This is a genomic window from Blastococcus saxobsidens (genome assembly GCF_010682065.1).
GTDB lineage: Bacteria > Actinomycetota > Actinomycetes > Mycobacteriales > Geodermatophilaceae > Blastococcus > Blastococcus saxobsidens_B.
Genome location: NZ_JAAGWG010000001.1, coordinates 56,473 through 228,215, shown reverse-complemented (window position 1 = coordinate 228,215; position 171,743 = coordinate 56,473). Strand labels below are relative to the sequence as shown.

156 protein-coding genes, 5 tRNA genes, 1 other RNA gene and 2 pseudogenes (1 of these 164 running past the window's edge) are annotated in these 171,743 nt (G+C 73.2%); 67 read left to right on the top strand and 97 right to left on the bottom strand.

Annotated features, from left to right (window positions below; translation table 11 throughout):
• Positions 1-486: pseudogene (locus GCU60_RS01075) on the bottom strand (aspartate kinase); the annotation flags it as partial.
• A 75-nt stretch (positions 487-561) separates the two neighbouring features.
• Between GCU60_RS01075 and GCU60_RS01070 the strand changes: the two are divergent.
• The 3 genes from GCU60_RS01070 to leuA all read left to right on the top strand — a co-directional run bounded on the left by GCU60_RS01070 (position 562) and on the right by leuA (position 4,946).
• Positions 562-2,157, top strand: a complete 1,596-nt coding sequence (locus tag GCU60_RS01070; RefSeq protein ID WP_163201778.1) for a phospholipase D-like domain-containing protein — start codon at positions 562-564, stop codon at positions 2,155-2,157.
• A 251-nt stretch (positions 2,158-2,408) separates the two neighbouring features.
• Positions 2,409-3,044 carry a helix-turn-helix domain-containing protein gene (locus GCU60_RS01065; RefSeq protein WP_163201777.1) on the top strand — a complete coding sequence of 212 codons (636 nt, stop codon included), beginning with the start codon at positions 2,409-2,411 and terminating at the stop codon, positions 3,042-3,044.
• 168 nt (positions 3,045-3,212) lie between these two features.
• On the top strand, positions 3,213-4,946 hold the full coding sequence (gene leuA / locus GCU60_RS01060; protein WP_163201776.1) for a 2-isopropylmalate synthase: 1,734 nt from the start codon (positions 3,213-3,215) through the stop codon (positions 4,944-4,946).
• A gap of 25 nt (positions 4,947-4,971) precedes the next feature.
• On the opposite strand, the gene mnhG is transcribed toward leuA, so the two are convergent.
• From mnhG to GCU60_RS01010, 10 genes are all read right to left on the bottom strand, one after another.
• Positions 4,972-5,418, bottom strand: a complete 447-nt coding sequence (gene mnhG / locus GCU60_RS01055; protein ID WP_163201775.1) for a monovalent cation/H(+) antiporter subunit G — start codon at positions 5,416-5,418, stop codon at positions 4,972-4,974.
• Positions 5,415-5,756, bottom strand: a complete 342-nt coding sequence (locus tag GCU60_RS01050; RefSeq protein WP_163201774.1) for a monovalent cation/H+ antiporter complex subunit F — start codon at positions 5,754-5,756, stop codon at positions 5,415-5,417. The genes mnhG and GCU60_RS01050 overlap by 4 nt, the downstream gene beginning before the upstream one ends.
• A complete protein-coding gene (locus tag GCU60_RS01045; RefSeq protein ID WP_163201773.1) occupies positions 5,753-6,355 on the bottom strand; it encodes a Na+/H+ antiporter subunit E in 603 nt (200 codons plus the stop codon). The genes GCU60_RS01050 and GCU60_RS01045 overlap by 4 nt, the downstream gene beginning before the upstream one ends.
• Positions 6,352-8,073, bottom strand: coding sequence for a Na+/H+ antiporter subunit D (locus GCU60_RS01040; protein WP_163201772.1), 1,722 nt, complete (start codon positions 8,071-8,073; stop codon positions 6,352-6,354). Before GCU60_RS01040 ends, GCU60_RS01045 begins: the two co-directional genes overlap by 4 nt.
• The gene (locus tag GCU60_RS01035; RefSeq protein ID WP_163201771.1) at positions 8,070-8,597 is read right to left on the bottom strand and encodes a Na(+)/H(+) antiporter subunit C; all 528 of its coding nucleotides are present in this window, start codon (positions 8,595-8,597) and stop codon (positions 8,070-8,072) included. The genes GCU60_RS01040 and GCU60_RS01035 overlap by 4 nt, the downstream gene beginning before the upstream one ends.
• Positions 8,594-11,479, bottom strand: coding sequence for a Na+/H+ antiporter subunit A (locus GCU60_RS01030; RefSeq protein ID WP_163201770.1), 2,886 nt, complete (start codon positions 11,477-11,479; stop codon positions 8,594-8,596). The genes GCU60_RS01035 and GCU60_RS01030 overlap by 4 nt, the downstream gene beginning before the upstream one ends.
• Before the next feature lie 195 nt (positions 11,480-11,674).
• The gene (locus GCU60_RS01025) at positions 11,675-13,492 is read right to left on the bottom strand and encodes an ABC-F family ATP-binding cassette domain-containing protein (protein WP_163201769.1); all 1,818 of its coding nucleotides are present in this window, start codon (positions 13,490-13,492) and stop codon (positions 11,675-11,677) included.
• Complete coding sequence (locus tag GCU60_RS01020; RefSeq protein WP_163201768.1) at positions 13,489-15,480, bottom strand: clostripain-related cysteine peptidase; 1,992 nt, start codon at positions 15,478-15,480, stop codon at positions 13,489-13,491. Before GCU60_RS01020 ends, GCU60_RS01025 begins: the two co-directional genes overlap by 4 nt.
• A gap of 106 nt (positions 15,481-15,586) precedes the next feature.
• A complete protein-coding gene (locus GCU60_RS01015; protein ID WP_163201767.1) occupies positions 15,587-16,879 on the bottom strand; it encodes an MFS transporter in 1,293 nt (430 codons plus the stop codon).
• A complete protein-coding gene (locus GCU60_RS01010) occupies positions 16,876-17,475 on the bottom strand; it encodes a helix-turn-helix domain-containing protein (protein ID WP_163201766.1) in 600 nt (199 codons plus the stop codon). Before GCU60_RS01010 ends, GCU60_RS01015 begins: the two co-directional genes overlap by 4 nt.
• A 161-nt stretch (positions 17,476-17,636) precedes the next feature.
• Between GCU60_RS01010 and GCU60_RS01005 the strand changes: the two genes are divergently transcribed.
• The gene (locus tag GCU60_RS01005; RefSeq protein WP_163201765.1) at positions 17,637-18,662 is read left to right on the top strand and encodes a pirin family protein; all 1,026 of its coding nucleotides are present in this window, start codon (positions 17,637-17,639) and stop codon (positions 18,660-18,662) included.
• Between the two features lie 45 nt (positions 18,663-18,707).
• Positions 18,708-19,676 (top strand): pirin family protein, encoded by a 969-nt coding sequence (locus tag GCU60_RS01000; protein ID WP_345770305.1) that lies wholly within the window; start codon positions 18,708-18,710, stop codon positions 19,674-19,676.
• Positions 19,677-19,727: 51 nt separating this feature from the next.
• On the opposite strand, the gene GCU60_RS00995 is transcribed toward GCU60_RS01000, so the two are convergent.
• From GCU60_RS00995 to GCU60_RS00985, 3 genes are all read right to left on the bottom strand, one after another.
• The gene (locus GCU60_RS00995; protein WP_163201763.1) at positions 19,728-19,991 is read right to left on the bottom strand and encodes a hypothetical protein; all 264 of its coding nucleotides are present in this window, start codon (positions 19,989-19,991) and stop codon (positions 19,728-19,730) included.
• 91 nt (positions 19,992-20,082) lie between these two features.
• The gene (locus GCU60_RS00990) at positions 20,083-20,844 is read right to left on the bottom strand and encodes a VOC family protein (RefSeq protein ID WP_163201762.1); all 762 of its coding nucleotides are present in this window, start codon (positions 20,842-20,844) and stop codon (positions 20,083-20,085) included.
• A gap of 77 nt (positions 20,845-20,921) precedes the next feature.
• A complete protein-coding gene (locus GCU60_RS00985) occupies positions 20,922-22,982 on the bottom strand; it encodes a TPM domain-containing protein (RefSeq protein ID WP_163201761.1) in 2,061 nt (686 codons plus the stop codon).
• Between the two features lie 119 nt (positions 22,983-23,101).
• On the opposite strand from GCU60_RS00985, the gene GCU60_RS00980 reads away from it, so the two are divergent.
• Positions 23,102-23,476, top strand: coding sequence for a Rieske 2Fe-2S domain-containing protein (locus GCU60_RS00980; protein WP_163201760.1), 375 nt, complete (start codon positions 23,102-23,104; stop codon positions 23,474-23,476).
• A gap of 34 nt (positions 23,477-23,510) precedes the next feature.
• Here the strand turns inward: GCU60_RS00980 and GCU60_RS00975 are convergent, their stop codons facing one another.
• The 11 genes from GCU60_RS00975 to GCU60_RS00925 form a co-directional block, all read right to left on the bottom strand.
• Positions 23,511-24,656, bottom strand: a complete 1,146-nt coding sequence (locus tag GCU60_RS00975) for an ABC transporter ATP-binding protein (RefSeq protein ID WP_163201759.1) — start codon at positions 24,654-24,656, stop codon at positions 23,511-23,513.
• Positions 24,653-25,696: an ABC transporter ATP-binding protein gene (locus GCU60_RS00970; protein WP_163201758.1), complete on the bottom strand. Its 1,044-nt coding sequence runs from the start codon at positions 25,694-25,696 to the stop codon at positions 24,653-24,655. The genes GCU60_RS00975 and GCU60_RS00970 overlap by 4 nt, the downstream gene beginning before the upstream one ends.
• Positions 25,697-25,704: 8 nt before the next feature.
• Positions 25,705-26,637, bottom strand: a complete 933-nt coding sequence (locus GCU60_RS00965) for an ABC transporter permease (RefSeq protein ID WP_204261193.1) — start codon at positions 26,635-26,637, stop codon at positions 25,705-25,707.
• A gap of 40 nt (positions 26,638-26,677) precedes the next feature.
• Positions 26,678-27,682, bottom strand: a complete 1,005-nt coding sequence (locus GCU60_RS00960) for an ABC transporter permease subunit (protein ID WP_163201756.1) — start codon at positions 27,680-27,682, stop codon at positions 26,678-26,680.
• A 107-nt stretch (positions 27,683-27,789) separates the two neighbouring features.
• On the bottom strand, positions 27,790-29,496 hold the full coding sequence (locus GCU60_RS00955) for an ABC transporter substrate-binding protein (protein ID WP_163201755.1): 1,707 nt from the start codon (positions 29,494-29,496) through the stop codon (positions 27,790-27,792).
• 288 nt (positions 29,497-29,784) lie between these two features.
• A complete protein-coding gene (locus GCU60_RS00950; protein ID WP_163201754.1) occupies positions 29,785-30,609 on the bottom strand; it encodes a MetQ/NlpA family ABC transporter substrate-binding protein in 825 nt (274 codons plus the stop codon).
• A 52-nt stretch (positions 30,610-30,661) separates the two neighbouring features.
• Positions 30,662-31,321: an ABC transporter permease subunit gene (locus GCU60_RS00945; protein ID WP_163201753.1), complete on the bottom strand. Its 660-nt coding sequence runs from the start codon at positions 31,319-31,321 to the stop codon at positions 30,662-30,664.
• Positions 31,318-32,409: a methionine ABC transporter ATP-binding protein gene (locus tag GCU60_RS00940; RefSeq protein WP_345770304.1), complete on the bottom strand. Its 1,092-nt coding sequence runs from the start codon at positions 32,407-32,409 to the stop codon at positions 31,318-31,320. The genes GCU60_RS00945 and GCU60_RS00940 overlap by 4 nt, the downstream gene beginning before the upstream one ends.
• 280 nt (positions 32,410-32,689) lie before the next feature.
• Positions 32,690-33,289: a recombination mediator RecR gene (gene recR, locus GCU60_RS00935; RefSeq protein WP_104526504.1), complete on the bottom strand. Its 600-nt coding sequence runs from the start codon at positions 33,287-33,289 to the stop codon at positions 32,690-32,692.
• A gap of 43 nt (positions 33,290-33,332) precedes the next feature.
• Positions 33,333-33,674, bottom strand: coding sequence for a YbaB/EbfC family nucleoid-associated protein (locus GCU60_RS00930; protein WP_163201752.1), 342 nt, complete (start codon positions 33,672-33,674; stop codon positions 33,333-33,335).
• Between the two features lie 54 nt (positions 33,675-33,728).
• Entirely contained in the window at positions 33,729-36,116 is a 2,388-nt protein-coding gene (locus GCU60_RS00925) for a DNA polymerase III subunit gamma and tau (RefSeq protein WP_163201751.1), read from the bottom strand.
• Between the two features lie 176 nt (positions 36,117-36,292).
• Between GCU60_RS00925 and GCU60_RS00920 the strand changes: the two genes are divergently transcribed.
• Together GCU60_RS00920 and GCU60_RS00915 are read left to right on the top strand one after the other, a co-directional pair.
• A complete protein-coding gene (locus tag GCU60_RS00920; protein WP_345770303.1) occupies positions 36,293-36,820 on the top strand; it encodes a SigE family RNA polymerase sigma factor in 528 nt (175 codons plus the stop codon).
• Complete coding sequence (locus GCU60_RS00915) at positions 36,817-37,686, top strand: hypothetical protein (protein ID WP_163201749.1); 870 nt, start codon at positions 36,817-36,819, stop codon at positions 37,684-37,686. Before GCU60_RS00920 ends, GCU60_RS00915 begins: the two co-directional genes overlap by 4 nt.
• An 18-nt stretch (positions 37,687-37,704) precedes the next feature.
• Here GCU60_RS00915 and ffs read toward each other — a convergent pair.
• Positions 37,705-37,800, bottom strand: an RNA gene (gene ffs / locus GCU60_RS00910) — signal recognition particle sRNA small type.
• A 96-nt stretch (positions 37,801-37,896) separates the two neighbouring features.
• Between ffs and GCU60_RS00905 the strand changes: the two genes are divergently transcribed.
• Positions 37,897-38,823, top strand: a complete 927-nt coding sequence (locus GCU60_RS00905; RefSeq protein ID WP_163201748.1) for a DMT family transporter — start codon at positions 37,897-37,899, stop codon at positions 38,821-38,823.
• Between the two features lie 54 nt (positions 38,824-38,877).
• Here GCU60_RS00905 and GCU60_RS00900 read toward each other — a convergent pair.
• A tRNA-Ser gene (locus GCU60_RS00900) sits at positions 38,878-38,962 on the bottom strand.
• A 161-nt stretch (positions 38,963-39,123) separates the two neighbouring features.
• Here GCU60_RS00900 and GCU60_RS00895 point away from each other — a divergent pair.
• Positions 39,124-39,471, top strand: a complete 348-nt coding sequence (locus GCU60_RS00895; RefSeq protein ID WP_163201747.1) for a hypothetical protein — start codon at positions 39,124-39,126, stop codon at positions 39,469-39,471.
• A 19-nt stretch (positions 39,472-39,490) separates the two neighbouring features.
• Positions 39,491-41,239 (top strand): serine/threonine-protein kinase, encoded by a 1,749-nt coding sequence (locus tag GCU60_RS19745; RefSeq protein WP_204261157.1) that lies wholly within the window; start codon positions 39,491-39,493, stop codon positions 41,237-41,239.
• 46 nt (positions 41,240-41,285) lie between these two features.
• On the opposite strand, the gene GCU60_RS00880 is transcribed toward GCU60_RS19745, so the two are convergent.
• The 5 genes from GCU60_RS00880 to GCU60_RS00860 all read right to left on the bottom strand — a co-directional run bounded on the left by GCU60_RS00880 (position 41,286) and on the right by GCU60_RS00860 (position 43,749).
• Positions 41,286-41,373, bottom strand: a tRNA-Ser gene (locus GCU60_RS00880).
• 10 nt (positions 41,374-41,383) lie between these two features.
• Positions 41,384-41,848, bottom strand: a complete 465-nt coding sequence (locus tag GCU60_RS00875) for a nucleoside deaminase (RefSeq protein ID WP_430537403.1) — start codon at positions 41,846-41,848, stop codon at positions 41,384-41,386.
• A gap of 82 nt (positions 41,849-41,930) precedes the next feature.
• The gene (locus GCU60_RS00870) at positions 41,931-42,596 is read right to left on the bottom strand and encodes an HAD-IA family hydrolase (RefSeq protein WP_163201746.1); all 666 of its coding nucleotides are present in this window, start codon (positions 42,594-42,596) and stop codon (positions 41,931-41,933) included.
• Positions 42,593-43,090: a tRNA adenosine deaminase-associated protein gene (locus tag GCU60_RS00865; RefSeq protein WP_163201745.1), complete on the bottom strand. Its 498-nt coding sequence runs from the start codon at positions 43,088-43,090 to the stop codon at positions 42,593-42,595. The genes GCU60_RS00870 and GCU60_RS00865 overlap by 4 nt, the downstream gene beginning before the upstream one ends.
• Positions 43,087-43,749: an O-methyltransferase gene (locus GCU60_RS00860; protein ID WP_163201744.1), complete on the bottom strand. Its 663-nt coding sequence runs from the start codon at positions 43,747-43,749 to the stop codon at positions 43,087-43,089. Before GCU60_RS00860 ends, GCU60_RS00865 begins: the two co-directional genes overlap by 4 nt.
• A 12-nt stretch (positions 43,750-43,761) precedes the next feature.
• Between GCU60_RS00860 and GCU60_RS00855 the strand changes: the two genes are divergently transcribed.
• Both GCU60_RS00855 and GCU60_RS00850 read left to right on the top strand, forming a co-directional pair.
• Complete coding sequence (locus GCU60_RS00855) at positions 43,762-44,691, top strand: prephenate dehydrogenase (RefSeq protein ID WP_163201743.1); 930 nt, start codon at positions 43,762-43,764, stop codon at positions 44,689-44,691.
• Between the two features lie 63 nt (positions 44,692-44,754).
• Positions 44,755-44,988, top strand: a complete 234-nt coding sequence (locus GCU60_RS00850; RefSeq protein ID WP_163201742.1) for a DUF2630 family protein — start codon at positions 44,755-44,757, stop codon at positions 44,986-44,988.
• A gap of 39 nt (positions 44,989-45,027) precedes the next feature.
• On the opposite strand, the gene GCU60_RS00845 is transcribed toward GCU60_RS00850, so the two are convergent.
• A complete protein-coding gene (locus tag GCU60_RS00845; RefSeq protein WP_163201741.1) occupies positions 45,028-46,245 on the bottom strand; it encodes a PucR family transcriptional regulator in 1,218 nt (405 codons plus the stop codon).
• A gap of 171 nt (positions 46,246-46,416) precedes the next feature.
• Between GCU60_RS00845 and GCU60_RS00840 the strand changes: the two genes are divergently transcribed.
• The 7 genes from GCU60_RS00840 to GCU60_RS00810 all read left to right on the top strand — a co-directional run bounded on the left by GCU60_RS00840 (position 46,417) and on the right by GCU60_RS00810 (position 54,540).
• Positions 46,417-47,286: an ATP-binding cassette domain-containing protein gene (locus GCU60_RS00840; protein WP_163201740.1), complete on the top strand. Its 870-nt coding sequence runs from the start codon at positions 46,417-46,419 to the stop codon at positions 47,284-47,286.
• Positions 47,279-48,052: an ABC transporter ATP-binding protein gene (locus GCU60_RS00835; protein WP_163201739.1), complete on the top strand. Its 774-nt coding sequence runs from the start codon at positions 47,279-47,281 to the stop codon at positions 48,050-48,052. Before GCU60_RS00840 ends, GCU60_RS00835 begins: the two co-directional genes overlap by 8 nt.
• Positions 48,053-48,086: 34 nt before the next feature.
• The gene (locus GCU60_RS00830; RefSeq protein ID WP_163201738.1) at positions 48,087-48,971 is read left to right on the top strand and encodes an ABC transporter permease subunit; all 885 of its coding nucleotides are present in this window, start codon (positions 48,087-48,089) and stop codon (positions 48,969-48,971) included.
• 2 nt (positions 48,972-48,973) lie between these two features.
• Positions 48,974-50,152 carry a branched-chain amino acid ABC transporter permease gene (locus GCU60_RS00825; RefSeq protein WP_163201737.1) on the top strand — a complete coding sequence of 393 codons (1,179 nt, stop codon included), beginning with the start codon at positions 48,974-48,976 and terminating at the stop codon, positions 50,150-50,152.
• A gap of 113 nt (positions 50,153-50,265) precedes the next feature.
• Entirely contained in the window at positions 50,266-51,591 is a 1,326-nt protein-coding gene (locus GCU60_RS00820) for an ABC transporter substrate-binding protein (RefSeq protein ID WP_163201736.1), read from the top strand.
• 189 nt (positions 51,592-51,780) lie between these two features.
• The gene (locus tag GCU60_RS00815) at positions 51,781-52,767 is read left to right on the top strand and encodes an NAD-dependent epimerase/dehydratase family protein (RefSeq protein ID WP_163201735.1); all 987 of its coding nucleotides are present in this window, start codon (positions 51,781-51,783) and stop codon (positions 52,765-52,767) included.
• A gap of 180 nt (positions 52,768-52,947) precedes the next feature.
• Positions 52,948-54,540: a VWA domain-containing protein gene (locus tag GCU60_RS00810; protein ID WP_345770302.1), complete on the top strand. Its 1,593-nt coding sequence runs from the start codon at positions 52,948-52,950 to the stop codon at positions 54,538-54,540.
• 42 nt (positions 54,541-54,582) lie between these two features.
• Here GCU60_RS00810 and GCU60_RS00805 read toward each other — a convergent pair whose 3' ends face one another.
• The 9 genes from GCU60_RS00805 to GCU60_RS00765 form a co-directional block, all read right to left on the bottom strand.
• Positions 54,583-55,497, bottom strand: coding sequence for a glycosyltransferase family 9 protein (locus tag GCU60_RS00805; protein WP_345770301.1), 915 nt, complete (start codon positions 55,495-55,497; stop codon positions 54,583-54,585).
• A gap of 74 nt (positions 55,498-55,571) precedes the next feature.
• Positions 55,572-56,948, bottom strand: a complete 1,377-nt coding sequence (gene rfaE2 / locus GCU60_RS00800) for a D-glycero-beta-D-manno-heptose 1-phosphate adenylyltransferase (protein ID WP_163201732.1) — start codon at positions 56,946-56,948, stop codon at positions 55,572-55,574.
• Positions 56,945-57,643 carry a D-sedoheptulose-7-phosphate isomerase gene (locus tag GCU60_RS00795; protein ID WP_239520227.1) on the bottom strand — a complete coding sequence of 233 codons (699 nt, stop codon included), beginning with the start codon at positions 57,641-57,643 and terminating at the stop codon, positions 56,945-56,947. Before GCU60_RS00795 ends, rfaE2 begins: the two co-directional genes overlap by 4 nt.
• On the bottom strand, positions 57,640-58,854 hold the full coding sequence (locus GCU60_RS00790) for a glycosyltransferase (RefSeq protein ID WP_163201731.1): 1,215 nt from the start codon (positions 58,852-58,854) through the stop codon (positions 57,640-57,642). The genes GCU60_RS00795 and GCU60_RS00790 overlap by 4 nt, the downstream gene beginning before the upstream one ends.
• The gene (locus GCU60_RS00785) at positions 58,851-59,831 is read right to left on the bottom strand and encodes a glycosyltransferase (protein WP_163201730.1); all 981 of its coding nucleotides are present in this window, start codon (positions 59,829-59,831) and stop codon (positions 58,851-58,853) included. Before GCU60_RS00785 ends, GCU60_RS00790 begins: the two co-directional genes overlap by 4 nt.
• Entirely contained in the window at positions 59,828-60,829 is a 1,002-nt protein-coding gene (locus GCU60_RS00780) for a glycosyltransferase family 9 protein (RefSeq protein WP_163201729.1), read from the bottom strand. Before GCU60_RS00780 ends, GCU60_RS00785 begins: the two co-directional genes overlap by 4 nt.
• The gene (locus tag GCU60_RS00775) at positions 60,826-62,316 is read right to left on the bottom strand and encodes an HAD-IIIA family hydrolase (protein ID WP_163201728.1); all 1,491 of its coding nucleotides are present in this window, start codon (positions 62,314-62,316) and stop codon (positions 60,826-60,828) included. The genes GCU60_RS00780 and GCU60_RS00775 overlap by 4 nt, the downstream gene beginning before the upstream one ends.
• A 70-nt stretch (positions 62,317-62,386) precedes the next feature.
• Positions 62,387-62,887: a MarR family transcriptional regulator gene (locus GCU60_RS00770; RefSeq protein WP_163201727.1), complete on the bottom strand. Its 501-nt coding sequence runs from the start codon at positions 62,885-62,887 to the stop codon at positions 62,387-62,389.
• A gap of 40 nt (positions 62,888-62,927) precedes the next feature.
• Entirely contained in the window at positions 62,928-63,956 is a 1,029-nt protein-coding gene (locus GCU60_RS00765; RefSeq protein ID WP_163201726.1) for a hypothetical protein, read from the bottom strand.
• A gap of 283 nt (positions 63,957-64,239) precedes the next feature.
• Between GCU60_RS00765 and GCU60_RS00760 the strand changes: the two genes are divergently transcribed.
• Entirely contained in the window at positions 64,240-65,520 is a 1,281-nt protein-coding gene (locus GCU60_RS00760; protein ID WP_163201725.1) for an alpha-hydroxy-acid oxidizing protein, read from the top strand.
• Positions 65,521-65,594: 74 nt separating this feature from the next.
• Positions 65,595-67,037 carry a dihydrolipoyl dehydrogenase family protein gene (locus tag GCU60_RS00755; protein WP_163201724.1) on the top strand — a complete coding sequence of 481 codons (1,443 nt, stop codon included), beginning with the start codon at positions 65,595-65,597 and terminating at the stop codon, positions 67,035-67,037.
• Positions 67,038-67,210: 173 nt separating this feature from the next.
• Here GCU60_RS00755 and GCU60_RS00750 read toward each other — a convergent pair whose 3' ends face one another.
• The 4 genes from GCU60_RS00750 to GCU60_RS00735 form a co-directional block, all read right to left on the bottom strand.
• On the bottom strand, positions 67,211-69,943 hold the full coding sequence (locus GCU60_RS00750; protein WP_345770300.1) for a penicillin-binding protein: 2,733 nt from the start codon (positions 69,941-69,943) through the stop codon (positions 67,211-67,213).
• 276 nt (positions 69,944-70,219) lie between these two features.
• Positions 70,220-70,292: transfer RNA gene (locus GCU60_RS00745), tRNA-Arg, on the bottom strand.
• Positions 70,293-70,312: 20 nt separating this feature from the next.
• Positions 70,313-70,401 (bottom strand) — tRNA-Ser (locus tag GCU60_RS00740).
• A 152-nt stretch (positions 70,402-70,553) separates the two neighbouring features.
• A complete protein-coding gene (locus tag GCU60_RS00735) occupies positions 70,554-71,753 on the bottom strand; it encodes an MFS transporter (protein WP_163201723.1) in 1,200 nt (399 codons plus the stop codon).
• Between the two features lie 103 nt (positions 71,754-71,856).
• Here GCU60_RS00735 and GCU60_RS00730 point away from each other — a divergent pair, with 103 nt between their 5' ends.
• Positions 71,857-72,387, top strand: coding sequence for a CGNR zinc finger domain-containing protein (locus tag GCU60_RS00730; protein ID WP_163201722.1), 531 nt, complete (start codon positions 71,857-71,859; stop codon positions 72,385-72,387).
• Between the two features lie 276 nt (positions 72,388-72,663).
• Complete coding sequence (locus GCU60_RS00725; RefSeq protein ID WP_163201721.1) at positions 72,664-74,100, top strand: phosphatase PAP2 family protein; 1,437 nt, start codon at positions 72,664-72,666, stop codon at positions 74,098-74,100.
• On the opposite strand, the gene GCU60_RS00720 is transcribed toward GCU60_RS00725, so the two are convergent.
• Positions 74,079-74,483, bottom strand: coding sequence for a VanZ family protein (locus GCU60_RS00720; protein WP_163201720.1), 405 nt, complete (start codon positions 74,481-74,483; stop codon positions 74,079-74,081). The two genes, GCU60_RS00725 and GCU60_RS00720, sit on opposite strands and share 22 nt — an antisense overlap.
• A 137-nt stretch (positions 74,484-74,620) precedes the next feature.
• Here GCU60_RS00720 and GCU60_RS00715 point away from each other — a divergent pair, with 137 nt between their 5' ends.
• The 6 genes from GCU60_RS00715 (at position 74,621) to GCU60_RS00690 (ending at position 78,433) form a co-directional block, all read left to right on the top strand.
• Positions 74,621-75,379, top strand: a complete 759-nt coding sequence (locus tag GCU60_RS00715; RefSeq protein WP_163201719.1) for a hypothetical protein — start codon at positions 74,621-74,623, stop codon at positions 75,377-75,379.
• 36 nt (positions 75,380-75,415) lie between these two features.
• Positions 75,416-75,649, top strand: coding sequence for a hypothetical protein (locus GCU60_RS00710; RefSeq protein WP_204261153.1), 234 nt, complete (start codon positions 75,416-75,418; stop codon positions 75,647-75,649).
• Positions 75,650-75,714: 65 nt separating this feature from the next.
• Positions 75,715-75,966 (top strand): hypothetical protein, encoded by a 252-nt coding sequence (locus GCU60_RS00705; protein ID WP_163201718.1) that lies wholly within the window; start codon positions 75,715-75,717, stop codon positions 75,964-75,966.
• Between the two features lie 110 nt (positions 75,967-76,076).
• Positions 76,077-76,625 (top strand): DoxX family protein, encoded by a 549-nt coding sequence (locus GCU60_RS00700; protein WP_163201717.1) that lies wholly within the window; start codon positions 76,077-76,079, stop codon positions 76,623-76,625.
• A complete protein-coding gene (locus tag GCU60_RS00695; protein WP_163201792.1) occupies positions 76,622-77,680 on the top strand; it encodes a PHP domain-containing protein in 1,059 nt (352 codons plus the stop codon). Before GCU60_RS00700 ends, GCU60_RS00695 begins: the two co-directional genes overlap by 4 nt.
• A gap of 60 nt (positions 77,681-77,740) precedes the next feature.
• Positions 77,741-78,433: a leucyl/phenylalanyl-tRNA--protein transferase gene (locus tag GCU60_RS00690; protein WP_239520263.1), complete on the top strand. Its 693-nt coding sequence runs from the start codon at positions 77,741-77,743 to the stop codon at positions 78,431-78,433.
• Between the two features lie 9 nt (positions 78,434-78,442).
• Here the strand turns inward: GCU60_RS00690 and GCU60_RS00685 are convergent, their stop codons facing one another.
• Positions 78,443-79,564, bottom strand: a complete 1,122-nt coding sequence (locus GCU60_RS00685) for a family 1 glycosylhydrolase (protein ID WP_163201715.1) — start codon at positions 79,562-79,564, stop codon at positions 78,443-78,445.
• A 586-nt stretch (positions 79,565-80,150) separates the two neighbouring features.
• On the opposite strand from GCU60_RS00685, the gene GCU60_RS00680 reads away from it, so the two are divergent.
• Entirely contained in the window at positions 80,151-81,104 is a 954-nt protein-coding gene (locus GCU60_RS00680; RefSeq protein WP_163201714.1) for a phosphotransferase, read from the top strand.
• Positions 81,091-82,107, top strand: coding sequence for a GNAT family N-acetyltransferase (locus tag GCU60_RS00675; protein ID WP_163201713.1), 1,017 nt, complete (start codon positions 81,091-81,093; stop codon positions 82,105-82,107). The genes GCU60_RS00680 and GCU60_RS00675 overlap by 14 nt, the downstream gene beginning before the upstream one ends.
• A gap of 4 nt (positions 82,108-82,111) precedes the next feature.
• On the opposite strand, the gene GCU60_RS00670 is transcribed toward GCU60_RS00675, so the two are convergent.
• Positions 82,112-83,107 (bottom strand): hypothetical protein, encoded by a 996-nt coding sequence (locus GCU60_RS00670; protein WP_163201712.1) that lies wholly within the window; start codon positions 83,105-83,107, stop codon positions 82,112-82,114.
• Positions 83,108-83,296: 189 nt separating this feature from the next.
• Here GCU60_RS00670 and GCU60_RS00665 point away from each other — a divergent pair, with 189 nt between their 5' ends.
• The 3 genes from GCU60_RS00665 to GCU60_RS00655 are packed head-to-tail and all read left to right on the top strand — an operon-like array spanning position 83,297 to position 86,855.
• Positions 83,297-84,805 (top strand): oligosaccharide flippase family protein, encoded by a 1,509-nt coding sequence (locus tag GCU60_RS00665; protein WP_163201711.1) that lies wholly within the window; start codon positions 83,297-83,299, stop codon positions 84,803-84,805.
• Positions 84,802-85,911, top strand: coding sequence for a glycosyltransferase (locus GCU60_RS00660; protein WP_163201710.1), 1,110 nt, complete (start codon positions 84,802-84,804; stop codon positions 85,909-85,911). The genes GCU60_RS00665 and GCU60_RS00660 overlap by 4 nt, the downstream gene beginning before the upstream one ends.
• Positions 85,908-86,855 (top strand): glycosyltransferase family 2 protein, encoded by a 948-nt coding sequence (locus tag GCU60_RS00655; protein ID WP_163201709.1) that lies wholly within the window; start codon positions 85,908-85,910, stop codon positions 86,853-86,855. The genes GCU60_RS00660 and GCU60_RS00655 overlap by 4 nt, the downstream gene beginning before the upstream one ends.
• 68 nt (positions 86,856-86,923) lie before the next feature.
• Here GCU60_RS00655 and GCU60_RS21455 read toward each other — a convergent pair whose 3' ends face one another.
• Positions 86,924-88,372 carry an O-antigen ligase family protein gene (locus tag GCU60_RS21455; RefSeq protein WP_163201708.1) on the bottom strand — a complete coding sequence of 483 codons (1,449 nt, stop codon included), beginning with the start codon at positions 88,370-88,372 and terminating at the stop codon, positions 86,924-86,926.
• A 165-nt stretch (positions 88,373-88,537) separates the two neighbouring features.
• Between GCU60_RS21455 and GCU60_RS00645 the strand changes: the two genes are divergently transcribed.
• Positions 88,538-89,302, top strand: a complete 765-nt coding sequence (locus GCU60_RS00645) for a polysaccharide deacetylase family protein (RefSeq protein WP_163201707.1) — start codon at positions 88,538-88,540, stop codon at positions 89,300-89,302.
• On the opposite strand, the gene GCU60_RS00640 is transcribed toward GCU60_RS00645, so the two are convergent.
• The 3 genes from GCU60_RS00640 to GCU60_RS00630 form a co-directional block, all read right to left on the bottom strand.
• Entirely contained in the window at positions 89,202-90,443 is a 1,242-nt protein-coding gene (locus GCU60_RS00640; protein ID WP_163201706.1) for a hypothetical protein, read from the bottom strand. The two genes, GCU60_RS00645 and GCU60_RS00640, sit on opposite strands and share 101 nt — an antisense overlap.
• A gap of 186 nt (positions 90,444-90,629) precedes the next feature.
• Positions 90,630-91,748: a GNAT family N-acetyltransferase gene (locus GCU60_RS21450; protein ID WP_163201705.1), complete on the bottom strand. Its 1,119-nt coding sequence runs from the start codon at positions 91,746-91,748 to the stop codon at positions 90,630-90,632.
• Between the two features lie 191 nt (positions 91,749-91,939).
• A complete protein-coding gene (locus GCU60_RS00630; RefSeq protein ID WP_163201704.1) occupies positions 91,940-93,022 on the bottom strand; it encodes a glycosyltransferase in 1,083 nt (360 codons plus the stop codon).
• A 1,061-nt stretch (positions 93,023-94,083) separates the two neighbouring features.
• Here GCU60_RS00630 and GCU60_RS00625 point away from each other — a divergent pair.
• The 4 genes from GCU60_RS00625 to GCU60_RS00610 all read left to right on the top strand — a co-directional run bounded on the left by GCU60_RS00625 (position 94,084) and on the right by GCU60_RS00610 (position 97,528).
• On the top strand, positions 94,084-94,545 hold the full coding sequence (locus GCU60_RS00625; RefSeq protein WP_163201703.1) for a hypothetical protein: 462 nt from the start codon (positions 94,084-94,086) through the stop codon (positions 94,543-94,545).
• Between the two features lie 367 nt (positions 94,546-94,912).
• Complete coding sequence (locus GCU60_RS00620; protein ID WP_163201702.1) at positions 94,913-96,283, top strand: sugar transferase; 1,371 nt, start codon at positions 94,913-94,915, stop codon at positions 96,281-96,283.
• Positions 96,284-96,346: 63 nt separating this feature from the next.
• On the top strand, positions 96,347-96,514 hold the full coding sequence (locus GCU60_RS00615) for a hypothetical protein (protein WP_163201599.1): 168 nt from the start codon (positions 96,347-96,349) through the stop codon (positions 96,512-96,514).
• 150 nt (positions 96,515-96,664) lie between these two features.
• The gene (locus GCU60_RS00610; protein WP_163201701.1) at positions 96,665-97,528 is read left to right on the top strand and encodes a hypothetical protein; all 864 of its coding nucleotides are present in this window, start codon (positions 96,665-96,667) and stop codon (positions 97,526-97,528) included.
• 57 nt (positions 97,529-97,585) lie between these two features.
• Here GCU60_RS00610 and GCU60_RS00605 read toward each other — a convergent pair whose 3' ends face one another.
• Positions 97,586-98,488, bottom strand: a complete 903-nt coding sequence (locus tag GCU60_RS00605; RefSeq protein ID WP_163201700.1) for a hypothetical protein — start codon at positions 98,486-98,488, stop codon at positions 97,586-97,588.
• A 1,039-nt stretch (positions 98,489-99,527) separates the two neighbouring features.
• On the opposite strand from GCU60_RS00605, the gene GCU60_RS00600 reads away from it, so the two are divergent.
• The 3 genes from GCU60_RS00600 (at position 99,528) to GCU60_RS00590 (ending at position 101,561) form a co-directional block, all read left to right on the top strand.
• Complete coding sequence (locus GCU60_RS00600; protein ID WP_163201699.1) at positions 99,528-100,208, top strand: hypothetical protein; 681 nt, start codon at positions 99,528-99,530, stop codon at positions 100,206-100,208.
• Positions 100,209-100,352: 144 nt separating this feature from the next.
• Positions 100,353-100,991 (top strand): sugar transferase, encoded by a 639-nt coding sequence (locus GCU60_RS00595; RefSeq protein WP_163201698.1) that lies wholly within the window; start codon positions 100,353-100,355, stop codon positions 100,989-100,991.
• Between the two features lie 165 nt (positions 100,992-101,156).
• Complete coding sequence (locus GCU60_RS00590; RefSeq protein WP_163201697.1) at positions 101,157-101,561, top strand: hypothetical protein; 405 nt, start codon at positions 101,157-101,159, stop codon at positions 101,559-101,561.
• A gap of 25 nt (positions 101,562-101,586) precedes the next feature.
• Here the strand turns inward: GCU60_RS00590 and GCU60_RS00585 are convergent, their stop codons facing one another.
• From GCU60_RS00585 to rfbB, 3 genes are all read right to left on the bottom strand, one after another.
• Positions 101,587-101,868: a phosphatase PAP2 family protein gene (locus GCU60_RS00585; protein ID WP_163201696.1), complete on the bottom strand. Its 282-nt coding sequence runs from the start codon at positions 101,866-101,868 to the stop codon at positions 101,587-101,589.
• A 62-nt stretch (positions 101,869-101,930) separates the two neighbouring features.
• Positions 101,931-102,776 (bottom strand): sugar nucleotide-binding protein, encoded by an 846-nt coding sequence (locus GCU60_RS00580; protein WP_163201695.1) that lies wholly within the window; start codon positions 102,774-102,776, stop codon positions 101,931-101,933.
• A complete protein-coding gene (gene rfbB, locus GCU60_RS00575; RefSeq protein ID WP_163201694.1) occupies positions 102,773-103,768 on the bottom strand; it encodes a dTDP-glucose 4,6-dehydratase in 996 nt (331 codons plus the stop codon). Before rfbB ends, GCU60_RS00580 begins: the two co-directional genes overlap by 4 nt.
• A gap of 286 nt (positions 103,769-104,054) precedes the next feature.
• Between rfbB and GCU60_RS00570 the strand changes: the two genes are divergently transcribed.
• Positions 104,055-104,684: a nuclease-related domain-containing protein gene (locus tag GCU60_RS00570; protein ID WP_163201693.1), complete on the top strand. Its 630-nt coding sequence runs from the start codon at positions 104,055-104,057 to the stop codon at positions 104,682-104,684.
• Positions 104,685-104,727: 43 nt separating this feature from the next.
• On the opposite strand, the gene GCU60_RS00565 is transcribed toward GCU60_RS00570, so the two are convergent.
• Positions 104,728-104,874: a hypothetical protein gene (locus GCU60_RS00565; RefSeq protein WP_163201692.1), complete on the bottom strand. Its 147-nt coding sequence runs from the start codon at positions 104,872-104,874 to the stop codon at positions 104,728-104,730.
• A 962-nt stretch (positions 104,875-105,836) separates the two neighbouring features.
• Here GCU60_RS00565 and GCU60_RS00560 point away from each other — a divergent pair.
• The gene (locus GCU60_RS00560) at positions 105,837-106,994 is read left to right on the top strand and encodes an LCP family protein (RefSeq protein ID WP_204261152.1); all 1,158 of its coding nucleotides are present in this window, start codon (positions 105,837-105,839) and stop codon (positions 106,992-106,994) included.
• Positions 106,995-107,003: 9 nt separating this feature from the next.
• Here GCU60_RS00560 and GCU60_RS00555 read toward each other — a convergent pair whose 3' ends face one another.
• The 5 genes from GCU60_RS00555 to GCU60_RS00535 all read right to left on the bottom strand — a co-directional run bounded on the left by GCU60_RS00555 (position 107,004) and on the right by GCU60_RS00535 (position 112,912).
• A complete protein-coding gene (locus GCU60_RS00555; RefSeq protein WP_163201691.1) occupies positions 107,004-108,323 on the bottom strand; it encodes a nucleotide sugar dehydrogenase in 1,320 nt (439 codons plus the stop codon).
• A 160-nt stretch (positions 108,324-108,483) separates the two neighbouring features.
• Positions 108,484-109,107, bottom strand: coding sequence for a low molecular weight phosphatase family protein (locus GCU60_RS00550; protein WP_163201690.1), 624 nt, complete (start codon positions 109,105-109,107; stop codon positions 108,484-108,486).
• A gap of 15 nt (positions 109,108-109,122) precedes the next feature.
• Complete coding sequence (locus GCU60_RS00545) at positions 109,123-110,631, bottom strand: sugar transferase (protein WP_163201689.1); 1,509 nt, start codon at positions 110,629-110,631, stop codon at positions 109,123-109,125.
• Positions 110,632-110,836: 205 nt separating this feature from the next.
• Positions 110,837-112,234 carry a polysaccharide biosynthesis tyrosine autokinase gene (locus tag GCU60_RS00540; protein ID WP_163201688.1) on the bottom strand — a complete coding sequence of 466 codons (1,398 nt, stop codon included), beginning with the start codon at positions 112,232-112,234 and terminating at the stop codon, positions 110,837-110,839.
• Positions 112,235-112,357: 123 nt separating this feature from the next.
• Positions 112,358-112,912: an acetyltransferase gene (locus GCU60_RS00535; protein WP_163201687.1), complete on the bottom strand. Its 555-nt coding sequence runs from the start codon at positions 112,910-112,912 to the stop codon at positions 112,358-112,360.
• Between the two features lie 59 nt (positions 112,913-112,971).
• Between GCU60_RS00535 and GCU60_RS00530 the strand changes: the two genes are divergently transcribed.
• A complete protein-coding gene (locus GCU60_RS00530; protein WP_163201686.1) occupies positions 112,972-114,216 on the top strand; it encodes a glycosyltransferase in 1,245 nt (414 codons plus the stop codon).
• Between the two features lie 3 nt (positions 114,217-114,219).
• Here GCU60_RS00530 and GCU60_RS00525 read toward each other — a convergent pair whose 3' ends face one another.
• A complete protein-coding gene (locus GCU60_RS00525; RefSeq protein WP_345770299.1) occupies positions 114,220-115,179 on the bottom strand; it encodes a GDP-L-fucose synthase family protein in 960 nt (319 codons plus the stop codon).
• Between the two features lie 90 nt (positions 115,180-115,269).
• Between GCU60_RS00525 and gmd the strand changes: the two genes are divergently transcribed.
• The 6 genes from gmd (at position 115,270) to GCU60_RS00495 (ending at position 121,708) form a co-directional block, all read left to right on the top strand.
• Complete coding sequence (gene gmd, locus GCU60_RS00520; RefSeq protein WP_163201684.1) at positions 115,270-116,283, top strand: GDP-mannose 4,6-dehydratase; 1,014 nt, start codon at positions 115,270-115,272, stop codon at positions 116,281-116,283.
• A gap of 160 nt (positions 116,284-116,443) precedes the next feature.
• Positions 116,444-117,262 carry a glycosyltransferase family 2 protein gene (locus GCU60_RS22010; RefSeq protein ID WP_430537402.1) on the top strand — a complete coding sequence of 273 codons (819 nt, stop codon included), beginning with the start codon at positions 116,444-116,446 and terminating at the stop codon, positions 117,260-117,262.
• 82 nt (positions 117,263-117,344) lie between these two features.
• Entirely contained in the window at positions 117,345-118,562 is a 1,218-nt protein-coding gene (locus GCU60_RS00510) for a lipopolysaccharide biosynthesis protein (protein ID WP_163201682.1), read from the top strand.
• A 230-nt stretch (positions 118,563-118,792) separates the two neighbouring features.
• Positions 118,793-119,887, top strand: coding sequence for a hypothetical protein (locus tag GCU60_RS00505; protein WP_163201681.1), 1,095 nt, complete (start codon positions 118,793-118,795; stop codon positions 119,885-119,887).
• Positions 119,862-120,962: a glycosyltransferase gene (locus tag GCU60_RS00500; protein WP_163201680.1), complete on the top strand. Its 1,101-nt coding sequence runs from the start codon at positions 119,862-119,864 to the stop codon at positions 120,960-120,962. The genes GCU60_RS00505 and GCU60_RS00500 overlap by 26 nt, the downstream gene beginning before the upstream one ends.
• 164 nt (positions 120,963-121,126) lie before the next feature.
• Complete coding sequence (locus tag GCU60_RS00495; RefSeq protein WP_163201679.1) at positions 121,127-121,708, top strand: hypothetical protein; 582 nt, start codon at positions 121,127-121,129, stop codon at positions 121,706-121,708.
• 111 nt (positions 121,709-121,819) lie between these two features.
• Here GCU60_RS00495 and GCU60_RS22005 read toward each other — a convergent pair whose 3' ends face one another.
• Together GCU60_RS22005 and GCU60_RS22000 are read right to left on the bottom strand one after the other, a co-directional pair.
• The gene (locus tag GCU60_RS22005) at positions 121,820-122,089 is read right to left on the bottom strand and encodes an acyltransferase (protein WP_430537405.1); all 270 of its coding nucleotides are present in this window, start codon (positions 122,087-122,089) and stop codon (positions 121,820-121,822) included.
• Positions 122,090-122,341: 252 nt separating this feature from the next.
• Positions 122,342-123,409, bottom strand: coding sequence for a glycosyltransferase (locus tag GCU60_RS22000; protein WP_430537404.1), 1,068 nt, complete (start codon positions 123,407-123,409; stop codon positions 122,342-122,344).
• A gap of 468 nt (positions 123,410-123,877) precedes the next feature.
• Here GCU60_RS22000 and GCU60_RS00480 point away from each other — a divergent pair, with 468 nt between their 5' ends.
• Positions 123,878-125,110: an IS256 family transposase gene (locus GCU60_RS00480; protein ID WP_113842044.1), complete on the top strand. Its 1,233-nt coding sequence runs from the start codon at positions 123,878-123,880 to the stop codon at positions 125,108-125,110.
• A 502-nt stretch (positions 125,111-125,612) separates the two neighbouring features.
• On the top strand, positions 125,613-126,281 hold the full coding sequence (locus GCU60_RS00475; RefSeq protein ID WP_163201676.1) for a hypothetical protein: 669 nt from the start codon (positions 125,613-125,615) through the stop codon (positions 126,279-126,281).
• 40 nt (positions 126,282-126,321) lie between these two features.
• Here the strand turns inward: GCU60_RS00475 and GCU60_RS00470 are convergent, their stop codons facing one another.
• From GCU60_RS00470 to glnT, 3 genes are all read right to left on the bottom strand, one after another.
• The gene (locus GCU60_RS00470) at positions 126,322-127,329 is read right to left on the bottom strand and encodes a GNAT family N-acetyltransferase (protein WP_163201675.1); all 1,008 of its coding nucleotides are present in this window, start codon (positions 127,327-127,329) and stop codon (positions 126,322-126,324) included.
• Between the two features lie 240 nt (positions 127,330-127,569).
• Positions 127,570-128,562 carry an alpha/beta fold hydrolase gene (locus tag GCU60_RS00465; protein ID WP_163201674.1) on the bottom strand — a complete coding sequence of 331 codons (993 nt, stop codon included), beginning with the start codon at positions 128,560-128,562 and terminating at the stop codon, positions 127,570-127,572.
• Positions 128,562-129,929 carry a type III glutamate--ammonia ligase gene (glnT, locus tag GCU60_RS00460; RefSeq protein WP_163201673.1) on the bottom strand — a complete coding sequence of 456 codons (1,368 nt, stop codon included), beginning with the start codon at positions 129,927-129,929 and terminating at the stop codon, positions 128,562-128,564. The genes GCU60_RS00465 and glnT overlap by 1 nt, the downstream gene beginning before the upstream one ends.
• Before the next feature lie 101 nt (positions 129,930-130,030).
• Here glnT and GCU60_RS00455 point away from each other — a divergent pair, with 101 nt between their 5' ends.
• From GCU60_RS00455 to GCU60_RS00445, 3 genes are all read left to right on the top strand, one after another.
• Positions 130,031-130,768, top strand: coding sequence for a TetR family transcriptional regulator (locus tag GCU60_RS00455; protein WP_204261151.1), 738 nt, complete (start codon positions 130,031-130,033; stop codon positions 130,766-130,768).
• Between the two features lie 107 nt (positions 130,769-130,875).
• Positions 130,876-132,225: an ammonium transporter gene (locus tag GCU60_RS00450; protein ID WP_163201672.1), complete on the top strand. Its 1,350-nt coding sequence runs from the start codon at positions 130,876-130,878 to the stop codon at positions 132,223-132,225.
• Positions 132,226-132,552: 327 nt separating this feature from the next.
• A complete protein-coding gene (locus GCU60_RS00445) occupies positions 132,553-133,350 on the top strand; it encodes a hypothetical protein (RefSeq protein WP_163201671.1) in 798 nt (265 codons plus the stop codon).
• Between the two features lie 31 nt (positions 133,351-133,381).
• On the opposite strand, the gene nrfD is transcribed toward GCU60_RS00445, so the two are convergent.
• The 8 genes and pseudogenes from nrfD to GCU60_RS00400 form a co-directional block, all read right to left on the bottom strand.
• Entirely contained in the window at positions 133,382-134,428 is a 1,047-nt protein-coding gene (nrfD, locus tag GCU60_RS00440) for an NrfD/PsrC family molybdoenzyme membrane anchor subunit (RefSeq protein ID WP_163201670.1), read from the bottom strand.
• 1 nt (position 134,429) lies between these two features.
• Positions 134,430-135,497, bottom strand: a complete 1,068-nt coding sequence (locus GCU60_RS00435) for a 4Fe-4S dicluster domain-containing protein (RefSeq protein ID WP_163201669.1) — start codon at positions 135,495-135,497, stop codon at positions 134,430-134,432.
• A gap of 28 nt (positions 135,498-135,525) precedes the next feature.
• Positions 135,526-138,828, bottom strand: a pseudogene (gene fdh / locus GCU60_RS00430) (formate dehydrogenase).
• 92 nt (positions 138,829-138,920) lie between these two features.
• Positions 138,921-139,664: a GDSL-type esterase/lipase family protein gene (locus tag GCU60_RS00420; protein ID WP_163201666.1), complete on the bottom strand. Its 744-nt coding sequence runs from the start codon at positions 139,662-139,664 to the stop codon at positions 138,921-138,923.
• Between the two features lie 55 nt (positions 139,665-139,719).
• Entirely contained in the window at positions 139,720-141,081 is a 1,362-nt protein-coding gene (locus GCU60_RS00415) for a hypothetical protein (RefSeq protein ID WP_163201665.1), read from the bottom strand.
• Positions 141,068-141,316, bottom strand: coding sequence for a hypothetical protein (locus tag GCU60_RS00410; protein WP_163201664.1), 249 nt, complete (start codon positions 141,314-141,316; stop codon positions 141,068-141,070). The genes GCU60_RS00415 and GCU60_RS00410 overlap by 14 nt, the downstream gene beginning before the upstream one ends.
• Positions 141,317-141,436: 120 nt before the next feature.
• Positions 141,437-141,703, bottom strand: a complete 267-nt coding sequence (locus tag GCU60_RS20835; RefSeq protein WP_163201663.1) for an ANTAR domain-containing protein — start codon at positions 141,701-141,703, stop codon at positions 141,437-141,439.
• A gap of 129 nt (positions 141,704-141,832) precedes the next feature.
• Positions 141,833-142,453: a TasA family protein gene (locus tag GCU60_RS00400; protein ID WP_163201662.1), complete on the bottom strand. Its 621-nt coding sequence runs from the start codon at positions 142,451-142,453 to the stop codon at positions 141,833-141,835.
• 242 nt (positions 142,454-142,695) lie between these two features.
• Here GCU60_RS00400 and GCU60_RS00395 point away from each other — a divergent pair, with 242 nt between their 5' ends.
• From GCU60_RS00395 to GCU60_RS00380, 4 genes are all read left to right on the top strand, one after another.
• Positions 142,696-144,612, top strand: a complete 1,917-nt coding sequence (locus GCU60_RS00395) for an EAL domain-containing protein (RefSeq protein ID WP_163201661.1) — start codon at positions 142,696-142,698, stop codon at positions 144,610-144,612.
• Positions 144,609-147,191, top strand: a complete 2,583-nt coding sequence (locus GCU60_RS00390; protein ID WP_163201660.1) for a diguanylate cyclase domain-containing protein — start codon at positions 144,609-144,611, stop codon at positions 147,189-147,191. The genes GCU60_RS00395 and GCU60_RS00390 overlap by 4 nt, the downstream gene beginning before the upstream one ends.
• Before the next feature lie 151 nt (positions 147,192-147,342).
• Positions 147,343-148,308 (top strand): glucosyl-3-phosphoglycerate synthase, encoded by a 966-nt coding sequence (locus GCU60_RS00385; protein ID WP_163201659.1) that lies wholly within the window; start codon positions 147,343-147,345, stop codon positions 148,306-148,308.
• 85 nt (positions 148,309-148,393) lie between these two features.
• On the top strand, positions 148,394-149,242 hold the full coding sequence (locus GCU60_RS00380; protein ID WP_163201658.1) for a glycerophosphodiester phosphodiesterase family protein: 849 nt from the start codon (positions 148,394-148,396) through the stop codon (positions 149,240-149,242).
• A 70-nt stretch (positions 149,243-149,312) separates the two neighbouring features.
• On the opposite strand, the gene GCU60_RS00375 is transcribed toward GCU60_RS00380, so the two are convergent.
• Together GCU60_RS00375 and GCU60_RS00370 are read right to left on the bottom strand one after the other, a co-directional pair.
• Positions 149,313-149,981 (bottom strand): HAD family hydrolase, encoded by a 669-nt coding sequence (locus GCU60_RS00375; RefSeq protein WP_163201657.1) that lies wholly within the window; start codon positions 149,979-149,981, stop codon positions 149,313-149,315.
• A gap of 125 nt (positions 149,982-150,106) precedes the next feature.
• Positions 150,107-151,222 carry an NDMA-dependent alcohol dehydrogenase gene (locus GCU60_RS00370; protein WP_163201656.1) on the bottom strand — a complete coding sequence of 372 codons (1,116 nt, stop codon included), beginning with the start codon at positions 151,220-151,222 and terminating at the stop codon, positions 150,107-150,109.
• A 183-nt stretch (positions 151,223-151,405) separates the two neighbouring features.
• Here GCU60_RS00370 and GCU60_RS00365 point away from each other — a divergent pair, with 183 nt between their 5' ends.
• The gene (locus GCU60_RS00365) at positions 151,406-152,134 is read left to right on the top strand and encodes a TetR family transcriptional regulator (RefSeq protein WP_163201655.1); all 729 of its coding nucleotides are present in this window, start codon (positions 151,406-151,408) and stop codon (positions 152,132-152,134) included.
• A gap of 15 nt (positions 152,135-152,149) precedes the next feature.
• On the opposite strand, the gene GCU60_RS00360 is transcribed toward GCU60_RS00365, so the two are convergent.
• The 5 genes from GCU60_RS00360 to GCU60_RS00340 all read right to left on the bottom strand — a co-directional run bounded on the left by GCU60_RS00360 (position 152,150) and on the right by GCU60_RS00340 (position 155,585).
• Positions 152,150-152,740, bottom strand: coding sequence for a TetR/AcrR family transcriptional regulator C-terminal ligand-binding domain-containing protein (locus GCU60_RS00360; RefSeq protein ID WP_163201654.1), 591 nt, complete (start codon positions 152,738-152,740; stop codon positions 152,150-152,152).
• A gap of 127 nt (positions 152,741-152,867) precedes the next feature.
• Positions 152,868-153,200: a hypothetical protein gene (locus tag GCU60_RS00355; RefSeq protein ID WP_163201653.1), complete on the bottom strand. Its 333-nt coding sequence runs from the start codon at positions 153,198-153,200 to the stop codon at positions 152,868-152,870.
• 39 nt (positions 153,201-153,239) lie between these two features.
• Entirely contained in the window at positions 153,240-154,127 is an 888-nt protein-coding gene (locus GCU60_RS00350; protein WP_163201652.1) for a 1,4-dihydroxy-2-naphthoyl-CoA synthase, read from the bottom strand.
• A gap of 44 nt (positions 154,128-154,171) precedes the next feature.
• Positions 154,172-154,924, bottom strand: a complete 753-nt coding sequence (locus GCU60_RS19740; RefSeq protein WP_204261150.1) for a hypothetical protein — start codon at positions 154,922-154,924, stop codon at positions 154,172-154,174.
• A gap of 181 nt (positions 154,925-155,105) precedes the next feature.
• A complete protein-coding gene (locus tag GCU60_RS00340) occupies positions 155,106-155,585 on the bottom strand; it encodes an NUDIX domain-containing protein (RefSeq protein ID WP_163201651.1) in 480 nt (159 codons plus the stop codon).
• A gap of 131 nt (positions 155,586-155,716) precedes the next feature.
• On the opposite strand from GCU60_RS00340, the gene GCU60_RS00335 reads away from it, so the two are divergent.
• Genes GCU60_RS00335 through GCU60_RS00320 form a run of 4 tightly spaced genes read left to right on the top strand, consistent with a single transcriptional unit; the run spans position 155,717 to position 158,891 of the window.
• The gene (locus tag GCU60_RS00335) at positions 155,717-156,175 is read left to right on the top strand and encodes a MaoC family dehydratase (protein WP_163201650.1); all 459 of its coding nucleotides are present in this window, start codon (positions 155,717-155,719) and stop codon (positions 156,173-156,175) included.
• Between the two features lie 10 nt (positions 156,176-156,185).
• Entirely contained in the window at positions 156,186-156,758 is a 573-nt protein-coding gene (locus GCU60_RS00330; protein WP_163201649.1) for a TIGR00730 family Rossman fold protein, read from the top strand.
• 54 nt (positions 156,759-156,812) lie between these two features.
• On the top strand, positions 156,813-157,748 hold the full coding sequence (locus GCU60_RS00325; protein ID WP_163201648.1) for an alpha/beta fold hydrolase: 936 nt from the start codon (positions 156,813-156,815) through the stop codon (positions 157,746-157,748).
• 27 nt (positions 157,749-157,775) lie between these two features.
• Positions 157,776-158,891, top strand: a complete 1,116-nt coding sequence (locus GCU60_RS00320) for a geranylgeranyl reductase family protein (protein ID WP_163201647.1) — start codon at positions 157,776-157,778, stop codon at positions 158,889-158,891.
• Between the two features lie 12 nt (positions 158,892-158,903).
• On the opposite strand, the gene GCU60_RS00315 is transcribed toward GCU60_RS00320, so the two are convergent.
• From GCU60_RS00315 to GCU60_RS00290, 6 genes are all read right to left on the bottom strand, one after another.
• The gene (locus GCU60_RS00315; RefSeq protein ID WP_163201646.1) at positions 158,904-159,542 is read right to left on the bottom strand and encodes a LysE family transporter; all 639 of its coding nucleotides are present in this window, start codon (positions 159,540-159,542) and stop codon (positions 158,904-158,906) included.
• A 118-nt stretch (positions 159,543-159,660) separates the two neighbouring features.
• Complete coding sequence (locus tag GCU60_RS00310; RefSeq protein ID WP_345770298.1) at positions 159,661-160,704, bottom strand: GGDEF domain-containing protein; 1,044 nt, start codon at positions 160,702-160,704, stop codon at positions 159,661-159,663.
• A gap of 87 nt (positions 160,705-160,791) precedes the next feature.
• A complete protein-coding gene (locus tag GCU60_RS00305; protein WP_239520239.1) occupies positions 160,792-161,616 on the bottom strand; it encodes a hypothetical protein in 825 nt (274 codons plus the stop codon).
• A gap of 503 nt (positions 161,617-162,119) precedes the next feature.
• Entirely contained in the window at positions 162,120-162,890 is a 771-nt protein-coding gene (locus GCU60_RS00300; RefSeq protein ID WP_163201645.1) for a hypothetical protein, read from the bottom strand.
• Complete coding sequence (locus GCU60_RS00295) at positions 162,887-163,264, bottom strand: helix-turn-helix transcriptional regulator (protein WP_204261149.1); 378 nt, start codon at positions 163,262-163,264, stop codon at positions 162,887-162,889. The genes GCU60_RS00300 and GCU60_RS00295 overlap by 4 nt, the downstream gene beginning before the upstream one ends.
• Positions 163,265-163,565: 301 nt before the next feature.
• Positions 163,566-163,652 (bottom strand) — tRNA-Ser (locus GCU60_RS00290).
• A 195-nt stretch (positions 163,653-163,847) separates the two neighbouring features.
• On the opposite strand from GCU60_RS00290, the gene GCU60_RS00285 reads away from it, so the two are divergent.
• Positions 163,848-165,071 carry an MFS transporter gene (locus tag GCU60_RS00285; RefSeq protein ID WP_163201644.1) on the top strand — a complete coding sequence of 408 codons (1,224 nt, stop codon included), beginning with the start codon at positions 163,848-163,850 and terminating at the stop codon, positions 165,069-165,071.
• A gap of 7 nt (positions 165,072-165,078) precedes the next feature.
• Here GCU60_RS00285 and GCU60_RS00280 read toward each other — a convergent pair whose 3' ends face one another.
• The 7 genes from GCU60_RS00280 to GCU60_RS00255 form a co-directional block, all read right to left on the bottom strand.
• On the bottom strand, positions 165,079-166,116 hold the full coding sequence (locus tag GCU60_RS00280; RefSeq protein WP_163201643.1) for an ABC transporter ATP-binding protein: 1,038 nt from the start codon (positions 166,114-166,116) through the stop codon (positions 165,079-165,081).
• A complete protein-coding gene (locus GCU60_RS00275; protein ID WP_345770297.1) occupies positions 166,113-167,198 on the bottom strand; it encodes an ABC transporter ATP-binding protein in 1,086 nt (361 codons plus the stop codon). The genes GCU60_RS00280 and GCU60_RS00275 overlap by 4 nt, the downstream gene beginning before the upstream one ends.
• A 152-nt stretch (positions 167,199-167,350) precedes the next feature.
• The gene (locus GCU60_RS00270) at positions 167,351-168,304 is read right to left on the bottom strand and encodes an ABC transporter permease (protein WP_204261148.1); all 954 of its coding nucleotides are present in this window, start codon (positions 168,302-168,304) and stop codon (positions 167,351-167,353) included.
• A gap of 28 nt (positions 168,305-168,332) precedes the next feature.
• Positions 168,333-169,262 carry an ABC transporter permease gene (locus tag GCU60_RS00265; RefSeq protein WP_239520237.1) on the bottom strand — a complete coding sequence of 310 codons (930 nt, stop codon included), beginning with the start codon at positions 169,260-169,262 and terminating at the stop codon, positions 168,333-168,335.
• An 8-nt stretch (positions 169,263-169,270) separates the two neighbouring features.
• Entirely contained in the window at positions 169,271-170,797 is a 1,527-nt protein-coding gene (locus GCU60_RS00260; RefSeq protein ID WP_163201641.1) for an ABC transporter substrate-binding protein, read from the bottom strand.
• Positions 170,798-170,926: 129 nt separating this feature from the next.
• Entirely contained in the window at positions 170,927-171,085 is a 159-nt protein-coding gene (locus GCU60_RS19735) for a hypothetical protein (protein WP_204261147.1), read from the bottom strand.
• Positions 171,086-171,089: 4 nt separating this feature from the next.
• Positions 171,090-171,743, bottom strand: partial view of a class E sortase gene (locus GCU60_RS00255; RefSeq protein ID WP_345770296.1) — the 3' portion only. 129 nt of this gene lie beyond the right edge of the window; the window shows 654 of its 783 coding nt (coding positions 130-783); the start codon falls outside the window, past its right edge — the gene reads right to left on this strand; it ends in the stop codon at positions 171,090-171,092.

Genomic DNA, 171,743 nt, shown 5'->3' with positions numbered 1-171,743 from the left:
GGCGACCGCGACGGCGGTGGTGTCGGAACCGCCGCGGCCCAGCGTGGTGATGTCCTTCGTGTCCTGGCTGACGCCCTGGAAGCCGGCGACGATGACCACCGAGCCCTCGTCCAGCGCGGAGCGCAGCCGGCCCGGCGTGACGTCGATGATCCGGGCCTTGCCGTGGCTGCCGGTGGTGATGACGCCGGCCTGGGACCCGGTGAACGAGCGGGCCTCGTAGCCGTGGGTGGAGATGGCGATGGCCAGCAGCGCCATGGAGATCCGCTCACCGGCGGTGAGCAGCATGTCCAGCTCTCGACCGGGCGGGTCGTCGGTGATCTGGCTGGCCTGGTCGAGCAGTTCGTCGGTGGTGTCACCCATGGCGGAGACCACGACGACGACGTCGTCGCCGTTCTTCTTGGCGGCGACGATCCGTTCCGCAACGCGCTTCATGTGCGTGGGCGAGGCGACGGAGGAACCGCCGTACTTCTGGACGACGAGGGCCACGGGTCAGAAGGCTACCGAGGTTGCGCGCGGAGCCGGTGGTTGCGTCCGCGCGTTCCCGCAGGATGAGATCACCAGGTGGATGATCCGTCGGACTGGCTGCTGACCGCAGAGGAGCGGGGGAACCCCGGCACCCCCCTTCCGGCCTGGACCGGGGCCAACGTCGTCCGGCCGCTGGTCCACGGGGTCGCCTACTTCGACCGGCTGGTCGAGGAGGTGGAGCGGCTGGGCCCCGGCGACCGCGTGTGGTTCACCGACTGGCGCGGCGATCCCGACCAGCTGCTGCGCCCGGACGGGCCGACCGTCGACGAGCTGTTCAGCGCAGCCGCCCGGCGCGGGGTGGACGTGCGCGGCCTGGTGTGGCGCTCGCACACCGACTGGCTGTCCTACAGCAAGGAGCAGAACCGGGCGCTGGACCGGGAGATCGAGGAGGACGGAGGCCGGGTGGTCCTGGACCAGCGGGTGCGCCGGGTGGGCAGCCACCACCAGAAGATCGTCGTCATCCGCTGCCCGGACGAGCCCTCGCGCGACGTCGCGTTCGCCGGTGGCATCGACCTGTGCCACAGCCGTCGCGACGACGCCGAGCACGGCGGCGACCAGCAGGCGGTGGACATGGCGTCGCCGTACGGGCCGACGCCCCCGTGGCACGACGTCCAGGCCGAGATCCGTGGGCCGGCCGTCGCCGTCCTGGACATGGCGTTCCGGGAGCGGTGGGACGACCCGACGAGCCCCGTTCAGGGCAACCCGGTGGCCTACGTCGTCGACCGGTTCCGCCGGGCCCGGCTCGACCCGCCGCCGTTGCCGCCGGAGCTCCCGCCGCCACCGCCGTGCGGGCCGCACCTGGTGCAGACCCTGCGGACCTACCCCAAGATCCGCCCGCGCTACGACTTCGCCCCGGAGGGCGAGCGCTCCATCGCCCGCGGGTACAGCAAGGCGGTCAAGAAGGCCCGGCGGCTGATCTACCTCGAGGACCAGTACCTGTGGTCCTCGGAGGTCGCCCAGCTGTTCGCCGACGCACTGACCGACAACCCGGAGCTGCACCTGGTCGTCGTCGTGCCGCGCATCCCCGACCAGGAGGGGGCGTTCAACGCGACGCCCCAGTACGTCGGCCGCCGCCAGGCGATCGACCTCTGCGTCCGGGCCGGCGGCGAGGACCGGGTGCACGTCTTCGACGTGGAGAACCGCGCGGGGACGCCGGTCTACGTGCACTCGAAGGTCTGCGTGGTGGACGACGTCTGGGCCAGCATCGGCAGCGACAACTTCAACCGCCGTTCGTGGACCCACGACAGCGAGCTGTCCACCGCCGTCCTCGACACCACCCACGACCCCCGCGAGCCGCGTGACCCCGCCGGCACCGGGGACTGCGCGCGCACCTTCGCCCGTGACCTGCGCCTGGAACTGGCGCGCGAGCACCTGGACCTGCCGCAGGACGGGAGCGCTGACGAGCTGCTGCTCGATCCCGAGCGCTTCGTGGCCACCCTGGAGGCGCGCGCGGCGGCGCTGGACGAGTGGCACGACGACGGCCGGCGCGGCCCCCGCCCACCGGGGCGGCTCCGGCCGCACCGGCCGGAGAAGCTCTCCTGGCTGACCCGGCTGTGGGCCACGCCGGTCTACCGGCTGCTGGTGGACCCCGACGGCCGCCCGCTGCGCCTGCGCCTGGCCAAGGCCTTCTGATGACCGCTGCGCCCGTCGCCGTCATCGCGCCCCGCGCCGGCTGACCGGTGCCGGTTGCGCTCCGTGTCGCCGAGAGTGGCGGTCGGTGGCGGTCGCATCGGCACGACCGTTCCCCAGCGCACTCCACCTCTGCTCCCGGGAGTGAGCAGAGGTGGAGCGTGCCGGAATACGTGGTGTCCCTTGTCGAGCCGGCGTCCACAGGTTCGCCGGACCGCCCGTGAGCCATGCCGGACAGCGGTGATGATCGGCTCGTGCCCGAGCCCTTCGACCTCGGCGGAGCGCTGCGGCGCATCCGACGGCTGGCCGACCTCTCGCAGCGGCAGCTCGCGGAGGCGGCCGGGCTGAGCGTCGCCGCCGTTGCGCAGGCCGAGACCGGCAGCCGGGGCCTTCCCGTCGCAGCGCTGGCCCGCGCCGCCCGCCTCGCGGGCCTGCGGATCGCACTGGTGGACGCGACCGGTGCCGAAGTATCGGGGATGCATCCCGACGCCGTGCGGGATCAGGCAGGACGCCGCTTCCCGGCCCACCTGGACACGGTGCTGAGCGAGGAGCGGTCGTGGCGGTGGGCCGACCGGCGCGACCGGTCGCAGCCGACGTACACGTTCGACCGGCGCAGCCCCTGGCAGGGCGATCGCGACCTCGCCGACAGACCCGACGACCACCTGCTCCCCCGGCCGGGCGACACCCCGCGGGAGCGAGCCGAGGCGCGGAAGTCCGAGTGGCGACGCCGACGGCAGGAGGAACTGCGACGCCGGGTCGAGACCGGTGGGGGCGGCCACCTCCCGGACCCCTGGACCTGCACCTGCCCATCGGTCTGCGACGAGCTCGACGACCGGAGCGGTCCTCCCGTGCACGCGGACGACTGCCCGTGTCGCTGCGACGTGGGCTGACCCGCTGCTACCGTGGGCCCGTGCGCGGCAGCCTCCTGCTTACCCGCCGCGGCGAGGCCCTCTCCTAGGTCGGCTCCCTCGTCGCGGGGTTCAGGCGTTCCCGACGTCGCTGACCGTCCCGGAGCCGTGCGCACTCCGCGCACGGCAGCCCGCACCAGGAGCCTCCTCATGAGCGACACCCACCCGCACGCCCGCCATCCCCAGCAGCCCTCGGGGATGCCGGTCCACCGCTACGCGCCCTTCACGCCGGTCGCGCTGCCCGACCGCACCTGGCCCGAGAAGGTCACCACGAAGGCCCCGCGCTGGTGCGCCGTCGACCTGCGCGACGGCAACCAGGCGCTGATCGACCCCATGACGCCCGACCGCAAGCGGCGGATGTTCGACCTGCTGGTCCGCATGGGCTACAAGGAGATCGAGGTCGGTTTCCCCGCGGCCAGCCAGACCGACTTCGACTTCGTCCGCCAGCTCATCGAGGACGACCTGGTCCCCGACGACGTCACGATCCAGGTGCTCACCCAGGCCCGCGACGAGCTGATCGAGCGCACCTTCGAATCGCTGCGCGGCGCCAAGCAGGCGATCGTCCACCTCTACAACTCCACCAGCACGCTGCAGCGCCGGGTCGTCTTCGGCTCCGACCGCGCCGGCATCGTCGACATCGCCGTCCACGGCGCCCAGGTGGTGCGCAAGCTCGCCGAGCAGATGGGCGACACCGACATCCGCTTCGAGTACTCCCCGGAGTCCTTCACCGGCACCGAGCTCGACTTCGCCATCGAGGTCTGCAACGCCGTCACCGACGTCTGGGAGCCCACCCCCGACCGGCCGACGATCCTCAACCTGCCGGCCACCGTCGAGATGGCCGAGCCCACGGTCTACGCCGACCAGATCGAGTGGATGAACCGCTTCCTGGCCCGCCGCGACTCGGTGGTCCTCAGCCTGCACCCGCACAACGACCGGGGCACCGCCGTCGCCGCCGCCGAGCTCGGCTACCGGGCCGGCGCCGACCGCATCGAGGGCTGCCTGTTCGGCAACGGCGAGCGCACCGGCAACGTCGACCTGGTCACCCTCGGCCTGAACCTGTTCAGCCAGGGCATCGACCCGGAGATCGACTTCTCCGACATCGACGACATCCGCCGCACCGTCGAGTACTGCAACCAGCTCGGCGTGCACGAGCGGCACCCCTACGGCGGCGACCTGGTCTACACCGCCTTCTCCGGCTCCCACCAGGACGCGATCAACAAGGGCTTCAAGGCCCTCGAGGCCGACGCGGCGCAGGCCGGCGTCCCCGTCGAGCAGCAGGCCTGGGCCGTGCCCTACCTGCCGATCGACCCCAAGGACGTCGGCCGCAGCTACGAGGCCGTCATCCGGGTGAACAGCCAGTCCGGCAAGGGCGGCGTCGCCTACATCATGAAGACCGAGAACCACCTCGACCTGCCCCGCCGGCTGCAGATCGAGTTCAGCGCGGTCATCCAGCGGCACACCGACGACGAGGGCGGTGAGGTCACCGCCGAGCAGATGTGGACCGCCTTCAGCAGCGAGTACCTGCCCGACCCCGACGCCCCGTGGGGCCGGTTCGCCCTCACCGGCCACCGGCACACCGCCCACGGCGACCAGCTCGACGAGATGGTCGTCGAGCTGGTCGACAACGGCGTCCCGGTCACCGTCGAGGGCCGCGGCAACGGCCCGATCGCCGCGTTCGTCGACGCGCTGTCCACCGTCGACGTCGACGTCCGGGTGCTCGACTACGCCGAGCACGCCATGTCCGCCGGTGGCGACGCCCGCGCCGCCGCCTACGTCGAGTGCGCCGTCGGCGAGCGGGTGCTGTGGGGCGTGGGCATCGACCCCAACATCGTCACCGCCTCGCTGCGCGCCGTCGTCTCCGCGGTCAACCGCGCCCAGCGCTGACCCCCGCGGGACGGGACGCGCGAACTCAGCGCGTCCCGTCCTCGCGGTTCTCGCGGACGCGCTCGGCCAGGGCCGTCGCCGGCTCCTCCGGCGGCGCGTCGGCGGGCTCGTCGCCCCGGTACAGCCGGTCCTGCCCCGCGGTGTGCTGCTCGTCGACCAGCAGCCGGTCGCGGCGGACGTGTCGGCGGCGGTAGGCGACCCGGCTGACCATGTGCGCGCTCACCGGGGCGGTGAGCATCTGGAACACCGCCACGAGCAGCAGCATCCAGGTGGCCGACCAGCCCTGCAGCCGGATGGCACCGCCCACCATGATCAACAGCACGCCCAGCACCTGCGGCTTGGTGCCCGCGTGCATCCGGGTCAGCACGTCGGGGAACCGCAGCAGCCCGATCCCCGCCGTCAGGCACAGCAGCGCCCCCAGGAGCAGGAACGCCACCGCGACGACGTCGCCCAGCGTCTGGAGGGCGCTCACCGCTCCCCCTCGCTCGCCCGCGCGGCGCGCTCCTCGGCCGCCTCCGGCAGCCCGACGTCCTGCCCGTCGTCGGCCGACCGGAGCAGCATGCCGCCGATGTAGCGCGCGACCAACACCGACCCGACGAACGCCAGCAGCGACACCACGACCAGGACGGGGACCAGCGTGGGGTCCCGCGCGAGGCCGGCGTGCACGGCCAGGCCCGCGGCGATGATCACCAGCAGCGTGTCGGTGGCGACGACCCGGTCCAGCAGCGACGGCCCCAGGCCCAGCCGGACCAGCGCCAGGAGTGCGCCCCCGCCGAGCATCCCGTAGGTCAGCCAGTAGACGATCGTCACGGGGTCCTCCGCTCCGCCGCCGGGAACGGCTCCCCCGGCGCGCGGCTCAGCGCCGCGATCTCGTCGTCGGTGCCGAACGCCCGGACGATCCGCTCCTCCTGGGCGAGGACCGACGCGCGCTGGCGTTCGACGTCGTCGTCGTCGCGGACGTGCAGGACGTGCAGCACCAGCACCCCCCGCTCCCGGTCCAGGTCCATCACCATCGAGCCGGGCACCAGCGTCACCGACTCGGACAGGATGGTGAGCAGCAGGTCGGAGTCGGTGCGCAGCTGGACGCGCAGGATGGCGCTGCGGTCGATGCCGCTGGGCCGGACGGTCTGCCAGGCGACCTCCGCGCCGGAGTACACCAGGTCGGCCAGGAACGTGCCGAGGAAGACGAGCAGCCCCAGCGGCCGGAGCCGCGCGCCGCCCACGACCGGCGGCAGGGGCAGCAGCCAGGTGACCACCAGCGCCACGACGATGCCGGCGAGCAGGTTCGCCCACGACCACGTCCCCCAGAGCAGGTTCCACACCGCCACCAGCCACACGAGCAGGGGCAGCTGGTGGCGCAGCTGGTGGGCCAGCCGGCTGCCGGGACCGGGCGCCGGGTCGCTGGTCATGGCCGCCCCTCCCCACCGAACACCGCATCGATGTAGGGCCCGCGGTCCCTCAGGTCCTCCGCGGCGCGGTCGGCGATGCCGTACAGCGGGCCGGCCAGCGCGGTCAGCGCCACCGTCACCGCCACCATGACCGCGGTGGAGCCCACCATCACGCGCGGCAGCGGCTGCAGCGGCCGGTCGGCGGACCCGCCGTCCCCCAGCCCGTCGGTGGCGGGCGTCGTGGCCGTGGCCACGGCGGTGTGCCGCTGCCAGGCCGCCCGGCGCGCGCTGGACCGGACCGCCGTGCTGCCACCGGCCGCGCCGTCGGGGCCGTCCGGCTCCTCCAGCGGGGCGGCCGACAGCTCCGGCCCGGCGTCGGCGGCGGCGGCCGCGTCGGTGTCGCCGACCGGGGACTGCGCGCGTGGCCGCCAGAACGCGCGGTTCCACACCCGGGAGATCGCCAGCAGGGTGAGCAGGCTGGTGACCGCGCCGGCACCCACCAGCACCAGCGGCAGCCAGCCGCCGTCGGCGATCCCGGCGTCCAGCAGCCCGAACTTGCCGATGAAGCCGGAGAACGGCGGGATGCCGGCCAGGTTCATGGCCGGCACGAAGTAGAGGACGGCGAGCAGCGGCGAGGCCTTCGCCAGCCCGCCGAGGCGGTCCACGCCGGTCGAGCCGCCCTGCCGCTCGATCAGCCCGGCGACGAGGAACAACGTCGTCTGGATCGCGATGTGGTGCACCACGTAGAAGACCGCGCCGGCCAGCCCCGCGGTCGAGGCGAGCGAGATCCCGAAGATCATGTAGCCGATGTGGCTGACCAGCGTGAAGGACAGGATCCGGCGGATGTCGGTCTGCGCCACCGCGCCCAGGATGCCGATCAGCATGGTGGCCAGCGCGGCCCACATCAGCACGTCGTCGAGCGCGCCGCCGGGGAACAGCAGCGTCTGGGTGCGGATGATCGCGTAGACGCCGACCTTCGTGAGCAGCCCGGCGAACACCGCCGTCACCGGGGCCGGGGCGGTCGGGTAGCTGTCGGGCAGCCAGGCCGACAGCGGGAACACCGCCGCCTTGATGCAGAAGGCGATCAGCAGCATCGACTGCAGCAGCAGCTGGGTGCCCTCGGGCAGCTCGGCCAGGCGCAGGGCCAGCTGGGCCATGTTGACCGTGCCGGTCGCGGCGTAGACCAGCCCGATCGCGGCGAGGAAGAGGATCGAGCTGAGCAGGCTCACGATGATGTAGGTGATGCCCGCGCGGATCCGTGGCGCGGAGCCGCCGAGGGTCAGCAGCACGTAGCTGGCGGTCAGCAGGATCTCGAAGCCGACGTAGAGGTTGAACAGGTCCCCGGCGAGGAAGGCGTTGGCCACGCCGGCGATCAGCACCAGGAACGTCGGGTGGAAGATCGAGATCGGCGTCTCCTCGTCGCCGTCGGCCGCGCCCTGCCCGACCGCGAACACCAGGACGCCGAGCGCCACCGTCGCCGCGACCACCAGCATCAGCGCCGACAGCCGGTCGACCACCAGCACGATGCCCAGCGGCACCGGCCACCCGCCGACGGAGATCGCGTCGGCACCGTCGGCGTCGGCGAGCATCAGCAGCACGACCGAGACGACGAGCACCGCGCTCAGCACGAGGACGCTCAGCGTCCGCTGGATCCGCGGGTGGCGGCCGCCGACCAGCAGGGCCGCTGCCGCCCCGAGCAGCGGGAGCAGCACCGGCAGCGGCGTGAGGACCCGGATCATCGCTTCCTCCGCCGCGTCGGCGGCAGGTCGACGTCGTCGGAGGCCATGCCGGCGTACTGCCGGGCCAGCCCCCGCTCGACCTCGTTGTCGGCCGCGAAGGTGTCGGCGTGCATGGCCGGCCGGTCCTCGGGCGCCAGGTCGTCGGGGTCGATGTCGTCGGCGTCGGTGTCCGACCGGCGGGCGATCCTGCGGTCCTCCTCGTCCACCTCGATGACCTCCTGCCGGACCAGCCGCCAGGACCGGTAGATGATCGCCAGCAGGAACGCCGCGATGCCGAAGGTGATGACGATGGCGGTGAGGACGAGCGCCTGCGGCAGCGAGTCGCTCATCTCCTCCGGTTCGGCGTAGCCCAGGATCGGCGCCAGCCCGGCCGCGCCCCCGCTGGAGAGCAGCAGCAGGTTGGTCGCGTTGCCCAGCAGCAGGAAGCCCAGCAGGACGCGGGTGAGGCTGCGGTCGAGCAGCAGGTAGACACCGGCGGCGTAGAGCACGCCGACGATCACCGGCAGGACGACGGTGGGGGTCATCGGGCGATCACCTCTCCCCGGGCGGAGTCGATCGGGTCGTCCTCGTCGACCTGGCGGTCCAGTTCGGCGCCGAGGCTGCGCAGGATGTCCAGCACCAGCCCGACCACGATGAGGTAGACGCCGACGTCGAAGAACAGCGACGTGACCAGCTTGACGTCGCCCAGCACCGGCAGCGTGGTCTCGAGGATCGCCGTCTGCAGGACCTGGGCGCCCAGCGTCAGCCCGACCACGCCGGTGGTGCCGGCGACCAGCAGGCCGATGCCCAGCAGCAGGCCGGGATCGACCGGTGCGGCCTCGCCGAGCTCGTAGCGCCCACCGGCCAGGTAGCGCAGCACCAGGGCCAGGCCGGCGACCAGCCCGCCGGCGAACCCGCCGCCGGGCTCGTTGTGCCCGCTGAACAGCAGGTACAGCGAGAAGACCACGATGGTGTGGAACAGGATCCGGGTGATCACCTCGAGGATCACCGACCGCCGCTCGGGCGCCAGGGCCTGCGACGCCGCCAGCCACTGCCCGCGGGGGGCGCGGTGGGCGCGCCGGTCGTCCTGCGCCAGCCGGACCGGGTCCAGCCGGTCGACCGCGCCGGTCCGCCGCCGCAGGAAGACCAGGCTGGCCACCCCGGTCGCGGCGACGACGAGCAGGGAGATCTCCCCCAGGGTGTCCCACGCCCGGATGTCGACCAGCGTCACGTTGACGACGTTCTTGCCGCCGCCGAACTCGTACGCCGCCTCGGGGTGGTCGACCGAGACGGGGGTGGCGGTGCGGGCGCTCATCGCGACCGCCCCGGCGCAGGCCATGAGCACCCCGACGGCGACGGCGAGCACCCCCCGGAAGGTGCGCTCCCGCGGCCGGTGCCGCTCGGTGATGTCCTTGGGCAGCTTGCGCAGCACCAGGACGAAGACGACGAGGGTGAGGGTCTCGACCAGGAACTGGGTGAGGGCGAGGTCCGGGGCGCCCTGCAGCGCGAAGAGCACCGCGAGGCCGTAGCCGGTGACGCCGACGACGAGGACGGCCGACAGCCGCTGCCGGATGCGCAGCGCGAGCCCGGCGGCGATGAGCACCACCGCGCCGACCAGCGCCTGGACCGGGGTGTCCCACGCCCGCCACTCCCCCGGCCACGGCGCCTGGAACAGCAGGATCGACCCCGGCAGCGCCAGGACGACGACGAGGATCGTGCCCAGGTAGGCCGGCAGCGAGCCGCGCTGCGTGGTGCCCGTGACCAGCACGGCCAGCCGGTCCAGCGTCTGCAGCGTGTTCCAGTAGCCCTCGTCGGCCGAGGCGCCGACGGCGAAGCGCCGCTGCACGCGGTAGACCGCTCCCCGCGCCACGAACAGGGCGGCGCCACCGGCGACGGTGACCGCCGAGAGCAGCAGCGCCGGCTGCAGGCCGTGCCAGAGCGCCAGCTTCTCGGCCTCCGCCGCCAGCAGCGGCATCGTGTCGGCGTAGCCGGCGACCAGCGGCTCGAGCAGCGGGCTCAGCGGGCCGGCGGCCAGGCCGAGCAGGGCCAGCGTGGCCGGGGCGGCGAGGAACAGCGCGCCGGGGGCGTGCACCAGCTCGGCCGGTGCGGTGGCGGGCAGCCCGGGCTTGCGGGCGAAGGCCCCCCACAGGAAGCGCGCGGTGTAGCCGGCGGTGAGCACCGAGCCGAGCACCAGCCCGACGAGGACGACGACGGCTGCGGTCCGGTCGGGCAGCCCGCCGTCCAGCAGCGCGGTGAACGCCGCCTCCTTGCCGACGAAGCCCAGCAGCGGCGGCAGCCCGGCCATGGACGCCGCGGCGAGCGTGCCGATGGCCGCCAGCACGGGCAGCCGCCGGCCCAGCCCGGAGAGCCGGCGCAGGTCGCGGACTCCGGTGGCGTGGTCGATGACGCCGACGCTGAGGAAGAGCGTGGACTTGAACAGGGCGTGCGCCAGCGTCATCGCCAGCCCGGCGGCCGCCAGCTCCCGGGTCCCCGCGCCGACCAGCACCATGAGGAAGCCGAGCTGGCTGACCGTCCCGAAGGCGAGCAGCAGCTTGAGGTCGTACTGCCGCAGCGCCCGGTAGCCGCCGACCAGCATCGTGGCCAGGCCCAGGCCGACGACCACCGGCCGCCAGCCCGGGACGTCGGCGAACCCGGGGGCCAGCCGGGCGACCAGGTAGATGCCGGCCTTCACCATCGCCGCGGCGTGCAGGTAGGCGCTGACCGGGGTGGGGGCCTCCATCGCCGCGGGCAGCCAGAAGTGGAACGGGATCATCGCCGACTTGGTGATCGCCCCGGCCAGGACGAGCATCGTGCCGGTGACGAGCAGCGGTCCGCTGCCGGGATCGGCGACCACCTCCGACAGCAGGTAGCTGCCGCTGGTCTCCCCCAGCATGATCAGGCCCACCAGCATGGCCAGCCCGCCGGCGGTGGTGAGGATCAGCGCCTGGCTGGCCGCGCGCCGGGCCGCCAGCTTGCTCCCCGACCCGCCGATGAGCAGGTAGGAGAAGACGGTCGTGAGCTCCCAGAAGACGTAGAGCAGCAGCAGGTGGTCGGCCAGGACCAGGCCGAGCATGGAGCCGGAGAACGCGGTCAGGGTGCCGGCGAACCGGCCGGTCCCCTCGTCGTCGGGCTCGAAGTAGCGGGCGCAGTACAGCAGGACGAGGGCACCGACCCCGGTGACCAGCAGCGCGAAGACCAGCGCCAGGGAGTCCAGCCGCAGGGCGACGCTCAGCTCGAGGGCCGGGACCCAGGGCACGGTCTCGGTGACCTCGCCGCCGCCGGTCACGCCGGTCAGCCGGGTCAGGATCCAGACCAGGGCGGAGGCCGGCACGAGGGCGAGGGCGAGGAACGCGTTCCGGCCCCACCAGCGCACGAGCACCGGCGCGAGCACGGCGGCCACGAGGTGGAGGAGCAGGAGTGCGAGCACGGGTCTCCGGGAGTCTCGATGGGCTCGGGACGACCACTGACGTCGGGGGACGACCGGCGGGCGGTGCCTGCAGATTACCTGGGGCCACGACTCATCGGCCGGGCCGATGATCAGGGACCTGATCACGAGGGTTCCTGACTCACGGTCGACGGTGAGCCAGGACCCCTCGCGCTGAGCCAGGACGGCCGGGAGGCCTCAGCCGTCGGCGGCCTCCGAGGCGACCAGCCACTCCTCCTCGACCTGCTCCTTCTCCGCCTGCACGGCCTTGAGCTGGGCGTCCAGCTCGGCCGCCCTCGCGTAGTCGGTGGCCGCGGCGGCGAGCTGCTCGTGCAGCTTCTTCTCGTCGGCGTCCAGCTTGAGCATCCGCCGCTCCAGCCGGCTCGCCTCCTTCTTGGCCTGCCGCGCCTCGGCGGCCGAGACCGCCGGCGCCGCCGTCGAGGGGGTCCCGACCGGGCGCGATCCCCCGCCGCCGGCCGACGTCAGCGGCGCACCGCCCGCCGCCCGCCGGCGCAGGTACTCGTCCACCCCGCCGGGGAGCTCGGCCAGCGTGCCGTCACCGAGCAGGGCGACGACCTTGTCGCACACGCGGTCGACGAAGTACCGGTCGTGGCTGACCACCAGCACCGTGCCCGGGAAGCTGTCGAGCAGGTCCTCCAACGCGGTGAGGGTGTCGATGTCGAGGTCGTTGGTCGGCTCGTCGAGCACCAGCACGTTCGGCTCGGCCATCAGCAGCCGCAGCAGCTGCAGCCGCCGCCGCTCGCCACCGGAGAGGTCCCCGACCGGCGTCCACTGCCGGTTGGCGGCGAACCCGAACCGCTCGGCCAGCGTGGACGCCGAGATCTCCTGGTTGCCGATCCGGGCGATGCGGGCGACGTCCTGGACGGCCTCCAGCACGCGGGCCTTCGGCGGCAGCTCGGTGACGTGCTGCGACAGGTAGGCCGGCGCGACCGTCTGGCCGACCACGATCGAGCCGGCGTCCGGCTTCGTCTCGCCCACGAGCAGCTTGAGCAGCGAGGTCTTGCCCGCGCCGTTCACGCCCACGATGCCGATCCGGTCGCCCGGGCCGACGTTCCAGGTGAGGTCCTTGAACAGCGTGCGCGGACCGTCGTCGGTGGGGACGGCGTAGTCCACGTCCTCGACGTCGTAGACGGTCTTGCCGAGCCGCCGGGCGGCGAAGCCCTTGAGCGCCATCGTGTCCCGCGCCGGCGGCTCGTCGGCGATCAGCGCCTGCGCGGCCTCGATGCGGAACTTCGGCTTGCTGGTCCGGGCCGGCGGGCCGCGGCGCAGCCACGCCAGCTCCTTGCGGACCAGGTTCTGCCGCCGCTCCTCGGTGACCGAGGAGATCCGCGCCCGTTCCGCCCGGGCCAGGGTGTAGGCGGAGTAGCCGCCGTCGTAGGAGTGCACGCTGCCGTCGGCGACCTCCCACGTGGTGGTGCAGACCTCGTCCAGGAACCACCGGTCGTGGGTGACGACGACCATGCCGCCCTGGCGGGCCCGCACGTACTCGGCGAGCCAGGCCACGCCCTCGACGTCGAGGTGGTTGGTGGGCTCGTCGAGGATCAGCAGGTCCAGCGGGCGGATCAGCTGGGCGGCCAGCGCCACGCGGCGGCGCTCGCCACCGGACATCGGGGCGACCGGTGCGTCCAGGCCGAGCCGGTCGAGCTCCAGCCCGGTCAGCACCGAGCGGACGGCCGGGTCGCCGGCCCACTCGTGCTCGGCGGCGAACATCGACGGGGGCAGCACGACGTCGCGGACCGTCGTCCCGTCGGGCAGCGTGCCGGACTGGTCCAGCACGCCCATGGCGAGGTCGCCGCGGCGGGTGACCCGCCCGGAGTCGGGCTCGTCGGCGCCGGTGAGCAGCGACAGCAGCGTGCTCTTGCCCCCGCCGTTGCGGCCGACGACGCCGATCCGCTCGCCGGCGGCGACGCCGAGGGAGACGTCGTCGAGGATCACGGTCGTGCCGTGCGCCTTGTGCACCCGCTCGAGGTTGACCAGGTTCAGGGGTGCGCTCATCGCCCTCCAGTATCCCCGCCTGGTGACGGGCTGGAACGGCCGCCCTTCAGGGCCCCGCGCCGAGCCTGCGAGGCGTGGGGGGAAGGGTGGTCCTTCAGGGCACGACCACCTCGGCCGACACCGAGTCGCTGTTGCCGCCGAAGTCGGTCACGGTCAGCTGGGTGGTCAGCGCGGTGCCCGGCGCCAGCCGCTCGGAGCCGTACTGGATTCGGCAGGTCGGCGAACAGGCCCACGTCGGCGGCCGGCTGCCACGACTGGGTGCCGTCGGCAGCGGCGATCAGCAGCTTGGGCACGATCAGCCCCTCGGGGTCGGCCGTGAGCTCGCCGTAGGTGCCGGCTTCGGTGTAGCCGTAGTACGTCTCGTTGAGGACGTCCCCGCTCGCCGGGTCGAAGGTGATCGTCAGCGTGACGTCCCGGTACTCCTCGGTCTGCCCCGGCGCGTAGTAGGCCAGCGGCACGTCGATCGTGGCCACCTCCGCCTCCTCGTCGTAGGTGAGGGAGAGGTAGGCGTAGGAGGTGTCGGTGCCGTCGCTGATCGTCATCGCGGTCAGGTCGAAGCTGCCGAGCACGGTCCCGGAGCCGTCGTCGGAGACCTCGGCCTGCTCCTCGCCGAAGTAGGTGACCGAGCCGTCCTCGCCGACCTCGCCGTAGCCGAGGCTCGCCGTGGTCACGTTGCCGGCCGCGGCCGCGTCGAACTGCGCCTGCACGTTGAGCCCGAAGTCGTCGAAGAAGACCTCGGCCTCGCCGTCGGGGGTGACGAACCGGGGCTGTTCCGCGGCCGGGATCGCGTCGCCGGCCTCGAAGTAGCTGGCGAGGAACCCGCTCCACGCCTCGGCGCTCTCCACCGAGGCGTAGTCGGGGTTCAGCAGGTCCGCGGTCGGCGGGAAGTAGATCGACAGCCCGCTGGCGCCCAGCGCCGCCGGGCCGGCGGTCTTGTAGGGCACGGCGTCGTTGATCGCGGTGATCAGCGCGTCGGCCTGGGGGGAGACGTCGAGGGCCTCGACGCCGATCTGGCTCGCCAGCAGCCCGAGGTCGGCCATGTGGGTGTCGACCGTCGGGTCGGCGTCCTTGCCGAAGCCGAGCACCGTCGCGCGCTGGCGGCCCACGACCGGCGCCACCGTGGCGGCCCGCTCCCCGAGCGCGCTGCTGAAGTCGGCCAGGGCCGCGTCGACGGCGGCCATCCGGTCCAGGTCGATCATCGACAGCGTGATGTCGGCGCCGGTGCCCTCCGCCTCGGCCTGGGCGGCGAACCCGTCGATGATCGCGGTGCCGAGGGTGTCGACGTCGGTGCCCGGGTCGTCGGCGAGCACCTGGAAGGCGCGGTAGTCCCAGCCGTGGCCGGGCTCGAGCTCCTGCGAGGCGATCATCCGGTCGGCCAGCGGCGCCAGTGCGCTGGCCGTCTCGTAGGTCGCCATCAGGCAGGCGTCGAAGCCCAGCAGGTCGAGCTTCTCCAGCCCGGCGGCGTCCAGCCCGTCGGCGATCCCGCTGCGGAGGTCCTCGAGGGTGAGCAGGCTGTTGCCCGAGCCCTCGTCCCCGCCGACGCCGGGCCAGGAGGCGCCGTGGTCGCTGATGACCAGCGCGTAGTGCTCGGCCGGGTGGTCCTCGACGCCCTGGGCGATGAACTCGGCCAGCGGCGTGGGGTCACCGGTGTCGACGTCGCCGAGGTCCTCGAGCTCCTCCACGCTGCCCTGGCCGATGGAGACGTACTTGGCGCCCACCCAGTCCTCGACGTCGAGCAGCGGGTCGCTGCTGTAGTCCGCGGCCCGGTCGACCATGGCCGCGATCTGCAGGTTCTCCTGCGAGCCCACCTCGGCGAACTCGGCCAGGTCGGTGAGCAGGTAGGGCTCGAGATCGGTGTCGGCGATCGAGTAGACGAGCACCGTCCAGCCCTCGCCGGCGGCGGCGGGCTGCTCCTCCCCGTCATCGGTGCACCCCGCAGCCAGCAGCACCGCGACCACCGCACCCAGGACCGACCATCGACGCCGCATGAACCCTCATCCGCTCGGCCCGTCCTGACCGGCGCGGGAACCGCCGCGGATCCTCACAGAACCGGGCCGGGAGGGGAACACCTTTGCGGCCGGGTGAAAGCGCAGGTCAGCGCGCGGTCGCCTCGATGCCGTCGGCGCCCACCGGCTCCGCCCGGACGGTGCGGGGCAGCCGGAGACAGGCGAGCCCGCTGAGCAGGATCACCCCGGCGATCGCGAGGAGGGCGCCGTCCTGCCCCGCCAGGCGCACCACGACCGGGACGGCGAGGTTGCCCAGGATCCCGCCGAGCGCCATCGACAGCGACATCGCCGAGACCGCCGTCGCCCGGTGCGCGGCGGTGACCCGGTCGTGCAGGACCGCGGCGGTCAGCGGCCAGGTGGCGCCGTGCGAGACGTAGTAGAGCGCGAACCCGACGGAGGCCACCACCAGCACGTCGGGCCCGGAGAACAGCGCGAGCGCGCCCGCGCCGAGCAGCGCCAGGACGGCACAGGTGACGCGGGTGGAGCCGCGGAACAGCCGGCGCATCGCCGGGGTGGTCATCGCGCCGACCGCGGCCGCCGCGAACGAGATCGCGAGGACGGTGCCGTAGACGGCCGCACCGTCGTCCCGGCTGCCGGCGAGGTCGGCGAAGCGCAGCGGTCCCAGCAGCTCGCAGCCGACCAGCCCCACGCCGCCCGCGGCGGTGATCAGCAGGACCAGGCGCAGCGGCCCGTCGGTGACCGACAGCCGCAGCGCCCCGGCCACGGTCGCCGGCACCGCCCGGGCGCCGGCGCCGAGCGCCGCCCGGACACTGCCCTCCCGGGGCGGCCGGTCCTCGGTGAGCAGGCGCAGGACGAAGCCGACGTAGACCAGGTCGAGGACGGCGGCCACGGCGTACGGGAGGGCGAGCGCGGCGCCGGTGGACCCGCCCAGCAGACCGGGCAGCAGGCCGCCGGCGACGGCGCCGATCGCGAGCCCGCCGCCGTCGGCGGCGGAGTGGCGGGCCAGGCCGGGCGCGACGTCGGCGGCCGGGTCGATGCGGTGGACGCTGTCGACGTACCAGGCCTCCAGCGGGCCGGAGTCCAGCGTGCGGCCCAGCCCGAGCGCCAGGATGGCCAGCACGAAGCCGGGCAGGCTCGTCGCGACGGCGAACAGCACGCAGGACACGATGTGCAGGACGGCTCCGGCGAGCAGCACCGGGCGGCGGCCGAGGACGTCGGCCAGCCCGCCGGTGGGCAGCTCCAGCGCCACCACGACGACGCCGTGCAGCGTGAAGAGCAGCCCGATCTCGGCCAGCGACAGCCCGCGGGCCTGGGCGAGCAGGACGGTGACCGGGGTGGTCAGCCCGACCGGTAGCCAGCGCAGCGCGGTGAGCCCGACCAGCCGGCGGGTGGCCGACCGGACGGTCTGCGGCGGGGTCACGTCGGCCACTCCTTGAGCGGGACGACGTCGAGCAGGACGCCGACGAGCTCGGTGCCCTCCGCCGGCTGCTCCGCGGGGTGCGCCTCGAGCCAGCGCAGAAGCACCGCGTTCAGCTCCCCGACGAGGTCCCTCGCCTGGTCCGGCCGCAGGCGGAGCGCGTAGTCGCCGAGCGAGGCGGCCGCCACCCAGGCCGGGTCGAGCTCCGCCTCCTGCGCCTGCCAGGCGCCGAGCACCCGTGCGTGGTTGGCCAGCTGCTGCCGCCGGAGCTCGTCCTCCAGCTCCGACCCGCCCTCCTGCGCCAGGACGTCGGCGGCCTCCCAGCTGGTCATCCGGTGCCGGGCCCGCCACCACCGCTCGCGGGTGGTGCCCTGGCCCTCGACCTCCTCGACGAAGCCGTACGCCGCGAGCTGCCGGAGGTGGTAGCTGGTCGAGCCGCTGCTCTCCCCGACGCTGCGACCGAGGCCGCTGGCGGTGGCGGGGCCGTGCAGCCGGAGCAGTCCGAGCAGGCGGTTGCGCAGCGGGTGCGCCAGGGCCCGCAGGGCCCGGACGTCCGTCACCTGGACCCGGGGCTCCGGGGCGGTGTCCTTCGGCGTCATGCCGGGCAGCCTATGTATGCAAAGGGCTCTTTGCAAGGACTTCTTTGCGTCCATCGGCGGCGGCCGACCGCACCCGCGGTGCGGTGGTCCGCCGGGGGGAGACAACGGCCACGGGCCGGGTTACCGTCTCCACTGGTTGAACTTTCAACGAGGGAGATCCGATGCCCGCCGTGACCGTCGAGGACACCACCACGCTGCCGCGCGTCCCGCTGCCGGCACCCCGCACGGTGCGCCGGCGCACCCGGTCGGTGACCACCGCACCCTCGGCCTACGAGGGCGAGGGCTTCCCGGTCCGCCGGGCGTTCGCCGGCGTGGACCTGCGTGCCCTGGACCCGTTCCTGCACATGGACCAGATGGGCGAGGTCGAGTACGCACCCGGTGAGCCCAAGGGCACGAGCTGGCACCCGCACCGGGGCTTCGAGACGGTCACCTACCTGATCGACGGCACCTTCGAGCACGCCGACTCCCACGGGGGTGGCGGCACGATCAGCAACGGCGACACCCAGTGGATGACCGCCGGCGGCGGCGTCCTGCACATCGAGCGGCCGCCGGAGGAGCTGGTCGTCAGCGGTGGGCTCTTCCACGGGCTGCAGCTGTGGGTGAACCTCCCCCGGGCCCAGAAGTGGGTCGAGCCGCGGTACCAGGACCTGCGCGCCGACGCCTCGGTGCTGCTGGCCAGCCCCGACGCCGGGGCGTTCCTCCGGGTCATCGCAGGGGAGATCACGGATGCCGGGCGCTCCGTCGTCCACAGGGGTCCCGGCTCGACGTACACGCCGATGGCGATGGTGCACGCCACCGTCTCCCCCGGCGCCACGCTCGACCTGCCCTGGCGGCCGGACTTCAACGCCCTGGTCTACGTGCTGTCCGGCGCGGGTTCGGTCGGCATCGACGGCGCTCCGGTGCGCACCGGCCAGCTCGCGGTGCTCGGCCCCGGCGACACCGTCACCGTCCGGGGCGCCGTCCACCAGGAGTCGCGCACCCCGGCCCTGGACGTCGTCATCCTGGGCGGCCGGCCGATCGACGAGCCGATCGCCATGTACGGCCCGTTCGTCATGAACACCGCCGACGAGGTCCGCGACGCATTCGCCGACTTCTCCGCCGGCCGGCTCGGCGCGATCCCCGCCCAGCGGGTGTCGGGACCCGTTCCGCACGGCGACCTCCGGGGTCAGACTGACCCGGACGCGTAGGGCCATTATCGCCACTTCGGCCCCGTCGAGATGGAGGGGAACACCGTGAGCAACCTGGACCGCCGCCCCGCGGCCCGCGACCTGGGGGGACTGCAGCAGACCTCCGCGGGGCCGGTGCTGGACCTGCTGCCGGCCAAGGAGGTGCTGCTGGGCGAGTCGACCCACGTGCGCCGGCTGCTGCCGACGCTGGGCCGGCGCATGGTGGGCGCCTGGGCGTTCGTGGACCACTACGGCCCCGACGACATCACCAGCTCGCCCGGCATGCAGGTGGCGCCCCACCCGCACACCGGGCTGCAGACGGTGTCCTGGCTGCTCGACGGCGAGGTGCACCACCGCGACTCCCTGGGCAGCGACGTGACCTTCCGCCCCGGCGAGCTGGCGCTGATGACCGCCGGCCACGGCATCGCGCACTCCGAGCAGTCGCCGGCGAGCCACCCACGGTTCCTGCACGGCGCCCAGCTGTGGGTGGCCCTGCCCGACGCCGACCGCGACGTCGCGCCGCACTTCGAGCACCACGACGCGCTGCCCGGCTTCAGCTCCGGCGGGCTGCGCACCACCGTCCTCCTGGGTTCGTTCGCCGGCGCCACCTCCCCGGGGCGGGCCTACACCCCGCTGGTCGGCGCCGACCTGGACCTGTCGTCGGGCGCCGACGTCGAGGTGCCGCTGGAGCCCGACTTCGAGTACGCCGTGCTGGCCTCGTCCGGGAGCGCGACGGTCGAGGACGTCCCGCTCGAGCGCGGGGCGATGCTCTACCTGGGCACCGGCCGGCGTTCGCTCCGGCTCCGCGCTGCCGACGCCTCACGCCTCCTGCTGCTGGGCGGCGAGCCGTTCGAGGAGCGGCTGGTGATGTGGTGGAACTTCGTGGGCCGGTCCGGCGAGGAGATCGCCGACTACGCCGAGCGCTGGAACGCCGAGGACGAGCGGTTCGGCGCGGTGGTGGGCTACGACGGCGCCCGGCTCGAGGCCCCTCCGCTGCCCCCGGTGCCGCTCATGGCGCGCGGCCGGGTCCGCTGACGTCGGTCGGCCCACGAGCGCGAGCGCTCGCGGGCCGGCCGACCACGGGGCTCAGTTCTGCACGTAGACGAAGTACCAGCCGGCGCGCAGGGTCCGGCCGTAGTCGTCGGTGTACGCCGGCTGGTACTTGCACGGCTGGATGTTGCTGACGCCGCTCGTGAAGCCGCGCAGGTCCTTCTGGCCGTACTGGCACTGCGTCAGACTGCTGTACGGCCCGGAGGCCCTGATCGCCCCCGCATTGGCCTGCGCCGCGGTGCCGAGAACGAGGCCCGCGGCGAGTGCCGCCGTGCCGAGGGATGCGAGAACGCGCTTCACGAGGACTCCCGACTCTCCGGTGACAGGGTGCACCGGTTGATGAACGGAGTGTTCCCGTATCCGGGTGCGGCCGTCAACGACCCGGGACGTGTCAGTTCTCCTGTCCGACCTCCATGACGGAGAACGCCCCGCCCCACCGGTCGGCCACCACGGCGAACCGGCCGAACTCGGTGTCCTCGGCCGGGTGCAGCACGGTGCCGCCGGCGCTCTCGACGGTGGCGACCGCGGCGTCGGTGGAGGTCACCGCGAAGCACACCGTCCACCCCGTGGGCAGGCCGGGCTCGGCGGCACCCAGACCGCCGAGCGGCCGGTCACCGGTCCGGAAGGTGGCGTAGGGCGCCATGCCCTCCATGGCGTCCCACTCGAATCCGAAGACCGCGCTGTAGAACGCCCGGGCCGCCTCCGGATCGGCGACGGCCGCCTCGTTCCAGACCAGCGCGCCCGGCTCGTTGAACCGCTGCACGCCGGTGTGCTCACCGGCCTCCCAGAGCCCGAAGGCGCTCCCCTGCGGGTCGAGGGCGACCACCATCCGGCCCAGCGGCCCGATCGCCATCGGCTCGACGAGCACCGTGCCCCCCGCGTCGCGGATCCGGGCCACCGTCGCGTCGGCGTCGTCGGTGGCGAAGTAGGTGGTCCAGCCGGGCTGCCCGGCCTCGTCCATCTGGGGACCCAGGCCCGCGACCCGGCGCCCCTCCCTCTCGGCGTTCAGGTAGCCGCCGAACTCGGCGTCGCCGCCGGTGTACTGCCAGCCGAGCAGCTCGGCGTAGAACTCCCTCGCCGCGGCCAGGTCACCGGCCCCGTAGTCGATCCAGCACGGTGTCCCCGCCGGCCAGGCGGTGTCTCGGGTGGGCATCGTCGCCTCCTCGTGAAGTGAGGAGGCCACGGTGGCACCGGGCACCGACAGTTCCCAGGGCCTTCCGCGCGCCCGGGTCAGAAGCGGCCGCCTCCGGCGCTGCCACCACCACCGAAGGAACCGCCCCCGGCGCCGCGGCCGCCGCCGAAGCCACCGCCACCACCGAAGCCCCCGCCACCGCCGAAGCCACCGCCGAACCCCCCGCCGTAGCCGCCGCGCCGGCCGCCACCACCCAGGAGGATCCCGCCGAGGACCAGGCTGCCCAGGTCGACCCCGCCCCGGCGGTAGCCGCCACCCATCCCCGGCCCGTAGCCACCGCCCATGCCCCCGGGCCCGTAGCCGCCGGAGTTCCACCGGCCGACGTCGTCCTGCGCGAGGTCGAGCGCGTGCTGGGCCAGCAGCCCGGCCTGCTGCGCCTCCCGCAGCGCCGCCACCGGGTCGGTGCGGCCCAGGTCGACGGCCGCCTCCAGGTGGCGGCGGGCCTCGGCGAGCCGGGTGCGGGCCTCCGGGCCGATCGCGCCGCGGCGGGTGTCGATGAAGTCCTGCGCGGCGGCCAGCGTGGAGCGGGCCGTCAGCAGCGCCTGGTCCAGTGCGCCCGCGGCCCGCCGGGCCTGGGTCTGCGCGTCCCGGGCGACCGCGAGGGTCTGCTCGAGCGCGGCGTCGGCGTCCTCCAGCTGGCGGAGGGCGGCCAGCGGGTCCCCCGGCGACGCATCGGCCGGACGCAGCGCCGCATCGGCGGCCGCGAGGGCTGACTCCGCGCGGGCGATCTGCGGCTCCAGCCCGCTGCGGTCCCCGGCACTCACCAGCGACCGCGCCTCGGCCAGGTCCTTCTCGGTCTCGGCGCGGGCGGCGGCGACCCGGCCGGCGGCGGCGTCGAGGTCGGCGGCCAGCCGGCCCACGGCGTCGAGCAGGGTCACCGACTGCGCCACGGCGTCCTCCGCGGCACGGACGTCGCCGACGGCCTCCCCGGTCCGCCCCCCGGCGATCGCCTCCCGGGCCTCCCGGATCTCCTGCTCCGCGGCGTCCAGCCGCGCGCCGGCCTCGGTCACGTTCTCCGCGACGGCGGCGACGGCCGATCCGGCGAAGCGCTGCCGGAGCCCGGCGAGCCGCTGCTCCTCCTCCGGCAGCCGGCCGCGCAGCTCGGCGATGCGCGGCTCCAGCGCCGCCAGCACCTCCGGGGCCCGGTGCTCCAGGTCGCGCAGCTGTTGGAAGGCCGCGCTCTGCTCGTCCAGCCGCGCGTCGGCGGCCGCGGTCAGCGAGATGATCTCGGCCAGCATGCGGCGGGTGGTCGGCTCGTCCTCCGGGACGTCGTCGTCCAGCTCCTGGCGCAGCGTGAACGCCCGCGACAGTTCCGTCCTGGACTGCGCGAGCGCGGCGCCGAAGCCGGCGACCGCCTCCTCCCCGTACTGCGAGCGCGCGAAGTCCAGGTCCAGCTGGGAGGTCTTGACCGCCTCGTCCACGTCGAGCAGCGCCTCGCTGGCGCGACCCTGCAGCTCGGGGGTGGGCGTGCCCTCGTGCGGGTCGCGCTCCCGCGGCTGCCGGCCCGTCGGGAGGCCCGCGCCGCCCCGGTTCCGGCGCGAGCGGCTGACCAGGTAGGCGCCGCCGCCGACGACGGCGATCCCGCCGAGCACCAGCAGCGCCCCGGAGCCGCCGCCGGACCCCTCGCCTCCGGAGTCCGCGGCGGCGGAGTCGGTGCGCAGGATGTCGGCGAACTCGGCCACGCCACCGGCCCAGTCGCCCTCGGTGAACGCCGGATCGACGGTGGTGGCGGCGCGGTCCTCGATCTCGGTGCGGGTGAGCGGGAAACCCGGGGGCGGCACGAATCCGTAGAGCCCGTCGTCGACGGCGACGGCGAGCAGCGCGTCGTTGCGGGCCAGCTGGCTGAGCTCGGCCGTCGCCGCCGCCCACTCGGGCCCGTTGGCCCCGTCGAAGCTGGACACGAACACGACGAACAGCTGGGTCCCCTCGTCGGCCTGCAGCTCGTCGAGCGCCTGGTCGACCCGCGCCTGGTCACCGTCCAGCGCGCCGACCTCGTCGACCACCTGCTCGGCCAGCCGGAACGGGGGGACGGCGAGCGCCGGGCCGGCGGTCAGCAGGAGGCCGGCGAGCACCCCCAGGACGACGCACAGCCGGCGCACGGAGGACCTCCAGGACAGTGGGAGCGGAACGACCGCGACACTACCGACGGCCGAGGGGTCCGGCCCGGCCGCCGTGGGTAGGGCGGGACGACGAACGCCCCCGTCCGAGGAGGACCCACGTGCCCGACCGCGACTCCGTGCCCGCCGCCGACCTGCCGCCGGGCACCGTGCGCCGCGTCGGCGACTGGGCCGTGGGCAACCGCGGCCCCGGCCCGGACGGGCAGGACCGGCACTTCGCGGTCTCCCGCCGCTGCCGCCACCAGCTCGCGGACCTCTCGCAGGGCACGGTCGACGCCGACGGCTGCCTGGTCTGCCCGTGGCACCAGAGCCGCTACGACGTGCGCACCGGCGAGATGGTCGAGGGGCCGCGCGGCTTCCTCGGCTACCACGGCCCGACGCCGGGCTACACGCAGCTGGTGCGGCTGCTCGGGTCCGTGGCCCGGCTCCGCGTGCGCCGGGCCGCCCGTCGCGGCTCTGACGTCATCCTGGAGTGAGGTCGGTCGCGGTGTCGTCCGGAGGACGACGGTGTCACCGCCGCTCGACGGGCTCGTCGACGCCCTGCACCAGCGCGTCGGTCTCGATCGGCCCGGCTCCGGTCGCCCGCACGGAGACGCCCATGAGGGCCGCCACCTCCTCGGCCGACTTCGGCTGCAGCACGCCGTCGCGGATCTCCTCGGCCCAGTGACAGCTGACCAGGCGCCCGGGGGCGAGCTCGCGCAGCACCGGCACCTCGTCGTCGCAGCGCGTCTCCTGCCGCCACGGGCACCGGGTGTGGAACCGGCAGCCGCTGGGCGGGTTCGCCGGTGAGGGCAGGTCGCCGGCCAGCAGGATCCGCTCCCGCGACTCCTCCACGACCGGGTCGGGCACGGGTACGGCGCTCATCAGCGCCCGCGTGTAGGGGTGCAGCGGCTGCTCGTACAGGTCGTCCGCCGGCGCCTGCTCGACCAGCGACCCCAGGTACATGACGCCGACGACGTCGCTGATGTGCCGGACGACCGCGAGGTCGTGCGCGATGACCAGGTAGGTGAGGCCGAGCCGTTCCTGCAGCTCCTCGAGCAGGTTGAGCACCTGGGCCTGCACCGAGACGTCGAGGGCGGAGACCGGCTCGTCGGCGATCAGCAGGTCGGGCTCCAGCGCGATGGCCCGCGCGATCCCGATGCGCTGCCGCTGCCCGCCGGAGAACTCGTGCGGGTACCGGCGCAGCGCGGCCGACGGCAGACCGACGGCGTCGAGCAGCCCGCGGATCTTCTCCGCGATCCCCTTCGTCCCGCCGCCCAGGCCGTGCGCGCGCAGCGGCTCCGACAGCAGCGACTCCACGTTCTGCCGCGGGTCGAGGCTGCCCAGCGGGTCCTGGAAGACCATCTGCATGCGCCGGCGCATGCTCCGCAGCGGCTCGCCCTTGAGCGAGGCGACGTCGGTGCCGTCGAAGATCACCTCACCGGCGGTGGGCTCCTCCAGCCGCAGGATGGCCCGGCCCAGCGTCGACTTGCCGCAGCCGGACTCGCCGACCAGGCCGTACGTGGACCCGCGGGCGATGGAGAGGTCGACGCCGTCGACCGCCTGCACGTGCCCGACGGTCCGGTCGAACAGGACCCCCCGCTTGATCGGGAAGTGGACCTTCAGGCCCCGGACCCGCAGCAGCGGCTCCTCCGACGCGCTCGGTGCGGCGGTCATCGGGCGGCTCCCAGGGCGGTGGCACCGGACGGCGCCGTCGGGTACTGCAGCGGGTGGCGGCAGCGCAGCTCCCGGCCGGGCCCGTCGGGCTCCAGCGGCACGACGCTGCCGGAGACCTCGGTCAGGCAGTCGTCCTGCGCGTTGTCGCAGCGTGGGGCGAACGCGCACCCCTCGGCCCACGGGATGGCGTCGCGGGCCGACCCGCGGATGGGGGTGATCGGCGTGCCGCGGCCCGCGTCCAGGCGGGGCACCGACGCGAGCAGGCCCCCGGTGTAGGGCTGGCGGGGCTGCGCGAACAGCTCGTGCCGGTCCGCGGTCTCGATGATCTTGCCCGAGTACATGACGTGCACCCGGTCGCACAGCCCGGCGACGACGCCGAGGTCGTGGGTGATCATCACCAGCGCCGTCCCGGTGTCGACGACGAGCTCCTTGAGCAGCTCGAGGATCTGCGCCTGGATCGTGACGTCGAGGGCGGTGGTCGGCTCGTCGGCGATCAGCAGCCGGGGCGAGCAGGCCAGCGCCATGGCGATCAGCGCACGCTGGCGCATGCCGCCGGACAGCTGGTGCGGGTACTCCTTGAGCCGGCGCCGCGGGTCCGGGATGCCGACGCGGTCCAGCAGCGCGACGGCCTCCGCGGCGGCCTCCGCCTTGGACATGTCGCGGTGCTCGAGCAGCACCTCGGTGACCTGGGTGCCGATCTGCACCGTCGGGTTGAGCGAGGAGAGCGGGTCCTGGAAGACCATCGCCATGTGCGCCCCGCGCAGCGAGCGCAGCTTCCGGCTGCCGGCCCCGATCAGCTCCTGCCCCTCGAGGCGCACCGATCCGCCGACCTTGACCCCCCGGCTGGGCAGCAGACCCATGATCGCCAGGGACGTGACGGACTTGCCGCAGCCGGACTCACCCACCAGGCCGACCGTCTCGCCCGGCGCGACGGAGAAGCTGACGCCGTCGACGGCGCGGGTCGGCTTCTCCCCCTTGCGCTGGAAGGTGACGGAGAGGTCGTCCACCTCGAGGACGGGGGCACCCAGCACGGACGTCATCGGGGCGCTCACCTCCGAAACTTCGGGTCGAGGGCCTCGCGCAAGGACTCACCGAGCAGCGTGAAGCCGAGCGCGACCACGATGATGCACAGCGCCGGGTAGACGGCCAGCTCCGGCCGGACCGAGAGGAACGCCTGCGCGTTGGCCAGCATCGCGCCCCACTCGGGCCGGGCCAGGTCGGGGTCGCCCAGGCCGAGGAAGGACAGCGCCGCCGCCTCGATGATCGCGGTGGCCAGCGACAGCGTGGCCTGCACGATCACCGGGCTGAGCGAGTTGGGCAGCACGTGGCCGAACACGATCCGCCGCTTGCGGATACCCAGCGCCCGCGCGGCCAGGGCGTAGTCGCTGCCGCGTTGCACCAGCATCGACCCGCGCAGCAGGCGCGCGAAGATCGGTACCTGGGTGACCGCGATGGCGATCATCAGCGCGTACTGGTTCTGGCCCAGCAGCACCGAGATGCTGATGGCCATCAGCAGGCCGGGGATCGACAGCAGGATGTCGACGAACCGCATGACCACGGTGTCGACCCAGCCGCCGAACGCGCCGGCGATGATCCCCAGCGCCATGCCGGCGGCGACGCCGAGCACGGTGGAGACGACGCCGATCATCAGCGACTGCCGCGAGCCGTAGATCAGCCGGGAGAGCAGGTCGCGGCCGAGGTTGTCGACCCCGAGCGGGAAGCCCTCCTGGCTGCCGGGGATGAGCCCGGGCCGGATCTGGGACAGCAGCGTCTGCGCCAGCGGGTCCCGCGGGGCCAGCCACGGCGCGAACAGCGCCACGACCAGGAACGTGACGACGATGACGGCGCCGATGATCGCCACCGGGTCGCGGCGCAGCCGGCGGAAGGCGCTCCGGGTCAGCGACACGCCGCCCTCGCCCTCGGGCACCTGGCCGGCCCGCGCCGCCAGCTCGTCGATCCGACGTCGCTTGACGTCACCCATCGCGGTCACAGCGTGGCACCCCGGTTCGATTCCGCAGCCCTCATCGGACTCTCACCCTCGGGTCGAGCAGGCCGTAGGAGATGTCGACGAGGAGGTTCACCAGCACGTAGACGATCGCCAGCATGAGGATGAACCCCTGGAGGATGGCGAAGTCCCGCGCGAACAGGGCGTCGTAGAGCGCCGAGCCCACGCCGCCGAAGGCGAAGACGCTCTCGGTCAGCACCGCCCCGGACAGCAGCAGGCCGGTCTGCAGGCCGATCGTCGTCGACACCGGCAGCAGCGCGTTCTTGATGATGTGCCGGCGCCGCACCGTCGACGTCGCCAGCCCCTTCGCGTTCGCCGTCCGCACGTAGTCCTCGTTGACCACGTCGAGGACCGAGGCGCGGGTGATCCGGACGATGATGGCCAGCGGGATGGTGCCGAGCGCGATCGCCGGCAGGATCAGGTGCAGCACGGCGTCCCAGGCGGCGTCCCACTCGCGGGTCAGCAGGCCGTCCAGCACGTAGAAGTTGGTGATGCGGGTGGCGTCCATCCGCACGTCCTGGCGGCCGGAGCCGGGCAGCCAGCCCAGCTCGACGGCGAAGCCCAGGCGCAGCAGGTAGGCGAGGAAGAAGACCGGGATGGCGACGCCGAGCAGCGAGCCGATGACCGACGTGGAGTCCAGCCAGCTGCCGTGCCTGCGGGCGGCGAGGTAGCCCAGCGGGATGCCCACGCCGATCGCGAAGATCATCGCGAAGAGGGTGAGCTCGATGGTGCCGGGCATGCGCTCGAGGAACTCGGTGGTCACCGCCCGGCCGGTGCGCGCGGAGGTGCCGAAGTCCAGCCGGATCGCGCGCCCGAGGAAGCGCAGGTACTGCACGATCAGCGGCTCGTCGAGGCCGAACAGCTCGTTGTAGCGGGCGATGGCCTCAGGGGTGGCGCGTTCGCCCAGGGCGGCCTGGGCGGGCCCGCCGGGCAGCGCACGCAGCCAGGCGAACAGCAGGACCGACAGCCCCAGCAGGATCGGGATCAGCTGGAGGAGCCGCCGGACGATGAAGCGGAGCACGCTCGGGGTTGCCTCTCACGGAACGGACCTGCCCGACAGGCTCGCGGCCGGCCCCTTGCAGGGGCCCGCCGCGAGCCTGCGAGCGGTGGGGGGCGAGGGGTCCTTCCTCAGTCGCGGAGCGACACCGTCGAGAAGACCTCGGCGGTCAGCGGGCTGGGCTCCAGGCCCTCGACCCGCTCCGAGACCACGATCGCCGGCGGGGAGTGCGAGATCGGGACAGCCGGCAGGTAGTCCATGATCAGCCGGTTGGCCTCCTGGTACATCTCCGTCCGGTTGGCCGGGTCGGGCTCGCTGTCGGCCTCGGCCAGCGCGCTGAAGATCTCCGGCGCGCTGAACGCCCCGAACTCGGCCGACGCCTGGTTGTTCGACGCCTCGGCGAAGAACGTGCCGATGAAGTTGTAGGCGTCGTTGTAGTCACCGGTCCACCCGAGCAGGTGGATGTCGGCGCCACCGGCCTGGACGGCGTTCAGGTAGTCCGGGTTCCACGGCAGGGCCGTCGGTTGGACGGTGAAGCCGGCGTCGGTCAGGTTCTGGCTGATGACCTGGAACATGGCGGCCGGGTCCGGCAGGTACGGCCGGCTGACGTCGGTCGGGTAGAAGAAGCGCAGCGTCGTGCCGGTGGCGCCGGCCTCGGCGAGCAGCGACTTGGCCTTCTCGACGTCGTACTCGTAGGTGGTGACGTCGTCGGCCCAGCCGTCGACCGTCGGCGGCATGAACTGGGTGGCCACCTCGGCGCCCTCGGGCAGGAGCGAGTTCACGATCGTCTCGCGGTCGATCGCGTGCGCGATCGCCTGACGGACCCGCTCGTCCTGCAGGGCCGGGTTGGCGCCCGAGTCGGGCACGTTCCCGCCGTTCATCCCCAGGTACAGGATGTTGAACGGGTCGCGGACCAGCACCTGGGCGCCGGTGTCCTCGAGGGTGTCGTAGTCGGCCGGCGCGACGAAGTCGTAGCCGTCGATCGAGCCGGCCTCGAGCTCCTGGCGGCGGGTGTTGCCGTCGGAGATCGTGCGGAAGATGAGCTCGTCGAGCTTGGCCTGCTCGCCCCAGTAGTCCTCGTTGCGGACGAGGGTGACCTCGCCGTTGCCGCGGTCCCAGCTCTCGAACTTGAACGGGCCGGTGCCGACCGGGTTCTCCAGCGCGTACTGGGAGTAGGTCAGCGAGTCCTCGCTGCCGGACAGGTTGTCGGCGTCGCCCTCCTCCAGCGCCGTGGGGCTCTGGATCGAGAAGGCCGGCAGCGCGAGCGCCGCGGGGAACTTGGAGGTGACCTGCGTGAGCGTGATGACCGCGGTGTTCTCGTCGGTCGCCTCGCAGCTCTCGTAGATGCTCGGGGTGTCCGGCGTGTTGGCGAAGCCGCCGAAGACCGCCTGGTAGTAGTACGACGCGCTCGGGCTCTGGGCCAGGCCGTCGAAGTTGTACCAGCGGTCGAAGTTGAAGCAGACCGCCTCGGCGTTGAAGTCCGTGCCGTCGTGGAACTTCACGTCCTGCTGCAGGTTGAACGTGTACTCCAGGCCGTCCTCGCTGACCTCCCAGTCCTCGGCCAGCTCGGGCACGGGGTCCGTGCCGCCGAGCTCGTTGCCGAGCAGGCCCTCGAAGATCTGGCGGGAGACGCGGAAGGTCTCGCCGTCGCTGCCGAAGGCGGGGTCGAGCATGGCCGGGTCGCCGGCCGCGCCGAAGACCAGCGTGCCGCCGGACTCGGCCTCGCCGCCCTCGCCGCCACCGGAGTCCCGGTCGCTGGAGGCGCAGGCCGACAGTGTGACTGCGGTGAGCGCGGCCGCGGAGGCGGCGAGCGCTCGGGTGGTACGACGACGTGTCATCGCGGAAGACCTGCCTTCTCGACCCCTCGGGGCCGGACGAGCTCCGGGCGGGACTGCCGTGGACGCGAATGCGTCCACGAATGCTTCCCGGACCCTAGGCCTCGGTCGTCCGCGCTCGTGAGGGTCGGATGGGCATCGACACCGATCCGTGACCTTCGCCGGGAAACCGCTGGTCGGACGCACGTAGCAGCCTGCGTCGGCGCCCCGCTCGCGCGCGCGTGGCCCGCCCGCCTGCCGCGCCGTCCGGGACCAGGTGCGCCCGGACGGCGCGGGTGGCGTCGGCGCTGGTCAGAAGGCGGGCAGCACCGCTCCGGAGTACGTCTCCTCGATGAACTGCCGGACCTCGTCGGAGTGCAGCAGCTCCTCCAGCTGCTGGATGCGCTCGTCGTCCTCGTCGCCGCTGCGGACGACCAGCAGGTTGGCGTTGGGGTTGCCCTCCGCCTCCTCCAGGACCAGCGCGTCCTCGGCCGGCGAGAGGTCGGCGTCGATCGCGTAGTTGCCGTTGATGACCGCGGCGTCGACGTCGGCCAGCGAGCGCGGCAGCTGCGCGGCCTCCACCTCGGTGATCTCCAGGTTCTTCGGGTTCTCCTCGATGTCGAGGGAGGTCGGCGCGGCGTCCCCGGTGTCGGCCAGCGTGAGCAGGTCGTTGGCCTCGAGCAGCCGCAGCGCGCGGGCGGCGTTGGTCGGGTCGTTGGGGATCGCGACCGTCGCGCCGTCGGGAAGGTCGGCGACGTCGGTCAGCGACTCGGAGTAGAGGCCCAGCGGCTCGATGTGCACCGGCTCCAGTGCGGTGAAGTCGTAGCCGGCGTTGGCCTCCTGCTCCTCCAGGTAGGGCACGGTCTGGAAGTAGTTGGCGTCCAGCGAGCCGTCGTCGAGCGCGACGTTGGGCTGCACGTAGTCGGTGAACTCGACGACGTCGAGGTCGAGGTCGGCGTCCTGGGCGAGCTCCTCGTCGATGAACCGCAGGATCTCGGCGTGCGGCACCGGGCTGGCGCCGACGCGCAGTGGCTCGTCGGCGGCCGAGAGCTCGGCCTCCCCACCCCCGCACGCGGTGAGGCCGAGCAGCGCGGCGGCGCCGACGGCGGCGAGGGCGGACCTGGTGGAGCGGATCATGCGGGATTTCTCCTTGCGGGGTGGGTGGTGCGGGAAGTTCGGTGGGGGCGGCTCAGGCGTGGGCGAGCCGGCGGGCCCAGCGGTCGCCGGCCCACTGGAGCAGCTGGACGACGGCGAGCAGCAGCACCACGGTCGCCACGGTGATGTCGGTGCGGAACTGCTGGTAGCCGTAGCGGATGGCGAAGTCGCCGAGGCCGCCACCGCCGATCGCGCCGGCCATCGCCGAGTAGCTGATGAGGGCGACGACGGTGACGGTGATCCCGGCGACCAGCGACGGCAGCGCCTCCGGCAGCAGGACGGTGCGGACGACGTCGCGCCGGCGGGCCCCCATGGCCAGCGTCGCCTCGACCTTGCCGTGCCCGACCTCGCGCAGGCTGGTCTCCACCAGCCGGGCCAGGAACGGGACGGCGCCGATGGTCAGCGGCACGATCGTCGCGGTCGAGCCGATGGTCGTGCCGACGATGCCGCGGGTGACCGGGGCGACCAGCACCAGCAGGATGATGAACGGCAGCGACCGGCCGAGGTTGACCACCAGGCCGAGCACCCGGTGCACGAGCGGGCTCGGGGAGAGCGCGCCGGGCGCGGTGACGGTGAGCAGCACGCCGAGCGGGACGCCGATCAGCACGGTGAGCAGCGCGCTGACGCCGACCATGTAGAGGGTGTCCCAGGTGGCCTCGGCCAGCTGCGGGGCGATGCGGTCCCAGTCGTTCACCGCTGCACCTCCGGGGCGTCGAGGAGGTTCGGGACCTGGCGACCGCCGGGCGCCGCGGCGTCGGGTTCGTCGTGGGCGTCCATCGGCGGCGGCTCGTCACCCGGGGTGGCCCGCTCGACCAGCGAGCCGCCGTCCCGGAGCCGCTGGAGTGCGGCATCGAGCCGGCCGTCGTCGCCGGTCACCGACAGCAGCAGCCGGCCGAACCGGCGGCCCGCGACGGTCTCGACCGAGCCGCCGACGACCTCGACGTCGAGGCCCAGCTCGCCGGCGAGGGTGCGCAGCACCCGGCCCTCGGGCGCGGACTCGGTGACGGTGACGCGGACCAGGTCCCCGGTGGCGCCGGCGACGGCCGGGGCGGGCAGCAGCTGGGCGGCCAGCGGCGAGTGCGGCCGGGTGAGCACCTCGGCCAGCGGCCCGCCGTCGAGGACCCGGCCCCGGTCGAGCAGCACCGCGCTGTCGCAGACGGCACGGACCACGGCCATCTCGTGGGTGATCAGCAGGACGGTGAGGCCGAGCTCGGCGCGCACCTGGCGGAGCAGGTCCAGGACGCCGGTGGTGCTCGCCGGGTCCAGCGCGCTGGTGGCCTCGTCGCAGAGCAGCACCTTGGGGCGGGCGGCCAGGGCGCGGGCGATGGCCACCCGCTGCTTCTGACCACCGGAGAGCTGGGCGGGACGGGAGGCGTGCCGGTCACCCAGGCCCACGAGGTCGAGCAGGTCGGCGACGCGACGGCGGCGCTCGGCCCTGCCGACGCCGGCCAGCTCCAGCGGGTGCTCGACGTTGCCGGCCGCCGTGCGGGAGTCCAGCAGGTTGAAGTGCTGGAACACCATGCCGACGGTCCGCCGGGCCTGGCGGACGCCGTCGTCGTCCAGGTCGGTGAGCACCTGACCGTCGACCACGACCCGGCCGGAGCTGGGCCGCTCGAGCAGGTTGACCAGGCGCGCCAGCGTGCTCTTGCCCGAGCCGCTCGGGCCGACGACGCCGGCGAACTCCCCGTCGGCCACCGACAGGCTCACGCCGTCGACGGCGACGACCTCGGCCGCCCCGCGACGAGCGGGGAAGACCTTGCGGACGTCGGTCAGTTCGATCACAGGGCGGCCTCGGCTGGGCTGGGTGGTGCGGCACGGACGGCGGGGCCGGTACGCGGGGTCGTCCCCGGCGTACCCGGCGAGGACCGGACTAGAGCCGGCTGGCCGTGCGCATGAGGTCGATGGCGCGGCGACGAGTCAGCGCACACCCCTTCAGCACCGATCGATCATGCCCAGGCTCGGAGGCCGACTGCCAATCCGCGGCCCCGAATGTGAGAGAACGCTCAACCGTCGCCGGCCGGCGGACCCGACCGGCCGCCTCCCCTCCCGGACGCGGCTGCCGTCAGGCGTCGATGCGGCGGCGGCCCTCGAACGCACGGCCCAGCGTGACCTCGTCGGCGTACTCCAGGTCGCCGCCGACGGGCAGGCCGCTGGCCAGCCGGGACACCGCCAGCCCCATCGGGCCGACCAGCCGGGCCAGGTACGCCGCCGTCGCCTCCCCCTCGAGGTTGGGGTCGGTGGCGATGATCATCTCCTTGACGGAGCCGTCCATCAGCCGCGTCATGAGCTCCTTGACCCGCAGGTCGTCGGGGCCGACGCCGTCGATCGGGCTGATCGCCCCGCCGAGCACGTGGTACCGGCCGCGGAACTCACGGGTGCGCTCGATGGCGACGACGTCCTTGGGCTCCTCGACCACGCACAGCACGTCGTCGGAGCGGCGCGGGTCGCGGCAGATGCGGCACTGCTCGGCCTCGGCCACGTTGTAGCAGGTCACGCAGAAGCGGACGGACTCCTGGACGCGCGTCAGGGCAGCCACCAGCCGGCTGACGTCGGCGGACTCCGACGACAGCAGGTGGAAGGCGATGCGCTGGGCGCTCTTCGGCCCCACGCCGGGCAGGCGACCGAGCTCGTCGATCAGGTCCTGGACGGCACCCTCGTACACGGGGCTCCTCGGGTTGCGAAGTGGATCGAGCGGAACGGCTCGATCAGAGGCCCGGCAGGCCCAGACCGCCGCCGCCACCCAGGCCCCCGGCGAGGGGACCCATGGCGTCGGCCGCGAGCTCGTCGGCCGCGCGCTTGGCGTCGCGGACGGCGGCGACGACCAGGTCCTGCAGCGTCTCCAGGTCCTCCGGGTCGACGGCCGACGGCGAGATGGTCACCGCGGTGAGCTCACCGTCACCGGTCATCGTCGCCGACACCAGGCCGCCGCCGGCGGTGCCGGTGACCTCGCTGGCGGCCAGCTCCTGCTGGGCGGCGACGAGCTGCTGCTGCATCTGCTGCGCCTGCTGCATGAGCTGCGACAGGTCGGGCTGGCCTCCGGGGAACATGCCACGAGAGTAGGCCGCGGCTGCGACGGGCGACACCGGCACGGCGCGCGGCGATCAGCTGTCGACGGGCCGTGCCCCGAGCTGGGCGCGCAGCAGCTGCAGCGCGGCCTGCTCCTGGTCGACGGCTGGTTCGGGCTCGCGGTCCCCACCCGCGGAGGTCTCCGCGGCCCGCTCGGCCATGAGCTCCCGGGCCTCGGCGGCCTCCGCCTGCCGCGCCACTTCACGAGCTGCCTCGGGCGTCACCGACGGGCCGGCCGCCGGGCCCGACCCCTCGACGACGGCGTCCACCCGCCAGCGCACGCCGAGCAGCTCGTTGAGCGCGGCGCGCAGGACGTCCTTGTTGAGGTCGTCTCCGAGCCGCCGGGCCAGCGCGGGCGAGGACGTCGACAGCGTGAGGACGCCGTTGGCCAGCTGGTGCACCTGGGCGTTCTTGAGCAGCGCCTCGGTGGTGCGCTTGTGCTTCTTGACCACAGAGAGCAGCTCGGGCCACACCCGCCGGACGTCGGCGGTCGTGAGCTCGCCGTCGTCGGCCCCCGCGGTGTCGGGCGGGTTCGCCGAGACCATCGGCGTCGGCTCGCCCCCGCGGGGCGCGGGTGCGGACTCGGCGGCCGCGCGCGGCGGGGACGCCGGCGGACGCGGCTGCTCGAGACGGGTCTCCGCGGCCCGGACGGCGGCCGGCTGGGCGGCGTGCGGCCAGTCCTCGTCGTCGGTGGGCTCGGGCGGGAGCGGGATGTCCGACTCGGCCACGGCCTCGCGCGGGTGCCGGCCGGGGGCGGCGGCGGCCGGCGCGGTAGGCGCGGCGGGGGCGGCGCCCGGGCGCGGGGCCGCCGGACGCGGTGGGCTGCCCGGCTGGGCCGTCTCCGGCCAGTCGGTGGTCGCCGGGGTGGCCGGGGCCGAAGCCGCTGGCCGCGATCCGGGGCGGGCGGGCTCGGGCCAGTCGCCGGCGGCAGGCGCCGGGGAGGACGGCGTCGCGGCCGGGGCCGCCGCAGCCGCGGGGCGCGCCGGAGCGGGCGGCTCCGCTGCTGCCGGCGCCGGGCTCGGCGCCGTCGTGGGAGCCGGCGGGGCGGCGGGCGGTGCGGTCGGTGCGGCGGCGGCCGCCGCCTGCGACCTGCGCACGAACTCGCGGCGGGCGGCGCCGGCGTCGGCCGCGGGGGCGGCCGGCGGGGCCGCCTCGCGCGCCGGGGCCTCGCGCACCGGCTCGCGCGCCGGCTCGCGCGCCGGAACCGCCCGGACCGGAGCCTCGGCGACAGCCGGCTCCGGCCGGCCGGCGTGCTCACCGGCGATGGACATCCGCCGCTCGAGCCGCTCCAGGCGCTGGAGGGTGGCGACCGACGAGCCGTCGGTGGCGGGCAGCAGCATGCGGGCGCAGACCAGCTCGAGCAGCAGGCGCGGCGCCGTCGTCCCCCGCATCTCGGTGAGGCCCTCGTGCACGGTGTCGGCCATGCGGGACAGCGTCGCCGAGCCGAGCGCCTGCGCCTGGGAGGTCATCAGGTCCAGCCGGTCGGGCGGGCAGTCCAGCAGCCCGTTGCCGCCGGCCTCGGGCACCGCGTCGAGCACGATCAGGTCGCGCAGCCGGTCCAGCAGGTCGGTGGCGAAGCGGCGCGGGTCGTGGCCGGCCTCGACCACCCGGTCGACCGCGCGGAAGACCCCGGGGGCATCGGAGGCGGCCAGCGCGTCGATGGTCTCGTCGAGCAGCGCGTCGTCGGTCACGCCGAGCAGGCCGACGGCGCCCTTGTAGGTGACGCCCTCGGGCCCGGCGCCGGCCAGCAGCTGGTCGAGGATCGACAGCGAGTCACGGACCGAGCCGCCGCCGGCCCGCACCACCAGCGGGAAGACGGTGGGCTCGACGGTGACGCCCTCGGCCTCGCAGGTCTTCTCCAGCAGGGTGCGCAGCGTGGTGGGCGGCACCAGCCGGAACGGGTAGTGGTGGGTGCGCGACCGGATGGTCGGCAGGACCTTCTCCGGCTCCGTCGTCGCGAAGATGAAGACGAGGAACTCCGGCGGCTCCTCGACGACCTTGAGCAGGGCGTTGAAGCCCTGCGTGGTCACCATGTGCGCCTCGTCGACGATGTAGACCTTGTAGCGGCTGCTGACCGGCGCGAAGAACGCGCGCTCGCGCAGGTCGCGGGCGTCGTCCACACCACCGTGGCTGGCCGCGTCGATCTCGATGACGTCGAGCGAGCCGGGTCCGTCGGGCGCCAGGGCCACGCAGGAGCCGCACACCCCGCACGGTGTCGACGTCGGGCCCTGCTCGCAGTTGAGCGAGCGGGCCAGGATCCGCGCCGACGACGTCTTGCCGCAGCCGCGCGGGCCGCTGAAGAGGTAGGCGTGGTTGATCCGGCCGCCGTCGACCGCGTTCACCAGGGGCGCGGTGACGTGCTCCTGCCCGACCACCTCGGCGAAGGTCGCCGGGCGGTACTTGCGGTAGAGCGCCAGAGCCACGCAGGCGAGGTTACTCAAAGGACCTCGTCCCCCTCACCGCTCGCAAGCTCGCGCCGAGCCTCTGGACGACGCCGACGAGGTTCCGCCGTCCCGTTATGAGACCGATACCTAACGGTGTGGGGTGGACCGGCCCGGTCGAGGCGTCCACCAGTCGTGGCCGACCGACGGAGGAGCCCGTGACCCACTCGACGGACGCGGAGTTCACCGACTTCGTCGCCGATCACGCCGGGCACCTGCTGCGGACGGCGTGCCTGGTGACCGGTGACCGGCACCTCGGCGAGGACCTGCTGCAGACCGCCCTCGCCAAGGCCTACGGGTCCTGGCCGAGGGTCCGCCGGGCCGATCACCCCGCCGCCTACGTCCGCCGGCTCATGATCAACGCCCACCTGAGCTGGCTGCGCCGGCTGACCAGCACCGAGACGGTCCTGGAGACCTTCCCGGATCTCGGGTCCGGGGAGGACCACCCGACCCGGTACGCCGACAGCGAGGAGATGCGCCTCGCGCTCCTGCGGCTGTCGCCCCGGGTCCGCACGGCCGTCGTCCTGCGCTACTTCGACGACCTGAGCGAGACCGAGACCGCGGACCTCATGGGCTGCTCGCGCAGCACCGTCAACAACCACGTCTCCCGGGGGCTGGCAGCGTTGCGCGCCCTGCTCGCCCCGGGTACCGACGATCTCACCCCCACGCCCGGGAGGCAGCAGTGAACGACCACGACACCACCGCGCTCCGTGACCGCCTCGACCGGCTGGCCGACCGGTTCACCCCGCAGGTCGACGTCGTGGAGCTCGTCCGCGAGGCCCGGGTGCGCAACCGCCGTCAGCGCCGGAGCCGGCTCGCCCTGCTCGCCGTCGCCACCGCGACCGCCGTCGTGGTGCCCGTGGGGATCGCCGCGCTGGACGGCGCGGCTCCCGACGGGCGGAACGCCGCCGGGCCGGGCGCGGACGGCGAGGCCCGGCGGTCGGAGACCGCGGAGCAGGCACGTGAGGAGCGGGCACGTGCGGAGGACGGGCGGCTCGTCCGCGAGCTGGACGCGCGCGGCGGCACGGTGGCCGCGGCGTTCGAGGCGCGCGACACCCCGGTGTCCCTGACCGCCCCGGCGGGCCGGTTCCCGTGCCCGGAGGACGGCGGCTCGCTGCAGGCGGCGCTCGGCGTCCCGCTCAAGTACCTCGCCGGCACGCTGCCCGGGGACCCGGGCACGTGCGAGTGGTCGCTGCCGGGCAGCTCGGCCGGGCCGCTGTCGGAGTACTTCGCCACCAACATCGGCTTCAGCCCGAGCTGGACGGAGGACGATCTCGACCACGGCGACGGGCTGCCCGCGGAGGGCTGCCAGCGGACGGTCGTCTCGCACTCCACCACGGGCCCGGGCGCCTACCACGAGGCCATGGGGCGGGCGATGGTCCTCGACGTGTGCGTGCAGGAGCCGGACGCGGTCGTGCACTGGAACCTCGGCGTGCCCGACACCAGCGGCTCCGGCGTCTGGTGGATCGGGGCCACCACGGGCACCGATCAGCGCGTGGACGGGGCGGCGGCGGTGATGGCGGTGCTCGACCTCGCCGACCGGACCTGGTGACCTCCGGCCCCGGGAAAAGGAAAGGACCCCCCGCGCACCCGCCAGAGCCCGCTTATCCTTGCTGCCTTCCGGCCCTGGGGAGGTTCACAGGATGACGCCACACGAGGGGTCGCCTCCACTGTAGAGGAAACGGTTCCGGACCTGGACGACTCCCCCGCTAGGCTCCCGCCGCGCTCCGTTCGCGCCGCCGGAACCCGCACCTGGAGCGTCATGCCCGCCCCGAGTCCCACCGCCTCGCGCCGTGGCTTCGTCCTCGTGGTGCTGGCGGCCCTCTGCTGGGGGACCTCCGGTTTCAGCGGCAGCCTCGTCGCCCGGCACAGCGACCTCGGCCCGCTCGACATCGCCTGGCACCGCATGGCGATCGGTGCGGTGGTGCTGCTCGCCGGGTTCGCCCTGACGCGGCGCCGGCGGGGTGGCGCGGCTCCGTCCCTCGGCCGGGGCACGACGGTCCGGCTGGGGCTCGTCGCCGCCGGCCTCGCCGCCTACCAGCTGGCGTACTTCGCCGCGGTCGCCACCGCGGGGGTCAGCATCGCCACGCTCGTGGCGCTGGGCCTCGCGCCGCTGCTCATCGCGCTCGGCGCCACCGCGCTCGGCCACGGCCGGCCGGACCGGGCCACCGTGGTCGCCCTCGTCGTCGCGCTGGTCGGGCTGGTCCTGCTGGTGGGCGTCTCGGCCGGCGCCGACTCCGGGACGACGATCGTGCTGGGCGCCCTCACCGCCGTCGGCTCGGCGCTGGGCTACGCCGTCGTCACCCTGGCCGGGGGCGGCGTCCCGGCCGGCATCCCGGTGACGCTCGTCGGCTTCGCCGGCGGCGCGCTGCTGCTCACCCCGGTCGCGCTGGCCGTGGGGCTCCGGTTCACGGCCGACCCGGTCGCCCTGGGGGTGCTGCTCTACCTGGGCGTCGTCCCGAGCGCCCTGGCGTACGGGATGTTCTTCACCGGGCTGCGGACGGTGCCGGGTGCCGTGGCATCGATCGTCACGCTGCTGGAACCGCTGACGGCCACGGCCCTGGCGACGGCGTTCCTGGGCGAACGGCTCTCCCCCGCCGCGCTGGCCGGAGGCGTGCTGGTGCTCGCCGCCGTCGCCGGGCTCTACCTGCAGCGGCTGCGCCAGCCCGTTCCTGCCGCGGGCGCCTGACCGGGGCAGAGATGCGACGGGCCCCCGGCGTGCTGCCGGGGGCCCGTCGACCTGCGGAGGATGGGAGATTCGAACTCCCGAGGGGTTGCCCCCAACCCGCTTTCCAAGCGAGCGCCATAGGCCACTAGGCGAATCCTCCAGGTACGACAGGCATGCTACCGGGCGGGTTCCGGCCGATTCGCGCGACACCGCCGGAGAGGCCGTCCGGGAGCGCGTGCGGCATCCTGCACCGCAGAGCGGTTGGCCGGGTGGTCGACGGGGAAGGCCCCGTAACTGCGGTCACGGACGAGGAGGCAGGGCATGAGCGAGCACAGCGAGCTGCGGCCGGACGTCGTCGAGGCGATCGTGGACGTGCTGAAGGGCGGCGACGCCGGTGGGCTGCCGGCCGGCGCCACCCCGGCGGAGAAGACCGCCGCGAAGGACCGGTACCTCTCCCAGTTCGTGGCCGAGCGCAGCAAGCGCGACCGCCAGGCGCAGGCCTGGGAGCTGCTGCTGACCCGCAGCTACGACGAGGCACCCACGTGGCAGCGGATCTTCGACGACCTCGGTCCCGGCGTGCACACCGAGCTGGGCGAGCTCTACGACGCCCTGCCCGCCGGTGCGCAGGAGGAGTACGCGCGCCGGTACGGCGTGCCGTCCACCGTCTGAGCGCGCCCGCCTGCCCTCGATGACCCGTCCCGTCACCGCGCCCGGTCGCCTCGTCGCCGGGCGCTACCGGTTGGAGTCGCAGATCGGTGGCGGCGGGATGGGCACGGTGTGGCTCGCCCGGGACGAGCTGCTGGGCCGCCAGGTGGCCGTGAAGCAGGTGCTCTCCCCGCTGGGCGCCGACGAGAAGCAGGTGGACGAGCAGCGGCAGCGGGCCCTCCGCGAGGGCCGGATCGCCGCGCGCCTGAGCCATCCGCACGCGATCTCGGTCTACGACGTCGCCGTCGAGGGCGGCGCCCCGTGGCTGGTCATGGAGTACCTGCCCTCCCGCAGCCTGGCGGAGGTGCTCCGGGAGGACGGCGTCCTGCGCGGGGACCAGGTGGCGCAGATCGGCGCCCAGGTGGCCGACGCGCTGGCCGCCACCCACGCCGCCGGCATCGTGCACCGGGACGTGAAGCCGGCCAACATCCTCATCGGGCGGGGCGGCCGGGTCGCCGGCCTGGTCAAGATCACCGACTTCGGCATCTCGCACGCCCGCGGGGACGTCACGCTCACCCAGACCGGCCAGATCACCGGCACCCCGGCCTTCCTCGCCCCCGAGGTGGCGCAGGGGCGCGAGATGACCGAGGCCAGCGACGTGTTCTCGCTCGGCGCGACGCTGTACACGTGCCTGGAGGGGACGCCGCCGTTCGGCATGGACGACAACCCGCTGGGCATGCTGCACCGGGTCGCCGGCGGGGAGATCACTCCCCCGCGTCGCGCCGGTTCCCTCAGCGAGCCGCTGCTGCGGATGCTCGCCGCCGACCCCGGTGACCGTCCTCCGATGACCGAGGTGCGCGACGAGCTGGCGACGCTCGCCGCCGGGCGCGACGGCGACACCACCACCGTGCTGCTCGCCCGCACCGACCTCGCGGAGTCACGGGGGCACTCGGGCACCGCGGTGTTCGCCGCGGGCGCCGCCTCGGCCACCTCGACCGGCTCGTCCCCCGCCGGGGTCGACGCGCCGACGCCCATCCCGGCCGCTGCCCGCACTCCCGTGCCGCCCCTCGTACCTCCGCCGACGCCGCCCGCCGCGCCGAGCTCCCCACCGGCGACGACGCCTGCTCCCGCCGCGCCTCCCACAACTCCGGCCGCGACGTCGGCGTCCGCGGCGGCCTCGTCCGCCACCGGGACCTCGGCCGCCACGGGGACGCCCGCACCACGTCGTCGGCGGCGGGGCGTCTGGATCATCGCCGTCGCCCTCGTGGTCGTCGCCGGGCTGCTGGCGCTCTGGCTGGCCCTCCCCGACGACGATCCGGACCGGGCGTCGGCCGACCCGTCACCGAGCACCTCGGAGGCGGCGCCCTCCAGCAGCGAGGAACCGGAGCCGACGCCGGAGCCCGAGCCGGAGCCCACGCCCGAGCCCACGCCCGAGGTCGTCGACCCGCCGGAGCCGGAGACCCCCGATCCCCCGGCGGACCCGCTCAGCGCGGAGAACGTGCGGACCTTCCTGGACGGGTACCACCAGCAGGTCGTCGACGACCCGGCCGCGGCCTGGGAGCGGACCGGCCCGACGCTGCGCGCCAACATCAGCCGGGGCAACTACATCGGCTACTGGAACCAGTTCTCCGACGTGAACGTCAGCGACGTCCAGGCCACCGACGATCCGTCCCGGGTCACCGGCCGGCTGGAGTGGGTGTACCCCAACGGCACGCGGGAGTCGGCGGTCCGCGCCTTCACCCTGCTGGTGCGCGACGGGCAGCTGATCCTGGACAGCGAACTCGACCCCTGATGCAGAACGGCGGCGCCCCCCGCAGGGGACGCCGCCGTGATTCAGCTGGCGGTGGCGGTGGGATTTGAACCCACGGAGGCTTGCACCTCACACGCTTTCGAGGCGTGCTCCTTCGGCCGCTCGGACACGCCACCGCCGGAGAGACTACAGGCCCCGCTGACGGCGGAAGAAGGCACGTAGCAGCGCGCCGCACTCCTCCGCCCGGATCCCGCCGGTGACCTGCGGCCGGTGGTTGAGCCGCCGGTCGCGGACCACGTCCCACAGCGATCCGGCCGCACCCGCCTTGGGGTCCTCGGCGCCGTAGACGACGTGGTCCACGCGGGACAGCACGCTGGCCCCGGCGCACATCGTGCAGGGCTCGAGCGTGACGACCAGCGTGCAGCCGGACAGCCGCCAGCCGTCCCCGTGCACCGCGGCGGCGGCCCGCAGCGCGAGCACCTCCGCGTGCGCGGTCGGGTCGCCCAGCTTCTCCCGCTCGTTGGCCGCCTCGGCGAGCACGGCGCCGTCCGGCCCGAGGACGACGGCGCCGATCGGGGTGTCGCCCCACTCCTCCGCCGCGGCCGCCAGCTCCAGCGCCCGCCCCATCACCGCTGCCAGGTCCGGCGTCACCGGGGTGCTCCGTCGAGGCTCTCCCTCTGCTCCCCACTGCGAGCAGAGGGAGAGCACCTGTGGACGGAGGTGCCGTCCGCGGTCATGCCGCGTGGTCCAGCGGGAAGCCGACCAGCCCGGACAGCTCGGCCAGCGCCACCGACGGGTCGACCACCTTGATCGTCGAGAAGCCCAGTGCGCGGGCGGGCTTCAGGTTGATGCCCAGGTCGTCCAGGTAGGCGCAGTCGGTGGCCTCGATCCGCCGGCCCACCGCCTCCGACAGCCGGTCCAGCGCCCGCCGGTAGATCTCCGGCTCCGGCTTGCGCACCCCCTCGACCGAGGACTCCACGACGGCGTCGAAGAGCCCCAGCAGGTCCCCGAGCCGCCCGGTCCGCTCCATCGGCGCCACGTTGTTCGACAGGATCGCCAGCGGCAGCCCGGCCTCGCGCAGCCGGCGCACCGCGGCGACCATCGCCTGGCGCACCTCGCCGTGCAGGGCGGCGAGCACGCGGGCCGCCGAGAGCCGGTGCCCCAGCGCCGCGGCCTCCGCCTCGAACGCCGCCGAGAACCCGGCGACGTCGAGCTCGTTGCGCTCGAAGCGAGCCCAGGCATTGGCGTCCGGATCGGTCGAGTTCAGCCGGCGGATCAGCCCGTCGGGCAGCCCGGCCTCCCGCTCGTAGGCGGCGAAGGCGGTCATCGGGCTCTCGGTGATCACCCCGCCGAGGTCGAACACCACCGCGGAGACGGCGCCGGCCGCCGGGCCGCTCACGGTCCCACCGCCGCGGCCAGCTCGTCGGCGAACCCGAGCCGGGTCGCGATCCGCTGCACCATCTCGTCGGCCCACAGGTCGTCGGCGGTGACGATCGGGCGCAGCTCCTCGGCGGGCAGGCCGTCGTCGGAGAAGAGATCGAGGTCGCCGCCGGGCCAGCCCGTCTCGTCGTCGTCGAAGGCGCCCTCGGTGTCCACGCCGATGCCGTAGCGCTCGACCACCTCGGCGGCGAGCACCCACTCCAGCATCGTCGCGTCGGAGATCAGCGCCCGCACCATGCCGCCCGGGCCGTGCCGCAGCGCGACGAAGTACAGCCGCGAGTCGACGACGATCACCAGCGGCGGCGGCCACCCGCCGGCGCCCGGCTCGCCCAGCGCCCGCTCCAGCACCGGCAGCTCGTCACCGGCGTCGTCGGCCAGCAGGTCCACCCGCCAGCCCGCGCCGTCCCGGGCCACGCGGACGGCGAAGCTGGACGGCCCCTCGCGCTCGATCATCGCTTGCGGAGCACGGTCAGGCCGTCGGCCAGAGGCAGCAGCACGGCCTCCCAGCGCGGGTCGGCGGCGAGCGCGGCGTTGAGCTCGGCGAGCGTGCGGTCGGCCTCGCTCACCGGGGCGACCACCTGACCGCCGCGCAGCGTGTTGTCCAGCAGCACCACGCCGTTGCGGCTCATCCGCGGGTGCAGCTCCTCGACGTAGGCCGGGTACCCGGTCTTGTCGGCGTCGACGAAGGCCAGGTCGAAGGTCTCCTCGGCAGGCAGCTCCCGGAGCGTGGCCAGCGCGTCGCCCAGCCGCAGCTCGATCCGGTCGGCCACGCCCGCGCGCGCCCAGTGCCGGCGGGCGACGTCGGTCCACTCCTCGCTCCGGTCGAGGCAGAGCAGCGAGCCGTCCTCGGGCAGGCCCTGGGCGATGCAGAGGGCGGAGAACCCGGTGAACGTGCCGATCTCGATCGCCCGCCGCGCACCCAGCGCGCGGGTCAGCAGGCGCATCAGCACCCCCTGCTCCGGGGCGATCTGCATGGTGGACGGCGCCTCGCCACGCGCCGCCATGTCGGCCGTCTCCCGGATCAGGTCGGCCATCACCGCGTCGACCGGATCGGAGGCGGCCTGCACGTAGTCGGCCAGCTCCGGGGTGAGGAGGAACGAGCGGGGCGTCATAGCCTGTAGATCATGGCCGATGTCCCCGCGTTCCCGGTGCCGACCATGCCCGCCCCGCCGGTCGGCGTCGTCGGGCTCGGGCAGCTGGGGGGCTCGCTGGCCGCCGCGCTCGTCGCCGCCGGCCGGGAGGTCGGCGGCTGGGACGTCGATCCGGCGGCGCGCGAGGCCGCTGCCGCGCGCGGGGTGCGGATCACCCAGGAGTTCACCGGCGTCGTCGTCCTCGCCGTGCCGCTGCCGGCCATGACGACGGCGCTCGAGGGGCTGGCCATCGACCCGGCCGCGACCGTCACCGACCTCGGCTCGGTCAAGGTGCCGGTGCTGGAGACCCTCGGCGCGGCGTTCGGCGGGCGCTTCGTCGGCGGGCACCCCATGTGCGGCACCGAGCGCTCGGGCCACGCCGCCACCGATCCCGCGCTGTTCGCCGGCGCCCGGTGGGCGCTGTGCCTGGAGCCGGGCACGGAGCTGCCGCGCTGGCTGCGCGTCGCCGAGATCGCCCTGGCGGTGGGCGCGGAGGTGGTGCCGGTGACCGCCGCGGAGCACGACGACGCCGTCGCCGCGATCAGCCACGTCCCGCACCTGCTGGCCGCCGCGCTGGCCGCCGCGGCCGCCGACGCCGGTCCGCTCGCCCTGGCGCTGGCCGCCGGGAGCTTCCGCGACGGCACCCGGGTGATCGGCAGCGACCCGGCCTTCGTGACGGCGATGGTCGAGGGCAACGCGGCCCCGACCGCCGCCGCGCTGGCCCGCGTGCGCGCCGAGCTCGACCGCCCCTGGCCCGAGCTGGTCGCCACCGGGAACGCCGTGGCGCGGCGGGCCGCGGACCGGCGCACGGTGCGGGTCCCGCTCGAGCGCGCGGCGCTGCTGGCGCTGGGCCGCGCCGGTGGGGCGGTGCACCGGCGGCTGGCCGCGTTCGTCGAGGGCTGGCTGCCCGACGGCTCCGCCTGAGCGCCGGGCCCCGGCACGGCCCGGCGCCGTTTCACGCCCGCGCCGGCGGGCAGGGAGCAGGGCATGGACGAGACCGACATCCTCAGCCGCATCCACTCGCTGGTCGAGGAGGAGCACTCGCTGCGCGACGGCGAGGAGCACACCGACGAGACCCGCGCCCGCATGAAGAAGCTCGAGGCCGACCTCGACCAGTGCTGGGACCTGCTGCGGCAGCGCCGCGCCAAGCGCCAGTACGGCGAGGACCCCGACGACGCCGACGCCCGCCCGGAGCCGCAGGTGGAGAGCTACCTCCAGTAGCGGCCCCGGTCGCGGGTCAGCGGTCGACCGGCCCGTCGCTCAGGCCGAGCGGGTGGTGGGCTGGCGGCCGCCGGCGCCGAGCAGGGCCAGCTGCCAGAGCAGCCGGGACCGCGGGTCGGTGAGCTTGCGGCCGGTGACCGACTCGATCCGGCGGAGCCGGTGCATCACCGTGTTCCGGTGGCAGTAGAGGGCGTCGGCGGCGCGGGTCGGTGAGCCGTCGGCGGCCAGGAAGGCCGCGAGCGTGTCCAGCAGCACGTCCCGCTCGTCCTCGGGCAGCTCCAGCAGCCCGCCCAGGGACTGCCCCACCAGCCGCGAGCTGATCTCCGGCGAGTTGCTCAGCAGCGCCTCGGGCAACCGCTCGTCGATGCTCACCACCCGGCTGTAGCCGGCCGGCAGCGTCCGGGCCGCGGTCTGTGCCAGCCGGTAGGCCACCCCCGCGGCGGCGGCGCCCTCCACGACGTCGGACACCCCCACCGGCCCGCGGGCGACGGCGGTCAGCAGGGCCACCAGGTCGGCCGGGCGCACGGCGCCCAGCCCCACCACGCCTACCTGCGCGCCACCGCGGGTGCCCCACACCGAGCGGACCCCGCGCTTGAGCAGCCCCTCGGCGGGCCCGTCGAGCCCGGGGGACCCGTCGGGCGCGGGCAGCGCGACCACGGCCATCAGCCGGCCGTCCAGCGGCATGGCCAGCAGGTCCGACGCCGTCCGCACGAACGCCGGGTCGCTGCCGCGGCCGTCGATCAGGCCGTCGAGCACCTGTTGGCGGGCGTGCTCGTCGACGCCGGCCAGCCGTCGCTGCTCCTCGCGGTAGCCCTCGGCGACGGCGGCGCAGTCGGCGTCGTTGGTGCGCCAGACCGAGCCGGCGACCTCCAGGAGCAGCACGTCGTGGCGGTGACTGCTGCGCTGGGACACCGACAGCAGCGCCTCCCAGGTGACCTGGCCACCGAGGCGCCAGGCCCGCAGCACCGCCTCGAGCGGCACCCCCTGTGCGGCCCGGCGGCGGCCCACGGCACGGGCACCGCTGCGGTCGGCGTCGCCGTCGTCGGCCCATCCCTCGATGAGCGTGCGCAGCCCCTGTTCGAGGCCCCGGCGGACCGACGAACGCAGCTCCTCCTCCGTGACCAGCAGGTCGCGGTAGGAGGGCTCGCTGCGCAGCAGCACCTCGAGCATCCGGTCGGTCATGTCCTCGAGCTCGGCCACCAGCAGTGGCGCGAGCTCGGACAGGCGATCGGAGATCTCCGGCCGGAACCGCTGCATCCGCTCACCTCCCGTACGTGACGCACAGCACAACGCGTCCGCCTCATCGCTGTGCAGTGCGCCCATTGTGACCGGTGACACCGGCGGGCAGTCTCAGCGGGACGTACTCGTGACCCAATCGTCGCCGTCCGGACACCTCCGGAGCGGCCATCTCCCCGACGCAGAGGAGCAGTGGGCCCCTTGGCGCAGCCGACCGGCAGCCAGCGAACGCACGACTCAGCGCCCACCTCCCGGCTCGAGCTGACCGGGATCAACGTCGCCTTCGGCGGCGTCCTGGCTCTCACCGACGTCTCGCTCGTCGTCGAGCCGGGTCAGGTGCACGGCCTCATCGGTCCCAACGGCGCAGGCAAGACGACGTTGTTCAACGTCGCCTGCGGCCTGGTGCGCCCGACCTCCGGCCGCATCGTGTGGCGGGGGGAGGAGATGCGCCGGCTGCGCCCGAGCCAGCTCACCAAGCTCGGCATCTCGCGCACGCTGCAGGGCGTCGGCCTCTTCCCCGGCATGACCGTGCTGGAGAACGTCATGGTCGGCGCCCACCGCCACGGCCGGGCCGGTTTCCTCTCCGCGCTCCTCGCGCTGCCCACCTCCGACAAGGACGAGCGGCTGCTGCGCGAGCGGGCCATGCGGGCCCTGACCGAGCTCAACGCCGAGAAGTTCGCCGGCCGCTACCCCGGCTCGCTCCCCTACCCCGTGCAGAAGCGGGTCGCCCTGGCCCGCGCCCTGGTCGCCGAGCCGGACCTGCTGCTGCTCGACGAGCCGGCCAGTGGTCTGGCCGAGGACGAGATGCACGAGCTGGGCGAGCTGATCCGCTCGGTCGTGAGCCGGATGAGCGTCCTGCTGGTCGAGCACCACATGGACCTGGTCATGCGGGTCTGCGACCAGATCACCGTGCTCGACTCCGGAAAGCAGATCGCCGCCGGCACCCCCGAGCAGGTGCAGAACGACCCCGCGGTCACCGAGGCCTACCTGGGCGACGCCGTCGACGCCGAGGCCGACGCGGCCGAGCTGACCCACGCCGAAGGAGGACGCACCCATGGCTGAGGCCCACGGCAGCACCGCGGTGTCGGCCACCGGGACCACCGGCGGCACCGCCACCACCAGCCGCCTGCTCGAGGTGGAGAACCTGAGCTCCGCCTACGGGCCGGTGCGCGCCCTCGACGGCGTCTCGCTGTCCGCGGAGGCCGGGAAGATCACCGCCGTCCTGGGCGCCAACGGCGCCGGGAAGACCACCCTGCTGCGCACGATCAGCGGTCTGGTCCGCCCGGTCTCCGGCCGGGTCGTGCTCGACGGCGAGGACATCACCAAGGCCTCGGTCGAGTCCATGGTCGGGCGCGGCATGGCGCACGTCCCCGAGGGCCGCGGCGTCATCGCCGAGCTCACCGTGGACGAGAACCTGCGCGTCGGCGCGCTGTTCCGCGGCAAGGTCGGCAAGGACGAGTTCGACCGGGTCTACGACCTGTTCCCGCGCATCGCCGAGCGCAAGAACAACGCCGCGCACACCCTCTCCGGCGGCGAGCGGCAGATGCTGGTCATCGGCCGGGCCCTGCTGGCCAAGCCGCGCGTGCTGCTCCTCGACGAGCCGTCGCTGGGGCTCGCCCCGCGCATCGTGGCGCAGATCTTCGGTCTGCTCCGCCAGCTGGTCGACGCCGAGGGCCTGTCGGTCCTGCTCGTCGAGCAGAACGCTCGCAGCGCCCTGTCGGTCGCCGATGTCGGCGTCGTCCTCAACCTCGGCCGGGTGGTCGTCACCGACTCCGCCCGCACGCTGATGGGCGACGAGGACCTCCGGCACGCCTACCTCGGTTTCTGACCCTCCCGCACTGCCAGGAAGGCTTCCCACTGTCGTGGACTACTTCGTCAACGTGACCCTCACCGGGTTGACCCAGGGCATGATCTATTCGGCCTTCGCCCTCGCCCTGGTGCTCATCTGGCGCTCCACCCGCATCGTGAACTTCGCCCAGGGCTCCATGGCCGCGGCCACCACGTTCATCGCCCTGGCGCTCATCCAGGCCGGCCAGTCCTACTGGGTGGCGCTGATCGTCGCCCTGCTCTCGGGCTTCCTGCTCGGCGCCGTCGTGGAGCGGGTCATCATCCGCCCGGTCGAGGGCGGGCCGGAGCTGAACGCGGTCATCGTCACCCTGGGCCTCTTCGTGGCCATCCAGGCGCTGATCGCCATCGTCTTCGGCTCGTCGTTCCAGTCCTTCCCGACGCCGTTCGGTGTCCGCGGCTTCGAGGTCGGCGGCTCCACCATCCCGCTGACCCCGACCAGCCTCTACGTCATCGGCTCCGTGCTGATCACGATGGCGCTGCTGGTGGCGCTCTTCCGGTTCACCCGCATCGGCCTGGCCATGCGCGCCTCGGCCTTCAGCCAGGAGGTCGCCCGGCTGCTGGGCGTCAAGGTGGGCGGGATGCTGACCCTCGGCTGGGGTCTGGCCGCCGTCGTGGGCTCCCTGTCGGGTCTGCTGATCGCCGGTGGCGGGTTCGTCTACCCGGCGTACATGGACTCGCTGATCGTGTTCGGCTTCGTCGCCGCGATCATCGGCGGGCTCGACTCGCCGGTCGGCGCGATCGTCGGCGGGCTGATCCTCGGCCTCGCGCTCAGCTACGTGAACGGCTACGTGGAGCGCGGCAGCGCGCTGGTCAGCGTCGCCGCCCTGGTGATCCTCATCGTCGTGCTGCTGGTGCGTCCCGGCGGCCTGTTCAGCAGCACCACGGCTCGGAGGGCATGACCATGAGCGACCTGCAGAGCCCCGCGTCCGCCGCCGGCAAGGCCACCGACGAGGCCCCCACCGAGTCGACCGCCGGCGCCAACGCCCCCTCGGCCACCGCCAAGGCCGGCCGGTCCTTCCTGCCGCAGTCGACCCTGCCGCGCCACCTGCTGGTGCTGGCCCTCTCCGCGGTGTTCGCCGTCGTGCTGCTGGAGGTGAGCAGCCCGTACCAGAACTCGCAGATCGCGACGCTCAGCTACTACGCGATCGCGGCCGGCGGTCTCACCGTCCTCACCGGCATGAACGGCCAGATCTCGCTCGGGCACGGCGCCCTCATGGCCGCCGGCGCGTACACGACGGCGCTGTTCCTGGACGCCGACGAGCCGCTCCCGCTGCCGCTCATCCTGCTGGCCTCCGTCGTGGTGGCCACCGCGGTCGGCGCGCTCGTGGGCGTCGCCGCGGCCCGCCTGCACGGCCCGTACCTCGCCGGCGCGACGCTCGCCCTGGCCGTCGGCCTGCCCGGTCTGGCGATCTACTTCCACGACATCTTCGGCGGCGAGCAGGGCATGCGGGTGCGCGCCCCGCAGGCGCCGGACGCCTTCGAGAGCTTCATCGAGACGGTGTCGGGGAACGCGGCGTCCAGCACCAAGTGGCTGGCCTACGTCGGCGTGATCTGCCTGCTGATCACGTACTTCTTCCTCGCCAACCTGGTGCGCAGCCGGATCGGCCGCACCTGGCGGGCGGTGCGTGACCAGGAGGTCGCCGCGGAGCTCGCCGGCATCAACCTCGGGGCCTGGCGGGTGCTGGCGTTCGTCGTCAGCGCGGCTGCGGCCGGGCTCGCCGGCGGCGTGCTGGCCATCGTGGTCCGGCTGGCGGCGCCCAGCGGCTTCACCCTGGTGCTCTCGCTGGCGCTGCTCACCGCGATCGTGATCGGTGGCCTGGGGAGCCTGCTCGGCGCGCTCCTCGGCTCGGCGCTGCTGGTCTTCCTGCCGCCGTTCGTGACCAACCTGGGCGCCGACTTCGGGCTCAACGGCACCGAGGCCGCGCAGCTCGCCCCGTTCGTCTACGGCGTCGTGCTGATCGTGGCGATGATCTTCGCCCCCGCCGGCTTCGTGGGCACCATCCGCCTCCGTCGGATGACCGCCAAGGCCAAGCGTGCGTCGGCGGCGCAGGCGAAGGCCGCCGGCTCGAACGGGGGGTGAGCACGACCCATCCGTTCCGCTGCTCCAGACCGCTCCACCCCACCCCGACTCCCGGGCACCGATGCCCGGGCCGCACCAGAGGAGAACTGTTGTCCAGATCCTCCCGTCGTCTGATGACCGCCATCGCCGCGGCCACCGTCGCCTCCACCCTCGCCGCCTGTGGCGGCGGTGACGACGGCGGCGGCTCGTCCTCCGCCGAGGGTGGCGAGAACGAGGCCTCCGACACCGGCGTCACCGCGGACTCGATCAAGCTCGGCGCGCACTACCCGCTGACCGGTGTGGCCGCCCCCGGCTACAGCGAGATCCCGACCGGCGTCAAGGCGTACTTCGACTGCCTGAACCAGGAGGGCGGGGTCTACGGGCGTGACATCGAGTTCATCTTCAAGGACGACGCCTACAACCCGAGCCAGACCAGCCAGGTCACCAACGAGCTCGTCCTCGAAGAAGAGATCTTCGCGATGATGAGCGGCCTGGGCACCCCCACCCACAGCGCCGTCGTCGACTTCCTCAACGACGAGGGCGTCCCGGACCTCTTCGTCTCCTCCGGCTCCCTGATGTGGGGTGACGACCCGGAGACCTACCCGATGTCGTTCGGGTGGCAGACCGACTACGAGAGCGAAGGCAAGATCATCGGCGAGTACATCGCCAATGAGTTCCCCGACGCCAAGGTCGGTCTCTTCCTCCAGGACGACGACTTCGGCGAGGACGGCGAGTCCGGCATCCGCCAGTACATCGACGACCAGATCGTCGCGGCCGAGCGGTACACGCCGGGCAACACCAACGTCGGTCCGCAGATCGCGGCGCTGAAGGCGGCCGGCGCCGACTTCGTCGTCGGGTTCAACGTGCCCAGCTACACGGCCCTGTCGCAGCTGACGGCCCTGCAGCTCGGCTACGACCCGCAGTGGTTCTACTCCAACGTGGGTTCGGACCCGAACCTCGTCGGCGGCCTGCTGAACCGCTTCAGCGAGGGCAAGGTCACCGACGCCGCCCTGCTGGACGGCGCGCTGACCACCGGCTACCTGCCCACGGTCGACATGACCGACAACCCGTGGATCACCGAGTTCTCGCGCATCTGGGACGAGTGCGGTGGCGAGGGTGAGCTCACCAACTACCGCGTCTACGGCATGTCGCAGGCCTACACGATGACGCAGGCCCTGCAGGCCGCCGGTCAGAACCCGACCCGCGAGGGTCTCGTCGAGGCCGTCGAGGCCGTCGGCAGCGAGTGGGAGGGCCCGGTGTTCGCGCCGTTCCGCTACTCCGAGGACAGCCACATGGGCACCAGCGGCATGACGATCGAGCGCGTCGTCGGCAACGGCTCCGAGGAGGTGCAGCCGGTGCGCATCACCGACATCGGTGACGCCGAGATCGAGGAGTTCGGCGGCGAGGCCGCCACGCCGCCGGCGAACGCCATCCCCGACGAGGAGGCCTACGAGGGCTGAGCAGTCAGCCCCTCCTAGCGGTACCCGGCACGACGGCGGGCCGCCGGTTCTCCTCCGGGAGACCGGCGGCCCGTCGCCGTTGTGCGACCCCGGGACGACCACTTCGACGCCGAAGTGTGTGGCGGTGATCGCCGGGTAGGAGGCCCGCGATCGCGCGGCGAGCGCGCCCGCAGGACGAGGAGGCAGTAGGTGACCGGACCGGCACGCGAGCCACGCACGATCCGCCGGGCGGTCGTCACCGGAGGAGCGGGCTTCCTGGGCTCCCACCTGTGCGAGCAGCTGCTCGAACGCGGCGTCGAGGTCGTCTGCCTGGACAACTTCCTCACCGGCTCACCGGACAACGTGCTGCACCTGATGGAGCACCCCGGGTTCCGGCTCGTCCGCTGTGACGTCAGCGAGTTCGTGCACGTACCCGGCGAGGTGGACCTGGTCCTGCACTTCGCCTCCCCCGCCAGCCCGATCGACTACCTCAGGATGCCGATCGAGACGCTCAAGGTCGGCAGCCTCGGCACCCTGCACACCCTCGGCCTCGCGCACGAGAAGCAGGCCCGGTACGTCCTCGCCTCCACCTCCGAGGTCTACGGCGACCCCCTCCAGCACCCGCAGACCGAGGAGTACTGGGGCAACGTCAACCCGGTGGGCCCGCGCGGCGTCTACGACGAGGCCAAGCGGTTCGGCGAGGCCATGACGACCGCGTACCGGACCTCCAAGGGCACCGACACCGGCATCGTCCGGATCTTCAACACCTACGGTCCGCGGATGCGGGCCGACGACGGCCGCGCCATCCCCGCGTTCGTCAGCCAGGCCCTCGACGGCCGCCCGCTGACCGTCGCCGGGGACGGATCGCAGACCCGCTCGATCTGCTACGTCGACGACACCGTGGCCGGCATCCTCGCGATGGCGTTCTCCGACCAGCCCGGCCCGATCAACATCGGCAACCCCGACGAGCTGTCGATGCTCCGCCTCGCCGAGTGGATCGTCGAGCTCACCGGCTCGTCGTCGCCGATCGACTTCATCGACCTGCCGGTCGACGACCCGAAGGTCCGGCGCCCCGACACCACCCGCGCGCGGGAGCTGCTGGGCTGGCAGCCGGGGGTTCCCTCCGAGGACGGGCTGCGCCGCACCGTCGAGTGGTTCGCCGGGCACCTGGCCGCGACCCGGGCCCAGGCTGTCTGACGGCCGCTCGCGCTGACGGTGTGACCAGGGCCGGGCACGGATGGTGATCGGCGTCACGCCGGACGGGCCGGCGTTCCCTCTACTCTGACGGGGCGGGCCCGGGGGGAGCCGCACCCACCCCGAGTCGATCAGAGAGCGAGCATGGGCCGCCACGCCGATCCCACCGCCCAGCGCCGTACGGTGCCCCCCGTCCTGATCGCCGCAGGCCTCGTCGTGCTGCTGCTCGCGGGCGGGCTCACCTGGTGGCTGACCACCCGTGGCTGCGGCGACCGCGTGACGGTCGACGTCACGGTCGCCCCGGAGCTCGGTGGGCTCACCGAGGAGCTGCTGGCCGAGGTGCCCACGACCGACGACGACGTGTGCGTCGACGCCGCGGTCACCGCGCAGGAGCCGCTGCAGACCGCCGGCTCGCTGGGCGCCCTCGAGGCCGAGGCGCTGCCCGACGTCTGGGTGCCCGACTCCTCGCTGTGGGCCGCCCGCTCCGGGTACGGCGAGCTGCAGCCGATGGGGTCCATGGCGACCTCCCCCGTCGTCCTGGCCACCAGCCGGGCCGCGGTCGAGGAGCTCGGCTGGGCCGGCGAGGTTCCGACGTGGGGCCAGGCGCTGAGCACCGGCCGCCCGCTGGCCGTGCCGGACCTGGCCGCGAGCGCAGAGGGGCTGTCCGCGCTGGCCGCCGTCCGCGGCTCGCTGGGCGGCGACGAGGACGCCGACAACGCCGTCGTGCAGGCCGTGCTCTCCGCCGCCCGGAACACCGCCCCCTCCCCGGCCGACGCACTCGCGACCGGCACCGAGGGCGGCGCGGACGCTCCGCTGGTGCCGGTGAGCGAGCAGGAGGTGTACGCGGCGAACGAGACCGTGACCCAGGCGAACCTGGTCGCCGTCTACCCGGCCGAGGGCACCCCGGCGCTGGACTACCCGGTGCTGCGGGTCGGGTCGGCGTCCGGCGCGGAGCAGACGGCCGTGGAGGCCGTGGTGCGCCGGCTGCAGTCCGACGACGCGGCGGTCGCCGTGCGGGAGGCCGGGTTCCGCGGCCCGGAGGGCGGCGCCCCGCCACGGGCCGGCGGTGACTCCGGGATCGCCGAGGCGATGCCCGCCTCGCTGCCGATGGACGTGGAGCAGGTCCAGGCGCTGCTGACCCGGCTGTCCAGCCTCGCCGCGCCCTCGCGACTGCTGGCGGTGTTCGACGTCTCCACCTCCATGAAGGCCCCGGTGGGCGACGGCACCCGCGCCACCCTCGCCCGGGACGCCGCCAAGAGCACCCTCACCCTGGTGCCGGGCGACTTCGCGCTCGGCCTGTGGGTGTTCGCCTACGAGCTGGCCGGCGACCAGGACTGGGAGGCGCTGGTGCCCACCCGCGAGCTGGACGCCGACGTCGACGGCACCAGCCAGCGCGACATCCTCGACGACCAGCTGGACACCATCCCCGACCGGCTCACCCCCGGCGGCACCGGCCTGTACGACACCACGCTGGCCGCCGTGCAGGCGGCGCGGGACGACTACGACCCGACCGCGGTCAACAGCGTGCTGGTCCTCACCGACGGCACGAACGAGGACGACGAGGCCGGCCTCTCCCTGGAGAACCTGCTCATCGAGCTGGCCGCCGGGGCCGATCCCGACCGGCCGATCAAGGTCATCGGTGTGGCGCTCGGCCCGGACGCCGACCTGTCGGCACTGGAGCAGATCGCCGAGGCCACCGGCGGCGCTGCCTACTCGGCGGTGGACGAGAACGACCTGCAGACCGTGCTCTTCGACGCCCTCCGCCAGCGCGACTGAGCTTTTCCGCGGAAACCCTCGTGAGAGTTTCCGCGGAAGAGCTCAGGGGAGGCGGTCCAGGGCGGCGGTGACCTCGTCGACGGTGATGCGCGCCAGGGCGGGGTCGAGCTCGGTGCCCCAGGGGTCGCCGGTGCCGTCCCCGTGCCAGAGGACGACGTGCAGCGGTCCGCGCTCCCCGGCTCGCGCCGGCGGGCCCCACAGCGCCGGGGACACCGGCCCGAACAGCACCACCGACGGTCGCCGGTAGGCGGTGGCCAGGTGGGCGACGCCGGTGTCGCCGCACACCACCACGCGTGCGGCCGCCACCACCGCGGCGAGCTCCACGGAGGTCGTCCGGCCGGCCAGCACCGCGTCCTCGCCCAGCCCGGCCGCCGCGGCGACGGAGCGGGCGAGCTCCACCTCGGCCGGGCCGCCGGTGATCCGCACGTCGTGCCCGGCGTCGGCGAGGTGCCGGGCGACGGCGGCGAACCGGTCCGGTGGCCACCGCCGGCCGGGATGTGCGGCGCCGGGGTGGACGACGGCGGCGTCGCGCACCGGCGGCGGCACGGCCGGGACGGCGAGGTCGAGCGCGTCGGGGTCGGCCTCGACGCCGAGCCCCTCGGCGACCAGCCGGCACCAGCGCCGGACCTCGTGCTCGTCGGCGTACCAGGTGGGCCCGGGGTAGCCGGGGCTGTCGAACGTGAGCAGCCGGGCGGGCGCCAGGTCGGCGACGACGACGTGCGATGCCGGACCCTTGCCGTGCAGGTCGACGGCGAGCTCCGGCGGCGGACCGGACCAGTCCAGCGGTTCCAGCTCGCGGGCGGGCAGCACCTCGTCCACCGCGTCGATCAGCTCGGCCAGCGGGCGCAACGGCTCGGTGGTCGCGAGCACCAGCCGGTGGTCGGGCACGGCGGCCCGGACCGCGCGGATGGCAGGGACGCCGGTGAGGAGATCGCCCAGCCCGAGCGGCCGCAGCACGACCGCAGTCGGCCGAGCTTTTCCGCGGAAACTCACGTCGGCTTTTCCGCGGAAAAGCTCGGGGTGGTCGTGGTTCACACGCGGGAGCGCTCGACCAGTGCGGTCGTCGAGTGCCCGTCGAGGTAGGGCAGCACGACGGCCTGCCCGCCCCAGGTGCGCAGCACCGCGGCCTCGGGCAGGTCCGCGCCGGCGTAGTCGCCGCCCTTGGCCCACACGTCGGGCCGCAGCCGGTCGAGCACCTCGGCGGGGGTGTCCTCGTCGAAGACCACGACGGCGTCGACGAACTCCAGCGCCTCGAGCACGCGCGCCCGGTCCGGCGCGGTCACCAGCGGACGCGAGGGGCCCTTGAGCCGGCGCACCGAGTCGTCGGAGTTGATGCAGACCACCAGGCAGTCCCCCAGCCCGCGGGCGGCGCGCAGCGTGGCGACGTGGCCGGCGTGCAGCAGGTCGAAGCAGCCCCCGGTGGCGACGACCGTGCCGCCAGCGGCCCGCACCCGGGCGAGGACGGCCTCGGCGCCGGGCTCGGCCGCGCCCTCCGGTGCGGCGGGCCCGGCGGGCCCGGCGGCGTCCCAGGACGTCGCTCCACCGCGGGCGACGAAGGCCGAGGCGAAGGCGACCGCCGCGGCCACCGCCTCGCCGGTCACCGCGCCGTCGGCCAGGGCCAGCGCGGCGGCGGCGGCGAAGGAGTCGCCGGCGCCGCACGGGTCGCCGCCGGTGACCGCGACGGCCGGCACGACCATGGGCGCCCCGGAGCCGTAGGAGAGCAGCGCGCCGCGGGCACCGAGGGTGACGGCGACGGCGCCGACCTCCCACTGCCGGATGAGCGCCTCCGCCCGGGCCCCGACGACGGCCAGCCCGGTGCCGGTCGCGTCGGCGGCCACGCGGGCGGCCTCGGCGCCGTTGGGCGTGACGAGCCGGGCGTTCGGCACCGGGTCCGCGCCGCGGGGGTGCGGATCCCACACGACCGGCCCGCGGGCGGCGCCCAGTGCGTCCCGGACGTCGGCCGCCGCCGTCGTCCCGCGGCCGTAGTCGGCGACGAGCACCGCGGCGGCGTCCCGGATCGCCGCGGCCGCCTCGGCGGGCAGTGGGCCGAGGGTCGCGACGGGCGCGCCGCTGTCCAGGCGTGCGACGGAGTGGTCCCCCACGCGCAGCCGCTGCTTCACCGAGGTGCCCCCGGTCGCCGGGATCTCGATCAGCCGCACCCGGCCGGCGAGCAGCTCCCGCAGCCGGACGGCGCCCTCGTCGGAGTCGATCGGGGCGATCAGCACGACCTCGCGGGTGCCGGCCGCCGCCGCGATCACCGCGGCCAGCGCCGCGCCGCCGGGGCGCTCCCGGCGCTCGATGCCCTCGACCACCGGCACCGGCGCGTCGGGGGTGAGCCGGGACGCGCTGCCGACCAGGTCGACGTCGAGCAGCGCGTCGCCGACGACGACAAGCGGCCGCTCGGTCACTTCGCCGCCTCGAAGGACGGGCCGGTCGGCACCCGCGCCGGCTCGGCGAGCACCGCCTCGTCGAACGCGGCGCAGAGCAGGTGCAGGGCGACCAGGTGGCACTCCTGCACGGTGGCGGTCCACGGCGAGTCGATGGCGACGGCGTCGTCGGCCACGGCGGCCAGCGGGTTGGGTGCCGGCCCGGTCATGGCCAGCACCGTGATGCCGCACTCCTGCGCCCGGCGGGCCGCGGCGACGGCGTTCGGCGAGCGTCCGGACGTGGACAGCAGCACCAGCACGTCACCGGGGCGGCCGTGTGCCTCCACCTGGCGGGCGAACAGCTCGTCGGCCGGGTAGTCGTTGGCGATCGCGGTCAGCGACGACGTCTCGGCGGTCAGGCAGATCGCCGAGAACGGCGGCCGGTCGGCCCGGTAGCGGCCGACCAGCTCGGCGGTGAGGTGCTGGGCCTGCGCGGCGCTGCCGCCGTTGCCCGCGGCCAGCAGGCGGCCGCGCCCGGGACCGCACAGCACCTCGGCGACCAGCCGGCCCCAACGGTCCAGCGCCGGCAGCTGGGCGTTCAGCGAGCCCAGCGCCGCGGTCAGCGACGCGACGTGGTCGGCACCGGTGAGGTGGGTGCAGGTGTCGGGCTGGGGGAAGGCCGCGGCCGTCCCCTGAGCGACCACGTTCTCGCGGAAGGAGTGCGGGGGGATGCTCATCGGGCGACCTCCACGGGACGGCGGCGGGCGAGGACCTGCCGGTAGACGGTTTCGGTGTCGGCCACGACGCGGTCCCAGCGGTAGCGGGCACGCACCCGCCGCACGCCGGCCGAGCCGTAGGCGGCCCGGCGCTCGTCGTCGGCCAGCAGCGCGGCGAGCACCTCACCCAGGCGCGCGGGGTCCCGCGGGGGGACGAGGTCGCCGGTGACGCCGTCGGCGACGGAGTCCTGCAGCCCGCCGACCGCCGTGGCGACGACGGGCCGCCCGCAGGCCATGGCCTCCAGCGGGGTGATGCCGAACGGCTCGTACCAGGGCACGGCGAGGACGACGTCGGCCGAGCGCACCCAGGCGGGGACGTCGGCGCGCGCCACCGAGCCGGCGAACACCAGCCGGTCGGCCACCCCCGCCTCGGCGGCGATGCCGCGCAGCCGCCGCACCTCGGGATCGGCGTCGACGGCGTCGGGCGCAGGCCCGCCGACGACCACGAGCTCGGCGTCGGGCACGGCCCGCAGGGCGCGGACGGCGTCGTCCTGCCCCTTGCGCTCGACCAGCCGGCCGAGCACCAGCAGGCGCTTGCGGTCCCCGCGCGGGGCGACCGGGCCGCGCGGGGTGAACACCGCGGTGTCCACGCCGCAGGGCACGATCGAGACGCGGTCGGTGGTCAGCCCGAGGCGGCGCAGCTCGAACACCTCGTCGGAGCAGGTGGCCACGACGTGGCTGACGTCGCGGCACAGCCCGCGCTCGAGGTCGATGCGCTCGGCGGGCGAGGTGTCGGCGTCGCCCTGGTGGCGCCGCTTGACCGAGCCGAGCGCATGGAAGGTCTGCAGCACCGGCACCGGGGAGAGCAGGCTGGCCGAGGCCTCGACCGAGGCCAGACCGCTCATCCAGAAGTGGGCGTGCACGACGTCGGGCCGGGCCGCGGCCCAGCCGTGCCGCAGCACCCGCGCGAACGCCGGCATGTGCTGCAGGAGCTCGTCCTTGGGCAGCGGCTCGGGCGGGCCGGCGGTCACGTGGACGACGTTGTAGCCGTCCTGCACCACGACCCGCTCGGGCAGCGCGGCGTCGTCCCGGCGGGTGTGCACGGTGACCTCGTGCCCGCGCTGCGCGAGCCCGGCGGCCAGTGCGGCGACGTGCACGTTCTGCCCGCCGGCGTCGACGCCGCCGATCGCGGCGAGCGGGCTGGCGTGCTCGCTGACCAGGTCGATCCTCATCGCGTCACCTCTCCGAGCAGGCGATCCCAGTCCTGCAGGAATCGGGCCAGGCCGTAGCGCTCCAGCGCGGCGGCGCGGGCGGCCTTGCCGGCCAGCCGGGCGGCGTCCTCGTCGTCCACGAAGTGCCGCACGGCCTCCCACAGCCGGTCCGGCCTGGTGGAGAGGACGCCGGCCTCGGCCGGGACCGCCTCCACCGCCTCGGTGGTGGCCAGGCCGACCACCGGCATGCCGAGGTGCATGGCCTCCAGCAGCGACAGCCCCAGGGAGGTCCAGCGGACCGGGTGCACGTAGACCCGGCGGCGGGCCAGCTCGGTGTGCATGGCCGCCTGCGGCGGGTCGTCGTGCAGCGCGACCCGCTCGGGGTCCAGGCCGTACTTCTCGTGCAGCCCGGCCAGCCCCATGCCGAAGACGTCGACCGGCGCGGCGGCGGCCAGCCCGGGCAGCAGGTCCGCGCCCACGGTCCGGCCCCGGCGCACCGGCTCGTTGGTGACGACGGCGGCCCGCGCCAGCTCCCCGGTGTAGCGCTCCCCCGGGTCGACGATGCCGTGCTCGATGACCGTCGTCGGCGCGCGGCCGTTGTCGTAGAACAGCTCGTTGAAGGAGGTGACGTGCGCGATCGGGATGCCGGACTGGTCGGCCATCGGGTGCCGGGTGTGCGGCACCGGCCCGTCGCCCGGCTCCAGCCCCGGCGCGTTGTGCTCGAGGAAGACCGCTGGCAGGTCCCGGCCGGGCTCGCGGCCCAGCCATTCGCGCACCAGGTCCAGGTCGCGTCGGCGCTGCAGCACCACGACGTCGACGTGCTCGTCGCGCAGCTGCTCGGGGGTCACCTCGCGGGCCGACGCCGGCCAGTCCCAGGTGCGGGCGCGGCCGAGACCGTCGGCGTCGCGGCCGGGGGTGACCGGGATCAGGTACTCGTGGTCGCCCTGGACGAAGGACGTCGTCCAGGAGCCGTGCACGTGCCAGACCAGGACCTTCACGCGCTCACCAGCTTCTCCACGGCGGCGACGACGTCCTGCGCCGTCACCGAGGTCAGGCAGGGGTGGCCGGGCACCGGGCACTCGCGGGCCCGGGTGTCGCGGCAGGCGGCGAACTGGTCGCCGAGGAGCACGGTGGGCACGCCGTAGGGCGCCCACCGGGCCGCGGGGACGACGGGCGCGAAGAGCGAGACGACCGGGGTGCCGACGGCGGCCGCCAGGTGCGCCGGTCCGGTGTTGCCGACGACGACCGCGGCCGCGCCGTCCAGCAGCGCCGCCATCTCGGCCAGCGTGGTCTCCCCACCCAGGTCGGTGCCCCGGGTGCCGGCGACGGCGGCGGTGAGCTCCCGTTCGCCCGGCCCGCCGGTGACCAGCACGCGGTACCCGGCGTCGGCCAGCGCCTCGACGGCCTCGGCGCAGCGCTGCGCCGGCCAGGCCCGGGCCGACACCGAGGCGCCGGGGTGCAGCACGACGTAGCCCGGCTCGTGCGCCACCGCCGGCAACGGGCGGCGGACGGCGAGCCGCCCGTCGTCGCCGTCGGGCAGCTCGAACCCCGCCGCGCGGGCGAGGGAGAGCGCGCGCTCGGGCTCGGGCAGGTCGTCCTCGACCCGGTGCCGGACGTCGAGCAGCGAGCCCGGGTAGTCGACGCTGATCGCCGAGATGCGGGGCACGCCGCCCGCGCGGAGCACCAGGGCCAGGGGCAGGGGCGACTGGTGGAAGGACGTGGAGATCAGCGCCTCGTCGGGCGCCAGGTCCCGGATCCGCGCGGTGAGCGCGGCCAGGTCGGCGGGGTCCACGGGCGGCGGGTCGCCGAGGATCCAGGGGCAGGCCCAGGTCCAGACCTCGTCCACGCCGGGCAGCAGCTCCGCCGCGGCGGCGCCGGCGGGCCCGGCGAGCACGACCACGCGGTCGGCCCCGGCGGCGACGGCGCGGACCAGCGGGCCCTGGAGGAGCACGTCGCCGGCGTTGTCCAGCCGCGCGACGAGCACGGTGCGGCTCACCAGTGCCCGCCCAGGACGCGCCCGACCGCCTCCGTCAGCGTCTCCGCGCGCTGCGGCGCGGCCTCGACCTCCTCGCGGCGGGTGACGGGGGTGGGCACCATGATCCCGGCCGACCCGGCCGCGGCGGCCGCCTCGACGTCGGCACCGATGTCACCGATCACCACGCATCGGGCGGGGTCGACGCCCAGTTCGGCGCAGGCGGCGGTGACCATCCCGGGAGCTGGCTTGCGGCAGTCGCAGCCGTCGTCGGGGCCGTGCGGGCAGTACTGGACGGTGTCGAACGGGCCGATCAGCTCGTCCAGCCGCTTCATGCAGGCGTCCACCTGGTCGGGAGTGATGAGCCCGCGGGCCACGCCGGACTGGTTGCTGACCACGCCGACCTTCACGCCGCGGGCGCGCAGCGCGTCCAGCGCCTCGCGGGCGCCGTCCACCGGGCGGACCCACTCCGGATCGCCGTTGTAGGGGTAGTCGTGCACCAGGGTGCCGTCGCGGTCGAAGAGCACCAGGTCGGGCAGGCCCCGCCAGCGACGGACGCCGACGTGCTGCACGACGCCGCGCAGCCAGTGCCAGGTGGCCAGCGGCGGGATCGCGGCGCTCGTCAGGGCCATAGTGGCGATTTCGGCCCTCGTCCTCGGGCCGGGGGCGATCCGCCGCCAGGCGAACTCCCCGGTGCCGGCGGCCCAGGCGGCCGCGGCGGCCAGCGCGGCGCGGGGCCGGCGGGCCGCGGCGAGACCGACCGTGGCGAGCGCCGCGGCCGTGACCGCCATGTGCTGCGGACGGCGGCCGAGCGCGGCGTCGGCCCGGTCCCGCCAGTCGCGGCCGTGCAGCCGGCGCATCAGGACGTCGTCGGCGTTGCCGGCCTGCACGCGCACGCTGACCCAGCGGTCGGTGGGCCGGACCGGGTGGGTGATCCACCGCTCGCCGCGGACCAGCCGGGAGCCGGTGTCCAGAACGCGCAGGGCGAGGTCGGAGTCCTCGCGGAAGGCGCGCGGGAAGCGTTCGTCGAAGCCCCCGACGGCGGCCAGGGCGGCGCGGCGGTAGGCGAGGTCGGCGGTGATCCAGCTGGAGGTGGCCAGCCCGGCGGTGCCGCGCTCCCAGTCGGTGGGGCGACGGTGCCCGGGCAGCGGGACCCGCACCCGGCCCTGGCTGCCGGCGACGTCGGCCGGCAGGTCGGCCAGGTCGCTCTCCAGCCGGGAGTACCAGTCGCGGTCGGTCACGACGTCGTCGTCGAGGAAGGCGATCCACTCGGTGCGGGCACTGCGCCAGCCCAGGTTGCGGGCGCGGGCCGGCCCGCCGCCGCCGGTGCGCACGACGCGGACCGGCGGGAGCCCGGGACGGTCCGGCTGCAGCGGCTCGCCGGTGGGCCGGTCGTCGACCAGGATCAGCTCGGCCGGGCGCGGCCCGGGAGCAGCGGCGAGCGCGTCGAGCAGGACGTCGAGCGAGGCACGCCCGATCGTCGGCACGACCACGGTCACCTGCGCGAGCATGATCGCGTCCTGCCCGTTCTCCGGACGGCGAAAACTACGGGCTTGAAGCGTCTGGGCGCTCCGCGAGCGGTCAGCGACGGTCGCGGGTGGCCGCGGAGACCCGCGCCAGCGCATCGGTGACCAGCGCGGCGTCGTCGCCGAGCAGACCCAGCAGGGAGGCGACCATCTCGTCGTGCGTGCCGGCGGCGGCCTCGACGCGGTTCCGCCCGGCCTCGGTGAGGCGGGCGTGCAGCAGCCGCCGGTCGGCGCCCCCTCGCTCGCGGACGACCAGGCCTTGCTCGACCAGCCGGCTGATGGTGCTGGTCACCCCCGGTCGGGAGAGCCCGACGGCGTCGGCGACGTCTCCCATCGAGGCGCGCCCGTCCGGCGACTCGGCGATGCGCCGCAGCGCCTCGAACCCGGTCAGCGAGAGGTCGTGGTGGCGGTGGAGCGCCGAGTCGACCCGCCGGGTGATGCGGTCGTGCACCTGCACGATGCGCAGCCACGTCTCGGCGGGGCGGGGAGCGACTCCGGGAAGAGTGGTGGCGTCCCGCGGGACTCCACGCGCGAGCGCGTCCTCGGACCGTTGCACGGCCCCTGGGTCCCCTGATCGGGGGACGGCGAAACCGCCGTCAGGAAGAGGCGGTGGAGCGCTCACGTCGCTCGGCGTGCCGCGTCCCGGCGACCGAGACGAGCGCGGCCGCGGTCAGGACCAGCGCCGTCGCCGCCGCGATGAGCGAGGCCAGCGACACCGCTCCCCTCGGCGCCAGGTCGACCGCGTGCTCGGCGGCGGCGACCTGCAGCCGCACCCCGGTGGACTGCGCGGAGTCCACCCCGACGAGGTCCAGGGTGGCCGGGCCGGCCGTCGCCCCGGTGGGGATCAGCACGTCCACGTGCACCTGACCGTCGGTCCCGGCGGTGGCGGTGGCCAGCACCGTGTCGGTGCCGTGCAGCAGGACGTTGACCTTCTCGCCCGGGAGGAACCCCGCACCCCGGAGGGAGACCGTGCCCCCGGCGAGGACCTCCTGGCCGTCCCCGCGGGCCGGCCCGTCGACGGAGGGCACGACCGTGGCCGACGTGCGCGACGGCGTGCCGGTGGTGGGCCCGTACGTCGTCCGCGACGTCGTGGTGCCCGTGGTCGGGGTGCCGGCGGTCGTCGTGGTGGTGCCGCTGGGCCGCGACGTGGTGGAGGGCTTGGGGCTGGTCTGCGAGGGGCTCGGGCTGCCGGGCTGCACGGTGGCCGTGGGGGGCGGCGGCGCGGGCACCGTCGGCGGGGAGGTCGCCGCCTCGCAGTCCTCGGTCGTCGGCCGGGTGAGGGTGTAGTCCTCGAGCTCGTCGACGTAGGTGGTGCCCGAGCCGTCGAGCGCGGCGAACTCCAGGCGCGGGTCGATCGTCTCGCCGGGGGCGACGTCGCCGGTCTGCAGGACCGCGGACGCACCAGGGGCCAGGGTCACCTCGTCCTCGCCCGCGGGTGTGCGGGACGTCGCCAGCCGCACCGTGTAGGACGCCGTGCCGGCGACGACCTCCACGACGATGCCGCCGGGGCGGCAGCTCGGCCCGTGGGTGACCTGGGAGTCCGGGCGGGTGGGGTCCTCGATGGCGGCGGCCGGGCCGGCCGTGGCCAGGGCGCCGGCCATCAGCACGGCGAGGAGGCCGGTCACGACACCGGCGGAGAGCGCGCCGCGGGCCGGCCGCGCCGACGTGGTCCACGTCGATGCGGCGTTCCGCTCGAACCTGCTCGTCAGCGCTGCCCCCAAACCGATGCACTGGAGTTTCAGATGATGACGGATGTGACGCTTCGTTGCTAGCCCGTTACGCGCGTGTCGTGCGTGTCGTGCGGCGTGTCGCCGATTCGTTCCCGCTCCGGCCGCATTCCACTCATCCGGACGTCACGAGTGCGCCACCCGGTGCCCCCGGTGAGATCGCGATCACTACGGTGGCCGCGTGGACGAAGCGGGTGCGGGACGGCGTCGGCAGAACGAGGTCTACCGGGCGGGGGTGTTCGGCCACTCCCCCTCGGTCCCGGTCGGCATCCGCCGGCTGCAGGAGCGCGCGAAGCGGGTCCTGGACGCCCGCGCCTACGCCTACGTGGCCGGAGGCGCCGGCGACGAGGTCACGCAGCGCGCCAACCGGGCGGCGTTCGACAAGTGGGCAGTGGTCCCCCGCGTCCTGCGTGACGCCAGCGCCCGGGACACCTCGGTGGAGCTCTTCGGCCGCCGGCTGCCCGCACCCCTGCTGCTCGGGCCGGTGGGCGCCCTGGAACTGGTCCACCCGGAGGCAGACCTCGCCGTCGCCCGGGCGGCCGCGGCCACCGGCGTCCCGATGGTGTTCTCCAACCAGGGCTCGGCGTCCATGGAGGACTGCGCGACCGCGATGGGCGACTCGCCGCGGTGGTTCCAGCTGTACTGGTCGACCTCCGACGAGCTGGTCGAGAGCCTGATCGGCCGCGCGGAGGCCGCCGGCTGCGACGCCCTGGTGGTCACCCTCGACACCACGATGCTCGGCTGGCGCCCGCGCGACCTGGACCTGGGCCACCTGCCGTTCGCTCTCGGCAAGGGGATCGCGCAGTACACCTCCGACCCGGTGTTCCGCCGGCTCGTCGAGGAGCGCGCCGCCGCCCCCGGCCCGAAGCAGGCCCAGCCGCGCCCCACCCCCGCCGCGGTGAAGGCCCTCGTCACGATGGCGAAGGCCTGGCCCGGCAACTTCCGGGACAACCTGCGCTCACCGCTGCCGCGGGCCGCCGTCGAGACCTTCCTGTCGATCTACTCGCGCCCGTCGATCAGCTGGGACGACCTGGCCTGGCTGCGGTCGCGGACGAAGCTGCCGATCCTGGTCAAGGGCGTGCTGCACCCCGACGACGCCCGCCGCGCGCTCGAGGAGGGCATGGACGGCATCGTCGTCAGCACCCACGGCGGCCGCCAGGTGGACCGCTCGATCGCCGCGCTGGACGCGCTGCCGGAGGTGCTCGGCGCCGTCGCCGGCCGCGCTCCGGTGCTGTTCGACAGCGGCATCCGCAGCGGCGCGGACGTGTTCACCGCGGTGGCACTCGGCGCGACGGCGGTGCTGCTCGGCCGCCCGTTCGCCTGGGGTCTGGCGCTGGCCGGCGAGCAGGGGGTGCGCCAGGTGATCGAGGACGTCGTGGGCGAGTTCGACCTCACCCTCGGTCTCACCGGGCACACCGCCGTCGACCAGCTGAGCCCGGACATCCTCCGCCGCGTCGGCTGACGCCCCGGTCGCGCCCCTGGTGCTGCCGGACCGGTGGGACGGCGGGACCGCTCCGCCGGGGCCAGGATCGGGAGATGCCTGACGACGCGATCGGCCGCCGCCGCTGGGACCTGCTGGTGGTGGGGGCCGGCACCGCCGGCTTGATCGGGGCGCAGACCGCCGCGGCGCTCGGCGCCCGCGTCCTGCTGGTGGAACGCGCCCGGTTCGGCGGGGACTGCCTGTGGACCGGCTGCGTGCCGTCCAAGGCCCTCCTCGCCGCGGCGCACGCGGCGGCCGACGCCCGGGCTGCCGCGCGGTACGGCGTGCACGCGGACGGCGTCACCGTCGACGTGCCCGCCGTGCTGGCGCACGTCCGCCGGGCGATCACCACGATCGAGCCGGTCGACTCGCCGGACGCCGTCCGCCGGTCGGGGGCGCGGGTGACGTCGGGGTCGGTCCGGTTCACCGGCCCCGCCTCGGCGGAGATCGACGGGCGGCCCGTGCGCTTCCGCCAGGCCCTGGTCGCCACCGGATCGGCACCCGCGCTCCCCGAACTGGCGGGACTGGCCGACGCCGGGCCGCTGACGACCGACAGCTTCTGGGACCAGCCCGACCTGCCCGAGCGCATGGCCGTGCTCGGCGGCGGCACCAGCGGCTGCGAGCTGGCCCAGGCGGTGGCCCGGCTCGGCGTGCGGGTGACCGTCGTGGAGGCCGCGGACCGGCTGCTCGCCGGCGAGGACCCCGATGCCTCGGCGGCGGTCACCGACGCCCTGGTCCGGGACGGCGTCCAGGTGCGCACCGGCGCATCGGTGACGCGGGTCGACGCCGGGCGCCTGGTGCTCGACGACGGTGCCACCGTGGACTTCGACCGCCTGCTGGTCGCCACCGGACGGGCGCCGCGCACCGCCGGGCTCGGCCTCGATGTCGCCGGCGTGGACGTCGACGAGCGCGGTGCCGTGGTCGTCGACGCGGCGCTGCGCACCACGAACGCGCACATCTGGGCCGCCGGGGACGTGACGGGGCATCCGCAGCTCACCCACCTCGCCGGGGTGCACGGGAGCCTGGCCGCCGGCAACGCCGTCCTGGGGCTGCGGCGCACGGTCGACCTGTCCGCCGTCCCCCGCGTGACCTACACCCAGCCCGAGGTGGCCTCCGTCGGTGAGCCCACCTCGGCCGCAGGCCCCGACCGCACGGTCCTGACCCGCCGGCTGCGCTCGGCCGACCGGGCGATCGCCGAGCAGAACCCCGACGGGTTCAGCCGGCTCGTCGTCGACGGCCGGCACCGGGTCCGCGGTGCGACGGTGGTCGGTCCCCGGGCCGGCGAGGCGCTGGCCGAGCTCACCCTGGCGGTCACGAAGGGCCTGACGACGTCGGACCTCACGTCCTCGATCCACCCGTACCCCACGTACGCGGACCCGCAGTGGAACGCCGCGATCGGCGACGCCCGCGGGCGGCTGGCGCGGCCGGCCGCGCGCGTGGTGATCGGGGCGCTGCTCGTGGCCCGCCGCGCCTCCGCCGCCCTGCGCCGCGCGGGCTGACCGCGGCGGCGCCGGCCCCTGCGGCACGACACTCCGACGCCGTCTTGACGCCGCCATGTGGCCTGGGTCACAGTAGGTGCGGGGCGGGGGTAGCCGGGACCGAGTGGCTACCCATCGCTGGGTAGACCGACCAACGCGGCCAGACCGTCAGAACCGGCCCCCCGCCCCCACAGCTACTCCCCCGCGGGGGCCGTGGGTTCCGCCGTCTCCGGGGCGGGCTCCGTCGGCTGCGGACCGGGCTCGGGCGTGGGCTCCGGTTCGGGCGTGGGTTCCGGCGTTCGGGCGGGCGCGGGCGGCGTCGGCTCAGGCGTGGGCTCCGGCGTCGGCGCGGGCTCGGGCGTGGGCTCGGGCGTGGGCGTCGGCTCGGGCGTGGGCGTCGGCTCGGGAGTCGGCGTCGGCTCGGGAGTCGGCGTCGGCGTCGGCTCGGGAGTCGGCGTCGGGGTCGGCTCGGGAGTCGGCGTCGGGGTCGGCTCGGGAGTCGGCGTGGGCTCCGGTGTGGGCGTCGGCTCAGGAGTCGGCGTGGGCTCCGGCGTGGGCGTCGGCTCGGGAGTGGGCGTCGGGGTGGGTGCCGGCGCAGGAGCGGGGGCCGGCGCAGGAGCAGGTGCCGGGGCGGGCTCGGGCCGCGGCGGCGTCCAGCGCGCGCCGTTGCTGACCAGCATCGTCACGGCGCGGCCGCTCTGCACGAGGGTGCCCGGCCGCGGGTCCACGGAGACGACCGTCCCCGGCGCCAGGCCGCTGTCGACCGGCACCACGGACGCGGCCAGGTTGCGGGCGCCGAGCAGGGTGCGGCACCGGTCGACCGACCGGCGGGCACAGCCGGCCGGGATCGTCTCGCGGGTGCCCTCGACGTACTGCGGGTCGGCCGGCGGGAACGGCACCGCGGGCCGGGCGCCGAGCACCGGCTGCAGGGCGTCGTGCCAGATCTGGGCGGGCATGAGGCCGCCGAAGCCGCCGACGTCCTGGTTCCGCACCGGGTCGTAGACCATCACGCTCGCCGCCACCTGCGGTGTGTACCCGACGAAGGTGACCGAGTAGTTGTTCTGGGTGGTCCCGGTCTTCCCGGCGATCTGGTGGCCGGGGACGAAGGCGCGGCGGCCGGTCTGCCCCGAGAAGCCCCGCTCGACGTCCTTGCGCAGCGCCTGGGTGAGCGTGTGCGCCAGACCGGGCGCGACGACGTCGGCCTCGCACCGCGGCTCACCCAGCGGCCGGCCGTCGTCGGCGAGCAGCGGCTCACCGGACCGGTCGAGGACCCGGTGGATCGGCGAGGGGTCGCAGCGCGTGCCGCTCGCGGCGAGCGTGGCGTAGGCGTTGGCCAGGTGCAGAGGGCTGGTGGCCTCGGCGCCGAAGGTGAAGGAGCCCCGGTTCTCGGCGACCACCTGGTCGGCCACGGGGTCCAGGGAGCGCAGCCCGAGGCGCTGGGCCATCCGCACCGGCCCCTCGACGCTGCCGAGCTGGTCCTCCAGGGCGAGGAAGTAGGTGTTGGAGGACCGGTAGAGGGCCTCCTCCATGTCCAGGGTGCGCGGGTAGCCGCCGGCGTTCTCGACGTCGTAGGGACCGGCGCCGTCGCGGTAGATGTCCGACACGTAGGGGTCCGACGTGGTGAGGCGGTGGTCCAGGCCGATGCCCTGCTCGAGCGCGGCGGCCGCGGTGAACACCTTGTACGTGGACCCGGCGCCCTGACCGGCCACCACGTTGAGGTTCACCGTCGTCCGCGCCGGGTCGCCCTCGGCGGCACCGAAGATCCGGTTGACCGACATGGCGAGCACCCGACCGGTGCCCGGCTCGACCGCCGTGTAGATGCCGGCGCGCGGGTCGCCCATGCCCAGCGTGTTCAGCACGGCGGCGTCGCCGGCCTGCTGCACAGCCGGGTCCAGCGTGGTCTCGATGGTGAGCCCACCGGTGTCGAGCAGCTCGCGGTCCAGGCCGAGGGTGCCGGTCAGGTGGTCCAGCACGTAGTCGCAGAAGAACCCGCCGATCCGCGCCTCGCGGCAGCCGCGCGGCGGGCCCTCGCCGGGCGTGAGGACGACGGGAGCGCTGCGGGCCTCCTCGACGGCGGCCGGGTCGGCCATGCCGAGCTCGGCCATCCGGGCGAGGACGACGTCGCGCCGCTCGGTGGCCCGCTCGGGGGCGACGAAGGGGTCGTACGCAGTGGGGCTCTGCACCAGGCCGGCGAGGGTGGCAGCCTGGGCGAGGGTGAGCGCGTCGGGTGTCACGCCGAAGTAGGTCTCGGCGGCGGCCGCGACCCCGTAGGCACCGGCGCCGAAGTACACCCGGTTCAGGTAGCGGGTGAGGATTTCCTCCTTGCCGTAGCGCTCCTCCAGCGCCAGGGCGAGCTGCGCCTCGCGCAGCTTGCGGCCGACGTTCTGCTCGGTGGCCGCCTGCCGGGACGCGGCGTCGTCGGCCGATTGGAGGCGGATCTGCTTGACCAGCTGCTGGGTCAGCGTCGAGCCGCCCTGGACGACCTCGCCGGCGGCGGCGTTGCGGACCAGCGCCCGGAGCAGGCCCTTGCCGTCCACGCCGCTGTGGGTGAAGAACCGGCTGTCCTCGATGGCGACGATGGTGTCCTTCATCACCGGGGCGATCGCCTCCCCGGGCACCACGGTGCGGTTGCGCTGGAAGAGCTCGGCGATCAGCGAGCCGTCCGCGGCGAGGATCCGGGTGTTGCCGGGCGGGGTGCGGTCGAGCAGGTCGGCCTCGACCGGCCGCAGCAGGCCGGCGCCGGCCTGGGTGAGGAACGAGGCGCCGCCCACGACCGGGGCGACGAACGCCGCGACCAGGGCACCCGCCAGCACGACCGCCAGCGCCAGCCGGGCCAGCAGCCCGTGCCGAGCGCGCCGCGGGATCGGCCCCGTGGCCTGCTCGATGCCGGGCAGCGGCAGGCCGTCGATGGTGGGGCGGGGCGACACGGAACTCCTCGGCGCAGGCGGCAACGGTGGCGCCCGCGCGCGACGGGGCCGCCTCCCGTTGTGCCCGATGCAGCCGGGAGGGGCACCCCTGCGGCCGGTCTGTCACGCGATCGCAAAGTTCTCCGCGGCGTCCCTCTGGGGTGCAACCGCTGCTGGGGCTGTCGTGCAGGCGCCCGAGAGCGGGCACAGCACCCCCGGAGCGAGGGCGCGACGCGGACACGAAGCGGCCCCGCACTTCCGTCGAAGTGCGGGGCCGCTCGGTGTCTCAACCAGACGTGCACCCGAAGGGATTCGAACCCCTAACCTTCTGATCCGTAGTCAGATGCTCTATCCGTTGAGCTACGGGTGCGTGTGTTCAGTTGTCGTGCGCGGAGGCTCCGGGATTTGAACCCGGGATGGGGATTAACCCAAACCGCATTAGCAGTGCGGCGCCATAGACCGGACTAGGCGAAGCCTCCCGGGGTCCGAGTCACCTCGTAACCGCCGAGAAGAGAGACTACCAGCGCCTCCGGAGGCCTCCCAGCGGGGGTCTCGTGCCCGGCGCCGAGCCCTGCGAACTCCTGGTGATCAGCCGCTGATGACCACGAGTTCGCAGGGCTCGGCCGCGAGGTCAGGCGGGGACGGCCTCGCGGGCCGGCGCGGCGGACAGCGGACCGCGCCCCGGCAGCAGCGTGATGACGACCGCGCCGGCCGCGCCGAGGCAGGCCAGGACGAGCGAACCGGGGACCCCGAACCGGCTCTCGATCAGCGCGCCACCGAGCGCCGCACCGACGGCGGAGGCGCCGACGGTCATGGTCGAGAGCCAGGTGAAGGCCTCGGTGGTGGCGTGCACCGGCGCGATGGAGCCGACCAGCGAGTTCTGCACGGTCAGGGTCGGCGCGATCGCCGTCCCGCCCAGGAAGAGCAGCACGCCCAGCGCCCACGGGCTGGAGACCCAGGCCAGCGGCGCGAGGCCGATGGTGACGCCGAACAGCAGCCAGCGGTACTGCCGGGGCAGGGAGGCGCTGAGCACCCTCGCGCCGAACCAGAGGCCACCGGCCACCGAGCCGAGCGCCCAGACCGCGAGCAGCAGCCCGGAGATGCCGGGCCGTCCCGTCGAGTCGGCGAACGCGGGGATGGCCACCTCCAGGGCCCCGAAGCCGAGCATCAGGGCCGAGCCGCTGACCAGCACCCGCGGCATGCCAGGGGCCCTGACGGTGGAGAACAGGCTCGTCCGGGGCGCGACCTGCGGCACCCACGAGCGGGCGGCGCGGGCGACGCCGAGCGCCCCGACGGCGCCCAGCGTGCCGGCCACGGCCAGGCCCCAGGCCGGGGTGGCGAGGACGGCGAGCGCGGCGACCATGGCGGGGCCGACGACGAAGACCAGCTCGGTGGCGGTGGCGTCCAGGGCGTACGCGGTCGGGCGGGTGCGCGGATCGGTGCGCGACCAGAGCGCGCGGACGGTCCCGGAGACCAGCGGCGTGCTGGCGCCGGCCAGACCGGAGGCGGCGACGACGAGGGCGTCCGGCGCGTTCCCGAGGACGACGGCCACGAGCACGGCGAGCAGCAGCGGGTAGAGCGCGGCCTGCGTCAGCAGCAGCCGGCGGGGACCCCTGCGGTCGGCCAGCCGTCCCAGGACCGGCGCCATGGCGGCCGACGCGATGCCGAGCGTGGCCGCGGCGAGCCCCGCGACGGCGTAGGACCCGGTCTGCTGCTGCACCATGAGCAGCAGCGCGAGCGGCACCATGGACGACGGAAGGCGACCGGCGAAACCGGCGAGGAGGAGCACCGGGGCGGAGGGAAGCCGCCAGACGGTGAGGTAGGCACGCACGCGGGAACTCGTTTCGCACTGCAGGGAAGGGAACGGTAGGCGGTCAAAGAGTGTTGACCCCCTACGACGCCCCCACAGTAGGGATTGGAAGGTAGCGAGTCAATTGGACTACGACACCTACGGGTCGACCGCGGTCGAGCTGGCCATCGCGCTGGCCAACGCCGACCTGGAGCCCGACGGCGCCGTGTCGCGCTTCCTGGCCGCCCACGACGAGTGGTTCACGCCCGGGACCTCGCAGGACCTGGCGCCGTCCGACGCCCGCAAGGCCGCGGACACCGCGCTGCTGGTGCGCGCCGTGGCGCTGGCCGAGTCGCAGGACGACGTCCTGACCCGGCTCAACGAGCTCCTCGCGCTGGCCCGGCCGCGCCCCTACGCCACCGACCACGACGGCGAGCTGCACCTGCACTACGCACGCCCCGACGCCCCGGTGCTGGAGCAGCTGACGACGACGGTCGCGATGGGCCTGTCGCAGGTCATGGTGCAGCACGGCTGGCAGCGGCTGGGCGTCTGCTCGGCGGAGGGGTGCGACGACGTCTACGTCGACACCTCGCGCAACGCCAGCCGGCGCTACTGCTCCAACACGTGCGCGAGCCGCTCCACGGTCGCCGCCTACCGGGCCCGCCAGAAGTCCTGACGCCCCTCCGGCACGCCCCCGCCACCTCGCCCTCGCGGTATGGCAGTCGACCCCGCGGTCGACGGCGCGCCTCGCTGCTACCCGGCGCGGCCGACACCCAGCGCGACCGTCGCCAGATCGCACACCGGCCGGCCCCCTCGGCGTGGCGAGCGGGCCGGCCGGGAGCCGGCTCCCGCCATGCCTGCGACGCCCCGAGTGATGAGCCAGGACCCGAAATGATCAGGAGACCTGATCGACGGGCCGCGGACGGCGGGTGGCGGGGCTAGCGTCCGACCCATGGCCTCCCCCCGGCAGCTCGACCGAAGGCTGCACGCGTTCATCGGGGACCTCCCCACGACGCCGGCCGACCGCTGGCTGCGCCGGCTGTCCACGCTCGCCGACCACGGCCGGCTCTGGATGCTGATCGCGCTCGTGCTGGGCGCCCGCCGCGGCAGCCTCCGCCGCGGCGCGATCCGGGGCCTGGGCTCGATGCTGGTGTCCAGCGGCGTGGTCAACGTCGTCCTCAAGCGGATCTTCGGCCGGGTGCGCCCCGACCTGGCCAACCTGCGGACCGAGCGCCGGCTGCGCCGCGAGCCGGGCAGCCTGTCCTTCCCGAGCGGGCACTCGAGCTCGGCGGCCGCCTTCGTCACCGGCCTGGCGATGGAGAGCCCCGCCGCGGGAGCCGCCCTGGCGCCGCTCGCCCTGGGCGTCGGCTACTCACGCGTGCACGTCGGCGTCCACTACCCCGGTGACGTGCTGGCGGGCCTGGCCGTGGGCACCGCGGTGGCCGCGGCCAGCCAGCACTGGTGGCTCCGGCAGCCCACCGTGCCGGCTCGGGTGCGCACCTCCTTCGCCGCGCCGGCACTGGACCAGGGCGCCGGGCTGGTGGTGGCGGTCAACCCGCGCTCGGGGCCCGACGACTACGACCCGGCCGAGGACATCCGCCGGCTGCTGCCCCGCGCCGAGGTGCTGGAGCTCAGCGAGGAGGCCGGCGTCGCCGACCTGCTGGGCGAGGCGGCCGCCTCCGGCCGGGCGACGGCGCTCGGCGTGGCCGGCGGTGACGGCAGCGTGGCCGCAGCCGCCGCGGTGGCGCTGGAGCACGGCCTGCCACTGGCGGTCATCCCGGCCGGCACGCTCAACCACTTCGCCCGGGACGTCGGGGTGCACACCCCGCAGGACGCCGTCGACGCGGTGCTGGCCGGGCAGGCGGTGAAGGTCGACGTCGCCGAGGTCAACGGCACGCCGTTCCTCAACACCTCCAGCATCGGCGCCTATCCGGAGATGGTCCGCCGCCGGGACCGGCTCGCCGCCCGGCTGGGCAAGTGGCTGGCGCTGACCGTGGCCGCGGCGCAGGTGCTGCGCACCGGGTCGCCGGTGGAGCTCGTGGTGAACGGCCGGCCGCTGCGCACCTGGATCCTGTTCATCGGCAACTGCACCTACACCCCGCGCGGGCTGGCGCCGGCGTACCGGCCGCGGCTGGAGGACGGGCTGCTCGACGTCCAGTACCTGCGGGCCGACCTGCGCTTCGGCCGCACCCGTGCGGTGCTGGCCACGCTGCTCGGGGTGAGCGAGCACGCGCGCAGCTACGGGCACTTCGCCGCCGAGGAGGTGACCGTGGTGTCGCGCTCCGGGCCGCAGCGGGTGGCCTACGACGGCGAGATGGGCGCGGCGGCCACGGAGTTCCGCTTCCGCAAGCGCGAGGCGCTCACCGTCTACTGCTGCCGCACCCGCTGACGGGCCCGGGTCCAGACGACGGCGGCCAGCACCCCGAGCGCCGCGCCGGTCGCGTTGGTGACGACGTCGACCGGTGTCGAGTCCCGCCCGGGCAGCACGAACTGGGCCGCCTCCACCGCGACCGACACGGCGACGCAGAGCAGCCAGACGACGAACCGGTCGACGGTGGGCAGGGCGAAGCAGAGCAGCAGCCCGAACGGCACGAACAGCAGCACGTTGGCCGCCCGCTCGACGTCGCCGCTGGACACCCACCCGAAGCCGTCGATCCGCCGGGCGACACGGGCGCCACGGACGAAGAGGCCGCCAGGCGAGGCGCCCAGGGTCACGGCGGCCAGCGCCACCAGGTAGGCGACCAGCCCTGCGACGGCCAGCCGGCGGCTCATGGAGGGCGACGCTAGCGGTCCGTCGGTGCGGGCGGGCAGCGGCACCCGGCAGCGCGGGTGACCGCCGCTGCCCCGACGGGGTGAACCGGCACCGGGATGCGCTGGAGTCCCGCCGGCGCCGTGTCGATGGCCGCCCCATGTCCCGACGCACCTCCCGGCTCACCGCTTCCGCCGCCCTCGCCGTGCTCACCCTGACCGTCACCGCCTGCGGGAGCGCCGAGCCGACGGCGACCGCCGAGGAGCGGGCGGCGACCACGTCGGCCGCGCCGGAGCCCGCCGGCCCCGTCGTCGCCGAGGCCTCCGTGCCCGTCCTGCCTTCCGGCGGGACCGTCGCCGACGCGATCGCGGAGCTCGGCGACGACGCCGTGCGGGCCGGGTACGACGAGATGGTGGCCGTCGCCACGCAGAACTTCGACCCGGACACCTTCATCGCCGACGGGAACAACACCGTCGACGACCTGGCCCCCGTCCTCGCCCGCGTCTCGCCGGAGACGGTCGGGGAACTCCGCGCCGCCGCCCAGGGCTGCCTGGACGCGGTGCGCGAGGACTGCCTGTCGACGTGGGCGCTGGCCTGGTTCGACGTCGGGACGAGCGCGACGCCGTACACCTTCATGCCGGACGGGTCGTTCGTGGTGGAGCAGTCGGTCTCGGACCCCGATGCCTGGATCGAGGACGGCGCCGAGCCGCGGCTGGTCGTCCGGTTCACCCACACGGCCAAGGCCCGTGTCATGGACGCCGGTGCGCCGATGGGCATGCTGATGGTGCGGGAGCTGACCTATGCGCTGATCCCCGCGCCGGAGGGCAGCGGGCACCGCTGGCTGATCGACGGGATGTCGTTCGACCTCGACGCCAGTGACACGGTGGACCCGTTCACCTTCGAAGAGACGGCCGCCTGACGGCGCCGTCCCGGCTCGCCCCGCTAGGGTCCGTGCGTGGTGGAACCGTCCAGTTCTCCTGACCGGCCGGCCTGGATCGCCTCCTGGCAGGAGGGCTCGGGCCTGGCCATCGGGCTCGCGCTCGGCGCCGGGTTGGGCCAGCTGCTGTTCGAGAACCTCGCCGTCGGCATGGGCCTGGGGCTCGCCCTCGGCGTGGCGCTCGACGCCTACGTCAAGGAACAGCGGCGCGGCGACGACACGGACGACGACGGGGAGCAGCCGGCGACGTGAGCCCGCGACGACGGAAGGCGTCGTCGCAGATCCGTGGGGGTTCCGCGGTGCTTTACGGTGTAAGCGTGCCCACCTACCGGCTGCTCAGCGGCCTCGGCGAGAAGCTGACGTGCTTCGACGCCGACGACGACCGGGGCGCCGTGGCCCGCGGGCGCGAGCTCGCCGCCGACCACCCGCAGCCGCCCGCGCTCGACAGCGGTCAGCCCGTCGAGCCGGTCGTGCGCGGCGACTTCCGGGTCGAGCGCCGCGACGGGCACCGGTGGTCGCTCGTGCGCGCGTGGGTGCCCTTCCCGGATCTCCCGCCGCAGGACTGCTGACCGGCCGCGGGATCGGCGGACGACGGCGCACGCCGGGCGAACGATTGCGGGGTGGATCTTCCGGGCAGTGCACCCGGGACTCCCCAGTGACATCGAGGAAAGAGGTCACCATGCTCGTTCGCCGGATCGCTCGGCCCCTGCTCGCCACGCCCTTCATCTACGGCGGCATCAGCACGCTGCGGAAGCCGCAGGACCGCGTGCCGGGCGCCCGCCCCGTGGTGGAGAAGCTCGCCGAGACCGCCGACAAGCAGCTCCCCGTCGAGGTGCCCCGCGACGTGGAGCAGTACGTCAAGGCCAACGCCGCGCTGCAGGTCGGCGCGGGTGTGCTGCTGGCCCTCGGCCGGTTCCCGCGCCTGACGTCGCTGGCGTTGGCCGGTTCCACCGTGCCGACGACGCTCGCCGGCCACCGGTTCTGGGAGGAGAGCGACCCGAAGGTCTCCTTCGAGAAGATCGCCCACTTCGTGAAAAACCTGGGCATGCTCGGCGGGCTGCTGCTGGCCGCCGTCGACACCGAGGGCAAGCCGTCGGTGGGCTACCGGGCCCGCCGCGCCGCCCAGAAGGCCGCCGACAGCACGGAGAAGAACTTCGCGAAGGCGCAGAAGCGTGCCGCGAAGGCCCAGAAGCAGACCGAGAAGCGCCTGAAGAAGGCCTCCCGCTGAGCACTGCGCTCCCGCCCGCGGCCGCGCTCCGGAGGATCGCCTTTCTCCTGGAGCGCGCCCGCGAGCCCAGCTACCGGGTGCAGGCGTTCCGGACGGCGGCCGCCGTGGTCGACGGGCTGACCGACGAGCAGCTGGACCTCAAGATCCGCACCAACACGCTCAAGGACCTCAAGGGCGTGGGCCCCAAGACCGCCGCGGTCGTCGTCCAGGCGCACAAGGGGCAGGTGCCGGAGTACCTGGCGAAGCTCGAGCAGGACCTCGCCGAGCTGGTCCCCCTGGCCGACGACGTCGCCGAGTTCCGCGCCGCGCTCCGGGGTGACCTGCACCTGCACTCCGACTGGTCCGACGGCGGCAGCCCGATCCGCGAGATGGCCGAGGCCGCGATCGCGCTGGGCCACGAGTACATGGCGCTGACCGACCACTCCCCCCGGCTGACCGTCGCCAACGGCCTCTCCCCCGCGCGGCTGGAGCAGCAGCTGGACGTCGTCGCCGCGCTCAACGAGGAGCTGGCGCCGTTCCGGATCCTCACCGGCATCGAGTGCGACATCAACGTCGACGGCTCCCTGGACCAGACCGACGAGCTGCTGGGCCGGCTCGACGTCGTCGTCGCCAGCGTGCACTCCGACCTGCGCGCCGACGCGAGGTCCATGACGGCCCGCATGCTCACCGCCGTCGCGAATCCGCACACCGACGTCCTCGGTCACTGCACCGGCCGGCTGGTCATCGGCCGCAAGCAGCGCAACGGCACGCAGAAGCCCCGCCCGGAGAGCCAGTTCGACGCCGAGGCCGTGTTCGGCGCCTGCGTCGAGTTCGGCACCGCCGTGGAGATCAACTCGCGCCCCGAGCGGCTCGACCCGCCCCGGCGGTTGCTCACCCTCGCCGTCGAGCTCGGCTGCGAGTTCGCCATCGACACCGACGCGCACGCCCCCGGTCAGCTGGACTGGCAGTACAACGGCGTGGAGCGCGCGATCGAGTGCGGCGTGGAGCCCGACCGGGTCATCAACACGTGGCAGATGGACCGGCTCCTGGAGTGGTTGGCCCACCGGCGTCCGTAGGCTCGGGTTCCCGATCAGAGGGGGATACCGAGCGTGTTGCACTTCCTGCGGCTCCCTGCCATGGCCCGCACCCTGCGCGAGGTCGCTCGCGGCGATCTCGTCCGCGTCACCACAGGAGTCGGGCCGCAAGCCCTTCTCCGCGGCGCGGCAGCAGGACGGTTCCCCTTTCCTCGGTCCGAGGACTCTCGACTCATCCCCTGGTACTGCCCACGGGAACGGGCCGTCCTGACGGCGGGAACCGTGCACCTCGGCCGGACGCTGGAGCGCCGGCTGAAGAGCAAGGGCTGGGCGACCAGCGCCGACGAAGCGTTCGACGAGGTCGTCGGCCACTGCGCCGACCGGCCCGACACGTGGATCACCGGCGACATGCGCGTCACCTACGCGGAGCTGCACCGCCGGGGACTGGCCCACAGCATCGAGGTATGGAGCCCCGACGGCCGGCTGATCGGCGGCACGTTCGGCGTGCAGACCGGCGGCCTCTTCAGCGCCGAATCGCTCTTCCACACCGAGGACCACGCGTCCAAGGTCGCCCTCGTCGACCTCGCGGACCGTGTCCGGAGCGGCGGTGGCGTCGGAATCGACTGCCAGTACATCACCCCGCACACCAAGGCTTTGGGCACCCAGGTCGTCGACCGCGCGACGTTCCTGCAGCTGCTGGGCCGGGCGCGCGGCCTCCCCGCCCGGCTCCCCACGGAGCGACTGCCCGCCGCACGCCTGCTCGACGTGGCGCGCGGGGAGCCGCCGGCCCGCTGACCGGCGAGGTCAGCGCAGGAGGTACGCGGCCAGTGCTCGGTACGCCGGCTTCGGTTGAAGGTCCTGGGTGAGGAGCCCGTAGTTGTCGTAGTGGGTGTCACCCGTCTGCCGATCGCGGTCGGTGTACCAGTAGAACCGCTCGACGTACGGGTGCTCCGCCCGCAGCAGATCGAGTGCCCGCACGAGGTAGTCACCCTGGACGGAGGCGGCCACGCCGCGCGCCCAGTCCGGTGTGTCACCGGTGTCGGGATGTGCGCTCCAGCCCATCTCGGTGACCCAGATGGGCTTGTCGGCATCGCCCTTGGCGGCCATCAGCTCGTGCAGGTCACCGACGGCGGCCAGTGTGCGACCGGAACCGCCGTCCGGCGTCTCCGGCGGGCTGTCGGCGACGCCCATGTAGGGGTGGATGCCCATCACGTCGAACCGGTCACCGGCACCGGCCTCGTAGGCCGCGGCGATCCAGTCCAGGTCGACGTACGACGTGCCGCCGAAGACGACCGGGGTCTCGGGGGCCCCGGTCTTGAACCCGCAGTAGGCCGCCTCGAGCAGATCGGCATAGGCGGCCGGGTCGGCGTTCCGTGCGAAGTCGTCGTCGTTGGGTTCGTTCCAGACTTCCCAGGCAGCGACCTTCCCCTGCCACCGCTGCGCCGCCCATCGAGCGACGCGACCGTAGTCCACGGGATCCGTGGGCAGGGCCCGCTCGTCCCCGTCCTCGCTCGCCCATTCCGGGGACAGCCACAGCGTGACGAGCGGCTCGAGTCCCCGCTCATGAGCCATGGTCAGCACGTCGTCGACGAAGCCCACGCCCCACTCGCTGTAGCTGTCCGGTCCGTCGGGCTGCAGCATGGCCCAGGACACGTCGATCCGGACCGTCTCCACACCGGCTGCCACGAACTGGTCCAGAACGCGGGCACGCTCGGAATCCGTGTACTCCTGCCACAGCCCGTGGAACTGGACACCCACCGCCAAGGGGTCCGCGCCGTCGTCCCGGACGGCGTCCGCAGAGGGCAGGGCCGCGGGAGACGCAGCGGCGCTCCCGCACGTCGTCCCCTCCCACCAGGAGGTGCTGCCGCCTCGGTCGGCGGGAAGGCAGCCGGTGGCGAGCACCAGCGCGAGGAGCAGGACGCCCACCAGGGGGAAGCGACACGCCGGCCCCGACCGGCCGCGGTGGGTCGCGACGGGGCTCCGTCTCCTCCCCACCGCCAGGTCCACGTCCCCCAGGGTGCACGAACAATGACGGCTGCGCCCGTCCCTGCACGAGGGGACCGGTGAGGTGTGCGACTCCCTCGGGCCGCGCACGGGGCGCGGGCCTAGGAGAGAATGAGCCCGGATGTGGCGGCCAGGGCCGTGCCGGACCCGGTCGGGGTCGCCACGGGATGTGGGGGTTCGAGATGGCTGACGCTGGTGCCGCGCCCGGAGGGTCGTGCGCTGCCGGGCGCCGCGCGGCACCGCCCGCGTGACTGCGCGTACCCGCACATGGACCCACGTCAGCCGCCCCTGGGCTGCGATCGTCGAGGTCGGAGCGCCCGAACCGGCCCGCTTCTACGTCTCGTTGACCCGGGAGGCACTCCGGTACGGGCTTCCCGCCGTCCGCAGGCCCCGACTCCTCTGGACGACCGTGGGCCGGCTGGGGATTCCGCAGCGGGCCACGGCCGCGGCACTCCGCCGAGCCGGCCGGCTCCGTCCCGCGCCCGGTCCGTCCGCCCAGGTCGAGACCGTGCTCGCCCGATGGGACGAGCTGGTGGCCCGCGACCCCTCGCTGCCCCCGGGACGGTCGCTCTCGGTACTCGAGCTGGAGCGGGCCGCAGCCCGCACCGCGTTCTTCTTCGCGCCGGGTGATGCCACCCCGCTCGTCGTCGCGAAAACGGCCCACGGGGCCGATCCGGGGGTTCACCACGAGGCCGCAGCGCTGAGCCGGGCGGCTCCGGCAGGAGTGGCGCCGCGGGCGCTCGGCTCCTTGCCCGGCGTCGACAGCCTCCAGCGAGGGCTGCCCGGTCGTGCGCTACGGGTGGCTCCCATCCGGGTCGGACGATCCGCCGCCCTGACCTGGCCGGCTGAGCTCGCCACCCTTGCGGCAGGACTCGGCGACCTGGCCGCCGCCACGGCCGCGCCCGGTGTTCCTGACGCGGTGACGGACGGCGTGATCGATGCCGCTCTCGCCGGCTCACTGCTGTCCGAGGACACGAGAGACGCCGTGGCCGGCGCGGTGGCGCGGGTGCGGGCCCGCTCCTCCGTGGTCCTCGGCCACAACGACGTATCGCCGCAGAACGTGCTCATGCACGAAGGTCGGCTGTCCGGTCTCGTGGACTGGGAGGGAGGGGAGGATCGCGGACTGCCCGGCGGGGATCTGTGGAACGCCGGTCTGGCCTGGCTGGAGCAGGGCATCGGGCTCGTGCGCTGGAGCGAGGAGATCCTGGGTGACGCCTTCACCGCTGCCTGGTGCTACGGGCCCTACGGGGCCGCTCTCCGAGCCGCCGCCACCGAGGTGGTCGCTCGGTCGGGCACGCCCGCCCAGCTGGTCCCCGACCTCGAGCTCGTGTGGTTCGCCCGCCACCTCGGCCACCGGATGCAGCGACCCGGGAGTCACCCCACGTCTGCGGCGCTCGTCGCCCGGCAGCTGGAGTCGCTGGTCCGGGCCCACTCCACCGAGGGCCTCCATGTCCGGGCGTGAGCAGGACGTGGTGGGCGTCCCGCCGGTGGCGGAACTACCGGGGCCCTCCGCGGAGGACTGGGACGCACTGGCCGCGGAGGCGGGCAACATCTTTCTGACGCACGCCTGGGCGCAGTGCTGGTGGCGGCACTACGGCCAGAACGCCCGACCGCACGTCGTCCCGGTACCGGGGTCCGGCGCCTTCATGGCCCTCTCCTCCACCGGTCGGATGCTCCGCCAGGCCCGCCTGCTCGGAGCCGGCCCCGCCGACCAGCTGGGCATCCTGGGGTCGGCGTCGCAGGTGCCCTCCGCACTCCGGGAGCTACGCACGTTCCTCGGCGGCCGACCGCGGCACGACCTGTTCGTCGCCAACGACGTACCCGTCTCCGAGGCGTGGGCCGAGCAGCTCGGCGGCACGGTCCTGCGCTTCGAGCCCAGCCCCGTCGTGACGCTCTCGTACGACACCTGGGACGAGTTCCTGGCTGCCCGCAGCCGGAACTTCCGCGAGCAGGCCCGGCGCAAGGAGCGGCGACTGCACCGGGACTTCCGGGTGGTTCTCCGGCTGGCCGACGAAGAAACCTTCGACCGGGACATGGCCACGCTCTTCACGTTGCACCAGCAGCGCTGGGGCACGGATGCCGGGTTCGCCAGCGGCCGCGAGCGACGCTTCCAGATCGAGTTCGCCGCGGTGGCCCTGGCCGCCGGTCGCCTGCGTCTGTGGGTGCTCGAGCTCGACGGAGAGCCGGTGGCATCCCTGCACGGCTTCCGGTTCGCCGGAGCCGAGTACTTCCACCAGGGCGGACGGAACCCGGCCTTCGACGCCCACTCCGTCGGCTTCCTGCTGCTGGCCCACGCGATCCGAGCCGCGCTCGAGGACGGGATGGGCGAGTACCGCCTGTTGCGTGGGGGCGAGCCCTACAAGGCCCGCTTCGCCGACGCGCAGGCCGACGTCTGCACCGTCGCCGTGCCGCTCACTGCCCGCGGTCGGCTGGCCGTGACGGCCGCGGCGCGGCGCCGCGCGTAGCCGGTCAGCGGACCAGCACCGCTCCGGCGCACTCGGCGCCGCGGCGCCCGAGCAGCTCGACGCAGTCCGCCGCCCGCTCACGCGAGGTGCCGGCCGGCAGCACCAGGACGGTGACGTGGTGCCCGCGTGTGGCGGTGAGGGCGTCTTCCTCGACCAGCAGTCCGGGTCGAGCGAGCACCGCTGGCCCTTCACCCCGTGCAGTGAGCGCGTCGGCGAGCTCGATCACGACCGCCTCCGCGGTCCTGTCCGGCGAGGTCAGGAGGACCGTGTCCGAACCCCTCTGGACCAGCACCTCGGCCAGCTCGGCGCGCAGCGCGATCACACCGGAAGGGACCTCCGCCGAGGCGGGGTCGGCGGCCCACCGGCGCAGTTCCCGCCCGCGGAGCGAGAGCAGCAGCGGCACTCCCAGTTCCGCCACGTCCTCGCGCACCCGCACGCGCGGGCGGGCACCCTCCAGGAGCAGCGCAACTGGGACGCCGGGCACGGCCGCGAGCGCGAGCCCGGCGACGACGGCGAGCCTCTGCCGGAGCGGCGTCAAGTTCTCCCCCTCCGTCGGACCGATCAGCAGGTCCGCCGAGACCAGTGGGTCCTGGCCGGCGATCCGGACGACGACGTCGGCGATGGCCTCGGCGGCCCGCGCGCTGTCGCCGGCGTCGTCCGTGACCACCGACAGACCCAGCTGGAGTGTGTCCCCGGGGCTCTCGACCGTGACGGCGTCGCTGAGACTCCCGCGCTCGAGTCCGGCCTCGCCCTCGGCCTCTCGCAGGGCATCGGAGCTGGTCGCCACCAGCTGGTAGGAGCGCACCAGACGCAGGAACGAGTTGTCGGCCGCCGGCGCATAGGCGGGTGTGAACGTGACGACGACGTCCGAGCGGTACACCGGTTCCCGCGTCGCCGCGTACCCGAACCCGGCCGCCACCACGGGGACAGCGAGGACGGCGATCAGGAGGGCACGGGCCCGGAGAACGGCCAGGATCCTCGGCAGTGACGACTCCGGCACGCGTGCGCCTCTCTGAGAACCCGCTGGCGCTGTGCCAGTCCCATCGGCGCCATTCTCGGCCAAGCTGACACCAGTGGATCCTTCCCCCTGGTCGACTCTCACTCGCGCGGGGTGCGAAAGCCGCCGCTGAGCCCCTCCCGCGTCTCCCGCTGCCTAGAGTTGGGGATCGTGCACCAAGGGGGGAGGACCGTGTCCGGCCAGGACGACGCCGTCTCGGCCCGGGCCCAGGTGAACTCTCCGGCCGGCGCCGCTGCGCCGGAGGCCCCAGCCGGCGCCGCCCGCGGGGCTCGGACGGTCGCGGTGCTCGCCCTGGCGGAGGTCGGCGGCAAGGTCTTCACCCTCGTCCTGCTGATGTACGCCGTCCGCGAGCTCAGCCCCGGCGAGTTCGGCTCTTTCTCCTACGCGCTGGCCTTCGGCATGCTCCTGGCCGCACTGCCCACGTGGGGGCTGGACGCGCTGCTGGTCCAGCAGACCGGCTCCGACACCAGCCGGCTTCCTGGCCAGTACGCCCAGCTGCTGATGCTGCGCACCGCGCTGGCGTTGCCGGTCCTCCTCGTCGGTGCCGGGTTCGGCCTGGCCACCCGTCCGTCGCCGGCCGACCGGTTCACCCTGGTGGCACTCCTGGCCGCCGCAGTCCTGGAGAGCTACGCCCACGCCCCACGAGCCGTCGCCGGCGTGCTGCGGCGACAGTCGGCCGCAGCTCTCGTGCTGGTGGGACAGCGTCTGCTCACGGCTATCGCCGGCGTCCTCGCTCTGGCCGCCGGTATGGGGCTGGCCGGCCTGGCTGCCGTCTACCTGACGGTCACCCTGGTGGGCACGGTCGCCCTTTTCGGCACCGTCGCCCGGATGGGAGTGAGGCCGGGATGGGGAGGGGTGGGCAGGTCCGACCTGGCCCTCACCGCCCGCCGGTCGGTGCCGGTGGGCATCGACGCGCTGCTGGCGATGCTGCTGTTCCGAGCGGACTCCGTGCTGCTCGGCTGGTTCCACGGAGACGACACGGTCGCCGAGTACGCCGCACCGTTCCGGGTCGTCGAGACGGTGCTGTTCTTCACCTGGGCGGTCTCCCGGGTCGTCTACCCGGCGATGGCCGCGGCAGCCGATCCGCCGGCGCTGCGCCGCGCCCTGGAGCACGGGCTCGCCGTCGCCGGGTTCGTCTTCATACCCTTCGCCGGCCTGGCCATCGTTCGCGGCCACGACATACTTGCACTGCTCTTCGGTGACTACTACGCCGAGAGCGGGACGTCCACGCTGTGGTGGCTGGCGCCCACGCCGCTCTTGTTCGCCTACGCCTACCTGTTGGGCAACGCTTTCGTCGCGGCCGGCCGGAGCGGTGTCCCGATGGTCAGCACCCTCATCGCGGCCACCGTGAACATCGTCGCCAACCTCGCGCTGCTACCGCCGCTCGCCTCGCTGGGTGCGGCCATCACCACGACCGCCGCCTTCCTGGTCAACACGGTGCACCTCGTCGTCATGGCCCGGCGACATCTGGGCGGGGTCGCAGCCCTCTCTCCTCTCGCCCTACCGCTGCTGGCCCTGCTGCCAGCACTCGGGATCGCGCTGCTCCCGGTGCCGGTCGTGCCGGCGCTGCTGTTCGCCGGCGTCGCATACCTCGGCCTCTGGTGGCCCGCCGCCCGGCGTTGGCAGCCGGAGCGGGCAGCGGTGGTGCGCTCCGCGCTCCGCCGGCGAGCGGGGCGGTGAGCGGGAGGCCGCCCCGGGTGCTGTTCGTGTCCTCGCACAGCCAGCCCGGCGGCTCGGAGAACGTGCTCGCCGACCTCCTCGACGCCATGCCCAGCGCAACGGCGGCCGGCGTGGTCGCCCTGCAGGCCGGTCCTCTCGTCGACCGGCTGCGCACCCGGTCGCTTCCCGTCACGGTCGTCGAGACCACGGGGTCCCCGGCGGGCCTCGCCCGCGGGGCCGTCCGGTTGGCCGTCCGGCTACGGTGCGCCCGGCCGGACCTGGTGCACGCCAACGGCGTGAAGGCAGCACTGGTCTCCGCCGTGGCGGCGCGTTTGGCAGCGCCCCGACGGCCGGTGCCGGTTGTCTGGATGAAGCACGACGTCTCGCTGGACGGTGTGCTGGGGCGGGCGCTCGCCCGTCGCTGCGGGGCCGTGGCCGGGGTCAGCCGTGAGGTGCTGGACGGCCTGGGCGATGCCGGTCGTCAGCTGGTCGTACATCCCGGAGTTCGCATCGATGCCGTCGACGCCGCCGCGGCCGGCCGGTTCCGCTCCGAGCTGGACGTCCCGGGGCCCGTGGTGACGGTCATCGGTCGGCTGGACCCGGCGAAGGGGCACGGCGAGCTGCTCGAGGTGCTGCCGGACGTGCTGAGCGGTGCACCATCGGCAACGGCCCTGCTCGTCGGACCGGACGATCCGCAGCACCCCGGCGTCCGCGCGCAGCTTTCTGCGCGAGCCGCGGAGCTGGGGGTGACTGGTCGGGTGCGGTTGCTCGGTCACCGGCCCTCGGCGACCGTGATCGGCGCCTCGGACGTCGTCTGCGTGCCCACGATGCCGCGCCCCGACGGGTCTGGCCGGGAAGGCTTCGGCCTCGTGGCCGCCGAGGCGCTCGTGCTCGGCGTACCCGTGGTCGGCTACGACGTCGGTGCGACCGGCGAGGTGCTTGGCGGATGCGGTGCCCTGGTTCCCGGTGGGGATCGAGCGGGCCTGGCCCGCGAGATCCGGGGACTGCTCGCCGACCCGGCCACCCGGGCTGCGGTGGGCGCACGGGGCCGCGAGCGCGCGAGCGGGATGACCGTGGAGCGCACCGCCCAGCAACTGCTCGACCTGTACACGGAGGTGGCCCGATGACCCAGGAGCCGGCGACCCGGCCCAGCCTGACCGTCGTCATCGCGACACTGGGGCGGCCGGAGCCGTTGACGCGAGCACTCGATGCACTGGCCGCCTCGACGCTGGCGCCCCTCGAGGTCCTCGTCGTCGACGGGGACGAGAACCGCGGCGCCAGGTCCGTCGTCGCCGCTCACCGCGGGCGCCTGGTGTCGCTTCGGCACGTGCCGGCGCCGCGTGGCCTGACCCGACAGCGCAACGTCGGGCTGGACGAGGCCCGGGGCGACGTCGTGCTTTTCCTGGACGACGACGTCCGCGTGCGGCCTGACACCCTCGAGCGCCTGCTCACGGCCTATCGCGAGCACGACGTGGTCGGCGCCACCGGGTGTGTCGTGGAGCCGGCGAGCAACCGGATCGGGGGGAAGGGCTCACGCGTGCGCATCCTGCTGCGCGGCCGCGGTCGCGATGGCACGTTCACCCGCGCCGGTTTCCCGCGGCGGCTGGTCGACGAGTCGGTGACCACCGACATCGAGTTCATGCAGGGGGCCTTCATGTCCGCGCGCACCTCGGTGGCCCGGCAGGTCCGCTTCGATGAGCGGATCACCGGCTACGGCCTGGCCGAGGACGAGGACTTCTCCTGCCGGCTGTCCCGTCGGGGACGCATCCGCTATCTCGGGGACGTGCCGGTCGAACACGACAACGCCGGATTCCACGCCAAGGACCGCCGTGCCTTCGGCCACCAGGTGGTGCGCAATCGAAGTTACCTGTTCGAGAAGAACTTCCCGCAGAGCCGGTCGGCGCGAGCACGGTTCGCCCTGATGCTCGTGGTCCTCGTGATCCACCGGCTGCTCAACCGGGACGTCGCAGGCGCCCGTGGCCTGGCGGAGGAGGCATGGCGGCGCCCGCGCCCGGCCCGGCCCTACGGGGAGAACGGGGCAGGGGCGGGAGCCACCCCGGCGCAGCGGTGACCCCTGGTCCAGCGGGCCTTGGTCGGGTCGCCGGTGCTGGAGCGGTCCGCATCGCCGAGAGCCATGTCCTACGTGCTGCTCCGCAGGGCGGGGGACGGCACAGTCACGCCGGCCGACCGAAGCCGATCCGCGGAGCTCGGCACCCACGTGGCCTGCGGGCGCACGGTGGCCGCCAGGACGAACCCCACGACCATCCAGACGAGGAACAGCAGCGTGGGGTTGCCGAGGGTGAAGTCCATGACTCCTTGGCTCATCACGGCGACCAGGCCGGCCGCGAGGCCCGTGAGCACGTCGCGGTCGGGCTCCGGGAGCCAGCGACGAGCCAGCAGAACCGCTCGCGCGACACTCAGCGTGAACGCCACCAGGACGACCGCCGCCGGTAGGCCGGCCTCGGCAGCGACGTGGAGCAGCACATTGTGCGCATGCAGCACAGCGACCGTGGGGGCGGCCGAGTCGGCCGACTCCATCACCACCGTGTAGTTGCCGGGCCCCTGCCCCGTCCACGGCCGTTCGACGATCTGCCGCACTGCTTCCTGGTAGATGAGGGGGCGGGCGTCCTCGGGGTTGGCGTCGAGATCGACCAGCGCCGCAGCACGGGAGACCAGCACCTGCAGCAGCTGTGGCGCGGCCAGGGCGAGGACGGTGAGCAGCACCCCGGCCGTCGATGCCACGACGAGCGGGACGATCCGCCGGGCGCGGGGCGAGAGTGCCAGCAGCAGGATCGAAGCGGCCAGGGCGCCGACCCAGGCGCCTCGGGAGAGGGTGACCAGCAGAGCTGCGGCCGAGAGGAGAGCGCATGCGCTGCCGGCGAGCCGCTCCAGCCGCCGCTGTCCGCCGAGGGCCAGCCCGAGACCGACGAACAGCATCAGCCCGCTGAACGTGCCGAGCTGGTTGGGGCTCTGGAAGATGCCGGCCGCGCGGCCGCCGACTGCGCCGGCACCGGGCAGCGTGGCCTGGATGTCGCCGGCAGCGCCGAGGCTGTAGAGGCACACCGCGGCGCTCACGACCGCGAGCAGAGTGATCAGCCGGCGCAGCATCGTCCACCCTTCGCAGGCGGAGTACACGGCCAGCCCGAAGGCGACGGCCACCACCAGGGCGACGGCAGGTGGCACGGCAGGCGGCACGTTGCGAGCGGTCACCATGGCCACCACGGCCACCACCGCCATCACGACCGCCCAGCCGGCGCTGGCATGCCAGCGCAGCGGCGGGCGACCGGCCACGACCCTCTGCAGCACGACGGCTGCCACGACGAAGACGGCCACCAACTGCACGAGGTCGACCGGCCCGGCCGGCACCAGTCCGTCGACAAGACCGAGGGGAAGCGCGAGCACGAACGTGGCCACGGCCCAGAACGGGCTGCCGATGGCGAGGGGTAGAAGCCCGAGAACAACCGGCAGCACCGCGGTCAGCGGTCCTGCGACCAGCACCAGAAGAGTGGTGCCCATCCCCGCCAACGTCGCCACGGCGAGCCACACGCCGCGCGCGCTCCACGTCCGGGCCGGCAGCCGTACGGGCACTACGCTCCTCTCCGGCACCGGGCGAAGGCGCGAGTGCCGTGCATCCGGCCTCACGATAGGTGGCGGCCGACCGGAAAGGGCCCCTGCGGCGCGGAGGTCTCGCCCGGAGGGGGCGGGTGCCGTGCGCCCCGCTCAGCCATCGTCCGCGGAGTCCTCGGAGGCCCCATGTCCGTCCCCTTGGTACTGATGTACCACGGCTTCGGCACTCGACCAGCGTCGGAGGACCCGCACAACCTCTTCGTTCCCGAGGCGGCGTTCGACCAGCAGCTGCGCGCTCTGCTGGGTCGCGGATTCCGCCCGCTGGACGGGCCGTCGTTCCTCGCGGGGCTAAGGTCGGGCCGCTGGCCTGCGCGGTCGTTCCTGGTCACCATCGATGACGGGTACGTCTCCACGCTCGAGGTGGCCGCCCCGGTGCTGGGCCGCTTGGACGTCCCTGCGGTGCTGTTCGCCCTGCCGGGGATGCTCGGGGCGACGTCGTCGTGGATGCCGGAGATGCCGCACGAGCGCCTGCTCGACGCCGAGGGGCTGGCCCGGCTGCCCGGTATGGGCGTGAGCATCGGCCTGCACGGCTGGGACCACCGCTCGATGGCAGCTCTGGCCACGGCGGAGTTGCACCGCCAGACGACAGTGGCACGGGCCGCGCTGGCGGAGGTGACCGGTGAGGAGGCAGCACTCTTCGCCTACCCGTTCGGCAGCCACGACGCCGCGGCGCGCAAGGCGGTGGCGGATGCGGGGATGAGCGCCGCCTTCGCGATCTACGACAGCACCGGCCCGTTCGCGCTTCCGCGGGTCGACATCAACGCCCTGGACACTCCCAGGACCTTCGCGCTCAAGACGAGTGGCTGGTATCCGAGGCTGAAGTCGGTGCTCGATCGAGCACCGGCGCTGCGCCGGCTCGGGCACTCCCTGGCCGGGAAGGCGCGTCGCTGACCGCCTGGTCGGTGGAACGGACGGGGCGCTGCCAGTGGACGGCGGCCAGGTGGTCCACCTGCTGCCGCCGCAACACCCGGATGCCTGCCCGCAGGAGCAGGACGGGAGCCTCCTCCATGACCATGGTGACGACGCCGACGGACGTCTCGTCCAGGGCGTCGGCCAGGCGGTCCGGCCGGTCGCTGACGATCAGCACCAGGCCGGCGCGCTTCCGCCGGCCCGGCCCGCCGTCGAGCTCCTCGAGCGACATCACACCCGTCGCCGCTGCCCGGTCCGCGGTGAGTCGGCGCTCCCGCAGGTGACTGCGCCGGATCGACTCGGGATCGTGCTCGTCCAACGCCACCACGACCCGGCGGCCGCGCTCCCGGAGGGTGGCGGCGAGGGCGCTGACGGACGCCAGCTGCTGGGCGTCGACGGTCCCGACGACCAGCACGCCGACGACCGTCGACCCGGCGTTGCGGCGGCTCGACACGGCCTCGTCTACGACCCCTGCGAGGAACCGCGGAACGGTGTCTGCGATGTCCGAGGCGGCCAGCAGCAGCGGGGCCCTGACCCCTCGCTCCGCGAAGACGCGCGCCACCTGCTCGGGGGTTGCCAGCCGCTGCCGGCGGAGTTCGGCCAGCCTGGCGGCGAGCAGGCCGACGGTCAACGCCAGCAGGGCACCCAGGATGAGGCCGCCCCGCCACGGCGGCCAGCTGGCCTCACTCGGCGCGGTTGCGTCAGCGATGACCTCGGCGCGCAGGACCGGGTCGGTGCGGGCGGACCGGACGATGACGTCGGTGACGCTGTTGGCCAGCTGCGCTGCGGTGTCGGGATCCTGCCAGCTCACCGAGACCAGCAGGGTGTTGGACGAGGGCGGGTTGTCCACCCGGATCGCGTCCTGGATGTCGGCGGGCGCCCTACCGTACTCGGCCGCCAGCTCGGTGGCGGTGGCCTGCGAGGTCGCCAGTGCGGCGTAGTTCGGGATGGTGAGCAGCAGCAGGTCGGCCCTGGCCTCGGACCCGGGCCGCGGGGTCATGGCGGCGACGCTGGTGGCGGTGAAGCTGCTGGGTACCGCGGCCAGAGCGACGACGCACCCGGCGAAGGTGGCCAACGCCGACAACAGCGCAAGCATCCAGTGGCGCCGCAGGGCACTCAGCACGGCGCGTGCTCTCCGCCGGCGGCTGGCGGCACACCACTGTGGCGCACGCGTCCGTCCTCCCGTTCTGGGTTCCCCGTGGTCAGCGACGTGGGTCGCCCGGCCGCCGTCGACGCTACCTGCCGACCGAGTGGGCGGACTGCTCCCTGGACAGGACATCGCCCCATGGAGTGGAGGCTGTCCGCTTCCTCAGTCCTGGTCAGCGGTGCGACCGCGACGACGGAGCGCCGCTGTCCGGCTCCACGCCGCGGCGACGAGCGGGACTGCCCACGCCATGGTTCTCCCCAGGCGGGAGACCCCGATCAGTACGTCGCCCATCAACCGACGATCAGCGGTCAGCCGTGCCGAGGTGCTCGGGACGTCCGCGGTGCAGTTGTCGAGCCACCGAGCCCGGGCATCGTCGTGGAAGGCGCCCAGCACGTCGAGCTCGAGCTGCACCCCGGGCGAGAACCGGCCGAGTTCCTCGTTGAAGGCGGTCTTCCACGTGAAGATGGTCTCGCCGGCGTGGAGGTGGCACTCCCGTGCGGCCGCGACGTCTCCGGCCTCCAGCCGCCAGAGACGCAGCCGACCCGCGGCGGCGAAACCGGCGCAGGCCTCGCGGAAGAACGCCGCGTGGTCGGCGGTGTTGGCCATGGCCGTTCCGGCACGCCCCTTCCAGCCGGCCATCTCCATCGCGAGGAACGCCTCCACCTCCGCTTCCACCGCCACGGGATCAGCGGCTGCGGCGACGTCCTGGCTCGCGACGGTTCCGACGTCGCGCTCCAGGTTCCGCCGCAGGCGGCGTAACGAGCGGGCCGAGCGGGCGGACATGTTGTCCGTCCCCGTGGCGCCGTCGTCGCCCGCGGACACGACCGGTCGTGACCAGACTCGCTGCTCGTGCCAGGTGGCGGAGACGTCGTTGGCGGCCCGGCGGAACGCCGTCGTGACGGGACCTTCGGTCCCGACCTGCTCGAGGGCGAGCCAGCCGGGTTGCTCGCTGCGGAGGGCCCGGAGAGCGGCAGCCGGAGCGGTGTTCAGGGCGCCCGCCCGGACCAGCGGCGTTCCGAGATAGCAGTAGGGGTGCTTCCACGTGGTGAGAGCCGGCACGCGCCGGTAGCGCGTCCGGGAGACCGGCATGGCCAGGAGGAGATCCGGGCCGCGGCGAACGGTCAGCAGCCGGACGTCCGCGCCTCCCGGCAGATGGCGGCCCGCCGGGAGGAGGAACTCCGGCTCGAAGAACGGGTTGGGCTCGACAGCCTCCGCCGCGAGCCCCCGCCAGGCGCGCAGCAGTTCCTCGTCGACCTCCTGGAGGGGGATGAGGTCGACCACGGGGACGGTCGGGGATGCCGCGGTTCTCGCGCGACGGGCAGCGGTACGGGTCCTCCCGCCTGGGCTCCGCGCGCCCTGCGGTGCGATTCGGCGGCTCGGCTCGACGTTCACGTCCTGAACCATAGGAATCCACCGACCGGCAGGGCGGTGTCCCGATGCTCGTGCTGCCCCAACTGGTGAGCTCCTCAGGTTCAGCCGCGGGTGGCCGTGGCGCGGTAGACCCGCGCGAGCGCCTCCGCCTGGACGGGCACGGTGTTGCCCGCCAGGTGTTCCTGCCATCCCAGGGTGTTCGACCTGGCGGCTTCCGGATCGCGCAGGCAGCCCAGTGCCGGTGCCAGGTCCTCGGCGCCGCCCATGCGCAGTGCCCCAGGCACGTCCCCGAAGCTCGGCACCGGGCGGACGAGGGTGGGCACACCGAGTGCGGTGGCCTCGGCCACCATGAGCGGAAATCCCTCCCATCGTGCGGAGTGCAGGTACAGGTCCGCTGCACGCAACTCGTCCAGGACGGCGGACCGCGGGAGCCAACCGGTCACCTCGACCCCCGCGTCGTCGAGGAGGCCGCGACCGGCCTGGTCGCCGTCGCCGAACCAGACCGCGCGGAGCCCGGGCAGTTCCTGGCGCAGTGCACGGACCGCAGCGGCGAAGAACTCGGGATCCTTCTGCGGCGAGATGCGCCCACCACCGGCCACGACAGGGACCTCGTTCCGCGGCCGCTCGGTGGGGCCGGCCATGGGCGGGGCGACGTTCGGGAGGAGGAGGCGGTCGGTGCGGCCGAGCGGCCACCGCGAGAGCGCCAGCTCCCGTGGCGAGCAGGCGGCGAAGACCGATGTGTTCGGCGCGAGCAGCGCCTCGGCGGTCCAGAACGCCGCCCGGACCGGCCAGGACACGTCGCGGCGCTCGAAGCCGTAGCAGTGCGGGGTGTAGACGATGCGGTGCCGGCCGCGCCGCAGGGCCAGGCGGGTGAAGGCGCCGCCGTGGCTGCTGTGCGCGTGCACCACGTCGGGGCGGAGCTGGGCCACGACAACCCGGATCCGGCGGATTTTGGCCGGCACCGCGCCGCCCATGCGGTAGGTACCGGCGAACGCGGCCTGCTCGGCCAGGTCGCCCTCGGCGTCCACCGCCGTGGTGGACAGCAGGAAGTGCTCCGCGGCGGGCAGGGACCGGGTGTACTGGGCGATCGCGGAGCCGACGCCACTGCTGTACTTCTCGACGACGTGCAGCACGCGCCGACCGGCGCCGCGCGCGGCGGGACCGGCCCCCCGGGTGATCGTCACGGACCGCATCATCCAACGGGACGCCCGGAGGAGGGACCCCACGGGGCACCGGCACCCCTCGACCGGGTGGCGTGACCCTCATCGCCGCCACGACCTGCACCTCCGCCGTCGTACGGTGGGATCGGACGACAGCAGCGGCACCAGCTGGCGGACCGCTCCGCGTGCGCGAGCACTACGGAACGTGACGGCGGCCCGTGTGTCGTGACAGAAGGAGCGGATCGGCCCTGCCGACACATCCGGCAGAGCAGCACCGTGCGAACCACGGGAGCGCTGCGGATGCGGTCCACGGGACCGGGGGGCAGGGCAGAAGAAGCAGGGCAGAAGAAGCAGGGCAGTCGGAGCAGAGGGGGCGCGCGGTGACCGGTGACGTAGTCACACCGGTGGCCGACGCCGTCGCACGGTCGATGCCCCCTCCGGCTGCCGGAGCGTCCTGGCGCCTCCGACTGCTGATCGGCGGGCTGCTGCTGGGCGGCTTCCTCCTTCTGCTCACGGCCATCCCCAGTGGCGCGCAAGCAGCCGCGCCTGCCGGCGACTCGCGTGGTGCGCCCGCCGCGGCTGCCGACCGGGCCCCCGCGACCGCGTCGCAGAGTCGCGGACCCGCCCCGGCGGCTTCCGGCCCGCCTTCCGACGCGCCGCCCCAGGGTTCCCGGGCCGACACGGCGCCGCAGGCTCCTCCGGCTGCGCCGCCCGCCGACGACCCGCCCCCGCCGGTCACGCAGCCCATCGACGTCCCGAGCACGCCCCATCCCGCGGGTCCTCCTGCCGGCGTCACACCTCCCGCGGACCCGTCCCCGCCGTCGGGCACACCCGCAGCGCCGGACCTGGCCGGCCAGCCGGGCGGCGCCGGCGGACCAGGCGGACCCGGCACGTCGGGCCCCAGGGGCACGCCGGAGCCCGGATCCCCACCCGGCACGGGCGCGCCGGTCGACGGGCTCCCCGGCAGCGGGACGAACGCGCCGACGGGCGCGACGCTCCCCGCCGAGCAGCCAGGGACGGCCACGGGGCCGGCCGCTCCCACCACGGCCGCGTCGGCCGAGTACTGCCCGGCCACGCCGGTTGACGTGACCGGCCCCGACACCCCGGCCATCACCCATTCCGGTGCCACGAAGCCGATCGTCCCCGTGGCCAGAGGGACCGAGGCCCCCGCGGCCACCGCGGCCCCCGAGCCGCCGGTCGCCGCCCCGGCCCACGTCACGGCGAGCGCGCCCGTCCCGGCGGTCGCCCCCACGACCGCCCAGCCGACGCCGCAGGTCCGGGCCCCCGAACCGCTGGCGCCCGTCGAAGCACCACCCCCGCCCCTGGCGCCGGCCCCGACGGTGCCGACCGGCGGGGGCAGCGCTGCGACCGCCGCCGGGCCCACCTCGTCCGGCTCCGGCGGGCACGGCGAAGGTCACGACCTGCAGTTCGCCGTCCTCAGCGAGGCGCTGAGCACCGCGGTGGCGCAGTCCCCGACGAGCTTCGCCTTGCACTGCGGCGCCCTGGTCCTCGACGGCACCTCCCAGCCGGGCAGCCGCCCCGACTGATCCGGCGGACCGAATCCACCGTGGCCGCCCCGTCGCCGCCACGTCCCGTCAGCACGCACGGGCACGGCTCCGCCGTCCCCACCGCCGGACCTGTTCCGTCCGGCTCCGCATCTCGCACCGAGCGCCCAGCGGCGCGCATGCCCAAGGACTGGTCACCATGCGGCAGCACACCCACCTCGATCGAGCGGCCCCCGACACGGGCAGGCCCGTCCTCGGCCCCGCCCCACGGCGCGATGCGCCGTCGGGCACTCCCGAGGGCGGCCCGGATCGCGCCGTCCCGCCCTCGCCCGACGCCGGTCGACGACCGCGGACGCTGGTCGCGCTCCCACCGCTCGAGGCCGTCCGCGCCCGAGCGGGCTGGCGTCGGTTGGCCCGACTCGGCCTGCGCACCTTCTGCCTCTCCCTGGACCTCGCCGCCCTCGCACTCGGCCTCGGCGCCGCAGCCGTGGCCAGCGCACAGCTCGGCCAGCCGGTCCCGGCGCGGTCGGGCCTCGTGTTCGCCGGCACCCTCCTCGTGCTGCTCCTCCTCGGTGGTCTCTACCGGTCCCGCCTGTCACCCTCGGTGCTCGACGACCTCCCGTCCCTGACCGCCCGCTCCCTCGTCGCGGCCGCGCTCGCCGTCGTCGTCCACATGTCGTGGTCGTCGGTGTCCGACCTCTCCTCGCCGGTGGAGTGGCGGTTCCTGTGGGGCGCCCTCGCCACCTGGGTCGCGCTCGTGGTGCTGCGCGGCATCGGCTACGCCGTCGTCCGGCGCCTGCGGGCGGGCGGACTGGTGGCATACCGGACGCTGGTGATCGGCGCCGGCCGGGTGGGGGTCCAGGTGGCCGACGTCCTGCGTGCGCACCCGGAGTACGGCCTGCGCCCGATCGGCTTCCTCGACGACGACCCGCCGGACCTCGACGGCCCCCGGGAGCTGCCGGTGCTGGGCGGCCCCGACGTGCTCCCGCGCATGCTTGAGCGGGGCGGGGTGAGCACGGTGGTGGTGGCCTTCTCCTCGATGAAGGAGTCGGAGATGGTCAGCCTGATCCGCACCTGCGACCGCTTCAGCTGCGAGCTCTTCGTCGTCCCCCGGCTGTTCGAGCTGCACCAGGTCGAGGCCTCGATGGACACCGCGTGGGGCTTCCCCCTCGTGCGGCTGCGCCGGGCCACGTACCGGACGCGCGCCTGGCGGGTGAAGCGGCTGGTGGACGTGCTGTTCTCGGGTCTGGCGGTCGTGGCGATCCTGCCGGTGCTGCTGGTCATCGCGCTCGCCGTCCGCCTGGACAGCGGCCCCGGCATCCTGTTCGGCCAGGAGCGGGTGGGCGTGGACGGGCACCGGTTCCGCGTGCTGAAGTTTCGCTCACTGCGGCCGGCCACCGCGGCGGAGTCGGCCACGACGTGGAACATCGGCGACGACCCCCGGCTCACCCGCGTGGGCAGGTTCCTGCGGGCGACGTCGCTGGACGAGCTGCCGCAGCTGTTCAACATCCTGCGCGGGGACATGAGCCTGGTGGGCCCGCGCCCGGAGCGGCCGCACTTCGTGAGCCAGTTCCGCAGCCTCTACCCGAGCTACGAGGCCCGTCACCGGGTGCCCTCGGGCCTCACCGGCTGGGCGCAGATCCACGGCCTGCGCGGCGACACGTCCATCCCCGACCGGGCCCGCTTCGACAACTACTACATCGAGAACTGGTCGCTCTGGCTGGACGTCAAGATCATCCTGCGCACGTTCAGCTCGGTGCTGCGCGGCGCCGGACGCTGAACGTCGGCAGAACATCAGGTATCCCCTGCCGCACCACCCATCGGCGATGGCACACTGCCGGGCATGCACACGCCCTCGGGGGTAGCTCCGGCCACGACAGCGGACCGCCAGCAGCGGCTCCGCTCCACCGCCGTCCGGCACGTGCACTGGTTCCGCTACAGCGGGGCCGACCCGTTCAGCGGGTCGAGCATGTACTCCTGCCGGTGCGGCGTGGTGCGCCCCAGCATCTGACCCCTGCCGGAGGTCAGCCGGGCCGGGCCTGCGGATCACCCCGCACGGCGGCCGGCGCCCGGCACACCCGTCGTCGGCGCGACGCCGACCGCCCCGCGCGGGCCACCGGGATGCCATCGTGGCGGGGGTTCCGGCTGGAGGGAGTGGCGCGTGGGCGACCCGGCGGAGGTGCGCGACGTCGCCGAGGCGACGGTGCCGGTGGCGAGCGAGGCCCAGACGGCCCAGCACCTGGCATCCCAGGGCCGGCGAGTGGTCCAGCACCGAGGGCGCTTCTGGTACCAGGTCCTTCCCGGTTACTACCGGCCCGTGCACCTCATGGCGCGGCTGTCCGCCCGGGAGGCGACCCGTCCGGCCCTCGCCTGCTGGGGCTTCCAGGCCCGGCTCGACGAGACGGACGCGCACCGCGCCGACGCGAGGATGCCGGTGCACCTGGTCACCGACCTCAGCAGCTTCGACGAGGAGCGGCTGCCCAAGGGGCGCCGGAACACCCTGCGGCGGGCCCGGCAACGTGCCCGGATGGTGCAGCTCACGGGGCCGGCGCTGCTGCGGGAGCAGGGTTACGACGTCGCGCTGTCGGCCCACGAGCGCACCGGCTACGGCAGGCTGCCGGGAAGCCGCGAGGAGTACATCGCCGGACTGGGCAGCTTCGACCGGCCGGGCGGCATCGTCCTGGCCGGGATCGTCGACGGACGGCTCGGTGGCTACCTCACCGGGTACGCCGTGGACGGCACCGCCTACGCGGCTGAGGGCGTCGTGGCGACGTGGGCCCTGCAGAGCAACATCAGCGCGGGGTTGTTCTACGAGTTCGTCCATGCCTGCCGGCGGACCGGGACGATCACCGAGATCGTCGACGGGCTGCACGCCCGGGAGAACCAGGGCCTGAGCCGCAGCAAGGAGCTCAACGGGATCCCCGTGGTGGAGGTCCCCTCCCGGTTGAGCCTGCTCCCCGGCGTCGCGGGCGTCCTCCGCCGTCGCGATCCGCACAAGTACTACCGGATGAGCGGCCGGGACTGACTGGTCCGGGCGCGGCCCGGTCGGCCGCCTCCGGGAGGCCGCAGGCCCCGGCGACGGTCAGCCGCGGAACGCGTCCCCGGTGGTCGGTCGGCCCGGCAGGACCTCGCGGACGTCGAGGGTCTCGGCGTCGGCGGTCCGCCGCAGCGCCCAATCGGCCGGGAGCACCAGCCGCGGGGCGACACCGACCAGCACGGCCACGAGGAACGCGACGCCGGCCAGCGCCTCGCCCGACTCCTCGAGGTAGGTGGCGGTCACCGCCCAGCTGCCGGGGGCGACGGTGCTGAGCGCGGAGAGCCCGACGGAGGCCACGGCGTAGCCGGTGAGGGCACCGAGCACGCGCCGCCGGTCACGGCGCTCGGTGCGGCTCAGGAAGAAGAGGGCGGCGACGACGACGGACGCCGCGGCGGCGCTGACCAGCACCGCACCCTGCGAGCCGACCGCCGAGCTGAGCGCGGTCATGCCGTCGACGTGCACGGTGCTGCCGGCCTTCACCAGAGCGATGCCCGCGGCCACGACGCCGACGGCCAGCCACCAGGTGCGGCGGGTGGTACCGGCACCGGCGACGGCGGTGAGGGCCGCGGCGCCGAAGAGGGCGGCCACGTAGAGGCGGGGCAGCGAGTAGGGGGCGTCCATGGACAGCGCCTGGGCCAGCGGCCCGGTGGTGCCGGAGAGCCGGAAGCCGTAGCCGACGGTCATGAGGCCGACGGCGAGGGCGGCGAGCGCGATGCCGATCGGGGGCAGCGGCACGGCCCGACGTCGGACGCGCGCGGCGGCGGGCTGCCGGGCGAGGTCCTCGGTGGTCAGCAGGCCCGTCGAGTCGGGGGTGCGGAGGTCAGCGGTGCGGATGCCCCGGCCGATGACGACCGCCACTGCGAAGGCGAGGACGAACCACACGACCAGTCCACCCACGACCCAGAGCCACCACACGGAGAAGTCATCGGCAGGTCCGGCCGGGAACATGACCGTTCTCCTCCGATGGTGTGCCCGGAGTTTTGGGCGGCACTGCGCGGTGGGCCGATCAGGACCGCCACTCACGACCGACCGTAGGCGATCCGCTCACCCATGGTGACAGCGTGCCGGAACCGGACCGCGCCGCGCGCGCTGCTGTTGCCCACCGGGCGCGTCGAGCGGAGGGTTCCCGATGCGACTCGGGGTGACGGAAGCATCGCGCCTTCGAAGGGGGGTGCCCGTGATCGGCGGCAGCGGTACGTGGTCGGCCGACCGCGCGCTGACCCCGGACGGGAACCGCCACCTCGCCGCCCCGGTGATCCGCACCGCCTTCGTGATCCTGCTGCTCGCCCTCGGGGCGGCCGTGCTCCTGATCGCGACGGCTCCGTCCGCGCGCGCGGACGGGAACGGGCCGTCGAACCGGTCGGCGTCGGCGTCCGCGCCGCCGCACACGGATCGCGGCGGACCGGACCAGGACGGACCCGGTGGCGGCCGGCCCCGGGCGACACCGGCGACCGAGCCGCCCCCCGCTGCTCAGGCGCCTGCGACCGCTGCCGACACCGGAGACCAGCCCCCGCCGGCGAGAGACGACCGGGCGGCATCCCCCGCTCCGAAGGCCGCTCCGCCCCCGACCGGTGACGACGACGACTCGGGGCCCACGCCGCAGCCTGCGCCGCAGCCTGCGCCGCAGCCTGCGCCGGAGCCCACGCCCGAGCCCGCGCCCGCGCCCGCGCCCGAGCCCGAGCCCGAGCCCGAGCCCACGACGGGCCCGGCCGCCGACGGCAACGCCGCGGGCCGGCCAACGGCGTCCTCCGGCGGTGCGCACGCAGCCCCTCGGGCTCCGGATGAGGGCGCCGAGCCGGCCGCACCCTCGGGCCACGTCCCGCCGGCGACGGCCGGATCGACGTCCACCGACCCCGGCACGGTCGAGGACATCCCGCCGGTCACCGGGACCGCGGGCGATCCGGCCGCTCCTGCCGCTCCTGCCGCTCCGGCCGCTCCGGCCGCTCCGGCCGCTCCGGCCGCTCCGGCCGCTCCGGCCGCTCCGGCCGTGGATCCCGCGACCGGCCTCCCGGCCGATCCGGCGACCGGCAGCGCGCCGGCGCCCGCCCCGGCACCCGCAGGGCTCACCGTCGCCGAACCCCTGGCGCCGGCCGCCGCCGTTCCGGCGCCGCCGGCCGGCACGCCGGCCGCCGCCGAGGTGCCGGCGGCCTCCGCGGTGGCGGCGGACGCCCCCCTCTCCTCGTCCACCGCGGCGCCGAAGGCGGCGAGGGCGGCGCAGGACTCGACGACCGACCGCCGGACGTCAGCCGGCACGGGTCCGGAGTGCCCCCAGCCCGTCACCGTGCGCCGTGTGCAGACCACCTCGTGGGACGGCAGGAGCGGTGGTCCGGTGGTGGCCGCGGCCACCACGAGCACCACGCCGGGCATCGTCGCGGAGTCCGTTCCGGCAGCCGCGCCCCCTCGTCCCGTGTCGCCACCGCCGGCCGAGCAGGCGCCGCCGGCGCCCCCCGCTGTGCCGCCGCCGGCCCCGGCGTCGACCTCGGCCGGCCTCGGCTGCCAGACGTCGGCGGGCGGCAGCACCGGCCACGGCGGGGGGAACGCCGCCGATCTCGCCGTCCTCAACCATTCGCTGACCGCAGCGTTGAGCTCGATCTCGGCTCGCATGTGCGCGCTCATCGACGACCACGCACTGGGCGGCGCCCACGCACCTGGCGCCCGCCCCGACTAGACCGCGGGAGCTCCCGGCTGGGCTGTGCCCGCCACTCCCTCCGCCGCCGGTCGTCCAGACGCCGGCTCCATCTCCCGGGACGTACTCCACGTCCGGGCCCGCTCCCCTTCGTGCACATCGCGTACTCCCGTGAGGACGTCCCCGATGAGGTCACTCCACCGGGCGCTCGGTCACGCGCCCGACGCCCGGCCCCGCACGGGGCCCCGTACCGCGACGACGGCCCCGCCTCGACCGCAGAGCCCCGCCTCGGCCCACCACCGGCTCTCCCCGCAGCCCGACGCCGCCCGATCCGGCAGCCCCCGCGCACTCCGCGACGGCCTGGGTCGGCGTCCGGCGCCGGCTCTGCGGGTCGCCGCCCACTGCTGCCTCGCCGTGGCCGCCGTCGCCGCGGTGACCCGCTCTCCCGCGGCCGTGCCCGTCCTCGCGGCCGGTCTCGTCCTGACCGTCGGCGCCTCGCTGGTCGACCACCCCCGGGCGGCCGACCGTGCGCTGGCCGCATTCGTCGCCGTGCTGCTGCTTCCGCTGCTGCTGCTGATCGGCGTGGCCGTCAGGCTCACCAGCCGTGGCCCGGCGCTCGTCCGCCACCCCCGCACGGACGCGGACGGCGGTCGAGTGGCGCCCCTGCGCTTCCGCACGTCGAGCACCACCGCGGGGCCCGCGCGGGAGGCGTCCCCGGACACCCCGGTCGGGCAGGTGCTGCGCCGGTTCTCCCTCGACGAACTGCCCCGACTGGTCGACGCGGCGATGGGTCGGACCCCGTTCCTCCGGGTCAGCCGCCGCTGAGTTCGGCAGCAGAGGGCCACTGCGCCGCGACGGTGGGCGTCCGGCACTCGCGAGTCGCGCCGAGGGCGCCTTCCGAACAGCCGGACCGAGGTGCGGATGAGCCGGCCCCGTCCCAGACTGGACCGCACGGAGCCGAGCGCACTCCCTCCTCGAAGCGAGCGACCAATGGACTGGTTGTCGACGGCAGCTCTCCTCTGGGTGGCGCTCGTCCTGCCGGTGGCGCTGGCGGCCGGCCGGTGGCTCCGCCGGTCCGACGAGCGCGAGGCGCACGTCGTGGACGCCCTGCCCGCCGCGGCCGTCGAGGTCGAGGTGGAGGTGGAGGCCCCCACCGCAGAACCCTCCAACGCACGCACCGTCCGGTCGCGGCTGCCGAAGGCCGTCGTGATGGCGGCCGCGCCCCGCACGTGCCCGCACGGGCGGCACTCCGGGCAGCGGGCTCCCGGTGCCGGCCCCGGTGGCCCGCAGTCGGCGGCGCCGCCCGCCGAGGCGTCGTCCCGGGGCCCGGCCCGGCCGACGCCGTCGACCCCGGTCGGCGCCCGGAACCGCACCCCGCTCTACCGGCACCCCTAGCGCCGCAGGGCAGCGCGCAGCCGCCTCAGCCGGGCTGCCGGCGGGGCAGCCGGATGGCGTGCACCAGCGCGGACGCCGCCAGGCCGAAGGCGGCGCCGAGCGCCCAGCCGACGAACACGTCGCTCACCCAGTGCGCGCCCAGGTAGACCATCGCCGCGCCGACCATCGCGGTGCCCGTGCCGAGCACGACGACGACCAGTCCTCCCACGGCGTCGGCCCGCCGGACCCCGTAGAGGATCAGCGGAACCGCCGCTTCCGCGGTGAGGGCCGCGATCGACGACGGCATCGCGAACCCGTCGGTCGGCACCGGCGCGAGTTCGGCCGGTGGTCAGGGCTGGCCGGTCGACGTGCGGGCGGGACGGCCGGCCGTCAGCGGACGCCGGCGAGGTACTCCTGCAGCGATTCGCGCCACGGGCGCGTGCGCCAGCCGGTGGCGGAGAGCTTGGCGAGGTCCAGCACGCTGTTGAGCGGCCGGGGCGCAATGCCCGTCCGGCCGGCGAAGTACTCCTCGGTGCTGACGCGGGTCACGTCGTCGGCCGAGCGGCCGCGGGCGGTGAAGACGGCGGCGGCGACGTCGGCCCAGCTGCCCGGCTCGCCGGCGCCGGTCAGGTTGTAGGTGCCGTACGGGGCGCCGGTCCCGACGAGGTGCCGGATGCCGGCGGCGAGGTCGCGGGCGTCGGTGAGCCGGCCGATCTGGTCGTCGACCACCGACGGGCTGATCCCCCGGTCGGCGAGACCCGCCATGGTGCGGACGAAGTTGCCGCCCTCCCCCACCAGCCAGGTGGTGCGCAGCAGCCAGTGCCGCTCGATGGCCGCCGCGCGGGCGTCGCCGTCGGCCTTGCTGCGGCCGTAGGCGCTCAGCGGCGAGGGCGGCAGGTCCTCCGGGATGGGCCCGGGGTGGCTGCCGTCGAAGACGTACTCGCTGGAGATGTGCACCAACGCGAACCCGTGCCTCTCGGCGGCCTCGGCCAGGAAGGCGACGGCGTCGACGTTGACGGCGCGGACGGCTGCGCGGTTGGCCGGGTCCTCCGCGGCGTCCACGGCGGTCCAGGCGGCGGCGTTCAGGACGACGTCGACGCCGGCCCAGTCGTGGTCGGCCACGGCGGCTGCATCGGTGACGTCGAGAGCGGCCCGGTCGAGGGCGACGGCGTCGGGGAACTCGCGGCGGAGTGCCCGACCGAGCTGGCCACCCGCACCGACGATGGCTGCCTTCACTGTCCCGCGGCCGCGTACGTGGCCTCGACCTGCTGCTTCTGCGGGCGCCACCACGCCTCGTTGGCCCGGTACCAGTCGATGGTCGCGGCGAGCCCGTCGCGGAAGTCGGTGTACTTCGGCGTCCAGCCGAGCTCGGTGCGCAGCTTGGTGGCGTCGATCGCGTAGCGCAGGTCGTGCCCGGCGCGGTCGGTGACGCAGTCGAACGCGTCGGCCGGCTGCCCGGTGAGCTCGAGGATCAGGCCGAGCACCTCGCGGTTGTTCTTCTCGCCGTCGGCGCCGATCAGGTAGGTCTCCCCGGAGCGGCCGCGGTCGAGGATCGCGTGCACGGCGGAGTTGTGGTCGTCGACGTGGATCCAGTCGCGCACGTTCTCACCCGCGCCGTAGAGCTTGGGGCGCAGCCCGGACAGCACGTTGGTGACCTGGCGCGGGATGAACTTCTCCACGTGCTGGTACGGCCCGTAGTTGTTCGAGCAGTTGGAGATGGTGGCGTGGATGCCGAAGGAGCGCACCCACGCCCGCACCAGCAGGTCGGAGCCCGCCTTCGTCGAGGAGTAGGGGCTGGACGGGTTGTACGGCGTCTCGGGGGTGAACTTTGCCGGGTCGTCGAGCTCGAGGTCGCCGTAGACCTCGTCGGTGGAGATGTGGTGGTAGCGGACGCCGTGCCTGCGCACGGCCTCCAAGAGCGCGAACGTGCCGACGATGTTCGTCTGCAGGAACGGCGAGGGGTCCCGCAGCGAGTTGTCGTTGTGGCTCTCGGCGGCGAAGTGGACGACGACGTCGCAGCGGCTCACCAGCCGGTCGACCAGCTCGGCGTCGGCGACCGACCCGTGCACGAACTCGATGTCGTCGCGGACCGGGGCCAGCGAGACCTCGTTGCCGGCGTAGGTCAGGGCGTCGAGGACGACGACGTCGAACTCGGGGTGCTCGCGCAGCGTCTGGTGCACGAAGTTGGCGCCGATGAAGCCCGCGCCCCCGGTGACGAGCATGCGCATCGTCTGCTGACTCCTATGCCGTCGAATCCGTCGCCGCACCAGCGCCACGTTCAGCACTCGCCGGGCCATCCTGCTGGTGGGACACGTTAGTCGGCCTGCAGCCGCCGCACGGGCGCCCCGCGCGCCCCTCCTCCCGCCGGGTGAGGACCGCAGGGGACACCGCGCGCCGTCACGAATTGCAGCCGTCCGAACCCGTGTCCTCCGGCGCACCGCCCCGGCTACTGTCGCGCCGTCCCGGCTACCGGCGAGCGATGAGGCTGCTGCGATGGACCCGAGAGCACACGTCATGACCGCCGTCCGACGTGGCCGTGGTGCCACCAGCGCCCCACCTCTCCAGGTGGTCGCGACGGCCGCCGCGTTCGTCCTGCAGTGGGCCAACGGCGCGGAGGGCCGCCGCCGCACGCGGCAGGTGCTGGGCCGGTTCGAGCGATCGGGGTGGCGGGTGACCCACGGGGTGGCGCTGCCCGGGGGTGCGACGGTCGACCACCTGGCCGTCGGGCCGTGTGGCGTGTACGTGCTGGACAGCAGGGCCTGGCCGGGAGCCGTGACCGTGGACCACAAGGGCGCCACCATCACGCCGAGCGGTGCGCCCTGGGCAGCCTGGACCGCACGCGGGCACCACCGGTCCCTGCCTGCGGCCGCGGGCGTCGTCGCCCGGGGCCTGGCCGCGGCGACGGGGACCCGCCCACGGGCGGCGCGGGCCGTGGTGGTGGTCTGGTCCCCGTTCCCGGACGGGATCGCGGAGAGCGGCGGGGTCACCTACATCGCAGGGGAGCGCCTCGCGGCATGGCTGTCCGAGCAACCGCGCCGGCTGGACCACGACCAGGTGGCCGCCCTGACCGGTGCCGGCCTGCGGGCATTCGTGCCCGATCAGCGGGCGGTCGGCACCGCCGACCACGCGTCGCTCAGGAGCTGAGGACCGCTCGGTGGACGCACGCGCCGTCCGTCGGCACGAAGTCTCAGGCGCCGGTCGACGGGTCGTCGGGCGGATCGGCCTCGGGCGGGCGCTCGCGGTGCATCGCCTCGTGGATCGCGCCATCGACCAGCCAGGCGAGCGGCACCGCGACGGCAGCCCAAACGATCAGGGCCCATCCCCACCACGGCACGCAGACAGCTCACCGCATACTGACCAGTAGTGCTCAATCGAATGCGCAGAGTCACTGGATCAGGGTGTCGGCGCACGCGCGCCTGTGGACAGAATGGCAGGGCCTTGTCGCCTGCCGACCCCGCCGTCGGAGCCGCAGCAACGGACCGGCCCAGCCGCGGGATCAACCCCCGGCGGACCGGGGGACGGCACTCCCCTGGTCGAGAGGACGGCGTGCACCGCAGTCGTCGCACATCGCGTACAGCCGGATCTCCGGTGACCACCGCGGATCGACGCGAGCCCAGCCCGTTCTCCTGGCCCGGGTCTCCACCATCGTGGATCGGCGCCCGCACAAGGGGCACGGGTCGGCCGGGACGTCCAGACGGCGCAGGTAGCGGTCCGCGGGCATGGCTGCATCTTCCTCCGGCGGGCTTCCGGCCCGACAGCCCTCCAGCCCGGGAAGGCACGTGTCGTCGGCCACCGGACGCCCGCACGGCACGCCCCACCGGTCCCGGGAGCATGCATGAACCCCACCCGCACCGGGCATGGGCCGTGATCACAGAACCTCCTGTCGGGTTTCGGCAAACCACGCCGAGACTCGAGCCGAGGGGCCGACGAGCTCCTCCCGTAGGAAGGACACATGAGCGCAGTGGTGGTCGTCGGAGCGGTGTGGATGGTCCTTGCCGTCGGGCTCGCCCTCGTGCTCGCCCGGGGGATCCGGCTCGCCGACGAGGACTAGGCGGCCACGTCGGCCGAGCGCAACTTCGCCGTCGACGGCGATCCGCTCGCCGCGCCGCTGCCTGCCGCTCCTGCCTTCGCTGCAGCGGGCGGCTCACTGCTGCTCGCCCGCACGTCCCGAACCTTCGACCGCGACTGACCCTTCCCTCTCGTTCCGCTCGGTCTCACCCGAGGTGAGCAGGCCGGTCGGATCGCGGTCCGTCGCGCCGTACCCTCGGTCGGCAGCAGGTCGGACGGGGGATACGGATGAGCAGCGACGAGCCAGGGCCCACGCACGCGGACCCGTCACCGACCCCGAGCGGCCGGTCCACCGTCGCGCCTGACGCCGCCGGGCAGCACGCCGGGCGCGGCCCGCTGGACGGGTTCTCGCAGGAGGAGCAGGAGACGCCGGCACCGCGGCGCCGCCGGCTCCGCCGGGTGCTGATCAGCCTGGGCGTCCTCGCCGCCATCCTGCTGCTGATCATCGGTGGCGGCTTCTGGTACCTGACCGAGCGCTACGCGGGCAACATCGACCGCGTCAGCGACGTGTTCGCCGACATCGACGAGGACAGCCGCCCCGCACCCGCCACCCCGGAACAGGCCGCGGGCGAGGACCCGGTCACCTTCCTGCTGGTCGGGTCGGACACCCGCGCGGAGTTGGAACCGGGCGAACTGCCGGACGGCCGCTCCGACGCGATCATGCTGGCCCGCTTCTCCGCCGACCGCCAGCACGCCCAGGTCATCTCCATCCCGCGCGACAGCTGGGTGAACATCCCCGGCCGGGGCATGAACAAGATCAACGCTGCCTACGCCTTCGGTGGGCCGACGCTGCTCATCCAGACGGTCGAGGAGCTCACCGGGGTCCGCATCGACCACTACGCGGCGATCGACTTCGACGGGCTGATCCAGGTCACCGACGACCTGGGCGGCGTGGACGTGGTGGTCGCCGAGACGACGAGCTGGGGGCCGTACACCTTCGAGGCCGGGACGAACCACCTGAACGGCGAGCAGGCCCGCTGGTACCTCGGGCAGCGCTACGGCCTGCAGGGCGGCGACTTCGACCGGGTGCGCCGGCAGCAGCAGTACCTGCAAGCGATGTTCGGAAAGCTCTTCAGCTCCGACACCTTCACCGACCCGCCGCGGCTGGATTCCGCGCTGCTCGCCGTGACCAGCGCCGTGACGCTGGACGACACGCTCGGCAACACCGAACTGGTGGGCCTCGCCTACTCGCTGCGCAACCTGACCCCGGACAGCATCGAGTTCTTCACCGCTCCCGTGCTCGGCACCGGGATGGAGGGGCCGGCCAGCGTCGTCTACCTGGACCGGACGGCCGGCGAGCGCATGTGGCAGTACCTGCGCAACGACTCACTCGGCCAGAACGCCGACGAGTTCGCCGCCGACGCCCTGCCCGAGGTGCCCCGCTAGATTCGCGCCTCAGCCGGCCCGGCGCCCCAGGGCGCGGTAGCTCCAGCCCGCCGCGGTCCATGCCTCGCGGTCGAGGGCGTTGCGCCCGTCGAGCACCCGCTTCTGCTTCACGAGCTCGCCGAAGGTCACCGGGTCCAGCTCCCGGTACTGCTTCCACTCGGTGAGCACCAGGACGGCGTCCGCGCGGTCAGCCGCCTGCTCCGCGGTGTCGACCACATCGAGCTGCGGCCAGTTGCGCCGGATGTTGTCGCCCGCCGCCGGGTCGGTGACCTGGACGACGGCGCCCTGCAGCTGCAGCTGGGCGGCGACGTTGAGCGCCGGGGAGTCGCGGATGTCGTCGCTGTCGGGCTTGAAGGCGGCGCCGAGCACGGCGACCCGCTTGCCGAGCAGCGAGCCGTCGCAGACCTCGCGTGCGAGCTCCACCATGCGGATGCGGCGCCGCATGTTGATGTTGTCCACCTCGCGCAGGAACGTGAGTGCCTGGTCGGCGCCCAGCTCACCGGCACGGGCCATGAAGGCGCGGATGTCCTTGGGCAGACACCCGCCACCGAACCCGAGCCCGGCGTTGAGGAACTTGCGGCCGATCCGGTCGTCGTAGCCGATGGCGTCCGCCAGGAGCTTCACGTCCGCGCCGGTGGCCTCGCACAGCTCCGCCATCGCGTTGATGAAGGAGATCTTGGTGGCGAGGAAGGAGTTGGCCGCCGTCTTCACCATCTCGGCGGTGGCGTAGTCGCTCTCCACCTTGGGCGTGCCCCGCTCGACGATCGACGCGTAGACCTCGTCCAGCAGGCGTCGGGCGGTGTCGGCGTCCGGACCAGGCGGCAGGCCGTAGACCAGGCGGTCCGGGTGCAGCGTGTCCTGGACGGCGAAGCCCTCGCGGAGGAACTCGGGGTTCCACGCCAGGAGGGCACCGGGAACCTTCGAGGAGACCAGCTCGGCCAGGGCCGCCGCGGTGCCGACCGGCACGGTGGACTTACCGACGACGAGCTCGCCGGCCGACAGGACACCGAGGAGCGACTCGACCGCGCCCTGGACGTAGCGCATGTCGGCGGCGTACTCACCGCGCTTCTGCGGGGTGCCGACGCAGACGAAGTGGACCGCAGCGCCGGCCGCATCGGCGAAGTCGGTGGAGAAGCGCAGCCGCCCCGTCGCCAGGGTCCGCGCCAGCAGCTCCTCGAAGCCCGGCTCGAAGAACGGCGCCTCGGCCTGGGACAGCAGGTCGATCTTGGGCTGGTCGACGTCGATGCCGACGACGTCGTGGCCGAGCTCCGCCATCGAGGCCGCGTGCACGGCCCCGAGGTAACCGCAGCCGATGACCGAGATCTTCACGTCCTGCTCCTGTTCGAGAGAAGACAGCAGGTCGGCACTCTCGACCGCCCCCGCTGATCACTCCGGACGGTAGAGCGTCGGCACCCTCGGATGCCACCCCGGTCCGGCCTGAGCAACCCGATCGGGAGGCATTCGGACCAGAGCAGACACGCAGGCAGATCTACACCGACGAGGAGTCGAGTTCGCGCAGCTCTGCGAGTCGGCCGAGCAGCGGGAGGAGGGCCCCGGCGATCAGCTCCCCGACCTCCTCGTGCACCTCCGCCGGTCTGCCGATGGGATCCCGGACGTCGTCCTCAGCGCCGGCCTCTCGCCGGGACCGGGCTGCCGCGAGTGCGGCGACCAGGCTCCCGGCGCTCTCTCGGAAGCCTCCGCCGGCACGGCCCGCCTCCGGAGGCACCAGCTCGAGCAGGGCTGCCGCCTCGCGGAGGGTGAACGTTCGACTCAGCCCGCGAGGAGCCATCTCCAGCACATCCCGACGATGGGCGCGGGTCATCGTCAAGGTCAGGTCGGCGTGCGCCGGCTGCTGCTCCGTGAGCTGCTGAGCCCGGAAAGCGCCGGCATCCGCGCCGAAGCCGGCCAGCACGAGCGCACTGAGCGGATGCATCTCTGATGCCACGACGGCTTGCGTCCCGGCACTGATCAGCTGGATGTCTGCCGCCAAGTCGCCGAGGCGCTCGTCGAGATAGGCGCGGCCGAGCCGTTCGGCCAGGGCTGAGCGGCAGATGTTCCCGGTGCAGACCAGCAGGACGGTGACGGCCGGCGGCGTACCACCGGAATTGCTCACTGGCACATTGTGCGGTCAGTACGCCCCTGAGCCGCGGAGAACTGCCCCGACGGTCTTCCAGAGGATCATGAAGTCGAACATGAGGGACCAGTTCTCCACATAACGGACGTCGATCCGCACCGAGTCGTCCCAGGAGAGATCGGACCGCCCACTGACCTGCCACAGGCCGGTGAGCCCAGGCTTCACCAGGAATCGCCGGTGCATGTCGAAGCCGTACCGCTCGACCTCGGTGGGCAGTGGCGGACGGGGGCCGACCAGCGACATGTCGCCGCGAAGCACGTTGAACAGCTGCGGCAGTTCGTCGAGTGAGTAGCGCCGCAGGGCCTTGCCGACCCGGGTGACGCGGGGGTCGTCCTTCTTCTTGAACAGGACGCCGTTGCCGTCGCTGTCGTCGGCCAGCTCATCGACCATGCGGTCCGCGCCGGTGACCATGCTGCGGAACTTCAGCATGGAGAAGGTCTGGCCGTCCCGCCCCACCCGCTCCTGCCGGAAGAAGACCGGCCCCTGACTGGTGACCTTCACGGCCAGGGCGATGCCCATCAGCACCGGCAGCAGGAAGAAGATGCCCAGACTCGCGGCGGCCTTGTCGAACAGGTCCTTGGTGATGCGGCGGATGCCGGTCAACTCCGGCCGTTCCATGTGCATCAGCGGGAGCCCGCAGACGGGGCGGATCCGGACGCGGGTGCCGACGATCTCGGTGATCGCGGGAGCCAGGAGAAGCTCCGCACGCGTCTTCTCGAGGTCCCAGCCGAGGCGGCGGAGCGCCGGACCATCGAGCTCCGGGCATGGCAGGACGGCGACGGTGTCGACCTCGTAGCGACTCACCACGTCGGCGACCTCGTCGAGGCCCCCGAGCACGGGGAGCCCGTTGAATGCGTCCGCGTGCGGGCTGAACTGGTCCGTCGGCAGGCAGCAGCCGATGACGCGGTACCCGTGGAAGGCCTCGCGGTCCAGCTGCTCGTCCAGCGCGGCCACGGCGTTGCGGTGGCCGACCAGGATGGTGGTCTGCAGGTGCTCGCCCCGACCGCGCGCCCGGTGCAGGAGCTGCCGCTGGGTGTAGCGGTGGAGCAGCGTGAGCGACGCGGCCAGCGGAACGGCGACGATGACGAAGCCGCGCGCGACGTCGAGCTTGAAGGCCCACGAGACGGTGCCGAGCGTGGCCAGCAGCATCATGGCCGCGAAGAAGACCCGGCGGAATTCCTCGGCGCCCACCCAGAGGAAGCGTTCCTCGTAGCTGCGGGCGATCAGCATGGCGCCGACCCAGATCACAGGGAGCAGGACCGCGGCCCAGAGGGAGGCGTGCGCCGTGCCGCCGCTGTCCGAGCCAAAGCGGACGAGATAGCCGGCCATGCCTGCCGCAGCCGCACACGCGACATCCCCGATGACGATGCGGCGCACATAGTCGCCGCGCCATGCACGTCGCGCCTCCGTGCCCTCGCCACGGAAACGGGAGGTGTAGGAGTACCAGCCCCGCGAGACCGACCGTTCGTCATGGGTCTGCAGACCGTCGCGAGCGTCGATCATCGACAACTGGGCACCCCCGTGCACCGAACCGTGAGCCATACGCCCCGGATGAGTTCCGCCTGCCACCAGGGAACTTCAGCGTTCAACCGGCATCCGGACCGTACAGGCTCGCTGACTTCAGCGGGAGGGGTCAGGCCGTCCCCGTGCCGCATCACACACGGGCACGGGTGCTCACTGCAGGCGTGGGCTTACGCGCATGTCAGATTCACGCCCGGCGTTTGCCGCCCTTGGTCCCGCCTTCCGGCTCCGAGCCGTAGCCATAGCCATAGCCATAGCCATAGGCGCTGGCCAGCTCTGCACGCGCCGGCACGATGTTGAGGATGACCCCCAACGTCTTGGCGCCAACCCGTTCCAGCGATACGGCTGCCTGCTGCAACTGCTCCTTGCGGGTGCTGCCGTAGCGGACGGAGAGCAGGACCCCGTCCATGTACACCGCGAGACCGGTGGAGTCGGCAACCGGCAGAAGCGGCGGTGCATCGACGAGAACGAAGTCGTTCCCACTCCGGAGCTTCTCCAGGAAGGCATGCATGTTGCTGGAAGCCAGGAGCTCGCCCGGATTGGGCGGGGTCGGCCCGGAGGCGATGACCGACAACCCGGAGGGGCCGTACCGCTGGACGACGTCCTCTACCTCCGCCGTGCCGGCAAGGACGTTGGTGAGGCCAACCCCGCCGACGATGCCCAGGTAGCGGGTGACCTTCGGCTTCCGAAGGTCGGCCTCCACGATGGTCACCGTCCGGCCCGCGTCGGCCAGCGCCAGCCCCAGGTTGACCACGGCCGTGGTCTTGCCCTCGGAGGGAAGCGCACTGGTCACCATGATGACCTTGGGCGGCTGGTCCACGTTGAGGAACTGGAGGTTGGTGCGCAGCTGCCGGTAGTCCTCGGCCGTCCGGGTGGTGCTGTTCCGGTCAACGACGTGCCGCTTCTCCAGGGCGTCGTCTCGCAACACGGTGCCGATGACCGGCACCCCGGTCAGCTGGACGACCTCGTCCGGGTCCTTGACCGTGCGGTCCATGCGGACGCGGAGAATGGCGAGCCCCGCGCCGACGAGCAGCCCGACCAGCAGGCCGAGAGCGACGTTGCGAGTCGTCTGCGGGGAACTGGGCGCACTCGCCACTTCGGCCCCGTCGGTGACGGTGACCTTGACAGGTGAGACGTCCGCTCCGTCCGGCGTCTCGAGTTCCGCCGCAAACTCGGTGAACTCCGCACCCACTGCGTCGGCGATGCGCTGCGTCCGCTCGGGCGACTCGTCCGTGACGGTCACGTCGATGAGCACCGTGTTTGACATCGCGGTCGCGGTGATCCGTGCGCTTAGCTCGCCGGGCGAGACTTCCAGGCCCAGGCGGTCGATGACCCGCTGGGCAAGTTCCTCCCCGGTGATCAGTCGCGCGTAGGAGGTGACGCGCTGCTGGGAAAACTGGCTGCCTTGGAAGGCTTCCGAGGTCGAGGCCGTGTCCCTGGTCGAGACGAAGAGCTGCGTGGAGGACGTGTACAGCGGCGCTTGGAGAAGGCTGACGATGAGCGCCGCCGCGCCGCCGACCACGAGCCCGATCAGGGGCAACCACCAGCCGGCGCGCAGGGCAGCCAGGACTTCTCTCAGTTCCACGACGTCCCCGTTTCCGTCGAAGCTCGCGCAGAGGCCCGACTCCGATGCCCTCGACTCCGCGAGACCTTAGAGCAGCAATTCACCTTGGCGGCCACAGCGGAACTCGTCCGTGCCCCGATGGGGTCATGAGAATCGAGGGCGCAGCACAGCGCCCTCCGGTGCGCCGAAGATCATCGCGTCCGGTACCTGGCCGTTGACGACGGTTCCGGGGGTCACCAACGCAGACACCCCGATCCGGCTGCCGCCGAGCACGATGCATCGCGCAGTCACCCAGGCACCGTCCTCGATGACCACCGGCTTGGTGATGAGGGCCATGTCCCGCCGGTGCGCGTGCGATCCCGTCGTGACGAAGGTGCCTTGCGAGATGACTGTGTCCGAGCCGATGTACACGTGGTCCTGGTTGTGCAGCCAAACGCCCTCACCGATCCAGCTGCGAGCCCCGATGGTCAGCTTCCATGGGAAGCGCACCCGGAGGCGGGGGCGGAGGATGACTCCCTCGCCAACGCGCGCGCCGAAGGCGACCAGGACGGCGCGGCGCAACCGGGAGCTCACCTGCCAGGAGCTGCTGACGAACAGCAGTTCCGCCAGCCCCCACGCGTAGACCTTCCAGGCCGGAGCGTCCCAGCTCTCCCCCGCTCCGGGAGCGGCTGAAAGGTCGATCACGGTGGGTTGTGACACCGGCTGAGGATACGGTCTACGCGCGTCTCACCCGGAGGCGCACAGCCGAAGGAGTGAGCGTGTCCGCGTCGGCCGAGTCTAGTGGCGCCCGGCTACGGGTGGTGGTTATCGGCCTGAACTACGCGCCGGAGACCACCGGGATCGCGCCGTACACAACTGGCCTCGCCCGCCACCTGGCCCTCTCCGGGCACGACGTCACGGTCATTACCGGTCATCCGCACTATCCGGAGTGGCGACTGCATCCGGGGTACGAGAAGCCTCGTCCGCAGACCGATGACCACGGCGTGCGGTTGATCCGCGTGCCTCATCCCGTGCCGCGCAATCCGAGCGGCGTCTCCCGAGTCTGGATGGAGATTGTCTTCGCCGTGCGCGCCGCAGCGAAGCTCGTCAGCCGGCGAGCTGATGTCGTCGTCGTAGTCAGCCCCGCGCTGCTCAGCCTTGTGCCCGTCCTCTTCCTGCGCCCGCTCCGTCCTTACCGGATGGCCGCGGTGGTCCAGGACCTCTACGGGGCGGCCCTTGCGGAAACCGGCCTGAGCGGCGGCAAGCTCGCCATGGTCACCGGCTGGCTGGAGCGCTTCCTGCTGCGCCAGATGGACGGCATCGCTGTCATCCACGCGGTGTTCCTCCAGCGGTTGGTCACCAGCGGTGTGACCGAGGAGCGGATCCGCGTCATCGCCAACTGGGCCCACGTGACGTCCGCCGGCGCCACCGAACGCGAGCAGCAGCGCCGCAGGTTGGGCTGGCCACCCAGCGACTTCGTCGCATTGCACGCGGGGAACATGGGCGCCAAGCAAGGCCTTGAGGGGTTGGTGGACGTCGGGCGCCTCGCGGAAAAACGCGGTAGCGACGTCCGAGTCGTCCTGATGGGGAACGGGTCGCAACGGGAAGCATTGCGGGCCCGGACCGAGGGTGCCACCCGCGTCTCGATGCTGAAGTCGCTGCCCGAGGGCGACTTCGAAGCGACGCTGGCCGCTGCTGACTGCCTGCTGCTGCACGAGAAGCCCGGCGTCGTGGAGATGTCGGTACCGAGCAAGCTGACGACGTACTTCACCGCCGGCCGGCCGGTCGTGGCCGCCACCCACGAGCGCAGCGGCGCCGCGGCGCTCATCGCGGCCTCGGAGGCCGGCGTGCGCGTTCCCGCGGGCGACGCCGCGGCCATCCTCGATGCAATCGAGAAAATCGCTGCCAACCCGGCCGTCGCCGAGGAGATGTCGGCGAACGGCCAGGCGTACGCCGCCGAACACCTCACCGGGACGGCATCGCTCAACAGCTACGAGGATTGGATCCGCGGCCTCGCCGGTTGACCGTCAGGTCCGCTGAAGGGATCCCGCATCCAGCTGCTCGCGGTACCACCGGTAGGTGTCCGCCAGACCTTCCCTCAGCCCGATCCGCGGTTCCCAGCCGAGGCCCTTGATCTTGCTCACGTCGAGCAGCTTCCGCGGCGTCCCATCGGGCTTCGTCGCGTCAAACTCGAGACTGCCCTCGAAGCCGACGGTCTCGGCGACCAGCTCGGCGATCTCGCTGATGGAGAGATCGTCACCGACGCCGATGTTGATCGGCTCCGGCTCGTCGTAGTGCTCGAGCAGATGCACGCATGCGCGGGCCAGGTCGTCGACGTGCAGGAACTCCCGGCGAGGGGTGCCGGTCCCCCACACGGTGACCGACGGGGCCCCCGAGCGCGCCGCCTCGTCGAACCGGCGGATGAGGGCGGGAAGCACGTGCGACCCGGTCGGGTGGAAGTTGTCACCCGGGCCGTAGAGGTTGGTCGGCATGGCGGAGATGTAGTGCACCCCGTGCTGGCGCCGCAGGGCCTGCACGTGGAGGACGCCGGCGATCTTCGCTATCGCGTAGGCGTCGTTAGTCGGCTCCAGCAGCCCGGTCAGCAGCGAATCCTCACGGATCGGCTGTGGGGCGAACTTCGGGTAGATGCAGCTGGATCCGAGGAAGAGCAGCTTCGAGGCGCCGTGACGGGCGGCCGCGTCGAGCACGTTCACCTGGATGCGCAGGTTGTCGGAGAGGAAGTCAGCCGGGTAGGTGCTGTTGGCCAGAATGCCGCCGACCTTCGCCGCCGCGACCACGACAGCCGCGGGCTTCTGCTCCGCGAAGAACGTTTCGACGGCAACCGGGTCCCGGAGGTCCAGCTCGCGCGACGTCCGGGTGACGAGATCGGTGAAGCCAAGGTCTCGAAGGTGGCGGAGGATCGCACCACCGACGAGACCGCCATGTCCGGCGACGTAGGTTCGTGCACCCCTGTCGAGGGTTGTCACAGTCACAGTCGATTCTCCCCGTGTTGATCGGGCCCTAGGCTACGTCGGAGCTTCCGCAGCGTACGGACAACATCGAACGGGGACACGGGTATGGCGAAGTCGGCACTCATTACGGGGATCACCGGTCAGGACGGCTCATACCTGGCGGAGCTTCTGCTCAGCAAGGGCTACGAGGTGCACGGCATCGTGCGCCGCTCCTCGTCCTTCAACACCGAGCGCCTCGACGACATCTACCAGGATCCGCACGTCGCCGACCGCCGTCTGTTCCTTCACTTCGGCGACCTGAACGACGGCGTCACCCTCATCAACCTGCTGCGCGACATCAACCCGGACGAGGTCTACAACTTGGGCGCCCAGTCCCACGTCCGGGTGTCGTTCGACCAGCCGGTCTTCACCGGGGACATCACCGGTGTGGCCGCCATGCGCCTGCTCGAGGCCGTGCGCGCCGCGCGCGTCAGGACGAAGATCTACCAGGCGTCCTCCTCTGAGATGTTCGGCGCAACTCCGCCTCCCCAGGATGAGAACACCCCGTTTTACCCGCGAAGCCCTTACGGAGCAGCAAAGGTCTACGCGTACTGGGTGACGCGCAATTATCGGGAGGCGTACGACCTCTTTGCAGTCAACGGCATCCTCTTCAACCACGAGTCGCCGCGCCGAGGCGCCACCTTCGTGACGCGCAAGGTCACTCGAGCGGTAGCTCGCATTCAGGCCGGCCTCCAGGACAAGCTCTACATGGGCAATCTCGAGGCTGTCCGCGACTGGGGTTACGCCCCCGAGTACGTCGAGGGCATGTGGCGCATGCTGCAGGCACCGGAGCCAGCCGACTACGTGCTGGCGACGAACACCGCATACTCGGTCAAGGACTTCGTCCGCATGGCTTTTGAGCACGCTGGCCTCGAGTGGGAGAAGTACGTGGATTACGACGCCCGCTACGAACGCCCTACAGAGGTCGATGCACTTATCGGAGATTACTCCAAGGCGAAGAATGAGCTTGGGTGGGAGCCTAAGGTTCTCACTCCTGACCTCGTCAGGATCATGGTTGATGCGGACATGAAGCTCCTCGACGACGAACGCTCTGGCCGCCGTATTCGCCTAGACAACTAGGAACACCGCCCAACCCTTCGGACCCGTCCAGCACAGCTGACGGTCATCCCAGCCAACTTGCCGAACGGCGTAGAGGTCGTCCATTGCGTGCCGGTCTCGACACCGACCTCGACCCGCGCCACCGCCATATTCACGCTGGTAAGCCGACGAAAGGCGCCCGATGTCCGACACGCCAGCCCGAGTGGGCATCGTGGTGCCCACCTTAGGGCAACGGCCTAGTTGGCTGAGAGACAACCTCGAGTCACTCACTCGACAGGGCCTTCCCGTCGACATTCTCGTCGTGAGCAGAACACCCATCGGCACCTTGTTGGACCGCTTCGTTGCGGAGGTTCAGCAGGAAGTGTGCGAGACTCCGGGCCTTTCCGCCGCCTTGCAACATGGCTTATCCCGCCTTCGCAACGAGTACGTCAGCTGGCTGGGCGACGACGACCTGCTGGCACCAGGTTCACTTAAGACTGCGCTGGCGGCACTGGACAGGAACCCGTCGGCCCCATTTGTGTACGGGCGAACTCGATACATCAACGAGCAAGGCGACACGATCGGTCTAACACGGCCGACATCACTCGCCGCGCGGTATGCCCGATATGGCAAGGACTTCATACCTCAGCCGGGCAGCCTGTTGCGGAGGTCCGCCCTGCAGACCGTCGGCGACATCGACGTAAGCCTGCGAAACGCGATGGACCTCGATTTGCTCCTCCGACTTCAACGGGTCGGTAAGCCCGTATACGTGCCAGTGGAACTTTCCGCATACCGGCTCCACCCTAGTAGCATCACCATGACCAAGGGTAACCTGGATGAAGGCGAGCTAGTCCGTCGCCGGCATGCTGGCACGCTCGCGAGCCGCACGTACCGACTGTGGCGCCCACTAAGTCGAACCATTGACAAGTGGGTCGACCGGTCGTTCCGTTATGGTCCCGCACCAAAGCCTGCCCCGTGGCGACCTGGAGGTCGGCCATACACGCTCTCTAGTGATGCTTAGAACTTCAAGCTCACTTAGGGGCGCAGGCGCACGCCTCGTTACCCTGCCAATCACCGCAGCCGCGTCGCTTCTCACCGCCAGCATGGTCATCGAACAGACCAGCGTTGGCGTTTTTGCTGCGATCTCCTTGGTATGGGGTTTGACGGCCTTCTTTCCGATCGCCGACCTAGGGGCCGGCGCCGCGATTACATCGGCTGCCGCGGCGAGCGAACATCCGACTTCGGACCACGAAGTCATCGCCCTTTACGCTAGCGCCCTCAGATCAGTCAGCCTCATCGGCCTCCTGCTAGCTGGCACGGTCTCCACTGCGAGCAGCTTCGAGATCTGGTCATCACTCTTGGGCGGATCAACCCGTGCAATCGATGTAGACGCCGCCATTGCGAGCTTCGTAACCGTATCCGCCATCAACGTCCCTCTGGCACTCATCCACCGTTACGCTCTCGCGATCGGTCGACAGATTGACAGCATCCTGGCGCTCGGCGCTGCATCCGCCGCCACGCCGGCCATCGTCGCCGCATGCCTCGCAACGGATTTGCCGACCTGGAGTCTAGGGTCCGCCGCCGCCATTAGCCTCGCCCTAAGCAATCTCGCACTCATCGTCTGGGCAAGCCGTCGCCGCTGGTTCCCCGCTGTATCCATCCTCCGACGCACCGCCAGGCGATCCGGCCCCGGAAGCCTGTCCCTTCTTGCCCGTACTGGGTCCGCCATGTTCGCCATCACACTGGCGCAAGCACTGGCACTGCAGTCCGACCGAATCATCTTGGACATTACAAACAACCAGTACGAGATGGCCCGCTACGCGCTCGCCGCACTCCTGTACACACCGGCCCTCTCCGTATTGTCGGCTGCAGGGCTGGCGCTATGGCCCCAGTTGGTCCGACTCCGGGCAGCCTCTGAACCGGGGCAGCAAACCTTCTCGATCTTAGCGCGCACGCCCGTTGGACTTTCGATCGTGCTGGCACTCGGGGCCTGGGCGGCAGCGTTCCCCGTGAACTCGATCCTCAGTCCCGAGGTCGAGTTCAGCGGCAACCTCACTGCCGTATTCGGCCTCCTGCTCGTAATACAAGGCTTTACAATGCCATTCTCGATGCTTCTCACGCGACCCAAAGAGCTGCGCTTCCAGGCGGTGTGCGTGCTCGCCATGGGCATCGCGAACGTTCCGATGTCGGTTGCCCTGTCAGTGGCCATAGGGGCGCCGGGCCCTGTCCTGGCATCTGCGACCTGCGTCTTCCTATTCCAGCTTATCCCCATGGCCCTATACAGTCGATTCTCGGTACGGCAGATCGGTGATACGACATGATGGGTCCGAGTTCTCTTGCCTCAGTCGTGTTCGGCCTTTCGAGCATCCTTGGAGCTGCCCTCCTTCTTATGATTCTTCGGAGGGACCGCAAGCTTTGGGACGCCAGTTCTTGGCTGATCCTGGGGGTCGGCGGCGCACTTTCGATCGCGCAGCTCATCGGCCGACTGCTAGGCGGAGTTACGATCACCTACGGCTTGTATGGCGACGCAGACATCAGTCAGGCTCCCTGGGTGAGCATGCTCGAGAAGTTGGGGCTGCTGGGCGTGGCAGGCATGAGCGCCTCCATTCTGATCCAGAGCCTTATTCGCGATGGATTAAGGCTCCGCGTCAATGGAACGGGCAGCCTGATCGTCGGCGTTCTGTGTCTTGGTGCGATAGGGAACCTCCTCACCGGGGGGCCGCTAGCGTCGCAACGATGGCTAGTCCTCGCACTTGCGGTTGCGCTTGTTGCGCTTGTTCCACACTCAAGGGGCGCACACCTAGGGGCCATAGCTTTCGGTGGGCTCGTCCTCGTGGCCTCTTTCGCTCTAGCCGCCACAAGCGAGCAGCATGGAACCCGCGCCTGCCGCTTTGACAAATGCGGCCCGCTTGATGTGTTGATCACGGGGATTTATCCGAACGAGAATGCACTGGCGTTAGTTCTCGCCCTTACTCTCCCCTTCCTTTTCCTCGTCCCGCGCCGCGGCGCGCGGGACGCTCTCATGCTCTTGATTGGCGTCGACATCTGGCTGATCGGCAGTCGTACTGCTCTCCTCGGAGTAGCTGCGGCGGCAGCCTACTGGTGCATCGAACGCTGGGCCGTCCGACGAGTCGGCATGATCCTCGGATGGCTGGTACTTCTCGGCGGCGTTGCAGCCGAGCTGTTGCTGCCACTTCTGGCGGCCCCGAACTCGTTCACAGGACGGCCGCAGTTGTGGCAGCTAGCAGCAACGGCCGAAGGCGCTTCGGTGATAGTGGGCCAGGGATGGGGGGCGCTGGAACGGCGCTTCGCAGAGGGCGGGCGCATTGAAGGCGCAAGCGCCTACAGCCTCCATAATCAGATCGTCGATGTGTACTTTGTCGCGGGTGGTCTCGGCCTGATCTTTTTTGCCATCTTTGTAACTCAGGTCAGCGTAAGGCTAGGCTCTTACGGCGCCGCCAGCTTAAGCCTCGTCGCGGTTCCCATTTGGATTGGTGTTCTTGAGCGCCCATGGTCTGTCGGACAGGTGGACTGGCTAACATGGAGCTTGATCGGGACTTGCCTAGTGGCGTTGTCTCAAGCGAGCACCGGGACTAGGCAGGTGCGAAAGGAGATCCGTAATGTCCGAGTTGCTCTTGCTGATTGATCGACTAAAACCCTACGGGGCCGAGCGTGTATGCATCGACCTCGCCACGGAGTTCTCAAGCATTCGGTCGACAACAGTCGTAACGTTCGGGGCCGACCAGGGCCAAGTCGACGTTGAGAACCAGCCTTGGCGACGCCTGCGCATAGAACGATCGCGCTGGAAGCCGTTGGCGATGTTGCAGGTCATATGGCGACTACGCTGCGACCTCAAGAAGAGGGGGGACGTACTGGTTTTCAGTTTCATGCCTTTGTCAAATATCATCGCCCTCGTCTCCACCATCGGGATGCCCGTCCGCGTGGTGGCTACTGAGCACAATATTAGTGCGCAGGTGCTGCAGGGCCTTGGACTAAAGCGCCAAGGGCTCCGATTCCTCAGGCGCGTGCTCTATCGGCGTGCACATGCCATCATCGCTGTCAGTAGAGCGGTTGAAGCTGACTTGATCGACACCGTAGGCGTCTCCGAACTGGTCCACGTGATCTATAACCCAGTCAATCTTGCGCGACTCCAAGCTCAGCTTGCAGCCACTACAGGCGTCCCGCCGTTCGTACGCGCCCTTCGCGCTTCACGTGAGGACGTTAAGGTCATCGTGATTGTGGGAGCCCTAAAGCATGCCAAGGGCCACGACATTGCGATTCGCGCCTTGAGCCTTACGCCCGACAATGTGCACTTGGTCTGCGTAGGCGATGGAGCCGAGCGAATGGGTATCAAGCGGCTAGCCGACACCCTAGGCGTCGGTGAAAGGCTTCACCTCGTCGGGGCGGTCCAGCAGGTTGGCCCGTGGATGAAGGCGGCCGATCTGGTGCTCGTGCCATCCCGCTACGAGGGATTCGGCCTGGTCGCCGTAGAGGCAGCGGGCCTGGGCGTGCAAGTCCTCGTTACTGACGTTCCCGGCCTGAGAGAGGTCGGCTCAATGGTTGGAACTAGCATCGTGAATGCCGAACCGATACCGATCGCCGAAGAGTCGATGAGGATCCTCTCGCTCACCAAGAGAAACAACACTTACTGCGTCGACAGGTTCCTACCGGCGCAGGTAGCGAAGAACTACTTGTTGGTCGCAGGCGAGGTTGTGTGCTGATGCGCCGACACAATAATCGGCTGTGGGTTCTCACCGCGTGCGTCGTACCGGATCAATCCGTACCCTTTCTGGCTCTTCGCGCCTCCGAGAGGCGCCTCGCGGATTACCAGGCCTCTCTTGCGTTCTGGGCCAAGAGGGTGGCCAGGTGGGGCGATCATCTACTGGTGATCGAGAACTCAGGCTTCCCGGTCGGTGAGCTTCTCTCCCATCTTCCCGCTAGATTCGCGCGGGACGTTGAAGTGATCAGCTATTTTGAGGAGCGGTCTGCGAGCGGCCTTGGCAAGGGCGTCGGCGAAGCTCTCATGCTTGACCGCCTAGACTCATATGTCACCGAATGCGGCCACGCATATGAACTCGTGGTCAAGGTCACGGGACGATTGATCGTGAGGAACGCCGGGCTACTTCTCCCCCATACCGTGAGCAGCCAAGACGCCTTCGTTCGCCTTCGACGCGACCTGACACAGGTCGACAGCAGGCTCTTCGCAGTCACTCCGGCGATACTTCACGAGCACCTGACGGGGCTAGCCGGTCAGGTGGATGAGCGGAACGGGCGATACCTAGAACATGCTGTCGCTGAGCGAGTATTGACGGGAGTTGGAACTGGGCTTAATCGTCGAACGTTCAGTGTCGCACCGGTCTTCACTGGCGCGAGCGGGTCTACAGGCGCCGCTTATGCTGGTCCACGCCGACTTGTCGAGGGGTTAACCGAAACGTTCCGGAATCGACTACCCGGCGACTTTCTATAGGAGCCGGGATCAGGATCGGGATGGATCTTGCACTTGCCCTCACGGCAGACTGGCTCCGCGTCAACTGTTGCTCACGATCATCGCCGGATCACCCTGGCCCGCGCGCCGTTGTTAGGGGCGTCGACTGCGCAAGGTTCGCGCTGGCACGCCCGCTACAATTGAGTTCGGCGGAACATCCTTTGTGACGACCGCCCCAGCCCCGACAATGGACCCCGAGCCAACCGTTAGCGGTCCGATGATAGTAGCCCCAAAGCCGATCAAGCAGTCCCCGCCTATCCGGACGTGCGCTAGGGGGCTTCTAGAAAATTCAGTGATTGGCGTGCTCGACGCGTCGAATGGGTGATCGTCCCCAATGATCGCGACATTACTCGAGATCAGCACATCGTCGTGCACGGTGAGCGACGTCTCGAGGTGCAGGTTGCGGGCGACGCGAACTCTGTTGCCGAACTTGATAGGACCAGCGGTGGCGAAGACGGCGCCCGCGCCGATACGAAAGTCATCGCCCAGAGTGAGCGGCCCGTAATACGACAATCGGAGTCGGAGGAGACGGAGCCGAGTAACCACTCGGCGAAGCGGCCTCAGGACGCGGGGGAGTGGACGCTCTGGCCGTCCCGTTGTGTTCACTGGCTTAGCTTAGCGTCCGGAGCGAGGACGCTCGGTGGCGAGGACTGCGCTGAGAAATCCCGCAGACATTGCTTCTGCTGAGTATGTGTTCCGGACACGAGCGCTAACTTCGTCCCTATCGATGCGGCGAGAGGCGTGATCCTCGAGCGCGGAGTCCATGGCGGCCGCCAAGCTCTCGGCATCTCCCCTTGCATATATGTAGCCGTTGCTCTGGTCTAGCGTGCAGACCTCTGGCGCATTGAGTGGGTCCAGAGCCCAAATCACCGGGCAGCCAAACCCTAGAGACTGGGTCACGTTTAGCCCCACATAGCCCGAACAAACTGAGGCTACCGCTTGCGAGAAGAGTGGACCAAGCACGGCCGGGTCGCTTTCGTGGCCCCAGAAAGTCACCATGTGCGATAGGCCATATGACTGAACGGCCTCTTCCAGCCCGTCTCTGAGCGGACCGGCGCCCACGATGTCTAAATGGAGATCGCCGTGGCGCGCTGCTAACCGCCGAAACGCAGCCAGCGCCAAGAGTGGATTCTTTTCATCCACTAGGCGGCCTATCCATACGAATGTCTTTTTAGGTTCGACACTTACAGTGGGGCGAAGTTGCCTTGCCGGATACAGTGCATTTGGCGCAACGAAAACACGGACTGCAGGCTCCACCTCCTGAATCTCCTGCTGCTGTCTCTGGGTGTATACGATGATTCCCGATGCCAAATGGCGGATAACTTTCCGCAGGCGGTCGCTCCGACTTGCCGGTCCGCGGCGTGGCCAAGCGTGACCCCAACAAAGGGTCCGCTTCCGAAGGAGTCGACGACCGATCAACACCACCCAGGTGTTGATGTTGCGCGGGTTTAGTTCGACCACGCAACAGTCGGCGACTATTGCCGCTCTGGTAACGCCGCGCTGCCAGCCGATGCGCCGGCCTGCTACGTAGCGATTTGCGCCTGTGGAGCTTATAAGTCGAGATTGCACTCCAGTCACTACGGTCGAGACAAAGTGAGCGTCGCCGACATGGAACGCCAGTTTGACATCGTTTGGCAGCTGTTTATCTACAGCGTCGAGAAATGCCTGCCGATAGCTAGCCATTGCCGGCTGGAGCACTACAATGTCGCGAGCCACATGCACCCACTCGAGTCTGGTTCGTCGAACCCACCGCGGTTCATTTATTTGGCCGGGTCATGGCGAGGCCGGACCGACGCACCCTCGCAGCCTACGTGCTCCATTGGGTTACGGTCCAGCGCGCCCGGGCCGGCCCGCGTGGCTGAAGGCGCTGAGGCCCTCCTCGGGCTCTACGAACCTGCCGATTGTGGTAAGGAGATTAGTCGCGTTGTGAGGGCTGGGCGTCAATTGTTGACGTTGGCGCGCCTGGCTCCAGCTATTTGCGGCCCGAATTGCAACGGCGCTTCTGACGTTTGCACCACCTGTGCGGTAGGTGACGTCCCTGCGGGTGGTGTAAGTCCAGGTCCCGTTCGCGTGAGTGATCACGTAGAGGGGCCATCGTGTGATGGTCAGCGAGACCACGCCAATGGTTCTCGCGGAAGGACACAACACACGATGGCCCTGGACCAGTCTGCCCTGCTCGAGGTGCTGGAGGCACTGAAGGCTGCCGACGTCGATGACCGGATCCGGTCGGCGGCGACCACGATCTACCAGGCCTTGATCGAGGCCGAGCTCACCGCGGTCATCGGCGCCGCCCCGCACGAGCGCACCGATGCCCGCACCGCCCAGCGCAACGGCTCCCGCCCACGCACGCTGACCACGACCGCTGGGGATCTGGAACTGCGGATCCCCAAGCTGCGCGCCGGATCGTTCTTCCCCTCGCTGCTGGAACGGCGCCGGCGAATCGACCAGGCACTGTTCGCGGTGGTGATGGAGGCCTACCTGCACGGTGTCTCGACCCGGAAGGTCGATGACCTGGTCAAGGCGCTGGGCGCCGACACCGGCATCTCCAAGTCCGAGGTCTCCCGGATCTGCGCCGATCTGGACGCCGAAGTGAGCGCATTCGCCGACCGCTCGCTGGCCGAGCAGGCGTTTCCCTACGTGTTCCTGGACGCCACCTACTGCAAGGCGCGGGTCAGCCGGCGGGTGGTCTCCCAGGCGGTGGTGATCGCCACCGGGGTGGCCGCCGACGGGCACCGGGAGGTGCTCGGCTTCGCCGTCGGCGACAGCGAGGACGGCGCCTTCTGGACGGCATTCCTGCGCTCGCTGAAGGCCCGCGGCCTGAGTGGCACCCAGCTGGTCATCTCCGATGCCCACGCCGGGCTGAAGGCGGCCATCAGTGCGGTGCTGCTCGGCGCGGCGTGGCAGCGCTGCCGGGTGCACTTCATGCGCAATGTGCTGGCCCGGGTCCCGAAGGGCAACGCTGAGATGGTCGCCGCCGCGATCCGCACCGTCTTCGCCCAGCCCGATGCCGAACACGTGCGCTCCCAGCTCGACGTCATCGCCGGCATGCTCGGCCGCCAGTTCCCGCAGGTGGAGGCCATGCTGCGCGAAGCCGCGGACGATCTGCTGGCCTTCACCGGCTTCCCCGTCGCGCACTGGAAGAAGGTCTGGTCGACCAATCCTCTGGAACGGCTGAACAAGGAGATCAAGCGGCGCACCGACGTCGTGGGTGTCTTCCCCAACCCCGCAGCCTTGCTCCGCCTGGCCGGCGCCGTCCTGGTTGAGGCCCACGACGAATGGCAGGTCTCCGACCGCCGCTACCTCTCAGAGGGCTCCATGGCCGCGCTCAACCGGCCGAGTCCGTCCAAGGAGGAGGTGGCGCAACCGGCCCTGATCGCGTCATAGTCACCACACCGCTGACCCAGCACGGTGAGGACTACATCCACCACGCAGCGGGACGTCACCGTGCGGTAAGTGGGCGGGCGCTACTGAGGACGTCCCGTCGCTGGGCGCCAAGGGTCGGCGGCTAACCTCCCCGATTGCCGGCTTCGTCACAGGGCCCGCGCCGGCAGTTTGATCTTTCGCGGATAGCCATGCGGACAATTCTTGGACGTGGGCGGTCCTACGGGGTTTAGAGGGCCCGCTGGCGCGGCCCCAGCGAGCGGGTGGCGGAGTCGTCAGGTATCAGCCGTGGCGGCTGTGACGTACGTGCTGGGACGCGGCCGACACGTGATGGTTCCACAGCTGCAGCCGCATCCAGCGCTTCTAGGCTTCGCGCATGCCATGTCCCTCTTGTGGGGCGACTGACGCACGCACGCAGATCCTTCCCGGGTACTGGCGCTGCGACGCCCTAGTCCCAACCGGCCAGCCTGTCGCCGCCGGCGTCGCTCCGTCGTCCATTGCCACCGTGACGGAACGTCGCTGCGGCAAGGTCTACGTCCAGAGCGACGACGACAGGGTCGGCTCGGCACGATGCCGCTGCGGTGACCCCGCCGTCGGCGAGTGCACCGAGTGCTCCCGCATGGTGTGCGCCGACCACTCCGACCTCTGGCAGGGCTGGCGGGTCTGCGACCGCGACCTCGCCATCGCCCGGGTGCGCGCACGCTCGGCCGCCGCCGCCGAGGAGCGCCGCCGCGAGGAGGAGGCCGCCGCCGCCGAGGCCGAGCGCCTCCGGCAGCGCACCACCCTGCTCGAGCTCGCCGACGAGGACGCCGTCTGGATCCTCTACGCCCGCGACCAGAAGCGCACCCAGCAGGAGATCCGCTCCGCCGTCCACGTGCTCCGCGGCCTGACCGCCGCCGAGTTCACCGACGTCTGCCTCTACCTCCTCCCCTACGCCCGCGACCCGCAGAAGCAGCGGACCGGGATCACCAGCCTCTCCGGCTGGCTGTTGACCGGCTCCGGCTACCACGGCCGCTCCTGGTTCCTGACCCGCAAGGGCGAGTGGCACCGCAGCGCCACGGCCGGCACCGAGCAGGGGCACACCTGGAAGAAGGTGCGCTTCGACGACGTCGAGAAGCGCGCGGTCATCGACGAGATGTCCTGGCAGCAGTCGATCGACAGCGGCATCGTCTGAGGCCTGCCGGCCATCGCCGGTGCGATGAGGGACGGCCGGCTCAGGCCGGGCTGCGCCACGGCGGGAAGAAGCCGGCGGTCGAATCGGTGCCGGCCAGCGCCGCGTGACGCGCCGGGTCGTGCACCAGCTTCGCGACGGAGAAGGCCAACGGCTCTGAGCCGGGGTCGAACCGTCTCTTGAACACGAACAACGGCGACTCCGCGCCCCCCGCCGTGCCGCCACCCAGGTGGAACCGGCTCATGCCTCTGGACTGCGCCCACGTCGCCGCCGACAGGAAGCAGAGGTGTGAGGCCCCGACCGTGCGACCGGCGTCGGAGGACCCGCCGAGGTGGTAGTGCAGCCACGGCCCGCCCGCGAAGCACAGCAGGGCCGCGGCCACCTCGCCGTCCAGCCACCCCTCGACGACGACCACGCCGAGCTCGTGCCGCTCGGCCTCCAGCGCGGCCCAGTAGGCGTCAGGGAAGAGGTAGAAGGTGTCCGCACGCTGGCGCCGCATCGTCTCCTCGTACAGCTCCCGGAACCGGTCCAGCGTCTCCGGGGCCTCCACGATCCGCACGGTCACCCCGGCCTTCCGCGCACGGGCGACAGCCCGACGGTGGTGCGCGTGCTGTGCGGCCGCCAGGTCCCGACCGGGTGTGACGTCCCAGGCGACGGTGGGGCCGGGCGACACGAGCTCGGCACCCGCGGGCACCAGCGCCACGTTGCCCACCAGCGGGTGCAGGCGGAGGAAGGTCGTCACGACCCTGTTCTCCCGGGCCCACCGGTCGAGGGCCTCTCCGAACGCCGCCGTCGCCCGGGAGGCCGTGCCGACGGGCCCGCCGTAGCCGTACGCGCTGGTCGCGTCCCACCCGCTGCCGTCCGGTAGCGGGCGGAGCAGCAGCGGCAGGGCGATCTCGGCCCCGCCGTCGCTGTGGAGGAGCAGCACCGGCCGGGTTCCCGGCGGTTCCGCGTGGGCGGAGACGCGGTGATAGGCGCACCTCAGGTACGTCTCGAGCGGGCCCACCTCGCCGATGACCTTGTCCCAGTGCGCGTCCGGGACCACGTCCATGCCCGGTACGGAGACGAAGCCTGTTCGGGGAACCGCCTGCATCGTGGGCACCCCTCGCCGGTCGGCCGGACTTCTCGGCCCTGCTCTCAGACCTCCGACCGCGCCGCGGCGCCGTCGGAGGGGCCGCCAGGAAGCCACATGGGGCGCAATCCCGTCAAGGGCAACCGCTGCCTGAGCAGCACCTTTCCGCGCTCACCTGTCGGTGCGGCGGCGGCCCCGCGCCCACCCGGCCGCGGCCGCTCACCCGCCGAGCAGGTCGCGCACCGCCCCGGCGATCACGGCCGTCTCGGTTGCCCGGACGCCCGGCCGCCCGGCGATGTGCCCGAGCTCCGACTCGAGCGGGCGCAGCTCCGCTCCCGGCACCAGCGACGCCTCGACCTCGGAGTCGGCCGGCGTGAAGTAGGCGTCCGTCGTCGACGGCATCACGATCGTCCGGGCCCGGATGCTGCGCAGCGCTGCCTCGTAGCCACCCGGCCGGTCCCGGCCGACGTCGCCGCTCAGCCAGGTGTCCATCATCGCCAGCAGGTCGTTGGCGTCCAGGGCCGCGTGGTCGGCCGCCCAGCCGTCGAGCACCGCCTGCACGCTCGGGTACCCCAGCTCGCGGTAGGTGCCGGAGTGGAAGAAGTCCCGGGAGTACGCCCAGCCCGCGTACACCCGCCCGAACGCCTCCAGCCCGGCGACCGGCGGTGCCGCGTACCGCCCGCCGTCGAACGCCGGGTCGGCCGTCAGCGCCGCCCGCACCCCCTCCAGGAAGACGCGATTGTGCGGCGAGCAGCGGGCGGCTCCGCAGATCGGCAGCAGCGCGTCGACGTCGTCGGGGAAGGTGACCGCCCACTCGTAGGCCTGCATCGCCCCCATCGACCAGCCCACGACCAGCCGCAGCCGGTCCACGTCGAGCGAGTCCAGCAGCAGGCGCTGGGCCCGCACCTGGTCCCGGACGGTCACCACCGGGTAGTCCGGCCCGCCCACCCCCGCCGGGGCGTTGGACGGCGACGTCGACACCCCGTTGCCCAGCATGTCCACCACGACGACGAACAGCCGCTCGGTGTCCAGCACCCGCCCCGGGCCGATCCACGGCAGGTAGCTGTCGGAAGTGCCCGTGTAGTAGCTCGGCACCAGCACGGCGTTGCCGCCGTCGGCGTCGAGCGTGCCGTGCGTGGCGTGCACGAGCCGGGCGGGCAGGTTCGCGCCGGACTCCAGCGCGAACCTGCCCAGGTCCAGCGTCGCCGCCATCAGAAGAACTTGAGGTAGCGCTCCGTCTCCCAGGTGGAGATGTGGGACTGGTAGGAGTCCCACTCGGCGCGCTTGTAGTCGATGAAGGAGTTGTACAGCGCCTCGCCGAACACCTCGCGGGACAGCGAGTCGGCCTCGAACTCGTCGATCGCCGCGGACAGGTCGCGGGGCAGCATCCCCACGCCCAGCTCGGCCACCTGCGCCTCGGTGTAGGAGTACATGTTCTCGGTGTGCGGCGCCCCCGGGTCCAGCTGCTCGCGCACCCCCTCCAGGCCGGCGGCCAGGATCATCGCCGCGCCCAGGTAGGGGTTGCAGCTGATGTCCGCCGCCCGGCACTCCACCCGGCCCCCGGCCAGCGGGATGCGGATCATGTTGGTGCGGTTGTTGTCGCCGTAGCTCACGAACACCGGCGCCCACGTCGAGCCCGACGTCGAGCCCCCGCGCACCAGCCGCTTGTAGCTGTTCACCGTCGGGGCGATGACGGCGCTGATCGCCTTCGCGTGCCGCAGCACGCCGGCGATGAAGGAGTAGCCGAGCGCCGTGACGCCCACGCCCTTGGGATCCTCCCCCTCGGCGAAGAGGTTGGTGCCGGTCTCGCGGTCGGCCAGCGACATGTTGAAGTGCGCGCCCGAGCCGGTGCGGTCGGCGAACGGCTTGGCCATGAACGAGGCGAAGTAGCCGTGCTTGCGGGCGATCTCGCCGGCCATCATCCGGAAGAAGGCCACCCGGTCGGCGCTGGTCAGGGCGTCGGCGTACATGAAGTCGATCTCGAACTGGCCGCGGGCGTCCTCGTGGTCGAAGGAGTAGACGTCCCAGCCGAGGGTGTCCATCGCCTCGACGAGCTCGGTGAGCCAGCCGAAGTTGTCCAGCGTCGTCGTCAGGTCGTAGCAGGGCTTGGCCGCGGTGTCGCGCTCCGAGACCTCCTCGGGGCCGTTCTCGCCGTCCTTGAGGACGAAGAACTCCGTCTCGATGCCGAGGTTGAAGGTGAACCCGAGCTCGGCCGCCGCGGCCACCTGGCGCTGCAGGATGTGCCGGGCGCCGGCCTCGAACGGCTTGCCCTCGGTGTAGAGGGTGGAGGGGAAGTAGGCCACCTCCGGCTTCCACGGCAGCTGGAACCCGCGCTCGAGGTCGGGGACGGCGGCCACCTCCTCGTCGCTGATCTCCTGGGGCACCCCGTCGACCGCGGCACCGGTGAAGAGCTCCGAGCCCCCGGCCATGTTGGACAGGTGCGACAGCGGGACGACCTTGCCCTTCAGCCGCCCGTGCAGGTCGCTGAAGCCGGCCAGGGCGTAGCGGACGCCGGCCGCCTCCAGCCGGGCGCGGACGGCCTCGACGTCCTGGGTTCCGGTTCCGATGGTGGCGGTCATGGTGTCCTCCTCGACGACGTGTTTCGATGACTCGTCGAAAGATGCCCGTCCGGTATTCCGATGGGGCATCGAAACCATTGCACCCGTGTTAACTTCCGCCCGTGGAGGATCCCGTGACACCCAGCGCCGGCCCCGACACCACCACCGACCGGCCGCGCACGGTCGGACGGCCCCGACGCACCGGTGCGGCGCCGGCGGGTGATCCACGGCAGGAGATCCTCGACGCCGCGGCCCGGCTGTTCGCCGACCGAGGCTACGTCGCGACGACGATGTCCGAGATCGCCCGCACGGTCGGCCTGGGGCAGTCCTCGGTCTACTACTGGTTCCGCTCCAAGGAGGACCTGCTGCGGGCGCTGACCGGCGCCAACCGGGAGTCCCTCGAGGTCGCGCACCGGCTGGCGGCTGCCGCCACTCCCCCGCCCGAGCACCTGTACGCCGTCCTCTACGCCGACGTGCTGCAGATGTGCCGGGGAGCCCTCGACTTCTACGACCTCGAGCGCGCCGCGCACGCGCAGCCGGAGTTCTTCGCCGAGATCCTCGCCGACTACGGCCGGCTGCGCGCCGAGATCGAGGCCGTCGTCGAGGCCGGCATGCGGTCGGGTGACTTCGTGCCCGGCGACGCGCGGACCGCGACCCTCGCCTGCCTCGCTCAGACCGAAGGGATCCAGCACCGGTTCCGCAGCCCGACGCCGGACGCCGCCGAGCGGGGTGCCGCGCTCGGCGGGCCGGCCGACGCCGCCCGGCTCGCGGCGGGGACGGCGGTCCGCGCCCTGCTCGTCGACCCGGCCCGCGCGGCCGACGCCGAGCGGGGCGCGATGGCGGTCCTGGACGAGACGTAACCAGAGCGACATCGATTCGATAAGCCATCGGAACGGCGCCTCCGCACTATTCCGATAGCGCATCGAAGGTGTCGGTGCGCCCGGGCTGGAACCCCCTGGAGGCGCACATGGACCCCACGACCGCGGGCAACACGGCATGGCTGCTGACGGCGATCATCGCCGTCATCCTCATGCTGCCGGGGCTCGTCCTCTTCTACGGCGGCATGGTGTCCCGCCGGACGACGACCAACATGATGATGATGGTCTTCGGCGCCTTCGCCCTGACCGCCTTCGTCTGGGTGGCCTTCGGCTACTCCGCCGTCTTCGGCGACTCCCTGGGCGGCGCCGGGGTGCTCGGCAATCCGCTCGAGTACGCGGGCCTGGGGCAGCTGCTCACCCCGGACGAGGGCGCCGCCCTGCCGCCCCTGGCGCTGGCGACGATCCACCTCGGCTTCGCCGGCCTCACGATCGGGATCATCGCCGGCGCGGCGGCCGACCGGATGAAGTTCGGCGCCTGGATGGTCTTCGCCGCCCTCTGGGTGACCCTGTGCTACCTGCCCGTGGCCCACTGGGTGTTCGCCTTCGACAGCGACACCACCACCGGCGGTTGGCTGGCCAACGTCGTCGGCGCGGTCGACTACGCCGGCTCCACGCCCATCCACGTCAACTCCGGCATCGCCGCCCTGGCGCTCGCCATCGTCCTGGGCAAGCGCCGCACCTGGCCGGTCCAGCCCAAGGCGCACAACCTGCCGTTCGTCATCGTCGGCGTCGGCCTGCTGCTCACCGGCTGGTTGGGTTTCGACGGCTCCGCCCTCGGCGCGGCGGACAACGACGCCGCGGTGGCCATCTTCAACACCCTCGCCGCCGCCTGCGCCGGCACCTGCGCCTGGCTGGTCGTCGAGAAGCTCCGCGACGGGCACGCCACCACGCTCGGCGCCTGCTCCGGCGCGATCGCGGCACTGGTCGCCATCACGCCGTCGTGCGGCGTCGTCTCACCGATCGGCGCGCTGCTCATCGGTGCCGGGGCCGGGGTCGTCTGCTACTTCGCCGTCCTGCTCAAGCACCGGCTGGGCTACGACGACGCGCTGGACGTCGTCGCGCTGCACCTGGTCGGCGGGATCGTGGGTGCGCTCGCCATCGGGCTGCTCGCCCACCCCGACGCGCCGATCGGCGAGACCGGCCTCCTCTACGGCGGCGACCCCGGGCTGCTCGGCCGGCAGGCCGTGGCGCTGCTGGCCACCTGTGCCTGGACGTTCACGCTCACGTTCGTCATCGCGAAGGTCCTCGACCGGACCATCGGGATCCGCGTCACCGACGAGCAGGAGCGGGAGGGCCTGGACAAGGCCCTGCACGCCGAGAGCGCCTACGAGAACCCCGAGGCCCTCGCGCACCAGCCCCGCGGCCACGCGGAGCAGGAGCACCACCTGGACCTCGGCCTCGACGTCAAGCCCGGGCCGGAGCCGGCCCGGCAGGCGTAGGGACGGCGGTCGGCCGCCGCACCACCACAACCCAGGGCGCCTCTCCTCCGGGAGGGGCGCCCTGCGCCGCTCCCCATGCGCCGGGCGCGCACGTCGAGCGACGGGATACCGCCGGGCACCGCGGCACGCCACGACAAACCCTGGACGACCCTCCAACGGCGTCCTCCACGGTGTCGACGCCCACGAGGTCCTCGCGCCTCCCACTGCCACCGGCATCCTGCAACTCGGATGGCACGCCTGTGAGGCCTGGGACGGACGAGCCGGAGCGTGACCGACACGTGCCACAGACGGGGTCGGCGCGCACCAGCCCGCTCCTAGGCTTCGCGCATGCCATGCCCCTCCTGTGGGGCGACGGACGCACGCACGCAGATCCTGCCCGGGTACTGGCGCTGCGACGCCCTCGTCCCGGCCGGCCAGCCCGTCGCCGTCGGCGTCGCTCCGTCGCCCATTGCCACCGTGACGGAACGCCGGTGCGGCAAGGTCTACGTCCAATCCAGCGACGACAGGATCGGCTCGGCACGATGCCGCTGCGGCGACCCCGCCGTCGGCGAGTGCACCGAGTGCTCCCGCATGGTCTGCGCCGACCACTCCGACCTCTGGCAGGGCTGGCGGGTCTGCGACCGTGACCTCGCCCTCGCCCGCGTGCGCGCACGCTCGGCCGCGGCCGCCGAGGAGCGCCGCCGCGAGGAAGAAGCAGCCGCCGCCGAGGCCGAGCGCCTCCGGCAGCGCACCACCCTGCTCGAGCTCGCCGACGAGGACGCCGTCTGGATCCTCTACACCCGCGACGCCAAGCGCACCCAGCAGGAGATCCGCTCCGCCGTCCACGTGCTCCGCGGCCTGCGCGCCACCGACTTCACCGACGTCTGCCTGTACCTCCTCCCCTACGCCCGCGAGCTCCAGAAGCAGCGCAACGGGCTCACCAGCCTCTCCGGCTGGCTGTTCACCGGCTCCGGCTACCACGGCCGCTCCTGGTTCCTGACCCGCAAGGGCGAGTGGCACCGCAGCGCCACGGCCGGCACCGAGCAGGGGCACACCTGGAAGAAGGTGCGCTTCGACGACGTCGAGAAGCGCGCCGTGATCGACGAGATGTCCTGGCAGCAGTCCCTCGACAGCGGCCTCATCTGACCGGCGGTCCGGCGCCCAGGCGCCGGACCGGTCAGCGGGTGATCGTCGAGGAGTGCTCGTTCTGCTGGGCGGCCAGCCGCTCGCGCTGCGGGATGACGACGTACTTCGGGTCCTTGGTGCTGGCGATGCCGGCCTCGAAGACGCCGAAGCGGGTGAGCAGCGACCCGGCGGCCAGCAGCGTTCCGGAGGCGATCGCCCCGGCGCGGGTGCGTCCGGCGACCACGGTCAGCCCGGCGCCCACCGCAGTGCACGCCTTGGCCGCCTGCATGAACTTGCCCGGGCGCCCCTCGTGGTACGGCTCGCTCTCGATGCCGTGGTCGTTCTCCACCTTGTGCATCGCGGCCAGCTCGATCGCGGCCCCGGCCACCGCCATCTTGCGCGACGGCCCGGCCTCGTCCACCGGCGTGAACATCATCGTGATGCCACCGCCGGCGGCCATCGCCGAGCCACCGAACACGAACGGCAGCTGGGTGTGCGCCGCATGCCACGACGGCACCGCGGTGTTGGCCAGCAGCACGCCCGTGTAGGTGGCCAGCGGCCCACCGAACAGCGCCGCCACCGCACCCCCGAAGCGCTTGAGCCGCGGGAACCAGCCCAGCAGCTCCACCGCCGCCGTCGCCCCGGCCGCCGCGCTGAACGGCGCCAGGATGTAGGTGCCCACCGACAGCGGCGAGGTCAGCTTGAACACCCGCAGCATGTGCAGGAACCGCGACGGCCGGCCCAGGTCGTGGATCAGGAAGACCACGGACAGGATCGAGCCACCACCGGCGGTCAGCCGGGACACCTTCGTCAGCGTCGGCCGGTCGGTGAAGTCCGCGAGCGCACCGAGGATCGCCGAGGAGCCGGCCGCCCCACCGAGGAACAGGTACAGCGGCACGTCGGGCGACTTCCACACCGGCGTCTTGACGATCTGCCGGCCGTAGTACGAGGTGAACTCGACGTCGTCGACCATCGCGACCTCGCCGCGACCCCGGCCTCCGCCACGCTTGCGGCGCTTCTTGCCCGTCTTCTGCTGGGTCGCCGGGCCGCGATCGGCCTGCCGCCACCCAGCGTCCGGGCTGGTGATCCCGCCGGTCATGTCAGCGCCTCCGCGAGCCGAGGATCGCCGTCACGGCGACCCCGACCATCATCGCCGCGGCCTTGCCGGCCGCCTTCCACATCGCCGGCAGGTCCCGGGTCGTGACGATCGGGTCCGGCGGCAGTCCGTAGACCTCCGGCTCGTCGAGGAGCAGGAAGAACGCCCCGTCCCCGCCTACGCCGTCGTTCTCGTCCCGGCCGTACAGCCGCGCGGTCTCCACGCCCTGCGCCTTGAGCGTCGCCAGCCGTGCGTCGGCGCGCTCCTGCAGCTCGTCGAGGTCACCGAACTGGATGGACTGCGTCGGGCACGCGGTGGCGCACGCCGGCTGCAGCCCGTCGGTCAGCCGGTCGTAGCACATCGTGCACTTGAAGACCCGGCCGTCGTCCTTGCGCTGGTCGATCACGCCGTAGGGGCAGGCCGCCACGCAGTAGCCGCAGCCGTTGCAGATGTCGCCCTGCACGACGACGGTGCCGAACTCGGTGCGGAACAGTGCACCGGTCGGGCAGACGTCGAGGCAACCCGCGTGCGTGCAGTGCTTGCAGACGTCGGAGCTCATCAGCCAGCGGATCTGCTTGTCCGCGCCGGTCTGCCCGGTCTGCGGGTCGAACTCCGAGAGCGCCTCGGCGTTGAGCACGCTGGCCTGCGCCTTGGCGGTGGAGTCCAGGTCACCGCTGTCCGGCGCCGGCAGGTCTCCCCCGGCACTCCGGTCGTCGCCGGGGCGGCGATGAGTCGGCATCGGCAGGTCGACCGCGCGTGACTGCTCGATGAACGCCACGTGCCGCCACGAGTTGGCGCCCAGCATGCCGGTGTTGTCGTAGGACATCCCCGACAGGCCGAGGGCGTCCCGCTCGCCGTGCGAGTCGTCCATCGGGAGCGTGTTCCACTCCTTGCAGGCCACCTCGCAGGCCTTGCAGCCGATGCAGACCGAGGTGTCGGTGAAGAAGCCGACCCGCTTGGGGTGGTCCTCCTCGTAACCGGCCTCCGCCGACACGTCGGGCAGCGGCCCGAACAGCCGGTTCTTCGGGTCCGGCATCGCCAGACCCGGGCTCGCCGAGCTGATGGAGGTCATGCCGGCCTCCTCTCGTCGTGCTGAATCGTCACAGCTTCGATCCCTGACCGGCGTCGGCGTCCACGGGCTCGCGGCCGTTCACGCCCACCCGGCCCGACTGCACGCCGGCCCGCTTCCGGTAGGCCTCGACGAACTCCAGCAGCTCCGGACCCCGCGGACGGCGCCCGGCCACGATGTCGCAGCTGCTGACCTTCGACTCCTGGATGTGGGTGTTGGCGTCCATCACGATGCCCAGCAGGTCGTTGGCGGCGTCACCGGTGGAGATGCCCGCGTAGGACCAGTGGTACGGCATGCCGATCTGGTGGACGACGGTGCCGTCGCGCAGCTTGATCGGCCGCATCCGCTCGGTGACCAGCACCTTCGCCTCGATGGCCGTGCGCGCGCTGACCAGCGTGGCGAACTCGCCGTTGGAGAGCCCACGCAGGCGAGCCAGCTCCGGGCTGATCTCCACGAAGAACTCCGGCTGGAGCTCGGCGAGGTAGGGCAGCGTGCGGCTCATGCCACCGGCGGTGTGGTGCTCGGTGAGCCGGTAGGTGGTCACCTGGAACGGGAAGACCTCGCTGCGCGCGGGGTTGGCCCGGTTCCACGGCCCGTCGAACTGCTCCAGCGTCGGGTTGGCCTGCTGCTTGTACAGCGGGTTCTCCACGACCGACTCGGCCGGCTCGTAGTGCGTCGGCAGCGGGCCGTCGACCAGCCCGGCAGGCGCGTACAGCCACGCCTTGCCGTCGCCCTGCATGACGAACGGGTCGTTTCCGGCCAGCGCGTCCTGCGCCTTGGCGCCGTCCGGTGGCACGTAGTCCGGCCGCTTCTTCTTCTCGAAGTCGGGCACGTCCAGGCCGGTCCACTCGCCGGCGTCTTCGTCCCACCACACGTACTTCTTGCGCTCGCTCCACGGCTTGCCGTCCGGGTCGGCCGAGGCGCGGTTGTAGAGCATCCGCCGGTTCAGGGGCCACGCCCAGCCCCACTCCGAGGCGACCGGGCCCTGCTCCTTGGCCGGCTTGCGGCGAGCGGCCTGGTTGACCCCGTCGGCGTAGACGCCGGTGTAGATCCAGCAGCCGCCGCTGGTCGAGCCGTCGGACTTCATCTGCATGTAGGAGTTCAGCAGCTCACCGTGGGGGCCGTAGCCGTTGATCTCGCGCAGCACGGCGGCTGCGCTCGGGTCGGCCGTCTCGCCCTCGGTCGGGTAGTCCCAGGTGAGGTCGAGCAGCGGGCGGTCCCGCGGGTCGGTGGAGTCCTTCAGCCGCTCGCGCAGGATGCGGCCGAGGTGGAAGTAGAACCACAGGTCGCTGCGGGCGTCGTTCGGCGGCTCGACCGCCTTGTGCCGCCACTGCAGCACCCGCTGGGTCTGGGTGAAGGTGCCTTCCTTCTCCACGTGCGTGGCCGCAGGCATGAAGAAGACCTCGGTGGCGATCGTCTCCGGCTTCAGCTCGCCGGTCTCGTGCTCCGGGCCTTCCTTCCAGAAGGTCGCCGACTCGATCATCTGCAGGTCGCGGACGACGAGCCAGTCCAGGTTGGCCAGGCCGAACCGGTTCATCCGGCTGTTCGGGTGGCCGACACCGGGGTTCTCACCGACCAGGAAGTAGCCGCTGACCTTGCCGGAGATCATGTCGGCGATCGTCCGGTAGGAGCTGTGGTCGCCGTCGATGCGCGGCAGGTAGTCGAAGGCGAAGTCGTTCTCTTCCCGAGCGTGCTCGCCCCACCAGGCCTTGAGCAGGCTGGTCATGTAGTCGCGCTTGTTGCCCCAGAACCCCGCCTTGCCGGCGGCGTCGGCCACGAACTCCTCCAGCGAGGAGTGCTGGTGGGCGTGCGGCATCGGCAGGTAGCCGGGCAGCAGGTTGAACAGCGTGGGCACGTCCGTCGAGCCCTGGATGCTCGCGTGCCCGCGCAGCGCCATGATCCCGCCGCCCGGACGGCCGATGTTGCCCAGCAGCGTCTGCAGGATCGAGCAGGTGCGGATGTACTGCGCGCCGACGCTGTGCTGCGTCCAGCCCACCGAGTACACCCACGCCGTCGTCCGGTCGCGGTTGCTGTTCTCGGTCACCCACCTGGCGACCTGCTCGAACACCTCCGGCTCGATGCCGCAGGCCTCGGACACCATCTCCGGGGTGTAGCGGGCGAAGTGCCGCTTGAGGATCTGGAACACCGAGCGCGGGTGCTGCAGCGACTCGTCGCGCTTGGGCTTGCTGGCGATCGGCGGACCGCCGCTGCCGGCGGCCTGCGCGCGGTCGGAGCCCTGCACCGCCGGGTCGTTCTCCGTGCGGTCCTGCTCGGCCGCCTCGGCCGGGTTGTCCGAGCCGGAGTGCTCGCTCTCCTCCGGCTCGTACTTCCAGGTGTCCTGGTCGTACTGCCGGTTCTCGGCGTCGTAGCCGGAGAACAGGCCGTCGAGGTCCTCGGAGTCGACGAACTCCTCGCCGACCAGCGCCGCGGCGTTCGTGTAGGCGACGACGTAGTCCTTGAAGTACAGCTCGTTGCTCAGCACGTAGTTGATCAGGCCGCCGAGGAACGCGATGTCGGTGCCGATGCGCAGCGGGACGTGCAGATCGGCGATCGCGCTGGTCCGCGTGAAGCGAGGATCGATGTGGATGATCTTCGCGCCGCGCGCCTTGGCCTCACCGACCCACTGGAAGCCCACCGGGTGGCACTCGGCCATGTTCGAACCCTCGATGACGATGCAGTCGGAGTTCGCGAGGTCTTCCAGGAAGTTCGTGGCACCGCCACGACCGAACGAGGCACCCAGACCGGGCACCGTCGCAGAGTGCTATATGCGTGCTTGGTTCTCGATCTGCACAGCGCCCAGGGCGCTGTACAGCTTCTTCATGAGGTAGTTCTCCTCGTTGTCGAGGGTGGCCCCTCCGAGGCTCGCCAGCCCCATGGTCCGGCGCAGCGTCCGGCCCGCGTCGTCGGTGTCCTGCCAGCCCTTGCGGCGGGCGTCCAGGACGCGGTCGGCGATCATCTCCATCGCCGTGTCCAGCTCGAGGTCCTCCCACTCCGTCCCGTGGGGACGGCGGTACTTGACCGTCGTGACGCGCGACGGGCTGGTGACCAGCTGCTTGCTGGCACTGCCCTTCGGGCACAGCCGACCGCGGTTGATCGGGGAGTTCGGGTCGCCCTCGATCTGGACGATCTTCTCGTCCTTCACGTACACGTTCTGCGCGCAGCCCACGGCGCAGTACGGGCAGACGCTCTTCACCACGCGGTCAGCCGTCGCGGTACGCGACACCGTCGCCTCGGTCGCCTTGCTGCGGGCGGCCTTGCCGCGCCCCAACGGGTCCGAGCCGGTCAGCTGCCGGTACACCGGCCAGCTCTCGAGCCAGGTCTTCACTCCTGGCACTCTGCCACCTCGTGCCGACCGTTGCGCGGCGACAGGCCCGCCGCGTCGCCCGACCCGGTTGTGCCCCGCCTTTTCGCCCGCGGTCCGAGCGGTCAGCCGTCCGCCGGGACGAGCTCCTCCACCAGCGGCCTGACCTGGTCGGCGAGGTACCGGTGCCCGGCGGGCGTCGGGGCCACCCGGCCGGGCTCCGCGCGCGCCGGATCGGCCAGCCATCCGGCCACGAGGGGATCGACGAACCGGACCCCGGCGTCCGCCGCCGCGGCGGCGACGGCGTCCCGGTTGGTCTCGATGTAGCCGGGCGGGTCCGCCGTCGGCCAGGCCGGGCCGATGGCGAGCAGCTCGGCCTCCGGTGCCGCCGCCTGCGCGGCCGCGAACACCGACTCCGCCGCGGCACGGACCTCGGGTGCGGCCTCGATGTCGTCCCGCGAGCCGAAGAACACCACGACGTCGAATTCCGATCCCCCGGCCTCGGCGAGACTCCCGAAGGTCGCGCCACCGGGCGGCGTCTTCAGGTAGCCGGCGCCCGTGGCGGCCTGCACGGTGAGCTCGACCGGCCGGCCGTCCTCCCGGAGGTCGTCGGCCAGCAGCTGCGGCCAGCCGGGCTCGTCCGCCGCCGTCGCCGTGGTCCCGTCCCCGATCACGAGCAGCCGCAGCTCCTCGAGCTCCTCGGCAGGCGCCTCGTCGGCCGCGGCCGGGGCCTCGGCCGCGGCGGGGGCCGTGAAGCCCGGCGGCGGCGGCCGGTTGACCACCAGGTAGGACATCACCGCGATCGCCACGACGCTCAGCGCCATCACGATCCAGGCCCAGCGCGGGGCCGGCGGCAGTCCCCCGAACATGACCGGAAGGTACGCGGATCGCGCTCGACCCGTCGCGGTGACGTGGGGGAGGAGCTCAGACCGGCAGGACCGGCAGGTGCTCCGGAGCGCCGGAGACGCCGGGCAGCCGGTACACCCGCGGATTCTCCCGGTCGCTGGGCCGGTAGGCGTAGGTGACGACCTGGCCGCCGTCCAGGGTCACGCGTGCCGCCGTCCCCGCCGGGTCCAGGCTCGGGAGCACCTCGGCGCCGGCCAGCGCCAGCAGCTGCGGCAGCCGCCCCCGGACGACGACCAGCGAGCCGGCCGGCAGCCGTTCGACGGCCTCGACCATCGCCGTCGTCTCCTCGAGCGTGGCCCGCCGGTCGGCCGCCACCTCCGCCGCCGACGGCACGCCCAGCCCGGGCACGAGGCTGCCGGCCACCGCCGCGGCGACCAGAACGGCCAGCTCCGCCCGGCGCAGCAGCATCCCGGCCAGCAGCCAGACCATCGCGACCGCCGGGATCAGGTAGGCGGCGTCGACGGGCAGCAGCAGGTAGGCGCCCAGCTGCGCGACGATCCCCGCCGCCAGCGCGGTTCGCCAGGCGCGCCGCTCGCCGTCCGGCGCCGGCCGGCCGCCGCGCGCCCACCGGAACGCCGCGGCACCGGCGACCAGCGCCAGGCCCACCGCGCCGGCCACCCCGGCCACCCCGGCCCCGACGTGCTGCACCGTGCGCTCCAGCCGGAAGGGCTCCGGCGCCGCCGACAGCAGGTCCGGCCCGTAGGTCGCCAGCGGGACGGCGAAGAAGGCGAGCACCACCGCGGCGGCCGCGGCACCGGCCACGAGCACCCGGCGGAGCGTCCACCAGGGCAGCAGCGCCGCGACGACCAGCAGCGCCACCGCCGCCACCGCGGAGCTCGGCCGGCACGCCACCGCCAGCCCGAGCAGCGCTCCGGCCGCCACCGGCCGGCGCCGCCGGGCCGCCAGCAGGGCACAGCCCAGCGCGGCCAGCGCCCAGGCGTAGTCCATGAACGCGGTGCTGGTGACCAGGACGACGTGGGTGAGTGCGAGCCCGGCCCCGACCACCGGCCACCAGCGGACCCCGAGATCCCGCGCCAGCGCGGCGATCGCCACCACGGCCACCGCCGTCGCCCCCGTGGTCAGTGCGGCGAACACCTCCCAGGGCACCCCCTGCAACGCCGTCGCCACCAGCTCCAGCGCCGGGTACCCCGGCGGTCGGGACGGGACGTAGGAGCCGGTGTCGGCGGCGATCCGGCCGGCCAGCCACAACCGCCAGGCGTCGGGATCCCGCCCCAGACCCGTGCCCGCCAGGAACGGCAGCCGGGTGAGCAGCACGCCCAGCGCCAGCGCCAGGTAGACCAACCGGTGCCGGCGCCCCGGCGAGCTCTCGGTCGGGCCGCCGGTCAGGCGGCTCCCGGACGTCGGCTCAGGAGGGCGCAAGGCGGCCGGGCCAGGCCGCACCCGTCAGGCGGCGCGGTTCCGGGGCGCGACCCGCGGCGGCCAGCCGCTGCGCCTGCGCCCGGCGCTGGGCGGCCCGCCGCAGCAGCACCTGCGCCTGCGCGGCGTCGTCCGTCCGTCGCGCCCGCTCGGCCAGCACCTCCGCCGTCTCCAGCAGCAGGGCCACCCGCCTGCGGTCGACTCCGCCGCGCTCCCCCTCGGCTCGGGGGACCGGCATCGGATCAGGCTTCCGCGAGACCATGCCCGCATCGTGGCGCTCCCGGCCGCTGCCCGCGACTTCGCGCCGTCCGATCGCCGGAGGAGCGCTCCCTGCGGCCTCCGCACCACGGTGCCGGGGCTACGCCTCGAGCGATCCGGTGGACACCATGCGCGCCGCGATCTCGCTGAGCTTGACGTTCTGCCGCTGGCTGGCCGAGCGGAGCACGTCGAACGCCTGCTCCTGGGGCAGCCGGTGCCGCTCCATGAGGATGCCCATCGCGATCCCGATGTCCAGGCGGGACCGCAGCGCCGCCTCGAGACGTCCGTAGTCGGCACGGGCCGTCGCCAGATCCTCGACGGCCTGCGCCAGCTCGGCCCCGACCGTGGAGACGGACGGCTCGGTCACGTGGCGAGTCTGCCCGGTGCCGCTTACGGCGTAAAGCGCCGGGCCGGAGGTACCCCCCACACACCGACGACAGCGCCCGCTCCCCCCGTGGGAGCGGGTGCTGTCGTCGGAGGGGACGGTCGACCAGGGTCAGCGGTCGGTGCCGTCGCGCTGCACCGCGGTGAAGGTGATCGCCAGGTCGGTGACCTGGCCCTGCAACGCGTTGCCGGCGGACTGGGGGAACACGATGGTGGCCAGCAGGTGGTCCACCCGGCCGGGGGCCAGGCTGGCGGCGCCCTCGAGCACCTCGTCCATGACCACCGGTCCGGTGTAGAAGTCGGTCACCGTGCCACCGCAGCCGTACGCGCCGGGGCCGGTCACCGTCCACGGCGAGGAGCAGGACTGGACGACCATCTGCAGCCCGTTCACGCGGTCGGTGTCGAGCAGGCTGGACCGGCTGGCCGCGGACTCGAAGCTCACCGAGCTCCAGGCGAGCGTGCCGTCGTTCCTGAGGTCGAACGGCGTGGCCAAGGTGTCGCCGGGGACGAGGCCGCCGGGGATCAGCGGCACCGTCGCGTTGTTGGCCGCCCGGCCCAGGCTGACGGACAGGACGCCGGTGTCGACGTCGGCCTCCACGGGCGTGGTGGTGTCGGTGAACGTGCCGAAGGTGCCCATGCCGGCGACGGCGGCGGCGATGCCGAGGACCCCGAGCGAGCCCAGGACCTTCGCGGTGGTACCGCTCTCGGCGGCCTTGCTGCTGCGGATCGACACGGTCGGTGTCCCTTCGGTGCTGTCCGGGGCGGTGGCTCCACCCCTCACACCGACGACGTTCGCCGACGAACCGCAGGCTGCCCTCCGGGGAACCGCAAGAGATCCGCAAGACCGCGGCGGGACGCCGTTCCGCGGTCTCCCCGGGGGCCGGGGAGGTGCCGCGACGGCGCACGTCCCCCGTCCGGGTGACGATCCGGTAACTGCGCTGCAGCAAGCCACCCGCGGACGCCGACAACTCCCAGGTGACCACCGCCCCCGACCTGGGGCAGCCGACGGCTGCGCACCCGGCCGCGCCGCCCCGCCGGCGCACCGGGCTCCTCGCCGCGCTGTCGCTGGGGATCGCGCTGGTCGCCGTCGTCCTCGTCGCGCTGCCCGGCTCCCTCGCGCTCCGGCTGGTCGCCCTCCTCGCGCTGGTCCCGCTCACCGCCGCGATCACCGTGCTCTCCCGCCGCCAGTCCCGGCTCACCACCGACCTCCGCAGCAGCCAGGCGGCGTTCCGCACGCTCGTGAAGAGCAGCGTCGACCCCGTCGTCATCCTCGACCAGCAGCTGCGGATCACCTTCGCCTCGCCCGCCGTCGCCACGCTGCTCGGCCGCGACGCCGACGACGTCGCCGGGCTCTCGCTGCCCGACGCCGTCCACCCCGACGACCGGGCCGGTCTCTTCGGCGCCACCGGCACTCCGCCCGGCGAGAAGGGCGAGTTCGCCGTCCGCACCGTGCGGGTGCGCACCGGCGACGGGCAGTGGCGCCTGGTCCAGGCCACCGTCCGGGACCTGCGCACCGACCCCGACGTCGGCGCGATCGTCCTGTACTGCCGCGACGTCACCTCCCGCGGCCGGGGCACCGACCCCGAGCTGCTCGAGCTCTCCCTCACCGACCCCGTCACCGGGCTGCCCAACCGCACCGCGCTCGTCCGCCGGCTGGCCGCCGTCCAACGCGGGGTCGACACCTCACCCGTCGCCCTGGCCCTGGTGTCGGTCGACGGCCTGACCGGGGCCACCCCGCCCGGCACCGAGTCCACCGTGCTGCGGGTGCTCACCTCGCGGCTCGCCCGCGAGCTGCGCGGCGAGGACTGGCTGGCCCGCGGCAAGGACGGCGACTTCGTCGTCCTCGTCGACGGCACCGTCTCCGACGCCGAGGTCGTCGCCACCCGGCTCGTCGCCACCATCGGCTGGCTGGCCACCCCCGCCGGACCGCTCACCGCGACCGCCGGCGTCACCGGCCTGGCCTCCGACGTCGACCCCGGCGAGGCCCTGCGCCGCGCCGACCTGGCCCTCCACAGCGCCCGCTCCGCCGGCCTCGGCTCGGTGCACCGCTACGACGAGGCCCTGCGCATCGCCCGCGACCGGCGCAGCACGCTGGCCGCCGACCTCGCCGGGGCGCTGGCCCGCGGCGAACTGCGGCTGGCGTTCCAGCCCGTCGTCGACGTCGCGCTGCACCGCACCGTCTCCGTCGAGGCGCTGCTGCGCTGGCGGCACCTCGAGCTCGGCGACGTCTCCCCGCAGGAGTTCGTGCCGCTGGCCGAGGAGTCCCCGCTCATCAGCGAGCTCGGCCGCTGGGTGCTGCGCGAGGCCTGCCGCACCGTCGCCTCCACCACCGACGACGAGCTGTCCGTCGCGGTCAACGTCTCCGCCCGCCAGGTGCGCAGCGGCGAACTCGTCTCCGACGTCGTCGCCGCCCTGGAGGCCGGCGGCCTGCCCGCCTCCCGGCTGATCGTCGAGATCACCGAGTCGATGCTGCTCGACGCGCACGTCGCCGCCGACCTGCAGACCCTGCGCGAGCTCGGCGTCCGCGTCGCCGTCGACGACTTCGGCACCGGCTGGTCGTCGCTGGCCTACCTCGTCGGCATGCCGGTGGACCTGCTCAAGATGGACCAGCACTTCCTCGCCGGCGTCGAGACCGACCTGCAGCGCCAGGCGCTGTGCCGCACCGTCCTCCAGCTGGGCGCCAGCCTCGGCCTGCCGGTCGTCGTCGAGGGCGTCTCCACGCCCGGCCAGCTCGCCCTGCTGCGCGACATGGGCCACCGCTTCGTCCAGGGCTACGCCTTCTCCCGGCCGCTGGAGGCCGAGCAGCTCGCCGCCGGCGCCTGGCGCACGGTCGACGCCGCCGCACTCGACAGCGCCGCCCTCGGCGCTCCGCCCCCGGCGGGAACGCCATGACCTGGCTGCGGGAACTCCCGTCCCAGCTCCGCTGGACCGTCGTCCTCGGCATCGTCGGCCTCGCGCTGACGGTGCCGTTCAGCGCGCCCGACGGCACCGGCATGCAGTGGGACGAGCTCGTCCTCGGCTCGATCGCCACCAGCTGCGCGGTGCTGGTCCTGCGCCGGCTGCGGATCATGGACCGCCGCGCCGCCCGGCCCTGGTGGCCGCCGGCCATCGGCGCCCTCGGCTTCGCCGTCGCCCAGTTCCTCGCCGGCGCCTTCCCGGGCCCGGCGTTCGACGGTTTCGGGGTCGACGACGTCGTCCTGCTGGCCGGCGCCACCTCCCCGCTGATCACCTGCGCGATGCTGGCCCGCACCGTCAGCCGCACCCGGTGGAGCGCGCTCGTCGTCGACGCCGCCATCGTCGTCTCCGCGATCCTGGTGATCACCGAGCTGCTGCGCACCCCGCTGGTCAGCCCGGCCAACGCGCCGGAGGACCTGCGCTCGCTCGTGCTCGTCTACGGCGCCTACGCCGCCGTCATGCTCGGCGGCGTCGGCGCCCTGTGCACCGTCTCCACCGCGGCGATGCGCCGCTCGGCCACCACGCTGATCGCCGGCGTCTCGCTCCAGGCGTGCGCCGCCGGCGCCGAGGCGATGGCCATCGTCGACCCCAGCTGGGGCTGGACGGCGGTCTCGGACTACGCCGTCGCCGCCTCGCTGCTGTGCGCCGGCCTGGCCGCCCACCGTGCGCCGCTCGGCCCGACCGACCGCAGCGCCCGCGCCGCCGCCCCGCAGGTGAGCCCCGCCGGGCTCTCGCTCGTCGTCGCCGCCATCCTCGGCGTGCCGGCGGCCATGGTGTGGGGCGTCCTGCAGGGCGAGCACGTCAGCATGGCCGCCGAGCTCGGCTGCTGCCTGATCTTCGTCCTCATGGCCGTCCGGCTGGTGCTGCGCATCCGCGAGGACGGCCGGGTCACCGAGGACCTCGTGCGCAGCGAGGAGGACTTCCGCGAGCTCATCGAGTCAAGCTCCGACGGCATCGCGATCATGGACGGCGACTTCCGGCTGCTGTTCGCCTCCCCCGCCGCCCGCAGCCTGCTCGGCATCGACGGCGAGCCGTCCGACGGCGTCTCGCTGCTCGACCTGCTCGTGCCCGAGGACCGCGAGCCGGTGCGCACCGCGTCGCTCGCCCAGGCCGCCGGCGACGCCACCCCCCTGCACCTGCGCGTGCCGGGCCAGGGCACCGAGCCCCGCGAGCTGGAGGTCACCTCCTCCGAGCGCCCCGGCGGCACCCGGCGCGTCCTCTACCTGCGCGACGTCACCACCCGGCGCACCCGCGAGCGCGAGCTCGAGCGGATGGCCTACACCGACCACCTCACCGGGCTGCCCAACCGCGCGCTGCTCTTCCGCGAGCTCGGCCGCGTCTCCGCAGACCCCCGCTGCCTGCTCGTCCTCGACCTCGACGGCTTCAAGGCCGTCAACGACGTCGCCGGGCACGAGTCCGGCGACCACCTGCTGGTGGAGGTCGCCCGCCGGCTGCACACCGTCGTGCGGGACGACGACCTGGTCGCCCGCCTCGGCGGCGACGAGTTCGCCGTCGTGCTCAGCGGCTCGGTCGCCGACGGCGAGGACGTCGCCCAGCGGATCGTCGACATCATGGCGATGCCCTTCCGCACCGACGGCACCACGTTCGCCGTCGGTGCCAGCGTCGGCGTCTGCACGCTGGAGTCGATGGGCGGCCAGGCCGCCTTCCGCGCCGCGGACAGCGCGCTGCGGGCCGCCAAGCAGGCCGGCAAGGGCTGCGTGCGGCTGGCCGGCGACGAGGACCTCTCCGGCGTGGAGACCAAGGCGGACTTCCACGACGTCGTCGCCGAGGGCACGTTCGACGTCCGGCTGGACGCCGCCTGCACGCCCGAGGGCCGCATCGAGCTCGTCCACGCCGTCCCCAGCTGGTCCCACCCGCTGCACGACACCGTCAGCGGCGTGGCGCTGTGGGGATTCGCCGACCGCCAGGGCCGCGCCACGGAGCTGCAGCTGTGGCTGCTGCACGCGGCCACCCGGGCGGTCGCCGGGCTCGCCGACGACCGCGTCTGCGTGGCCGTCAGCCTGCCTGCGGGCATGGTCGCCGCCGAGGGGCTGGCCGAGATGGTCGCCGGCGCGCTGACGGCGTCCGGCCTCCCCGCCGGGCGGCTGGTGATCTCCTTCACCGAGGAGACGCTGCTGACGTCCTCGGCGGCGCTCGTCCCCGAGCTCGAGGCCGTCCGGCGCACCGGCGTGCGGCTCCTGCTGGACAACTACGGCATGGGCTACAGCCTGTTCGGCCTGATGGCCCGGGTGCCGCTGGACATGGTGCGCGTGGACCTGCCCGCCCTGGCCACCCGCGACGACACCGAGCGCGCGCTGGTGGTGCTGGCCGCGATCGGCCGCACCACGACCAATCTCGGGCTGGTCTCCGTCGCCGGGGGCATCTCCACCGCCGAGCAGCGCGACGGCGCCGTCGCCGCCGGCCTCCAGCTGCTGCACGGCCGCGCCCTGCCGCACGACCTCACCGTCGAGGACCTGGCCGCGCTGCTCGCCGGCTCCCCCGTCCCCACCCCCTGACCCAGCTTTTCCGCGGAAACTCACCGGAGCTTTTCCGCGGAAACTCACCGGGGCTGTGCGTGGGACGCCTCGGGGACGGCGCCGTGACCATCCGGTGAACAGCCGCACCCCGGTCTGGTGGGTACCGCACCGAAGGTCGACAGTGGACGACGTGAGACCCGACGCCCGTGCCTGGTTCGAGGAGCGCACCACCACCGCGACCTCGCTGGCCGATCTGGACCCCGTGGGCCTGCTGCGCGCCAAGCGCCGCGGCGGCCACCGGGTCAGCGTCGTGCTGCCCGCCCGCAACGAGGAGGCGACCGTCGGCCGGCTGGTCGCCACCGTCCGCGAGCACTGGATGGGCCGGACCCCGCTCGTCGACGAGCTGCTCGTCATCGACTCCGACTCCACCGACGCCACCGCCGCGGTCGCCCGCGCCGCCGGCGCCGACGTCGTCGCCACCACCGACGTGCTCCCCGAGCACGGCACCCGCCGCGGCAAGGGCGAGGCGCTGTGGAAGGCGCTGGCCGCCACCACCGGCGACCTCGTCGTCTTCCTCGACGCCGACCTGCTCGGCGACGTCACCCACTACGTGCCCGGCCTGCTCGCCCCGCTGCTCACCGATCCGCAGGTGCGGTACGTGAAGGGCTGCTACACCCGGCCGCTCGAGGTCGAGGGCACCGTCGTCCCGGCCGGCGGCGGGCGGGTCACCGAGCTGACCGCGCGCCCGCTGCTCAACGCCCTGTGGCCCGAGCTCGCCGGCGTCGTCCAGCCGCTCGGCGGCGAGTACGCCGGGCGCCGCTCCGCGCTGGAGCAGGTGCCGTTCGTCTCCGCCTACGGCGTGGAGGTCGGCCTGCTGGTCGACCTGCTGGCCCTGGGCGGGCTGTCCTCGCTGGCCCAGGTCGACCTCGGCGTCCGCCGGCACACCTCGCAGCCGGTCGAGGCGCTGGGCGAGATGGCCGGCCAGGTGCTGGCCACCGTGCTGGCCCGCGCCGCCTGCACCCGCCAGCCCAGCGGGCTGCTCACCCAGTTCCGGCACGACGGCAGCGGGTTCCTCCCCCGCAGCAGCCCGGTCGCCGTCGACGAGCGACCGCCGCTGATCACCGTGCCGGAGTACCGGGCCCGTCTCGCCGGGTGACCCCTCGGTCGCGCAGCGCGCCGACCCCGGGGATCATCTGCGACGTGCGCGTCGCCCGCCCCGCAGCGTCCCCCTGCCTCCGCCGGTGAGCGGCCCCGAGGTCGTCGCCCACCGCGGCGCCACCGTGGAGGCGCCCGAGCACACCCTGGCCGCCTACCGGCACGCCGCCGACATCGGCGCCGACGCCGTCGAGTGCGACGTCCGGATGACCCGGGACGGCGTGCTCGTGTGCGTGCACGACCGGCGAGTGCACCGCACCTCCAACGGCCGCGGTGTCGTCTCCACGATGCGGCTGGCCGAGATGGAGCAGTTCCAGTTCGGCGCGCGGCGCGGCCGGCGCACCCCGTGGAAGGACGACGAGATCGTCGCCGTCACCGACGAGCCCGACGTCGAGAACGGCCGGGTGCTCACCCTCGAGCGGCTGCTGGAGTACGTCACGTCGACGCCGGGCACCGTCCGGCTGGCCATCGAGACCAAGCACCCCACCCGGCACGCGGCCCGCGTGGAGCAGGAGCTCATCCGCTGCCTGCGCCGCTACGGCCTGCTCGACGGCGACCGGCCCGCCGAGTGGGCCGGCAAGCCCGCGTTCCGGGTGATGAGCTTCTCCCAGCTCGCGGTGCGCCGGGTGCGCGCGCTGGCGCCGGGCGTGCCGACGGTGCAGCTGATCGGCAAGCGGCTCCGGCCGGTGCGCAGCGAGCTGCTGACCGGCTCGATGACCGCCGTCGGGCCGGGGGTGGCCCTGCTGCGGTCCGACCCGTCCTACGTGGCGGAGGCGCACGCCGCGGGCAAGGAGATGCACGTCTGGACGGCGAACACCCCCGCCGACATCGACTTCCTGGTCTCGCTCGGCGTCGACGCGCTGATCACCGACCGCCCCGACGAGGTGCTCCGCCGGCTCGGCCGCGCCCCCGGCGCCTACGGCCGGACCGGCTGAGCTCCTCCGCGGATACCCACCCCTGCTCTTCCGCGGAAAAACAGGGGTGAGTTTCCGCGGAAAAGCAGGGTCAGGCGGTGATGTCGAGGCGGTCCAGGGCGGCGGCGAGGTCCCCCGGGGTGTCGAAGACGTCGAGGGCGCCGGCCTCGCGCAGCTCGTCGTCGCCGAACCCGCCGGAGCGCACCACGATCGCCGGCATCCCCGCGTTCTTCGCCGCCTCGACGTCGAATACCGAGTCGCCGATCATCACGCTCGGCGCGTCCACGGGCTCGCCCAGCTTCTTCAGCGCCACCTGCAGCAGATCCGGCGCCGGCTTGCTCGACTCGACGTCCTCGCTGGTGGTCCACGCCTCGGCCAGGTCCCGCACCCCGAGCAGGTCCAGCGCGTGGTCCACGTGCTTGCCCTTGCCCGAGCTGGCCAGCACGACCCGGTGCCCGCGCTCGCGCAGCGCCTCGATCAGCGCGCGGGCCCCGGGCAGCGGCTCGACCTCGTCGATGACCTTGTCGAACTCCTCGGTCCACCGCTCCCGGGCCTGGTCGCCGATCCGCGCCTCGACGTCGTCCCCTCCGAGCGCGGCCGGCAGCCGGTCGCCGCCCATGCCGATCAGCCGGTGGATCCGCCAGACCGGGAACGTCTCCCCCAGCGACCGGAGCGCCCGGTACCAGGCCAGGGCGTGCTGGTAGTTGGTGTCGACGAGGGTGCCGTCCACGTCCAGGACGGCGATGCGCGGCTCACTCATGCGCCCTGCCCTGCCCACTCCCGGCAGAAAGTGCACCTTCTGCCGGGACACACCCGCTTTTCCGCGGAAAAGCACCGGTGCTTTTCCGCGGAGAAGCACGGTGCTTTTCCGCGGAAAAGCGGGGGTCAGTCGGCGTGGACGAGGAGGCCGCGGACGGTCTCGCCGGCGGCCTGGTCGCGGTAGCCCTGGTTGACCTCGTCCAGGGAGTAGCGGCGGGTGATCAGCCGGTCGAGCTCCAGCCGGCCCTCCTCGTGCATCCGCAGCAGCCGGGGGATGTCGGTGAACGGGTTGCACGAGCCGAACATCGAGCCCTGCACCCGGTGCTCGAACACCGTGGTGATCTGCCCGTTGAGGGTGACCGAGCCGTCCGAGGGCCGGTCGCCCAGCGCGGTCAGCACCAGCGTGCCGCCCTTGCCCAGGCACGCGGCGGCGCCCTTGTAGACCTCGGCCGACATCTTCCCGACGGTGACGACGACGACGTCGGCGCCCGTGCCGCGCGACAGCTCGCGGGCCAGGTCCACCGCCTCGTCGGTCGAGGCCACGGTGCGGGTGGCGCCCAGCGACTCGGCGAACTCGCGCTTCATCGCCACCGGGTCGACGCCGATGACGTGCATCGCGCCGGCGTGCACCGCGCCCTGCACCGCGTTCACGCCGACCCCGCCGAGCCCCACCACGACGACGACGTCGCCCGGCCGGGTGCCGCCGGCGTAGACGGCCGAACCCCAGCCGGTGGGCACGCTGCACGCGGTGAGCGCCGCGGTGTCCAGCGGCAGCCAGGGGTCGATCTTCACGCAGGAGAACTCGCTGAGCAGCGTGTGCCGGGCGAAGGCGCCCACCATGCAGAAGCCGCCCAGCTCCTCGCCGTCGAGCCGGTAGGGGTACTGCCCGCCCGGCAGCAGACCGGTGGCGATCGTGGCGCCCTTGTCGCAGATGTTCGACCGGCCCGAGGCGCAGAACCGGCAGTGCCCGCACGCCGGCAGGAAGCTGGTGACGATGTGGTCGCCCGCGACGACGCCGGTCACGCCCGGGCCCACCGCCTGGACGACGCCGGAGCCCTCGTGTCCGCCGACGATCGGGTACCGGCCGCCGGGGTTGGCGTGCCGCAGGTGCTCGTCGGAGTGGCACAGGCCCGAGTACGCCATCTCGACCAGGACCTCGCCGGGCCCGGGCTCGCGCACCTCGAGCTCGACGATCTCGTACTCGGTCTCCGGCTCGCGCAGCACAGCCGCTCTGGTGAGCACCGGGCGTCCTCCTCGGGGTGGTGGGGGCGGGACCTCCGTCCCGTCCGGACGCGGTCACCGTCCGCCATCGTGCCTGGTGGCCGGGGGCGTCCCGCACGGGCCCGGGCACGGGCTCGGCGGGAAGTACATACCGGGCGGCCAGTCGGGGTGCATTCGGATACTGAACGTGCCTAAGCTTCGACCGTGGGTGATCTCAGCGACCGCCGGGCGATGAAGAAGGCACGGACGCGGGCGCACATCCGGAGCGTGGCCCAGCAGATGTTCGACGCACACGGATTCGACACCGTGACGACCGCCGACATCGCCCGCCGCGCCGATGTCGCCGTCCAGACCGTGTTCAACCACTTCCCCACCAAGGAAGAGCTCTTCTTCGACGGCCGGACGCCGTGGGTGTCCGGACCGGCGGACGCGGTGCGGGACCGGGCCCCCGGCAGCTGCCCGCTGGAGGCCCTGCGGTCGTACCTGGTGGACCAGGTGCCGGGCATGGTCGACGTCCTGGGCGCCGCCGAGCGGCAGGCCTACGCGCGCGCGATCAAGGCCTCCGACACGCTGCAGGTGCGTGAGCGGGAGCTCGTGTTCGAGAGCGAGCGGCAGCTCACCGCCGCCCTGCACGACGCGTGGACCGGCCAGTCGCACACCGACGCGGCCGGCAACCCGCGCGACCCCCACACCGCGGCATCGGTCACCGCGGCGGTGTGGCTTTCGGCGACCCGGGCGCTGATCGTCGAGCACCGCGCCCTGGTGGCCGGCGGCCTGGACACCTGCGCGCTCGCCGACGACCTCAGGGAGCTGGCCGACCGGCTGCTGACCGGTCTGGCCCAGGCCGCGGGACTGCTGGGCGCACCCAGCCGCACCACCGCGCGCGTCGTGCCCGCCCGGAGCCCCCGGCCGGCCGACCGGCTGACCGGCTGACCGGCTGAGCCCGGCTCAGGCGGCGACCGGCTCGCCTTCCTTGCGCAGCAGCGGCGTGAGGACCTCGTCCACCACCAGCTCGACCTGCTCGGGCGTCAGCGGGTCGACCAGCCGGTAGCGCTGCCACCAGAAGGCCTCCAGCATCGCGGTGAGCAGGCGCAGCCGCTCCGGCCGGATGCCCTCGCCGCGCGCCTCGGCCCGCACGCCCAGCTCCTCGACCGCGCGGGTCAGCGGACGCACGAGCGCCTCGTCGAGCCCGGCCCGCAGCTCCTCGTCGTGGCACGCCGCGCCGACCAGGCTGGCCACCGCCCGCTCCTCGCGGTCCAGCGGCTGGGTCCAGCGCTGCAGCAGGCCCAGCAGGTCGGCCCGCAGCGATCCGCCGTCCTCCGGCACCTCGACGAGGTGGAAGCGGCTCACCGCCGCCCGGGCAAGCGCTGCCATGGTGGGCCAGCGGCGGTAGATGCCCGCCTTGCCGGCCCGCGCGCGGGCGGCGATCCGGTCGCTGTTGAGCCTGCCCCAGCCCTCGTCGGCCAGGATGTCGACGGCGACGGTGAGCAACTGTTCCGAGAGTTCCGCACTGAGCGGGCGTCCAGGCGCGCCGCTCACGATGCCGCTCCGACGCGGCTGATCATCTGCACCGGGACATAGTGACCGTTCGGTGGAGTCACCACAACGATCTTCGGCGCACAACTTACCGACGAGTTCGGTTTCGGCCACCGCGAGTTCACGCAGGTCAGCCGCTGGCCGCGCTCTCCACGTGCACCTGCAGGCTCGCGCCGTCGGCGGACAGCCAGCCGCGGGCGCGGGCCCCGGCGATCATCTCGTCCCACCGGCTCGCCCACCCCGGGGCGCTGGACTGCGGCTCGGCGGCAGCCCGCAGCGCGGCGACGTCGATGAACGCCGTCTCCGCGTCCTGCAGCCGGCCCAGCCCCGACCGTTCCAGCGCCTCGGTGGCCTCCTCGTCGGTGACCGCCCCCAGCGCCAGGTGCAGCCGGTTGAGCTCATCGACGTCGACCACCCGTGCCTCGGGCTGCTCCTGCGCGCCCGTCACCACCTCGACGATCACCACGACCTCCTCATGGGGCCTTTATGGCCACTTTGGCCCTCACACATGCCAGGGAAAACGGGTGAAGTCGGGGTCGCGCTTCTCCAGGAAGGCGTCGCGGCCCTCGACCGCCTCCTCGGCCATGTAGGCCAGGCGCGTGGTCTCACCGGCGAACAGCTGCTGGCCGACCAGCCCGTCGTCGATCAGGTTGAACGAGTACTTGAGCATCCGCTGGGCGGTCGGGCTCTTGGCCACGATCTTCTTCCCCCACTCCAGCGCGGTGGCCTCCAGCTCCGCGTGCGGGACGACGCGGTTGACCATGCCCATCGCGTGCGCGTCCTCGGCGGTGTACTCGTCGCCCAGGAAGAAGATCTCCCGGGCGAACTTCTGGCCGACCTGGCGGGCCAGGTACGCCGAGCCGAAGCCGCCGTCGAAGCTGCCGACGTCGGCGTCGGTCTGCTTGAACCGGGCGTGCTCGGCGCTGGCCAGGGTCAGGTCGGCGACGACGTGCAGGCTGTGCCCGCCGCCGGCCGCCCAGCCGGGGACGACGCAGATGACGACCTTGGGCATGAAGCGGATCAACCGCTGCGCCTCCAGGATGTGCAGCCGGCCGCTCGAGCCCTGCGCGTGCTCGTAGCCGTACTTCCCGCGCACCCGCTGGTCGCCGCCGGAGCAGAAGGCCCAGCCGCCGTCCTTGGGGCTCGGGCCGTTGCCGGTGAGGATCACGCAGCCGACGTCGGTGGACAGGCGCGCGTGCTCCAGCGCGGTGATCAGCTCGTCGACGGTCTGCGGCCGGAAGGCGTTGCGCACCTCGGGGCGGTCGAACGCGATCCGCACGACGCCGGCGTCGACCGCGCGGTGGTAGGTGATGTCGGCGAAGTCGAACTCCTCGACCGGGGCCCAGGCGGAGCTGTCGAAGATCTCGGAGACGTCGTCGCGCGCGGTCATGGCTCGAACCTAACCCGCAGGGTCGGCTCGCGGCGCCGGCCGTCTCACTTGCGGCCGAGCAGCCCGCCGGTCACCCCGTCCACCGTGTCGCCGAGCCCGTCGGTGACGGGGTTGGTCAGCGTCGAGAGGGCGACCAGCACGTCGTTGACCAGCTTGCAGGGGCACGGGACGCCGTTGGCGTCCGTGCTCGGGGGCGGCGGGGGCTTCGGCGTCGGCTTGGGCGCGGGGTGCGTGGGCTGCGGCGCGGGGGCCGGGGCGGGCACGGGGGCCGGGGCGGGAGCCGGTGCCGGAGCGGGCCTGGGGGCCGGAGCGGGCGCACCGGCCGCCGTCCCTCCGCCGCCGCCGGAGCCACCGCCGGTCCAGCCGGACCCACCCGAGCCGGCCGCGCCGCTGCCCGAACCGCCGGATCCCGAACCGCCGGAGCCCGAACCGCCGGATCCCGAACCGCCGGAGCCCGAGCCGCCGGAACCGGAGCCGCCGGAGCCCGAACCGCCGGATCCGCTGCCGCCCGCGCCGCCGTTGCCGGCGGCGTCCGATCCGGGACCGCTGTTCCCGGCCGGGTCCACCGGCGTCTCCCCCGGCGCGGGGGTGCGCGCGGCCTCGGTCGTCAGGGCCGCCGCCCCGCCGGAACCATCGGGGACGTCGGGCAGGTCGGGGTCGGCCCCGGTGAACACACCGTCGGAGTCACGGGAGGACGACGAGTCGTCGCTCCCCGCGTCGCCGCCGCCGAGCAGCATGAACGTCAGCGGAACGGCGACCAGCAGCCCGGCGCAGAGCAGGGCCAGCGCGAGGAGCATCCCCTTGCGACGGTCGGGGCGCGCGCGTCGCTCGTGGCGGCCGCCGCCGAAGCCGATGGCCCCGTGGCGTCCGGTGCTGGCTGCGTGGCGGGACAGGGCCGGCTCCTTCGCGATGCGGTCGTGCCACCCCGCCCGCTACCGGGCGGGGACATCGGGAGGGGGTTGCCCAGCCACTCGGAAACTATTCGTCCGCAACTGCATCGAGCAACGGACGCAGCCGGCCGAGCGAGGCGGCCAGCCCGGGGTGCAGCTCCACCTCGCCGAGCCGGGCCACCGGCACCCAGGCCACGCCGTCGCTCTCGCCGTCGAGCATCAGGTCGCCGGCCTCGATCGGACGCGCGGGGCTGGCCAGCACGGTCGTGTAGGCCCAGCCGCCGTGGTCGTCGACCGAGTGCGCGCCCAGGACCAGGTCGCCGGCGGTCAGGCCAAGCTCCTCGCGCACCTCGCGCAGCGCCCCGGCGTCCGCCGCCTCCCCGGCGTGCAGCGCGCCGCCGGGCGTCCCCCAGGTCCCGCCGTGGTGCGACCACAGCGCGCGGTGCTGCAGCAGCAGCTCCGGGCCCTCGGGGCCCTCGCGGTGGATGAGCAGCCCGGCCGCACCCGCCCGGCCCCAGTGCCGGTGCCCCTGGGCGCAGAGGGTCCAGCCGTCGGTCGAGGTGAGCACGACCTCCAGTCAACCCGGCCGCCGGCCGGGACGCCGGGCCGGAGGGCGCCCGCACATGCTCCGTCTCTGCTCCCCCTGGTAAGCAGAGGCGGAGCATCCGTAGGTACACACGGCTCCCGGAGGGCGCGCGCATGACCACGACCACGACCATGGCCGAGCTGAACGACCTGATCGGGACCGAGCTCGGCACCAGCGACTGGTACGAGGTGACGCAGGAGCACGTCAACCTCTTCGCCGACGCGACCGGCGACCACCAGTGGATCCACGTCGACGTGGAGCGCGCGACCAAGGAGAGCCCGTTCGGCGGGCCGATCGCCCACGGCTACCTGACGCTGTCGCTGCTGGTCCCGCTGTTCGGCCAGGTGCTGCTGGTCACCGACACCGTGATGGGCGTGAACTACGGCCTGAACAAGGTGCGCTTCCCCTCCCCGGTGCCGGTGGGCTCCCGGGTGCGGCTCACCGCAACGCTGGCGAACGTGGAGGAGATCACCGGCGGCAAGCAGCTGACCTTCTCCTGCGTCATCGAGCGCGAGGGCGGCGACAAGCCGGTCTGCATCGCCGAGCCGGTCTACCGCTACTACGGCGGCTGAGCCGGCCTCCATGCGCATCGCCGTCTTCACCGGGTCGCACGCCGGCCCGCCGGCGCACGCCGAGGCAGCGGCCACCTTCGCCGCCGGCCTGGCGCGGGCCGGCGTCGGGATCGTCTACGGCGGCGGCCGCGTCGGGATGATGGGCGTCGTCGCCGATGCGGCCCTGGCCGCCGGCGGGGAGGTCGTCGGCGTCATCCCGCAGCACCTCGTCGACGACGAGCTGGCCCACCCCGGCCTGCCGCGGCTGGAGGTCGTGCAGACCATGCACGAGCGCAAGGCCCTGATGGCCGACCTCGGCGACGCCTTCGTGGCGCTGCCCGGCGCCGCCGGCACGCTCGAGGAGCTGTTCGAGGCCTGGACCTGGGGGATGCTCGGCCTGCACGCCAAGCCGACGGCGCTGCTCGACGTCGACGGCTTCTGGCAGCCGCTGCTGGCCCAGCTGCGCCGCATGGTCGACGACGGCTACCTCGACGGGCGGCGCCTGGACGCCCTGGGCGTGGTCGCCGACGCCCCCGGGCTGCTGTCGTTCGCGGCGGGCTACGAGCACCCGCCGCGGAAGTGGACCGCGCCCTCGTCGTCCTGATCCGCCGGGGTAGCCGTAACCCATCAGCAACACGAATCGTGGTGCACTGGTGGCATGCCGACACGCCAGGTGGCCGAGACCCGTGTGGTCCACGGGCACAAGCGCGCCTTCATCCGGGCCGGCGACGGCCCCGCGCTGCTGCTCCTGCACGGTATCGGGAACAACTGCCAGACCTGGGCCAAGGTGATCGACCGGCTCGCCGAGACCCACACCGTCATCGCGCCGGACCTGCTCGGCCACGGCAACTCCGACAAGCCCCGCGGGGACTACTCGCTGGCCGCCTACGCCAACGGCATGCGCGACCTGCTCTCGGTGCTCGACATCGAGCGGGCCACCGTGGTCGGCCACTCGCTCGGCGGCGGCATCGCGCTGCAGTTCGCCTACCAGTTCCCCGAGCGCTGCCAGCGGCTGGCGCTCGTCGGCAGCGGCGGCCTGGGCCCGGAGCTGTCCGCGGGGCTGCGGGCGGCGACGCTGCCCGGGGCCGAGCTCGTGGTCACCGCGCTGGCCGGCGTCTCCGGCCCGCTGCGGAGCGGGCTGCAGGCCGTGGAGACCGTCGGCCGGGTCACCGGCCTGAAGCGGGTCGGCGACCTCGCCCAGGCGGTGGACGCGCTGCTGGCCCTCAAGGACGCCGAGGCTCGCCGGGCCTTCCTGCGCACGCTGCGCGGCGTGGTGGACGCCCGCGGCCAGGCCGTCACCGCCCTGGACCGGCTCTACCTGGCCGACGCCATCCCGATGCTCGTCGTCTGGGGGGCCCGCGACCCGATCGTGCCGGCCCAGCACGCCCGGACCGTGGGGGAACTGGTGCCCAGCGCCCGGGTGGAGGTCTTCCAGGAGTCCGGCCACTGGCCGCACCTCGACGAGCCCGACCGGTTCTGCGACGTGCTGCTGGACTTCGTCACCACCACCGAGCCCGCGGCGCACGATCTGGACAGCTGGCGGCGGCTCCTGGCGCAGAACTGGGACGGCGTCCCGCGCCCCGTCGCGCAGTGATCGCCCCCGCTCCCTAGCCTCAGCGCCGTGGAGCACTGGGACGTCGTCGTCGTGGGAGGGGGCCCGGCCGGGGCTGCGTGCGCCCTGGCCGTGCGGCAGTCCGATCCCTCGGCCCGCGTGCTGGTGCTCGACCGGGCCGCGTTCCCCCGCGACAAGGTCTGCGGTGACGGGATCGCCGCCGAGGCGCTCGACGTCCTCGCCGGGCTCGGGGTCGACCCGGCCGCCGTCACCGACGGCTACCCCGCCGTCCCGCGGCTGCGGCTCACCTCGCCGCGGGGGACGACCGTGGAGCGGGCCACCGAGCGGCCCTCCTACGTGATCCCCCGCTCGGTGCTGGATGCCCGGCTGATCGCCGCGGCGCAGGACGCCGGGGCGGTGCTGCGCCGGGAGCAGGTGCGGAAGGTGCGCGCGGCGCCCGGGCACGTCGAGGTCGACTCCGCGCTCACCGCCGGCGTGCTGGTGGGTGCCGACGGCGCCGAGTCGGTGGTCCGCCGGGCGCTGCACGTCCCGCGCGGCCTGCCCTCCCAGGTGGCCGTGGCGTTGCGCGGCTACGCGCCCGAGCCCCCCGGTCAGCACGGCGTCCAGGTCATCGTCACCACCGAGCAGCGCTGGCCGGCGTACGCGTGGTCCTTCCCGCTCGGCGACGGGCGGGCCAACGTCGGCTACGGCGAGCTGGTGTCTGCCGGGGCGACCCGCGCCGGCCTGGTGGAGGGGCTGCACCGACTGCTGCCGGGGGTCTCCCCCGCCGGGCTCAAGGCCCACCGGCTGCCGCTGAGCACCGGCCGGCCGCGCCAGCCCGACGGCCGGGTGCTGCTGGCCGGGGACGCCGCCTCGCTGATCAACCCGCTCACCGGCGAGGGGATCTTCTACGCGGTGCTCTCCGGCGCGCTGGCCGGCCGGGCGGCGGCCGCGGGCGCCGGAGCGGGCGAGGCGTACCGGCGGGCGCTGGGCAGCCGCCTCGGCCGGCACCTGCGGCACTCGTCGGTGGCGTCCCGGCTGAGCCGCCGGACCGCGCTGATGGACGCCGTCTTCCGCGCGGCGGGGGACGACCAGCGGGTGTTCGACACCGTCGTCGCCCTCGGGCTGGCCGACGGCCGGCTGACGCCCCGCACCCTGGTGTCCGCGGCCCGCAGGCTGCGCTGACCCCTCGCGCCGTCAGTGGTCGGCCAGCGCCACCCGCACACCCAGGCCGATGAGCACCGCGCCCGTGACCCGCTCGACGGCGATGCGCACGCGCGGCCGGGACAGCACCCGGCCCAACGAGCCCACCGCGAGCGAGAAGAGCCGCCACCAGAGGACCGCGAGGGCGAGGAACACGGCCGCCAGGACGCCGGTCGTGGATGCCGGCTCTCCCGGGGACACGAACTGCGGGATGAGCGTCAGGAAGATCAGCGCGATCTTGGGATTGAGCAGATTGCTCACCAGGCCCTGACGGAAGGCCGGGCGCCGGCCCGTCACCGGCGCGGGGGTCGGCGTCGACGCGGTGGACGCGGTGGGAACCTCCGGCTGGGTCCGCGCATGCCACAGAGTCGTCACGCCCAGGTAGACGAGGTAGGCAGCCCCGACGAACTTGACGACCATGAAGGCCGTCGCCGACGCCGCGAGGATCGCCGCCAGGCCGACCGCCGACGCAGCGGCGTACACCGCGATGCCCGCGCAGCACCCCAGCCCCGTCCACCACGCCGCCCGGACGCCGCCCCGCACCCCGTTGCGCAGGACGAGGGCCATGTCCGGACCCGGAGCAAGGGTGAGGACGACCACCACGGCGAGGAAGGGCAGCAGTTGGGCGGGCACCGCGTCACTGTAGGCAGCGGCAGGGATCCCCGGACGAGCCCAGTCGCCGCTCGGTGAGCCGTGCGCAGGGCTCGCTCCGTCGCCGGCGCCGGCAGCCTGCCCGCGACGGGCCGGAGGGTCAGGCGGCGGCGACCTCGACGCGACCGCGGCCACCGCGCTTGGCGGCGTACAGGGCGGCGTCGGCGGCGGCGTAGAGCGTCCGCAGGTCACCGGTGCTGCGCTCGACGTGGGCCACGCCCAGGCTGATCGACAGGCCGTAGAGGGTGCCGTCGGGCAGCGTCAGCGGCTCACCGCGCACGGCGTCGAGCAGCTGCTGGGCACGGCGGACGGCGGTCTCCTGCGAGCAGCGGCGCAGCAGAATCGCGACCTCGTCGCCGCCCATCCGGCTGACGACGGCGTCGCTGGCGCGGGTCTGCCGCCGGATGATCGTGGAGAGGTGGACAAGCGCGTCGTCACCGGCGAGGTGACCGTGCACGTCGTTGATGGACTTGAACTCGTCGACGTCCATGAGCAGGAGCGCGGTGCCCTCGAGGTTGCTCGTCCGCGCCAGCGCCCGGGTGAGCTCCTCGTCCAGGACGCGCCGCGTCACCAGGCCGGTGAGCGCGTCGACGTCGGCCTGCCGCTTCAGCGCGGCGACCAGCCGTTCCTGCTTGCTGGTCGACCGGATGAGCAGGCCACCGATGACGGCCAGCATGGCGCCGAAGAACACCCACTCGGTGAACGCGGCCCGGAACGACTCGGCGGAGCCCAGCAGCATGACCCCACCCGCCGCCACGGAGTACGTCGTGGCGATCACCGCGGCCGCCGAGCGGAGGTGGAAGCCGGCGTAGACCACCACGAAGGCGAGGAACGCCTGCGCGCGGGTCGACGTCCCACCGCCCATCAGGGCCAGCGTGGCCAGGACGGTCACGCCGCCGATGGCCAGGGCGAGGAAGGCGCCGATGCGGTCCAGGAACTGGGGCGGTGTGCGCTCCAGGACCCCCGCGACGAGCAGCAGGCCGGCGACGCAGCTCCAGACGACGCCGCGGCTGGCATCTCCCACGGCGGCGGGCCCCAGCAGCCCGACCAGACTCAGCATCCCGGCGCAGACCAGCAGCACGATCGCCGCGGTCCGGGCGGCGGCGCGCGGCTCGCGCGCTCGCAGCGACGACGGGATCCTCACCCGTTCTGCATCGGCACCACGGGGGCCGCTCCGAAGCTTCCTGGCCCCATCGGGTGACGAGGGGCTTGCGATCCGCGGGAAGACCCCTCAGCGCAGCGCCGTCACCAGCGCGCAGCCGCCGTCCCCGAGGGTCTGGACGACGAACCCGAGCTGCGCCAGCGTGTCCGCGACGGCGAGGTTCATCAGCTGCTGGACCACGGCGTCGGCGTCGGCGCCCCGCGAGGCCTGGACGCTCATCCGGTCGTGCGTGCGCCAGCTGACCAGCACGCCGTCGCAGCTGGTCTCCGGGGCCAGGCAGACTCCCCCGGCCGGGGCGCCCTGGGCGGCGTCGTAGAGCGGCAGGCCGGCCTCCACCAGCGCCGCGGCGACCTCCACCACGAGCGTGGTCAGCGGGTCGGTGTCGCTGAGCAGCGCGTCCCAGTCGTCCGGCAGCCGGTCCAGCTGGTCGCCGAGCTCCACCATCCACGTGCGGTCCGCCGGAGAGGGGCGCGGGGCCACGGTGCCGTCGGCGCGGCGGGCCCCGAACACGCTCACCGCGGTGAGGTTCCCGCCGAGGGCGGCCCAGTCGGCGTCGACCCGGTCGTCGAACGGCCCGGCCAGCACCTGCGCGGTCTCCCCCACGAGCCACCAGGCCGGCTCGCCGGCCGGGGCGGGGGCGGGGCGGACGGCGACGGCGACGGCCTGCGGCTGCTGCGCCGAGTCGGCGGGAGCACCGGCGGGGCGGGCCGCGGCACGGCGGCCGGCGGGATGGTTGCCGATCGGCGAGGGCGCCGCCGCGGGCCGGGGCGCACGGGCCCCGTTGCGCTCGAACTCGTAGCGGGCCGTCGACCCGGCCCCCAGGACGACGACCACCGCCGTCATGAGCAGGAAGCCCATCGTCGCCGCCGCCGGCCACAGCACCATCGCGCCCATGGTCACGAAGCTCTCCTCAGCACCTATCGCCGCGGTGGGGAAGTCCCGCGAACAAGGAGAACGCTAAGGCTGCGAACCCCCGTACTCGGCAGTCCCGACCCGCACTCTGACCGCCCGTCACCGAACCGTTGCCGCAGGGCCGCATCCCGCACGGTCACCCCTTCCCCGGGGTGCCGCCTTGTCGACATGCGGCGTCGCGACCTGCGGAAACCCGGTGTCCGGCGTCGCGGAGGCGGGTCGACGACCTCCGGGGGCGGCGTGTCGGGGCTCACCCCGCGGGGGCGGGACGCGCCCCGGCACGGGGTGGGCCCGGAGTGGCGTCCTGCTGGGACGCGGAGCGGAGGGCGTGGGATTCGAAGGCACTTCGCGCGAGTCGCCCTGGCTGGTGGCACGCGTCGTGCGCGACTCAGCGACGGCAGGTGATCAGATCGAGGCCAGTCCGACAACGGGCGGCGGAACGCTGTCGCCTCGACGCGGCAGGTCGTCGGACTGGTTGACGTGCGTCAGCCGAAGACCCAGGAGAGGAGCCCCACCGCAAGGTAGTAGATGGGGATCATCAGGGGCGGCAGGAAGGTGCTCCAGCCTGATCGCCGGGCTGCCGTGTTCGCTCGCGGCTCAGGGGTGAGAGGTGAGGTGACGAGATCGTCGGCGGAGTCACCAGCCAGCTCGCGGTACTCGAGCCAGGACAGGGCGAGCACCACCGCGAAGAGGCCGATCGCGATCACTGCCGGTGATACCGGAACAACGGTCGACGAAGTCCCACCGGCAGCTGCGGCTCCGACACCAGCCGCGGTGACCACGGCGAAGAGGGCGGTGCCCACCACCCAAGGGTGCGCCATCAGCGGGCGCAGCACTCGAGGGAGGCACAGCAGCGCGGCCGCGACCACGGCGAGACAGCCGAGCTGCACCGGGTTGTAGGTCAGTGGCTCACCACTGGCCCAGTGCCGGATCGCATCGGTGCCGACGAGCATGGCCAGCACCTGACCGGCGCCGAGAGCGGCGATGGCCCACACCCCCGACACGCGCTCGGGAGAGCTCTCCGCATCGATCTCGCGGGCGTAGTCGGTGGGATCACCGAACGCTGCCGAGGGAGGTTCACCGGTCTCCGTGCAGTGGCCCTCCACCTCGCCCAGGCGCTCCCCGATCACCGGACCCGGGACGTCCCGCAGCCGCAGCTCGAGCACGAACGCACTACACCACTCCTGGTGGGCCCGGACGAACGGACGCTCCCAGACCTCCTGCGGTGCGGCCTGCACGCCGGGGGACTCGCTCATGCTGAACTCCTCGAGGAGTGGGTGGAGTGGACGAAGGTGTCGCCGCCCGCGGCGAGGTGGACGCCGACCCGGGCCGAGAACGCCTCCCACTGGGTGAGGCCGTGCTCCAGCTCGGCGCGGCCGGCGTCGGTGAGGGTGAAGTACTTGCGCCCCGGACCGCTGTCACCGGTCCGCCAGTCGACGATGACCAGCTCGTTCTTCTCGAGCCGGGCCAGCAGCGGGTAGAGCGTGCCGCCCTTGATGTCGCCGAAGCCCGAGTCGGCCAGGCGACCGGCGATGGCATAGCCGTAGGTGGGCCCATCAGCCATGACCCGCAGGACGCACAGCTCGAGGACCCCGCGGAGCCACTCGCTGGGCTGCGGTCCGGTCGGCACGTCTTGATAGTGCCTCTACTCAGAGCGCCTGTCTAGCAGCTGCTGACCGAACCCCCAGGCGTGTCCCAGGCCGGGACCGTCCGCCCGTCCACACGACGTCCGAGCTCGCCACGCCGCCCAAGAGCTCGAACGCCCGTCAGCGGACTGACCGGTACATCAGCGTTCTCGGCATGCAGAGCCGCCAGTGGCCCGAGGTGAGCGCTGCGTCCTGCTGCGGCCGACCGGCCGGCTACTTGGCGCCGAAGTGGCCGCACGGCTGGGCCGCCTCCCGGTCGAGCCTGTGCGAACGTGCTGATCAGAGCGGAGGGCGTGGGATTCGAACCCACGATGGGTGTTACCCCATAGCGGTTTTCAAGACCGCCGCCATCGGCCACTAGGCGAGCCCTCCTGGCGCCGTCGAGGCTAGTGCGCGGGTCCACCCTCCCGCCGCCCGGCGTCCCGTGGCACCTGGCACCGCCCTGGGCGGCGACTTCGGGTAACTCGCGGCCTGGCGCGCCCCGCGGAGCGCCACTTCCCCGAAGTCGCTCCGGGCCCGCACCCACCCGGCGTCGGGAGCCCGCGCGGCGACGGTCAGCATGGAGGCATGACGGCGGGGAGCAGGACGGACCACGATGCGGCCACCCGCCGGCGCCCCCGCTGGGTGATCGCGCTGCCCGCGGTCGCACTGGTGCTGGTGGCGCTGTGCACGCGCGCGCCGTTCACCGCCGTCGGCCCGCTGCTCGGCGAACTGGGCGACGAGCTCGCGTTGTCCACCGGCGCGCTCGCCGTCGTCACCGCCCTGCCGCTGGTGTGCTTCGGCCTGGTCTCCCCGTTCGCCCCGGCGCTCGCCTCGCGGTTGGGCCTCCACCGCGCCGTCCTGCTGGGTGTCGCCGTCATCGTGGTCGGCATCCTGCTGCGCCTGCTCGGCGTCCCCGGGCTGTACGTCGGCACGGTCGTGCTGACCGGCGGCATGGCGGTCGCCAACGTGCTGCTCCCCGCCGTCGCGCGCGCCGAGTACGGCAGCCGCAGCGCCCTGGTGCTGGGCATGATCACCGCCTCGATGGCGGCCTCGGCCAGCCTCGGCGCCGGCTTCGCCCAGCCGCTGGCCGACGCCGGCGGGAGCGCCGTCACCGGGCTGCTGCTGTGGGGCGTCCTGGTGCTGGTCGCGCTGGGATCGGTGGCCGCCCTGGCCCGCGCCCGGCGCGGCGCCCCCCGGCCGGCAGCCGCGCCGCAGGGGGCCCGCACGGCGGTGCTCCGCGACCGGGTCGCCCTGGCCGTCACGCTGTTCTTCGGCCTGCAGTCCCTGGCGTTCTACGCGATCCTCACCTGGCTGCCCGACGTGCTCCAGACGGAGGCGGGAGTCTCCGCCGTCGCCGCGGGCGCCTACGTCGCGCTGGCGGCTCTCCTCGGGGTCCCGATGTCGCTCGTCGTCCCCCCGCTGGCCGCCCGGCGGCCCGGTCAGGGCGGCTGGGTGCTGGTGGGCACGGTCCCGATCCTCGCGGGCCTGACCGGCCTGCTCGTCGCCCCGGCGGTCGCGCCGCTGCTGTGGGCGCTGCTGTGCGGGCTGGGCACCGGCATCTCGTTCCCGCTGGCGATGACGCTGGTCCTGCAGCGCACCCGCGACGTCGGGCAGACCGGGCGGCTGTCGGCGTCCGCGCAGAGCGTCGGCTACCTCGTGGCGGCCACCGGGCCGCTCGCCGTCGGCCTGCTGCACGACTCCACCCACGCCTGGACGTCCGGGCTCGTGCTGCTGCTGGTCGTCGTCGCCGGCCAGCTGGCCATCGGGCTGGCCGCCGCCCGGCCGCGCCTCGTCGGCGAGGCCGTCTGACCCGCGGTCAGGGCTCGGCGGTGACGCCTTCGGGGGTGCGCTCCACCGGCGTGCCGACGACGCCGTGCAGGTGGCAGGCCGCCTGCTGACCGGCCGCCCCGGCCGGTTGCAACGCGGGGTCGACGTCGTCGCACGGCTCGAAGACGTACGGGCAGCGGGTGCGGAACCGGCACCCCGAGGGGACGGCGGACGGCGAGGGCACGTCGCCGCGCAGCACGATCCGCTTCCGCTCCCGCTCCAGAGCCGGGTGCGGCAGGGGCACCGCCGAGAGCAGCGCCTGCGTGTAGGGCATCTGCGGGTCCGAGCCCACCGCCGACGCCGGCCCGATCTCCACGATCCGGCCGAGGTACATGACCGCGATCCGGTCGGAGATGTGCCGCACCGCCGACAGGTCGTGCGAGATGAACAGCAGCGTGAGCCCGAGCTGCTTCTGCAGCCTGCGCAGCAGGTTGAGCACCTGCGCCTGCACGCTCACGTCGAGGGAGGCGATCGCCTCGTCGCACACCAGGAAGTCCGGTTCGCCGGCCAGCGCACGCGCGATGCCGACGCGCTGCCGCTGACCGCCGGAGAACTCGTGCGGGTAGCGGCCCGCCACGGCCGGGTCCAGGCCGACCAGCTCGAGCAGCTCCCCCACCCGGGCGGCCCGCTCGCGCCGGCCGGAGCGCAGCCCGTGCACCTCCAGCGGCTCGCTCACCGTCTGGGCGACGGTGCGCCGCGGGTCGAGCGAGGCGAACGGGTCCTGGAACACCATCCCGGCCCGGCGGCGCAGCTCGCGCAGCCCCTTGCCGCCCACCGAGGTGACGTCGGTGCCGGCGAAGTGGACCGACCCGCCGGTGGAGGGGATCAGCCGGAGGACGGCGTTGCCGAGGGTGGACTTCCCGCAGCCGGACTCCCCCACCAGGCCCAGCGTCTCGCCGCGCAGGATGTCGAGATCCACGCCGTCGACGGCGCGCAGCACCCCGGCGCCCTTCTTGCGGATGCCCTCCCCCCGCACCGGGAAGTGCACCTCGAGACCGCGCACGCTCACCAGCACGTCGCTGCTCATCGGTCGCCTCCCAGCGCCGTGCTCCCCGTACCGGACGCCGGGAGTCCGGTGTCGGAGGTCGGCTCCGTGCACCACGTCGCCGCCCGGTGCGGCAACCCCGAGGGGCCGAAGTGGCGATCTAGGCCCTGGATCTGCACCAGCGGCGGCTGCTCGTGCTCGCAGCGCGCGTCCCCGCGCACCGGGCAGCGCGGCCAGAACACGCAACCCTCCGGCAGGTCGGTCGGCGCGGGCGGGGTGCCGGGCACCGTGGCCAGGTCCGGGACCACGCCGTCGACCGCGGGCCGCGCCAGGTCGGGCAGCGCCCCGAGCAGCCCGCGGGTGTAGGGGTGGGCCGGCCGCTCCAGGACGTCGTCCACCGTGCCGTCCTCCACGCACCGGCCGCCGTACATGACCAGCACCCGGTCGGCGATGCCCGCGACGACGCCGAGGTCGTGGGTGATCCAGATGACCCCGGTGCCGCGGTCGGCCTGCAGGTTCTCGATCAGGTCGATGATCTGCGCCTGCACCGTCACGTCCAGCGCCGTCGTCGCCTCGTCGGCGATCAGCAGCGCCGGCGAGTTGCTCAGCGCGATCGCGATGACCACCCGCTGCCGCATGCCACCGGACAGCTCGTGCGGATACCGGTCCAGCGCGCCCTTCGGGTCGGGCAGGCCCACCTCCCCCAGCAGGTCCGCGGCGCGGCTGCGGGCGGCCTCCTTGGAGACGTCGCCGTGCGCCCGGATGCCCTCGACGAGCTGGCGGCCCACGGTGAGCACCGGGTTCAGCGAGGTCATCGGGTCCTGGAACACCATGCCGGCGCCCGGGCCGCGCACCTGGCGCAGCCGCTCGGGCTTCATCGTCAGCAGGTCCTCGCCCTGCAGCACGGCACGACCGGTCACCGTCGCCACCCGCGCGGGCAGCAGGCCCAGCAGGGCGAGCACCGAGACGCTCTTGCCGCTGCCCGACTCCCCCACGACGGCCACCGTCTCCCCGGGGCCGACGGTGTAGCTGAGCCCGTTGACGACGTCGGCCGGCCCGCGCGGGGTGCGCAGCCGCACCCGCAGGTCCTCGACCTCCAGCACCGGCGCCGTCCCCGCGGTCACTGCGCTTGCCGGTTCGCTCCCGCGGGGCGCTCCGCTCCTCGCTCCCATGCCGAGACCGCCTCCGCGGTCGGTCCGCTCCTCGCTCGTTCCTCGCTGCGATGCTCCCTCCCTGTCGGCGGCCGCCTCGCTGCGATGCTCACGCCCCTGTCCGCTCACTTGCCACCCCCGGCCATCAGCGTGCGCTGCCGCGGGTCCAGCGCGTCCCGCAGCCCGTCACCGAGCAGGTTGAAGCACAGCACGGTCAGGAAGATCGCCATCCCCGGGAAGAACGCCAGCCACCAGGCCAGCTCGATGTAGCCGCGGCCCTCGGCCAGCATCAGCCCCCACGACGGGTTCGGCGGCTGGGTGCCCAGCCCGAGGAAGGACAGCGCCGCCTCCGCCAGCACGGCGAACGCCAGGCTGATCGAGGTCTGCACGATGATCGGCGGAGCGGCGTTGGGCAGGATGTGGCGGGTCAGGATCCGCCAGTCCGAGGCGCCCACCGAGCGGGACGCCCGCACGTAGACCTCCTCGCGCACGCCGAGCACGCTGGCGCGGGTGACCCGGGCGAAGATCGGCGTGTAGACGATGCCGATCGCCAGCGCGGTGTTGCCCGAGCCCGGCCCGCGGACGGCGAGCACCGCAATCGCCAGCAGCACCGCGGGGAAGGCGAAGAGCATGTCCATGAACCGCATCAGGACGTCGTCGACCCACTTGCCGTAGTAGCCGGCGAGCAGGCCGATCATCGTGCCGGCGACCAGCGCGAAGCCGACCGCCAGGAAGCCGACCTTGAGCGACACCGAGGCGCCCAGGATCACCCGGCTGAGGATGTCGCGGCCGAGGTCGTCGGTGCCGAACGGGTGGGCCCAGCTCGGGGACTGCAGCCGGTCGGTCACCGAGATCTCGTTGGCGCCCTCGGGGGCGAACGTGTCGTCGAAGACCGCCACGACGACGATCAGCAGCAGCACCACCGAGGCGACGGCGGCCGTCGGGTTGCGGGCCAGCAGACCGAGCGTCTCCCGCCAGCGGGGGCGGGCCGGCTTCAGCGACGCGACGGGGGACGTGCCCGGCGCCCCCGCAGGGGTGTCCGGGGAACCGCCGGGCTCGGGGACGGGGGCGCCGGTCATGTCGTCACCAGCAGGACCCGGCTGGGGATCATCGCCGGATCCGCGGGTCGATGGCCGTGTAGAGCAGGTCGACGACCAGGTTGATCACCAGGAAGACCAGCGCGAACAGCAGGATCGCGCCCTGGAGCACCGGGTAGTCGCGGGCCTGGACCGCCTGCAGCGCCAGCTGCCCGAGGCCGGGCCAGGAGAACACGATCTCCACGACGACGACGCCCGACAGCAGGTAGGCCAGCTGGACGCCGGTGACGGTCACCAGCGGGAGCAGCGCGTTGCGGAGCACGTGCCAGGTGAACACCTGACGCGTCGGCAACCCCTTCGCCTGCGCCGTCCGCACGTGGTCCGAGCCCAGGGCCTCCAGCACGCTGGAGCGCACGAACCGGGTGATCACCGAGCCCGACACCACACCGGTCACCAGGGCCGGCATCAGCAGCCGGGAGAACCAGGCGCCCGGGTCCTCGCTGATCGGCACGTAGCCGCCCGAGGGCAGCCAGCCCAGCGTCCCGGCGAAGACCAGGATGAGCACGATGCCCATCCAGAAGTCGGGCACCGAGATCCCGAACTGGCTGATCACCGTGGCGACGCGGTCGATGACCGACCGGGGCCGCAGGGCCGAGACCGTCCCCAGCGGGATGGCGATCAGCAGCGCCACGAGGATCGAGGCGAACGCCAGCGTCAGCGTGGCCGGGAGCCGCTCGGCGATCTGCGAGGTCACCGTCTCCCCGCTGCGGAAGCTCACCCCCAGGTCGCCGGTGAGCGCCCGGCCGGCCCAGCCGAAGAACTGCTCGACCAGCGGCTGGTCCAGGCCGGACCGCTCGCGCAGGGCGTCGTAGCTCTCCTGGGAGAACCGCGTGCCCAGCGCGAGCCGCACCGGATCGCCCGGTACGAGGTGCACCAGGGCGAACACGATGACGCTCACCCCGGCGAGGACGACCGCGGACTGGCCGACCCGCCGGAGCAGGTAGCCGGTCAGGGCAGCTCCACGCCTTCGAAGTTGATCGCCTTGTCGGCGCGGATCTCGTACCCGGACAGCCCCGGCGCCCAGGCCTGCACGACGTCGGGGTTGTAGAGGTACAGGTAGGAGACGTCGTCGACGATCAGCTTCGCCGCCTGGTCGTAGAGGTCCTTCCGGGCCGCCTCGTCGGTCTCCGTGGCGGCGGAGTTCAGCAGCTCGTCGACCTGGGGGTTGCTGTAGCCCTGGAAGTTGCTGGACCCGTCGGTGATGTGCTGGGCGTGGTAGAAGTCGAACGGGTCGATGTTGCCCAGCCAGCCGAGCATGAAGGCGTCGAAGTCACCCTGTGCCTGCCGGTCCAGCCAGGTCGCGAAGTCCACGGTCTGGACGTCGACGGTGATCCCGATCGGCTCCAGCTGGCTGGCGATCACCTGGGCGGCGGTGACGGTCTCCGGGAACTCGTCGGTGACCATCAGGCCCATGGTGATCGGCGTCTGGACGCCGGCCTGCTGGAGCAGCGACTGCGCCTCCTGGACGTTCGCGTCGTACGGCGCGTAGTCGTAGTAGTAGAAGCTGTCCTCGGGGATGGCCGTCTGGTTGGGCTGGGCCGCCCCGAACCGCGCCGCCTCGGTCACCGCGCCGCGGTCGATGGCCGTCGCGATCGCCTGCCGCACCTGCGGGTTGCCGAACGGCTCCCGGGCGTAGTTCATGCTCATGTACCAGTAGTCGACGCTGGGCGTGGTGGCCAGCTCGACGGCGTCGTCGCCCTCCAGCGACTCGATCTGCTGCGGCGGCACGTTGTCGGTCCACTGCACCTCGCCGTTCTCCAGCGCGGTGAGCGCGGCGGCCGGCTCGGTGATGTAGCGGAACTCCACGCCGTCGATGCCGGGCGCACCGCCCCAGTAGTCCTCGTAGGCGGCGAGCTCGGTCCGGCTGGCGTCGGAGCTCTCCAGCGTGAAGGGGCCGGTGCCCACGGCCTCGGTGGTGAGGTCGTACTCCTCGGCCGCGCCCTCGGGCAGGATCGCCATGCCCTTGAAGCCGCCGATCAGCGCGGGCAGGTTGGGCGTCGGCTGGCTGACGGTGATCTCGACGGTCTGCGGGTCCACGGCCTCGACGTTCTCGACCGTGGCGAACCGGTAGGCGTTGTTGAGCTCCTCGTCGATGATCCGGTTGTAGGAGTAGACGACGTCGGCGGCGTCGAACTCGCTGCCGTCGTGGAACGTGACGCCCTCGCGCAGGGTGAACGTCCAGGTCAGCCCGTCCTCGCTGGTCTCCCACGACTCGGCCAGGCTCGGCTGCATCGTCAGGTCCTCGGCGTCGGGGACGGCGAGGGTGTCGTAGACGTTCTCCAGCACCTGGAAGCTCGGGTAGGCGCTGGTGACGTGCGGGTCGAACTGGTCGGGCTGGGCGCTGACCGCCGCGACCAGGACGTTGTCCCCGCCTCCGCCACCGCCTCCGGTGTCCACGCTGTCGCCGCCTCCTCCGCAGGCGGTGAGCAGGAGTCCGCCGGCGGCGGCGAGAGCGAGCAGTCGAGGGGAGCGCACAGGGACCTCCGGGTGTCGGGAGACGTCGTCCTCCCTACGACCCTGGACCCATACGCGCAGGTCCGCACCCCCAGACGGCGTCTCGCGACGATCGTTGCGGGGACGAGACCTTCCGGGCGGAACGGCCCCTCAGTCGCCCACGGTGACGTCGTTGAACGGCAGCCGCGGCTCCACCCAGGGGAACACCACGAACAGCAGCAGCGCGCAGACGGCGAGCAGCAGCACCAGCGCCTGCACCGTCTTCAGCCCGGTGCCGCCGGGCAGATGGCGCCAGATCCAGCCGTACATGTCCTCAGCCCTCCCAGAGCGCCGGCGGGCCGTCGGGGAACTCCGCCTTGGGCATCGCCGCACCGTCGAGCCGGGCGTGCACGATCAGCCGCTGCCGGGCGGAGAACCGCGGATGGCAGGTGGTCAGCGTCAGGTAGGAGCCGCTGGGTGCCGCCCCGGCCGCCTGGTTCGGGGTCGGGGAGATGACCTCCAGCGCCGCCGGGCTCACGATCTGCCGCCCCGGGATGCCGCTGGGGTCGGCCGCGAGGTCACCGGTCGCCGGGTCGCCGAGCACCCGGTAGACGAACCAGGAGTCGGCGGTCTCCACGACGATCGGGTCGCCCGGCTGCATCGCGTCGAGGTCCAGGAAGGGCGATCCCTTGCCCACCCGGTGGCCGGCCAGCGCCACGTTGCCCGGCTCCCCGGGCAACGCCGTCCCCACGTAGTGCCCGGGGCCCTGGGAGAGCTCGGCCTCCGTCGTCCCCTCGAGCACGACGCGGGCGTAGTCCTCGCCCAGCCGCGGGATGCGCAGGACGCCGAAGGCGTCCCCGATCTCCACCTCGCGCAGGTCCCGCGCGGGACCGGGCTCCGCCCAGTCCTCCTGCAGCTGCTCGGCCAGCTGGTCCTGCCGGCGGTCGGTGAGCAGGTCGGTCACGTAGAGCTCGTAGACGACGAACAG

Coding starts and splice junctions, on each gene's coding strand:
- GCU60_RS00795 (WP_239520227.1), bottom strand. CDS start 57,643: ATGAGCATCCCCCCGCACTCCTTCCGCGAGAACGTGGTCGCTCAGGGG.
- GCU60_RS00820 (WP_163201736.1), top strand. CDS start 50,266: ATGACCGCCATCGCCGCGGCCACCGTCGCCTCCACCCTCGCCGCCTGT.
- GCU60_RS00445 (WP_163201671.1), top strand. CDS start 132,553: ATGCCATGCCCCTCCTGTGGGGCGACGGACGCACGCACGCAGATCCTG.
- GCU60_RS01005 (WP_163201765.1), top strand. CDS start 17,637: ATGCCCGCCGTGACCGTCGAGGACACCACCACGCTGCCGCGCGTCCCG.
- GCU60_RS00955 (WP_163201755.1), bottom strand. CDS start 29,496: ATGACACGTCGTCGTACCACCCGAGCGCTCGCCGCCTCCGCGGCCGCG.
- GCU60_RS00270 (WP_204261148.1), bottom strand. CDS start 168,304: ATGACCGGCGCCCCCGTCCCCGAGCCCGGCGGTTCCCCGGACACCCCT.
- GCU60_RS00450 (WP_163201672.1), top strand. CDS start 130,876: ATGGACCCCACGACCGCGGGCAACACGGCATGGCTGCTGACGGCGATC.
- GCU60_RS00285 (WP_163201644.1), top strand. CDS start 163,848: ATGACGGCGGGGAGCAGGACGGACCACGATGCGGCCACCCGCCGGCGC.
- GCU60_RS00590 (WP_163201697.1), top strand. CDS start 101,157: ATGGACTGGTTGTCGACGGCAGCTCTCCTCTGGGTGGCGCTCGTCCTG.
- GCU60_RS00720 (WP_163201720.1), bottom strand. CDS start 74,483: ATGAGCCGCCGGCTGGCCGTCGCAGGGCTGGTCGCCTACCTGGTGGCG.
- GCU60_RS00845 (WP_163201741.1), bottom strand. CDS start 46,245: ATGCAGCGGTTCCGGCCGGAGATCTCCGATCGCCTGTCCGAGCTCGCG.
- GCU60_RS00335 (WP_163201650.1), top strand. CDS start 155,717: ATGACCACGACCACGACCATGGCCGAGCTGAACGACCTGATCGGGACC.
- GCU60_RS00990 (WP_163201762.1), bottom strand. CDS start 20,844: ATGCCCACCCGAGACACCGCCTGGCCGGCGGGGACACCGTGCTGGATC.
- GCU60_RS00435 (WP_163201669.1), bottom strand. CDS start 135,497: ATGACCTCCATCAGCTCGGCGAGCCCGGGTCTGGCGATGCCGGACCCG.
- GCU60_RS00545 (WP_163201689.1), bottom strand. CDS start 110,631: ATGATCGACGCTCGCGACGGTCTGCAGACCCATGACGAACGGTCGGTC.
- GCU60_RS00305 (WP_239520239.1), bottom strand. CDS start 161,616: ATGGGCGCGATGGTGCTGTGGCCGGCGGCGGCGACGATGGGCTTCCTG.
- GCU60_RS00865 (WP_163201745.1), bottom strand. CDS start 43,090: ATGATCGAGCGCGAGGGGCCGTCCAGCTTCGCCGTCCGCGTGGCCCGG.
- GCU60_RS00725 (WP_163201721.1), top strand. CDS start 72,664: ATGGCCTCCCCCCGGCAGCTCGACCGAAGGCTGCACGCGTTCATCGGG.
- GCU60_RS00905 (WP_163201748.1), top strand. CDS start 37,897: ATGCCCGCCCCGAGTCCCACCGCCTCGCGCCGTGGCTTCGTCCTCGTG.
- GCU60_RS00775 (WP_163201728.1), bottom strand. CDS start 62,316: ATGCTCGCGCAGGTGACCGTGGTCGTGCCGACGATCGGGCGTGCCTCG.
- GCU60_RS01025 (WP_163201769.1), bottom strand. CDS start 13,492: ATGAGCGCACCCCTGAACCTGGTCAACCTCGAGCGGGTGCACAAGGCG.
- GCU60_RS00570 (WP_163201693.1), top strand. CDS start 104,055: ATGACCGCCGTCCGACGTGGCCGTGGTGCCACCAGCGCCCCACCTCTC.
- GCU60_RS00325 (WP_163201648.1), top strand. CDS start 156,813: ATGCCGACACGCCAGGTGGCCGAGACCCGTGTGGTCCACGGGCACAAG.
- GCU60_RS01035 (WP_163201771.1), bottom strand. CDS start 8,597: ATGACCCCCACCGTCGTCCTGCCGGTGATCGTCGGCGTGCTCTACGCC.
- GCU60_RS00790 (WP_163201731.1), bottom strand. CDS start 58,854: ATGAGGATCGACCTGGTCAGCGAGCACGCCAGCCCGCTCGCCGCGATC.
- GCU60_RS00700 (WP_163201717.1), top strand. CDS start 76,077: ATGCTCGTTCGCCGGATCGCTCGGCCCCTGCTCGCCACGCCCTTCATC.
- GCU60_RS00470 (WP_163201675.1), bottom strand. CDS start 127,329: ATGGACGTGGTCCCGGACGCGCACTGGGACAAGGTCATCGGCGAGGTG.
- GCU60_RS22000 (WP_430537404.1), bottom strand. CDS start 123,409: ATGGCTAGCTATCGGCAGGCATTTCTCGACGCTGTAGATAAACAGCTG.
- GCU60_RS00835 (WP_163201739.1), top strand. CDS start 47,279: ATGGCTGAGGCCCACGGCAGCACCGCGGTGTCGGCCACCGGGACCACC.
- GCU60_RS00465 (WP_163201674.1), bottom strand. CDS start 128,562: ATGGCGGCGACGCTGGACCTGGGCAGGTTCGCGCTGGAGTCCGGCGCG.
- GCU60_RS00965 (WP_204261193.1), bottom strand. CDS start 26,637: ATGGGTGACGTCAAGCGACGTCGGATCGACGAGCTGGCGGCGCGGGCC.
- GCU60_RS00860 (WP_163201744.1), bottom strand. CDS start 43,749: ATGACGCCCCGCTCGTTCCTCCTCACCCCGGAGCTGGCCGACTACGTG.
- GCU60_RS00895 (WP_163201747.1), top strand. CDS start 39,124: ATGAGCGAGCACAGCGAGCTGCGGCCGGACGTCGTCGAGGCGATCGTG.
- GCU60_RS00850 (WP_163201742.1), top strand. CDS start 44,755: ATGGACGAGACCGACATCCTCAGCCGCATCCACTCGCTGGTCGAGGAG.
- GCU60_RS19740 (WP_204261150.1), bottom strand. CDS start 154,924: ATGCTCCTCGCGCTGGCCCTGCTCTGCGCCGGGCTGCTGGTCGCCGTT.
- GCU60_RS01010 (WP_163201766.1), bottom strand. CDS start 17,475: ATGACGCCGAAGGACACCGCCCCGGAGCCCCGGGTCCAGGTGACGGAC.
- GCU60_RS00605 (WP_163201700.1), bottom strand. CDS start 98,488: ATGTTCCCGGCCGGACCTGCCGATGACTTCTCCGTGTGGTGGCTCTGG.
- GCU60_RS00675 (WP_163201713.1), top strand. CDS start 81,091: ATGTCCGGGCGTGAGCAGGACGTGGTGGGCGTCCCGCCGGTGGCGGAA.
- GCU60_RS00645 (WP_163201707.1), top strand. CDS start 88,538: ATGTCCGTCCCCTTGGTACTGATGTACCACGGCTTCGGCACTCGACCA.
- GCU60_RS00825 (WP_163201737.1), top strand. CDS start 48,974: ATGAGCGACCTGCAGAGCCCCGCGTCCGCCGCCGGCAAGGCCACCGAC.
- GCU60_RS00390 (WP_163201660.1), top strand. CDS start 144,609: ATGACCTGGCTGCGGGAACTCCCGTCCCAGCTCCGCTGGACCGTCGTC.
- GCU60_RS19745 (WP_204261157.1), top strand. CDS start 39,491: ATGACCCGTCCCGTCACCGCGCCCGGTCGCCTCGTCGCCGGGCGCTAC.
- GCU60_RS00280 (WP_163201643.1), bottom strand. CDS start 166,116: ATGAGCAGCGACGTGCTGGTGAGCGTGCGCGGTCTCGAGGTGCACTTC.
- GCU60_RS00615 (WP_163201599.1), top strand. CDS start 96,347: ATGCACACGCCCTCGGGGGTAGCTCCGGCCACGACAGCGGACCGCCAG.
- GCU60_RS00690 (WP_239520263.1), top strand. CDS start 77,741: ATGGCCCGCACCCTGCGCGAGGTCGCTCGCGGCGATCTCGTCCGCGTC.
- nrfD (WP_163201670.1), bottom strand. CDS start 134,428: ATGACCGGCGGGATCACCAGCCCGGACGCTGGGTGGCGGCAGGCCGAT.
- GCU60_RS00755 (WP_163201724.1), top strand. CDS start 65,595: ATGCCTGACGACGCGATCGGCCGCCGCCGCTGGGACCTGCTGGTGGTG.
- GCU60_RS00975 (WP_163201759.1), bottom strand. CDS start 24,656: ATGACCGCCGCACCGAGCGCGTCGGAGGAGCCGCTGCTGCGGGTCCGG.
- GCU60_RS01045 (WP_163201773.1), bottom strand. CDS start 6,355: ATGACCAGCGACCCGGCGCCCGGTCCCGGCAGCCGGCTGGCCCACCAG.
- GCU60_RS00420 (WP_163201666.1), bottom strand. CDS start 139,664: ATGTTCGGGGGACTGCCGCCGGCCCCGCGCTGGGCCTGGATCGTGATG.
- GCU60_RS00375 (WP_163201657.1), bottom strand. CDS start 149,981: ATGAGTGAGCCGCGCATCGCCGTCCTGGACGTGGACGGCACCCTCGTC.
- GCU60_RS00950 (WP_163201754.1), bottom strand. CDS start 30,609: ATGATCCGCTCCACCAGGTCCGCCCTCGCCGCCGTCGGCGCCGCCGCG.
- GCU60_RS01020 (WP_163201768.1), bottom strand. CDS start 15,480: ATGCGGCGTCGATGGTCGGTCCTGGGTGCGGTGGTCGCGGTGCTGCTG.
- rfbB (WP_163201694.1), bottom strand. CDS start 103,768: ATGCGCATGCTCGTCACCGGGGGCGCGGGCTTCATCGGCGCCAACTTC.
- leuA (WP_163201776.1), top strand. CDS start 3,213: ATGAGCGACACCCACCCGCACGCCCGCCATCCCCAGCAGCCCTCGGGG.
- GCU60_RS19735 (WP_204261147.1), bottom strand. CDS start 171,085: ATGTACGGCTGGATCTGGCGCCATCTGCCCGGCGGCACCGGGCTGAAG.
- GCU60_RS00930 (WP_163201752.1), bottom strand. CDS start 33,674: ATGTTCCCCGGAGGCCAGCCCGACCTGTCGCAGCTCATGCAGCAGGCG.
- gmd (WP_163201684.1), top strand. CDS start 115,270: ATGGCGAAGTCGGCACTCATTACGGGGATCACCGGTCAGGACGGCTCA.
- glnT (WP_163201673.1), bottom strand. CDS start 129,929: ATGACCGCCACCATCGGAACCGGAACCCAGGACGTCGAGGCCGTCCGC.
- GCU60_RS00970 (WP_163201758.1), bottom strand. CDS start 25,696: ATGACGTCCGTGCTGGGTGCCCCCGTCCTCGAGGTGGACGACCTCTCC.
- GCU60_RS00560 (WP_204261152.1), top strand. CDS start 105,837: ATGAGCAGCGACGAGCCAGGGCCCACGCACGCGGACCCGTCACCGACC.
- GCU60_RS00500 (WP_163201680.1), top strand. CDS start 119,862: ATGTCCGAGTTGCTCTTGCTGATTGATCGACTAAAACCCTACGGGGCC.
- GCU60_RS00855 (WP_163201743.1), top strand. CDS start 43,762: ATGGCCGATGTCCCCGCGTTCCCGGTGCCGACCATGCCCGCCCCGCCG.
- GCU60_RS00410 (WP_163201664.1), bottom strand. CDS start 141,316: ATGCCGGTCCCCCGAGCCGAGGGGGAGCGCGGCGGAGTCGACCGCAGG.
- GCU60_RS22010 (WP_430537402.1), top strand. CDS start 116,444: ATGTCCGACACGCCAGCCCGAGTGGGCATCGTGGTGCCCACCTTAGGG.
- GCU60_RS01040 (WP_163201772.1), bottom strand. CDS start 8,073: ATGATCCGGGTCCTCACGCCGCTGCCGGTGCTGCTCCCGCTGCTCGGG.
- GCU60_RS00330 (WP_163201649.1), top strand. CDS start 156,186: ATGCGCATCGCCGTCTTCACCGGGTCGCACGCCGGCCCGCCGGCGCAC.
- GCU60_RS00715 (WP_163201719.1), top strand. CDS start 74,621: ATGTCCCGACGCACCTCCCGGCTCACCGCTTCCGCCGCCCTCGCCGTG.
- GCU60_RS00350 (WP_163201652.1), bottom strand. CDS start 154,127: ATGACCGCGCGCGACGACGTCTCCGAGATCTTCGACAGCTCCGCCTGG.
- GCU60_RS00300 (WP_163201645.1), bottom strand. CDS start 162,890: ATGAGCGAGTCCCCCGGCGTGCAGGCCGCACCGCAGGAGGTCTGGGAG.
- GCU60_RS00595 (WP_163201698.1), top strand. CDS start 100,353: ATGAGGTCACTCCACCGGGCGCTCGGTCACGCGCCCGACGCCCGGCCC.
- GCU60_RS00655 (WP_163201709.1), top strand. CDS start 85,908: ATGACCCAGGAGCCGGCGACCCGGCCCAGCCTGACCGTCGTCATCGCG.
- GCU60_RS00480 (WP_113842044.1), top strand. CDS start 123,878: ATGGCCCTGGACCAGTCTGCCCTGCTCGAGGTGCTGGAGGCACTGAAG.
- GCU60_RS00510 (WP_163201682.1), top strand. CDS start 117,345: ATGGTCATCGAACAGACCAGCGTTGGCGTTTTTGCTGCGATCTCCTTG.